This window comes from Roseburia hominis, from assembly GCA_040702975.1.
In the GTDB taxonomy this organism is placed as follows: domain Bacteria; phylum Bacillota; class Clostridia; order Lachnospirales; family Lachnospiraceae; genus Allocoprococcus; species Allocoprococcus hominis_A.
Window position 1 is genome coordinate 2,364,113 of the sequence record CP159990.1, and the last position, 230,686, is coordinate 2,594,798.

At 46.6% G+C, this 230,686-nt stretch carries 238 protein-coding genes, 1 tRNA gene, 3 pseudogenes and 1 riboswitch (2 of these 243 cut by a window edge); of the genes and pseudogenes, 190 read left to right on the forward strand and 52 right to left on the reverse strand.

Annotated features, from left to right (window positions below; translation table 11 throughout):
* The 9 genes from ABXS75_10870 to ABXS75_10910 form a co-directional block, all read left to right on the forward strand.
* Positions 1-718, forward strand: the 3' portion of a protein-coding gene (locus ABXS75_10870; GenBank protein ID XCP83585.1) for a glucosaminidase domain-containing protein. The gene continues 362 nt to the left of window position 1, outside the view; only the last 718 of its 1,080 coding nucleotides appear in the window; the start codon falls outside the window, past its left edge; its stop codon occupies positions 716-718.
* The gene (locus tag ABXS75_10875) at positions 718-1,449 is read left to right on the forward strand and encodes a hypothetical protein (GenBank protein XCP83586.1); all 732 of its coding nucleotides are present in this window, start codon (positions 718-720) and stop codon (positions 1,447-1,449) included. Before ABXS75_10870 ends, ABXS75_10875 begins: the two co-directional genes overlap by 1 nt.
* Complete coding sequence (locus ABXS75_10880; GenBank protein ID XCP83587.1) at positions 1,446-1,763, forward strand: hypothetical protein; 318 nt, start codon at positions 1,446-1,448, stop codon at positions 1,761-1,763. The genes ABXS75_10875 and ABXS75_10880 overlap by 4 nt, the downstream gene beginning before the upstream one ends.
* Positions 1,764-1,789: 26 nt before the next feature.
* Complete coding sequence (locus tag ABXS75_10885) at positions 1,790-2,557, forward strand: hypothetical protein (GenBank protein XCP83588.1); 768 nt, start codon at positions 1,790-1,792, stop codon at positions 2,555-2,557.
* A 32-nt stretch (positions 2,558-2,589) separates the two neighbouring features.
* Positions 2,590-3,417 carry a hypothetical protein gene (locus tag ABXS75_10890; GenBank protein ID XCP83589.1) on the forward strand — a complete coding sequence of 276 codons (828 nt, stop codon included), beginning with the start codon at positions 2,590-2,592 and terminating at the stop codon, positions 3,415-3,417.
* The gene (locus tag ABXS75_10895; GenBank protein ID XCP83590.1) at positions 3,410-4,609 is read left to right on the forward strand and encodes a DUF3991 and TOPRIM domain-containing protein; all 1,200 of its coding nucleotides are present in this window, start codon (positions 3,410-3,412) and stop codon (positions 4,607-4,609) included. The genes ABXS75_10890 and ABXS75_10895 overlap by 8 nt, the downstream gene beginning before the upstream one ends.
* A gap of 78 nt (positions 4,610-4,687) precedes the next feature.
* The gene (locus ABXS75_10900; protein XCP83591.1) at positions 4,688-5,797 is read left to right on the forward strand and encodes a hypothetical protein; all 1,110 of its coding nucleotides are present in this window, start codon (positions 4,688-4,690) and stop codon (positions 5,795-5,797) included.
* Positions 5,784-6,092 carry a hypothetical protein gene (locus tag ABXS75_10905; protein ID XCP83592.1) on the forward strand — a complete coding sequence of 103 codons (309 nt, stop codon included), beginning with the start codon at positions 5,784-5,786 and terminating at the stop codon, positions 6,090-6,092. The genes ABXS75_10900 and ABXS75_10905 overlap by 14 nt, the downstream gene beginning before the upstream one ends.
* Before the next feature lie 18 nt (positions 6,093-6,110).
* The gene (locus tag ABXS75_10910) at positions 6,111-6,380 is read left to right on the forward strand and encodes a helix-turn-helix transcriptional regulator (protein XCP83593.1); all 270 of its coding nucleotides are present in this window, start codon (positions 6,111-6,113) and stop codon (positions 6,378-6,380) included.
* Positions 6,381-6,487: 107 nt separating this feature from the next.
* On the opposite strand, the gene ABXS75_10915 is transcribed toward ABXS75_10910, so the two are convergent.
* Positions 6,488-6,766: a hypothetical protein gene (locus tag ABXS75_10915; protein ID XCP83594.1), complete on the reverse strand. Its 279-nt coding sequence runs from the start codon at positions 6,764-6,766 to the stop codon at positions 6,488-6,490.
* Positions 6,767-6,952: 186 nt separating this feature from the next.
* Between ABXS75_10915 and ABXS75_10920 the strand changes: the two genes are divergently transcribed.
* From ABXS75_10920 to ABXS75_10930, 3 genes are all read left to right on the forward strand, one after another.
* The gene (locus ABXS75_10920) at positions 6,953-7,273 is read left to right on the forward strand and encodes a hypothetical protein (GenBank protein XCP83595.1); all 321 of its coding nucleotides are present in this window, start codon (positions 6,953-6,955) and stop codon (positions 7,271-7,273) included.
* 53 nt (positions 7,274-7,326) lie between these two features.
* Entirely contained in the window at positions 7,327-7,530 is a 204-nt protein-coding gene (locus tag ABXS75_10925; protein ID XCP83596.1) for a hypothetical protein, read from the forward strand.
* A gap of 150 nt (positions 7,531-7,680) precedes the next feature.
* Positions 7,681-8,340, forward strand: a complete 660-nt coding sequence (locus ABXS75_10930; protein ID XCP83597.1) for a hypothetical protein — start codon at positions 7,681-7,683, stop codon at positions 8,338-8,340.
* Between the two features lie 319 nt (positions 8,341-8,659).
* Here the strand turns inward: ABXS75_10930 and ABXS75_10935 are convergent, their stop codons facing one another.
* Positions 8,660-8,866, reverse strand: coding sequence for a helix-turn-helix domain-containing protein (locus ABXS75_10935; protein XCP83598.1), 207 nt, complete (start codon positions 8,864-8,866; stop codon positions 8,660-8,662).
* A 162-nt stretch (positions 8,867-9,028) separates the two neighbouring features.
* Here ABXS75_10935 and ABXS75_10940 point away from each other — a divergent pair, with 162 nt between their 5' ends.
* The gene (locus ABXS75_10940) at positions 9,029-9,685 is read left to right on the forward strand and encodes a hypothetical protein (GenBank protein XCP83599.1); all 657 of its coding nucleotides are present in this window, start codon (positions 9,029-9,031) and stop codon (positions 9,683-9,685) included.
* 207 nt (positions 9,686-9,892) lie between these two features.
* Here the strand turns inward: ABXS75_10940 and ABXS75_10945 are convergent, their stop codons facing one another.
* The gene (locus tag ABXS75_10945; protein XCP83600.1) at positions 9,893-10,051 is read right to left on the reverse strand and encodes a hypothetical protein; all 159 of its coding nucleotides are present in this window, start codon (positions 10,049-10,051) and stop codon (positions 9,893-9,895) included.
* 104 nt (positions 10,052-10,155) lie between these two features.
* Positions 10,156-10,356, reverse strand: a complete 201-nt coding sequence (locus ABXS75_10950) for a helix-turn-helix domain-containing protein (protein XCP83601.1) — start codon at positions 10,354-10,356, stop codon at positions 10,156-10,158.
* Between the two features lie 286 nt (positions 10,357-10,642).
* On the opposite strand from ABXS75_10950, the gene ABXS75_10955 reads away from it, so the two are divergent.
* The 18 genes from ABXS75_10955 to ABXS75_11040 all read left to right on the forward strand — a co-directional run bounded on the left by ABXS75_10955 (position 10,643) and on the right by ABXS75_11040 (position 29,670).
* Positions 10,643-10,879: a hypothetical protein gene (locus tag ABXS75_10955; GenBank protein XCP83602.1), complete on the forward strand. Its 237-nt coding sequence runs from the start codon at positions 10,643-10,645 to the stop codon at positions 10,877-10,879.
* Positions 10,872-11,174 (forward strand): type II toxin-antitoxin system RelE/ParE family toxin, encoded by a 303-nt coding sequence (locus tag ABXS75_10960; GenBank protein XCP83603.1) that lies wholly within the window; start codon positions 10,872-10,874, stop codon positions 11,172-11,174. The genes ABXS75_10955 and ABXS75_10960 overlap by 8 nt, the downstream gene beginning before the upstream one ends.
* Positions 11,175-11,472: 298 nt before the next feature.
* A complete protein-coding gene (locus ABXS75_10965; GenBank protein ID XCP83604.1) occupies positions 11,473-12,303 on the forward strand; it encodes a DUF5688 family protein in 831 nt (276 codons plus the stop codon).
* A gap of 615 nt (positions 12,304-12,918) precedes the next feature.
* Positions 12,919-13,200 carry a hypothetical protein gene (locus tag ABXS75_10970; GenBank protein ID XCP83605.1) on the forward strand — a complete coding sequence of 94 codons (282 nt, stop codon included), beginning with the start codon at positions 12,919-12,921 and terminating at the stop codon, positions 13,198-13,200.
* Positions 13,184-13,591, forward strand: coding sequence for a hypothetical protein (locus tag ABXS75_10975; protein ID XCP83606.1), 408 nt, complete (start codon positions 13,184-13,186; stop codon positions 13,589-13,591). Before ABXS75_10970 ends, ABXS75_10975 begins: the two co-directional genes overlap by 17 nt.
* Positions 13,592-13,967: 376 nt before the next feature.
* Positions 13,968-16,676 carry a MobP2 family relaxase gene (gene mobP2 / locus ABXS75_10980; GenBank protein ID XCP83607.1) on the forward strand — a complete coding sequence of 903 codons (2,709 nt, stop codon included), beginning with the start codon at positions 13,968-13,970 and terminating at the stop codon, positions 16,674-16,676.
* Positions 16,677-16,878: 202 nt separating this feature from the next.
* Entirely contained in the window at positions 16,879-17,742 is an 864-nt protein-coding gene (locus ABXS75_10985) for an AAA family ATPase (protein XCP83608.1), read from the forward strand.
* The gene (locus ABXS75_10990) at positions 17,732-18,715 is read left to right on the forward strand and encodes a ParB N-terminal domain-containing protein (protein ID XCP83609.1); all 984 of its coding nucleotides are present in this window, start codon (positions 17,732-17,734) and stop codon (positions 18,713-18,715) included. Before ABXS75_10985 ends, ABXS75_10990 begins: the two co-directional genes overlap by 11 nt.
* A 19-nt stretch (positions 18,716-18,734) precedes the next feature.
* Positions 18,735-19,079 carry a hypothetical protein gene (locus ABXS75_10995; protein ID XCP83610.1) on the forward strand — a complete coding sequence of 115 codons (345 nt, stop codon included), beginning with the start codon at positions 18,735-18,737 and terminating at the stop codon, positions 19,077-19,079.
* A 12-nt stretch (positions 19,080-19,091) separates the two neighbouring features.
* A complete protein-coding gene (locus ABXS75_11000) occupies positions 19,092-19,901 on the forward strand; it encodes a hypothetical protein (protein ID XCP83611.1) in 810 nt (269 codons plus the stop codon).
* A 33-nt stretch (positions 19,902-19,934) separates the two neighbouring features.
* Positions 19,935-20,762 carry a hypothetical protein gene (locus ABXS75_11005; protein XCP83612.1) on the forward strand — a complete coding sequence of 276 codons (828 nt, stop codon included), beginning with the start codon at positions 19,935-19,937 and terminating at the stop codon, positions 20,760-20,762.
* A gap of 31 nt (positions 20,763-20,793) precedes the next feature.
* Positions 20,794-21,150 (forward strand): hypothetical protein, encoded by a 357-nt coding sequence (locus ABXS75_11010; GenBank protein XCP83613.1) that lies wholly within the window; start codon positions 20,794-20,796, stop codon positions 21,148-21,150.
* Positions 21,116-21,718, forward strand: a complete 603-nt coding sequence (locus tag ABXS75_11015) for a recombinase family protein (protein XCP83614.1) — start codon at positions 21,116-21,118, stop codon at positions 21,716-21,718. Before ABXS75_11010 ends, ABXS75_11015 begins: the two co-directional genes overlap by 35 nt.
* 114 nt (positions 21,719-21,832) lie before the next feature.
* Positions 21,833-23,296 (forward strand): ISLre2 family transposase, encoded by a 1,464-nt coding sequence (locus ABXS75_11020; GenBank protein ID XCP83615.1) that lies wholly within the window; start codon positions 21,833-21,835, stop codon positions 23,294-23,296.
* A 452-nt stretch (positions 23,297-23,748) separates the two neighbouring features.
* Positions 23,749-25,302 carry a ribonuclease Y gene (gene rny, locus ABXS75_11025; GenBank protein XCP83616.1) on the forward strand — a complete coding sequence of 518 codons (1,554 nt, stop codon included), beginning with the start codon at positions 23,749-23,751 and terminating at the stop codon, positions 25,300-25,302.
* Between the two features lie 76 nt (positions 25,303-25,378).
* A complete protein-coding gene (locus ABXS75_11030) occupies positions 25,379-25,924 on the forward strand; it encodes an NUDIX hydrolase (GenBank protein XCP87138.1) in 546 nt (181 codons plus the stop codon).
* A gap of 189 nt (positions 25,925-26,113) precedes the next feature.
* Complete coding sequence (locus ABXS75_11035; GenBank protein ID XCP83617.1) at positions 26,114-26,659, forward strand: stage II sporulation protein M; 546 nt, start codon at positions 26,114-26,116, stop codon at positions 26,657-26,659.
* A gap of 407 nt (positions 26,660-27,066) precedes the next feature.
* Complete coding sequence (locus ABXS75_11040) at positions 27,067-29,670, forward strand: cation-translocating P-type ATPase (protein XCP83618.1); 2,604 nt, start codon at positions 27,067-27,069, stop codon at positions 29,668-29,670.
* Here the strand turns inward: ABXS75_11040 and ABXS75_11045 are convergent.
* Complete coding sequence (locus ABXS75_11045) at positions 29,648-30,979, reverse strand: polysaccharide biosynthesis protein (GenBank protein ID XCP83619.1); 1,332 nt, start codon at positions 30,977-30,979, stop codon at positions 29,648-29,650. The two genes, ABXS75_11040 and ABXS75_11045, sit on opposite strands and share 23 nt — an antisense overlap.
* Before the next feature lie 160 nt (positions 30,980-31,139).
* On the opposite strand from ABXS75_11045, the gene ABXS75_11050 reads away from it, so the two are divergent.
* From ABXS75_11050 to tpiA, 8 genes are all read left to right on the forward strand, one after another.
* Entirely contained in the window at positions 31,140-31,583 is a 444-nt protein-coding gene (locus tag ABXS75_11050; protein ID XCP83620.1) for an Rrf2 family transcriptional regulator, read from the forward strand.
* Positions 31,576-32,769, forward strand: coding sequence for a cysteine desulfurase NifS (gene nifS / locus ABXS75_11055; GenBank protein XCP83621.1), 1,194 nt, complete (start codon positions 31,576-31,578; stop codon positions 32,767-32,769). Before ABXS75_11050 ends, nifS begins: the two co-directional genes overlap by 8 nt.
* 79 nt (positions 32,770-32,848) lie before the next feature.
* Positions 32,849-33,292: a Fe-S cluster assembly scaffold protein NifU gene (gene nifU, locus ABXS75_11060; GenBank protein ID XCP83622.1), complete on the forward strand. Its 444-nt coding sequence runs from the start codon at positions 32,849-32,851 to the stop codon at positions 33,290-33,292.
* Positions 33,293-33,337: 45 nt separating this feature from the next.
* Positions 33,338-34,420, forward strand: a complete 1,083-nt coding sequence (mnmA, locus tag ABXS75_11065) for a tRNA 2-thiouridine(34) synthase MnmA (GenBank protein ID XCP87139.1) — start codon at positions 33,338-33,340, stop codon at positions 34,418-34,420.
* Between the two features lie 64 nt (positions 34,421-34,484).
* Entirely contained in the window at positions 34,485-35,288 is an 804-nt protein-coding gene (locus tag ABXS75_11070) for a histidinol-phosphatase HisJ family protein (protein ID XCP83623.1), read from the forward strand.
* Between the two features lie 212 nt (positions 35,289-35,500).
* Positions 35,501-36,514, forward strand: a complete 1,014-nt coding sequence (gene gap / locus ABXS75_11075) for a type I glyceraldehyde-3-phosphate dehydrogenase (protein ID XCP83624.1) — start codon at positions 35,501-35,503, stop codon at positions 36,512-36,514.
* Between the two features lie 236 nt (positions 36,515-36,750).
* Positions 36,751-37,944, forward strand: coding sequence for a phosphoglycerate kinase (locus ABXS75_11080; protein XCP83625.1), 1,194 nt, complete (start codon positions 36,751-36,753; stop codon positions 37,942-37,944).
* 21 nt (positions 37,945-37,965) lie between these two features.
* The gene (gene tpiA / locus ABXS75_11085) at positions 37,966-38,715 is read left to right on the forward strand and encodes a triose-phosphate isomerase (GenBank protein ID XCP83626.1); all 750 of its coding nucleotides are present in this window, start codon (positions 37,966-37,968) and stop codon (positions 38,713-38,715) included.
* 92 nt (positions 38,716-38,807) lie between these two features.
* Here the strand turns inward: tpiA and ABXS75_11090 are convergent, their stop codons facing one another.
* Positions 38,808-39,455, reverse strand: coding sequence for a flavin reductase (locus tag ABXS75_11090; protein ID XCP83627.1), 648 nt, complete (start codon positions 39,453-39,455; stop codon positions 38,808-38,810).
* A 239-nt stretch (positions 39,456-39,694) separates the two neighbouring features.
* Between ABXS75_11090 and gpmI the strand changes: the two genes are divergently transcribed.
* The 4 genes from gpmI to upp all read left to right on the forward strand — a co-directional run bounded on the left by gpmI (position 39,695) and on the right by upp (position 44,055).
* Complete coding sequence (gene gpmI / locus ABXS75_11095; GenBank protein XCP83628.1) at positions 39,695-41,233, forward strand: 2,3-bisphosphoglycerate-independent phosphoglycerate mutase; 1,539 nt, start codon at positions 39,695-39,697, stop codon at positions 41,231-41,233.
* Between the two features lie 149 nt (positions 41,234-41,382).
* The gene (locus tag ABXS75_11100) at positions 41,383-42,672 is read left to right on the forward strand and encodes an aminotransferase (GenBank protein XCP87140.1); all 1,290 of its coding nucleotides are present in this window, start codon (positions 41,383-41,385) and stop codon (positions 42,670-42,672) included.
* 65 nt (positions 42,673-42,737) lie between these two features.
* Positions 42,738-43,127, forward strand: coding sequence for a tetratricopeptide repeat protein (locus ABXS75_11105; GenBank protein XCP83629.1), 390 nt, complete (start codon positions 42,738-42,740; stop codon positions 43,125-43,127).
* A gap of 298 nt (positions 43,128-43,425) precedes the next feature.
* Complete coding sequence (gene upp / locus ABXS75_11110) at positions 43,426-44,055, forward strand: uracil phosphoribosyltransferase (GenBank protein ID XCP83630.1); 630 nt, start codon at positions 43,426-43,428, stop codon at positions 44,053-44,055.
* A gap of 61 nt (positions 44,056-44,116) precedes the next feature.
* On the opposite strand, the gene ABXS75_11115 is transcribed toward upp, so the two are convergent.
* The gene (locus ABXS75_11115; GenBank protein ID XCP83631.1) at positions 44,117-48,358 is read right to left on the reverse strand and encodes an acyl-CoA dehydratase activase-related protein; all 4,242 of its coding nucleotides are present in this window, start codon (positions 48,356-48,358) and stop codon (positions 44,117-44,119) included.
* Between the two features lie 225 nt (positions 48,359-48,583).
* Between ABXS75_11115 and ABXS75_11120 the strand changes: the two genes are divergently transcribed.
* The 9 genes from ABXS75_11120 to ABXS75_11160 all read left to right on the forward strand — a co-directional run bounded on the left by ABXS75_11120 (position 48,584) and on the right by ABXS75_11160 (position 57,838).
* On the forward strand, positions 48,584-49,417 hold the full coding sequence (locus ABXS75_11120; GenBank protein ID XCP83632.1) for a hypothetical protein: 834 nt from the start codon (positions 48,584-48,586) through the stop codon (positions 49,415-49,417).
* A gap of 114 nt (positions 49,418-49,531) precedes the next feature.
* Complete coding sequence (locus ABXS75_11125; GenBank protein XCP83633.1) at positions 49,532-50,815, forward strand: diaminopimelate decarboxylase; 1,284 nt, start codon at positions 49,532-49,534, stop codon at positions 50,813-50,815.
* 111 nt (positions 50,816-50,926) lie between these two features.
* Positions 50,927-51,009: transfer RNA gene (locus tag ABXS75_11130), tRNA-Leu, on the forward strand.
* Between the two features lie 62 nt (positions 51,010-51,071).
* Positions 51,072-53,687 carry a DNA polymerase I gene (polA, locus tag ABXS75_11135; GenBank protein XCP83634.1) on the forward strand — a complete coding sequence of 872 codons (2,616 nt, stop codon included), beginning with the start codon at positions 51,072-51,074 and terminating at the stop codon, positions 53,685-53,687.
* 10 nt (positions 53,688-53,697) lie between these two features.
* A complete protein-coding gene (gene coaE / locus ABXS75_11140; GenBank protein XCP83635.1) occupies positions 53,698-54,318 on the forward strand; it encodes a dephospho-CoA kinase in 621 nt (206 codons plus the stop codon).
* Between the two features lie 136 nt (positions 54,319-54,454).
* A complete protein-coding gene (locus ABXS75_11145) occupies positions 54,455-55,252 on the forward strand; it encodes an MBL fold metallo-hydrolase (GenBank protein ID XCP83636.1) in 798 nt (265 codons plus the stop codon).
* 44 nt (positions 55,253-55,296) lie between these two features.
* Positions 55,297-55,569 carry an ACT domain-containing protein gene (locus ABXS75_11150; protein XCP83637.1) on the forward strand — a complete coding sequence of 91 codons (273 nt, stop codon included), beginning with the start codon at positions 55,297-55,299 and terminating at the stop codon, positions 55,567-55,569.
* Positions 55,570-55,589: 20 nt separating this feature from the next.
* Entirely contained in the window at positions 55,590-56,954 is a 1,365-nt protein-coding gene (locus ABXS75_11155; protein XCP87141.1) for a PFL family protein, read from the forward strand.
* Between the two features lie 14 nt (positions 56,955-56,968).
* On the forward strand, positions 56,969-57,838 hold the full coding sequence (locus ABXS75_11160; protein XCP83638.1) for a DegV family protein: 870 nt from the start codon (positions 56,969-56,971) through the stop codon (positions 57,836-57,838).
* Between the two features lie 77 nt (positions 57,839-57,915).
* Here the strand turns inward: ABXS75_11160 and ABXS75_11165 are convergent, their stop codons facing one another.
* Complete coding sequence (locus ABXS75_11165; GenBank protein ID XCP83639.1) at positions 57,916-59,154, reverse strand: nucleotidyltransferase; 1,239 nt, start codon at positions 59,152-59,154, stop codon at positions 57,916-57,918.
* A 118-nt stretch (positions 59,155-59,272) separates the two neighbouring features.
* Between ABXS75_11165 and mgtE the strand changes: the two genes are divergently transcribed.
* From mgtE to ABXS75_11235, 14 genes and pseudogenes are all read left to right on the forward strand, one after another.
* Entirely contained in the window at positions 59,273-60,634 is a 1,362-nt protein-coding gene (gene mgtE / locus ABXS75_11170) for a magnesium transporter (GenBank protein XCP83640.1), read from the forward strand.
* A gap of 122 nt (positions 60,635-60,756) precedes the next feature.
* Complete coding sequence (locus ABXS75_11175) at positions 60,757-61,944, forward strand: acetate kinase (protein ID XCP83641.1); 1,188 nt, start codon at positions 60,757-60,759, stop codon at positions 61,942-61,944.
* A gap of 138 nt (positions 61,945-62,082) precedes the next feature.
* Positions 62,083-62,610 carry a DUF177 domain-containing protein gene (locus ABXS75_11180; GenBank protein XCP83642.1) on the forward strand — a complete coding sequence of 176 codons (528 nt, stop codon included), beginning with the start codon at positions 62,083-62,085 and terminating at the stop codon, positions 62,608-62,610.
* A 3-nt stretch (positions 62,611-62,613) separates the two neighbouring features.
* The gene (gene rpmF, locus ABXS75_11185; protein ID XCP83643.1) at positions 62,614-62,793 is read left to right on the forward strand and encodes a 50S ribosomal protein L32; all 180 of its coding nucleotides are present in this window, start codon (positions 62,614-62,616) and stop codon (positions 62,791-62,793) included.
* A 148-nt stretch (positions 62,794-62,941) separates the two neighbouring features.
* Complete coding sequence (plsX, locus tag ABXS75_11190; GenBank protein ID XCP83644.1) at positions 62,942-63,967, forward strand: phosphate acyltransferase PlsX; 1,026 nt, start codon at positions 62,942-62,944, stop codon at positions 63,965-63,967.
* Positions 63,968-63,991: 24 nt separating this feature from the next.
* Positions 63,992-64,222: an acyl carrier protein gene (gene acpP, locus ABXS75_11195; GenBank protein XCP83645.1), complete on the forward strand. Its 231-nt coding sequence runs from the start codon at positions 63,992-63,994 to the stop codon at positions 64,220-64,222.
* Between the two features lie 56 nt (positions 64,223-64,278).
* A complete protein-coding gene (rnc, locus tag ABXS75_11200; GenBank protein XCP83646.1) occupies positions 64,279-65,007 on the forward strand; it encodes a ribonuclease III in 729 nt (242 codons plus the stop codon).
* Positions 64,998-68,559, forward strand: a pseudogene (gene smc, locus ABXS75_11205) (chromosome segregation protein SMC). Before rnc ends, smc begins: the two are co-directional and overlap by 10 nt.
* Before the next feature lie 13 nt (positions 68,560-68,572).
* Positions 68,573-69,523: a signal recognition particle-docking protein FtsY gene (gene ftsY, locus ABXS75_11210; protein XCP83647.1), complete on the forward strand. Its 951-nt coding sequence runs from the start codon at positions 68,573-68,575 to the stop codon at positions 69,521-69,523.
* The gene (ilvA, locus tag ABXS75_11215) at positions 69,517-70,731 is read left to right on the forward strand and encodes a threonine ammonia-lyase (GenBank protein ID XCP83648.1); all 1,215 of its coding nucleotides are present in this window, start codon (positions 69,517-69,519) and stop codon (positions 70,729-70,731) included. The genes ftsY and ilvA overlap by 7 nt, the downstream gene beginning before the upstream one ends.
* Positions 70,732-70,775: 44 nt before the next feature.
* Positions 70,776-71,246 carry a DUF1653 domain-containing protein gene (locus ABXS75_11220; protein ID XCP83649.1) on the forward strand — a complete coding sequence of 157 codons (471 nt, stop codon included), beginning with the start codon at positions 70,776-70,778 and terminating at the stop codon, positions 71,244-71,246.
* A 128-nt stretch (positions 71,247-71,374) separates the two neighbouring features.
* On the forward strand, positions 71,375-72,769 hold the full coding sequence (locus ABXS75_11225) for a 2-isopropylmalate synthase (protein ID XCP83650.1): 1,395 nt from the start codon (positions 71,375-71,377) through the stop codon (positions 72,767-72,769).
* A gap of 24 nt (positions 72,770-72,793) precedes the next feature.
* Positions 72,794-73,450 carry a GntR family transcriptional regulator gene (locus ABXS75_11230; protein ID XCP83651.1) on the forward strand — a complete coding sequence of 219 codons (657 nt, stop codon included), beginning with the start codon at positions 72,794-72,796 and terminating at the stop codon, positions 73,448-73,450.
* 28 nt (positions 73,451-73,478) lie between these two features.
* Complete coding sequence (locus ABXS75_11235; GenBank protein XCP83652.1) at positions 73,479-74,675, forward strand: NADP-dependent isocitrate dehydrogenase; 1,197 nt, start codon at positions 73,479-73,481, stop codon at positions 74,673-74,675.
* Positions 74,676-74,917: 242 nt separating this feature from the next.
* On the opposite strand, the gene abc-f is transcribed toward ABXS75_11235, so the two are convergent.
* On the reverse strand, positions 74,918-76,861 hold the full coding sequence (gene abc-f, locus ABXS75_11240; protein XCP83653.1) for a ribosomal protection-like ABC-F family protein: 1,944 nt from the start codon (positions 76,859-76,861) through the stop codon (positions 74,918-74,920).
* 144 nt (positions 76,862-77,005) lie between these two features.
* Here abc-f and ABXS75_11245 point away from each other — a divergent pair, with 144 nt between their 5' ends.
* The 33 genes from ABXS75_11245 to carB all read left to right on the forward strand — a co-directional run bounded on the left by ABXS75_11245 (position 77,006) and on the right by carB (position 113,963).
* The gene (locus ABXS75_11245; protein XCP83654.1) at positions 77,006-77,656 is read left to right on the forward strand and encodes a redox-sensing transcriptional repressor Rex; all 651 of its coding nucleotides are present in this window, start codon (positions 77,006-77,008) and stop codon (positions 77,654-77,656) included.
* A gap of 212 nt (positions 77,657-77,868) precedes the next feature.
* The gene (locus ABXS75_11250; protein ID XCP83655.1) at positions 77,869-78,753 is read left to right on the forward strand and encodes an NAD(P)H-hydrate epimerase; all 885 of its coding nucleotides are present in this window, start codon (positions 77,869-77,871) and stop codon (positions 78,751-78,753) included.
* Entirely contained in the window at positions 78,677-79,417 is a 741-nt protein-coding gene (locus tag ABXS75_11255; protein XCP83656.1) for an NAD(P)H-hydrate dehydratase, read from the forward strand. The genes ABXS75_11250 and ABXS75_11255 overlap by 77 nt, the downstream gene beginning before the upstream one ends.
* Positions 79,414-80,577, forward strand: a complete 1,164-nt coding sequence (gene alr, locus ABXS75_11260; protein ID XCP83657.1) for an alanine racemase — start codon at positions 79,414-79,416, stop codon at positions 80,575-80,577. Before ABXS75_11255 ends, alr begins: the two co-directional genes overlap by 4 nt.
* A gap of 299 nt (positions 80,578-80,876) precedes the next feature.
* Positions 80,877-81,224 carry a type II toxin-antitoxin system PemK/MazF family toxin gene (locus ABXS75_11265; protein XCP83658.1) on the forward strand — a complete coding sequence of 116 codons (348 nt, stop codon included), beginning with the start codon at positions 80,877-80,879 and terminating at the stop codon, positions 81,222-81,224.
* A 21-nt stretch (positions 81,225-81,245) separates the two neighbouring features.
* A complete protein-coding gene (locus ABXS75_11270) occupies positions 81,246-82,082 on the forward strand; it encodes a hemolysin family protein (GenBank protein ID XCP83659.1) in 837 nt (278 codons plus the stop codon).
* A 201-nt stretch (positions 82,083-82,283) separates the two neighbouring features.
* Entirely contained in the window at positions 82,284-83,015 is a 732-nt protein-coding gene (locus ABXS75_11275; GenBank protein XCP83660.1) for a YebC/PmpR family DNA-binding transcriptional regulator, read from the forward strand.
* A 26-nt stretch (positions 83,016-83,041) separates the two neighbouring features.
* Positions 83,042-83,809 (forward strand): CFI-box-CTERM domain-containing protein, encoded by a 768-nt coding sequence (locus tag ABXS75_11280; protein ID XCP83661.1) that lies wholly within the window; start codon positions 83,042-83,044, stop codon positions 83,807-83,809.
* 52 nt (positions 83,810-83,861) lie between these two features.
* Positions 83,862-85,142 (forward strand): O-acetylhomoserine aminocarboxypropyltransferase/cysteine synthase family protein, encoded by a 1,281-nt coding sequence (locus tag ABXS75_11285; GenBank protein ID XCP83662.1) that lies wholly within the window; start codon positions 83,862-83,864, stop codon positions 85,140-85,142.
* Between the two features lie 551 nt (positions 85,143-85,693).
* Complete coding sequence (locus ABXS75_11290; GenBank protein ID XCP87142.1) at positions 85,694-86,338, forward strand: ATP-dependent Clp protease proteolytic subunit; 645 nt, start codon at positions 85,694-85,696, stop codon at positions 86,336-86,338.
* 108 nt (positions 86,339-86,446) lie between these two features.
* Entirely contained in the window at positions 86,447-89,083 is a 2,637-nt protein-coding gene (locus tag ABXS75_11295; GenBank protein ID XCP83663.1) for a DNA translocase FtsK, read from the forward strand.
* Positions 89,084-89,292: 209 nt separating this feature from the next.
* Entirely contained in the window at positions 89,293-90,960 is a 1,668-nt protein-coding gene (locus ABXS75_11300; protein XCP87143.1) for a formate--tetrahydrofolate ligase, read from the forward strand.
* A gap of 38 nt (positions 90,961-90,998) precedes the next feature.
* Entirely contained in the window at positions 90,999-92,342 is a 1,344-nt protein-coding gene (locus ABXS75_11305) for a chitobiase/beta-hexosaminidase C-terminal domain-containing protein (GenBank protein XCP83664.1), read from the forward strand.
* Between the two features lie 239 nt (positions 92,343-92,581).
* Positions 92,582-93,469 carry a sulfide/dihydroorotate dehydrogenase-like FAD/NAD-binding protein gene (locus ABXS75_11310; GenBank protein ID XCP83665.1) on the forward strand — a complete coding sequence of 296 codons (888 nt, stop codon included), beginning with the start codon at positions 92,582-92,584 and terminating at the stop codon, positions 93,467-93,469.
* Positions 93,469-94,854 (forward strand): NADPH-dependent glutamate synthase, encoded by a 1,386-nt coding sequence (gene gltA / locus ABXS75_11315; protein ID XCP83666.1) that lies wholly within the window; start codon positions 93,469-93,471, stop codon positions 94,852-94,854. Before ABXS75_11310 ends, gltA begins: the two co-directional genes overlap by 1 nt.
* A gap of 295 nt (positions 94,855-95,149) precedes the next feature.
* A complete protein-coding gene (locus ABXS75_11320) occupies positions 95,150-95,659 on the forward strand; it encodes a helix-turn-helix domain-containing protein (GenBank protein ID XCP83667.1) in 510 nt (169 codons plus the stop codon).
* 385 nt (positions 95,660-96,044) lie between these two features.
* Positions 96,045-96,512, forward strand: coding sequence for a pyridoxamine 5'-phosphate oxidase family protein (locus tag ABXS75_11325; GenBank protein ID XCP83668.1), 468 nt, complete (start codon positions 96,045-96,047; stop codon positions 96,510-96,512).
* A 4-nt stretch (positions 96,513-96,516) separates the two neighbouring features.
* A complete protein-coding gene (locus ABXS75_11330; GenBank protein XCP83669.1) occupies positions 96,517-97,206 on the forward strand; it encodes a DNA alkylation repair protein in 690 nt (229 codons plus the stop codon).
* A complete protein-coding gene (gene yaaA / locus ABXS75_11335; protein XCP83670.1) occupies positions 97,203-97,997 on the forward strand; it encodes a peroxide stress protein YaaA in 795 nt (264 codons plus the stop codon). Before ABXS75_11330 ends, yaaA begins: the two co-directional genes overlap by 4 nt.
* A gap of 88 nt (positions 97,998-98,085) precedes the next feature.
* Positions 98,086-98,742 carry an HAD family hydrolase gene (locus ABXS75_11340; GenBank protein ID XCP83671.1) on the forward strand — a complete coding sequence of 219 codons (657 nt, stop codon included), beginning with the start codon at positions 98,086-98,088 and terminating at the stop codon, positions 98,740-98,742.
* Between the two features lie 39 nt (positions 98,743-98,781).
* Positions 98,782-100,806 (forward strand): UvrD-helicase domain-containing protein, encoded by a 2,025-nt coding sequence (locus ABXS75_11345; GenBank protein ID XCP83672.1) that lies wholly within the window; start codon positions 98,782-98,784, stop codon positions 100,804-100,806.
* Positions 100,807-100,972: 166 nt separating this feature from the next.
* Positions 100,973-101,452: a 23S rRNA (pseudouridine(1915)-N(3))-methyltransferase RlmH gene (gene rlmH / locus ABXS75_11350; protein ID XCP83673.1), complete on the forward strand. Its 480-nt coding sequence runs from the start codon at positions 100,973-100,975 to the stop codon at positions 101,450-101,452.
* Between the two features lie 80 nt (positions 101,453-101,532).
* The gene (locus ABXS75_11355; GenBank protein ID XCP83674.1) at positions 101,533-102,054 is read left to right on the forward strand and encodes a nitroreductase; all 522 of its coding nucleotides are present in this window, start codon (positions 101,533-101,535) and stop codon (positions 102,052-102,054) included.
* Between the two features lie 156 nt (positions 102,055-102,210).
* Positions 102,211-102,702, forward strand: coding sequence for a spore coat protein CotJB (locus ABXS75_11360; GenBank protein ID XCP83675.1), 492 nt, complete (start codon positions 102,211-102,213; stop codon positions 102,700-102,702).
* Complete coding sequence (locus ABXS75_11365) at positions 102,703-103,314, forward strand: manganese catalase family protein (GenBank protein ID XCP83676.1); 612 nt, start codon at positions 102,703-102,705, stop codon at positions 103,312-103,314.
* 222 nt (positions 103,315-103,536) lie between these two features.
* Positions 103,537-104,016 (forward strand): GNAT family N-acetyltransferase, encoded by a 480-nt coding sequence (locus ABXS75_11370; protein ID XCP83677.1) that lies wholly within the window; start codon positions 103,537-103,539, stop codon positions 104,014-104,016.
* Between the two features lie 23 nt (positions 104,017-104,039).
* Positions 104,040-104,690, forward strand: coding sequence for a pentapeptide repeat-containing protein (locus tag ABXS75_11375; protein ID XCP83678.1), 651 nt, complete (start codon positions 104,040-104,042; stop codon positions 104,688-104,690).
* A 535-nt stretch (positions 104,691-105,225) separates the two neighbouring features.
* Positions 105,226-106,470 (forward strand): saccharopine dehydrogenase C-terminal domain-containing protein, encoded by a 1,245-nt coding sequence (locus tag ABXS75_11380; protein ID XCP83679.1) that lies wholly within the window; start codon positions 105,226-105,228, stop codon positions 106,468-106,470.
* 149 nt (positions 106,471-106,619) lie between these two features.
* Positions 106,620-106,728, forward strand: a riboswitch (TPP riboswitch).
* A 195-nt stretch (positions 106,729-106,923) separates the two neighbouring features.
* The gene (thiC, locus tag ABXS75_11385; GenBank protein ID XCP83680.1) at positions 106,924-108,234 is read left to right on the forward strand and encodes a phosphomethylpyrimidine synthase ThiC; all 1,311 of its coding nucleotides are present in this window, start codon (positions 106,924-106,926) and stop codon (positions 108,232-108,234) included.
* Between the two features lie 36 nt (positions 108,235-108,270).
* Positions 108,271-108,912, forward strand: coding sequence for a thiamine phosphate synthase (gene thiE, locus ABXS75_11390; GenBank protein XCP83681.1), 642 nt, complete (start codon positions 108,271-108,273; stop codon positions 108,910-108,912).
* Positions 108,909-109,703: a bifunctional hydroxymethylpyrimidine kinase/phosphomethylpyrimidine kinase gene (gene thiD, locus ABXS75_11395; protein ID XCP83682.1), complete on the forward strand. Its 795-nt coding sequence runs from the start codon at positions 108,909-108,911 to the stop codon at positions 109,701-109,703. Before thiE ends, thiD begins: the two co-directional genes overlap by 4 nt.
* Positions 109,704-109,832: 129 nt before the next feature.
* Positions 109,833-110,597 (forward strand): DUF6198 family protein, encoded by a 765-nt coding sequence (locus ABXS75_11400; GenBank protein XCP83683.1) that lies wholly within the window; start codon positions 109,833-109,835, stop codon positions 110,595-110,597.
* Between the two features lie 138 nt (positions 110,598-110,735).
* A complete protein-coding gene (gene carB / locus ABXS75_11405) occupies positions 110,736-113,963 on the forward strand; it encodes a carbamoyl-phosphate synthase large subunit (GenBank protein ID XCP83684.1) in 3,228 nt (1,075 codons plus the stop codon).
* Between the two features lie 112 nt (positions 113,964-114,075).
* Here the strand turns inward: carB and ABXS75_11410 are convergent, their stop codons facing one another.
* Positions 114,076-115,011, reverse strand: a complete 936-nt coding sequence (locus tag ABXS75_11410; GenBank protein XCP83685.1) for a hypothetical protein — start codon at positions 115,009-115,011, stop codon at positions 114,076-114,078.
* Between the two features lie 164 nt (positions 115,012-115,175).
* On the opposite strand from ABXS75_11410, the gene ABXS75_11415 reads away from it, so the two are divergent.
* The 11 genes from ABXS75_11415 to ABXS75_11465 all read left to right on the forward strand — a co-directional run bounded on the left by ABXS75_11415 (position 115,176) and on the right by ABXS75_11465 (position 124,672).
* Entirely contained in the window at positions 115,176-115,901 is a 726-nt protein-coding gene (locus tag ABXS75_11415; protein ID XCP83686.1) for a hypothetical protein, read from the forward strand.
* Positions 115,902-115,923: 22 nt separating this feature from the next.
* Positions 115,924-116,478 (forward strand): LemA family protein, encoded by a 555-nt coding sequence (locus tag ABXS75_11420; protein ID XCP83687.1) that lies wholly within the window; start codon positions 115,924-115,926, stop codon positions 116,476-116,478.
* A gap of 12 nt (positions 116,479-116,490) precedes the next feature.
* Positions 116,491-118,464, forward strand: a complete 1,974-nt coding sequence (locus ABXS75_11425; protein XCP83688.1) for a DUF2207 domain-containing protein — start codon at positions 116,491-116,493, stop codon at positions 118,462-118,464.
* A 148-nt stretch (positions 118,465-118,612) separates the two neighbouring features.
* Positions 118,613-118,900, forward strand: coding sequence for a sporulation protein YqfC (yqfC, locus tag ABXS75_11430; GenBank protein ID XCP83689.1), 288 nt, complete (start codon positions 118,613-118,615; stop codon positions 118,898-118,900).
* A gap of 17 nt (positions 118,901-118,917) precedes the next feature.
* Positions 118,918-120,168, forward strand: coding sequence for a sporulation protein YqfD (locus tag ABXS75_11435; protein ID XCP83690.1), 1,251 nt, complete (start codon positions 118,918-118,920; stop codon positions 120,166-120,168).
* A gap of 3 nt (positions 120,169-120,171) precedes the next feature.
* Positions 120,172-121,179, forward strand: a complete 1,008-nt coding sequence (locus ABXS75_11440; GenBank protein XCP83691.1) for a PhoH family protein — start codon at positions 120,172-120,174, stop codon at positions 121,177-121,179.
* Positions 121,176-121,670: an rRNA maturation RNase YbeY gene (gene ybeY, locus ABXS75_11445; protein XCP83692.1), complete on the forward strand. Its 495-nt coding sequence runs from the start codon at positions 121,176-121,178 to the stop codon at positions 121,668-121,670. The genes ABXS75_11440 and ybeY overlap by 4 nt, the downstream gene beginning before the upstream one ends.
* A 21-nt stretch (positions 121,671-121,691) precedes the next feature.
* Positions 121,692-123,362, forward strand: a complete 1,671-nt coding sequence (locus tag ABXS75_11450; GenBank protein ID XCP83693.1) for a polysaccharide biosynthesis protein — start codon at positions 121,692-121,694, stop codon at positions 123,360-123,362.
* 61 nt (positions 123,363-123,423) lie between these two features.
* Positions 123,424-123,798, forward strand: coding sequence for a hypothetical protein (locus ABXS75_11455; protein ID XCP83694.1), 375 nt, complete (start codon positions 123,424-123,426; stop codon positions 123,796-123,798).
* Positions 123,799-123,825: 27 nt separating this feature from the next.
* Positions 123,826-124,047, forward strand: coding sequence for a DUF896 domain-containing protein (locus tag ABXS75_11460; protein ID XCP83695.1), 222 nt, complete (start codon positions 123,826-123,828; stop codon positions 124,045-124,047).
* A complete protein-coding gene (locus ABXS75_11465; GenBank protein XCP83696.1) occupies positions 124,025-124,672 on the forward strand; it encodes a 5-formyltetrahydrofolate cyclo-ligase in 648 nt (215 codons plus the stop codon). Before ABXS75_11460 ends, ABXS75_11465 begins: the two co-directional genes overlap by 23 nt.
* Here the strand turns inward: ABXS75_11465 and ABXS75_11470 are convergent.
* Positions 124,656-125,135, reverse strand: a complete 480-nt coding sequence (locus ABXS75_11470) for an S-ribosylhomocysteine lyase (protein XCP83697.1) — start codon at positions 125,133-125,135, stop codon at positions 124,656-124,658. The genes ABXS75_11465 and ABXS75_11470 overlap by 17 nt on opposite strands.
* A 273-nt stretch (positions 125,136-125,408) precedes the next feature.
* Here ABXS75_11470 and ABXS75_11475 point away from each other — a divergent pair, with 273 nt between their 5' ends.
* Positions 125,409-126,041: a histidine phosphatase family protein gene (locus tag ABXS75_11475; protein ID XCP83698.1), complete on the forward strand. Its 633-nt coding sequence runs from the start codon at positions 125,409-125,411 to the stop codon at positions 126,039-126,041.
* A 94-nt stretch (positions 126,042-126,135) separates the two neighbouring features.
* Positions 126,136-126,570, forward strand: coding sequence for a hypothetical protein (locus ABXS75_11480; GenBank protein ID XCP83699.1), 435 nt, complete (start codon positions 126,136-126,138; stop codon positions 126,568-126,570).
* A gap of 144 nt (positions 126,571-126,714) precedes the next feature.
* Here the strand turns inward: ABXS75_11480 and ABXS75_11485 are convergent, their stop codons facing one another.
* Positions 126,715-127,716 carry a LacI family DNA-binding transcriptional regulator gene (locus ABXS75_11485; GenBank protein ID XCP83700.1) on the reverse strand — a complete coding sequence of 334 codons (1,002 nt, stop codon included), beginning with the start codon at positions 127,714-127,716 and terminating at the stop codon, positions 126,715-126,717.
* Between the two features lie 271 nt (positions 127,717-127,987).
* Here ABXS75_11485 and ABXS75_11490 point away from each other — a divergent pair, with 271 nt between their 5' ends.
* The 6 genes from ABXS75_11490 (at position 127,988) to ABXS75_11515 (ending at position 135,968) form a co-directional block, all read left to right on the forward strand.
* Positions 127,988-129,268 (forward strand): galactokinase family protein, encoded by a 1,281-nt coding sequence (locus ABXS75_11490; GenBank protein ID XCP83701.1) that lies wholly within the window; start codon positions 127,988-127,990, stop codon positions 129,266-129,268.
* A gap of 50 nt (positions 129,269-129,318) precedes the next feature.
* Positions 129,319-130,809 carry a UDP-glucose--hexose-1-phosphate uridylyltransferase gene (galT, locus tag ABXS75_11495; protein XCP83702.1) on the forward strand — a complete coding sequence of 497 codons (1,491 nt, stop codon included), beginning with the start codon at positions 129,319-129,321 and terminating at the stop codon, positions 130,807-130,809.
* 131 nt (positions 130,810-130,940) lie between these two features.
* Positions 130,941-131,654 carry a response regulator transcription factor gene (locus ABXS75_11500; GenBank protein XCP83703.1) on the forward strand — a complete coding sequence of 238 codons (714 nt, stop codon included), beginning with the start codon at positions 130,941-130,943 and terminating at the stop codon, positions 131,652-131,654.
* 142 nt (positions 131,655-131,796) lie between these two features.
* Positions 131,797-132,792, forward strand: coding sequence for a HAMP domain-containing sensor histidine kinase (locus ABXS75_11505; protein ID XCP83704.1), 996 nt, complete (start codon positions 131,797-131,799; stop codon positions 132,790-132,792).
* A gap of 111 nt (positions 132,793-132,903) precedes the next feature.
* Entirely contained in the window at positions 132,904-133,569 is a 666-nt protein-coding gene (locus ABXS75_11510) for an ABC transporter ATP-binding protein (protein ID XCP83705.1), read from the forward strand.
* The gene (locus tag ABXS75_11515; protein XCP83706.1) at positions 133,566-135,968 is read left to right on the forward strand and encodes an ABC transporter permease; all 2,403 of its coding nucleotides are present in this window, start codon (positions 133,566-133,568) and stop codon (positions 135,966-135,968) included. The genes ABXS75_11510 and ABXS75_11515 overlap by 4 nt, the downstream gene beginning before the upstream one ends.
* 496 nt (positions 135,969-136,464) lie before the next feature.
* On the opposite strand, the gene ABXS75_11520 is transcribed toward ABXS75_11515, so the two are convergent.
* Together ABXS75_11520 and ABXS75_11525 are read right to left on the reverse strand one after the other, a co-directional pair.
* Positions 136,465-137,835 (reverse strand): FAD-dependent protein, encoded by a 1,371-nt coding sequence (locus ABXS75_11520; GenBank protein XCP83707.1) that lies wholly within the window; start codon positions 137,833-137,835, stop codon positions 136,465-136,467.
* A gap of 19 nt (positions 137,836-137,854) precedes the next feature.
* Positions 137,855-139,486 (reverse strand): ATP-binding cassette domain-containing protein, encoded by a 1,632-nt coding sequence (locus ABXS75_11525; GenBank protein XCP83708.1) that lies wholly within the window; start codon positions 139,484-139,486, stop codon positions 137,855-137,857.
* 268 nt (positions 139,487-139,754) lie between these two features.
* On the opposite strand from ABXS75_11525, the gene ABXS75_11530 reads away from it, so the two are divergent.
* The 3 genes from ABXS75_11530 to ABXS75_11540 all read left to right on the forward strand — a co-directional run bounded on the left by ABXS75_11530 (position 139,755) and on the right by ABXS75_11540 (position 141,732).
* On the forward strand, positions 139,755-140,651 hold the full coding sequence (locus ABXS75_11530) for a patatin family protein (protein XCP83709.1): 897 nt from the start codon (positions 139,755-139,757) through the stop codon (positions 140,649-140,651).
* A 76-nt stretch (positions 140,652-140,727) separates the two neighbouring features.
* Complete coding sequence (locus ABXS75_11535; GenBank protein XCP83710.1) at positions 140,728-141,132, forward strand: secondary thiamine-phosphate synthase enzyme YjbQ; 405 nt, start codon at positions 140,728-140,730, stop codon at positions 141,130-141,132.
* Between the two features lie 3 nt (positions 141,133-141,135).
* Positions 141,136-141,732: an HD domain-containing protein gene (locus tag ABXS75_11540; GenBank protein ID XCP83711.1), complete on the forward strand. Its 597-nt coding sequence runs from the start codon at positions 141,136-141,138 to the stop codon at positions 141,730-141,732.
* Here ABXS75_11540 and ABXS75_11545 read toward each other — a convergent pair.
* A complete protein-coding gene (locus ABXS75_11545) occupies positions 141,729-141,950 on the reverse strand; it encodes a hypothetical protein (protein ID XCP87144.1) in 222 nt (73 codons plus the stop codon). The two genes, ABXS75_11540 and ABXS75_11545, sit on opposite strands and share 4 nt — an antisense overlap.
* The gene (locus tag ABXS75_11550; GenBank protein XCP87212.1) at positions 141,871-142,578 is read right to left on the reverse strand and encodes a hypothetical protein; all 708 of its coding nucleotides are present in this window, start codon (positions 142,576-142,578) and stop codon (positions 141,871-141,873) included. Before ABXS75_11550 ends, ABXS75_11545 begins: the two co-directional genes overlap by 80 nt.
* Positions 142,579-142,679: 101 nt before the next feature.
* Between ABXS75_11550 and ABXS75_11555 the strand changes: the two genes are divergently transcribed.
* Positions 142,680-142,829: a hypothetical protein gene (locus ABXS75_11555; GenBank protein ID XCP83712.1), complete on the forward strand. Its 150-nt coding sequence runs from the start codon at positions 142,680-142,682 to the stop codon at positions 142,827-142,829.
* 168 nt (positions 142,830-142,997) lie between these two features.
* Here the strand turns inward: ABXS75_11555 and ABXS75_11560 are convergent, their stop codons facing one another.
* A complete protein-coding gene (locus ABXS75_11560) occupies positions 142,998-143,276 on the reverse strand; it encodes a chorion class high-cysteine HCB protein 13 (protein ID XCP83713.1) in 279 nt (92 codons plus the stop codon).
* 211 nt (positions 143,277-143,487) lie between these two features.
* Here ABXS75_11560 and ABXS75_11565 point away from each other — a divergent pair, with 211 nt between their 5' ends.
* The 21 genes from ABXS75_11565 to ABXS75_11665 all read left to right on the forward strand — a co-directional run bounded on the left by ABXS75_11565 (position 143,488) and on the right by ABXS75_11665 (position 158,942).
* A complete protein-coding gene (locus ABXS75_11565) occupies positions 143,488-144,393 on the forward strand; it encodes a S8 family peptidase (protein XCP83714.1) in 906 nt (301 codons plus the stop codon).
* 76 nt (positions 144,394-144,469) lie between these two features.
* Positions 144,470-144,814 (forward strand): YlxM family DNA-binding protein, encoded by a 345-nt coding sequence (ylxM, locus tag ABXS75_11570; protein ID XCP83715.1) that lies wholly within the window; start codon positions 144,470-144,472, stop codon positions 144,812-144,814.
* A gap of 1 nt (position 144,815) precedes the next feature.
* Complete coding sequence (gene ffh / locus ABXS75_11575) at positions 144,816-146,177, forward strand: signal recognition particle protein (GenBank protein XCP83716.1); 1,362 nt, start codon at positions 144,816-144,818, stop codon at positions 146,175-146,177.
* A 180-nt stretch (positions 146,178-146,357) separates the two neighbouring features.
* Complete coding sequence (gene rpsP / locus ABXS75_11580) at positions 146,358-146,603, forward strand: 30S ribosomal protein S16 (GenBank protein XCP83717.1); 246 nt, start codon at positions 146,358-146,360, stop codon at positions 146,601-146,603.
* A gap of 23 nt (positions 146,604-146,626) precedes the next feature.
* Entirely contained in the window at positions 146,627-146,857 is a 231-nt protein-coding gene (locus ABXS75_11585) for a KH domain-containing protein (GenBank protein XCP83718.1), read from the forward strand.
* A gap of 189 nt (positions 146,858-147,046) precedes the next feature.
* Positions 147,047-147,559, forward strand: a complete 513-nt coding sequence (gene rimM, locus ABXS75_11590; protein ID XCP83719.1) for a ribosome maturation factor RimM — start codon at positions 147,047-147,049, stop codon at positions 147,557-147,559.
* 13 nt (positions 147,560-147,572) lie between these two features.
* A complete protein-coding gene (gene trmD, locus ABXS75_11595) occupies positions 147,573-148,400 on the forward strand; it encodes a tRNA (guanosine(37)-N1)-methyltransferase TrmD (protein ID XCP83720.1) in 828 nt (275 codons plus the stop codon).
* A gap of 119 nt (positions 148,401-148,519) precedes the next feature.
* The gene (rplS, locus tag ABXS75_11600) at positions 148,520-148,867 is read left to right on the forward strand and encodes a 50S ribosomal protein L19 (protein ID XCP83721.1); all 348 of its coding nucleotides are present in this window, start codon (positions 148,520-148,522) and stop codon (positions 148,865-148,867) included.
* A gap of 96 nt (positions 148,868-148,963) precedes the next feature.
* The gene (gene lepB, locus ABXS75_11605) at positions 148,964-149,551 is read left to right on the forward strand and encodes a signal peptidase I (protein XCP83722.1); all 588 of its coding nucleotides are present in this window, start codon (positions 148,964-148,966) and stop codon (positions 149,549-149,551) included.
* 92 nt (positions 149,552-149,643) lie between these two features.
* Positions 149,644-150,489: a ribosome biogenesis GTPase YlqF gene (ylqF, locus tag ABXS75_11610; protein ID XCP83723.1), complete on the forward strand. Its 846-nt coding sequence runs from the start codon at positions 149,644-149,646 to the stop codon at positions 150,487-150,489.
* A gap of 6 nt (positions 150,490-150,495) precedes the next feature.
* Positions 150,496-151,092: a signal peptidase I gene (lepB, locus tag ABXS75_11615; GenBank protein XCP83724.1), complete on the forward strand. Its 597-nt coding sequence runs from the start codon at positions 150,496-150,498 to the stop codon at positions 151,090-151,092.
* A 40-nt stretch (positions 151,093-151,132) separates the two neighbouring features.
* Positions 151,133-151,894, forward strand: coding sequence for a ribonuclease HII (locus tag ABXS75_11620; GenBank protein ID XCP83725.1), 762 nt, complete (start codon positions 151,133-151,135; stop codon positions 151,892-151,894).
* 15 nt (positions 151,895-151,909) lie between these two features.
* Complete coding sequence (locus ABXS75_11625) at positions 151,910-152,272, forward strand: YraN family protein (GenBank protein XCP83726.1); 363 nt, start codon at positions 151,910-151,912, stop codon at positions 152,270-152,272.
* Positions 152,272-153,147, forward strand: a complete 876-nt coding sequence (pgeF, locus tag ABXS75_11630; GenBank protein ID XCP83727.1) for a peptidoglycan editing factor PgeF — start codon at positions 152,272-152,274, stop codon at positions 153,145-153,147. The genes ABXS75_11625 and pgeF overlap by 1 nt, the downstream gene beginning before the upstream one ends.
* On the forward strand, positions 153,144-154,079 hold the full coding sequence (locus tag ABXS75_11635) for a mechanosensitive ion channel domain-containing protein (protein XCP83728.1): 936 nt from the start codon (positions 153,144-153,146) through the stop codon (positions 154,077-154,079). Before pgeF ends, ABXS75_11635 begins: the two co-directional genes overlap by 4 nt.
* A 76-nt stretch (positions 154,080-154,155) precedes the next feature.
* A complete protein-coding gene (locus tag ABXS75_11640; GenBank protein XCP83729.1) occupies positions 154,156-154,596 on the forward strand; it encodes an ACT domain-containing protein in 441 nt (146 codons plus the stop codon).
* A gap of 241 nt (positions 154,597-154,837) precedes the next feature.
* Positions 154,838-155,890, forward strand: coding sequence for an L-threonine 3-dehydrogenase (gene tdh / locus ABXS75_11645; protein XCP83730.1), 1,053 nt, complete (start codon positions 154,838-154,840; stop codon positions 155,888-155,890).
* A gap of 16 nt (positions 155,891-155,906) precedes the next feature.
* The gene (locus ABXS75_11650; GenBank protein XCP83731.1) at positions 155,907-157,103 is read left to right on the forward strand and encodes a glycine C-acetyltransferase; all 1,197 of its coding nucleotides are present in this window, start codon (positions 155,907-155,909) and stop codon (positions 157,101-157,103) included.
* Positions 157,104-157,278: 175 nt separating this feature from the next.
* Positions 157,279-157,842, forward strand: a complete 564-nt coding sequence (rsmD, locus tag ABXS75_11655) for a 16S rRNA (guanine(966)-N(2))-methyltransferase RsmD (protein ID XCP83732.1) — start codon at positions 157,279-157,281, stop codon at positions 157,840-157,842.
* Positions 157,839-158,318 (forward strand): pantetheine-phosphate adenylyltransferase, encoded by a 480-nt coding sequence (gene coaD, locus ABXS75_11660; protein ID XCP83733.1) that lies wholly within the window; start codon positions 157,839-157,841, stop codon positions 158,316-158,318. The genes rsmD and coaD overlap by 4 nt, the downstream gene beginning before the upstream one ends.
* A gap of 27 nt (positions 158,319-158,345) precedes the next feature.
* Positions 158,346-158,942 (forward strand): ATPase, encoded by a 597-nt coding sequence (locus tag ABXS75_11665; GenBank protein XCP83734.1) that lies wholly within the window; start codon positions 158,346-158,348, stop codon positions 158,940-158,942.
* An 8-nt stretch (positions 158,943-158,950) separates the two neighbouring features.
* On the opposite strand, the gene ABXS75_11670 is transcribed toward ABXS75_11665, so the two are convergent.
* Positions 158,951-160,030: a nucleoside recognition domain-containing protein gene (locus ABXS75_11670; GenBank protein ID XCP83735.1), complete on the reverse strand. Its 1,080-nt coding sequence runs from the start codon at positions 160,028-160,030 to the stop codon at positions 158,951-158,953.
* Positions 160,031-160,481: 451 nt separating this feature from the next.
* Between ABXS75_11670 and ABXS75_11675 the strand changes: the two genes are divergently transcribed.
* From ABXS75_11675 to rsfS, 30 genes are all read left to right on the forward strand, one after another.
* The gene (locus ABXS75_11675) at positions 160,482-161,249 is read left to right on the forward strand and encodes a M23 family metallopeptidase (GenBank protein XCP83736.1); all 768 of its coding nucleotides are present in this window, start codon (positions 160,482-160,484) and stop codon (positions 161,247-161,249) included.
* 34 nt (positions 161,250-161,283) lie between these two features.
* The gene (locus tag ABXS75_11680) at positions 161,284-162,693 is read left to right on the forward strand and encodes an RsmF rRNA methyltransferase first C-terminal domain-containing protein (GenBank protein XCP83737.1); all 1,410 of its coding nucleotides are present in this window, start codon (positions 161,284-161,286) and stop codon (positions 162,691-162,693) included.
* Positions 162,690-163,505 carry a pseudouridine synthase gene (locus tag ABXS75_11685; protein XCP83738.1) on the forward strand — a complete coding sequence of 272 codons (816 nt, stop codon included), beginning with the start codon at positions 162,690-162,692 and terminating at the stop codon, positions 163,503-163,505. The genes ABXS75_11680 and ABXS75_11685 overlap by 4 nt, the downstream gene beginning before the upstream one ends.
* Positions 163,499-164,167: an HAD family phosphatase gene (locus ABXS75_11690; protein XCP83739.1), complete on the forward strand. Its 669-nt coding sequence runs from the start codon at positions 163,499-163,501 to the stop codon at positions 164,165-164,167. Before ABXS75_11685 ends, ABXS75_11690 begins: the two co-directional genes overlap by 7 nt.
* Positions 164,168-166,099, forward strand: coding sequence for a YgiQ family radical SAM protein (locus ABXS75_11695; protein XCP83740.1), 1,932 nt, complete (start codon positions 164,168-164,170; stop codon positions 166,097-166,099).
* Positions 166,100-166,117: 18 nt separating this feature from the next.
* Positions 166,118-166,903, forward strand: coding sequence for an SDR family NAD(P)-dependent oxidoreductase (locus tag ABXS75_11700; protein ID XCP83741.1), 786 nt, complete (start codon positions 166,118-166,120; stop codon positions 166,901-166,903).
* Entirely contained in the window at positions 166,900-167,475 is a 576-nt protein-coding gene (locus tag ABXS75_11705; GenBank protein ID XCP83742.1) for a hypothetical protein, read from the forward strand. Before ABXS75_11700 ends, ABXS75_11705 begins: the two co-directional genes overlap by 4 nt.
* A 44-nt stretch (positions 167,476-167,519) precedes the next feature.
* A complete protein-coding gene (locus tag ABXS75_11710; protein ID XCP83743.1) occupies positions 167,520-168,593 on the forward strand; it encodes an RluA family pseudouridine synthase in 1,074 nt (357 codons plus the stop codon).
* Positions 168,566-169,099, forward strand: a complete 534-nt coding sequence (locus ABXS75_11715; GenBank protein XCP83744.1) for a Holliday junction resolvase RecU — start codon at positions 168,566-168,568, stop codon at positions 169,097-169,099. The genes ABXS75_11710 and ABXS75_11715 overlap by 28 nt, the downstream gene beginning before the upstream one ends.
* Positions 169,100-169,205: 106 nt before the next feature.
* The gene (hisZ, locus tag ABXS75_11720) at positions 169,206-170,453 is read left to right on the forward strand and encodes an ATP phosphoribosyltransferase regulatory subunit (protein XCP83745.1); all 1,248 of its coding nucleotides are present in this window, start codon (positions 169,206-169,208) and stop codon (positions 170,451-170,453) included.
* A gap of 18 nt (positions 170,454-170,471) precedes the next feature.
* Positions 170,472-171,119, forward strand: a complete 648-nt coding sequence (gene hisG, locus ABXS75_11725) for an ATP phosphoribosyltransferase (GenBank protein XCP87145.1) — start codon at positions 170,472-170,474, stop codon at positions 171,117-171,119.
* Between the two features lie 3 nt (positions 171,120-171,122).
* Positions 171,123-172,421: a histidinol dehydrogenase gene (gene hisD, locus ABXS75_11730; GenBank protein ID XCP83746.1), complete on the forward strand. Its 1,299-nt coding sequence runs from the start codon at positions 171,123-171,125 to the stop codon at positions 172,419-172,421.
* A gap of 2 nt (positions 172,422-172,423) precedes the next feature.
* Entirely contained in the window at positions 172,424-173,014 is a 591-nt protein-coding gene (hisB, locus tag ABXS75_11735) for an imidazoleglycerol-phosphate dehydratase HisB (protein ID XCP83747.1), read from the forward strand.
* Positions 173,015-173,030: 16 nt separating this feature from the next.
* Positions 173,031-174,314, forward strand: coding sequence for a bifunctional phosphoribosyl-AMP cyclohydrolase/phosphoribosyl-ATP diphosphatase HisIE (hisIE, locus tag ABXS75_11740; GenBank protein ID XCP83748.1), 1,284 nt, complete (start codon positions 173,031-173,033; stop codon positions 174,312-174,314).
* Between the two features lie 301 nt (positions 174,315-174,615).
* Positions 174,616-174,918, forward strand: a complete 303-nt coding sequence (locus tag ABXS75_11745) for a hypothetical protein (protein ID XCP83749.1) — start codon at positions 174,616-174,618, stop codon at positions 174,916-174,918.
* A 167-nt stretch (positions 174,919-175,085) separates the two neighbouring features.
* Positions 175,086-176,198 (forward strand): hypothetical protein, encoded by a 1,113-nt coding sequence (locus ABXS75_11750; protein ID XCP83750.1) that lies wholly within the window; start codon positions 175,086-175,088, stop codon positions 176,196-176,198.
* Between the two features lie 66 nt (positions 176,199-176,264).
* On the forward strand, positions 176,265-178,130 hold the full coding sequence (locus tag ABXS75_11755) for a TIGR03960 family B12-binding radical SAM protein (GenBank protein XCP83751.1): 1,866 nt from the start codon (positions 176,265-176,267) through the stop codon (positions 178,128-178,130).
* Positions 178,114-178,815, forward strand: a complete 702-nt coding sequence (locus ABXS75_11760) for a TIGR03936 family radical SAM-associated protein (protein ID XCP83752.1) — start codon at positions 178,114-178,116, stop codon at positions 178,813-178,815. Before ABXS75_11755 ends, ABXS75_11760 begins: the two co-directional genes overlap by 17 nt.
* Positions 178,815-180,002, forward strand: a complete 1,188-nt coding sequence (locus ABXS75_11765; GenBank protein ID XCP83753.1) for a ribonuclease E/G — start codon at positions 178,815-178,817, stop codon at positions 180,000-180,002. The genes ABXS75_11760 and ABXS75_11765 overlap by 1 nt, the downstream gene beginning before the upstream one ends.
* Entirely contained in the window at positions 179,995-180,483 is a 489-nt protein-coding gene (gene ybaK / locus ABXS75_11770; GenBank protein ID XCP83754.1) for a Cys-tRNA(Pro) deacylase, read from the forward strand. Before ABXS75_11765 ends, ybaK begins: the two co-directional genes overlap by 8 nt.
* Positions 180,484-180,679: 196 nt before the next feature.
* Complete coding sequence (locus ABXS75_11775; protein ID XCP83755.1) at positions 180,680-181,999, forward strand: aspartate kinase; 1,320 nt, start codon at positions 180,680-180,682, stop codon at positions 181,997-181,999.
* Between the two features lie 68 nt (positions 182,000-182,067).
* The gene (locus ABXS75_11780) at positions 182,068-182,490 is read left to right on the forward strand and encodes a CBS domain-containing protein (protein ID XCP83756.1); all 423 of its coding nucleotides are present in this window, start codon (positions 182,068-182,070) and stop codon (positions 182,488-182,490) included.
* A 129-nt stretch (positions 182,491-182,619) separates the two neighbouring features.
* Positions 182,620-182,928: a 50S ribosomal protein L21 gene (gene rplU / locus ABXS75_11785; GenBank protein ID XCP83757.1), complete on the forward strand. Its 309-nt coding sequence runs from the start codon at positions 182,620-182,622 to the stop codon at positions 182,926-182,928.
* 12 nt (positions 182,929-182,940) lie between these two features.
* Entirely contained in the window at positions 182,941-183,273 is a 333-nt protein-coding gene (locus ABXS75_11790) for a ribosomal-processing cysteine protease Prp (GenBank protein ID XCP83758.1), read from the forward strand.
* Between the two features lie 4 nt (positions 183,274-183,277).
* A complete protein-coding gene (rpmA, locus tag ABXS75_11795) occupies positions 183,278-183,562 on the forward strand; it encodes a 50S ribosomal protein L27 (GenBank protein ID XCP83759.1) in 285 nt (94 codons plus the stop codon).
* Between the two features lie 74 nt (positions 183,563-183,636).
* The gene (gene obgE / locus ABXS75_11800) at positions 183,637-184,923 is read left to right on the forward strand and encodes a GTPase ObgE (GenBank protein ID XCP83760.1); all 1,287 of its coding nucleotides are present in this window, start codon (positions 183,637-183,639) and stop codon (positions 184,921-184,923) included.
* 98 nt (positions 184,924-185,021) lie between these two features.
* Positions 185,022-185,312: a ribosome assembly RNA-binding protein YhbY gene (gene yhbY / locus ABXS75_11805; protein ID XCP83761.1), complete on the forward strand. Its 291-nt coding sequence runs from the start codon at positions 185,022-185,024 to the stop codon at positions 185,310-185,312.
* A 10-nt stretch (positions 185,313-185,322) separates the two neighbouring features.
* A complete protein-coding gene (gene nadD / locus ABXS75_11810; protein ID XCP83762.1) occupies positions 185,323-185,955 on the forward strand; it encodes a nicotinate-nucleotide adenylyltransferase in 633 nt (210 codons plus the stop codon).
* Positions 185,936-186,526, forward strand: coding sequence for a bis(5'-nucleosyl)-tetraphosphatase (symmetrical) YqeK (yqeK, locus tag ABXS75_11815; protein ID XCP83763.1), 591 nt, complete (start codon positions 185,936-185,938; stop codon positions 186,524-186,526). The genes nadD and yqeK overlap by 20 nt, the downstream gene beginning before the upstream one ends.
* Before the next feature lie 18 nt (positions 186,527-186,544).
* Positions 186,545-186,904 (forward strand): ribosome silencing factor, encoded by a 360-nt coding sequence (gene rsfS, locus ABXS75_11820; protein ID XCP83764.1) that lies wholly within the window; start codon positions 186,545-186,547, stop codon positions 186,902-186,904.
* Positions 186,905-187,114: 210 nt separating this feature from the next.
* Here the strand turns inward: rsfS and lexA are convergent, their stop codons facing one another.
* Entirely contained in the window at positions 187,115-187,732 is a 618-nt protein-coding gene (lexA, locus tag ABXS75_11825) for a transcriptional repressor LexA (GenBank protein ID XCP83765.1), read from the reverse strand.
* A 269-nt stretch (positions 187,733-188,001) separates the two neighbouring features.
* Here lexA and ABXS75_11830 point away from each other — a divergent pair, with 269 nt between their 5' ends.
* The 3 genes from ABXS75_11830 to ABXS75_11840 all read left to right on the forward strand — a co-directional run bounded on the left by ABXS75_11830 (position 188,002) and on the right by ABXS75_11840 (position 190,274).
* Complete coding sequence (locus ABXS75_11830; GenBank protein ID XCP83766.1) at positions 188,002-188,415, forward strand: hypothetical protein; 414 nt, start codon at positions 188,002-188,004, stop codon at positions 188,413-188,415.
* A 73-nt stretch (positions 188,416-188,488) separates the two neighbouring features.
* Positions 188,489-189,472: a signal peptide peptidase SppA gene (sppA, locus tag ABXS75_11835; GenBank protein XCP83767.1), complete on the forward strand. Its 984-nt coding sequence runs from the start codon at positions 188,489-188,491 to the stop codon at positions 189,470-189,472.
* Positions 189,453-190,274, forward strand: a complete 822-nt coding sequence (locus tag ABXS75_11840) for an RDD family protein (protein XCP83768.1) — start codon at positions 189,453-189,455, stop codon at positions 190,272-190,274. Before sppA ends, ABXS75_11840 begins: the two co-directional genes overlap by 20 nt.
* A gap of 474 nt (positions 190,275-190,748) precedes the next feature.
* Here the strand turns inward: ABXS75_11840 and ABXS75_11845 are convergent, their stop codons facing one another.
* The 3 genes from ABXS75_11845 to ABXS75_11855 all read right to left on the reverse strand — a co-directional run bounded on the left by ABXS75_11845 (position 190,749) and on the right by ABXS75_11855 (position 193,137).
* On the reverse strand, positions 190,749-190,925 hold the full coding sequence (locus ABXS75_11845) for a TraY domain-containing protein (protein ID XCP83769.1): 177 nt from the start codon (positions 190,923-190,925) through the stop codon (positions 190,749-190,751).
* A 345-nt stretch (positions 190,926-191,270) separates the two neighbouring features.
* Positions 191,271-192,515, reverse strand: coding sequence for an ISAs1 family transposase (locus ABXS75_11850; GenBank protein ID XCP83770.1), 1,245 nt, complete (start codon positions 192,513-192,515; stop codon positions 191,271-191,273).
* Between the two features lie 40 nt (positions 192,516-192,555).
* On the reverse strand, positions 192,556-193,137 hold the full coding sequence (locus ABXS75_11855; GenBank protein ID XCP83771.1) for a hypothetical protein: 582 nt from the start codon (positions 193,135-193,137) through the stop codon (positions 192,556-192,558).
* A gap of 220 nt (positions 193,138-193,357) precedes the next feature.
* On the opposite strand from ABXS75_11855, the gene ABXS75_11860 reads away from it, so the two are divergent.
* The 11 genes from ABXS75_11860 to ABXS75_11910 all read left to right on the forward strand — a co-directional run bounded on the left by ABXS75_11860 (position 193,358) and on the right by ABXS75_11910 (position 199,881).
* A complete protein-coding gene (locus ABXS75_11860; GenBank protein XCP83772.1) occupies positions 193,358-193,525 on the forward strand; it encodes a hypothetical protein in 168 nt (55 codons plus the stop codon).
* 21 nt (positions 193,526-193,546) lie between these two features.
* The gene (locus ABXS75_11865) at positions 193,547-193,735 is read left to right on the forward strand and encodes a hypothetical protein (GenBank protein ID XCP83773.1); all 189 of its coding nucleotides are present in this window, start codon (positions 193,547-193,549) and stop codon (positions 193,733-193,735) included.
* A 10-nt stretch (positions 193,736-193,745) separates the two neighbouring features.
* The gene (locus tag ABXS75_11870) at positions 193,746-193,943 is read left to right on the forward strand and encodes a hypothetical protein (protein ID XCP83774.1); all 198 of its coding nucleotides are present in this window, start codon (positions 193,746-193,748) and stop codon (positions 193,941-193,943) included.
* Between the two features lie 83 nt (positions 193,944-194,026).
* Entirely contained in the window at positions 194,027-194,287 is a 261-nt protein-coding gene (locus ABXS75_11875; protein ID XCP83775.1) for a hypothetical protein, read from the forward strand.
* A gap of 119 nt (positions 194,288-194,406) precedes the next feature.
* Positions 194,407-194,715, forward strand: a complete 309-nt coding sequence (locus tag ABXS75_11880) for a hypothetical protein (GenBank protein XCP83776.1) — start codon at positions 194,407-194,409, stop codon at positions 194,713-194,715.
* A gap of 179 nt (positions 194,716-194,894) precedes the next feature.
* On the forward strand, positions 194,895-195,056 hold the full coding sequence (locus ABXS75_11885) for a hypothetical protein (protein XCP83777.1): 162 nt from the start codon (positions 194,895-194,897) through the stop codon (positions 195,054-195,056).
* Between the two features lie 80 nt (positions 195,057-195,136).
* Complete coding sequence (locus ABXS75_11890; protein ID XCP83778.1) at positions 195,137-196,621, forward strand: hypothetical protein; 1,485 nt, start codon at positions 195,137-195,139, stop codon at positions 196,619-196,621.
* 8 nt (positions 196,622-196,629) lie between these two features.
* Positions 196,630-196,866, forward strand: coding sequence for a hypothetical protein (locus ABXS75_11895; protein ID XCP83779.1), 237 nt, complete (start codon positions 196,630-196,632; stop codon positions 196,864-196,866).
* Positions 196,867-197,141: 275 nt separating this feature from the next.
* Complete coding sequence (locus ABXS75_11900) at positions 197,142-197,816, forward strand: zonular occludens toxin domain-containing protein (protein XCP83780.1); 675 nt, start codon at positions 197,142-197,144, stop codon at positions 197,814-197,816.
* A gap of 317 nt (positions 197,817-198,133) precedes the next feature.
* Positions 198,134-198,742 carry a hypothetical protein gene (locus ABXS75_11905; GenBank protein ID XCP83781.1) on the forward strand — a complete coding sequence of 203 codons (609 nt, stop codon included), beginning with the start codon at positions 198,134-198,136 and terminating at the stop codon, positions 198,740-198,742.
* Between the two features lie 74 nt (positions 198,743-198,816).
* Positions 198,817-199,881 (forward strand): tyrosine-type recombinase/integrase, encoded by a 1,065-nt coding sequence (locus tag ABXS75_11910; protein ID XCP83782.1) that lies wholly within the window; start codon positions 198,817-198,819, stop codon positions 199,879-199,881.
* Positions 199,882-199,920: 39 nt separating this feature from the next.
* On the opposite strand, the gene pepV is transcribed toward ABXS75_11910, so the two are convergent.
* Complete coding sequence (gene pepV / locus ABXS75_11915; protein XCP83783.1) at positions 199,921-201,291, reverse strand: dipeptidase PepV; 1,371 nt, start codon at positions 201,289-201,291, stop codon at positions 199,921-199,923.
* A gap of 151 nt (positions 201,292-201,442) precedes the next feature.
* Complete coding sequence (dtd, locus tag ABXS75_11920; protein XCP83784.1) at positions 201,443-201,889, reverse strand: D-aminoacyl-tRNA deacylase; 447 nt, start codon at positions 201,887-201,889, stop codon at positions 201,443-201,445.
* 328 nt (positions 201,890-202,217) lie between these two features.
* Here dtd and ABXS75_11925 point away from each other — a divergent pair, with 328 nt between their 5' ends.
* A complete protein-coding gene (locus tag ABXS75_11925; protein ID XCP83785.1) occupies positions 202,218-202,952 on the forward strand; it encodes an ATP-binding protein in 735 nt (244 codons plus the stop codon).
* 16 nt (positions 202,953-202,968) lie between these two features.
* Here the strand turns inward: ABXS75_11925 and ABXS75_11930 are convergent, their stop codons facing one another.
* From ABXS75_11930 to ABXS75_11950, 5 genes are all read right to left on the reverse strand, one after another.
* On the reverse strand, positions 202,969-203,181 hold the full coding sequence (locus ABXS75_11930) for a hypothetical protein (protein ID XCP83786.1): 213 nt from the start codon (positions 203,179-203,181) through the stop codon (positions 202,969-202,971).
* A gap of 25 nt (positions 203,182-203,206) precedes the next feature.
* Positions 203,207-203,716, reverse strand: coding sequence for a hypothetical protein (locus ABXS75_11935; protein ID XCP83787.1), 510 nt, complete (start codon positions 203,714-203,716; stop codon positions 203,207-203,209).
* Positions 203,713-204,588: an amidohydrolase gene (locus ABXS75_11940; protein ID XCP83788.1), complete on the reverse strand. Its 876-nt coding sequence runs from the start codon at positions 204,586-204,588 to the stop codon at positions 203,713-203,715. Before ABXS75_11940 ends, ABXS75_11935 begins: the two co-directional genes overlap by 4 nt.
* A gap of 109 nt (positions 204,589-204,697) precedes the next feature.
* The gene (locus tag ABXS75_11945) at positions 204,698-205,993 is read right to left on the reverse strand and encodes an MFS transporter (GenBank protein ID XCP83789.1); all 1,296 of its coding nucleotides are present in this window, start codon (positions 205,991-205,993) and stop codon (positions 204,698-204,700) included.
* 116 nt (positions 205,994-206,109) lie between these two features.
* The gene (locus ABXS75_11950) at positions 206,110-207,519 is read right to left on the reverse strand and encodes a sodium:solute symporter family protein (protein XCP83790.1); all 1,410 of its coding nucleotides are present in this window, start codon (positions 207,517-207,519) and stop codon (positions 206,110-206,112) included.
* 240 nt (positions 207,520-207,759) lie between these two features.
* On the opposite strand from ABXS75_11950, the gene ABXS75_11955 reads away from it, so the two are divergent.
* A complete protein-coding gene (locus ABXS75_11955; protein XCP83791.1) occupies positions 207,760-209,226 on the forward strand; it encodes a helix-turn-helix domain-containing protein in 1,467 nt (488 codons plus the stop codon).
* A 71-nt stretch (positions 209,227-209,297) separates the two neighbouring features.
* Here the strand turns inward: ABXS75_11955 and ABXS75_11960 are convergent, their stop codons facing one another.
* The 10 genes and pseudogenes from ABXS75_11960 to ABXS75_12005 all read right to left on the reverse strand — a co-directional run bounded on the left by ABXS75_11960 (position 209,298) and on the right by ABXS75_12005 (position 219,115).
* Positions 209,298-210,629 (reverse strand): glycine/betaine/sarcosine/D-proline family reductase selenoprotein B, encoded by a 1,332-nt coding sequence (locus ABXS75_11960; protein ID XCP83792.1) that lies wholly within the window; start codon positions 210,627-210,629, stop codon positions 209,298-209,300.
* Positions 210,630-210,653: 24 nt separating this feature from the next.
* Positions 210,654-211,966: pseudogene (locus tag ABXS75_11965) on the reverse strand (glycine/sarcosine/betaine reductase component B subunit).
* Positions 211,967-212,304: 338 nt separating this feature from the next.
* Positions 212,305-212,949, reverse strand: a complete 645-nt coding sequence (locus tag ABXS75_11970; GenBank protein XCP83793.1) for a cytidylate kinase-like family protein — start codon at positions 212,947-212,949, stop codon at positions 212,305-212,307.
* A 127-nt stretch (positions 212,950-213,076) separates the two neighbouring features.
* Positions 213,077-214,003 (reverse strand): RluA family pseudouridine synthase, encoded by a 927-nt coding sequence (locus tag ABXS75_11975; protein ID XCP83794.1) that lies wholly within the window; start codon positions 214,001-214,003, stop codon positions 213,077-213,079.
* Positions 214,003-214,527, reverse strand: coding sequence for a signal peptidase II (lspA, locus tag ABXS75_11980; GenBank protein ID XCP83795.1), 525 nt, complete (start codon positions 214,525-214,527; stop codon positions 214,003-214,005). The genes ABXS75_11975 and lspA overlap by 1 nt, the downstream gene beginning before the upstream one ends.
* A gap of 12 nt (positions 214,528-214,539) precedes the next feature.
* Positions 214,540-215,316 carry a YlmH/Sll1252 family protein gene (locus tag ABXS75_11985; GenBank protein ID XCP87146.1) on the reverse strand — a complete coding sequence of 259 codons (777 nt, stop codon included), beginning with the start codon at positions 215,314-215,316 and terminating at the stop codon, positions 214,540-214,542.
* Between the two features lie 70 nt (positions 215,317-215,386).
* Positions 215,387-215,935: a cell division protein SepF gene (locus ABXS75_11990; protein XCP83796.1), complete on the reverse strand. Its 549-nt coding sequence runs from the start codon at positions 215,933-215,935 to the stop codon at positions 215,387-215,389.
* A gap of 103 nt (positions 215,936-216,038) precedes the next feature.
* Positions 216,039-216,743: a YggS family pyridoxal phosphate-dependent enzyme gene (locus ABXS75_11995; GenBank protein ID XCP83797.1), complete on the reverse strand. Its 705-nt coding sequence runs from the start codon at positions 216,741-216,743 to the stop codon at positions 216,039-216,041.
* Positions 216,744-216,756: 13 nt separating this feature from the next.
* Complete coding sequence (locus ABXS75_12000) at positions 216,757-218,172, reverse strand: HlyD family efflux transporter periplasmic adaptor subunit (protein ID XCP83798.1); 1,416 nt, start codon at positions 218,170-218,172, stop codon at positions 216,757-216,759.
* Complete coding sequence (locus ABXS75_12005; GenBank protein XCP83799.1) at positions 218,138-219,115, reverse strand: TIGR01212 family radical SAM protein; 978 nt, start codon at positions 219,113-219,115, stop codon at positions 218,138-218,140. The genes ABXS75_12000 and ABXS75_12005 overlap by 35 nt, the downstream gene beginning before the upstream one ends.
* A 75-nt stretch (positions 219,116-219,190) precedes the next feature.
* Between ABXS75_12005 and ABXS75_12010 the strand changes: the two genes are divergently transcribed.
* The gene (locus ABXS75_12010; GenBank protein XCP83800.1) at positions 219,191-219,397 is read left to right on the forward strand and encodes a DUF378 domain-containing protein; all 207 of its coding nucleotides are present in this window, start codon (positions 219,191-219,193) and stop codon (positions 219,395-219,397) included.
* A 145-nt stretch (positions 219,398-219,542) separates the two neighbouring features.
* On the opposite strand, the gene ABXS75_12015 is transcribed toward ABXS75_12010, so the two are convergent.
* The 13 genes and pseudogenes from ABXS75_12015 to ABXS75_12075 form a co-directional block, all read right to left on the reverse strand.
* Positions 219,543-220,523: a serine hydrolase gene (locus tag ABXS75_12015; protein ID XCP83801.1), complete on the reverse strand. Its 981-nt coding sequence runs from the start codon at positions 220,521-220,523 to the stop codon at positions 219,543-219,545.
* Positions 220,507-220,902, reverse strand: coding sequence for a methylglyoxal synthase (locus tag ABXS75_12020; GenBank protein ID XCP83802.1), 396 nt, complete (start codon positions 220,900-220,902; stop codon positions 220,507-220,509). Before ABXS75_12020 ends, ABXS75_12015 begins: the two co-directional genes overlap by 17 nt.
* A gap of 12 nt (positions 220,903-220,914) precedes the next feature.
* Complete coding sequence (locus ABXS75_12025; GenBank protein XCP83803.1) at positions 220,915-222,042, reverse strand: FtsW/RodA/SpoVE family cell cycle protein; 1,128 nt, start codon at positions 222,040-222,042, stop codon at positions 220,915-220,917.
* Entirely contained in the window at positions 222,039-222,269 is a 231-nt protein-coding gene (locus ABXS75_12030; GenBank protein XCP83804.1) for a cell division topological specificity factor MinE, read from the reverse strand. The genes ABXS75_12025 and ABXS75_12030 overlap by 4 nt, the downstream gene beginning before the upstream one ends.
* 8 nt (positions 222,270-222,277) lie before the next feature.
* A complete protein-coding gene (gene minD, locus ABXS75_12035) occupies positions 222,278-223,069 on the reverse strand; it encodes a septum site-determining protein MinD (protein XCP83805.1) in 792 nt (263 codons plus the stop codon).
* An 11-nt stretch (positions 223,070-223,080) separates the two neighbouring features.
* Positions 223,081-223,737 carry a septum site-determining protein MinC gene (locus ABXS75_12040; protein ID XCP83806.1) on the reverse strand — a complete coding sequence of 219 codons (657 nt, stop codon included), beginning with the start codon at positions 223,735-223,737 and terminating at the stop codon, positions 223,081-223,083.
* Between the two features lie 6 nt (positions 223,738-223,743).
* Entirely contained in the window at positions 223,744-226,644 is a 2,901-nt protein-coding gene (locus tag ABXS75_12045) for a penicillin-binding transpeptidase domain-containing protein (GenBank protein XCP87147.1), read from the reverse strand.
* Position 226,645: 1 nt separating this feature from the next.
* Entirely contained in the window at positions 226,646-227,173 is a 528-nt protein-coding gene (gene mreD / locus ABXS75_12050) for a rod shape-determining protein MreD (GenBank protein XCP83807.1), read from the reverse strand.
* 3 nt (positions 227,174-227,176) lie between these two features.
* The gene (mreC, locus tag ABXS75_12055; protein XCP83808.1) at positions 227,177-228,037 is read right to left on the reverse strand and encodes a rod shape-determining protein MreC; all 861 of its coding nucleotides are present in this window, start codon (positions 228,035-228,037) and stop codon (positions 227,177-227,179) included.
* A complete protein-coding gene (locus ABXS75_12060) occupies positions 228,038-229,060 on the reverse strand; it encodes a rod shape-determining protein (protein XCP83809.1) in 1,023 nt (340 codons plus the stop codon).
* 3 nt (positions 229,061-229,063) lie between these two features.
* Positions 229,064-229,795 (reverse strand): DNA repair protein RadC, encoded by a 732-nt coding sequence (gene radC, locus ABXS75_12065; GenBank protein XCP87148.1) that lies wholly within the window; start codon positions 229,793-229,795, stop codon positions 229,064-229,066.
* A 49-nt stretch (positions 229,796-229,844) separates the two neighbouring features.
* A pseudogene (locus ABXS75_12070) lies at positions 229,845-230,106 on the reverse strand (DUF4321 domain-containing protein).
* A gap of 81 nt (positions 230,107-230,187) precedes the next feature.
* Positions 230,188-230,686 carry the 3' portion of an FAD-dependent protein gene (locus ABXS75_12075; GenBank protein XCP83810.1) on the reverse strand. 1,133 nt of this gene lie beyond the right edge of the window, so 499 of the gene's 1,632 nt are visible here — the last part of the coding sequence; its start codon lies off the right edge, out of view — the gene reads right to left on this strand; it ends in the stop codon at positions 230,188-230,190.

Below are 230,686 nucleotides of genomic sequence, written 5' to 3' on the forward strand. Positions count from 1 at the left end.
GTCAACATGGGGAACTGAAGTGACCTGGGATGGATCCCGCGGAGCGACCGGAACTTACCGTAAATATGAATCATACCGACAGGGACTGAGGGATCGGGCGCGCCTGCTCCTTACAAGCCCGACTTACGCAAATGTCGCGGCAACGGCATTTCACTCGTCGCGTAGACAATTGGAAGCATTATCCCGGAGTCCATGGTGCGAGAACCAATATTCTACATTGGAACGGTATATGGACATTTATAATTTATGGAGACTGGATGCTATGACACTGGAACAACTGCAGCGAGGTGATGGGGGAAACGATGAAGAGTCCTCAAGCGAGCTGCAAAGACGTATTGCGGAGATCGCGAGAACAGGGCAGGGGACAAGGCCATGCCGGTCAGGTTACTGCGCAGCATGGGTAAGCGGCGTCTATGAGGCGGCAGGTCTGGGATATCCGGGAGGCAATGCGATCGATTATTGGAACCGGTGGAAAGCTTCTGGTTCAACCAGCATGAGGAATATCCCGGTCGGAGCGGCGGTGCTCTCAAGTGGTTCAGGAAGAGATGGGGCCGTATATGGGCATATTGGAATCTATATAGGGGATGGGAAGGTGGCGAATAATATTGGATACCTGAGCATCGTTACAGTGGAAGAATTTGCGAACGCCGGGACGGCGACTTGCCAGGGACATCGAGGCTGGATTGGCTGGGTCTATCCTTATGGAAGGGCATTTTAATGTTTGGACTGTTTTGTAAGACAGATATCATCCTGGAGAAATCGATCAGGAAGCGAAAAGGGAATAAATTGTCTTACATATGTGGGAAAGAAATGGAAGGGAGTGGATTAGGAGAAATGGAAAAGAATATGCCGGAAAAAGAAACTAAGAAGAAGGAAATAAAACATAAGCTGTCCCCCAAAAGTATGCTTCAGATGTTACTCCTGATATCCTTTTTAGTTTTTTTGGCCTATATAGGATATCGAACTATTGCAGAACCTTCAGCTCAGGATCAGATGGACTATCATGCCGATGGAGAGAATAGCGGGGAGAACGAGGCAGAAAAGGGGAGCCAAACAAAAAATCAGGAAACGTCTGGCAAAAAGAATACCTTTACCGAGGAGGGGCTGGATTATTCTTTTCAGATCATCAATATGCGTCAAGAAGCAATGGACTTGATGGGATTAGAGATAGAAGAGTTGGCGGATGCACTGCATGAATGGACCTACTATAACGGGTATTCTATGGCGACGACAGCGACCTTCTATCCTTATCTGGAAATTGATTTCAGAAGACAGATCTATAAGATGACGATGCGTCTTGATGATGATGTAAGAACCATTGTGAATTTGCAGTATTACAGGGATAAGAAAAGTTTGGTTCTGAATGCAGCGGGAGCTGGCGGCGATGCAGCTTTAGAAAGCGACCTGGGAACAGAACAGAAAAATACGGATGGAGGGGAAACAGAATGATTTATGTGTGTTGTAAAGAGGGGCAACGGATACAGGAGGAGGAACGTGTGGCGGCCAGGTTTCAACTTAAGGAAATCGTGGATCATTTGGAAGATGCAAATGAAGTGATCGTAATCGGCGTTCCGGACGTCCGGATGCAGGATGAAATCAATCGTGCTAAAAGGTATGGTTGCCGGGTGCGTTATGAGGATCAGAAGTACCTTCAGGAAATGATTATGTATCATCTATTGGCGTCAAAAGCAGAACTGGAGGAGCTGGAACCGGAAAATGATATGGATCTGGACCGTTATCTTGGAATCATGGAATTAGAGTAGAGAAAATACAGATGGAGGTGACGCAGATGAATGAGTTATTAAAAAAGATTGTAAGCAGTTTTGTAATGGCGACAGCTGTAATGAATTTGGCTGCTTGCGCGCTGGGCGGAGGAAAGAATGAGGAGAATGTCTTAAGGATGCTGGAAGAAAAATATAACCAGAAATTTGGTATTGCCGAATATTACGGATATGACAGATCAGCAGGTTCGGTCGGCGTCCTGGCATATTCCAGGGAGCAGCCGGATATCCTGTTTGAGGCCGAAGCGGCCAGAGACGGATCTTACCTGAACGATGAGTATGTGGCGGCATGTGTATTTCGGAAGATTGAAAGGAAGATGGAGGAGAATATTAAGAATATGCCGGGAGATTTTGTCCTTAAAGCAAGGACAGGGAGTAAAGCTATGGATTCGGCAGATTTCAATATGAGTATTGAGGCTTTCCAGGAACTAAAAGAGGGAAGCAGATACGCAGTTTATTTGTTTTATGCGCCGAAAGAGCAAGAGAGCGCAGAAACATATGAAGCCCTGAAGGATATAGCAAGAGGATTGCCGGAGCTTAGCGGAAATGTGCAGCTATACATCGTAGAGGAAAAACTCCTTAAGAAGGTGCAAGGCTACTGGAAAGAACATACGAATTTCGATTATGAACTGGAGGAACTTCTCGGGGATGTGGAAAATGTGGAAATTCCATTTGAAAAAGAACATCTTAGTGTGACGAGAGAGAAATTTGAATATAAGGCATACGAAAACTCTGAGCTATACCGACATACAGATAGAGATTCAGAAAATAAGTAGAGAAAGATGGAATCAGAACAGGAGGGATTTGGATGGAGAAGAATTCTGGGGGATTATGGCAAAAAATAAGGCGGGATGACACATGGTATTTGAAAGTTTTTTTGATTTTTTTTGTTATCGGGAACGTTTTTTTTCTGACTTCCAACCAGGTATTCAGAGGGACGCCGTCTATGATTGAAATCACGGAATTTAATTCTGACTTATCCTGGAATGATCGGACCATACAGATGAAACGCTGGGACTATGACCCGGAGAATTCCCTCATGGAGGTGGAACTCAGCATAGATAAAAATGAGTCCCTTGATGGTATCCGGAATTATTCTTATGCAGCAAGCGAATATAATGAAGGAGCCATGAAGGTGGAGGCGGTTGCGGAAACAGAGGATATGCTTGTTATCCAGATTAAAGAAATTCCCAAAAGATATACAGTCGTAGCACTTCATGTGTCTGTTCCCGGGGAAGGAGAGGGGACAGATCTGGCTGTGTATGGGGACAGAAATTCAATTACCCAAAAAAGTATTCATACAAAAACAACAGATGAATACGAAGCGGAGAAAATAGAAAGGGAGATTGGGGAGTTGGAAAAACTGATCCGGCTGGAGGAGGACAAGATTGAACAGGAAGAGAAGACGGTTGAGAATGGGATAGCAAGGGTTCGGGAACTGCGTGCTAAAAAGGATTACCAGACAGAGGAAGAGCAGAGTAAAACACAAAGCCAGATATCTGAAATAGAATCGCGCATTGAGGCAAGCAGAAGCGAGGTCAGAAAAGGTGAAGAGAATGTTCGGGAATATCAGGCGAGAATAGAAAAGGAAACAGAGTTATTGAGCAAGTATGAAGGGGGCATAGGGCATGAATAAAAAGTGGAAGACACCGGAAGAAAAGCAGGAGTTGTACCGTAGGATCAAAGAGGAAATTAGAATTGAAGACTATGCAAGGGAAATCGGATTGTCGCCCTATCAGTCCGCAGGTTCCCGACATATTAAACTACGGGAACATGATTCAGTCAGGATTGATGCAGATAAGAATTGTTTCTGGAGGAATTCGGTGCCAGGTATGGGAAAGAGTGTTGGAAAAGGCGGGTCAGTGATTGATTTTGCATTGGAATTCACTTCAAAGAGCCTTGCGGAGGTACTTTCTGAATTTGAGCAGAAGCTGGAAGAACGTGGATATAGTCTGGAACAAAAACCAATGTATGGATATGCCAAAAAGCGTAAGGAAGCACCGGCAACTAAAGAAAGACTGGAGGGGCTGCGGCTTCCGGAAGCGGCTGGACATATGCGTAATGTTTTTGCTTATCTGACAAGGAGCCGTTTCATAAGTAAGGATGTAGTACAGGAATTCGTTGATAAGAAGATGCTGTATCAGGATGTGAGAAACAACTGCGTTTTTGTGGCTTATGACTATACGAAGGAAGGGCAGGAAAGAGAGCCGGTATTTGGCTGCATAAGAGGTACGAATACAGAAAGAAAATTTGTGAGGGATGTGGATGGCAGCGATTATGAAAAAGGATTTTTCATAGATAACCAGTCTGATTCGGTCGTGATTACGGAGAGCGTGATCGAAGCGATGAGCATTATGTCGGTGATGGCAGACCAGGGATTGGACTACCATACATACAGCTATCTTGCCCTATCCGGTACAGGAAAGGGAATGCCCATTAAAACAATCACAGAAAACTGTCCGGAATTTTCCCGTTATATTTTCGCCCTGAATCATGATGAGCCGGGGCTAAATGCTATGAAAGTGTATGCAAAGTATCTGCGGGAAGAACTTAAAGTGGCGGGAGAACTAAAGCAATGGATACCGAATACACCGGGATTCGACTGGAATGATGAATTAAAACAGCGCTTCTTTCAAAAGTTCGCACCAAGAACAACCGCAGACATAGCAGCAAAAACAGCGTCAAAAGCGCCTCGCCGGATAACAACAGCGCCAACCGGCGCGGCGAAACAGAAAATCATTGAAAAGCAGACAAGAATGCAGAAAGATGAGCTTGAACGTGAAAATGGCGTACAGTACGGCCGAGAAGCCCTGGAATTAGAAATGTAAGACAAGACGAGACGCCGGTACGTCCGGGAAATGGTCTGGTTGTCTTACATAGAATTTTTATCTTAAGGAGAAAGAGACATGATAACATTTATTGGATCCCCCGAAAAATCCTATTTTGCAGAGAGTGTGGCCCAACAATACAAAGAAGAATTGAATCTGATCCCTGCAAGCAGCGACATCATGAATCAGGAAAGGAGAATCCTGGCTGTCCCGTGCAGTTATATGATTTTTGATCTGGATCAGTATACGAATCCACCGTATGTTCTTGCAACAGAAATATTAAAGCTGAAGAATTCCAATAATGCGAAAGTGATCATTTTTGCACCGGGGATGTCGGAAGAGAGCACCGTGATACGGGAATTCAAAAGATATGGGATAAACCTGTATATTTTCACATTGACATTGGGCGAGCGAAAGGAAGAACTGCGGGCGATATTGGCAGGAGAAAAATATCAAAAGGACGATTCGGCCATAGAGAGTGGGGATACACAAAAGCAGGTGATCATTAAGACAAATTTGAAATCTATTGCAGTGGCAGGCGTTATGACCAGAACAGGCACAACGACACAGGCTGTCCAGATCGTGAAATATCTGCTTGCCAAAGGCTATCACGCCTGTTACATCGAGGCAAACCAGTCTGATTTCGTAAAGCGGATCGCGGAATGGTATTCGGATGAAGACTGCCAGATTGAAGAGCGGCTGGACGCAAGAGGAATGAAGCAAATCTTCAAAATCAGGGTAAACGGACTTGACATGTTCTGTAACATGGATTTTCTTTCGGAGATACTGACTTTGAATTATGACTATTTTGTATATGATTATGGCGTGTATACTTCGCGTGACTTTAATAAGATCTCTTATTCTGAAAAGAATATCAAGATTATGACCTGTGGGGCGGAGCCGGATGAGCTTGACCAGACTAAGAATATCATGGGAAATGTGTTCTATGACAATATCCATTATATTTTTACGTTTGTTCCAGAGCAGGATCAGGAAGAGGTACGGCTCCTGATGGAGGAGAAAGCAGACCATACATTTTTTGCTCCGTATGTTCCGGACAGATTTCTATATTCGGGGGATGAGATGTATGAAAAGTTATTTCCTTTGGAACAGAAGCAGGAAGAGGAGCCAAATGCTAAAAAAAGAGGCTGGTTCCTGACAAGAAGGAGGAAACATGGCAAAGTATAAAAAAGGCCTGGTAGATGACATAAAGAAAGAACAGCGTAAAGCGGCCTTACAGGCAGAATTAAGAGAAAAATATCATGCAGAGGAGAACGTCATTATCAAAGAGAAAAAAAGCGCCTTAAAATTTATTTTACGGCTTTGTATCAGTGGCATTAAGCTGCTAATACAAATAGTTCTGATACTGATGGCTGCTATCGGCTGCCTGTCGCTTCTTTATCCGGACGTAAGGCGGGAACTCCTGCAGGTGCTAATGCAGATTATTTTTGAGGTACAGACATTGGTACCTATAAAAATTTAGAGAGCGGAGAAACGAAAGATGAATAAAAATGAAGCGGTGAAAAAGTGTGTTGCATCGAATTTAAAAAAGTGCAGAAAAAAATGTGGAATGACTATGGAAGAGGTGGCGAAGGAGATAGGCGTCACTCGTCAGTGTATCGGAATGTATGAAAACAGCGCGAGAATACCGCGAATGGATCGATTATTGAGAATCCTGAATCTGTATGGTACGACGCTGGAAGAATTGGTGGACGACGGGAAAAAAGAGGAGGAGCCGCCCGCGGAAATCGAAGAAGATGAAAATGAATAAGAACTGGAAGCCGGGGAGTGATTTTAGAAAAAACACTGCAGAGAATATATCTCTGCAGTAAAAAGAAAGGAGTGTCGTCAGTTTCATACTGTCGACATCTATTAAAATTATTTTAATAGATCACATGCAGCATCCAGATGATATTGAATACTCTGGATTTTTGAGTTCAGAGCTTCAATGCGCGAGGCCTCTTTCTTCAGTCTTGCCAGCTCTTTCTTCCGAAAAGCGATTTCTTTATCAAGCCGAGGTTTCTCAAGAATGCAGTGTTGTATCATGGCCTCCAGCTTCTCGGTCAGATTTTTTCCGTCGTAGGTATCTTCCAGATATTGTACTAAGTCCTCGCTTAGGCGGAAAGATTTTTGAATCTTTTTGTACTTCAAGTCCATAATAGATCACCTCGCTTCTTTACATTTATAATAACATAATTATAGTATATATGCAATATAAAATAATTTCCAGATGCAGAAAATCATCTTATGTTTATGGAATGCCCAATAACAAAAAAACCGGATTGTATGCAGTGTCTCGATATTATAGTATAATTATACTATAATAAAAAGGAGGACAAAAAGATGTTACAAATAGCAGAAACGAAAATGACCATATGGAAACCGGAAGTATCCAGGAGTCAAAAAAATACGATAGCGGCAATAGGCTCCACCTGTAAATCAGTCCACAGCGCCGAGGGAGAACCGCAGTTTATATACCAAAACTGGACTGTATACTTTAAGGGCGCGGCATATGAACCGGCACAGCAGTTAAGAAACCAGGAGCGGATCAGAGTGATCCGGGGGATTGTAGAAAACAAATTTGATAAGAAAAGCAATCGGCAGTATGTCTGGTGTACGGTTTTTGAATTTGAAGTGCTTAAAAAAGGAACTGGAGATTTATAGGATCTGGCGTAAAGTAAAGAATTTTTCTGAAAGTTCGAATGGAGGCGGGAGAGATGAAGAAAGCGACAGAATATCAAGAGGCATCACTTAAAATGAAACAGCTTGCTGCACGTGCGCATGCAGTACATCAAAAGGCAGTTGAAAAGTGGCAGCATGGAGAGATACAGGATGTTTGGTTCGATCAGGAGGGCCATTTGTGTATCAGGTATCAGGATGGCATGTACTGGCACTATAATGAGAGGGGGGAGTGGTGGTGATGTGTTGGCTGATGTAATGGCCATTGCTATTTGTTTAGTTTTGGCAATGGCCATATCAGTCTTACGTGAAAAAATTGTCACACATATATTTTAGCTGGTTAAATGAGCGATGGTTGAAAAAAGCAGAGGATTATAGGAGGAACTTAAAAAATGGGTGGAGCAAACGAAAAAAATAATTTGAAAGCTATAACAGAAAAGGAAAGGACATTAAAAATCCATTTATCAGATAAGGATGCTGATGATATCATACGGTTGACGGGCGCACATGATATAACGGTGGAATACCTTGTTGAAAGCATTATTGCAGACCTTATTCACGGAGCACATACAAATGGATCTGATGAGCGGATGTATGCAGAACAGTGGTTCAATAGGTGCTGGTTCGGTATGTTCCCGGAGGAGACATTTTTAAAACATCTTATTGAGTGGGACTATATTGATGAATTTGGAAAAATCTGGAAGGAGATAAAAGAAAGCGAGGCATCAATAAAAAGGCAGGAAACCGAACTCGCAACGGGAGTAATGGAGGATTGGAAGGGGAAATCCTATACATGGAAAGACATTTTTGACAGTGATGGTGTGCAGGCATATGCAAGTAGGGAAGAGTGGGAATCGTATCAACATCTGACCATTGAGGAAGAAAAGCAATTTATTGCAGACAGGCAAGAAATGATAAAGGAAGTTTGGGAGGACTACAAAGAGTCAAGATCTGACTGGGACGGATCCAAGCCGGGGACCTTTGAGGAGGAAATGGAAAAAGTATTAAAATGGCTTCAGGAATATGAACGGTTTATGGGTGAAGAAATATAGTTAATTAATCAACGAATCTGAGGTGACATTTGAAGAATATGGAGCGTATGTTATCTTGAAAAATCAGGCCGCGAATGCCAAAGAAGGTAATTGGTTTGATGAACGTAAAGAAAAAGAAGAGAGTGCATGCCGATTGCCTGAAATTTTGTGATTTTTGTATGATTATAGAAACATCGGGGGAATGCATAAAATAACGGCTGTATGACAGATTTTCCGGAAAAGCCTGGCACCGGTGTCGAAACTGTCATACAGTATTTTTATGCTGCAGTGGAATAAGGTGTTCTTGAAAGTAAGTGTAAAATCTGAGGATATCTGTAGGTCATTCTGATTCATCATCAATGAATTCTATGATGTCGGAAACTGTGCAGTTCAGCAATTTGCATAGCTGGTTGATTGTATTTGTACTAATACTGTTTCCCTGCTTGATGGAATAAAAAGTGGCTTTCGAGAATCCCTTTTTGAATAAATAATAGGACGAGATTCCTTTCTCCTCCATGGTCTTGAATAATGGCTTATAACTGATCATTTTTAAATTCTCCTGCTGTCTTTATGAATATTTTAAAGAGATATTTTGGCATTGAATATGTACGAATATCCGAGTATAATGGATAATCATCGAGTCATGTAAGGATGCCTATCAAAGCGACTGCCGATCAGAAAGCATCCAGTGAGATAAGGAGAAAATAAAATGGATTTCACTAAATCTATCTATGAGAAGGCGACAATGCAGGGGATTGTGAAATATCTGCTGTATGGTTTTGAACCTTGCGCCGACCAAGGGGATTTGGAAATGCGTCTGGAGAAAGCGCATCAAAAATTTGACAGAACTGCAGGGAAGTATGGCAAAGCGAGTGCGGAAGAGTTGATAAATGCTGCAAATGAGCTTGAATATGAGATATCGCTTATTTATACGGAAATAGGAATGAAGCTGGGGAGGTTGTTGCAAAATGATATGACGGGCGGGGAGCTTGTCGCTAAACCGAAAGAAAAGGCGGGGATCGCTCATAAGAACATAAGTTATTGGCTCTCCGATCGGATTGCGCGGTCACAAGAGGAGGCGGAAAAACAGGAATCTGTTATAGACTGCCTTATGCGGATAAGAGTTAATGAAACATTAGAAAAGATGCTGGAAAAAGATGCAAAATATTCAGAGGTTCGCGAAAAGGTAGTAAAAGCTACGAAAAAAATGAATCATTTAGGCCTTACAAGAGAGCAATGGAATCAGATCGACGAGGTATTAAGTGCAGACAATGAAAGAGCAAATGAATATGGCCGGGTAGCTTATCGGCAAGGAATAGCAGACGGCGTTGCATTACTGGTTGAGTTAATAAAGGGAGTTTCATGATTGCATAAAAGCTATGATAGCAAAATGAATTTGCGGATCTGCATTTCACAGAGATAGGTAATCTTGAAATTCCAGTAACGAAAAACAAAAGGTTTTGTTGCGATTTTGCTCTTGTGTAGAATTGTAAAATAACGTTTACTTTAGTTCGGATTTCTGTTACTATATCTTAGACGGGGAGCGGTGGCAAGCCCGCCCTCCTCGTTGCCTCTAACCTTGCAGGTCCTCTTTTAAATCTTTCAGCAGTTCATCAAGTTTCTTGTCGGTGTCTTCCTTGGTGCTTTCCTCTTTAGCTCCTTCGAGTCCTCTGATGATTTGTTTTAGCCAGCTTTTAAACTGTAAATCTGTCATCCCCATTTCTTGTACCATATCCTTTCCTCCAATCTTTTCGTTAAAGCCTTGCCGCTCTTAACTTAATATCATTATAAACCAAATATGGTTTAAAGTCAATACACATTTAAACTATATTTGGTTTATTTTGCGTGCATAATGATCTCGCCTGGCTGCATATTCAGCAATTCGCAAAGCTGTTCCAATGTCTTTATTCCTATCATATCCCCTTTTCTAAGTTTTTGCATTGCAGACTGGCTAAGTATATTCTCTTTTAATATTTTTGTACTACTGTATCCGGCTTCTTTTAGCGCGGCTATTACATTGATTTTGTATACTAACATCTGAACACCTCCCTTTTTATTTTAATTCTTCCAATTAAGAAAGTCAATGAAATAATCCAAATATAGTTTATAGTTTATTTCGGCTTTTTAATAGATTTTGAATGACGCGAAAAGGTACGGTCATTGGGAAGGTATTTAAAGTTAATTCTGTTTCTAAAGAGTTAACAAATGAATGTAGGTGTAAGAATGTAATAATGAAAAGGAAAGAGGATATTGAAAAAGAGGGAAAAGAGTGTGTATAATATAATTAAAAATATAGAGATTCAACATAGAGAGGAGTACTGACATGAGTGAAAGAGAAAGGGCCATGATGCTGTTAGAGCAGATCGATGATAAAAAAATGATTTTTGTTGTTAATATATTAGAAAACATTGCAGAGCTTGCGGAAGAGGACGATGGCCAGATGCAGCGGGAGATCGACGAGGCGATTACTAGATTTGAGAGAGAAAAAAATAATGATGAGTGTATTTTGCTGGAAGCAAGGACAGTGTTAGCAGATTTGAGGAGGGAATACCTTGGATAAATATTGCGTTATGATTCCAACGGAAGTGAAGGGAATGATAAGGGGTATATATGCTGATATCTGCGATAGGTCTCTTGATAATACGGTTGCAGAGAAGGTGATCGGCGCTATAGAAAAGGCAATACTGTCATTGGAGTATATGCCGTATCGTGGGACAGAATTAAATAAAGGTGAGCATAAAGGGAAAAAGTACCGGAGATTAGTGGTTAAGAAGCATATCATAGTATATAGAGTCTTCGAGGAAACAAAACAAGTGATAATCGTGTTCGTTAAGAGCGAGAAGATGAATATATAAACAGGAAAGGGGACTGCGTAAGTCCCTTTTCCTGTGACAGAAATGTCACGCGCAATGGAAGACTATAGAAACTGCTCAACTTCGCTCCCTGCATTTTCCTGAAAGCCGGTGCTTTCTCCACTCTCTGCGCGGTGGATCCGCCTGAAAAAAAATTTCTTTGTCTCATTTTGAAGGACTCAACAGAAAATGAGAAAAATTGCAGTATATTATTGAGCCCCAATAACAAAAAAACCGAGATGTGTACATACCCGCTATTTTATAGTATAATTACACTATAAAAAGAAAGGAGTACAAAGATATGAAGTACGAAGATTTTATTGAAAGAATGTTGCAGGAAGTTAAAAAAAGAGTAGAAAGTGATGTGAGCATTACCTTGCACACAGCTACAAAAAACAACGGCGCGATTAGAAAGGGATTTGTTTTTGAAAAACACAAGAATCATACAGCGCCTATTATTTATCTCGATGAGTTTTATGAATCTTATCAGCATGGAAGGGAGGTTGAAGAACTTGCCGGAATAATGTGTATGCTTTATAAGAAAGCAATTTATGAAATAAAACCGGATTTTGAACGAGTCATAGATTACGAAGAGATGAAAGATAGAATTGTATATCAGCTTATTAATGCTGAAAAGAACAAAGACTTATTAGCAGAAATTCCCTACAAAAAATTTCATGACTTAGCGATTGTATTCTATCTTTTGCTTGAAAAGTCTGGTGATGAGACCGCGACGATGTTGATTAAAGATGAACTCCTACAGCGTTGGGGAGTGTCGGAACAGGAAGTGTATGAGAATGCGGTTCACAATACTCCGGTGCTCTTCCCGATGGAGATAAATCCGCTGACTGATTCTATGTATGTTTTAACAAATGATATCATTCATACAGGCGCTTCAGTCATATTGTATGATGATACACTCAAGAGGGCGGCGGATGTCATCAAAACGAATTTCTATCTTATTCCAAGTAGTATTCATGAATGGATATTGGTTCCAGATGACGGAGTGATGACCCGATCTCATTTGGAGGGTATGGTAGATGAGGTTAATGCAGACATGATTCCGGACACAGAAATATTAGGTGATTGCGTTTACTACTATTCTATCAAAGAGGGAAGGTTGATTGTATAGGACAGGATGGAAGAGGGTATATCCCCTCTTCCATGATAGGGGGATATATGAAGAAAGGAATTATTGAATTTATAATTATGTTGCTTATACTTATTATCTTGGTATTCATTTTTAGACCAATGATTACTAACTGGGTAACTCGTATTTTGAGTAAAATAATATAAACCAGTTTCTGATTTGAAATTAACCCATAAAATATATGTTAGCAAATTTGCAAAGGAGAGGAGACTTTAAAAAGGTCTCCTCTCTTTTACGAATATATTTAAGAGAAAATGGAGTATCAGATAGGTATCTGATGTTTCCCAATCAAAGAGAAAATAAAGATAGAATTACATAAGAGTAGAAGAGCACAAGCGAAATCTGTCCACCGCAAGCGGTGGGGTTGGCAGTGCCAACCGATTTCCTGCGGATTGGCAGGTGTTTCCTAAACTTTTGATTTGTCCCTTTTTTTAGGACCTAATATATCGAATATATATCTAAATATGTCAAATTTATAGTATATATTGCATTGGAAAATGTGCTGGTTTATAATGACTATGGGGAAGGGAAGTATACAATTCTGGCGTGACAGAAATGTCACGCGAGGAAAACAGGTGTTGGGAAAGGACTGAACAGGTGGAAATAAGAGTAAGAAATGTAGAACCAGTAGTTATCAGAACATTAGATGAGATGGCAAGGGAAAATGGGTTCGTAAGCGGTACGGGAAAACCAAAAAGAGAAGAGTTCCTGCGATGGCATTTCAGGCAGATGACGTTGATGTCAGAGGCAGATGAGATTGAGAACAAATATTACAGCTTGTTCCGGCTGATGGACCGGAACCAGGAGGAGCGGCATAAGCAGATTCTGTATATGCTTCAGGAGCTGGAGAGGAGGCTGGAAAGTGAAAAAGATATTTAACCTTCCTGAGCATGATATCGCAATCATACAGAGGGTAAAGCAGGAGAAAGGTTATCATTCGGAAGTACAGGCATTGGTGCATATACTGGAAACCTATCAGGATGACCGGGAAAAAGAAAAGTTAGAGAGGGATATATATGCACAAGTAAATAAGGAGCTAAGAGAAGTATTTTCTTCGCTTGTTATAGGGAATAGGCAGATTGAGAAAAATACAAATGCGTTAGTCGATTATATTAATTCATATATGATTTTAAAACCAGAAAAAAGTTTGAAGTGTATTCCGGCTTCGCTTACCAAATCTGAGTTCATAAAAAAGTCGGAAGAAGTACATAGAAGCAGGATTGCAGAACGCAGCAGAAAGAGAAAATATCTTGCTTCTAAGAGACGTTAATCCAGATTATGGGAAAGGCGTGACAGAAATGTCACGTGGTGTGGTTGGAAAAGACGTGACAGAAATGTCACGTGGTGGGGCGGAAAAGACGTGACAGAAATGTCACGTGGTGCGGGCGGAAAAGGCGTGACAGAAATGTCACGTGGTGTGGTTGGAAAAGACGTGACAGAAATGTCACGTGATGTAAGGCGGAAAAGGCCGTGACAGAAATGTCACGTGATGCAGGGCGGAAAAGGCGTGACAGAAATGTCACGTGGTGCGGGCGGAAAAGGCGTGACAGAAATGTCACGTGATGCGAGTCGGAAGAGGTGTGACAGAAATGTCACGCGATGCGAGTTGGGAAAGACGTGACAAAATTTTACGTGATGGAGGATATATGGGAAACACACCGGGAGTTGTTGTGAGAAATAAATTTGTCGCTCCTACGGGAACGAAAGGATTTGGTAATTATCTGTGGTATAAAGACCGTGCAGAAGCTAAAAGAGAAAGCGTATTAAAAAAGCAGGAACAATTTGAAGAGTATATGGAGTCCTATATGGGAAATCCTGAAAAATCGACGGGGTTATTTACGGCAAAGCGGGACAGCCTGTCAAAAGCAGAAATGAAAAAATGGCAGGGGATATTTGAAAAAGCGCAGGCGAATGGCTCTTTGTTATGGCAGCCGATTATCAGTTTTGATAATTCTTTTTTGGAAGAGAATGGCATGTACCGTTCCTCAGACCACTGGCTGGATGAGATACATATGCGTGAATATGTCCGCAATGGAGTGAAACGGATGCTGCATAATGAGAATTTAGATCATGCAGTGTGGGTCGGCTCATTTCATTATAATACAGATAATATTCATGTACATTTGGCTATAGTAGAGCCGATGCCTACCCGAAGGAAAAAACTGTATGAACGTGATGGGAAAATGCAGGAAGAAATCGTTGGAAAGTTTAAACCATCATCGATTAAGAAATGCCGGAGTTATATCACAAATTCCATACTTGGGGAAAAGAAGATGAATATTCAGATTAACGACTTGATTCGAAAATCCATCGTGGCAAAGAAAAAGGAGACGATTCTTCATACAGATGTAATGTTTCAGCATGAGTTTCTGACTATTTATGACCAGCTGCCGAAGAACAAGAGCTACTGGAATTATAATAATTCGCATATGCGCGCGTTAAAGCCGTTAATTGATGACCTGAGCCTGCGGTTTATCCAGAAGTACCAATTAAAAGAATTTTTGGAACTTAAAGAACTTATACGGGAACAGAATGACGTTTACCATAAGCTGTATGGGAAAAGTAATAGTAATGCAGATTATTTGTTTCATAAGACGGAAGATTTATATGCCCGGCTTGGAAATGCTATTTTGAAAGAGATGAAGGCATATGATAAGGAATTACAAGAGGAGAGTTTACTAAAAAAGATACCGGAAGAAATTCAGTATGGTGATATGCCGGAAATACAGACTATATCTGATGATGTATTGGAAGAGTATGGAAGCAGCATTGAAGATATCATAGATTACCCGGATGAAGATACATATTTGGAATGGACGAAAGAATATAAAGCGGCTAGAAAATTTTTGTATGGGACGAAAGAAGAAGCGCCTCAGCTGGATCGGGCTTTTGTAGAAATGTCTTTAGAGGCAGAACGCGGGAATGTGCTGGCGATGTATGATTTGGGTGATATGTTTTATCATGGACGCTGGACAGAGATGAATGAGGAAAAGGCGTCTCTTTATTATGAACAATCCTTTCGTGGTTTAATGGAATTGGATAAGAACGGTGTAAAGAGTGAGAAGAAAGAATTACTTGAAAATTATGTCTCCTATCGGATTGGCAGAATGTATCAGAGCGGAAAAGGAGTGAAACAGGATTACGGGCAGGCATTTTCTTATTATGAAAAAAGCAATTCAAAATATGCGAGGTATTCACAGGGACTTTTGTGGCGTGATGGCTGTGGTGTGGAAAAGAACCTACATGCAGCATTTGAAATGTTTGGACAAGCAGCTAAAGATTCTATGCCGTATGCGGATTATGAACTTGGAAAGATGTATGAGAAGGGAGTAGGAACAGGGAAGGATATTGAGAAGGCCGGAGAACATTACAAAAAGGCACTTTCAGGATTTGTGAAAATATTGGAAGAACGGCCGGACGATAAACTCTATTATAGGGTTGGGGCTATGTATGAAAAAGGGCAGGGGAGTGAGCGGAATTTGCCGGAAGCGGTCCGTTGCTATGAAAAGGCGGCTTACTTTGGAAATGTTTATGCAAATGTGGCATTAGGAAGAATCTATGCAGAAAGCGGTGAAATTGATAAAGTGAAATTGGCGGTCCGGTATCTTGAAAGCGCAAGTGAACACAACCAAGTGGAGGCACAATATGCATTAGGGAAGTTGTACTTAAGAGAACTCCCGGGAATACAAGATTATGAAAAGGCAGAACATTATCTGTCTCTTTCTGCAAAGCAGGGAAATCCGTATGCACAGTACATGTTGGGAAAAATGTATTTGAAAGTACCGGAAATGCTAGACTACAGGAAAGCCGAACAATACTTGAAACAGTCGGCGGCGAAAGGGTTTGAATATGCAGACTACCAACTTGGCAGGCTGTACTCCTATAAGCAGTCTGATTTATATAATCCGGAGAAAGCGGAAAGTTATTTGAGAAGATTAGCTGAAAATGGAAATGATATGAGCCGCTTTGCATTAGGACAGTTATATCGTGATAAAGACAGTCCGTTATATAATCGCAGCAAAGCGATGGAATGTTTTAGGCCGCTTGCAGAGAGCGGTAACGAATATGCACAGCTACAACTGGGAAGTTTGTATCTCCAGGGCGGCCAGTCAAGAAAAGAGCTTCGGATGGCCGAATATTGGTTCAAACAGGCAAAGAGCCTGGGAAATGAATATGCAGATAATTTTTTGAAAAGTTTAAAACAGAAAAGCAATATGCAGTTAAAAGGACATGAAGGTGTAAAGCTGTCAAGAGCAATTTCCCGGCTACAGGGAGAGGTAAGAAGAGAGAGCAGGCGTGCGCTCCAGGAATACGAATTTGAACAATCTATGGAACAGGAGATTCGAGTCCGTTGATTTTGCGGACCATTGAGGCGAGAAAGGTGATCGCGTGACAGAAATGTCACGCAAAGAGGCTGTAAAGGACGTGACATTTCTGTCACGGGGCAAAGCCAAGATGTGCTGCAAAATTTTACTTCAAAACTATTGACATCATAATTGTATAACACTATAATATAAACACAATTTAAAAATGAAGAAGGGGATATAAATGAGGAGAATGAAAACAATAGCAATTCTCAATAACAAAGGAGGAGTCGGAAAATCAGTGACTGCCACAACTCTTTCGGCGATTATGGGAGTTGAGTTTGATAAGAAGGTTCTGCTTGTAGATGATGATCCACAGGCAAATTCAAGTAAGATTATGGGGTTTACGGGGAGAAGAGCAAAAAACTATTCTTTGCGCGAAAAGATAGAGCAAAAGGTGGCTCTCTGTGAAAATACATTGGAGGACGTCCTGCTTGACCCGGAAAAAGATATCCACGATTGTATTGTACATACACGGTTTGAACAGGTAGATTTGCTGCCCGCTTACCTTACGCTCTCAGAGGCGGAAAACAAGCTGCTTAGTGACGTTAGCCTTCCGCAACAGTTCAGACTGAAAATGCAGTTGGAGAAAGTAAAAGGTGAATACGATTATTGTATTATAGACTGTGGGCCGGGCGTCTCTTTGCTGAATATAAATGCCCTGGTTGCTGCAGATGGCGTCCTGATTCCCAGTAAGAGTGATGAGAGTTCCAGGGACGGGATAGCAAATATCATGCACCTTATTAAGACTGTACAGAGTTATAATCTTAATTTGAAACTCTCCGGATGCTTTTTAGTGCAATATGATAAAAGGAAGCGTATCTGTCAGGAAGCGTGGGCAGACTGTCAGGAAGCATTGGGAGATAAATTCCTTCCCTGGACAATACGGCAGAATACTTGTGCAGAGCAGGCACCGGGAAAAGTCAAAACTTTATATGAACTTGATAAGAAGAGTGATTCAGTTTATAATTATATTTGGATTGCGCGATATTTAATGGAACGTAATGGTAAAAAAGTGCTGAAAGAATACATGGAGGAAATGCAGCATGAAATTTAAACAGGGCATGATGAGAAAAACAGAGACCCCGGAAGTAGAGATCGGAAACGGACTGCTCAGTGGGATATCCCAGAAATATAAAAATGTTGATAATCTGACTATGGATATCGTATATGTAACAGAAGAAAAAATCGCATATAATCCGCTGAACCGTGATGTCAGTAAAAATGATATTGAAGAGATGGCGCAGTTGATCGCTATGAATCATGGATTAGAACAACCGTTGGTATTAAGAGATTATACAGAAAAGGATGGTGAGGAAGATTTCGAATATATACTTTTGACAGGCGAGAGACGGCTGCGTGCGATTCGCCTCAATAAAGAGAGAGGAATCATGACAGATTATCAGATTCCCTGCTATATCAAAGAACTTGATGATATACCACTTCCGCTGGATGATGACCTAAAGGAAGAGTTTGCTATTGCAGTATCGAATAAGTATCGGGAGAAGACAGATGGCGATTTATATTTGGAGTCTCAGCGCTGGCGTAAAATATACAAGGCATTAAAGGCTGCTGGAGAGAGTTATATTGATTACACTGATCAGGAAGGGAATGTGATAGAACAGAAAAATATTTCCGGGAAAAGAGTGCGGGAATTGGTCGCAGCAGAAATGGGAATCAGTGTTGGGACAGAGCAGAAATTGGAGGAGGTAGAACGGAAGGGAGCGGAGGAAGTAAAGGCCGCTCTTCTGGCTGGGAAAGCCACTTTGGAAACGGCACATGCTCTATCCAAACTGGAGCCGGAAGAACAGAGGAAGATTGTAGAACAGGCGGAAGATGTCATTGAAAAAAAAGATGTCCAGAAGCATGTTGAGAGGAAGGAAAAAGAAATTGCGCTAACGCGCGAAGCCTGGAATGAGGATATTCGGCCGATTGAGGAAGCCTTGGATTGTGGAAAGGTCATGTTAAAAGAAAGTAAGATGAAGCAATATGAAAAAGCGATACAAACATTAAAAAAATTGATTCAATAGATCGGAAAGGGGCGGATAGATGAAGAATAAAATTTGTTATTATACAACTTATGGATTAAAAATAGCAGCTCTCAAACATGCGGGTGAAATGGGGATTGAGAATTCGGCATTTGCGAATCTGGCAATCAATAAATTCCTTAAAGGCGATCAGGAAATCAATCCGGAATTTTTGATTAAAAAAAGGACAGATCCGGATTATGTGGCCAGAGACCAAATGGATCAGATTATTATCCCGGAGGAAACGAAAGCAAAGCTGCAGGAAGTCGCTAAAAGGTATAAATGTTCTATGGCGATCATCGTTTTCCAGGCCATGTATGATATGTGTTTTGAGATTGAGATCAATTCAGGAAGGGTTCAGTTATAGGGAGGTGTGACTATGAAATGGAGAGCAAGATTTTTGAGATGCACGATGGTAGTTCTGTTAATGATGGCGCTTATGTTAGGGTGTGGTGCACCTGGAGCAGAAGAAAACTCGGTTGCAGCGTCAAACAAAGTCGAAGATGAAAAAGATGTGGTCAGTGTGAAGCCACAGAAACAGATAAGCAAATCGGACAACGGTGAAAACATGGGAGCAGAAGAACCAGAGGGCGAAAAGCCGACAGGCGAGAAAGATAAAACAGTATCAACAACAAAATCAGATAAGGCGGATAAAGCGCAGACAGCAAGTGTGGATAAGCCGGAGCCGGGTAGTAAAAAGACCGTTACCAAGGATACGGATAACAGCGAAACGAAGAAACCTGATAAGAGTAGCAGTAATAATAACACTGGGACAAATAATAAACCTTCCTCTAAGCCATCTCAACCATCCAAGCCTTCTAAACCGGAGCATCAGCATAGCTGGGAGGTAAATTATAAGACCGTCCATCATGATGCACAGTATGAAGAACGATGGGTACAGGATTCAGCAGCATGGGATGAGTATGTGCCGATTTACGAATATGTTGAAAAAAATGTATGCAATGTATGTGGTCAATATATCGAAGGAAGTCCGGCAGATCATGCAAAGAAACATGCCCTTGCGGGCGAAGGTGGGGGACATCATTCTGAATGGATTCAAGTACAGAAAGGGACCGAAAAGATTCATCATGAAGCTACAGGGCATTACGAGAAAATACAAACACAAAAAGCATATGATGAAAAAGTGCAGGACGGCTATGTGTGTCCTGGATGTGGAGCCAGGAAATAGGTTGTCAGTGTGGGAATAATGGGATGTGTAACTATGAAATGGAGAACAAGGTTTTTGAGATGCGCGATGGCCGTTCTATTAACGGTAGCGCTTGTGTTAGGGTGTGGTGCACCTGGAGCAGAAGAAAACTCGGTTGCAGCGTCAAACAAAGTCGAAGATGAAAAAGATGTGGTTGGTGTGATGCCACAGAAGCAGATAAGCAAATCGGACAGTGGTGAAAACATGGGAGTAGAAACTGTGGAGGAAGCAGAAGAACCAGAGGGAGAAAAGTCGACAGGCGAGAAAGATAAAACAGTATCAACGACCAAGTCAGATATGGCGGATAAAGCGCAGACAGTAAGTGTGGATAAGCCGGAGTCCGGTAATAAAAAAACCGTTACCAAGGATACGGATAACAGCAAAACGAAGAAACCTGATAAGAGTAGCAGTAATAATAACACTGGGACAAATAATAAACCTTCCTCTAAGCCATCTCAACCATCCAAGCCTTCTAAACCGGAGCATCAGCATAGCTGGGAGGTAAATTATAAGACCGTCCATCATGATGCACAGTATGAAGAACGATGGGTACAGGATTCGGTAGCATGGGATGAGTATGTGCCGATTTATGAAACGGTTTATAAGAATGTTTGTAATCAGTGCGGGGAAGATATAACAGGCTGCGAATCCGCGCATAATAAAGCGCATGCATTAGAAGGTGGAAATGGTGGATGGCATTCTGAATGGGTTCAAGTGCAGACGGGAACAGAAAAGATTCATCATGAAGCTACTGGACATTACGAGAAAATACAAACACAAAAAGCATATGATGAGAAAGAGCAGGATGGTTATGTGTGCTCTGGCTGTGGAGCCAAGAAATAGACCGTTAGTGCGGGGATAAGGAGATGTGGAAATGAAGCCGCAGCTAAAAAACTTTGTAAGCTCTGACGATGCTGTAAAATACTTGACAAGTATTATAGTTTGTCTAATTTGCTATCATATGCTTTATGTGATTTATTGTTCTGATTCGGGGATAGGCTTTTTGATTATGATTTTTTGTAGCTGCTATGCTGGGAAGAAGTTGTCTTTTTCGAAAGACAAATCAGACCCGATTTTCGTAATGATGTGTCCCAAGGGAGGGCTTTTTGGAGTTTTTGTCAGAATTATAATGTCAATAATCATGGGATTTTTGATTACTCCAATATTCTTGGGAAGAGATGCGGGAGAAAAGATGTATGGAATATGGATACGTGAGAGTGTCAACGGATAAACAGAATGTAGAGCGCCAGATAGCCAGTATGGAACAGGCAGGTGTAAAACCAGAGAATATCTATATTGATCGTTATACAGGTGCAAGTTTTGATAGACCTGAGTATAGAAAGATTCTGAATAAACTGAAAAAAGATGATGTAATGTTTGTCGACGATCTGTTTCGGTTCGGCCGGGATTACGAAGAGATTAAGAAAAACTGGGAGTATATAAATAAAGAGTTAAAGGTGGATATTGTCGTGATTGACATGCCGATACTGGATACCAGGCAGTATAAAGACCTGGTAGGAACTTTAATTAGCGACATTGTGTTGAGTTTATTAAGCTATTGCGCGCAGCACTCGCGAGAAAATATGCTGCGGGAACAGGCGAATGGAATAAAGAAAGCAAAGGAGAGAGGCGTAGTGTTTGGAAGACCAAGAAAAATAACGATGGAAGAATTTGGAATTGAATACCAGAGAGTATTAACAGGAACTGCAACTGTGCAGGAATTATCAGATGAAATGGATATCAGTAAAACGACATATTACAGATATCTTAAGAAACTACAAGAACTTAAAAATAGTTAGTGATATAGTGAAGCCAAGGCATATCAGGATTCAAAAACTGGTATGCTTTTTCTGTTTTTGACAGAGTAAGCAACATTTTATACAATAGACTAAAAGAGAATTGGAGGTCGTTGTATGAATAAGAGTATAGAACGGTTCCTGGAAAAGGGAGTACGGGAGTTAGAAAGTAGTATAAGCCGCTTTTTTGAGCATCCAGAGGAACATGGGAAATTTGTGCAGGAAGTAAGAGATATCGTGCTTCGCCTTGGAATAGATATTGTGAAAGAAGCATTTGAAGATATGGATATGATTCTTCGGGAGAGTGCGAAAAGAAGGCTCCGCTGGGAGATAGTCAAAAAGGATTCTACAGCATTGCTTACTACTTTAGGAAATGTACGTTATTCTAAAACGTTGTATAGAAATAAAGAGACAGAAGAGAGCTGCTACCTGCTCGATCGGTTGATGGGAATGGAGCCTTATGCAAGAATGACGGATGATGCAGAGGCGGCGATTTTGGAAGAAGCAGTAGAAACGACTTATCAGAAGGCTGGACATAATGCCTGCATATCAGAAGAATTTGTGTCCAAAAAAACGTCGATGAATAAGGTGCATGAATTGGAATTTCCCGAGTTTAATCCGGCATTGGTACAAGAGAAAAGGGTGCTGCGTTACTTGTACATCGATGCCGATGAGGGGCATATACCGCTTCAATATATCAATAAAAAAGGTGACATAGTTGAAGACAGCAGGAATTATGTGGAACCCCGTCTTGTTTATGTTTATGAGGGTGTCGACCCAGACAGCAAAGGAAGCAGTATTTTGATCAATCCGAGATATTTTGGCGGGATTTATGAGGGAACACAGGATATAGAGTGCTTATGGAATGAGATATATACATATATAGATGCGGTATATGATATTGAGCAAATAGAAAAAATTTATGTAAATTCGGATGCGGCACAGTGGATAAAAAATGGAATAGATTATTTGCCGAAGGCAGAACATGTTCTAGATGAATATCACTTGAAACAGTATTTGAAGCAGGCGGTCTACTGCGTAGAAGATGCCGATGATTATTATACGAATTTGTATTTGGCCATTAAAGATGGAGATAAAAGAGAATTACGGACTCTGTTAAAAGAGATAAATAAAAGTGTATATGGGGCATCGGAGGTATTTGACGATAAGAAAGAACTGATGGAAAGGAGCCATGCTTTCCTGATCAATAATTTTGAAGCTGCACACAGGAGATTGGACGGGGGCGGTGGGATTGTCGGTTCATCAACAGAACCGCATGTTAGCCATGTGTTTGCATACCGTATGTCCATGAAGCCGATGGCTTGGTCCAAAAAAGGTGTGGATAAAATGAGCAGGTTATTGATATATAATTACAACCAGGGAGACATGTTAAGCCTGGTAAGGTATCAAAAACAAAAACCGAATAAAATGATAGTGATGCAGGAGGCTCTCTCGAGGTATGATATACAGCTTATGGAAAAGGAAATCCGTAATAAAAACAGACATGCGGGTTATCTGGAAAAGTTTATGAAAGTTGAAGTGCCAAAATCGATTATGAAAGGAATTATATGGAACTTCTAATGAACAGAAAAGCAGAGCAGGAAACCTGCTCTGCGGATTTTAAAGATAACCTTGAAAAAATTATTTGACAAGTTTTTAGATTCATCATATAATTTAGTCAAGGTGTTGGAAATAGTTTTGCAGAACTAATTTCCAGCAATGACATTTACTCTGACCAGTAAATATCCTATTTGTAGTATAGAGTGAATTCGGGAAAAAGTCAATTCCTAAATTTATAAAATATGAAAGATGATTGGTTGGGAGTAGATGTAGAAAACATTTACTTCTTTTTTATTATGGTCTACTATTGAAATTTAATATCATATCCGGGAAAAGTCAATTTTTTTTCTTCTATTTCCCTACAAACAATTTACCCCGTCCATTTTGTTTGACAGGGTTGACAGATTTGTGAAAACAGTATAAAATTGAAGTGTTGTAATTGTACAATGAAAATTTAATAAGGAGGTGCTCCTGTGCCGATAAGTATAACGATTGCTGCGGTTGTCATTACGCTGATTGTAGCAGTGCTGGTTACTTATAACGCAACGGTGTCCAAGCTGACGAATGATGCGAATTCGAAGATTGGGAATGCGGATGCAAAAGCCCGTGAGATTATTGATGATGCATTAAAGACAGCGGAAACGAAGAAAAAGGAAGCTCTCTTGGAAGTAAAGGAAGAGTCGATCAAAACGAAGAACGAGCTTGAAAAAGAAACAAAAGAGAGAAGAGCAGAGTTACAGCGTTATGAGAAGCGAGTCCTTTCCAAGGAAGAGGCCGTTGATAAGCGTTCGGACGCGTTGGGTCAGAGGGAATCTGCCATTGTTGCCAAGGAAGATGCAATCAAGCAGCGCGAAGCAAAAGTCGAAGAACTTAGTAAACAAAGAGTACAGGAACTAGAGAGAATCTCAGGATTGACCTCCGAACAAGCAAAGGATTATCTGTTAAAAACTGTTGAAGAAGATGTGAAGCATGACACGGCAAGACTGGTCAAAGAACTTGAGAACCAGGCAAAGGAAGAGGCTGACAAGAAAGCAAAGGAATATGTTGTAACAGCGATTCAGAGATGTGCTGCTGATCATGTGGCTGAGACTACGATTTCCGTAGTACAGCTTCCCAGCGATGAGATGAAGGGAAGAATTATCGGACGTGAAGGTCGGAATATCCGGACATTGGAGACTTTGACCGGAGTGGAACTGATCATTGATGATACGCCGGAGGCGGTCGTATTATCCGGATTTGATCCGATTCGCAGGGAAGTGGCGAGAATTGCGCTGGAGCGTTTGATCATTGACGGAAGAATTCATCCGGCAAGGATTGAAGAGATGGTAGAGAAAGCGCAGAAAGAAGTAGATACAATGATTCGTGAAGAGGGTGAAGCTGCCGCATTGGAAGTAGGTGTGCACGGTATTCATCCGGAACTGATCCGTCTCCTTGGACGGATGAAGTTCAGAACCAGTTATGGTCAGAACGCACTGAAGCATTCCATAGAGGTGGCTCAGCTTTCAGGACTTTTGGCCGGAGAGATTGGACTGGATGTCCGCATTGCAAAACGTGCCGGACTTTTACATGACATTGGTAAATCTATTGATCACGATGTAGAAGGTTCCCATATCCAGATAGGAGTGGATTTATGTAGAAAATACAAAGAATCCCCGACCGTCATTAATGCGGTGGAATCCCATCATGGTGATGTAGAACCGGAGACCCTGATTGCATGTGTGGTACAGGCTGCCGATACGATTTCTGCAGCAAGACCGGGTGCGAGAAGAGAGACTTTGGAGACATATACAAACAGATTAAAACAGTTAGAAGAGATTACAAACCAGTTCAAGGGTGTAGATAAATCTTTTGCTATTCAGGCAGGTAGAGAGATTCGCGTAATGGTAGTTCCAGAACAGGTATCTGATGACGATATGGTATTACTGGCGAGAGATATTTCAAAACAGATCGAATACGAATTGGAATATCCAGGTCAGATTAAAGTCAATGTAATTCGGGAATCCAGAGTTACAGATTACGCAAAATAAGAATGAGGAGTGCTGCAAGTTGATGAGAATCATTTGCAGCGCTCTTTTTTGATAAAAGAGAAAGGAAATGAGTGCGATGGAAAAAGAGATGAAGAGAGTGAAGCGAGTCCGTATGTATCAGGGGGCTATTGTAGACGTTTATCGGGATTATATGGAATTTTCCAACGGTAACACGGAAGAATGGGATTACATCCATCATAAAGGGGCGGCTGCAGTAGTTCCGGTGATGGATGACGGGAGAATCCTGATGGTGCGCCAGTATCGGAACGCGCTTGAACGGTTCACACTGGAACTTCCGGCAGGAGCACTGGATGCGGCGGGAGAGCCTGGAATAGAGTGTGCATCCAGGGAACTGGAAGAAGAGACCGGGTACCGGTCGGAGAATTTGGAATGGCTCATTACCTTGAGAACCACGGTGGCGTTCTGCAATGAGCGGATCGAGATATATACAGCGAAGAACCTGATTCCCTCCAAGCAGCATCTGGACCCCAATGAATTTGTAAATATCGAGGCGTATACCGTTGAGGAACTAAAAGAGATGATCTTCACAGGCAAGATTGAGGATTCCAAGACAGTGGCCTCCATCATGGCTTACGACGCCAGATATAATCGAAATGAATAGAATCCTGCTAAGCAGCATTTTCGCCTGTGGCGGAGTGTTTTCTATTTCGTAGTCTGGTGCTTTCATATCAAATAAAAAATGCTTTTGCATTTATCGCATAACAGAAAATCCCCGGCATATAATGAAGTATCCGGGCTTGCTGACCATAGAAATAAAAGAGCAGCACTGCCAGAAGAAGGGGGATCGGTTGTGACGATACATCAGAGCAGGCATCATTTTGCAGGATTCTTTATGCTGGGATTTTTATGCGGTATTTTTTACACCAATTTTGTCGCTAAAAATTATGTTACAGTAACAGGAATTTTTCATGAGTATTTCCTGAGTCAATATACCCAGACGAAGATGGTATCCGAGGACTATTTATGGTATCTCCTGAAATGCAGGCTCGTCCCATTTGCGGTGGTGGCGCTTTCTGCGCGGACCCGGCTGAAAAAACCGGTAGTCGTGTTATGCTTGCTCTGGACAGGCTTTTCCTGCGGCATTTTGGCTGTGGGAGGGGTGCTGCGCATGGGAATTGCCGGTATTCTTCTGTGTGTGGCAGGAATGCTGCCGCAGTTCTTATTCTATATTCCGGGATATCTGATCATATTATGGTATCTTTACCAGTATCCGGATTCACATTGGAATGGAGAGAAGACGGTGTTTACCGCGGTGATGATGATGGCAGGGATCTTTACAGAGGCCTATATAAATCCGGCCGTGGTCCGGTTTTTTCTCGGATTTACCGGAAAATGATTGACAGGTCGGGGACAGATGGAATATATTAGACAAAAGGGAGTAGCTGGCGCCTTCGGGCGTTTGCGATGTCGTCAATACGATGGAGGAATCCATCCGTGTCGTGATGAAACAGCGAGACTTTTATTGTGTGCATGTCTGTACGTACACAGTAAGGGTCTCTTTTTTATTTCATAAAAGTCGTTCTGTTTTGTGGTTGATACAAAGAAGTTGCAGGAGATTTTTCTCTCTTCTTTTTAGAAATGTGAAAGGAACGAAAAAACAGGGAATAAGAAAGAGATTCCTGTCGTATAACAAGAGATAAGATGTAAGGTTATGCATCGCGCTCTTTAAAGATTCAGGTACGAGGGTACGGCCATATCATGTGCGCGGATACAGGATATTATGCATAGTGGAAGGAGACAGGTATGAAAGAATTCTATCAAATGACGGCATCGGAGGCCATGCAGAAGGTAAATGGGGGAGTGGATCCCTTAAGCGAGCAGCAGATCCGGGAAAATCAGAAGCGCTATGGGGAGAATCGGCTGACAGAGGAGGGGAAGAAGCCTGTTTGGCGGATTTTCCTGGAGCAGTATCAGGATTTTCTGGTGTTGATTCTGATTGCGGCGGCAGTGGTATCAGGCTTATTGGGGGAAATGGAGAGTGCAGTCGTGATTTTTGTCGTGATTACGGTAAATGCGATCCTGGGAACGGTACAGACGATAAAAGCAGAGCAGTCGCTTGACAGCCTGAAGGAGATGTCAGCGCCCCGCGCGAAGGTCTTTAGGGGTAAAGAAGTGGTCAAGATCCCGGCCCATCAGGTCACGGTGGGAGATGTGGTCATGCTGGAGGCCGGTGATCTTGTCCCGGCAGACGGAAGAATCCTAGAGTGCGCAAGTCTGAAAGCAGAGGAAAGCGCGCTTACGGGGGAAAGCCTTGGGGTGGAGAAAACAGAAGAGAAGATTGAAACGGAAGTGCCACTGGCGGACCGGAGGAATATGGTATTTTCGGGCAGCTTCATTTCATACGGACGCGGTTCCTTTTTGGTCACTGCGATCGGAATGGATACGGAAATTGGGAAAATCGCATCGATGCTCGCGCATACAGCAGAGAAAAAGACGCCGCTTCAGATCAGCCTGGATCGATTCGGGCGTATGTTATCGGTGTTGATCCTGCTCTTCTGTGCAGTCCTTTTTGGCATCAGCCTGGTAAGAGGAGAGTCCTGGGGCGAGGCGTTTCTGTTTGCGACAGCACTTGCCGTTGCGGCGATACCGGAGGCATTAAGCTCCATTGTGACCATCGTGCTTGCCTTCGGAACGCGGAAAATGGCAAAAGAACACGCGATCATACGCAAATTGCAGGCAGTAGAAGGGCTGGGAAGTGTTTCGGTGATCTGTTCCGATAAGACCGGTACGCTGACCCAGAACAAAATGACGGTAGTAAGTTACTATTTAGAAGGCCGGCAGGTTCCGGCAGATGAGATCACGATGGAGAATGCGGCGGAGAAGCAATTGTTTGTCCACAGTGTTCTGTGCAATGATGCAACCCATGAAAACGGGCAGGAGATCGGAGATCCCACAGAAATCGCACTGCTTAACCTGGGAGAGCAAAAAGGGGAGAAAGTAAGAAATCTCCGCGACAGTTATCCGAGGCTTGCGGAGCTGCCCTTTGACAGCGAAAGAAAAATGATGTCCACGCTTCACGCTATAAAGGGGAAAACTGTGCTGCTCACCAAAGGCGCGGTAGACGTACTCCTTGAGCGGACCACTTTTGTGCAGAAGGAAGGAGGAAGCTTTCCGGTCACAGAAGAGGACAGGGAGGAGATAAAGCGCCAGAATCAGCAGTATTCGCAGCAGGGACTGAGAGTCCTGGCTTTTGCTTATAAATGGAAGGACGACAAAGAACAGGGCGCTATTACGGCTGATGAGGAGCACTCGTTCGTGTTCCTCGGAATGATCGCGATGATGGACCCGCCGCGGAAAGAGTCCAGGCAGGCGGTGGAGGCGTGTATCCGCGCGGGAATGAAGCCGGTCATGATCACCGGAGATCATAAAATAACGGCTGCCGCCATCGCGAAGCAGATCGGAATCCTGAAGGAGGAAACAGAAGTCTGTGAAGGCGCCGCGATAGAAAATATGAGTGAGGAAGAATTGCAGGAATTTGTGGAGCATATTTCCGTGTACGCCAGGGTATCGCCGGAACATAAGATCCGTATTGTCCGCGCCTGGCAGCAAAAAGGGCATATCGTTGCCATGACAGGGGACGGCGTCAACGACGCCCCGGCGCTTAAGCAGGCCGATATTGGGATCGCTATGGGAATCACCGGAACGGAAACGGCGAAGCATGCGGCGTCGATGGTTCTGTCGGACGATAATTTTGCTACGATCATCAAAGCGGTGGAGCACGGGAGAAATGTGTATCAGAACATCAAACATGCGATCCGGTTCTTGCTTTCCGGGAATTTTGCCGGAATCCTTACTGTTCTGTATGCGTCCGTGGCCGGACTTTCGGTTCCATTTGCACCGGTCCACCTTTTGTTCATTAATCTTCTGACGGACAGTCTCCCGGCTATTGCACTGGGACTGGAACCACATGAGAACAGCGTGATGCAAAAGCCGCCCCGCCCGGCAGGCGAGGACATTTTGACCAGAAAAATGCTCCTCGGGATTGGCTTAGATGGACTTTGCATCGGCATTACGACCATAGCGTCATACTATATAGGACTTGGCAAGGGTCCGGCCGCCGCCAGCACGATGGCCTTCGGAACGCTCTGCATTTCCCGGCTGCTGTATGGATTTCACTGCAAGTCGGAGCAGGCGGTCCTTTTTACAAAAAAGTTCTTAAATAACAAATATCTGAACGGAGCTTTTCTGATCGGGCTGGGGCTGATCACGACCGTGCTCACGCACCCGGCGTTTCGGAATGTACTGCAGGTGACGCCTCTCGGAAGTTTTGAACTGGCTATGGTGTACATTCTGCCTGCCTGCAATTTATTGTTCCTTGAGTTGGTCATGAAATGGATTCGCCGGTAAACAGGGCAGTATCATGCCTCATGACCAGTACAGCCAAAAGCGCGACGATACCCTGGCTTCCCAAAAGCCCCCAGAGGTAGCCAAGGATTCCGGCCCTGGGAATCAGAAGATAAATGCTTCCGATCCGCACGCCCAGCCCGATCATATTTATAAAAAAGGTGGTCGTTGTTTTCCCTAGCCCGTTCAGAATGCTGATAAGCGCTGTATTCGTATAGAGGAAGGGGCACATAAAGGCAAGGGTCATGATGAATTTTCCGGCATCGGCATTGTGAAAGATCACATTTCCAATAAAATTTCCTGTGAAAAAGAAGCAGGCCATGCAGAAGGCCCCGAGCATCAGACAGGCAAAAGACACCCGCAGGGTCAGGCGTCTTAGCTCCTCTGTTTTTTTCCTGGTCTGAATCTCGGCCACTGCCGGAAGGAGCATGGTGGAAATCGAGTTAGTCAGCGCCGACGGAAACAGAATGCAGGGCAGGGCCATTCCGGTCAGGATACCGTAAATACTGAGTGCCTGAGACATAGGCATTCCATATACTGTAAGGCACAGCGGGATAGAGACGGCTTCCACGCTCTGCAGCAGATTTAAAAATACCCGGTTGGCGGTAAGAGGGGCAGACAGGCGCAAAAGCTCTGCGGCAGGCGCCAGATACTCTTTTGGGCGACACTTATGCATAAGAAGTGCCCGCCGCAGGGTGAAGGCAGAATAAAGGGAAGCAATCATTTCCCCGCACACCAGTCCGAGAACGGCGATCGTGATATGCTGTTCCATCGAAGTATGTAATCCGATCCGGTAAAAAAACCACACGGAGAGGACCCGTGCGGCCTGCTCCAGAAGCTGGGAGAGGGCCGGAACCTTCGTCTGTTTGCGCCCAAGATAGTAGCCGCAGATCCCGCTGTGTATGGCGGCAAAGGGAAAGGACCAGGACATGGCAATGAGAAGCACCTCGCATCTGGGCTCATTTAAAAAGCGCAAGGCGATGTCCTTTGCAAAATGCTGAATGAGAAGCGCCACGAAAAAGGAAAGCGTTGTAGTGAAAAGAAGGGCTGCTTTCAGGGAGCAGAGCGCCTCCTTTTCCCGTTTAAGCGCCGTGTTTTTTGCGACGATCCGGGAGAGAGCGACCTGAATTCCGGCCGACGTTGCAGAAAAGCAGAGGGCATAGACCGGAAAAATAAGCTGGTACAGCCCCACCCCTTCCGCATGAAATATCCGGCTTAGGAAAATCCGGTAGAAAAATCCGATGAGGCGGGTGGCGATTCCGGCGGCGGTCAGAATGAAAGTTCCTTTGATCAGAGTTTGTTTTTGTGACATAAGCCTCCTTTGGCGTGTCCTATGGCACTTTGTGATAGGTTTGCTATAACATATTCAAAAAAGGCACTTGACAGAACTATATGCAAGTGATATTCTCATATTGATAAAATTCCTAGTTGATTACTAGGAATAAGACAGAGGAAACACCGGAGGTGAGGGCTTGAAGATTTCTACGAAGGGCAGATATGGTCTGCGGGCTTTCATAGATTTGGCAGAGAATGCAGAAAAAGAGCCTGTTTCCATCAACAGTATCGCCGTGCGGCAGGATATTTCCGAACGGTATCTTGAACAGCTTATGGCACTGCTTAAAAAAGCAGGTCTGGTGAAAAGTATCCGTGGCGCTACCGGGGGCTACGTTCTGGCGAGGGACGCTTCTGAGATTTCAGTGGGCGACGTGTTAAGAGCGCTGGAAGGGTGTTTGGAACCGGCAGCCTGTGCGGCATTTCAGCCGGAGGGCGAATGTGGGATTCAGGATAGCTGCGTGACCAAATATGTATGGAAACGAATTAATGAAAGTATAACCAATACGGTTGACAGTATTATGATAGACACATTGGTAAAAGAAAGCCGCTGTGCCGGAAAGAGAGGAGAAACAAATGAGTAAGCTGATTTATTTGGATAATGCGGCCACTACGAAAACCGCACCGGAAGTTGTGGAGGCGATGCTTCCGTATTTTACGGAGCTTTATGGCAATCCTTCCAGCGTATACAGCTTTGCGTCTCAGAATAAAGATGCGGTAACAAAACAAAGGGAGATCATCGCAGAGGTACTGGGAGCAAAGAGCAACGAGATCTATTTTACCGCAGGCGGTTCAGAATCTGACAACTGGGCGCTTAAGGCGACCTGGGAGGCATATAAGAATAAAGGTAATCACATCATCACAACGAAGATCGAGCACCATGCGATCCTGCACACAGCCCAGTATCTGGAGCAGCAGGGCTGCGAGGTGACCTATCTGGACGTAGATGCAAAGGGCGTGGTAGATCTGGAGCAGTTAAAGGCAGCCATTCGTCCCGAGACGATCCTGATTTCCGTCATGTTTGCAAATAATGAGATCGGAACCATTCAGCCGATCAAAGAGATCGGAGCCATTGCAAAGGAGCACGGAATCCTTTTCCACACGGACGCGGTTCAGGCGTTCGGACAGGTCCCGATTTCCGTAGATGAGTGCAACATTGACATGCTCAGCGCCAGCGGCCACAAATTAAACGGTCCGAAAGGCATCGGTTTCCTCTATATCCGTAAAGGTGTAAAGATCCGCTCCTTCGTTCACGGCGGAGCGCAGGAGAGAAAACGCCGCGCCGGCACGGAAAATGTTCCGGGCATTATCGGACTTGGAGCGGCAGTGAAGCGTGCGGCGGCGACGATGAAAGAGCGCACGGAAAAAGAAACCCGGACCAGGGACTATCTGATCAGCAGGGTCATGGAAGAGATTCCTTATACGAAGCTGAACGGGCACCATGCGGATCGTCTTCCGAACAATGCCAACTTTAGTTTCCGGTTCATTGAGGGCGAGTCATTATTGATCCGCCTTGATATGGCAGGGATCTGCGGTTCCAGCGGTTCCGCCTGCACGTCCGGCTCTCTGGACCCGTCTCATGTACTTCTGGCAATCGGCCTGCCCCATGAGATCGCGCATGGTTCCCTGCGCCTGACTCTGAATGAAGAAATCTCAAAAGAGGACATTGATTATGTGGTAGAGCAGCTGAAGGTCATCGTAAATGACCTGCGCGGCATGTCTCCGCTTTATGAAGATTTCATCAGGAAACAGAAAGCATCTGAAGCATAGAACGGGCGGACAGTAACGCAAAAGCCCGATATGATAAAGTAATTAGGAATAGCAAAGAAGATCAGGAGGATAAGGAACAATGTATACAGAAAAAGTAATGGATCATTTCCAGCACCCGCGTAATATGGGAGAGATAGAAAATGCCAGCGGGGTAGGAACCGTCGGCAATGCAAAATGTGGCGATATCATGAGGATTTATCTGGATATTGACGACAACGGCATCATCAATGATGTAAAATTCAAGACATTCGGCTGCGGGGCGGCCGTTGCGACCAGCAGCATGGCAACAGAGCTTGTAAAGGGAAAACATATTCAGGAAGCGATGAAGGTGACCAATAAAGCGGTCATGGAGGCCCTTGACGGACTTCCGCCGGTGAAGGTGCACTGTTCTCTTCTCGCAGAGGAAGCAATCCATGCAGCTCTTTGGGATTATGCCAAGAAGCATGACATCAAGATCGAAGGACTGGAAAAACCCAAATCTGACATTCACGAGGGTGAGGAAGAAGAGGAAGAAGAATATTAGAATCGCCGCATAGGGGCGTTTGCCCCGGTATATGAGGAAAAGATGATGGAAAACAAAAAAGTAGTAGTAGGAATGTCAGGCGGAGTGGATTCATCGGTTGCGGCCTATCTGCTGAAAAAGCAGGGATATGATGTGGTCGGTGTGACCATGCAGATCTGGCAGGACGAAGCCCGTGAGGTCCAGGAGGAAAACGGTGGCTGCTGCGGACTTTCGGCAGTGGAGGACGCCAGAAGAGTTGCGTCTAAGCTTCAGATTCCCTATTATGTGATGAATTTCAAACAGGAATTCCAAAAATATGTCATTGACTATTTTGTGGGGGAGTACCTGCATGGCAGAACACCGAACCCGTGTATTGCCTGTAATCGTTATGTAAAATGGGAAGCACTCCTGTCCCGCAGCCTGGCGATCGGAGCGGATTATATCGCCACAGGGCATTACGCGCAGATCGAGAAGCTGGCAAATGGGCGGTTCGCCATCAAGAATTCAGCGACGAAACAAAAGGATCAGACCTATGCTCTTTACAATCTGACACAGGAACAGCTTTCCCGGACTTTGATGCCGGTGGGAGCCTACTCGAAGGAAGAGATTCGCCGGATTGCAGAGGAAATATCTCTTCCGGTGGCAGCAAAGCCGGACAGCCAGGATATCTGCTTCGTGCCGGACGGCGACTATGCGTCGTTCATTCAGAGGGAACATGGCGGCAAGATTCCTACGGGAAATTTCGTCACCTCCGACGGAAGGATATTGGGGCGGCATAAGGGAATCACGCATTATACCGTAGGACAGAGAAAAGGACTGGGACTGGCCCTTGGCTACCCGGCCTTCGTTCTGGAAATCCGGCCTGATACAAACGAGGTGGTGGTCGGGACCGGCGAGGAATCCATGACGAATCAGGTGCGCGCAGACCGGCTGAATTTCATGTCGGTGGAAAGTATTGAAGATGAGATGCGGGTATTTGCCAAAATACGGTATAATCACAAGGGCGCATGGTGTACGGTCCAAAGAACCGGTGAGGACGAGATCCTCTGTACGTTCGACGAGGCGCAAAGAGCCGTCACGCCCGGACAGGCACTGGTGCTGTATGATGGCGATTATGTCCTCGGCGGAGGAACAATTCTATACCCATAGGGCACCCCGCATGGCCATTCGGCCGTTTCACAAGGTATAGAGCCTGAAGCAAAAGGAGAAAGCGATGATTTTAGCAGATTGTCATATGCATACCGGTTTTTCGACGGATTCCGAGGCGGCGCCGGAGGAAATGATAAAAGCGGCGATCGGGAAGGGCCTTAAGGCCGTCTGTATCACCGATCACGAGGATAAGGATTATCCGAACCCGGAAGAATTCTATATCGATTTTCCGCGTTATGTGCAGACGATTGATAAGTTGAAAGAAGCATACCGCGGCCAGATCGATGTTCGTATGGGAGTGGAGATAGGGTTGCAGCCGCATTTGGGCGATTACTACCGGCAGCTTACCGAGAGCTATTCCTTTGACTTCGTGATAGGTTCCGTACATGTGGTAAGAGGCATGGATCCCTATTATCCGGAGTTTTATGAGGGCAGGAGCGATGCCGACGCTTATAGGGAGACACTGGAGGAGACAATCCGGGATATCAGGAATGTCCCGGACTTTGATACCCTGGGACATTTGGATTATGTAGTGCGTTACGGAAGAAAGAAGGCCGAAGAATATTCCTACCAGAAATTTTCGGATCAGATTGACGAGATCCTGCGGCTTTTGATCTGGCATGGAAAGGGACTGGAGTTAAATACGGCGGGGCTGAAATACGGACTTCCCTTTGCGCACCCGCACCCGGACGTCCTTCGCAGATACCGGGAATTAGGAGGCGAGATCATTACCGTCGGGTCGGACGCTCACAGGCCCGAACATGTGGCCTACGATTTTGACAAGGCCGCCGGGATCCTGACACAGTGCGGATTCCGGTATTACGCCGAATTTATCGGGAGGAAGCCCATTTTCCAAAAGATATTGTAAATATAGGAAAAAAGCCCTGTGAGAGGAGACTTTTGGGCTTTTATCTGTGAAAAAGAGAAAACATAGGACAAAAATACAAAAGATACTTGAATTTTTGTTTTGAATTTAGTACAATAAAATATGGTTGATGAATCTTTAACAATGTTATAGATTATCAATGATAGTTCACTGTAAACACAGTAGTACAATTAAAACTTTAGGAGGACTAAATCATGGCAGTAAAAGTAGCAATCAATGGATTTGGACGTATTGGACGTCTTGCATTCAGACAGATGTTCGGAGCAGAGGGATATGAGATCGTAGCAATCAACGACCTGACTTCCCCGAAGATGCTTGCTCACTTATTAAAATATGATTCTACACAGGGCACATACGCTCTTGCAAGCACCGTAACAGCTGGCGAAGATTCCATCACTGTTGACGGAAAAGAAATCAAGATTTACGCAATGGCTAACGCTGAGGAGCTTCCGTGGGGAGAGATCGGCGTTGACGTAGTTCTGGAGTGTACAGGATTCTATACCTCCAAGGCAAAAGCAGAAGCACACATCAAAGCAGGTGCTAAGAAAGTTGTTATTTCCGCTCCGGCTGGAAAAGACCTTCCGACTATCGTTTACAATGTAAACCATGAACTGTTGACAAAAGAAGACAATATCATTTCTGCAGCTTCATGTACAACAAACTGCTTGGCTCCGATGGCGAAAGCGCTTAACGACCTTGCACCGATCAAATCTGGTATCATGTGTACAATTCACGCTTACACAGGCGATCAGATGACTCTTGACGGACCGCAGAGAAAAGGCGATCTGAGAAGATCTCGTGCAGCAGCAGTTAATATTGTACCGAACAGCACAGGCGCAGCAAAAGCTATCGGTTTAGTTATCCCTGAATTAGATGGTAAATTGATCGGTTCCGCTCAGCGTGTACCGACCCCGACAGGATCTACCACTATCCTGACAGCAGTAGTAGAAGGCGAAGTTACCGTTGATCAGATCAACGCAGCTATGAAGGCAGCTTCCAACGAATCCTTCGGCTACAACACAGACGAGATCGTATCCAGCGATATCGTTGGTATGAAGTATGGTTCTCTGTTCGACGCTACCCAGACAATGGCTCTGCCGATCGGCAACGGAACAACAGAGGTTCAGGTTGTTTCCTGGTACGACAATGAGAACTCTTACACAAGCCAGATGGTAAGAACAATCAAACATTTCGGAACACTTCTGTAAGCCGTTTGATTGGACAAGTAAGAATTGAATTCTATGGATCTTGATCCAAATTAGACCAGGTTGAACGTTCATCAGGCGTTCATCTAGGTATGCTTGGCGATTCACAAAGGGTCCGGTCTTTTTGGACCGGACCCTTTATTACATAGCAGATGCGGATTCTGCTGTGTGGATACCCCCAAAAGGGAGCGCGTGACGCGCGCAAGAAGGCTATTAAATATAGTTAGGAGGAAACAAACATGCTTAACAAAAAATCTGTTGATGACATTAATGTAAAAGGCCAGAAAGTCCTTGTAAGATGTGATTTCAATGTACCGCTGATTGACGGAAAGATCACAGACGAGAACCGTCTTGTTGCAGCTCTTCCGACCATCAAGAAACTGATCGCTGACGGCGGAAAGATCATTCTTTGCTCACACCTTGGCAAACCGAAGGGAGAGCCGAAACCGGAGATGTCTCTGGCACCGGTAGCTGCACGTCTTACCGAGCTTCTCGGACAGGAAGTAAAATTTGCTGCTGATCCGGAAGTAGTCGGACCGAATGCAAAAGCTGTAGTGGAAGCTATGCAGGACGGAGACGTGATCCTTCTTGAGAATACCCGCTACAGAATCGAAGAGACCAAGAACGGAGAGGCATTCTCCAAAGAACTTGCATCTCTTTGTGATGTATTTGTAAATGACGCATTTGGTACCGCACATCGTGCACACTGCTCTAACGTAGGCGTTACCCAGTTCGTTGACACCGCAGTTGTCGGATACTTAATGCAGAAAGAGATCGATTTCCTCGGAAATGCAGTGAATAATCCGGAGAGACCGTTCGTAGCGATCCTTGGCGGAGCGAAAGTTTCCAGCAAGATTTCTGTTATTGAGAACCTGCTTGAGAAGGTTGACACTCTGATCATCGGTGGCGGTATGTCCTATACGTTCAGCAAGGCACAGGGCGGCTTTGTAGGTAAATCTCTTCTCGAAGCAGATTACTGCGACTATGCTCTTAACATGCTGAAAAAAGCAGAAGAAAAAGGCGTGAAATTATTACTTCCGGTCGACAACGTGATCGCTGATGATTTCTCCAACGATGCAAACACCAAGGTCGTTGCAAATGGCGAGATTCCGGAAGACTGGCAGGGACTGGACATTGGACCAAAGACCGCTGAATTATATGCAGACGCTGTAAAAGAAGCTAAGACAGTTGTTTGGAATGGACCGATGGGCGCATTTGAGATGCCGAAATTCGCAGCAGGTACAGAGGCAGTTGCCAAAGCGCTTGCAGAGACTGACGCAGTTACCATCATCGGCGGCGGCGACAGTGCTGCTGCAGTAAATCAGCTGGGATATGGCGACAAGATGACCCACATCTCCACTGGCGGCGGAGCATCTCTTGAATTCCTGGAAGGCAAAGAACTCCCGGGCGTAGCAGCAGCTAACGATAAATAAAGAACAGGGAGGAATATAAAAATGGCAAGAAGAAAGATTATTGCAGGAAACTGGAAGATGAACATGACTCCATCTGAGGCAGTTGAACTTGTTAATACATTAAAACCGCTGGTAGCTACTGAGGAAGCGGATGTTGTATTCTGTGTACCGGCTATCGATATTATTCCGGTCATGGAAGCTGCAAAAGGCAGCAATATCCAGGTTGGCGCTGAGAACATGTACTACGAGGAGAAAGGTGCATATACAGGAGAGATTTCTCCGGCTATGCTCACAGACGTAGGAGTAAAATACGTGGTTCTCGGACATTCTGAGAGAAGGGAGTACTTCGCAGAGACCAATGAGACCGTAAATAAAAAGATGCTCAAGGCTTTCGAGCACGGCATCACTCCGATCATGTGCTGTGGTGAATCTCTGGAGCAGAGAGAGCAGGGCGTAACGATGGACTTTATCCGTCAGCAGGTTAAGGTTGGATTCCTGAACGTAACAGCAGAGCAGGCTAAGACAGCAGTGATTGCTTACGAGCCGATCTGGGCAATCGGAACAGGAAAGACAGCTACCACTGAGCAGGCTCAGGAGGTTTGCAAAGCGATTCGTGAGTGCATCGCTGAGATCTATGATGAAGCGACTGCTGAAGCAATCCGTATTCAGTACGGCGGATCTGTAAACGCAGCTACCGCACCGGAATTGTTCGCACAGCCAGATATCGATGGCGGATTGGTAGGCGGTGCAGCCCTGAAACCGGATTTCGGAAAGATCGTAAACTACAAATAATCGAATATCGATAGAATATTGTGAGAAATAGAAAACCTCACTTCAAGTTATGATCAATTCATAATTGAAGTGGGGTTTCTTATTTCATGCGATTAACCTTCCACTCTCTTAAATTTGTCCGCTCCCTGTTTGCAGATCGGGCATATATAGTTTTCCGGTAACGGGTCCCCCTCGTATACGTAGCCGCAGATCTGGCAAACATATTTTACAGAAGGTTTGCTTTCTTCGACCGTCTCCTCATCGGGAAGATAGGTGGGAGCGTTTTTCGGGCTCTTTCCTTTTACGACCTTGTGGTAGTAGGAGTAAGTCATCTCCGGAGCGGCACCTTCATAGACTTCAGCAGCGATCACTTCTCCAAGAAATACGGTATGGGTCGCAGTTTCCATTTTATCAATGACCCTGCAAACGACATAGCCACAGGTCTTCTTAAGTACGGGAGCGCCCTCAGCCATTTCATAATCTACACCGGCAAATTTGTCGATATCTTTTCCTGACTGAAAACCGAATGTGCCGATCAGGTCTGCCGGAGAATCCTCTGCAAGGATGGAGAACGAGAAAATGCCTGATTTTTCGATACACGCATTTGTGTAGTTGTCATGGTTGATGCTGGCAGCGATTGTGGCAGGAGAGGAAGTAATCTGCATAATGCTGTTTGCTACACAACCAGTAGGACGATCGCCGTCCATGGTCCCTACTATATATACGCCGTAAGACATATTCCTGAAAATTTTTGTGTTCATGTTATACCTCCTTTAAATTAAAATAATAACTATTCCTAGTATATAGCATATAAAATCTACAAGTCAACCGTTTTTGCGTGTCAAAAATAATTCGTTGAGGGAATGGGGGAGTTGGGGAATTTGTCAAATATTCTACAATCTATTGCAAGTACAAATAAAATCATGTAAAATAGGAAAGCAGAGCAGTAAAAAGTTAGTATATTAGCCCTGATTATAAAATAAAAAGGAGTGTAGGACAGATGAGCAAAAAACCAACGGTTTTAATGATTTTGGATGGATACGGATTGAATGACAAGACAGCCGGGAATGCGGTTGCAGAAGGTAAGACCCCGGTTATGGATAAATTGATGCAAGAGTGTCCCTTTGTAAAAGGAAACGCCAGCGGACTTTTCGTGGGACTTCCGGATGGACAGATGGGAAACTCTGAGGTAGGACATCTGAACATGGGTGCCGGCCGCATTGTGTATCAGGATCTTACCAAGATTACCAAAGCAATCGAGGACGGAGATTTCTTCGAGAATCCGGAGCTTTTGAAGGCTTGTAGGAATGCAAAGGAAAACGGCGGCGCACTCCACATGTATGGATTGGTTTCCGACGGCGGCGTGCATAGTCACAATACGCATATTTACGGACTTCTTGAACTGGCAAAAAGAGAAGGCTTATCCAAGGTATATGTTCATTGCTTCCTGGACGGACGTGATACTCCGCCGGCATCCGGTAAGGATTATGTGCAGGAGCTGGTGGACAAGATGGCCGAGATCGGCGTCGGTGAAGTTGCGAGTGTGATGGGACGGTACTATGCGATGGACCGTGATAATAGATGGGATCGTGTGGAGAAGGCATATCGCGCATTGGTAGACGGCGAAGGCGTGACGGCAGAAAGTGCAGTACAGGCTGTTCAGCAGTCCTATGATAAGGGAGAGACAGATGAGTTCGTTCTTCCGACAGTTGTGTTAAAAGACGGCGCTCCGACAGCGATGATCAAAGATGGCGATTCCATTATCTTCTTCAATTTCCGCCCGGACCGTGCAAGAGAGATCACCAGAACATTCTGCGATGACGAGTTCACTGGATTTGAAAGAGGTCAGAGGGTAAAGACCACTTATGTATGCTTTACCGAGTACGACGTTACGATTCCGAACAAATCCGTTGCATTTGTGAAGACAGAGATCACCAATACATTTGGCGAGTTTCTGGCAAGTCACAATATGACACAGGCAAGGATCGCTGAGACGGAGAAATATGCGCATGTTACGTTCTTCTTCAACGGTGGCGTGGAAGAACCGAATAAGGGCGAGGATCGTATCCTCGTAAAATCTCCGAAGGTCGCAACCTACGATCTGAAGCCGGAGATGAGCGCATACGAGGTGTGTGACAAACTGGTCGAGGCAATCAAATCTGACAAGTATGACGTAATCATCATCAACTTTGCGAACCCGGATATGGTAGGGCATACCGGCGTTGAGGCGGCTGCGATCAAGGCTGTCGAAGCAGTTGACGAGTGCGTGGGAAAAGCGGTAGAGGCGATCAAAGAGGTGAACGGCCAGATGTTCATTTGTGCGGATCACGGAAATGCAGAGCAGCTGATCGACGAGGAGACCGGCGCTCCGTTTACAGCGCATACGACCAACCCGGTACCGTTTATTCTGATAAATGCAGAGGGATATGGATTGAGAGAAGGCGGCTGCCTTGCAGATATCGCTCCGACCCTGATCGAACTGATGGGTATGGAAAAACCTGCTGAGATGACAGGAGAATCCCTGCTTATCAAGAGATAAAATGAATAAAAAAGATTTATGAGATTCAAATTTATACCATATAACGCCAAAAATTCTATAATATAACAAGAAAAATGCAGGAATCTGTTGACGGAATGTCATTTGTCGGATATACTATCATACAGTGAGTAAAAATGGGAGGTCTGATGATGACGGCGTATAAGGATTTGAGCAGAGAAGAGCTGCTGGAGCTGAAAGCAGAATTAGAAAAAGAGTTTGAGGATGTGAAAGGTAAAGGTCTGAAACTGGATATGTCCAGAGGAAAACCCTCCAAGGCGCAGCTTGACATTTCTATGGGAATGATGGATGTTCTGGGAAGTGATACGAACCTGGTCTGTGAGGAAGGCGTTGACTGCCGGAACTATGGTGTAATAGATGGAATTAAAGAGGCAAAACAGCTTTTTGCTGATATGATGGAAGTACCGAAGGACAATATTATCATCTTTGGAAATTCCAGCCTGAATGTGATGTACGATACTGTGGCACGTGCCATGACACACGGAATTATGGGCAGCACGCCCTGGGCGAAGCTCGACAAAGTCAAATTCCTGTGTCCGGTACCGGGCTATGATCGGCATTTTGCGATCACAGAGCATTTTGGCATTGAGATGATCAATGTTCCGATGACGGAAAATGGACCGGATATGGATATCGTGGAGAAACTGGTGGAGAGCGACCCGGCGATCAAGGGAATCTGGTGTGTACCGAAATACTCCAATCCGCAGGGAATCACTTACTCAGATGAGACGGTGCACCGTTTTGCCAAGCTGAATCCGGCGGCAGAGGATTTCCGTATTTTCTGGGATAATGCCTACGGAATTCATCATTTATATGAGGATAAGCAGGATTATCTGATCGAGATTTTGATGGAGTGTAAGAAAGAGGGACATCAGGACATGGTATATAAGTTCGGTTCCACCTCCAAGATTAGTTTTCCGGGATCCGGTATTGCAGCGATTGCGGCGTCAGATAATAACTTAAAAGAGATTCGTAAGATGATGTCAATCCAGACTATTGGACATGATAAACTCAACCAGCTTCGTCATGTGCGTTTTTTCGGAGATATTCACGGAATGGTACAGCATATGAAGAAACATGCCGACATTCTTCGCCCGAAGTTTGAGACGGTCCTGACCGTGCTTGAGGAAGAACTTGGGGGACTGGAAATCGGTTCCTGGCTGGCACCGAGAGGAGGATATTTCATTTCGTTTGATGCGATGGAAGGCTGTGCGAAAGCAATCGTGGCAAAGGCAAAAGAGGCAGGGCTTGTTATGACCGGCGCAGGCGCAACGTTCCCGTATGGAAAGGACCCGAAAGATAGTAATATTCGAATCGCACCGTCCTTCCCGACGCCGGAAGAACTGGCAGTTGCGGCAAGGGTGTTCGTGCTCAGCGTGAAGCTGGTAAGTATCGATAAGTTGCTTGGCGAGATGGCGTAGTACGGTGAGGAGAAATCATGCCGCGTGCTGGCAGCTGATGGAATAACAAGAAAGGGCAATTCCTTATGACAAAGAATTATTATGAACCATGTGAGGAACTAAAGCAGTGCAATGAGTTCATTGAAAAATACTATAAAACGGGCGATTATGTGACTTGCTTTCAGGAGCATATGAAACTTGCCAAGAAAGGGTATCCGCTGGCTGAATGTCAGATAGGCTGGTTCTATTATAGCGGCCTGGGCGTCGAGAGGAATGAGAATGAGGCATTTCTGTGGACGAAGCGGGCGGCGGAGCATGGCGACAGAGATGCGCAAAATAATCTGGGCGAGTTTTATGAAGAGGGAATCGGAACAGAAAAAGACTTGGAACAGGCAAAAGCCTGGTATGTGAAGGCAGCTCAAAATGACAGCCCTGAAGGAATTGAGAAATGTCTTGCATTAGGGATTGAATATTGATAATTATTTTGTAAAAAAGCAATTGCAAACTGTATCAGAAAAGGGATGGAAGATGCCTGGTCTGATACAGTTTGTTTTTTTCATAAGTAAATGCGCCCTATGAAAGAAAAAACGCTCCGCGAGGATATTTGGATGGACATAGCACGCTGGAGTTCTGATGACAATGAGCGAAAATGCCTAAAATAGAAAAATCAAGAGTTATATTTTGTGTAGCAATTGCGTGGAAAGACGGATTGTGCTAAAATAAAAAAAGAGTGGCGAGAGAGAACGCTGCTCTATGACAGAGGAGGACTTACTTATGGATAATGTAATGGTATCAGAACACCCTTTGATTCAGCATAAAATATCAATTCTAAGAAATAAAAACACCGGTACGAATGAATTCCGTAAATTGGTGGAAGAGATTGCCATGCTGATGGGATATGAGGCACTGCGCGACCTGCCGACGCAGGATGTGGAGATTGAGACTCCTATTGAAACCTGCATGTCGCCGATGATTTCCGGGCGAAAACTCGCAATCGTTCCGATCCTCAGAGCAGGACTTGGCATGGTGAATGGAATTCTGACGCTGGTTCCGTCTGCAAAAGTAGGACATATCGGTATGTATCGGGATGAGGAGACACATGAACCGCATGAGTATTTTTGCAAATTGCCGGCTGCGATTTCCGAGAGACTGATCATCGTACCGGACCCGATGCTTGCGACGGGAGGCTCAGCTGTTGCAGCGGTTGATTTCATTAAGCAGCATGGAGGAAAAAATATCAAATTTATGGCGATCATCGGTGCGCCGGAAGGTATTAAAAGGCTGCATGAAGCACATCCGGATGTGCAGATTTATGTGGGACATGTGGATCGGGAATTGAATGAGAACGCATATATCTGTCCGGGACTCGGAGATGCCGGAGACCGTATTTTTGGAACGAAATAATTGTAAAAGTTTTTTATTGCCAAGTATATCTAAGTGAAGGGCCAGTGGACGTTCATCTCGGTTACATCTTCTTATAAGCCGTAGAAAGCATCAGTTTAATACGATTGAGCTGATTTACCTCGCTGGCACCCGGATCGTAGTCGATGGCGACGATGTTGGATTCGGGGTGACGCCGACGAAGCTCCTTGATAACCCCTTTCCCTACCACATGGTTCGGCAGGCAGGCAAATGGCTGCGTGCACACGATGTTCGGGGCACCATCTTGAATTAATTCCAGCATCTCGCCGGTAAGGAACCAGCCTTCTCCGGTCTGGTTTCCGAGAGAGACGATCTCTTTTGCCATGGAAGCCAGATGATCGATGTGTGACGGCGGATCGAACCGTTTGCTGGCCTTTAGTGCGTCTACAGCAGGCTTTCGGAACCATTCCAGTGCGGCGATTCCGAGGTTTGCCTTGCGGGCTGAGGATTTCTTCATACCGAGATGCTCCGCTTTAAAGTTCGTATTGTAGAAGCAGTACAGGAAGAAGTCCAGAAGATCCGGTACCACCGCCTCGGCGCCCTCCTGCTCCAAAAGCTCAACCAGATAGTTGTTGGCTGCCGGAAGGAATTTTACAAGGATCTCTCCGACGATACCGACTCTCGGTTTCTTCACATCGCGAAGGGGAAGAGAGTCAAAATCAGCAACAATGTCGCGGCAGAGTTTTTTAAATTCGCTTCGGCTTTGGCGCTTCTTTGTAATAAATTCTATAGCCTTCTGTTCCCATTTTTTGTGCATCGCATTCGCGGAGCCCAAAGCTTCCTCGTAAGGACGGACACGGTACAGGCACCGCATGAACAAGTCACCAAGAACCAGTCCGTATATACCCTTGAAGATCAGATTCGGAGTAATCTTGAATCCCGGATTGCTCTCCAGTCCGCTTAAGTTGATGGAGATGACCGGAATATGGCCATATCCGGCTCTTTTAAGCGCCCGTCGGATAAAGCCTATGTAGTTGGAAGCACGGCAGCCGCCTCCGGTCTGGCTTATGATCACGGCGAGATGGTCGGTATCATATTTGCCGGAAAGAATGGCTTCCATGATCTGTCCCACCACGATAAGAGAGGGATAGCAGGCGTCATTATTCACATATTTCAGACCAACATTTACCGCATTTTTGTTGTCGTTTTTCAGAACCTCGATCTTGTATCCGGCCTGCCTGAATGCCGGCTCGATGAGGCTGAAATGAATCGGCGACATCTGCGGGCAAAGGATGGTGTATGTATCACGCATTTCTTTTGTAAATGCTATTTTTTCAATGGACGCGGGGTGAATCTCGCGTTTTATATTTCTCTGTTCACGCACTCTGATGGCGGCGATGAGAGAGCGGATACGGATACGCGCCGCACCTAAGTTATTTACCTCGTCTATTTTGAGAGAGGTGTAAATCTTATCGGAACCAGTCAAAATGTCGGAGACTGCATCGGTGGTCACCGCATCGAGGCCGCATCCAAAGGAGTTGAGCTGGATCAGATCCAGGTCGTCGCGCGTCTTGACATAGTTGGCTGCCGCATACAGTCGGGAATGATACATCCACTGGTCCATAACGATCAACGGCCGCTCCACCGGATTCAGGTGAGAAATAGAATCCTCGGTCAGAACTGCAATTCCATAGGCGGTGATCAGTTCCGGAATGCCGTGGTTTACCTCAGGATCATAGTGGTATGGACGCCCGGCCAGAACGATGCCGCGGGTTCCCGTCTTTTCCATATAGGCAAGGGTCTCCTCGCCTTTTTCGCGGATATCCTGGCGGCAGGCGCTAAGCTCCTCCCAGGCCGCGTGGGCAGCGGCTTTGACCTCAGAAGCGGGTATGTTTCGCCCGGTAGTAAATTCCCGTACCAGACCCTCAGAGGCAACCTCTTCATTGGTCAGTGCCAAAAATGGATTCATGAAATCCACTTCACCATGGACGATTGGGTCCATATTATTCTTGATATTTTCCGCATAGGACGTTACGATAGGGCAGTTGTAATGGTTATCCGCATCGGCAAATTCCGTCCGCTCATACGGGATACAGGGATAGAAGATAAAGTCCACGCCCTGATTAATCAGCCACTGCACATGCCCGTGTGCGAGCTTGGCAGGATAGCATTCAGACTCGCTGGGTATGGATTCGATACCCAGTTCATAAATCTTGTGGGTGGAAGCCGGAGAGAGTACCACCCGGTATCCCAGTTTGGTAAAGAAGGTAAACCAGAACGGGTAGTTCTCATACATGTTTAAAACTCGCGGGATTCCCACCGTGCCGCGGGCAGCTTTTTCAGCAGAAAGCGGCTCATATCCAAAATACCGCTCGTTCTTCCATGCAAACAGGTTGGGAATGTTACTGTTTGTCTTTTCCTTGCCCAGACCACGCTCACAGCGGTTTCCTGAGATGAAACGGCGTCCACCGCTGAATTTGTTGATCGTCAGACGGCAGTTGTTGGTACAGCCTTTACATTTGGACATGGTCGTCGTATATTCCAGCGCATTGATCTCATCGATGGAAAGCATGGTAGTATTCTTACATTCTTTAAAGCCATAGCGCTCCCGCGCAATCAGGGCCGCACCGAAGGCGCCCATGATTCCGGCAATGTCGGGACGGATTGCTTTGCAGTTTGCTATTTTTTCAAAACTCCGCAGAACGGCGTCGTTATAGAAGGTTCCGCCTTGCACGACGATCCGTGAGCCCAGCTCAGAGGCATCGGAAACCTTGATTACTTTGAACAGCGCATTCTTGATGACAGAATAGGCAAGGCCTGCGGAAATGTCTGCGACTTCCGCGCCTTCTTTTTGCGCCTGTTTTACCTTGGAGTTCATAAATACGGTACAACGGGTTCCCAGGTCGATGGGGTGCTTTGCAAATAAGGCCTCGTGAGCGAAATCCTGTACACTGTAATTCAGGGATTTGGCAAAGGTCTCGATGAAAGAACCGCAGCCGGAAGAGCAGGCCTCGTTGAGCTGCACACTGTCTACCGTCTGATTCTTGATCTTGATACATTTCATATCCTGTCCGCCGATATCCAGGATGCAGTCCACCTCCGGTTCAAAATAGGCGGCGGCATAGTAGTGCGCCACGGTCTCCACCTCGCCCTCGTCGAGAAGAAGTGCGGCCTTGATAAGCGCTTCCCCGTATCCGGTGGAGCAGGAGTGTACGATATTGACGCCTTCCGGCAGTTTGCTGTAAATATCCTTAATGGCAGAAAGTGTCGTGCCGAGCGGATCTCCGTCATTTCCATGATAGAAGGAGTAGAGGAGCGTTCCGTCCTCGCCGACCAGAGCGGCCTTGGTCGTCGTGCTTCCTGCATCGATTCCCAGATAAGCGTTGCCGCGGTAGGAGGCCAGGTCATTTACCGGGACCTGGTGTTTGGCGTGACGATTCTTGAATTCCTGATAATCCGCTTCGCTGGAAAAAAGAGGCTCCATGCGTTCCACTTCAAAATCCATCTGGATATGAGCGGCAAGCTGGTTCTGCATATCGCGTAGTGTAGTGATCACTTCCCGGGGGGAGTTGAGCGCAGAGCCGACTGCCGCGAACAGGTGGGAATATTTGGGCGCAATAATATGTTCATCATCCAGCTTTAAGGTGCGAATGAACGCTTCCCGAAGTTCAGGAAGAAAATGTAAGGGTCCTCCAAGAAAGGCCACATGTCCGCGAATCGGTTTTCCACAGGCCAATCCGCTGATTGTCTGATTGACGACCGCCTGGAAAATAGAAGCAGCCAGATCTTCCTTCGTAGCCCCGTCATTGATCAGAGGCTGGATATCAGATTTGGCAAATACTCCGCAACGGGCCGCAATGGTATAAAGCGCCTTGTAATTCTTGGCATAGGCGTTGAGCCCCGTGGCGTCCGTCTGTAAAAGGGATGCCATCTGGTCGATAAATGATCCGGTGCCGCCGGCACAGATGCCGTTCATGCGCTGTTCAATATTTCCGTTCTCAAAATAGATGATCTTGGCGTCTTCTCCGCCAAGCTCAATGGCAACATCCGTCTGCGGAGCATAGTCCTGCAGCGCGGTGGAAACGGCCACCACTTCCTGAACGAAGGGAACTCCCAGATGCTTTGCCAGGGTGAGTCCGCCTGAACCGGTGATCATGGGGGATACCCGAACAGGGCCGAGCTTATAGATGGCGCGGCCTAACAGATCGGATAAGGTCTCCTGAATATTGGCAAAATGCCGTTCGTAGTCGGAAAAAAGGACATCATTCTCGCTGTCAAGAACAGCAATCTTTACGGTAGTCGATCCGATATCGATTCCCAGAGTATATAGTTCTGTTTTACTCATACATTAATCTCCTTGTCAAACTATTACTAAACAAATGTATCTTTTCAGTATTGTTTCTACCTATTAAATGTGGATTTAGCTATTCCACAATCGCATTCATTATACGACAGAATGTGATAAAATACAAATGGAACTTCAAGGTATTTTAACTTTTTCTTCTGGTTGACAAATATGGCGTGCAAGGCTTACAATATCAGCATAAAATGAAGGAGAAAGTATTATTGTATGAAAAAATGGTTGGATAAGATGGAAAGAAAGTTCGGACGGTATGCGGTCAGGAATCTGACACTGTATCTGATTGTCTGCTATATAGTAGGATTTGTGCTGAGCCAGACGATGCCGGCGCTTTTAAGCTATTTTACACTGGAGATCGGACTGGTTCTGAAAGGACAGGTCTGGAGGCTGATCAGCTGGGTGATCATACCGCCTCAGACGAATATCATATTCGTCATATTTATGCTGCTTCTTTACTATTCTCTGGGTACGACGCTGGAGAGGACCTGGGGGGCGTTCCGCTATAATGTATATATTTTCTCGGGAATGATTTTTACCATCATCGGTGCGGTGCTTGTGTATCTGCTGACCGGCGGGGTGATCGGACTGGGTGGACTGTTCAGTACTTATTACATCAACCTTTCCATTTTCCTTGCATGTGCGGCTTTGATGCCGGATCTGCAGCTTTATTTTTGGGGATTTATTCCGATTAAGATGAAGTGGCTGGCGTATCTGGACGTAGCCCTTTTGCTGATTGATATGGTGAATGGTAATCTGATTATCCGCATCATCATCATCGCTTCCCTTTTGAATTTTATTATATTCTTTTTGTTTAATCGCAATATGCAGCCGTATCGTCCGAAGGAGATCGCACGCAAGAAGCAGTTTCACAGGGAGATCCAAAGACCGGTAAACCGGTACGAGGGCGGCGCGAGGCATAAATGTGCAGTGTGCGGAAGAACAGAGCTGGACGATCCGAATCTGGAATTCCGTTATTGTTCAAAATGTAATGGGAATTATGAATATTGTCAGGATCATTTGTTCACGCATACGCATGTAAAATAAAAGAGGATCCTGCTTTGAAGGTGCATGAATATTCGTGTAAAATCCGTTACCTATGCGGACGGGAGTGAAAAATAAATGAAGGCTGCAAATGAGAATGAGAGGAGAAAGACAGACATGAAGAAGACACCATTTGTAACAAAAGAACAGTTGGAGGAGATCGTAAGTAAGTTCCCCACGCCGTTCCACCTCTATGATGAGAAAGGAATCCGTGAAAATGCAAAGGCTTTACAGGAGGCATTTTCCTGGAACAAGGGCTATAAAGAATACTTTGCAGTAAAGGCAACTCCGAATCCATACATTCTACAGCTTTTGCATGAGCTGGGCTGTGGATGTGATTGTTCTTCCTATACAGAACTGATGCTTTCCGATGCGGTCGGTGTAAACGGTCATGAGATCATGTTTTCATCGAATGATACGCCGAAGGAAGAATATCAGCTTGCGGATCAGTTAGGCGCAATCATCAATCTCGATGATATCACACATATTGATTTTTTAGAGGAGGCGATCGGGAAGATTCCGGAGACGATCAGCTGCCGGTACAATCCGGGAGGACTTTTTAAGATTTCCAACAGTATCATGGACAATCCGGGCGATGCCAAGTATGGTATGACCACGGAGCAGATCATTGAAGCCTTCAAGATCCTGAAAGCGAAGGGGGCGAAGGAGTTTGGCATTCATGCCTTCCTTGCCAGTAATACCGTGACGAATGAATATTATCCGACGCTTGCGAAGGTCCTGTTCGAGGTCGCAGTGAAGCTCCAGAAGGAGACGGGAGCACATATTAAGTTCATTAACCTGTCGGGTGGAATCGGAATTCCTTACAGACCGGACCAGGAGCCGAACGACATCAAAGTGATCGGTGAGGGCGTGCGCAAGGTATACGAGGAAGTATTGATACCTGCGGGAATGGGCGACGTGGCGATCTACACGGAGCTGGGACGTTTTATGCTGGGACCATATGGCTGCCTGGTAACCAAGGCAATCCATGAAAAACACACGCATAAGGAGTATATCGGCGTAGACGCCTGTGCGGCGAATCTGATGCGTCCTGCGATGTACGGCGCCTACCATCACATCACGGTGATGGGAAAGGAAGACGCGCCGCTGGATCATGTTTATGACGTTACGGGGTCTCTATGTGAGAATAATGACAAGTTCGCCATTGACAGAGAACTTCCGAAAATCGATATGGGCGATCTTCTTGTAATTCATGATGCAGGAGCCCACGGATTCTCCATGGGATATAACTATAACGGAAGGCTGCGCTCCGCGGAGGTTCTTCTCCAGGAAGACGGGACTGCGAAGCTGATCCGAAGAGCGGAAACACCGATGGATTATTTTGCGACATTTGACCAGTTCCCGGTCTATGAAGAATTGAAGAAATATATGCCGGAATAGGGAAAACGTACCCGTGAGATAAAAAAGAAATAATAAAAAAATCAGGAGAAACGTAAAAAAGACTTGCGAACCGGGGAAAGATATGGTATAATTATTTTCGGTTCGTGATAAGCCGGCGTGTCGGAATGGCAGACGAGGCAGACTCAAAATCTGTTGTGGGCAACCACGTGCGGGTTCAAGTCCCGCCGCCGGCAGTAATAAGACCTTGTAGACATGGTGTTTACAAGGTCTTTTGTATAGGGAAAGGAATAACAGCATGAGTAAAATTGTATTGATTGATGGTCACAGTATATTGAATCGGGCCTTTTATGGCCTGCCGGATCTTACAAATGCGGAAGGACTCCATACCAATGCGGTATATGGATTTCTGAATATCATGTTCAAGATTTTAGAGGAGGAGAAACCGGAATATCTGACGGTGGCGTTCGACGTCCATGCGCCCACCTTCAGGCATGAGATGTACGCGGAATATAAGGGCACAAGAAAGCCGATGGCGGAAGAACTTCGGGAACAGGTTCCCATTATGAAAGAAGTGCTCCATGCCATGGGAATCGTGACCATTGAGCAGGCAGGACTGGAGGCGGACGATATTCTGGGGACGCTTTCAAGGAGATGTGAACAGGCCGGTATGGATGTGGTGATTATTTCCGGCGACCGGGATCTATTGCAGCTTGCGACGAGCCGTGTCGAGATACGGATACCGAAGACGAAGCGGACAGGTACGGAGATCGAGAATTACTATGCAGAAGATGTGAAGGAAAAATATCAGGTCACGCCAAAAGAATTTATCGACGTAAAGGCCCTTATGGGTGACACCTCCGACAATATTCCGGGTGTGCCGAATATCGGAGAGAAGACAGCCACGAAGATCATCGCGGAGTATGGCTCCATTGAGAATGCCTATGAGCACGCCGCAGAGCTTAAGCCGCCGCGCGCATCTAAGAATCTGGTGGAATTCTGGGAACAGGCGAAGATGAGCAAGGTCCTGGCCACGATCAATGTGGAGGCAGACGTAGCGCATGATCTTGCCAGTGCGAAGTTAGGGAATCTATATACGGAAGAGGCATACGCCTTTTTCCAGAGACTGCAGTTCAAGAATCTTCTGGGCCGGTTCGATGTCAAGACGGAGAACGCCCTGGAGGATTGTTTCGTCATCGTGAAAAAGAAAAAACAGGCCGAAGAAATTTTTGCAAAGGCAGCGGGTGCCAAACGTATCGGTGCAGCTATCTATAAGGATACCCGGAATGTTCTGCCGCTTTTTGCAAACAGTGCCGGACTTGGAGGCATTGCGGTTGCATTTGACAAAGAAGAGGTCTATTGCTTTTCTGAGGGCGGAGATCTTACCATCGAATATTTGCTTGCAGAGCTAGAAAAACTGGCGGCGCGGGTGGCATGTTTTGTCATGTTCGATCTGAAACAGGCGCTTTCCTGCCTGACCATTTCCGAAGAGCGGGAAGGGAACTGTTTCGATGCGACAGTGGCCGCCTATCTTCTGAATCCGTTAAAAAATGATTACACATATGACGATGTGGCGCAGGAGCATTTGGGATTTGTCATTGACGCAAAGGCAGATCAGGAAGTGAGGGCGTGTTATGAGGCCTACACGGCATTTGCTGTGGTCCCTGTACTGGAGGAGAAGCTGCGTACACAGGAAATGTGGACACTTTTTGCCAAAATAGAGATGCCGTTGGTATTTACCCTGTATCACATGGAGAGAAGCGGAGTGAGGGTCGAAGCGGAGGCATTGAAAATCTACGGCGAACAGCTTGGCGGCCGGATTGCATTGTTGGAACAGGAGATCTATGAGCTGGCCGGGGAGACCTTTAATATTAATTCGCCCAAGCAGCTTGGCGTCATCTTATTTGAAAAGATGGGCTTAAAGGGCGGAAAGAAAACGAAGACTGGGTACTCGACTGCGGCGGACGTGCTGGAAAAACTGGCACCGGATTATCCCGTAGTGTCCAAGATCCTGGAATACCGGCAGCTTACCAAATTAAAATCGACCTATGCGGACGGACTGGCCGTATTTATCGGAGAAGATGGCCGGATTCACGGGAAATTCAACCAGACGATCACGGCTACCGGGCGGATCAGCAGTACAGAACCGAACCTGCAGAATATCCCGGTGCGTATGGAGCTCGGCCGGCTTATCCGGAAGGTCTTTATCCCGGAGGAGGGATATGTCTTTTTGGACGCCGACTATTCGCAGATCGAGCTTCGCGTGCTGGCGCATTGTTCCGGCGATAAGGAACTGATCCAGGCATACAGGGAGGCGAAGGATATCCACCGGATCACGGCGTCTCAGGTATTTCACACGCCATTTGAGGAGGTGACTCCGCTTCAGAGAAGAAATGCGAAGGCTGTGAATTTTGGAATCGTCTATGGTATCAGTTCGTTCGGACTGAGCCAGGATCTTAGTATTACCCGGAAGGAAGCGGCGGAATATATAGAGCGGTATTTTGAGACGTATCCGGGAATAAAGCGTTTCCTTGACGATACGGTCGCGCATGCGAAAGAAATGGGCTATGTGGTGACCTTGTTCGGCAGACGGCGCCCGGTGCCGGAGCTTGCTTCCAGCAATTTCATGCAGAGGCAGTTCGGGGAACGGGTGGCGATGAATGCACCGATCCAAGGGACGGCGGCAGATATCATGAAGATTGCCATGATCCGTGTAGACAAGGAGCTTAGAGAGCGGCAGATGAGATCCAGACTGGTACTTCAGGTTCATGATGAGCTTTTGATCGAGACCTGGAAAGAGGAAGCAGAAGAGGTGAAGACGATCCTGAAGAACTGTATGGAACAGGCGGCAAGCCTTGACGTTCCGCTGGAAATCGATATGCATACCGGTGAAAACTGGTACGAGGCAAAATAGGGTAAGAACGATGATTAAAATAGGAATTACAGGCGGTGTAGGGTCAGGTAAGAGCCGGATTCTGGATGAGCTTAAGGGAAAGTACGGCGCAGCTGTCTATCAGGCGGATTTGATCGCGCATGAGGTGCAAAGGCCCGGGGAAGCCTGTTATCGGGAAGTCATAGAAAGGTTCGGGGAGGAAATTTTAAATACGGACGGAACGATCGACAGGTCCCGACTGGGGGCAATTGTTTTCAATGATTCGGGAGAACTGGAGGCGTTGAATGCAATCGTACACCCTGCGGTAAATGCGCGGATTCTGGAAGATATAGAAAAAGAAGAGAAAAATGGGTGCCGCCTTTTTGTGCTGGAGGCGGCGCTCCTTACTGATAAAATTTATCATGAAATGCTGGATGAAATCTGGTATATTCATGTAGAAGAGGAAGTGCGAAAAGACAGATTGTCCGCCACCCGTGGATACAGCAGGGAAAGGACGGAGGCCATGATGGCCTCGCAGCCGAAGGAAGCGGTATTTAGGAAAAGCTGTGATCGTGTGATCGAAAACAGCGGGGATTATGAGCAGACCTCCCGGCAGATAGAGGCGGCGGTTCGCGCAGTCCTTGGCACTTTGGAATTATGCCGCAGGTGGTGAATCCTGCAGAGCAGGATTCCTTTTATGGGAAATTTGTGTGGATTCACCTGCCAGGCGAATCCGAAAATGTTTAAAATTATGGGATTAGAAGCAATTTATGTGGATAATCCCGAGACTGACAAGGAGAGACATACATATGAGATTATGCAGCATAGCCAGTGGAAGCAGTGGAAACTGCATTTATGTGGGAACGGACCACACACATCTGCTGGTGGATACGGGAATCAGCAGGAGGCGGGTGGAGGAAGGACTTGCCGCGCTGGACGTAAAAGGGGAGGAATTAAGCGGAATCCTGGTCACACACGAACACGCGGACCACATTCAGGGACTGGGAGTATTCAGCAGAAAATATGGAATTCCGATTTATGCGACCCCGGGGACTCTGCGGGGAATCCGGGAGTACCGGGCACTGGGGAAGATGCCGGAAGGGCTTTACCGTGAGGTGACGCTTGATGAGGATTTTGTACTTGGCGATATCAGGGTTCACCCGTTCTACATTTCTCATGATGCCAACGAGCCAAGTGGGTTCAGGCTGAGCCAGGGAGAAAAATGTGTGGCGGTCGCAACGGATCTGGGAAAATACGACGAGTATACGGTCAGGAACCTGCAAAATGTAAATGCGCTTCTTCTGGAGGCGAATCATGACCTGCATATGCTGGAGGTCGGACCCTATCCCTATCCGCTGAAGCGGCGTGTAATGGGGGACAGAGGACATTTATCAAATGAATTGTCAGGCAGGCTGCTTTGTGATATACTACATGAGAACCTCAGTCATGTGGTTCTGGGACACTTAAGTAAGGAGAATAATTATCCGGAGCTGGCCTATGAGACGGTCAAGCTGGAGGTGACACTTGGGGACAATCCTTACAAGGGAGACGAGATCCCGATTTCTGTGGCAAAACGCGACAGTATTTCAGAAGTGATCTCATTGTAGTAATTGGAACTTTAATGTAGAAAACAGCAGAGCAGGAGGGCATCATGAAAAAGTGTATTATCACAGTAGTAGGCAAAGACTCAGTAGGAATTATCGCAAAGGTATGTACCTATCTGTCAGAGACGAACATTAATATTCTGGATATTTCCCAGACGATCGTTGACGGGTATTTTAATATGATGGCAGTGGTGGATGCGGAAAAGTCAACGAAAGAGCTGGATATTGTTTCGGTCGAGCTTCAGGATCTTGGACTTACGATCGGTGTAGATATTCATTGCCAGAGAGAAGAGATCTTTCTCAGAATGCACAGATTATAAGAAAAGAGGGCGGGACTATGATCATTAATTTTAACGAAGTAGCAGAGACGCACCAGATGATCAGCGAAGAGAAGCTGGACGTGCGTACAATAACGCTGGGGATCAGCCTGCTGGATTGTGTGGATTCCAATCTGGAGAAGCTGAATGAGAAGATATATCATAAAATCACGACCGTCGCAAAGGATTTGGTGGAGACGGGACGAAAGATAGAGAGAGAATTCGGGATTCCGATCGTAAATAAACGAATCTCCATTACCCCGATTTCCCTGGTCGCAGGGTCAGCATGCAAGTGTCCGGAAGACTATGTGTCAATCGCCGAGACTTTGGACAGGGCGGCAAATGCCGTCGGTGTGAATTTTATCGGCGGTTATTCCGCACTGGTATCCAAGCAGATGACAAAAAGTGAGGAAGAGCTGATCCGCTCGATTCCGATGGCACTGGCAAAGACCGAACGCGTATGTAGTTCGATCAATGTGGGCTCTACCAGAACCGGCATCAATATGGATGCAGTCCGCCTTTGCGGTGAGATCGTAAAGCTGACGGCGGAGGCTACCGCCGAGAGGGATTCTCTTGGCTGCGCCAAATTGGTGGTATTCTGTAACGCACCGGATGACAATCCGTTCATGGCGGGTGCATTTCTCGGCGTGACGGAGGGCGACGCGGTCATCAATGTGGGAGTCAGCGGTCCGGGAGTAGTGAAAAAAGCGATTGAATCCTGCAGAGGGAAAGGGTTCGAGGAATTATGTGAGACGATCAAGAAGACGGCGTTTAAGGTGACGCGTGTCGGGCAGCTTGTGGCGGGAGAGGCGTCTAAGCGGCTGGGAATTCCTTTTGGAATTGTGGATCTGTCCTTGGCACCCACTCCTGATGTGGGAGATTCCGTGGCGGAGATTCTGGAAGAGATCGGACTTGAGCGTGTTGGCGCACCGGGAACGACAGCGGCGCTTGCCATGCTTAATGACCAGGTGAAAAAGGGAGGCGTCATGGCTTCTTCCTATGTGGGAGGCTTAAGCGGAGCATTTATTCCGGTCAGTGAGGATCAGGGAATGATCGACGCGGTGAACGCCGGTGCGCTGACCATGGAGAAGTTGGAAGCGATGACTTGTGTCTGCTCGGTAGGTCTTGATATGATTGCGATTCCGGGTAAGACGTCTCCGGCTACCATTTCCGGTATCATTGCGGACGAGATGGCAATCGGTATGGTGAATCAGAAGACAACAGCAGTGCGTTTGATTCCGGTCATTGGAAAGGATGTCGGAGAGGTGGCAGAGTTTGGCGGTCTGCTGGGATATGCGCCGATCATGCCGGTGAACGAATTTGATTGCAGTACATTTATCAGCCGGAAGGGAAGGATTCCGGCACCAATACACAGTTTTAAGAATTAGGAGGCAGCGTAGCTATGGGGAAAGTAGCGATTGTAACAGACAGTAACAGTGGGATTACACAGGCAGAAGGCAAAAGACTTGGAATTTCCGTGATTCCGATGCCGTTTTATATCAACGAAGAATTGTTCCTGGAGGATATTACGCTTACGCAGGAAGAGTTCTATCAGCGTCTGGAAGGGAATGCGGATATTAAGACTTCCCAGCCCTCTCCGGCAGATGTGACAGCGCTTTGGGACGAGCTTTTGAAGGAATACGATGAGATCGTTCATATTCCGATGTCCAGCGGGCTTTCCAGTTCCTGTGAGACGGCCATGATGCTGGCAGAAGATTATGATGGAAAGGTGCAGGTGGTAAATAACCAGCGCATCTCCATTACCCAGCGGCGCTCTGTATTGGAAACCATAGAACTTGTGAAGAACGGAAAAACTGCGGCCGAGATCAAAAAAATACTGGAAGACACCAAGTTTGACAGCGATATCTATATCACGCTGGATACGCTTAAATATTTGAAAAAGGGTGGACGTCTGACTCCGGCAGCGGCTGCGATCGGAACGGTGCTTAATCTGAAGCCGGTCCTTCGGATTAAGGGCGAGAAGTTAGATGCATTTTCCAAGACACGTGGCTGGAAAGCTGCGAAAAAGACGATGATTCAGACAATCAAAGATGTGATTGCAAGGGATTTCGCAGATTGTGACGGACCAAAAGATCTGTATCTTGACGCGGCTCATACATGCAAGGCAGAGGAAGCGGCTGAGTGGAAGAAGGAGTTGGAAGCGGAATTTCCAGGTTATGATATTCATATGGACCCGTTGTCTCTCAGTGTTTCCTGCCATATCGGACCGGGAGCAAAGGCAGTCGCCGTTACGAAGATTCTGCATGTTTAGAGATATGTATGTTTAGGAAAAAATGATTGATTTATTTCACCGCGTGTTTTCACGCGGTGAATTTTTCTTTATTTGGATTACAGTATACAAATCTGCTGTACGCATTCGTGGATAAAAGGCCGGTGGTATTTTGCAGTTACCACAGATTCATACAAATTGGCAGCAAGCAGATCCAGGTTCAGCATGCGATTGCCCCGCTCATTTAGGAGGGGCCGGTCGGAAGGCCTGGTGATCAGAGGTATCTGTGCGTGCGTTTTGATCTCGCTTAGGATGGCAGCGTCCGCCCTGGCAAATCCAAGGACTCTTGCATAGTGGGCGTAGCCATTTTCATGGTAGTAGGCTGCCTCCTCCTTTGTGATCCCAAGCAGTACATGAAGCAGGATTCGGCTGATGCGGGCAAACGTCACTTCCCGGGTCTTTAACAAATCACAGAATTGATTCCAGGTGATCAACGCATTTTGATTTCGCATGATCCGGTTGGCTAATTCCGGCGTCATATCGGCATAGAGATTCAGACTTTCGGCAGTTTCCGTAAGCAGCCGGTATTTCAGCAGGAGCGAAAAATCGTCGGCGCCGATGGGATACCTGCATTTGTAGTTCTCGCGAAGCAGCAAATGACAGGAGGACGGAACCTGGCCGATCAGCGAATCCCATTCGGGAGCATAGTCCGGGCAGGCCAAAACCTGGCGGATTGCTGACGCCGAACTGTAAGTGTCGGAAAGGTCAGTATCGTGGTAAGCGGACGTGTGTCTTTGTATTGTCAGGGCTTCAAGGGGACTGTGAAGCTGCTCGATGGCCTTTAGATATTCGATTCCGAGAATATTGTTCGGTTCTTTTAAAATGTCGGAAAGCGCCGGATCTTTGGTATATTGAAGAAGGGCCTTCTGCCGTGCCAGGGGATAGGAAACGCCTTGTTTGAGCAGTTCCTGCAATAGAAGGCGGAATTCTTCCGGCTCATCTGCCAGTATATGGGCCGCCTTTTTCAGCAGCCTGATATCCCCGCATTCACTCCCGAAACAGATGCTGCTAACGCACCTAAGACTGGTGAAAATGGAAATGGCGCCGCGGGCAAAATACTCAGCGCTTCCACAGGCACTAAGGACGGGAAGCTCCAGGACCACACCGGCCCCACCGCGTAATGCCATCATAGCGCGGAGATGCTTCGGGAGGAGAGCAGGCACTCCCCTTTGCACGAAATCTCCGCTCATCAGAACGATGGCAGCATCGGAATTCGTCAGTCTTAGTGCTTTTTCGATATGATACTGGTGCCCATTGTGAAAAGGGTTATATTCTGCAATTAATCCGACAATTTTCATTTTCTTTCTCAGAATCTCCTTGTAACTTGCTTTTGAAATGATTATACTATATATAGAGATTTTATGCAAAAGAATCTCTTATGCTTACTATATCCGACAGAAAAGGGGGAAATGTGCCATGGATCAGGAAAAGATACTTTCGCTTCTGGAAGAACGGCGCTATAAAGAACTGAAAGAGGAACTTGAGAATTATTACCCCGTGGATATCGCCATGTTTCTGGAGGAAGTGGAAGAAAAACAGATTATCATCTTGTTCCGGCTTCTTGCCAAGGAGGAAGCGGCCGAGACATTTACTTATATGAACAGCGATATGCGTGAGACGCTGATCAATGCACTGACGGATTCCGAGCTGGAAGAGGTCATGGACGAGATGTACCTCGATGATACGGTCGACGTACTGGAGGAGATGCCGGCCAATGTGGTAGACCGTCTTCTTCTGGCGACCGACGAGGATACCAGAGCGCAGATCAACCTCCTTTTGCAGTACCCGGAGGACAGCGCCGGAAGCGTCATGAATGTGGATTACATCGGTCTGCGCCCGGATATGACAGTGGCAGATGCGATCCTGAAGATACGCCAGGTAGGCCTCAACCGGGAGACGATCTATACCCTGTATATTACGGAGAAGCGGAAGCTGATCGGCGTTGTAGATATCAAAGATCTTCTCACCAGCAGTGAGAACCGTACCATGGAAGAGATCATGGATACGAATATTCTGTACGCACACACGACGGACGATCAGGAGGAGGTGGCAAGCACCATCAGGCGATACGGACTTGTGGCAATCCCGATCGTGGACCACGAGATGTGCATGGTGGGAATCGTAACGGTAGACGACGCTATGCTTGTCCTGCAGGACGAGGCCACCGAGGATATCAGTAAGATGGCCGGTGTGACGCCGAACGAAGAGACCTATTTTGGAACGACGGTATTTGAACACGCAAAGAACCGAAGTGTCTGGCTTTTGTTCCTGATGCTCTCGGCCACCTTCAGCGGTCTGGTGCTGGATCATTTTTCACCGGTGATTGTTGCCATGCCGGTCTTAAATGCGTTTGTCCCGATGCTGACCGGGACGGGCGGTAACTGTGGTTCGCAGAGCTCTACCTTAATTATCCGCGGTCTGACGGTAGGCGAGGTGCGGTTCAAGGACCTCTTTAAAGTCATATTTAAGGAGGTACGGGTGGCAGCGCTGGTAGGAGCTTTTCTGGCCGTTGTAAACGGGATCCGGGTGGTGATCATGTACCAGGACAAGGTGGAAAGTCCTGTCATGCTGGCGCTGGCTCTTGGGATCACTTTGATCTGTACGATCGTGATGGCAAAGACGATCGGCTGTACCCTTCCTCTGGCGGCAAAGAAGATCGGACTGGACCCCGCGATCATGGCGGCACCGCTCATTACAACCCTGGTGGATACGGGAACCACTCTCATTTATTTTACCGTTGTCATGCAGGTGTTCCCACAGCTTGGGGGACTAATTTGAGAAAAAACTGTCAAAAAAATAACATATCTTGTCCCCGATATTTTTATGCGTTATAATGGAAAAAGGAGTGCTGATTTTCAATCTATATTGAAAATTATGTGATATAAGAAGGGAGAAACACTATGAATGTATTAGTAATCAACTGCGGAAGTTCCTCTTTGAAATTCCAGCTCATCAATTCGGAATCAGAGGGCGTTCTGGCAAAGGGACTTTGCGAAAGAATTGGTATTGACGGAAGACTTACCTATCAGCCGGCCGGCGGGGAAAAGGCTGTAACGAATCTGGCTATGCCGACTCATACCGAGGCGATTCAGTTCGTGATCGATGCTCTGACGAACAGTGAGACAGGCGTAGTAAAGAGTCTTGATGAGATTGGAGCTGTCGGACACCGCGTTGTACATGGCGGAGAGAAGTTCTCCAAGTCTGTTGTTGTGACAGAGGAAGTAAAGAAAGCAATCGAAGAGTGTAATGATCTTGCACCGCTTCATAACCCGGCGAACCTGATCGGTATCGCGGCATGTGAATCCCTGATGCCGGGAACTCCGCAGGTAGCAGTATTCGACACCGCTTTCCATCAGACTATGCCGGAGAAGGCGTATATGTATGGACTGCCGTATGAGTATTATGAGAAATACAAAGTAAGACGTTACGGATTCCACGGAACAAGCCACAGCTTCGTATCCAAGAGAGTTGCTGAGTTCCTTGGCAAACCGTATGATGCGACCAAGACGATCGTGTGCCACCTTGGAAACGGTTCTTCCATTTCCGCTGTTATGAACGGCGAATCCGTAGATACTTCCATGGGACTTACTCCGCTGGAAGGTCTGGTAATGGGAACCCGTTCCGGTGATATGGATCCGGCCATCATGGAGTTCATCGCTAAGAAAGAAGACCTGGATATCGCAGGCATCATGAATGTCCTGAACAAGAAATCCGGCGTGGAAGGCATCTCAGGCGTATCCAGCGATTTCCGTGATCTTGCACAGGCTGCGGAGGAGGGCAACGCAAGAGCAGCGCTGGCTCTGGACGTATTCGCATACCGTGTAGCTAAGTATGTAGGAAGCTACGCTGCAGCTATGAACGGCGTTGACAATATCGTATTTACAGCCGGAATCGGTGAGAATGACGGAGGCACGAGAGCAAAGATCTGCAGCTATCTCGGATATCTGGGAATCACCATTGACGAGGAAGCAAACGGAAAACGCGGCGAAGAGATCGTGATCTCTACTCCGGATTCCAAAGTAACTGTACTCGTGATCCCGACCAACGAAGAGCTGGCAATCGCAAGAGAGACAGTAGCATTAGTATAGACCAGTGATACATTGCTTTGTGATTTTGTGGATTTGGAGCGAAAAAGGACATAAAAACCTTAAAATTCGCAAATAATCTGGTTGACAAAAAGATTTTACATGATATAATAATCTAGGTATGAACAGGAGTAATGTGTTATGATAATTAACCTGTCAGAAGTTTTAGCCGAACCGCATACTACCATTGAGGACGTGGTTATTTCTGATATGAAGGAAGTCTCGGTCGGCGGGAGGACATTCCCGATCACAGAGATGAGGCCGGTAGAGATTCGCATTGAATATGCCGGAGAGAAGAAACTTCATATCACAGGGAATGCCCGGCTGACGGTAGTGATTCCGTGTGACCGGTGTCTGACGGACGTGACCGAGACACTGGAGCTGTCTTTTGAGAAGAATGTGAATACGGATCCTGCATGCGAGACGGACTATGACGATTCCGATGAAGCGAATTATATTGACGGATATCATCTTGATGTGGAGCAACTGCTCTACAACGAGATTTTAGTAGGGTGGCCGACGAAAGTTCTATGCAGAGAAGACTGCAGGGGGATTTGCAGTGAGTGTGGACAGAACCTCAACGAGGGGACATGCAGCTGCGAAGACACGGGGCTGGACCCCAGAATGTCAGTTATCCGCGATGTCTTTAAGAATTTTAAGGAGGTGTAACCTATGTCAATTTGTCCAAAGAATAAATCTTCTAAAGCAAGAAGAGACAAAAGAAGAGCGAACTGGAAGATGAGCGCACCGAACCTGGTGAAATGCAGCAAATGTGGAGCTCTTATGATGCCGCACAGAGTTTGCAAGGCTTGCGGATCATACAATAAAAAAGAAATCATCACTGTTGAGTAATTGAGACAATGTGAGGAAGAGGAAGGATTTTCAGAGATATCTGGAGATCCTTCTTTTAGTTTCTGTTATAGAAAAAATAATCCGTCCTATTGATTTTTAGAATGATGTTTAGTAGAATAGGTTTTAGTAATGCTGGGAGGGAAACAGTATGAAGGAAATAACGAAGGTGGCGCTGGACGCTATGGGTGGCGACAACGCGCCGCAGGAGATTGTAAAAGGTGCCGTAGATGCGGTTCAGAAGAACAGTGACATTCAGGTGATCCTTGTTGGTAAGGAAGAGCTTATAGAAAGAGAGCTTGCAGCATATACCTACAATAAGGAACAGATCACCATCAGGAATGCCACTGAGGTGATCGAGACAGCCGAACCCCCGGTCATGGCAATCCGCAGAAAGAAGGATTCTTCCATCGTAGTCGGACTTAAGATGGTGAAGAACAACGAAGCGGACGCATTTGTTTCCGCGGGAAGCTCCGGAGCAGTGCTCGCAGGAGGCCAGCTTCTTGTGGGGCGCATCAAGGGTGTGGAGAGACCACCTTTGGCACCACTGATTCCTACAGAGAGGGGATTCTCACTGCTGATAGACTGCGGGGCGAACGTCGACGCCCGGCCTTCTCATCTGGTGCAGTTCGCCAAGATGGGGTCTATTTACATGGAGCATGTGATGGGAATTAAGAATCCCACTGTGGGTATCGTGAATATCGGTGCGGAGGAAGAAAAAGGGAATGCCCTGGTAAAAGAGACCTTTCCGCTTTTGAAAGAATGCAGGGACATTAACTTTACGGGAAGCATCGAGGCAAGAGAGATTCCTCACGGCCAGGCAGACGTGGTAGTCTGTGAGGCCTTTGTGGGAAATGTCATTTTGAAGATGTTTGAAGGCGTAGGAGCCGTTCTGGTGTCAAAGATCAAGGGCGGCATGATGCAAAGTCTTCGCGGCAAGATCGGTGGTCTGCTTGTGAAACCGGCTCTGAAAGAGACGATGAAATCCTTTGACGCAAGCGAATACGGCGGAGCACCGCTTTTGGGACTTAACGGCCTGGTGGTAAAGACGCACGGCAGTTCCAAAGCCAAAGAGGTATGCAACTCCATTTTGCAGTGTTTGACCTTTAAGGAGCAGCATATCAATGAAAAAATCAGAGAATGCATTCAGGCAGAAGAGACGGTGCCTGAAAAATAAGCAGAAAAAGAAAGGGTAACAGTTATGGAATTTGAAAAGTTAAAAGCGATTATTGCAGAAGTAATGACGATTGAACCAGATGAGATTACGATGGACTCAGCATTTGTTGATGACCTGGGAGCAGATTCGCTGGATATTTTCCAGATTATCATGGGAATCGAAGAGGCATTTGATATTGAGATCGATAACGAAGAGGCAGACAAGATTGCTACCGTAGGTGATGCTGTTGAGGCGATCAAGAACGCTGTGAACTAGGCAGAGGATAAGTGAAAAAGCCCGTGTAAGGGCTTTTTCCTTTGATAGGAGAAGAGATGAGCAAAGACATTAAAGAATTGCAAGAGAAGATTGGGTATCATTTTAAGAGCAGTGAACTTCTGAACCAGGCGCTTACGCATAGTTCCTATGTAAATGAGCACCATTTGAAAAGAAATGACTGTAATGAACGGCTGGAATTTCTGGGAGATGCGGTCCTGGAACTTATATCCAGCGAGATTCTGTTTTCGTCGACCCCGGAGATGCCGGAGGGCGATATGACCAAGCTGCGGGCCAGTATGGTATGTGAGAAATCGCTGGCGTACTGTGCAAGGGCGTTGGGGCTTGGAAAATATCTGTTCCTGGGACGAGGGGAAGATACCATGGGCGGAAGAAGGAGAGCTTCCGTTATTTCAGATGCTTTGGAGGCGCTCATAGGGGCGATTTATCTTGATGGTGGTTTTGCTAATGCAAAAGAGTTTATCAGCAGGTTCGTGATGAACGATCTGGAAGGGAAACGGCTCTTTTTTGATAGCAAGACTATCTTGCAGGAGATGGTTCAGGGAAGTCACGATAACAAGCTCAATTATCAGCTTGTCAAGGAGGAAGGCCCCGACCACAATAAGGTATTCCAGGTACAGGTACTGTTGGGAGACGTATGTTACGGCGAGGGCTGCGGCCGCACGAAGAAATCCGCAGAGCAGGCGGCTGCGTTTCATGCGATCCTGAAACTAAGAGAAGGGAAGGCTGCAGAAGAAAAGGCTGATCAGGTGGATGTATGTATCTGAAAAACATAGAAGTTCAGGGCTTTAAGTCCTTTGCCAATAAGATCGTCTTCGAGTTCCACAATGGTATCACCGGGATTGTGGGACCGAACGGCAGTGGGAAAAGTAACGTGGCAGACGCCGTGCGCTGGGTTTTGGGAGAACAGCGGGTCAAACAGCTCCGTGGCGGCAGTATGCAGGACGTCATTTTTTCCGGGACAGAGAACCGCAAACCCTTAAGCTATGCCTCGGTCGCGATCACGCTTGACAATTCGGACCATCAGCTTCCGGTCGAATTCGAGGAAGTGAAGGTGACAAGGAAGCTCTACCGTTCGGGAGAAAGTGAATACCTGATCAACGGCAGCACCTGCCGTCTGAAGGATATCAATGAGATGTTCTACGACACCGGTATCGGAAAAGAGGGGTACTCTATTATCGGCCAGGGACAGATCGATAAGATCCTGAGTGGAAAACCGGAGGAGAGAAGGGAGCTGTTCGATGAGGCGGCAGGAATCGTAAAGTTCAAACGCCGCAAGAATATGTCTCTTAAGAAGCTGGAGGAAGAACAGCAGAATCTTGTCCGTGTGAACGACATTTTGGGCGAGCTGGAGAAGCAGTTCGGTCCGCTTAAAAGGCAGGCGGAGACGGCACGGGAATACTTAAAGAAGAGAGAAGAGTTAAAACGGTACGATATCAATATGTTCCTGCTTGAGACGACAAGATTAAAGGAACAGATGAAAGAGCTGGACAAGAACCTTGCGATCTCTCAGAATGAACTTGATGAGGCGACGCAGAAATATGCGGACATGAAGGCGGAGTATGAAGCCATCGAGGAGAAGGTGGATATGATCGACGCGGAGATTGAGCGTGCAAGAGGCCAGCTGAATGAGACGACGCTGTTAAAGCAGCAGTTGGAGAGCCAGATCGCTCTTTTGAAGGAGCAGATAAGGAGTGCCCGCACGAATGACGAACATTATGAACAGCGCGCGCGGGATATCTATGGGGAACTGGCGATCAGGGAACAGCAGATGGAATCCTTAAGCCGCGAGAGGGAAGTGGTCTCCGGAAAACTTTCTGATGAGAAAAAACGGCAGGAAAAGGCCAGGGAAGAACTGATAGAGGTACAGTCCCAGATCGCAGACATGACGGGGCAGATTGACCGGAATCAAAGTGAGATCCGTGAGATTTTGAATAGCAGGGCCTCTACCACGGCGAAGATTCAGCATTATGAGACGATGCTTGGCCAGATCCGTGTGCAGAGGGCGCAGTTTAACAAGCAGCTTCTGGAGGCGGACAGCGAGATGCGTAAGCAGAAGCAGCAGGAGTCCGTTTATGAGGAGGAACTGCGCGGCATTTCCGGCAAGATCGCGGATCAGGTGCAGGAGATCAAGCAGTATGAGGCGCAGATCGAGACCCTTCAAAAAGAGATCACCCAGAAGAGCCAGCAGCTCCAGATCGGGCAAAGTGCCTACCACAGAGAGGCTTCCCGTCTGGAATCCCTGAAAAATATTACGGAACGTTATGATGGGTATGGCGGCAGTATCCGCAAGGTAATGGAACAGAAAAAAGTGCAGCCGGGGATTCTCGGCGTCGTTGCAGATATCATCAAAGTAGAGAAGCGGTATGAGATCGCGATCGAGACGGCGCTGGGCGGCAGCATTCAGAATATCGTGACTTCCGATGAGGAGACGGCAAAACGCATGATTTCCTATCTGAAGCAGCATAAGTTTGGACGAGCGACCTTCCTTCCGCTTACGGCGATCCGCGGCGGACAGGGGATCGCAAGGCCGGAAGCTATGAAGGAGCCGGGGGTAATAGGAACCGCGGACCGTCTGGTGAGCGTGGAACAAAAATACGAGAAGCTGGCGGAGAATCTGCTGGGCAGGACCCTGGTCGTGGATCATATTGATACCGGTATCACGCTAGCGAGAAAATACAGGCAGTCTTTGCGGATCGTCACCCTGGAAGGGGAACTGATCAGCCCGGGTGGTTCTATGAGCGGCGGCGCCTTTAAGAATTCCAGCAATCTGCTCAGCAGACGCAGAGAAATCGAAGAATTTGAAAAGACGGTGCTTCTTCTGAAAAAGGAAATGCAGGAGGCGCAGAGCGCGCTGGAGGAGATCCGCCAAAGGCGGGCAGGATTTTATAATAAAGTCGAGGAGATCCAGCAGCAGCTTCCAAAAGGATTACGTCACACAGAATACGGCCAAGATGCATCTGGATCAGGTCAGATCGCGTCAGAGGTATACCGCCGAGACGGTGCAGACGATTCAAAAAGAAAGAGAGCGGCTTATCGCACAGATCGAAGAAATCGGAGAGAACCAGGATTCGATTCAGGTCGAGCTTGAGACCAGTGAGCAGTTAGAAAAAGAGGCCGCCTCTACCGTAAATGATCTGCAGGCAAAGCTGGAGCTTTTAAGAGAGACGGAGAGCATCAAGGTCAAAGAGAATGAGGACGTGCACCTGTCACTGGCAGCTCTGGAGCAGAAGAATGCATTTATTACCGAGAATCACGAACGTATTCGGGAAGAGATAGAGCGGTTCAACCAGGAGCTGCGTCAGATTGACGCCAATAAAGGCGAGACCAGCGGGGAGATCCGGCAAAAAGAGGAGGAGATCGAAAGCATTCGACAGACGATCGAGGATTCCAAGGAACTTTTTGCAGAGATTAATGAAAAGATTGCCACTTCCCAGAAAGAGCGGGAAGAGCTGAATAACCGCAATAAAGCCTTTCTCGGAAAGAGGGAGGAGCTGTCCCGGCATATGGCAGACCTGGATAAGGAAGTGTTTCGTCTTACCAGCCGCAGGGAGGCTCTGGAGGAGGCTTCAGAGAAACAGACGAATTATATGTGGGAGGAGTATGAACTGACCTATAATCGTGCTCTGGAGCTTCGTGATGAGAATCTGACCGATCTTTCGCTCATGAAGAAACGGATTCAGGCGATTAAGGCAGAGATCAAATCCCTTGGCTCCGTCAACGTCAATGCCATTGAGGATTTCAAAAATCTTTCCGAGCGGTATGAGTTCCTGAAAGGGCAGCATGATGATCTGGTCGAGGCGGAGGCGACGCTGAAAAAGATCATTGAGGAATTAGATGAAGCGATGCGCAGACAGTTCACAGAGCAGTTTGCGCGGATCGCCGAAGAATTCAATCATGTATTTAAGGAATTATTCGGCGGAGGCAAGGGTACACTGGAATTATTGGACGATGAAGATGTGCTGGAGGCGGGAATCCGTATCATCGCACAGCCGCCTGGGAAGAAATTGCAGAATATGATGCAGCTTTCCGGTGGCGAGAAGGCGCTGACGGCGATTTCGCTGCTGTTTGCGATTCAGAATCTGAAGCCGTCCCCCTTCTGTCTTCTTGATGAGATCGAGGCGGCGTTAGATGATTCCAATGTGACCAGATTTGCCGGATATTTACATAAGCTGACGAAGAATACGCAGTTCATCGTGATCACTCATCGAAGAGGAACCATGACGGCTGCGGACCGTCTTTACGGAATCACCATGCAGGAGAAGGGAGTCTCCACCCTGGTATCCGTAGATTTATTGGAAGAACAGTTGGATAAGTAAGAAGGAGGGTATTATGGCAGAGGAAAAAATGGGTTTTTTTAAACGGCTCGTCTCCGGGCTTACCAAGACAAGAGAGAATATCGTATCGGGGATTGACAGTATTTTCCATGGCTTTTCGAAAATTGACGAGGACTTTTATGAGGAACTGGAAGAGCTTCTTATCATGGGCGATCTGGGCGTCAAGGCGACCTACGGGATTCTGGAGGATCTAAGGCGCAAGGTGAAGGAGCAGCATATCAAAGAGCCGATGGAGTGCAAGCAGCTTTTGATCGACAGTATCAAGGAACAGATGGACGTGGGCGAGACGGCCTATGCGTTCGAGGAGCAGACTTCCGCAGTTCTGGTCATCGGGGTAAACGGAGTGGGCAAGACGACCACCATCGGCAAGCTGGCAGGGAAACTTCGCTCCCAGGGAAAGAAGGTCGTTCTCGCGGCGGCGGATACCTTCCGTGCAGCGGCAGGAGAACAACTGAAAGAGTGGGCAAAACGGGCGGAGGCAGACCTGATCGGCGGCCAGGAGGGCGCAGATCCGGCAGCCATTGTCTACGATGCCGTGGCGGCAGCAAAGGCCAGGAGGGCCGATGTACTGCTCTGCGATACTGCGGGACGGCTGCATAATAAGAAGAACCTGATGGAAGAGCTCCGGAAGATCGGAAAGGTACTGGACCGGGAATTTCCGGAAGCACACAGGGAGACGCTGGTGGTCCTTGATGCGACTACCGGACAGAACGCGCTGGCGCAGGCGAAGGAGTTCAGCGAGGTGGCGGATATTACGGGAATTATCCTGACGAAGATGGACGGAACGGCAAAAGGCGGTATCGCCGTAGCGATTCAGGCAGAGCTGGGCATTCCCGTGAAATATATCGGCGTCGGTGAGACCATCGACGATTTACAGAAATTTGATTCAGATGAGTTTGTCAATGCATTATTTACAACAGGAGAAGGAGCGGAAGAAGAATGTTAACGTTGGAGAAATTTGAAGAGGCCAGTGAGATTGTCAAGCGTGTCACCAGGCCGACGAAACTGGTATTCAGTGAATATCTGAGCGCACAGACCGGTGGTAAGGTCTATTTGAAACCGGAAAATATGCAGTATACGGGCGCTTACAAATTGAGAGGCGCATACTATAAGATCAGTACCCTTTCCGAGGAGGAGAGGGCAAAAGGGCTGATCACCGCGTCTGCCGGCAACCACGCTCAGGGCGTGGCTTATGCGGCAAAAGCATTTGGCTGCAAGGCAACGATCGTGATGCCGACGGTCACCCCGCTGATCAAGGTGAACCGGACCAAGAGCTATGGCGCGGAGGTCATTCTTCATGGCGATGTATATGATGATGCCTGCGCCAAGGCTCTGGAGCTTGCCGAAGAGCATGGATATACCTTCGTACACCCCTTTGACGACCTGGACGTGGCGACCGGGCAGGGAACCATTGCGATGGAGATCGTGCAGGAGCTTCCGACGGTGGATTACATTCTGGTCCCGATTGGAGGAGGCGGGCTGATCACCGGCGTTTCCGTACTTGCCAAGATGCTGAATCCGAAGATTAAGGTCATCGGAGTGGAGCCTGCGGAGGCGGCAAGTATGACTGCTGCGGTGGCAGCCGGACATACAGTGACACTTCCAAGTGCCAATACGATTGCAGACGGAACGGCGGTCAAGACCGTAGGTGAGAACAACCTGCCTTATGTGATGGAGAATGTGGATCAGATCGTTACCGTGGAGGACGATGAGCTGGTCGGCGCATTTCTGGACCTGGTGGAGAATCACAAGATGATCGTGGAGAATTCGGGGCTTTTGTCTGTCGCTGCACTTAAGCAGCTAGATTTCAAAGGCAAGAAAGTGGTCTGCATCTTAAGCGGTGGAAATATGGACGTTATTACTATGTCCTCCGTCGTGCAGCACGGTCTGATTCAGAGAGACAGGATTTTCTCTGTTTCCGTACTTTTACCGGATAAACCGGGTGAACTGGTGCGGGTGGCAAAAACGATCGCAGACCAACAGGGCAATGTGATCAAGCTGGAGCACAACCAGTTCGTCAGCATCAACCGGAATGCGGCGGTGGAACTTCGTGTCACGTTGGAGGCATTTGGTACCGAGCATAAACAGCGGATCATAAAGGCGCTGGAAGATGAGGGCTTTAAGCCAAAGACTATCGGGGCAAAATTGTATTAGAAGTTTTTGTTGACCCGATAAGGGGAAGAAGGGAAGAATAAATAATGAATAAAAGACGACCCAGGCCGGGAGAATGCTACCGGCATTTTAAAGGAAATCGCTATCGCATCATCACAATCGCAAAGCACACAGAGACAGGGGAGGAACTGGTGATTTACCAAAGTGATGAGGGTGACGGGGATTGTCCTGTCTATGCGAGGGAGCTTACCATGTTCCTCAGTAAGACGGACAAAGAGAAATATCCTGATGCACAGCAGGAATACAGGTTCGAATTGGAAGAGGGAGAGAAGATCTGCGGGGAAGAGGAGCAGAGGCTGATCCTGGAATTCCTGGATTTGAGAAGCAGCAGAGAAAAGGCCGCATTTTTGCAGGCCCATAAGCAGGAAATGACGGATCGTTTTCTTGCGATCGCGGCGCAGAGCCTCGACGTGACAGAGTGCCAGGAGACCCTGGAAATGCGGTATCAGGATATCCTGCATGTGCTGCGTGCGCGCATGAAATACGAAAAACGCTAGTATAAAATAGAATAAAAAATGGTCCTCAAATGGACAGGACTCAGTCACAATGCCGAAATGAAGAAACACTCTTGACAATGATTGTATGGTTGTATACAATTATACAAAACATATGAGGAGTGGTTTTCATGGAAAACAGAAAAGTATATTTAAATAATCATACGAATTTATTGCAGCTCGAAGAGTATATGTATCCACTGGTTGATGTTAAGACTCCGAATGTCTTCCGCAACCTGTTCCATTATGATGAGATTCCGAAGATCGCCTTCAATGACAGGATCGTTCCGCATGACATGCCGGACGAGATCTGGATCACGGATACGACCTTCCGCGACGGACAGCAGTCCAGGGCGCCGTATTCTACGGAGCAGATCGTAACGATTTATGATTATTTCCACAGACTGGGCGGCCCAAAAGGGAAGATACGTCAGTGTGAATTTTTCTTATACAGCAAAAAAGACCGCGATGCCGTGTATAAGTGTATGGAGCGGGGGTATGAATTCCCGGAGGTCACCAGTTGGATTCGTGCAAGTAAGAAGGATTTCGAACTGGTAAAAGAAATCGGCCTTAAAGAGACGGGAATTCTGGTCAGCTGCTCGGACTACCATATCTTCTATAAGCTAAAGATGACCAGAAGAGAGGCCCTGGAGCATTATCTGGCAGTAGTCAGGGAATGTCTGGAGACCGGAGTTGCCCCCAGATGCCATCTGGAGGATATCACAAGGTCCGATATTTATGGTTTTGTGATCCCGTTCTGTCTGGAACTGATGAAGCTCAGTGAGGAGTATCAGATTCCGGTCAAGATCCGTGTCTGCGATACCATGGGATACGGAGTGAACTATCCGGGTGCAGTGATTCCAAGATCCATTCCGGGCATCATCTATGGAATCAAGAATCACGCCGGCGTGCCCAGTGAACTGATCGAATTTCACGGACACAACGATTTTTATAAGGCAGTCAATAACTCTACGACCGCATGGCTTTATGGAGCCTGTGGCGTGAACTGTTCCTTGTTTGGAATCGGGGAGCGGACCGGCAACACGCCGCTTGAGGCCATGATATTTGAATATGCGCAGTTAAGGGGAACTCTTGACGGCATGGATACGACCGTGATCACGGAGCTCGCAGAATATTACGAGAAAGAGATCGGTTATCATATTCCGGGAAGGACTCCTTTTGTGGGACGTAATTTTAATGTGACAAGAGCCGGAATTCATGCAGATGGACTCTTGAAAAATGAAGAGATTTATAATATCTTTGATACAGGGAAATTCCTTAACAGACCACCGCTGGTGGCAGTATCCAAGACCTCGGGCCTTGCGGGAATTGCCCACTGGATTAATACATATTATCACCTGGAGGGAGAGAATCAGGTGGATAAGAACTCACTTTTAGTACAAGAAGTGAAGAAATGGGTAGATGAAGAATATGAGTCAGGCCGTGTAACGGTGCTGACCGATGGTGAACTGCTTGCAGTGATTCAGGAAGTCTGCCAGAAGCAGGGGATTGCTCTGCAAATATAAAGCCAGCTCACCAGGAGGAGGGTAATGGAAGATTATTCATTGAGAAGTCAGGTATTTCAAACAATCAGAGAGAATATCCTGAAAGGAAAGTACAAGCAGCACGACGAGCTTAGAGAAGCGACGCTGGGGAAGGAGCTGGGCGTCAGCCGTACTCCGGTGCGCGAGGCGCTTCGTCAGCTCGAACTCGAAGGACTGGTCGAGATCATTCCCAACAAGGGCGCCTATGTGAATGGGATCTCGAAGGAGGACGTAAGAGATATCTATGTGATCCGTTCGATGCTGGAGGGTTTATGTGTCCGCTGGGCCGCGGAACATATCACCGAAGAGCAGCTTGAAGAATTAGATGAGATCATTTTGCTGTCACAGTATCATCTGGATAAGGGAAATGCAGAGCAGCTCACGGAGCTGGACGGAAAGTTTCACCAGATTTTATACGAGGCCTCTAAGAGCCGGATCCTAAAACATGTACTTTCTGATTTTCATAAATATGTACAGTTGGCAAGAAATAATTCTGTGAAAACAGAGGAGCGGGCCAGAAAATCCATCGAGGAGCACAGAGAGATTCTTGATGCGATCCGTGCAAATAAGCTGGAGGAAGCCGAAAAACTGGCGAATTCGCATATTATGCATGTGATGGTGAACCTGCATATGGAAAAGGAGCCCGAACTGGAAAACAAATAACCATTGTAAAGAAAGGGGCACACACAACATGAGTAAAATTCAGATGACTACACCAATCGTTGAGATGGACGGAGATGAGATGACCAGGATTCTCTGGAAGATGATCAAAGACAATCTCTTGCTGCCATATATTGACTTAAAGACCGAGTATTATGATCTTGGGCTGGAGCACCGCAACGAGACGGACGATCAGGTGACCGCCTGCAGCGCAAATGCCACGAAAAAATATAAGGTAGCGGTAAAATGTGCGACGATCACGCCAAATGCCGCCCGCATGAAAGAGTATGACTTAAAAGAAATGTGGAAGAGCCCCAATGGAACGATCCGTGCGATTCTTGACGGAACCGTATTTCGTACACCGATCGTGGTAAAGGGAATTGAGCCCTGCGTGAAGAACTGGAAGAAACCGATCACCATCGCAAGACATGCCTACGGTGACGTCTATAAAGGAACGGAGATGAAGATCCCGGGACCTGGAAAGGTGGAGCTTGTCTATACTGCCGCGGACGGAACCACGAAAAAAGAGCTGGTACATGAATTTGCCGGAGCCGGAATCGTACAGGGCATGCACAATATCAGTGATTCGATCGCGAGCTTTGCAAGGAGCTGTTTTGCTTATGCACTGGATACGAAGCAGGACCTGTGGTTCGCGACGAAGGATACCATTTCCAAACAGTATGACCATACCTTCAAGGACATTTTCCAAGAGATCTTCGATGCAGAGTACAAAGAGAAGTTTGAGGCAGCCGGAATCGAGTATTTCTATACGCTGATCGACGATGCCGTGGCACGGGTCATGAAATCAGAGGGTGGCTATATCTGGGCTTGTAAGAACTATGACGGAGATGTCATGAGCGACATGGTCTCCTCTGCGTTTGGCTCCCTTGCCATGATGACCTCGGTGCTGGTATCCCCGGAAGGCTACTATGAATATGAGGCGGCGCACGGAACCGTACAGCGCCACTATTACAAGCATTTGAAAGGGGAGGAGACCTCCACGAACTCCGTTGCGACTATATTTGCGTGGACAGGAGCCCTCAGAAAGCGCGGGGAGTTAGATGGCAATCAGGAATTGATGGAATTTGCCGACAGATTGGAGAAGGCGACCATCGATACCATCGAATCCGGCAATATGACAAAGGATCTGGCACTCATCACAACGATGGAGAACCCGAATGTCCTGAACAGTGAGGAATTTATCAAAGCGATTGCTGAAAGATTATAGTATAAGATAGAAAATGTGGTTGGTTAGTGTTTGGGCTGACCCTTCGGTGGAAGTTAAGTATGCTTAGCAAATGAGCCCCCGTCCAAGGTGAATATGGTTCACCGGACGAAGGGCTCTGTTTTTGTCGCCAAGCGTGCCTGAAACGAGGTCCAGTGGACCTTGTTTCGGCTGCCAAGCATACCTAAGTGAAGGTCCAGTGGACCTTCATCTCGGTTGTTTGCCTGTGTTCTCAAGAAATCATTTTACTCAGCCAGCTCTTCCCACTTCTCATAAAGTCCTGCCAGTTCTTCCTCATTGGCTTCTTTTTCGTGGGCCAGCTCCTGGCATCTGACGGAGTTGGTATAGACTTCCTCCTGCGTCATCAGCTCATCAATTTCCACATTGCGCTCTTCCAGGACAGTGATCCGCTCCTCGGTGCGTTTCAGCTCATTCTGCCGTTTGCGAAGGCGGGCCTGTTCCTCCTTTTGTTCCTGCCAGCTTAATTTGGACTGGGTGGGAGCAGGAGCACTTCCGGCGGGAACGCTTGCGTCCCCAAAGCGCGCATTACCATCGGAAGGAGCAGAGCTGTAAATGGCGGTAAGCGCCTCTTTTTTCTCCAGATAATAATCATAATTGCCAATATAATTGATAAAGGTATGGTTTACCAGATCCAGGATCCGGGTAGCGGTCTGATTGATGAAGTAACGGTCATGAGAGACATAAAGGACCGTTCCCGTATAATCATTGAGCGCCTTTTCCAGAATCTCTTTGGAGGTGATATCCAGGTGGTTGGTCGGCTCGTCCAGAATCAGGAAATTCGCCTCGGACAGCATCAGCTTGGCGAGGGATACGCGTCCCCTTTCGCCTCCGCTTAGGTCGCCGATCCGTTTAAAGACATCGTCTCCGGTAAAGAGAAAAGCCGCCAGCATATTGCGGATCTGGGTTCCGGTGAGCTTCGGATAATCGTCGGAAATTTCTTCAAAAATCGTCTTGTCCATGTGAAGAACATGATGCTCCTGGTCGTAGTAACCGATCTCCACATTTGTTCCCAGGGTAAAAGAGCCTTTATCCGCAGAGATCACACGATTCAGGATCTTAAGCAGCGTGGTCTTCCCGGTTCCGTTATCCCCGATGACTGCCACATGTTCTCCGCGCTTGATCTCAAAATTCACGTCCTGAAACAGAGTTTGCGGCGGGAACGCCTTGCCAAGGCCTTCGACCTTAAGAACATCATTGCCGCTGATGCGGGAAGGCTCCAGCGTCAGATGGATCTCCGTGTTCATCTCCACCGGCTTCTCGATCCGGGTCATTTTGTTCAGCATTTTCTCACGGCTCTCGGCGCGGCGGATCGATTTCTCCCGGTTGAAGGAGCGCAGTTTTTCGATCACGGCCTCCTGGTGCCTGATTTCGCGCTGCTGGTTTAAGTATTCTTTTAAGCGGGCATCGCGAAGCTGCCTTTTCTGTTCGGCAAAAACAGAGTAGTTCCCCAGGTAGGTATGAAGGTCGCCATTTTCCACCTCGATCACTTTGGTGACAACGCGGTTCAGGAAATAGCGGTCGTGGGAGACGATGAGAACAGCTCCCGGATAGTTCATCAGATACGTCTCCAGCCAGGCGATGGAGTTTAAATCCAGATGGTTGGTCGGCTCGTCAAGGAGCAGGATGTCCGGGCGCACAAGAAGGAGCTTTCCCAAAGAGACCCGGGTCTTCTGACCACCCGACAGGGCATCTACCTGTTTGGTGAATTCCTCCTCCGCAAAACCAAGTCCTTTTAACACGCCGGTAATCTCGCTTTTGTAAGCATATCCGTCGGCATGTTCAAAGGCGGAGGTGAGCCGCTGGTAGACTAAAAGACGGTTTTCCAACTCCTCGCCGGTCAAATGAGGCAGTTCCAGTTCGATTTGGCGGATCTGACGCTCCATCTCGATAATATCCGCCTTCGCCGTCTTTACCTCCTCGTAAATGCTGCGGCCGCTCATCAGGTCCTGATGCTGCGCGAGATATCCAAGGGTCTTGCCTTTTGTGAGGATCACATTCCCGTCGTCCGCGGGAAGCTCCCCTACGATCATTTTTAGGATCGTGGATTTGCCGGCGCCATTTAGTCCTACCAGCGCCGCTTTTTCACGATCTTCTATATGGAAGGAGCCACCGGATACGATGATCTGGTCCCCGAATGCTTTTGTCAGATTATGACATGCCAGTATCATTTGTTTACCCTCCTTATTCTATGTAAAATGGTACCGTCTAAACCATTATATCGAAAATAGAATAAAAAACAACCACTATTGTTTGACATTTTTAAGTCGATTTACTATAATGGATAAAGAAAGCAAAAGGAAGGTGGAAACTAGGTGGAAGGTAGAGAGATTTCTCAGGCAGTAATTCGCAGACTTCCTAGATACTATCGTTACCTTGGTGAGCTGTTGGAACATGGAGTTGAGAGGATTTCCTCTAACGATTTAAGTAAAAGAATGAAGGTGACAGCGTCCCAGATCCGCCAGGATCTGAACAATTTCGGTGGATTCGGACAACAGGGATACGGCTATAATGTGAAATATCTTTATACAGAGATAGGTAAGATTCTCGGACTTGATGAGACACACAATATGATCATTATCGGTGCAGGTAATCTGGGCCAGGCACTTGCGAATTACACGGCGTTTGAAAAGCGAGGATTTATTTTAAAAGGCCTTTTTGATGTGAATCCAAGACTGGCCGGCGTGACGATTCGGGGTATTGAGATTCGTATGATGGACGAGCTGCAGGAGTTCCTGCAAAAGACAGATATAGAAATTGGGGTTCTGTCGATTCCGAAGGCGAAGGCAGTGGAGGTCGCGAATTTGTTAGTTGCAGGAGGGGTGAAGGCAATCTGGAATTTCGCACATACAGACCTGAACTTGCCGGATAATATTATTGTGGAGAATGTTCATTTGTCAGAAAGTTTGATGAGACTGTCCTATAACATTACCCGTTACAATGACGAACATAAAACTGAGAAATAGTTGAGAGGCTGACGTGTAGGAATGAGAAGATTTCCTGCACGTTATTGCGTTGCTGAGCATACCTAAGTGAGCGCCCGATGGACGTTCATCTCGGTTGCCAAGCATGCCTAAGTGAACGTCCGGTGGACGTTCATCTCGGTTGCCAAGCATGCCTAAGTGAACGTCCGGTGGACGTTCATCTCGGTAACTCGAAAGTGGAGAGGAAAAAGAAGATGAGATATATTTTAACGGCCGAACAGATGAAAGCGTCGGATATGGCTACGATATGCGAGATCGGGATTCCCTCGCTGGTGCTTATGGAGAGGGCGGCTCTTCGGTGCGTAGAAGTCATGAAAGAGGAACAAATTGACCTGACAAAGCCGCTGATCGTGTGTGGATCAGGCAATAATGGCGGAGACGGAGTCGCGGTGGCAAGGCTTCTTTTTGAGGAAGGATATACACCGGAGGTCGTCTTTGTGGGAAATATGTCGTCTCGCAGCCAGGAGATGAGGGCCCAGATGGAGATCCTTGAAAAACTGGGCGTGTCTTTTGGCAACAGTTTGCCGGATCGGGAATATAGTGTAATTATAGACGCCGTTTTTGGAATCGGGCTTTCCAGGATCATAGAAGGAAGATACCGGGAAATCATCGAACAGATGAACCGCTATAAGGGAGCGAAAGTCGCGATCGACATTGCTTCCGGAATTTCGGCGGATACGGGGCAGATACTTGGCTGTGCTTTTCGGGCGGATCTGACGGTAACGTTTGCTTACGGCAAGGCAGGACAGTATTTTTATCCGGGCTGCGATTATTCGGGAAGAACTGTCGTGCGCCCAATTGGAATTCGTAATCAGGCGCTGGAGCTTAGCGATGAGGTCTACTGTTCACTGGAAAGAGCGGACCTAAGGCGGCAGATGCCTGTTCGTCCGGCAGATTCTCATAAAGGCACCTTTGGAAGGGTTCTGATGATCACCGGAAGCAAGGGAATGTCCGGCGCAGCCTATTTGGCGGCAAAGGCGGCCTATCTGACGGGGGCAGGGCTTGTGCAGATCTATACCGAGGAATCGAATCGGCAGATTCTGCAGGCTTTTGCCGGAAGCGGTGCTCACCACATATGAGGCGCCAGCCGGTGAGCAGCGTGCAGATTTCCCCAAGAGCAGTCAAAAAGAAACACTCCTGGAGCTGCTTGACTGGGCAGATGTGATCTGTATGGGCTGTGGTCTGGGGCAAAGCGATGTGTCCAAAGAACTGGTAAGAACGGTCCTTACGTACAACACGAAGCCCTGTGTGATCGATGCGGACGGACTGAACATACTTGCCGGACTTGGTGAGGAAGAAAGAGCGGGCTATTCCTTTATGGCGGACCGCTATGTGCTGACTCCGCACATGAAAGAAATGTCCCGGCTGTCCGCATGTCCGGTGGAGGAGATCCGGGCCTGCCGGGCTAAAATGCTTAGAGAGTTCGTACAGAAAGAACAGGTGGTCTGTGCGCTGAAAGACAGCCGGACGCTGACAGCAGCTCCCGGGCGGGCACTTTGTCTGAATCTGACCGGGAATGCGGCTATGGCAAAAGGCGGAGCCGGGGATGTGCTATCCGGCGTGATCACCGGACTTCTGGCGCAAAAGCTCCCGACTTACGAAGCCGCAGCGCTGGGCGTGTATCTGCACGGTCTGGCAGGAGATGCGGTGCGGAAGGAAAAAGGAGCGTACAGCGTACTTGCAGGAGATATTGCCGAGGCGTTATCTGAGATATTACGGACATTGGAGGAAGAAAAAAGATGAAGAAATACAGCAGGCTTCGTGCAGTCGTGGATCTGGACGCCGTGATGTATAACATGGAAATGATGCGTGCCAATTTGGATAAAGATATGAAAATGATCGCAGTGATCAAGACCGATGGGTATGGACACGGCGCGGTCCCCATCGCACTTATGCTGGAACCAGAAGAGTACATCTGGGGATACGCAGTCGCTCTTCTGGAGGAAGGACTTCTGCTCCGCAAAGCAGGGATTAAAAAGCCGATTCTCTGTCTGGGCTGCATTTTCCCGGACCAGTTCGAGGAGATGATCGAAGGGGAGATCCGCATGACCTGCTACTCGGAAGAGATAGCAAAGCTCGTATCTGAGACTGCGGTCCGCATGGGAAAGACGGCGTATCTGCACATTAAGGTGGATACGGGAATGTCAAGGCTCGGATTTGCGGTGAATCAGGAAAGCGTGGAGGAAATCCTGCGCATTCAGAAACTTGCAGGTCTCACGCTGGAGGGTATGTTCACGCATTTTGCAAGGGCAGATGAAAGGGATAAGACCTCCATGCATCAGGCGTTTGAAAAATATCAGTGGCTTCGTAACGAACTGGAGGGAAAGGGACTTAACTTTGCCTATTACCATGTTTCCAACAGCGCGGGAATCATCGACAGCCCGCATCTGCATTCCAATCTGGTGCGGGCGGGAATCTCGATCTACGGGCTTTATCCGTCGGAGGAAGTGGAAAAAACGGCAGTCCCGCTGAAACCGGCCCTGTCCCTTCTCGCGCATGTGACCCATGTGAAATGGATCGAAAAGGGAACCGAGATCAGCTACGGCGGAACCTTTACGGCGCCGGAGAGAATGCGTATTGCGACGATACCGGCCGGTTACGGGGACGGGTATCCGCGGAGTCTGTCCGGAAAGGGGTATGTACTGATCCGGGGGCAAAAGGCGCCGATCCTCGGCCGGGTGTGCATGGATCAGTTCATGGTAGATGTCACGCATATCCCTGAGGTACAGTTTGGAGACCAGGTTACACTGGTCGGAACAGATGGCGAGGAAAATCTTCCTGTTGAGGTGCTCAGTGAGCTGTCGGGGAGGTTCAATTATGAATTCGTATGCGATATCAATAAACGGGTACCGCGGGAATATATAAAAGGCGGCAAAGTGGTGGATCAGAGAGATTATTTTTAGGATACTATTGCGCTTACGGCGGGTTAATTGTATACTTAAAAGGATTGGGACACCATTTGACGGGAAAATGGCTGCTCAAAATAGAGAGACGATGAGGACTGCGTCCCCTGCGAAAGATTTCGTTTCAGGTGAACTGACGGAGATGCACGGTATACCTTATGAAACGGCCGAATGGCCATACGGGATGCCATTGGGTATACCTTATGAAACGGCCGAATGGCCATATGGGATGCCATTTGGTATACTTCCGGGAAAAACTGGCAATACTTCTGTTATCTTGAAAGCGGAGAGTGAAGAAAGTGCAGGTAAGACGTGGAGATATATTTTATGCAGACTTAAGCCCGGTGGTGGGCTCGGAACAGGGCGGGATCCGTCCGGTCCTGATCATACAGAATGATGTGGGAAACAGGCATAGTCCGACCGTGATCTGTGCGGCAGTGACTTCCAGAATGAACAAGGCAAAGCTGCCTACGCATGTGGAGGTCTCCGCAGGCAGGTACCACATTGTGAAGGATTCGGTGGTCCTCCTGGAGCAGATCCGGACCGTTGACAAACAGCGGCTGAAGGATTTTGTGTGTCATGTGGACCGGGAACTGATGAGAAAGGTTGATGAGGCATTATGTGTAAGCCTGATGCTTCATACATAGTAAGGAGATTTATTACGAGTTATGGACGAGGGTAGCAGTTTACTGCAAAAAATGCGAAGAGTATTTTCGGATAATGAAGATAAGGAGCGTATAGCGGAAGAGATTATCGACAAGGTGGAGGAAGGATATCAAAAGGGAGTTCTGGCAAAGCGGGAGATGAAGATGATCTGCAACATTTTCGGCTATATGGACGAAGATGCCAAGGATATTATGACTCACCGCAAGAACGTGGTGGCGCTGGACGGCACCTCCACACTTTCAGAGGCGCTGAATTTTATTCTGGAGGAGAATCATTCCAGACTTCCGGTCTATGAGGGTGACATCGATAATATTATCGGACGGATTCATCTGCGTGACGCGATGAAATGTTATTTTAACGAGTCGCTCAGGAATGTACCGATCAAAGAATTGAAAGAATTTCTGCGTCCGGTCAGTTTTGTGCCGGAGACCAGAAGCATCGATAAATTGTTCCAGCAGATGCAGCACAACCGTTCGCATATGGCGGTGGTGATCGATGAGTACGGGCAGACGGCCGGAATCGTTACCATGGAAGATATCATTGAAGAGATCGTTGGAAATATTCAGGATGAGTACGATGAGGAGGAAGAGCTGATCGTGCGTCAGAGCGACGGGACCTACCTGGTGGACGGTATGACGCAGCTTGAAGATCTGGAGGAGCTTCTCGATGTGAATTTTGAGGAGGAAGATTATGATACCTTGAATGGGTATCTGGTTGACCGTCTGGATCGGATTCCATCGGAAGATGAAAAATGTACGGTGCAGTTCGAGGACTATGTATTCCAGGTGCTTTCCGTGGACAATAATACCATACGCAAGGTGCGGATCATAAGGAATTAGCACGTGATTTGACTCTTGTCAGGGAGAAAAAAGAGTGTTAGAATAAAGCAAGTAAACGATAGAAAAGAAAGAGATACAGGCGGGGGATTCTAAAGGGGAATTCTGCGTCTGTATTGTCAGGCGTATAAGGATGTCTTCCCGGAGAGGGGATTTCGTATGCCGGGCAGTGAAAAATAATCATACATAGGAGAGGTAGAGACAATGTCAGGACATTCAAAATTTGCAAACATCAAGCATAAAAAGGAAAAAAATGACGCAGCAAAAGGAAAGATCTTTACAAAGCTGGGCCGTGAGATCGCAGTGGCCGTTAAAGAAGGCGGCAGCGCTGATCCGGCGAGCAACAGTCGTCTGCGTGACGCGATCGCGAAGGCAAAGGCCAACAATATGCCGAATGATAACATTGACAGAAGCATCAAGAAAGCAGCCGGTGACGGAGATGCCAACAATTACGAGCGTATCGTATACGAGGGCTATGGACCAAACGGAACGGCTATCATCGTGGAAGCGCTGACCGATAACCGCAACCGTACAGCCTCTAATGTAAGAAGTGCATTTACCAAAGGAAAGGGAAATGTCGGAACCAGCGGCTGCGTTTCTTTCATGTTCGACAAGAAGGGACAGATTATCATCGATAAAGAAGAGTGTGAGATGGATGCCGACGATCTGATGATGCAGGCGCTGGATGCGGGAGCAGAAGATTTCAGCGAGGAGGAGGACAGCTTTGAGGTCCTCACGGATCCGGATGATTTCAGCGAGGTGCGTCTTGCGCTTGAGGAAGCGGGAATTCCTATGGCAAGCGCAGAGGTGACCATGATTCCGCAGACCTGGGTCAAGCTGGAGAATGAAGAGGATATCAAGAACATTCAGAAGACACTTGACCTTCTGGAGGATGACGATGACGTCCAGGAGGTTTATCACAACTGGGAGGAATAATTTTCCCAGGACCGGGAGGAAGAGCGATGACTCATGAGATACAGGAGGGACTGAATCAGTTGTTTGATATGATTCTTCCCTTGTCAGGAGAATTTAAAAAGAAGACCTATGAGCAGATATTCCGGGACCAGTATGAGAAATACCGTCCACTTATGGAGAAGATTGCCAGGATGTGTGAGGAAGCCGAGGATCAGAAGCAGTCCGTGGAGGAAGTAGCTTTCGTGATTCCGGGGCGTATGCGGGAGATTCTTGAAAAAGAGCGGACAAAGCGCAGGAGAGATACGGTACTTATGAAGTATAACCTGGGAATGGTGACGTTTGTGATCCCAATTTTCCGTTATGGAAGAGTTCCTGTGATGGAGCTGGTTGTGGACCGCATGATCGAGCTTTGGAATGACAATGACAGTGATATGGATATCGGGAAATCGACTTTCGAGGAGATTCAGGGTGGTTTCAAATCACATCCCTGCTATATCACCACCGCCGTCTGTGAGAGTCTGGGGAAACCGGATGACTGTTATGAGCTGAATCTGCTCAGGGAGTACCGTGACGGATATCTGGCCGGCAGCAAGGACGGTTACAGGGTGATCCATGAGTATTATAACGTGGCGCCGACCATCGTAAAGAGAATCAGCCGTATGGAGCACGCCGATGAGATTTACCGCAAGATCTGGGAAGAATATCTGAGCAGGTGCGTGGAACTGATCGAAGAGGGCAGGAAGATGGAATGCCAGAAGGTCTATACGGATATGGTATATGAACTGGAAGAGAAATATCTGTATCCGGTTCAGTAATAGAATATGTTTGAAAAAAGCAAACGAATGAGTATGCGAAGGAGGAGCAAGTATGAGCGATTACAGGATTGAGACAAAGTGTATCCAGTCGGGTTACACACCGAAGAATGGGGAGGCAAGGGTTCTGCCGATCTATCAGAGTACGACCTTTAAATATGACGACAGCGATGAGATGGGCAAGCTGTTCGATCTGGAGAAGTCCGGCTATTTTTATACCAGACTTCAGAATCCGACCAACGACGCAGTGGCAGCAAAAATCTGCGATCTGGAAGGCGGTGTGGCTGCGATGCTTACTTCCTCCGGACAGGCGGCAAACTTTTATGCAGTCATGAATATTGCAGAGGCGGGGGATCACATCATCTGTTCTTCGGCGGTATATGGCGGTACCTATAACCTGTATGCGCATACGATCCGCAAGATGGGAATTGCAGCGACTTTCGTAGATCCGGATTGCACAGAGGAAGAACTGAACGCGGCATTTCAGGAGAATACGAAGGCGGTCGTAGGTGAGACGATCGCCAATCCGGCTCTGAATGTGCTGGATATCGAGAAATTTGGCAAAGCAGCACATGCGCACGGCGTTCCGCTTATCGTGGACAATACCTTTGCAACGCCGATTAACTGCCGTCCGTTCGAGTGGGGAGCCGATATCGTGACCCATTCTACAACCAAGTACATGGACGGACATGCTTCCTGTGTGGGCGGCGTGATCGTGGACAGTGGCAATTTTGACTGGGAAGCTCACGCAGAAAAATTCCCGGGACTTACGACGCCGGACGAGACCTACCACGGGCTGGTCTATACGGAGCGTTTCGGAAAAGGCGCTTACATCACAAAAGCGACCTCACAGATGATGCGTGACCTGGGTTCCATTCAGGCACCGCAGAATGCATTCCTCCTGAATATCGGACTGGAGACGCTGCACCTTAGAATGCCGCGCCACTGCGAGAACGCCATTGCGGCAGCAAAGTACCTGAAAGGGCATGAGAAGGTGGCGTGGGTGAACTGCCCTTCCCTGGAAGGAGACAAATATTATGATCTGGCACAGAAATATATGCCGAACGGAACCTGCGGCGTGATTACCTTCGGCCTCAAGGGTGGAAGAGACGCAGCAGTCAAGATGATGGACAGCCTTAAGATGATCGCAATCGTGACGCATGTCGCGGATGCGAGAAGCTGCGTACTGCATCCGGCAAGTCATACGCATCGTCAGATGAATGATAAGGAATTGCTGGAGGCAGGCGTACAGCCGGATCTGATTCGTTTCAGCGTGGGAATTGAGAATATTGACGACATCATTGCTGACCTGAAACAGGCATTGGAAGCGGTTTAGAATGCCCTTGGGGTATACCTTGTGAAACGGCCGAATGGCCATGCGGGATGCCCTTGGGTATACCTTGTGAAACGGCCGAATGGCCATACGGGATGCCCTTGGGGTATACTTTATTGAATTTTGAGTAAAGTCTTAAATAGTAAAACAGTAAGAGTTTCGTAGAAAGGTAAGAGTGAAATTAAAAAAACCTGGTATGGATTACAAAACTGTGTGAAAAGTGCAGAGATCCATATCAGGTTTTTTGTTGCAAATAAGGTCCCCAAATAGCATCTTCATACATAGTTCTGCCGAAGCTGGGAAAAATAGTAATAGCAAATATGGTGTGCAGGAGGACGATAATGTTTGATGATAGTGATGTGAAAGAATATAAGATTCGAAAAAAGAGTGGATTTGTTGAATCAGACTGTAGCAGCGAAGGCCATGGACAGGCGAATACTGAGGCGGCCTGGGAGTCGGGGAATGCGAAGGCTATCCGGGAAGAGGAAAACGGAAACAGCGCAGATGCGGACAATGCTCAAAAGCAGAACGCAGAAGACGAGCATCTTCGGGAAATGGGAACGCTGCCTTTAAGCGAGAGCAGAAAAGGGCGAATCGAGCTTTTGACGATAATCGGGGAAGTGGAAGGCCATGAAGCGGTGGCCGGAAATACGAAAGCCACCAAATATGAACATTTACTTCCAAAACTTGCTCAGATTGAAAACAGTGAAGAGGTGGATGGGGTGCTGATTCTTTTGAATACGCTGGGTGGCGATGTGGAAGCGGGGCTGGCCATCGCAGAGATGATCGCATCTCTCAGCAAGCCTACGGTATCGCTTGTCCTGGGAGGGTGCCATTCTATCGGCGGTCCTCTGGCAGTGTCAGCCGATTATTCCTTTATCGTTCCGAGCGGGACGATGATCATTCATCCGGTGCGCTCCAGCGGGATGTTCATCGGAGTGGCGCAGAGCCTGAGAAACATGGAAAAGACCCAGGATCGGATCACCGGGTTCCTTGCGGAACATTCCAAAATGACACAGGAGCGAATCGAGGAGTTGATGCTGGACTCTACGCAGCTCGTCAAAGATGTGGGAACGATGCTGGAAGGAAATGAGGCGGTGAACGAAGGACTGATCGATGAAGTAGGTGGAATCAGTGACGCTTTGAAAAAGTTGCATGAAATGATAGCTGAAAATCGACAAAATTCTGATAAAAATTAAGTAATGACAGAGACTTCCCCAAATGATATAATAAAATATGTATGTTCTGAATGCCAGAGTATTTGGCTTCGGAAATATAAGGGGTTTATTATTCAAGGGGGAAGTTGAATGGCTTCAAAGACAAGTAACAAGAAAACAACCAATCGCAAGACCCAGTCGAAAAAGACCGGGAACACGCGCCAAAAAACGACGGCTGCCAGGAGTAAGGCGGCAGTAAAGAGCGGAACCGATTCATTTCTTGCCACTGAGATTGTAATTTGGACCACATTGGCGGTCAGTATTCTTCTGATCATCAGTAATTTTGGCGTTGCAGGTTTTATCGGAGATAAGATTGCCGACGTGATGCAGGGATTATTTGGCTGGATCGCTTACGTATTTCCAATCCTGCTGTTTTGCGGAGTTTCTTTCCTGATCTCGAACAGGGGAAATTCCGTAGCTTACATAAAAATGATTGCCGGGGTGGTGCTTACTGTTCTGCTCTGTGTTACGTTCCAGCTTTTGGACGATAAGGGCGGAAAGATCGGAGATGCGGTCACGAACCTTATGATTCCGGCAATCGGCACGGCAGGGACCTGGGTTGTGACAATCATTTTGATGGTGATCTGTATCGTTTTGATCACAGAAAAATCTATCCTGGGCGGAGTCAAAAGAAGCAGTGTGAAAGCATATGGAAAAGCACGAGAGGATCTGCAGCGCCATCAGGAAGAGGCGAGGGAGAAGAAAGAGAAGCGTCTTCAGATGGAGGAAGAGAGACGGGAACAAAGACGTGCAGACCATCAGGTATCCGGAGTTTCTTTTAATACGACCTTAGAGAAGAAGGAAGAAGACGTACCGCCGAAGGAGGAGCCGGTTAAAAAAGAGGCAAAGCCTGCTGCAAAGAAGGCGACCAAGAGAACGAAAAAGAACGTGGAGAGCGTACTGGCAGGCGCGGATGAAGCGGCGGCCAAGCATATTCTTGAGCAGACTGGTCAGATTTCCTTAGATGATGTGGTCATCAACCGGACGATGCCGCTTTCTGCAAGAGAACTTATTCCGGAGCCGGAACCGAAGGAAGAGAAAGGATCGGAGCATGCGGCAGACCCTCGCGACGAGGTGCCGGGTTTCTTGAAAGACGCGATGGAAGAAGCAAAAGGAGCTTCCGTAGTCGTGCCTGCCGAAGCGGTGAGAAATGCAGAGGGGGCCGCTTCAAAAAGCAAAGGCGGTAAAAAAGAAAAAGTAGACGTAAATCAGGCAGTGGCTGATGTGGAGCAGACGATCGCGCAGGCAGCACCGAAACAAAAAGAATATCATTTTCCACCTATTAATCTGTTAAAGCGTGGGGACAAGAACGGCGGGGATTCTGACGCGCATCTCAGAGAGACCGCTATGAAATTGCAGAAGACGCTGCAGACCTTCGGGGTCAATGTGACGATCACGAATATCAGCTGCGGTCCATCCGTCACCCGCTACGAGCTTCAGCCGGAGATGGGCGTAAAGGTCAGCAAGATCGTGGGACTTGCCGACGATATTAAGCTGAACCTTGCAGCGGCGGACATCCGTATTGAGGCTCCCATTCCGGGAAAAGCGGCGGTGGGAATCGAAGTTCCGAATAAAGAAAATACACCGGTCATGCTCCGGGATCTGCTGGAATCGGAAGAGTTCAAGAAGAGCAAATCCAAGATTTCCTTTGCCACCGGACGGGATATTGCCGGTAAAGTCGTGGTCTCAGACATAGGAAAAATGCCGCATCTTCTCGTGGCAGGCGCTACCGGTTCGGGGAAATCCGTCTGCATCAACACACTGATCATGAGTATTTTGTACAAGGCAAGACCCGATGAGGTGAAGCTGATCATGGTCGACCCGAAGGTGGTGGAATTAAGCGTATATAACGGAATTCCCCATCTGATGATACCGGTCGTGACGGATCCGAAGAAAGCGGCGGGAGCGCTGAACTGGGCCGTGGCCGAGATGACCAAGAGATATCAGTTTTTCGCGGAATACAATGTCCGTGATCTGAAAGGCTTTAACGAGAAGGTAGAGGCGATCAAGGACATTGACGATCCGGAAAAACTGAAGAAGATGCCGCAGATCATCATTATCGTAGATGAGCTGGCGGACCTGATGATGGTGGCGCCCGGAGAGGTGGAAGAGGCCATCTGCCGCCTGGCACAGCTTGCCAGGGCTGCCGGTATCCATCTGGTGCTGGCGACACAGAGACCTTCCGTCAATGTCATTACGGGACTTATCAAAGCAAATATGCCGTCCAGAATCGCATTTTCTGTTTCGTCGGGAGTGGATTCCCGAACGATCATCGACATGAACGGAGCGGAGAAGCTTTTGGGCAAAGGCGATATGCTGTTCTACCCGGCGGGCTACCAGAAGCCTGCGCGTGTGCAGGGGGCGTTCGTTTCCGATAAAGAGGTACAGGCGGTAGTCGAGTATCTGAAGGAGAACGGAGAGACGGCGGAGTACAACGAAGAGATTCAGAATCATGTGAACAGTAATCTGGGAGCTGTGCCAGGTTCTGCAGGAGGCGCTTCGGAGCGGGATGCCTATTTCGCAGAGGCAGGAAAGTTCATTATCGAGAAGGACAAAGCCTCGATCGGCATGCTCCAGAGGGTGTTCAAGATTGGCTTTAACCGGGCGGCAAGAATCATGGATCAGCTCGCGGACGCCGGCGTTGTAGGCGAGGAAGAGGGCACAAAGCCAAGAAAGGTTTTGATGTCCATGGAAGAATTTGAACAATATATTGATGAATATGTATAATATACGGAAAAACGGTCATATATGATATGTTTATAACAATACATGATCTTAGAATCTGTATATCATGTAAAAAGTCATTTGCTGCCACCTGGTAGAGGAGCCGGTGGCAGTGTAATACAAGTTTTGCAGGATATTTTTCGGCGGAATCTGCCGGGGAATGATTTTGCAGGAAATGATATTTTTAAAGAGCAGAGAGGAGAACGCAAATGATGAAAACAGACATTCAGATCGCGCAGGAGGCACAGATGGCGCATATCCGCGATGTTGCGGCAAGCATCGGAATTGGGGAAGATGATCTTGAGTTTTACGGCAAATACAAGGCAAAACTTTCCGATGAATTATGGGATCAGATTAAGGATCGTCCGGACGGAAAGCTTGTACTTGTAACGGCTATCAATCCGACGCCGGCAGGAGAAGGTAAGACAACGACGACAGTAGGTCTTGGACAGGCTATGGCAAAATTGAACAAAAAAGCAATCATCGCCCTTCGTGAGCCGTCTTTAGGACCGTGCTTTGGTATCAAAGGCGGGGCTGCAGGCGGTGGATATGCCCAGGTCGTTCCGATGGAAGATCTGAATCTGCATTTTACGGGAGATTTCCACGCCATCACATCAGCGAATAACCTTCTGGCAGCAATGCTTGACAACCACATTCAGCAGGGAAACGCCCTTCAGATCGACCCGCGCCAGGTCGTGTGGAAACGTTGTCTTGATATGAATGACCGTGTCATGCGCAATATTGTGGTCGGTCTTGGAAACAAGATGGACGGAATGGTGCGTGAGGATCATTTTGTTATTACTGTTGCTTCTGAAATCATGGCGATCCTCTGTCTGGCAGATGATCTTGACGATTTGAAACGCCGCTTAGGCGAGATCATTGTTGCCTATACATTTGCCGGGGAACCGGTAACGGCAGAACAGCTTCATGCGACCGGAGCGATGACTGCTCTTTTGAAAGATGCCATTAAACCGAACCTGATCCAGACGCTTGAACATACGCCGGCCCTGGTTCACGGTGGTCCTTTCGCAAATATTGCACACGGCTGCAACAGTGTTCGTGCTACCAAGATGGCACTTAAGCTGGCAGATATCACCATCACGGAAGCCGGATTTGGCGCTGACCTTGGCGCAGAAAAATTCCTGGACATCAAATGCCGCAAAGCAGGACTTAAGCCGGATGCAATAGTTTTAGTTGCAACTGTTCGTGCTTTGAAGTATAATGGTGGAGTTGCAAAAAATAATCTGAATGAAGAGAACCTGGAAGCACTGGCAAAAGGCATCGTGAATCTGGAGAAACATATTGAGAACCTTCAGAAATACGATGTGCCGGTGGTAGTTACCTTGAATTCATTCATTACCGATACAGAAGCAGAGTATGAATATATCCGTAAGTTCTGCGAAGACAGAGGCTGCGAGTTCGCACTTTCCAAAGTATGGGAAAAGGGCGGAGAAGGCGGAATCGAACTTGCCAATAAAGTGATTGAGACCCTGGAGAATAAAGAGAGCCATTATCACCCGCTTTATGCAGATGATTTATCATTGAAAGAGAAGATCGAGACGATCAGTAAAGAAATTTATGGGGCTCGCGGCGTGATTTATGAGCCGGCGGCGGAAAAACAGCTTGCCAAGATCGAGAGTATGGGATTTGGAAATCTTCCAATCTGTATGGCAAAGAATCAGTACTCTCTGTCTGACGACGCAAAACTGCTGGGACGTCCTGAGAATTTTGATATCCATATCCGTGAGGTCTATGTCAGCGCCGGAGCAGGCTTTGTGGTCGCGCTTACCGGAGCGATCATGACCATGCCTGGTCTTCCGAAGGTACCGGCGGCTGATGGAATTGATGTGGTAGAGGGAAAGATTACCGGATTATTCTAATACGAAGCTGATTAGGAACCAGAAGGAGACGAAAGACAATGAAATGTATGAATTGCGGAGCAGAAATACCGGAGGGCAGACTTATTTGCCCCGGATGTGGCAGGGAAGTACAAATCGTGCCTGATTACAATCCATTAGATGATGTTCTGACTGCGCAGGTAAAGGGTGCAATCAGCAAGACCATGTCCCTCTATCAGGACGGGCAGCCCGAAGTGCGCCGAAGCACTGACCGCATGCCATCACCAAGAGGTGCAAATGAAAGAGGACGCACCGGATATGTGACTGGAAATCAGCGGACAGGCAAAAGAGCGCCACAGGGAAGCACCGGCAGAGGACGCACGGGCAGAGTAGCGCAGGGGAATACCGGCAGAGGACGCACCGGCAGAGTATCACAGGGAACCGGAAAGTCTGCGAAAATATCGCGGGAAGAGCAGGAACTGCGTCGGCGTCAGGCGGAGAAAAGGCGCATGATGGCCAAAAAGAAACGTATGCGGACCATCCTCATTCTTGCAGTGATTCTGGCCGCCTGTGTGGGAATTGTTTTTTTCCTGTACCAGAATTCCTACAGCGGTCTGATCGGACGTGGAAATAAGGATCTGGACGCGAAAGAGTATGCTGCTGCAACGGAAAAATTTGAGAAAGCTATGAAGAAAGATAAAAAGCGGGGCGAAGCATATTCTGGTCTGGCGGCAGTCTATATTGAACAGGATGATTTGGAAAAAGCGGAGCAGATGTTTTTAGAGGCGCTCAAAGATTATCCTTCTAATGTAGAGATTTACCGTGCTGCAATTCAGTTTTATTGTGATACAAAACAGGAGAACAAGGTTTCTGATCTGCTTGATGCATGTTCCAGTGATGCAGTATTATCGGAGTTGAGTGAATTTGTTTCAGATACGCCTCAGTTCAGCCTTGATGCGACGAAAGAGTATGATGATATTCAGGCGCTGGAGCTTACCGGCGATGGGAAAGCGATTTACTATACTACAGATAGTACAGACCCGACTACTTCCAGCACAAAATATACGGAACCGATCAAGTTAGATGAAGGAGAAACGGAAGTGCGGGCAATTTCTGTCAATGAAAAGGGGATTCCGAGCCTTGTCGCCTCCAGAACCTATATTATAAGGTTTCCCGTTGCGGATGCACCGGCAGTAACGCCGTCCACGGGGCAGTATGAAGGCAGTCAGAAGATTGAAGTGGTAGTGCCGGCCGGCTATGAAGCGCATTATACTATGGATGCGACAACACCGACGGAGAACTCTGACCTCTATGAGGGGCCGATCGATATGCCGAAAGGAAAGACCATATTCAGTGTGGTGCTGGTGGATAAAAAGGGCCGCTTAAGCGATGTTACGATACGGAATTACGAGCGCACAGAATAGGCGACACAGAGAGGAAGGTCCACTGGACTTTATTTCAGGTATGCCTGGCACCAAGACGAACGTCCACCGGACGTTCGCTTAGGTATGCTTGGCAACTAAAAGATAGTAAATGAGAGAGAAGAGATGACAGTTTTTGCCGCTTTTCTCTCTTTTTTCCTGCCAGAAAAGCAAGAAATACTTGATATTTAATCGTTTATAATTTATCATAGAATAAGTAAAACTTTTAGGAGGCATATACAATGTACAAAATAAGAAAAGCTGAAAAATTAGCTGACAAGATTTTTCTTATGGATGTAGAAGCACCCCGTGTTGCAAAGCACTGTGAACCGGGACAGTTTGTAATCGTCAAGATGGATGACAAGGGGGAAAGAATTCCGCTGACAATCTGTGACTATGACAGAGAAGAGGGAACGATCACCATCGTATTCCAGGCTGTCGGAGCATCTACAGAGAAGATGACCGCGCTTAAAGCCGGGGACAGCTTCCGGGATTTCACAGGACCGCTGGGATGTCCTTCCGAGCTTGTCTCTGAGGACATGGAAAGCCTGAAGAACAAGAAGATCCTGTTTGTAGCCGGCGGTGTTGGCGCAGCACCTGTATATCCGCAGGTTAAATGGATGAAAGCACACGGCATTGATGTTGATGTCATTGTTGGTGCTAAGACCAAGGACATGCTGATCCTTGAAAAGGAGATGGAAGCTGTTGCAGGTACCTATTATCCCTGTACAGATGACGGTACATACGGACATGCAGGAATGGTAACCACCAAGATTGAGAAGCTGGTTGAAGAAGGCAAGAAATACGATGTATGTGTTGCAATCGGACCGATGATCATGATGAAGTTTGTCTGCCTGCTTACAAAGAAACTGGAGATCCCGACGATCGTCAGCATGAACCCGATCATGGTAGACGGAACCGGTATGTGTGGCGCATGCCGTCTGCGTGTAGGTGATGAGGTTAAATTTGCATGTGTTGACGGACCGGAGTTCGACGGACACCTTGTGAACTTTGACGAAGCTATGAAGAGACAGCAGATGTACAAGACTGAAGAAGGCAGAGCATTGTTAAAATTACAGGAAGGTGACACACATCACGGTGGATGTGGTCATTGCGGAGGTGAAGAGTAATGGCAGACGTATTAAAGAAAGTGCCTGTAAGAGAACAGGATCCGAAGGTTCGTGCAACCAACTTTGAAGAAGTATGTTATGGATACAATCAGGAAGAGGCTATGGATGAAGCTACCAGATGTATCAACTGTAAGAACGCGCAGTGTGTAAAAGGATGCCCGGTAGGAATCAATATTCCGGGATTTATCCAGCAGGTAAAAGCAGGAAACATCGAGGAGGCGTACAAGATTATTGGACAGTCCTCAGCGCTTCCGGCAGTCTGTGGACGTGTTTGTCCTCAGGAGTCTCAGTGTGAAGGAAAATGTATCCGTGGTATCAAGGGCGAGCCTGTTTCCATCGGTAAGCTGGAGCGTTTCGTAGCAGACTATGCTCTGGAGCATGATATCAAACCGGTTGGCGCTGAAAAGAAGAACGGACACAAAGTTGCAGTAATCGGTTCCGGCCCGTCAGGTCTTACCTGTGCAGGCGACCTTGCAAAGCTTGGTTATGATGTAACGGTATTTGAAGCTCTTCATGAGCTGGGCGGCGTACTTGTTTACGGTATTCCGGAGTTCCGTCTTCCGAAGCAGAAAGTCGTTGCAAAAGAGATTGATAAAGTAAAAGAACTTGGCGTTAAATTCGAGTCCAACGTGGTAATTGGTAAAGCTACTACCATTGACCAGTTAATCGAAGATGAGGGATTTGAGGCTGTATTCATCGGTTCCGGTGCAGGTCTTCCGAAGTTCATGGGAATTCCTGGCGAAAATGCGAACGGCGTATTCTCTGCAAATGAGTACCTGACCCGAAGCAACCTGATGAAAGCTTTTGATGATACTTATGATACTCCGATCGTAGCAGGCAAGAAGGTTGCTGTTGTCGGCGGTGGTAACGTGGCTATGGACGCTGCAAGAACGGCACTCCGTCTTGGCGCAGAGGTTCATATCGTTTACCGTCGTAGTGAAGAAGAGCTTCCGGCCAGAGTGGAAGAAGTACATCACGCAAAAGAAGAGGGTGTACAGTTCGATCTTCTGACCAATCCGGTTGAGATTCTGGAAGAAGATGGATGGGTAAAAGGTATCAAGTGTGTTCGCATGGAACTTGGCGAGCCAGATGCTTCCGGAAGAAGACGTCCGGTTGCAATCGAAGGTTCTGAGTTCGTAATCGACGTTGATACAGTTATCATGTCACTTGGAACTTCCCCGAACCCGCTGATTTCTTCTACTACCGAAGGTCTTGAGGTCAACAAATGGAAATGTATCGTAGCGGATGAAGAATTCGGTAAGACATCCAAAGAGGGTGTATACGCCGGAGGAGATGCTGTTACAGGTGCAGCTACCGTTATCCTCGCTATGGGCGCTGGTAAGGCTGGAGCAAAAGGTATTCATGAATATCTGTCAAACAAATAAATGACCGGTTTTAAACTCTATGCGGTGGCGAGAGCTGCTGCATAGAGTTTTTTGCTGCCAGGCATGTCTAAGTGAAGATACGGTGGATCTTCATCTCGTTTGCCAGGCATGCCTAAGTGAAGATCCAGTGGAGTTTTATTTCGGTTGCCATGCATGGCACCAAATAGGCGTTTGACGAACGTTTATCCGGCAATTACCGGTCATATACTGTCAAAATGCGAAATTCTCGTTTCATGTCGTGGTATTTTTAAGTCTCAGAAGGTAATATGAGTGCGAAAGGAGAGGAAAGGAACCAATGAATCAGGAAAAAATAGGAGCATTCTTGAAAAAACTGCGTAAAGAAAAGAATGTTACACAGGAACAACTGGCAGAGGTATTTGGCGTTTCCAATCGCACGATCAGCAGGTGGGAGAATGGAATTAATATGCCGGACCTCGGTCTTTTACTTGATATTGCCAGGTATTATCAGGTGGGAATCGAAGAAATCCTAAACGGAGAAAGGACAGTAGAAATGAGAGATGAAAAAACTGAGGAGACCATGTATAAGATTGCAGAATATACGAATGAGGAGAAGGCAAGATTTACAAAAAGACTGCATTATTTGTTCATCGTCGGAGTAGCCGGAATCATTCTCTTCCTGGTGCTCGACGAGGTCGGACTAGCGAATACCGCACCTTATGAAATGATTGCAAGCTTTGGACTTGGCATAGCCTTGGGTATGCTGCTGTGCGGCGTGATTTTCACGAGCAGATATGGAGCCAGGATTCGCGAGGCAAAGATGAGACTTTTACACAGGAGACGGTAATACGAACATTTGAAATAAAGAAAAAGTCAATGATTCCATGAGATAAACAGCAGGCAACTTCATATCATAGGAGTCAAAATGCCTTTTGTCTCTATATCAATAGCTTAATAAAAAAATGACACAGCACACTTGGGGTACTTTCCTTTGCAGGAGGTGCCCCAAGTGTGTTGTATCATGTTTTTATTTCATAGGAAAGTGCGTTCTTTGAAACAAAAAACGCTTCGCCGGAATCGAACTGCGGCGGAGAAGAAGTGTGTCGCGAAAGTGGCCCGCCGCGGGTGGAGAATTTTATATATTTGTATTTGAAAAGATTTTGCGCAGGCAAGTGGACAATCAGAAAAGAGAATGATATAATCGAATGATACATGAAAAGGAGAAGAGGATCATGCGAAGAAAAGACAGGGAAATCTGTGATATACAGGAAATTTTGAAAATTGTTGATCATTGTAAGGTATGTCGGATTGGATTATGCGACGAGGGAAAGGTTTATATCGTTCCGGTAAATTTTGGATATCAGTTCCGGAACGAAAAACTGGTGCTGTATATGCATGGTGCAAAAGCAGGATATAAGTACGAGGTCATGGAGAAAAATCCACAGGTGGGTTTTGAGATGGATTGCGAGCATGAACTGCTGGAAGCAGAGGCTGCCTGCGGGTATGGGTATTGCTTCGCAAGCATAATTGGGAACGGCGTGGCAGAGCTCGTGACGGATATGGAAGAGAAGAAAGAGGCACTTGCGTTATTGATGAGACAGCAGACAGGAAAGGATTTCTCTTTTGGCGAGAAAGAAGCAGATTCTGTAACTGTGTGGAAAGTGACCTCCGAAACATTTACCGCAAAGCAGAGGAAATAAAAGTATGAATCAACTAGTAGAAGAGATTAAAAAGGAACTTATCGGGCTTGTTGACACCAAATATCGGGATTTCCACTCGGGATTGCTGCCGGGAGTGGAGAACATTATGGGCGTTCGGATACCTGAGCTTCGGAAACTGGCAAGAAAGATTGCCAGGCAGGACTGGCGCGCCTATCTCGCGGAAGCTGCCTGCGATACCTATGAGGAAATTATGATTCAGGGTATGGTGATCGGATATGCGAAGATGGAGATGGAAGAGCGGATTCGCTACCTGGATGCCTTCGCGCCCAAAATCGATAACTGGGCGGTCTGCGATTGCTGCACCAGTACCTACAAATTTATGGGGCAGAATCAGGAGGAATGGTTTTCTTATTGTATGAAGCAGATTGCCATAGGAACCGAATTCAGCGTCCGCTTCGGTGCCGTCTCACTCATGGACTATTTTATTAATGAAAAGTGGATTGATCAGGTATTGTCCGTGTATGACGAGATCCACCATGAAGGATACTATGTAAAGATGGCTGTCGCATGGGGAATTTCCATGTGCTATGTAAAATTCCCAGAAAAGACCTGGAAATTTTTAGAAGGAAACCATCTGGATACATTTACACAAAATAAGGCCATTCAGAAGATACGGGAATCCTACCGGGTACCAAAAGAAGAGAAGGAAGAGCTGAAGAGGTTGCGGAGATGAAAATCATTATTTCACCGGCGAAGAAAATGAAGGTAGAGTCAGATTTTCTGGGAAGCGCAGGAATACCTTGCATGATGAACGACACTAGGCAGATTTGTGAGGTAATGAAATCCTTTTCTCCCGGGGAGCTTCAGAAGATTTTCAAAGCCAATGATAAGATCACGGAAGAAAATTATCGCAGATATCAGGAGATGGATCTGGACAAGGCGATCACCCCGGCAGTTCTGGCCTATTCGGGACTGGCGTTTAACAATATGGCCCCGCAGGTATTTACGGACGGGCAGTGGGAATATGTTAAGAAGAATTTGAAAATCCTGAGCGGATTTTATGGGATTTTGGGCGCATTGGACGGCGTGGTGCCTTATCGCCTGGAAATGCAGGCTAAGGTCAAGGTGGCAGGAAAGAAAGATCTGTATACGTTTTGGCAGAATCGGATCTACCAGGTGCTTGCGAAAGAACTTCGGGAAGAGGAGGAGGGTCCGCTGATCCTGAATCTCGCTTCTAAGGAATACAGCCAGGTGATCGAGCCTTTTGTGGAGGAGGATATCCGGTTCGTCACCTGCGTGTTCGCGGAATATGTAGATGGAAAGCTGATTACCAAAGGAACGAAAGCGAAGATGGCCAGAGGGCAGATGGTCGCGTTTTTGGCAAAGGAAAATGCTGAAACTTTGGAAAAAGTGAAAGAATTCAGGGAGCTTGGATTCGTCTGGCATGAGGAGTTATCCAGTGAAAAAGAACTGGTATTTATAGAGCAAAAGTCAAATACCCCGCAGCAAGCTACGGAGCATTGACCCTCGCGGCAGTCGCCAAATGACTGCAAGCAGTCGCTTGGCTCGTTGCCCGCGGGAATAGAAGAATTTGTAAAATCGGGAGGAGAACATGAGGTACCAATATATTTTATTTGATTTGGACGGAACCATCACGGAGTCAGAACCTGGAATCGTGAATTCCGTCTGCTATGCCCTGGAGAAGATGGGGATTACCGTGGAGGACGGAGCAGACCTGAAGAAATTTATCGGTCCGCCGCTTGTGGATTCGATGAAACAGTTTTACGGAATGAGTCAGGAAGACGCACAAAAGGCGGTTGTCTATTACCGCGAATATTATGCCGAGAAGGGGATTTTTGAGAATTCCGTGTATGTCGGCTTCGTGGAAGCGGCCCAAAGACTTAAGGCTGCCGGCAAGGTACTGGCGGTGGCGACCTCAAAACCGGAGGCTTATGCAAAACGGATCGCAGAGCATTTTGGTTTTACGAACTTATTTGTGGAGATTTACGGGGCTTCTATGGACGGCACCCGTCTCAATAAATCCGACGTGATCCATTACGCCCTCGATGCACTGGGAGTAGAAGAGGCCGGGAAAGAAGAGGTGCTGATGATCGGAGACAGAAGTCATGACGTGCTCGGAGCAAAGAAGAACGGGATCGACTGTATGGGCGTACTCTACGGCTACGGAAGCCGGGAGGAACTTAAGCAGGCCGGGGCGAAATATATTGCTGAAACTACGACGGCAATCGCTGATTTGATTTTGGCATAGCGCATTTTCGCGAATCAGTAGTTTGAAGGAAAAGGATTAATGGAATCTATGGATTTTTTGGAATATGTGACAGGAAAACTGAGAGAAAAAATATCCGAGATCGATCAGACTCTTTCGGAAGGGCAAAAAGAGATCGAAGATATGCATGAGTATTACTGGGAAAACTATGCGGAAATGGACGAGTATGGATATGAGGAGTATGATAACCAGCAGGCCCTTTTCCAGCAGGTGAATGCGAATCAGGAGCAGCTAAAGCTAAAGCACCGGTATGAGAAAATGCTGGATTCTCCGTATTTCGGAAGGGTCGATTTTGTGTTCGACGGGGAAGATACGGCCGAGAGTTTTTATATAGGAATCGCAAATTTTGCCCCTAAAACCGGGATGACACCTCTGATCTATGACTGGCGGGCGCCAGTTTCCAGCCTCTTCTACGATTACGACCGCGGGATGGCAAGCTACGTGGCGCCGGGCGGCATAATGGAAGGGGAGATCACATCCAAATGGCAGTATAAGATTAAGAACGGAAACCTGATTTATTGTTTTGAGAGCGATACGAAGATCGATGATGAGATATTAAAGCAGGAGCTGGGAAATAGCGGAGATGTACAGCTTAAAAATATTGTCCGCACGATCCAGAGGGAGCAGAATGCCATTATCCGCAATACAAAGGACCGCATTCTTGTGATCCAGGGAGCTGCCGGAAGCGGAAAAACGTCGGTTGCCCTGCATCGGATCGCCTATCTGCTGTACCATGACAGAGATTCTCTTCGGGCGTCAGATATTCTGATCCTGTCACCGAACAGCGTATTTTCTGATTATATTTCCCATATTCTTCCTGAACTTGGGGAGGAAAATATTCAGGAAATGAGTATTGATCTTTTTGCATACCGGGAACTTAACGATACGGCAGATGACTGTGAGGACAAATATGATTATCTGGAAAAACTTATGAAATTTCCGGATTTGGGATTTTCGGAGCGCGTTCATGAAAAACAGTCGGCAGCATTTGTGGGGCAGATTGAGGGCTTTCTGGCTCTGCTGGAGGATCGTTTGATGGATTTCGCCGGTGTGACATTCCGTAAGGAAGAAATGCCGGAGGATCGGATCATTTATCTGTTCTATTTTAAATTTCAGGACATTCCGCTGTTAGCCAGAATGGACGCTGTAAGAGAATATTTTGTGGATGAGTATGAGACCCTGCATGGCAGGCAGATCAGCGAAGAGGATGCCGAATACTTAAAGGAACAGTTCGACCGCATGTATGTGACCCGGGATATTTATGTTATATATAACTGGCTTTTGGAAGATCTGGGCTATCCTCAGCTTCCGCATCTTCCAAGGGAAAAACGTCTCATCGAATATGAAGATGTGTATCCTATGCTGTATTTAAAGTATCGACTGAAAGGCGGGCGAAAACACAAACATATCAAGCATCTGATCATTGATGAGATGCAGGATTACTCCTATATGCAGTACGTGATCCTGGAATATCTCTTTGACTGCCGTATGACGATTCTGGGAGATTATGCCCAGACTCTGGATACCAGGATGCAGGATGTACTTACGTTTCTGCCGCAGATTTATAAGAAAAAACTGCGAAAAATCGTGATGAATAAGAGTTATCGAAACACCGTCGAAATCGTCAGGTATGCAGAGCAAATTGCAGGCGCCGGAGGACTTAAATTCCTTAAGCGCCATGGAAAAGAAGTGGTCGAAGAATCATTTCATTCAGACGAGGATATGATTCTGGAACTGAAAAAGAATATAAGGCTTGATTCGAAGGAATTTGAGACGGCAGCAATCATAACCATGACGCAGGAGGAGGCGAAGGATCTTGTCAGACTTTTGCCAAACAGGGGAATGGATGTGAATTATATTGACCGGGACAGTACGGCCTTCAAAAAAGGGGTGACGGTCACAACATTCTATATGGCAAAAGGACTGGAATTTGACCAGGTCTTTGCCGTGACAAGGGACGACGGCAATCCGCTTTTACGGCAGGCGAAATATATCTGCGCGACAAGGGCGCTGCATGAGCTTTATATGTATACGATTCGTTCATAGCGGTGCAGAGGCCCTGAGCAGGTAATCTGCCAGAAAGGATTCTCGAAGGATTACAGCACATTAGTAGTTATGCCACAAGAAGCGCTTCACGATGGAGGTGATAATATTTTTGGCGGTATACAGCATATTAGCAACGGGGAAAAGGGACAGGTATGGTGAAAATGCAATGAAAATTACAGTAGTTACGGTCGGAAAAATTAAAGAAAAATATTTAAGGGACGCGATTAGTGAATACAGTAAAAGACTCAGCAAATATTGCAAATTAGAAATGATAGAGGTATCTGATGAAAAAACGCCGGAAGGAGCAAGCGAGACGGTGGAGGATTCGATCCGCGATAAAGAAGCCGGAAGAATCCTGAAATACTTGAAGGATGATGCGTATATTATCACACTGGAAATCGGTGGGAAAATGCTGTCGTCGGAAGGATTTGCCGATAAGATCGATAAACTGGGCGTGCAGGGTGTAAGTCATATCATGTTTGTAATCGGCGGTTCGATTGGGCTTGGACGGGCGGTCCTTGCGAAATCGGATTATGCGCTGAGTTTTTCAAAGATGACATTTCCGCATCAGCTCATGAGAGTGATTCTGCTGGAACAGATTTACAGGGGATATCGGATCATGACAGGGGCGCCGTATCATAAGTAATAGAATTGCTTCTGATAACAATATAGGATATAATGATGGGGGTTTTTAATATTGTATAAAATGAATGGAGGTATATGAAAATGAAAGAAACGTTATTGGATCTGAAAAGCAGGAGAAGTTGCCGGAAGTATAAACCGGAGCAGATTAAGAGCGAGGAGTTAGAGGCTATTTTGGAGGCCGGAATCTACGCTCCGACCGGAATGGGTGCACAGAGTCCGATCATTATTGCCGTGCAGGACAAGGAAGTACGCGACCAGTTGTCAAAGATGAATGCGGAAGTTCTCGGCAGCAATACAGACCCATTTTATGGCGCGCCGACCGTGCTTGTGGTATTGGCGGATCGCTCACGTGGGACACATGTAGACGACGGGAACATGGTCATTGGTAATTTGTTGAATGCAGCTCATGCGGTTGGGGTTAGTTCCTGCTACATTTACCGTGCAAGAGAGGTGTTTGACTCGGAAGAAGGAAAACAGCTTTTGAAAAAATGGGGCGTAGATGGCGACTATGAAGGAATTGGAAATGTGATCCTGGGTTATGGTCTGCCGGAAGGAATCAAAGAAGCGGCTCCGCGAAAAGAGGGGTATATTATTCGGGTTTAGAGAAAAGTTAGATATTTACCATAGTGGAGGATTTTAAAATTACATATTTTTCCTGCAGTTTGGTTTTCAAAAGGGTTCTAGAAATTCCCTTCGTAAAAATAGTTGTTCATACAAACACTAAGTAGGGCAACAAATTTTTACGAAGGGAGTTTTTTTATGAATCAGGAACATTTAGCCATTGCCTCTGTACCAATTCAGAGATGGAGTTCTGTTTTGACGGCGGAAGAGGCGCTTAAGACAGGTACAATTTTTCAGGAACTCAATAAACCGTTCTTTGTCACCGAAGAATCCTCCAAGCAGAAAATCGGAGCTGACATATCTGCGCATGAAACGCAGAGCTCCGTTTTGGCGAAGGTAAGCCATTCCGAAACATTGAATGAAAGAGAACAGTTAATGATGCAAATACAGGAAGTCAGTTTTGTATTGGATGATATCCGGCTGTATATGGACACGCACCCAAGCGATAAGGAAGGACTTGACCTACTAAAAAAGACGGTTAAGAGAAGAAAAGAACTGTTGATGGAATTTGCACACAAGTTCTATCCTTTGACAGTAGACTGTATGGCAGATATTTACGAAGCATCGCCGGATTCTCTTTGCTACTCTTGGCAGGAGGGACCGATGCCGTGGGAAGGAGCGTGTGTATAAATGTGGGTATATGAGAAAAGATTACAGTTTCCGGTAAAAATCACCAAGACCTGCCCAAAAACGGCACAGCTTATTATCAGCCAGTATGGCGGCCCGGACGGCGAACTTTCAGCATCCATGCGGTATCTCTCGCAAAGGTATACCATGCCGGTAAAGGAAGTGGGCGGCCTTCTGACAGATATCGGTACAGAGGAATTGGCACATCTTGAAATCATTTGCGCCATGGTCTATCAGTTGACAAAGAATCTGACCACTGAAGAGGCGAAAACGGCTGGCTTTGATGCCTACTATATTGACCATACTAAAGCACTCTGGCCTCAGGCGGCGGCAGGTGTGCCATTTACTGCGCTGGAGTTTCAGTCAAAGGGCGATGCCATCACGGATCTGACGGAGAACCTTGCTGCGGAACAGAAAGCCAGAACGGTGTATGACAACCTGCTGCGCATGATCCCCGATCCGGAGGTGCGGGAGCCGCTGAAATTCCTACGCGCGAGGGAAATCGTGCATTTCCAAAGATTTGGAGAAGCTTTGGAGAGAACGAAGGACAAACTGGATTTCAAAAATTTCTATTATATGAATCCGGAATTTGACACGCAGGGGAAATTATTGTAAAGAGATGTAATGATAAAGCGGAATGCCGGCAACCGGTGTTCCGCTTTAAATGTGAATAGTCGCTTGTGGTACAATTGCATTTTTGATACAATACTGTTATGGAAAGTAACCTCCATTTGAGTAGGTGTTTTTTAGTTGACATGCATACCTGAGTGAACGTCTGGGGGAGGTTCAGCTCGGTTATGCAAATATATATAGTTTTTATGTAGTATTAGAGGTAAAATGATGATTCAATTAGTAAGACCTACATATCAGCAGCTTTCGTTTCGTAAGCAATTATTGTCCGATAAACCAACGATGGCTTTTAATCAAAATTGGGGTGGCGTAATTGAGTTCCCCGAATCACGTTGGAAGAGTTGGTATGAGAAATGGTTATGCAGCACAGATGATAATTATTTTTATCGTTACATCTATTCAGAAGAAGAGCAGGCGTTTATCGGGGAAACTTCATATCACCGTGATGCTGAAACATTTATTTATCTATGTGATATTATTATAGAAGCCCAGTTCCGGGGCAAAGGCTATGGAAAAGAGACGCTGAAAATGTTGTGTGAAAATGCTGCTAAAAATGGAATTTATGAACTTTATGACAATATCTCTCTTGATAATCCTTCAGTGAAGTTATTTTTGAAAACTGGTTTTACCGAAGAGTACAAAACAGATGAATATGTTATGCTAAAGAAACATTTAGATTATGAATGAGATTTATGTGAAAGGATACCCATATGAAACTATTACTACCGATACTACCCACAGAAGAATTGCGGGAGGCAGATTTAACATTAATGCGTAAATATTGTTCAGAGGAAGTGCGTATGCAGGGCTTTCATCTCAAAAATGTAGTGTGTGAGGAGGAAGAATTTTCGCACATGATTTTCTCCGGAGTAAGGTTCGAGAACTGCCGTTTCTGGAAGTGTTCCTTTCATGCTGCTGAGTTTTCCAATGTGGAATTTGTAAATTGCGATATATCCGGCTGTGATTTTAGCAATTGCTATATCAATCGGTTTGCCTTTTTGTCAGGGAAAGGAGCAGGCGTCAAGTTTTGCAGCAGTGTGATGAAGAATCTGCTGATCAAAGAAAGCACTATGAATTATTCCAATTTTGACAGTGCACGCCTGGAAAATGTGCAGTTTTTGCAGACTTCGTTTGACAGCGGCAACATGACGCAGTGTCAGTGTAAACATGTATCCTGGAAAGAGGACAGTTTAGTGAATGTCAGCTTTTTTAAGACTTCTCTGAGAGGGATGGATTTCTCGGATAGCATATTGCGGGAACTGGTTCTCTCGGATGACCATCACGAACTGCAGGGGGCGATTGTCGATCTGTATCAGGCGGCAGATCTTGCCCGGCGGTTGGGGCTTCTTATCAAAGATTAAACTTACGCGGAAATATTATCGCATTGACGAAATTACGTAGGAAAGGAATTTAATTATCAAAATATAGTTAGATAAGTTTGTATGTAATCAGTTACTTAACAGAAAATTTTATAGAAAAATGAAGGTTTTATTTGACAAAATAAAGCTCTTCTGCTAATCTGAGAAAAAGAATCAAATATCCCGTAGTAAGCTACGGAGTATTTGATTTTCGGGGTGGTTGTCAAATAGCCATACAAGCATGGCTGCTTGGTTCGCCGCTTGCGAAAATAAATGGATGAGGTCGACTCAAGACGCCGGCATAGCCCGGGACCGAAGCAGCAAAAACGACATAACGTCAGATGGCGTTTGGAAACTAGCAGGTAAAAGGAAGGTTGACTGACAGCTCTTTGGAGAGAATGTAAGAAATTACATCACCTACGTGGATATAACCAACTGGTAAAAGGACAGAGAAGATGTGACACTGGAAGTAGTGTTATGTCTTCTTTTTTATTACAATACAACTTTATACAATCTAACAAACAGGAGGGAATGAAAGATGAGAATGATGCTGGTGGGAAGCGGAGCAGTGGGAGAGTGCATTGTGAAGATGTTGAAAGACCGAGACAAGGCTTGCAAGTGGTTCTCCTTCTGCCTGCTTTGTGATCTGGATCTGGAGAGGGCAAAAGAGGTGGCGGAGCATATGAACGATTCCCGTTTTGCGGCTGCATATGTAAACGCCACAGATAAGGCGGGCATGGAGGCTCTGATCCAAAAGTATAACATTGATTTTGTCATGGACGCTGCAAGCCCATTCTGCGCGAATTACATCTTCGATGCGGCCTTTGCGTGTGGCGTAGATTATGGTAATATGGGAACCTGGTCCGTACCGAAAAAAAATCCGGCCTATGGCCTCGGAATCGAGAACAGCTATGACGAGATCATGACGGCATATAACTTTGACCGTGACGAAGCGTGGCGCAGGCAGGGGAATACCGCACTAATTTGTCTTGGCATTGACCCCGGCGTGGTAAATGTATTTGCCAGGTATCTCTGTGAATATGAGTTCGATGAAGTTACTGAGCTCCATGTCCGGGACGGCGGCAACCTGGAGGTCGACGGGGACGAAGAGGATATCGTGTTCGGATTCAATGTATGGACGGTTCTGGACGAAGTAATGAACCCGAACGTGGAGTATGACGCTGGGCGGGGCGGATTTCTGGTGGAGAAACCATTTGCCGGACAGGAAACCTTCTGTATGCCGGAGGTGGGAGATAATACCTTTGTTAAGGTAGAACATGAAGAAACGGTGACGATGCCGCGCTATTTGTCAAAATACGGGCTGAAAAAATGTACCTTCAAAATTTCTCTGGATGAAAAACTGATTCAGGCCCTCAAGGTATTGGATCATTTGCATCTCAACAGCCTGGAAAAAGTAAAAGTGGGAAATGTAGAGGTCGTTCCAAGAGATGTGGTGGCCGCCTGCGCCCCGGCACCCCAAAATATCAAGGAAGAGATGCATGGAAAGATGGTAGTAGGTGTCTACGCCGTCGGGAAAAAGGATGGAAAAGAGAAAAAGGTCATGATGTACCAGAGCTATTCGAACGAAGAGGCGCTGAACCGTTTCTCCATGCAGGCAGTAGTCGCACAGACCGGATTTGGTGCGGCGCTGGCACTGGAGCTTTATGCCAGAGGAATTTATCATATACCAGGCGTGCACTCACTGGAGGCATTTGATCCACGGCCATATTTAGAGTTAATGGAGGAGACCGGATTTTTCTGGCATATCAAGGAATACGATTAATATGATCACAATTATATGGAAAATATGCGTGAATTCTCTGACAACGAATAAAATAATCGATTCTTCGTTTAGAGATTGACGATTTTTATGTCACATGCTATAATTTGTTTTGTCAAAAGAAGGTTTATCATACCTTTTTTCGGAAGTATCAACTTAAAACGGGGTGCTTGCAGTAAGCAGGCTGAGAGTAAGCTGTATCGCTTTAACCCATAACCTGATTTGGATAATGCCAACGTAGGGAACACATTGTTTGTATCTAACTGCAATATACCGTTGGTGTATTGCAGTTTTTTCTTCATTATCGAGATGTCTGAACTATCAGTGATTCTACAAGTTCTATTTTCGTATCCGACAATGGCATCGTAGGCCCATATCAGATTTTACCCCATAGGGCGGAAGATGAAGTCTTTCTGCCGGAAATTCTATTACCCAGGCAGGCACAAGGAGGAAAATATGGCTGATTACACAACACAAATGAACGCGGCACGAAAGGGAATTACCACCCCGCAAATGAAAATTGTCGCAGAAAAAGAACATATGGATGTAGAAACACTTAGAGCGCTGATTGCAAAAGGGGAAGTGATCATTCCCTGCAATAAAAAGCATACCAGTCTCAGACCCAGCGGAGTGGGCGCGAAGTTGACGACGAAGATTAACGTCAATCTGGGCGTTTCCAGGGACTGGAAAGATGTGGATATGGAATATGAAAAGGTTCGTTCTGCAGTGGATATGGGAGCGGAAGCCATCATGGACCTGAGTTCCTACGGCGATACCCGGAGCTTTAGGAAGAAACTCACAGCTACGTGTCCTGCCATGATCGGCACCGTTCCGATCTATGATGCTGTAGTATATTATCACAAGCCACTGGGGAAGATTACCGCTAAGGAATGGCTTGACATCGTGAGAATGCACGCCGAGGACGGTGTTGATTTCATGACGATCCACTGTGGAATGAACCGGGCAACCGCAAACAGGTTCAAACAGAATAAACGCCTTATGAATATTGTATCCCGCGGCGGTTCCATCATGTTTGCGTGGATGGAGATGACGGGAGAAGAAAACCCCTTCTATGAGCATTATGACGAGATCCTGGATATCTGCCAGGAATATGATATTACGATGAGTCTGGGGGATGCCTGCCGCCCGGGCTGCATCGCGGATGCAACGGACACGGCGCAGATCGAAGAACTGATCACATTAGGAGAACTGACAAAACGGGCATGGGAAAAGGACGTGCAGGTAATGATCGAAGGCCCCGGCCATATGCCGATGAATCAGATAGCGGCAAACATGGAGATTCAGAAAACACTCTGCCACGGGGCGCCATTTTACGTGTTAGGACCACTGGTGACGGACGTCTCTCCCGGTTATGATCATATTACTTCGGCGATCGGAGGCGCCATCGCAGCATCAGCAGGAGCGGCATTTTTGTGCTATGTGACACCGGCGGAGCATCTGCGCCTTCCCAATGCATCAGATGTGAAGGAAGGGATCATTGCGGCTAAAATCGCCGCACACGCCGCCGATATTGCAAAAGGTGTTCCAGGTGCAGCCGACTGGGATTATCGGATGAGCGAGGCAAGGAAACGTCTGGATTGGGATACGATGTTCGATTTAAGTATGGACCCGGAAAAGGCCCGCCGTTACCGTGCAGAGGCAAAACCGGAGAAAGAGGATACCTGCAGCATGTGCGGAAATTTCTGTGCTGTTAAGAATACAAATCGAATCCTCGACGGTGAAATCGTAAGCATTTTTGATGAATAAAAAAACAGGAGACTACACTAAACGGAGGGGCAAACTATGAAGTGCGATAAAGAGAATCTGCTGCTCTATGCAGTGACGGACCGAAGCTGGCTAAAAGGAGAAACGCTTTTGGAGCAGATTGAGAAAGCGCTGAAGGGCGGGGCGACCTTGGTACAGCTCAGGGAAAAGAAACTTAATGAGGCAGAATTTCTTGCCGAAGCGAGGCAGGTGAAGGAATTATGCCGGAAGTATCAGGTGCCCTTTTTGATCAACGATAATGTGGATATCGCTCTTGCAGCTGATGCCGACGGGGTTCATGTCGGACAGAGCGATATGAAGGTGTCTGACGTGCGCGCCAAACTTGGGCCGGATAAAATCATCGGGGTGTCAGCCCGGACCGTTAAGCAGGCGCGCCTTGCCGAGAAAATGGGCGCTGATTATCTGGGAGTAGGCGCCGTATTTTCCACCGGCTCCAAGGCAGATGCAGTAGAAGTATCCCATGAGACATTAAAAGCCATCTGTAAGGCTGTCTCTATTCCAGTGATTGCGATCGGCGGAATCGGAAAACAGAACGTGATGCAGCTTGCGGGGAATGGAATCTGTGGAATTGCGGTGATCAGCGCACTGTTCGCACAGCCGGATATCGAAACAGCGGCAAGAGAGCTCAAGGAACTTGCCACAGAAATGGTGGGACTATGAGAACGGCGTTAACAATCGCCGGAAGTGACTGCAGCGGTGGCGCCGGAATCCAGGCGGATCTTAAAACGATGCTTGCAAACGGGGTTTACGGTATGAGCGCTATTACCGCACTGACGGCACAAAATACCATGGGCGTGACCGGAATCATGGAGGTTACGCCAGAGTTTTTGAAGGAACAGCTCGATAACATTTTTACGGATATTTACCCGGATGCCGTCAAGATTGGCATGGTACCCTCCGCGGAGCTGATTCGAGCTATTTCTGAAAAATTGAGAGAATATGGAGCAAAAAATATCGTAGTCGACCCGGTCATGGCAGCGACCAGCGGTTCCCGCCTGATCAGTGATGATGCGGTGGAGACCTTGAAACAGGAACTGTTGCCGCTTGCAACGGTTCTGACTCCCAATATCCCGGAGGCAGAAGTATTATCTGGTCTTCCGGTCCGCTCTGCAGAGGATATGATCGCCGCGGCGGGAAAAATCAGTACCACTTACCACTGTGCGGTCCTTTGTAAGGGTGGGCATCAGTTAAGTACTGCAAATGACCTCTTGTATATACAGGGGTCGTACAAATGGTTTTACGGAAAACGTATTGAGAACCCGAATACTCATGGGACCGGATGCACATTGTCCAGTGCGATTGCTTCTGACCTTGCCAAAGGAATGGAGCTTGAGAGAGCAGTTGAGAAGGCGAAAGATTATATCTCCGGGGCTCTGGGTGCTATGCTTGATTTGGGAAAAGGGAGCGGGCCGATGGATCACGGCTTTGGGCTTATGGGAGAATTTGTATGATTCTGATGAGATGCGCCGAAGACTGATTATTGAAATTAGGGGTAACCTAGTTGGTGAAATGTGCTATACTAATATATGAAAAGATTTTGTAAATTTTATACAATAAGAGAGGCAAGAAGGCACATCACCATGAAGCGGACAACACTTTATAGATTTACATTTTACCTTATGGGCCTAATCATACTGGCTCTGGGAATTACATTGAATACAAAGGTAGGACTAGGCGTTTCTGCGATTATTTCCGTTTCCTATAGCATTTCCACAATTACACACGGGAATTTCGGAAACATCACATTGATTCTATATAGTATCTTTGTAGTGATTGAAATGGTGTTACATACGGTTCAGTTTCTGAAAACACGGAACTCGCGAACAAAAATGAAGAGAATGGAAGCTACGGAACATGGAAACGGGAAGAGGGAAAAATTGTCCCTGATTTTGGTGAAAGATGCGCTGCAATTTCCACTGAGCCTGCTATTTACACGCTTCCTGAACCTTTTTGCAGCGGCGATTCCCGCTTATGATTCTCCGGGCGCCGACGCCTTCTATTCCGGTTTTACGGGAAGAATTCTGGTTTTGATTCTCGCCATCATATTCAACGGTATGGGTACAGCGATGTCTCTTAATATGCGTCTGATTCCGGATCCCGCTGACGGAATCGTGCAGGCGATTGCGGACTGTACAGGAAAAGGTGTTGGATTTACCAAGAATTGTTTTGATCTGTTTAACATCAGCATTACGATAATCGTCGGACTTTTCTTTGCAGGCAAGCTGATTGGAATCGGAATCGGAACAGTGCTGGCTGTTATTGGTGTGGGGCGCGTGATCGCGGTATTTAATCACTTCTTCATGAAGAAAATGGGAATTCTTGCCGGTATGGAGGAAACAAAGTAAAAATCAGCTTGCAGAGGGTTCTTTTTATGATTTTGGAAGAGAAAATCATAGATATCGTATAAAAATATTGCGGCGCAGATTATTTTCGTGTATAATGTTTGAGATGATTAGCTAAACTACGAATGAGGAGGAATCAAGATGTCCCAGAGAACAGATATCCATAAAGTGCTCATTATCGGTTCGGGTCCTATTATTATCGGACAGGCATGTGAATTCGATTATTCAGGTACACAGGCCTGCAAAGCCCTCAAAAAACTTGGGTATGAAATTGTATTGGTAAACTCGAACCCGGCAACAATCATGACAGATCCTGAGATTGCCGATGTGACTTATATTGAACCACTTAACGTGGAGCGGTTAGAGATGATAATCGCAAAGGAAAGACCAGATGCACTATTACCAAATCTTGGAGGTCAATCGGGTCTTAATTTATGTTCAGAGCTCTCTGAAAAAGGAATTCTTGACAAATATAATGTACAAGTAATCGGTGTTCAGGTAGACGCCATTGAGCGGGGCGAGGACCGGATCGAATTCAAGCATACGATGGAAAGTCTTGGAATCGAGATGGCAAGAAGTGAAGTTGCCTATTCCGTTGACGAGGCCCTTGCCATCGCAGATGAGCTGGGATATCCGGTCGTACTGCGTCCGGCTTACACCATGGGCGGCTCCGGCGGCGGATTAGTATATAATGTAGATGAATTGAAGACGGTATGTGCCCGTGGACTTCAGGCAAGCCTTGTAGGACAGGTACTGGTGGAGGAATCTATTCTCGGCTGGGAAGAACTGGAACTGGAAGTCGTGCGTGATGCAGACAACAATATGATCACCGTATGTTTCATCGAGAATATCGATCCGCTTGGCGTTCATACCGGAGATTCTTTCTGCTCCGCACCGATGCTGACTATTTCAGAAGAAGTACAGAAACGTCTTCAGGAAAAGTCCTACAAGATCGTGGAGTCCATTCAGGTGATCGGTGGAACCAACGTACAGTGGGCACATGATCCGAAGACAGACCGTGATATTATTATTGAGATCAACCCGAGAACTTCCCGTTCTTCCGCACTTGCTTCCAAAGCGACCGGATTCCCGATCGCGCTGGTATCCGCTATGCTCGCAACGGGTCTTACCCTGGCGGACATTCCCTGCGGCAAATACGGGACCCTGGATAAATATGTACCCGATGGAGATTACGTTGTGATCAAATTCGCGCGCTGGGCATTTGAAAAGTTCAAAGGCGTAGAAGATAAGCTGGGAACACAGATGCGCGCGGTCGGCGAAGTCATGAGCATCGGCAAAACTTATAAGGAGGCGTTCCAGAAAGCGATTCGTTCTCTGGAGACAGGACGTTATGGTCTGGGCCACGCCAAAGATTTTGATCAGAAGTCAAAAGAAGAATTGTTAAAGCTCCTGATCACTCCGTCCAGCGAGCGGCATTTCGTGATGTATGAGGCGCTTCGCAAGGGTGCGACGGTAGAAGAGATTCATGAAATTACCAAAGTAAAACACTATTTCATCGAGCAGATGAAGGAACTGGTAGAAGAGGAGGAGGCATTGATTGCCGGAAAAGGTCAGCTTCCTTCAGACGAGGCACTGATTTTGGCAAAGAAAAACGGCTTCTCCGATAAGTATTTGAGTCAGATCCTTGAGATCAGTGAAGATGATGTGCGAAATAGACGAATCGCCCTTGGCGTGGAAGAAGCCTGGGAAGGCGTTCACGTAAGCGGCACCGAGGACAGCGCTTACTATTATTCTACTTATAATGCACCAGATAAGAATCCGGTAAATTCAGATAAGCCGAAGATCATGATCCTGGGCGGCGGACCGAACCGAATCGGCCAGGGTATCGAATTTGACTATTGCTGTGTACATGCGTCACTGGCACTTAAGAAGCTGGGATTTGAGACGATCATCGTAAACTGTAACCCGGAGACAGTGTCCACGGATTACGACACATCTGACAAACTGTATTTTGAACCACTTACGCTGGAAGATGTTCTCAGCATCTATAAGAAGGAAAAACCGGTCGGCGTGATTGCACAGTTCGGCGGTCAGACTCCGCTCAACCTGGCGTCAGCTCTGGAGAAGAACGGGGTGAAGATTCTGGGAACTTCTCCGTCTGTCATTGACCTGGCAGAAGACCGCGACCAGTTCCGGGCTATGATGGATAAGCTCGGTATTCCGATGCCGGAGTCAGGAATGGCGGTCAATGTAGAAGAAGCGCTTCAAATTGCAGAGGAAATTGGATATCCGGTCATGGTGCGTCCTTCCTATGTTCTTGGTGGACGTGGAATGGAAGTCGTTTATGATGCAAAAAGCATGGTAGGATATATGAATGCGGCTGTTGGAGTCACTCCGGACAGACCGATCCTGATCGACCGTTTCCTTGGACATGCAACGGAGTGTGAGGCGGATGCCATCAGTGACGGAACCCATGCATTTGTTCCGGCTGTGATGGAGCATATCGAGCTGGCCGGCGTACATTCGGGAGATTCCGCATGTATTATTCCGTCCAAGTATATTTCCGAGGAAAATGTTGCGACGATCAAGGAATACACCAGAAAAATCGCAGAAGAGATGCATGTACAGGGTCTGATGAATATGCAGTATGCCATCGAAAACGGCAAGGTCTATGTACTGGAGGCAAATCCAAGAGCATCCCGTACAGTGCCGTTGGTTTCCAAGGTATGTAATATCCGCATGGTACCGCTTGCCATTGAGATTGTCACCTCCGAGCTGACCGGAAGGCCGTCTCCCGTACCGGCTCTTAAGGAACAGAATATCCCGTACTATGGGGTAAAAGAAGCGGTATTCCCGTTCAATATGTTCCAGGAAGTAGACCCGGTATTGGGACCAGAGATGCGCTCCACCGGAGAGGTTCTGGGGCTTTCCAGATTCTATGGAGAAGCGTTCTACAAAGCGCAGGAGGCGACCCAGAAGAGGATTCCTATGAGCGGAACGGTACTGTTCTCCGTGAATGATAAAGATAAACCGGAAGTGGCAGAGGTTGCAAAGGATTTCGCGGAAAACGGCTTCAAGATCCTTGCATCAAAACACACCTGCAGGTTGATACGTGAAGCTGGCATAGAGGCGGATATGGTCAATAAACTCCAGGAAGGAAGACCCAATATTCTGGATCTGATCACAAACGGCAAGATCGATCTGATCATCAATACACCGATTGGACAGGAAAGAGCGGTGGATGACAGCTATCTGCGAAAGGCGGCGATCAAGAAGAGAATTCCGTATATGACCACGATTGCGGCGGCAAAGGCTACGATCAGCGGTATCAAGTCCATGAAGAAACAGGGCTGCGGCGAAGTGAGATCTCTTCAGGAATTACACGCTGAGATTAAAGATAAAGAATAAAATAAGAAAGCTCCATTCAGAAATTAAAGCCTGAATGGAGCTTTTTCTAATGCTTTTTATGTTACCATGCATACCTAAAATAAGGTCCAGTGGATCTTATTTTGGCTATCCGTTAGTTCATCTTACTTATTTTATAGCTGCCCTTGCTTGCTCGAAATGCATTGATAATATTCTTATAGCTGCAGACAAGTGTCAAACCGTATCCGATTACCAGGTCTGTGCAATAGCCCCCGACCAGATCTGATGCCTTAAGGATCTCGCCAAGTCCTCTGAAACAGTCGGAGAAGGTATATCCATACTCTTTTAGTGCATCATAGGCTTCCCACGACCAGGCAACCTTGTTTCCAATATAAATTATCACGAGCATAATGATCACGGAGCCGATCACGCCTTTGCGGTCCAGACAGCCACCCAACAGTTCGTACCCTTTCATGGCACAGATCGCCGTCACTGCCCCGGCGATTCCCGCGATGTACCCTAATTTATAAATTACAATCCACAAAGCACAGCCAATCAGGGAACCAAGAAGGGCACCGACAAGTCCGGGAACCAAATTGCTCTTAGCGGAAAGTACGTCCTGCTGATGTGCCTGAAGGGAGTTCTCGATGCTGGCAGAGCAGTTGCTGCACAGATAATGATGTCCGCTGTTAATCTCATAGCAATAAAGCTCTTCGGAAGTATTACCGCACTGTTCACAACCCACGCCATAGCCGTAATTGATCATGTAACCGATTACCGGATCAATGATGGCATTTACCGTATTCGGAATATTCTTGGCAAGTCCCGGCACCTGAATGGTAAGCACTGCACAATGGTCATAGGTATTCACCTGAGCAATCTGTTTGATGTTTTCCTTTTGCTGCCTTAAAAATGCATTCAGCCCAGCGTTTCCGGGATCATTCACAGATTGTGCATTGATCTTTACCGCATACTGTCCGTTCACCAGATCAATCACGATCGGGTATCCCCGATAAATGCCGGACATATGCTGTTTATAGTCCTGAAGACTGCCGCACAGAAGCTGAGTCCGATAGGATTCTTTTAACATAAGTATCTCTCCATTCCTTTGTATATTCTTGCATTCTCTAGACATTATAACACAAATTGTTAAAAAACAATGACTTTTTTTAAAAGGAAATGACTTTATGAATCAAAGATGGTAAAATGTATAATTATATGTTGGTCTACGCAAATTTGAAAGGAAGAATTGATATGATTTTTGATGTATTCATGGTGATATGGCTTTGGAGACTGAATGGGCGCAATGCGATTGCGAACGGGCAAAAGCCAGGAAAATATCAGGCACTCACCTTGCTCTTATGGTATGGGTTGGAGATTCTGGGCAGCCTTTTGGGAGCGACCTTAGTCGTGATGATCGATGCAAATGCAAACCCTATGGTCGGAGCTTACATGGTAGGACTTCCCGGTGCAATTCTTGGCGGATATATTTCCTACAGACTCGCCCGGTACGCGCCGAAGGGGGATTATCACCCGGATTACAGTGACCAGCCCTGGAATCCGCAGAATCCATTGAATCCCTGGAATCGGGAACTGCCGGGACAAAGTAATGATGTGGCAGAAAGGCAGGCATCAGGCGGGATGATTCCGGTACAAAATATGTCGGGCGAATTGCAGCGTGCGGAGATGCTGAGCCATTCGGCTACCGTGAGGATTATCGAGGATAACAGAGGTTACAGCGGTGGAAAAGACGCATTTTTCCTGAACGGTACGCCGGTGTGTATGTTAGGCCCCGGGGAAGAATATACGTTTTCCACACGGTATCTGCATAATATGATCACTATAGGAAGACCGGGGCGGACACCGTCGGAGAAGGAATACGCCGTTCGGTTCATTGCAGAGGCCGGCGGTTATATAGAGGTCCATGCATCGACCGGCAAGCTGCTTCCGGAGCTGTTCAAGAATTTTAAGTCCGTATAACGGACAGGAAAGGAGATATACCATGGTAGTATTTGTAGTTGTTTTGTTGATTGTTCTTTTGGTGGTGGGCTGGCTTATCGGTTCGTACAACGGATTTGTCCGTCTGCGCAACAAGATGGAGGAGGCGTTTTCCGCAATGGACGTTTCGCTGAAAAAGCGGTATGATCTGATTCCGAATTACGTGGAGACGGTCAAAGGATATGCCAGACACGAGATGGAGACGCTAAACAGAGTCATAGAGGCACGAAATCGGGCGCTTGGAGCCTCCTCTCTGGAGGATCGGATTGATAAGGACAGGGAGCTTACCGGAACCATGCGTTCTATGTTTGCCTTATCCGAGAGCTATCCGGAACTTAAATCCAATGCGAATTTTATCGATCTTCAGAATCAGCTCGCGCGGATCGAGGAGGAGATTGCTGGCTCCAGGCGATATTATAACGCTGTGGTGAATCAGTTCAACACGAAGACAGAGACATTTCCGGGCAATGTACTTGCGGGAATTTTCGGATTTCAGAGGAAGCCGCTGTACGAAGTGCGCGATGAAGGGGAAAGAGAGAATATCAGGATTTCATTTTAGTGAGGACGGGATATGAGAATAAGAGCAAAAGGTTCAGGGAATATCCTTCTCTGGATCATCATCTTTGTAATGATCAGTAATATGGGAATCTTTAGCAGTCTTTTTGGTACATCTGACTACAGTACGCAGATCACAGAAGACTGGTATATGACGACCGACAACTATGCGACCCGTATCGAGGTGCAGGAGGATAACAGTTACCAGGTGACAGAGACGATCGACGTCGATTTTCAGAATTATCGGCATGGAATCTACCGGTACATTCCGATTAAGGGCGTGATCAGTGAGGTCAAAGAAGATGGGAAGGCTGTGGATATCCCGTACTATGCTTCGATTGACCAGGTGGGATCCTCTGATCCGCTGGATCTTAGCACGGATAACGGGAATCGGGTGCTTCGGTTCGGGGAAGAAGAGCGGGAGCTGGTAGGAAAGAAGCAGTACCAATTTGAGTATCATGTCACGCCGATGACGAGCACAGGATATGAAAAGGCGTATTATAATGTGTTCCCGACAGGCTGGAGAAATGAGATCCCGGCGGGGAGCAGTTTTACGATCCAGTTTCCCAAAGAAATAGCAGAAGAACAGCTTCGTCTGTATTACGGCGCATACGGGGAACAGTTCGCCGCTTCCGACATTGTAGATCTCAGTTGGGACGGTACGAAGGTGACCGGAATTCTTAATAAAGGACTTCCGGTTGGCTGCGGGCTTACCTTTTATGCCGACGTGCCGAAAGGATATTTTCAGGATGTCCACACGGCAGGAGGCATCAACCTGACATTGATCCTTCTTTGCGTGGTTATTGCCGTGATCCTTCTTGTCATGTTCTTTTTGTTCGGGCGGGATCAGCAGATCATACCCTCCATTCAGTTTACCGCGCCGGAGGGGCTGGACAGCGCGGCCGTCGGCTACATCATTGACGGAAGTGTATCGGATAAAGATGTGATGTCGCTTCTGATTTATTGGGCGGACAGAGGATATATAAAGATCAGAGAGACCAGGAAGAACACGCTGGCCTTCACCAAACTCCGGGAATTGCCACCGGATACTCCGAAATATGCCCGCACGTTTTTTGAAGGAATTTTCGGCCGGGGCGAGGGGCATATCGGAACAGAAGTGAAAACTTCCGACCTCAGATACCGTATGGTAACGACACTGGAAAAGACAAAACAGGGTCTGCACAAGAAATATTCGGGTCTGGTATATACACAGAGTTCAAAAGTGGCACGGGGTATCGCATTTGTGCTTACTATGATTCCCATTTTTGTGATGGTTGTTTCGCTGAATCGCTTTACATTTGCAAATGGGCTTGTTTATCTGCTGGCAATTCTGTATCTGGCAGGCGTGCTTTTGTTTATGTATGTGGTGGACTTCTGGTACTCCAAAGCGCCTTCTGCCAGAAAGCTGTTCGGAAGCGCTTCTGTGGCTCTGTATCTTGCGCCGCTTGTCGTACTTTTGGCCGTTTACGGTGTCCAGATGTTTTCTGGTAAGATGCTTAATCTGCTTCCGGCGCTTGTCGGCGTGGCAGTGGTCTCTGCGTTGGGAGCCGTACTGACCGGATTCATGAAGAAACGTACCGGGCAGTGTGTGAAATGGCTGGGGTATCTAGCAGGACTTCGGGATTTTATTGTGACGGCAGAGCTTGACCGTATGAAGGTGATCGCAAAAGATACTCCGGAATTGTTCTACCATATCCTTCCCTTTGCCTATGTGTTCGGCCTTTCGGACATTCTTCTGGATAAGATGAAGGAACTGACGATTCCGGCTCCGATCTGGTACGAGACCAGAAACGGGAATCCGTATTTTGACTACTATCTGATGCACCGCATGTTCCACACCCATATGGCTCATGTGGCCACAACGATCGCGACGCCTAAGCCATCCACTTCCTCTGGCGGAAAATCTTCCGGAGGTCTGGGAGGCGGAGGCTTCTCAGGCGGCGGATTTTCCGGCGGCGGTTTCGGCGGCGGTGGCGGCGGAAGCTGGTAAAACTTAGGCACGCCAAACGGTCGAATGGCCATACGGGGTGCCCTTGGGTATACCTTGTGAAGCGGCCGAATGGCCATACGGGGTGCCCTTGGGTATAATCTCTGCCTGCCGCACATATATTAAGAACAAAACGATATGTGGCAGGCAGATGAAACGAGAAGCAGGCAAAGAGCAAAAAGTGCTGGGAAACCGCATGGCTGATGCGGCAAATATGCCGAAAGATGTTGTCCTTGGCGTCCCTATCGTGACGATTACAGGTCAGATTGAGGCGAATGTTGAAAATTATCGTGGAATTATCGAATATACCGATGTACTGGTGCGGATTCAAAGCAAGAGCGGACAGATAAAGATCAGTGGCAGGAACCTTAAGATTTCCTACTATACGAATGATGAGATGAAGATTACCGGGCGTATTGAGCGGGTAGATTACATCTAAGGAAAGGACAGGAGAATATGCTGATTGCACTTTTAAGATATTTGACCGGGTATCTTCGGATACAGATCAGGGGCTATTCACCGGAACGTTTTCTGAATCTATGCAGTCATCATGGAATCTATCTATGGGATCTGATGCCCGCAGACGGGGCATATGAGATGAATATCAGCGTCAAAGGCTTCCGGCGCCTGCGGCCGATCGTCCGCAAGACTCAGATACGGGTTGCGATCAAAGAGCGCCGCGGCCTGCCTTTTTTTTTACACAAATATCGAAAGCGGAAACTATTTTTTGCAGGAGGCGTCCTGTGTCTTGGCGTGATCTATTTTCTCTCCTTTTTTATCTGGAATATTCATATTGAGGGAAATCAGGCACGCACTGACGAGACGATCCTGGAATTTCTGGAAGAGCAGGGAATCACTCACGGCATGCCAAAATCCGGCGTTGACTGTCAGCAGATCGTAAAAGATATCCGAAAAGAATACGACGACATTATCTGGGTCTCCGCGCACATCAAAGGGACGCGGCTTCTGATACAGGTAAAGGAAAACAGCGATACCATTACAGAGCCCGGAGAGGAGGTAAGGGAGGTACAGCCAGTCGATCTGGTCGCCTCGGAAGATGGAGTGATCCTCGAACTGATTACCCGAAAAGGGGTTCCTCAGGTCCATGAAGGTGATGAGGTAAAAAAAGGTGATCTGCTGGTCGCGGGAAATGTTCCCGTCTTAAACGATGCCGGGGAAATCATCGATTATCAATATCATGAGGCAGATGCCAGAATCGTGGCAAAGACGCAGATGACATATCAGGACCTTGTTCCGCTCACCTATGAGAAGAAGAACTGGACCGGGAAGAAGCGCTATCGCTTTTTTCTTTCCACTCCCAAAAAACTGTATAAAATAATCGTGCCTGGGACCTCTTTTCCACATTCCGTGCGGGAGGTACGGCAATTTACGCCCCGAATCGGGGAACATTTCTATCTTCCTTTTACTTTGGGGTGGGAAGTAGTGCGGGAATACAGGCCGGAAGAGAAAAAATACACAGACGACCGTATTCAGGAGCAATTAACCCTGAGATTTCAGAAATTTTGCCAGAATTTAGAGAAAAAAGGGGTTCAAATTTTGCAGAATGATGTTAAAATATACAAGGAGAGCAAGCAGGCATCTGCGAAGGGCATTTTGATTCTTTCACAGGAGATCGGTAAGGCAAGTGCCGCCAACAAGAAGACAGCAGATGTCACAGATGCTAAGGAAGAGCAGGAAGGAAATTAATATATGGGAATTCTGGAAACAGTGATCGAGATACCGGCAGAGCATGAAGGTAATGTATTCGGTCAGTTTGATATGTTCGCGAAGAAGATCGAACGCACCCTCCATGTCACCTTGATCGCCCGCGACGGGCAGGTTAAGATTCTGGGAGATTCGAGGAATGTAGAGCGGGCAAAACGTTCGCTTGAAGCGCTTACAGAGCTTTCAAAAAGAGGAAATGAGATTCAGGAACAGAATGTGGATTATATCCTTTCCCTGAACATGGAAGACAGTACGGAAGATGTGCTGGAGATGGATAAGGATCTCATTTGTCACACCTTGCAGGGGAAACCGATCAAGCCCAAGACGCTGGGGCAGAAAAAATATGTGGATGCGATCCGGGAAGGAATGATCACCTTCGGGCTGGGTCCTGCAGGTACCGGCAAGACTTATCTGGCGATGGCCATGGCGATCACCGCATTTAAGAGAAATGAAGTCGGGCGGATCATTTTGACGCGGCCCGCGATCGAGGCAGGGGAAAAGCTGGGATTCCTCCCCGGCGATCTGCAGAGCAAGATCGATCCTTATCTGCGGCCGCTGTATGATGCACTCTATCAGATCATGGGAGCGGAGAGCTTTATCAAAAATTCAGAAAAAGGACTTATAGAGGTAGCGCCTCTGGCTTATATGAGAGGACGTACACTGGATAACGCCTTCATTATTCTTGATGAGGCACAGAATACGACGCCGGCGCAGATGAAGATGTTCCTGACCCGAATCGGGTTTGGATCCAAGGTCGTCATCACCGGAGACTCCACACAGAAGGACCTCCCGTCCGGGCAGGTATCCGGTTTGGACGTGGCGGTGAATGTAGTGAAGAATATTGAGGGAATTACGATCTGTCGTCTGACCAGCCGCGATGTGGTGCGGCACCCTCTGGTACAGCGGATCGTGAAAGCCTATGAAGAATATGAGCAAAAGAATGAGCAGAAAAAATCCCGGCCAAGGGATAGAAGGAAACGAAACGAACGATGAGACTATTTTTAGAAGAAGAAGGAGAGGTACGGCTTCCTCTCGATACGTTTGAGACAGCGGTGCAGGTGGCGGAGGCGGTACTGGATTATGAAAACTGCCCCTATGAGGCGCAGGTAGAGCTTCTGCTCACTGAAAATGAGGAGATTCGCGAGATGAACCGCGAGTTCCGCCAGATCGATCGGGCGACTGATGTACTGTCATTCCCCATGATCGAGTATGAAAAAGCCGGAGAATTTGCATTTCTGGAGGAAGCGCCGGAATGCTTCGATCCCGACAGCGGCGAACTGATGCTTGGGAATATCGTGATCTCTAAAGAAAAGGTCATCTCCCAGGCTGAGGAATATGGGCACAGCCTGAAACGGGAATATGCATTTTTGATCGCGCACAGTATGCTGCATTTATTAGGGTACGATCATATGGAAGAAGAGGAGCGTGCCGTTATGGAGAAAAAACAGCGGGAGATCTTAGATCGGATCGGGATCACCCGATAAGCGATAGGAGCGAGGTGTTTTATGGCGAAGGAGAAGAAATCGTCCGGCAACAGTTTCCTCATACAGGGAGTCATACTTGCCGCGGCGGGGATTATTACAAAAATCATAGGATTTATTTATCGAATCCCCATGCTCAACTATATGGGGCTGGAGGGACAAGGATATTATGATATTGCCTTCCAGGTCTATACGATCGCACTTACCATTTCCTCTTACAGCCTGCCGCTTGCAGTATCGAAGCTGGTTTCGGCGAGAGTGGCAAAGGGCCAGAGGAAGAATGCTTTTCGTGTATTCAAGGCCGCGATGGTCTTTGCCCTGCTATCGGGTTCTTTCATCGCACTTATTATTTTCTTTGGGGCAGATACCATAGCGACCTATGTGATGGGAGCGAAGCTGAGTTCTTATGCCCTTACGGTACTGGCTCCGGGTCTTCTGATCGTAGCAGTTATGGGCGTTCTCAGAGGTTATTTCCAGGGACAGGGAAGTATGATCCCGACAGCGGTATCCCAGATTCTGGAGCAGATCGTGAATGCGGTAGTCAGCGTGGTGGGAGCTGCCATGCTGATGGAATATGGTAAAAAAATAGCAGAAACGAAGGGCAATGAGCTTCTTGGCTCGGCCTACTCGGCGGCAGGCGGTACCTTAGGCACAGTTGCCGGCGCCCTGATTGGGCTGATCTTTCTGATCGTGACGTACTTATCTTACCAGAAAATACAGAAACGCAGGCTACGCGCAGACAGGTCGCGCAAACGGGAAGAGTACCAGACCATTTTCAAACTTTTGATCATAACGATCATTCCGGTCGTTCTAAGTACAACGGTATATAACATCAGCAATGTAGTGGACAGTGCCATGTTCAATAAGATCATGATCGCCCAGGGTAATACGGAGAAGATGTGCGTCAAATACCTGGGGCAACTGGGACAGTATTACACCTTATTTAATGTGCCGCTTGCCGTGGCAAATGCGCTGGGTTCCTCCATGCTGCCGGGGCTTGTCGGAGCTTACGCGAAGCACGACAGAAAACTGGTACACAACCGCATCTATATGGCCGTGCGTTACACCATGCTGATCGCCATTCCTAGTGCGGTGGGATTCTTTGTACTGGGCAAGCCGATCATGGATTTCATCTGGCCCAATGTGGATAATAGCATGCAGAATATGATCTGGAAGATTGGCGCGATCTCCCTGGTATTCTACTCCTTGTCTACGATTACCAATGCGGTACTGCAGGGACTGAACCGCATGATGAAGCCGGTGAAGAATGCGACTATTTCGCTTGTTCTGCATCTGGTTTCCCTGTTTATCATGCTGGTGGTATTTAAGTGGGGACTGTACGCGATCATTGCCAGCAAGATTGTATTCTCGCTTTGCATGTGCATCATGAATGCGCACGATATCCAGGAAGCCATCGGTTATATACAGGAGAGACAGCGCACCTATGTGATTCCGGGTATCGCGTCGGTGATCATGGGAATTGCCGCTTTTCTGGTACATTTTGTGCTTGACATTTTTATCGGTGGAAGAATTGCAACTCTTGCCGCGCTCATTGTGGCGGTTCTGGTGTTTGCGGTCAGCCTGTTGAAATTAGGCGGGTTATCGGAAGATGAGATTTTGTCTCTGCCAAAGGGCGCCACGCTCGTCGGCATCTGCCGGAAATTCCACCTGATAGATGAAAAAGGATATTATTAGAGGGTTCTATGTATAAACACGCAAAAATCGTCGATACTGTATACAAAAAGGAGTTGTCCTTATGGAGAGAAAATACAGTATCGGTATTTTTGCCGCAGCAATCGTGATCGTGGCTCTGCTGAGCTTCGCATATCAGGCAGAGTACCATTATGATCAGGAACAAATGCAAAAAGAGAGCGAATTAAAGGCTGTGAAAAAAGAAGAAGAGGAAGGATTCGTCACCACGCAGGGAGACGCCATAAAGAAAGAAATTTATTTTCTGAAAGAGCTAAATGGCTATGTTGTCGTATATCTGAGTGATCAAAAGACCGTATTCGAATATACCAACATACCGATATCTGAACTGCCGAACGAATTGGCAGAGGAGATTCATAATGGAAAAGTGATAGACGGGACCGAAAAGTTATATGGTTTTCTGGAAAATTACTCCAGTTGACAGAAGAAGTAGGAAAGGGAACAGAAGATGGACAACAAGACGATTGATCGAATTAACGAATTGTACCGCAAATCCAAAGCGGAAGGATTGACAGAAAAAGAGAAGAAAGAACAGCAGATTCTAAGACGGGAATATGTGGAGGCGTTCAAAGCAAATCTAAGAGGCCAGCTTAACAATATTTCCATTAAGGAAAAGGACGGAAGCATTACGAATCTGGGAGAAAAGTATGGAAACAAAAAAACAAATTAGGGCGGCGGTTCTGCAAAGACGGACGGAGCTGCCCGTTTTTGATGTGGAGGAAAAAAGCCGAAAAATCATCTGCATGATCAAGGAACATTCCTGGTTCCGGGAAGCAGAGCAGGTATTGGTGTATATTGATTTTCGAAAAGAGGTCGTAACCAGGGAACTGATCGAAAGCTGCTGGAGGCAAAAAAAATCGGTCTATGTTCCCAAAGTGAAGGTTCACTTAGGCATGCATGGCAACCGAGATGAACGTCCACTGGACGTTCACTTAAGCATGCATGGCAACAAAAAAGCGATGCAGTTTTATCGGATCATGAGTTGGGAGGACGTCAGGCCGGGCGCGTGGGGAATCCTGGAACCGATCGAAGGACTTGCGGCGTTTTCGGGGCCGCAGGGGGCATCGTGCAGCGATACGCTGATGATTATGCCGGGAGTGGCATTTGATGAAAACCGGAACCGGATCGGTTACGGCGGCGGTTACTATGACCGGTATCTGGAGCAGTATCCATCTATCCACAAAATAGCCGCCGCATTCGAATGTCAGATTGTGAAGAAAGTGCCCGCCGAAGAGACGGATCTGAGGCCGGATTACATTATAACGGAGGAGCGTGTGATTACTCCGGATAAATAAGCTGTTTTTCCGTAATATGCTCCAGTACATTTTTCAGATAGCGTTTGGCCAGGTAGTTTGCCATGGGGAGATTCATATCAAGGTAATTTCCGCAGTCTTTTGCACAGGCACCGGGAACATCTCCCCGGTATTCGGCGATAAAGCGGAACATCTCGGTCATGAGCGGCACGATATCGCGGGATTCGTAGTCACCGGTCAGAAGCAGATAAAAGCCGGTGCGGCATCCCATCGGTCCAAAATACAGAGTTTTGGAGTCATATTCCGGGTGATTCCGAAGGAAGGTGGCTCCCAGATGCTCAATGGTATGAACTTCTGCTGTATTCATGACTGGTTCTTCATTCGGGTTGGTCATGCGAATGTCAAATGTTGTAACAGGAGTCTCGCCCGCGAAATCCTTCCGCGATACATAGAGTCCCGGGATTAATTTGTTGTGGTCAATCGTAAAACTGGTGATTTTCTTCATATTCATTTTCCTTTCTTGTATAACTGATTACGCATCATACGTATGCTTCTTCTTTTTCTGAGATTTATTATATCCGATATCTTTTTTTAGGGCAAGAAGTATGGTATACTTTCTGAGGTTAAAGGGAGAAGCATTTCTGGTTTTATCAGGAAAGCGCTCTGCATTTTGTTGCCATGCATACCTGAAATAAGGTCCAGTGGACCTTATTTTGGTATGAGGTGTCATTTACGGAAAAGAATATTATGAAATACATAGATCAGGAGGAAGAGAAAGATGAGACTATATATCATTCGCCATGGCGAGACCGATTGGAATAAGCTCAGGAGACTGCAGGGACAGGTCGACATTCCGCTCAATGAATTTGGACGGCATCTGGCTAAGGAGACGGCTCTGGCCCTTAGGGACATTCCATTTGATTTTGCCGTTACCAGTCCGCTTAGCCGGGCGAAAGAAACGGCATATCTTGTTCTGGGAGAACGGGACATTCCGGTGCTGGAAGATGCGCGTTTAAAAGAAATGGGATTTGGAGAATATGAGGGCTTGTGCTGCCGCGAGGAAGGCTGGAATATTCCGGATCCGGATTTTCGGAATTTCTTCGATGCCCCGGAGAACTATCAGCCGCCAAAGAACGGGGAATCTTTCATGCAGTTATCTAAGCGGTTGGATTCATTTCTTACTGAGCTTTATCAGAACCCGGATTGCCAGAATAAGACGATTCTGCTTTCCACACATGGAGCCGCACTTTGCGGGATACTCCGGCTCATCAAAGGGAATCCCATCTCGCGTTTCTGGGACGGAGGTGTTCACAGGAACTGCGCGGTCACGATCGTGGACGTAGAAAGAGGAAAACCGCGTATCGTAAAGGAAGCGGTCACTTTCTATCAGGATACGGTAGAAAACTGGTAAACTCGGTAGCAGCTTTATGTAAACGCCTGAATAATGCCGGCAGAAGAGGGAATACTTATTTTATGTCATAAAATAAAGGAGTGGAAAACGATCAATGATTGAATCAGATACAATAAAGCTGCTGCGGGAATGTGACGCCGGTATCAAAATGGGCGTTGCGTCTATCGATGAAGTTTTAGACTATGTACACGACAGCGCGCTTCGGAAGTGCCTTGTAGACTGTAAGAGCAAACACGATAAATTGAAAGAAGAAATTCAAATTCTTTTGGATCAATGCCATGACGATGGCAAAGAGCCAAATCCTATGGCAAAAAGCATGTCATGGCTGAAAACAAATGTGAAGCTGGTCATGAACGAATCAGATGAAACCATTGCTGATTTAATGACAGACGGCTGCAATATGGGAGTCAAATCTCTTCACAAATATTTGAACCAATATAAGGCTGCCGACGAGAAAGCGAAGGATCTTACGAAACGGCTGATTAATCTTGAAGAAAAACTTGCCGTCGATATCCGTCAATTTTTGTAATTGTAAAAAACAACCATTGAACTCCGGATTTTCCTGCGGAAACGGACGTCGATGGTTGTTTTTGCTCTCAAATATATAAGTGAAGGTCTGCCGGAGCCTCCACCGGTCAGTTATTAAATATGTAAAGCTGAGCCTGGTTCGAAGTTATCCTTGCTTACATGACCCACGCCGCACTAATTCGCAGGGAAGCTGAATCTTCAGAGCAGTTCCCAGCTGTTCTTTAATGATGCGGTGCAGGATCGTCGCACCGTAACGTCCCATGTTGTACGCCGGAGCATGGACCGTAGTGAGCGGCGGGGTCGTGAACTGGGCCATGCTGATGTCATCAAATCCAACCACCGACACATCGTCCGGAACAGAATAACCGTTTTCATTCAACGCCTTGAGCGCACCCATGGCAATCGGGTCACTGGCAGCAAAAATGGCCGTGGGAAGCTGACCGCTGTCAATCAGTTCACACATCATCTCATAACCGGAATCAATCCGGAAGCTACCTTCCTTAAGATAAGGTTTGTAACGGACCCCATGTTCCTCGCAGTACTGAATAAACAAGGCTTTCCGATCATCGGAATAAAGCTCTGTCTGTTCCGTATCCAGGTATTCACGGCCGGCGAGGAAGCCGATCTCCTGGTGCCCAAGTCCGGTAAGATACTCCATCACCTGTCTTACAGCACCTTCAAAATCGAGAGTCACGGTTGATACCTGCGGGTGTTCTACCGACATATCAAGAAACAGGGTATTCGCATTCTGTTTTTGGAAGGTCTCCACCTCACTGTGACTGAATTTCCCGATGCAGATGATGCAGTCCGCGTCCTTCAGGGCATCGGCATAGTTGACATCACTTTTGTAAGTACGGATAATCTGGATCTGATTGGCAAGACAGTAGTCCTCGATCCCCTGACGGATCAGAAGATAGTAGCTGTCCTCCAGTTCCTGCTGCGAAGAGAACCACTGAACAATCCCCAGGGTAAATGCAGATTTTACCACTGGCCGCCCCTTTTTCACATAATGAAGTTCCTTTGCCGTATCCAGTACCTTCTGACGCGTCTCCGGTGAAACATTCAAAGTCTCGTCCTGATTTAAAATTCTGGAAACGGCCGCAGCCGATACATTTGCCGCTTTTGCGATATCTTTAATGGTAGCCATCTTACGTCCCCCTTGACTTCTCCATTTATTTACTAATCTTTCGTAATTATAACAGATTCCGACGAAAATGAAAAGTAAATCTGTTTCTCTGTTTTTCACAAAACCCAAATAGTAAATTTGTGCAAAAATTTAGTAAATTGGTGTTGATAATTTACTAAAATTATTGTATGATTAATTTAGCTAAAAAGTCAGGGAAAAAGAGCATAACGAGAGAAATCACTTTTCTTTTTCCAAGCATCGTTGATACCATATATAAACGGAGGTCATAACCATGAGACAGATCACAGAGATTATGAAAGAAATGAAGGCTGGAAGCTTCAGAGATTTACTAAAAGATATTTATGTAGATGAGAGCCGTCTGGATTATCAGGAAGCACGTTATATAAAAGCAATGGAAGAGTACGTAAAGCTTTACGGTGAGCGTGAAGTGGAAATATACAGTGCGCCCGGAAGAAGCGAAGTGGGCGGAAATCACACCGATCATCAGCATGGTATGGTACTTGCCACCTCCATCAATCTGGACGCGATTGCAATCGTGAATAAAAATGAGGACAGCCGTGTGCGGGTCGTATCCCAGGGATACCGCATGATCGAGCTCTCGGCAGACGACCTTCGGCAGAAACCCGAGGATGACGGAACCTCACTTGGGCTGATCCGCGGCGTACTTTCCGGACTTAAGAGTCGCGGATACCAGGTAGGCGGATTTAACGCTTACATCACAAGCGATGTATTAAACGGCGCGGGACTTTCTTCTTCTGCAGCATTTGAGACAATCATCGGAACCATCATTTCCGGACTTTACAACGAGATGAAGATCAGCATGGTAGAGATTGCTCAGGTGGGACAGTACGCAGAGAACGTATTTTTCGGAAAACCCTGTGGACTGATGGACCAGACCGCATGTGCTGTGGGCGGACTGATTCATATTGACTTTGCAGATCCGTCAAAACCGATTGTGGAGAAAGTGGACGTTGATTTTGAGACATACAAATACAGCCTCTGCATCGTAGACACGAAGGGATCCCATAACGATCTGACAGATGATTACGCACAGATTCCTGTTGAGATGAAGCAGGTAGCAGCATTCTTCGGAAAAGAATTCCTGCGCGAGGTAGATGAGAAGGATTTCTTTGCAAGTATTGCGGCTCTGCGCGAAAAGATGGGTGACCGCTGCGTACTGCGTGCCTTACATTTCTTCGGGGACAATGACCGGGTGGCAGCACAGGTAAAGGCTTTAAATGAAGGAAGGTTCCAGGATTTCCTCGGCATGATCCGCGCGTCCGGCGATTCTTCTTACAAATATTTGCAGAATATCTATACCAATAAGGATGAGCGGAACCAGAGCATGTCCATCGCGCTTGCCGTGAGCGAGAGCGTTCTGGCAGATCATGGTGTCTGCCGGGTACACGGAGGCGGATTTGCCGGAACCATCCAGGCATTCGTAGAAAACGATTATGTAGAAATCTACCGTAAGGCCCTGGACGCAGTATTCGGCGCTGGCTCCTGCCACGTGTTGAAGGTTCGGAAATACGGCGGAATGAAGGTAATGTAAGAAAGAGAATAATGTAATCAAGAAAGCGTTCAGATGTGGAGGAGAAGAACATGATAAATGAAGCAATCGCAAAACTGATGCAGTATGGAGTTTCTACCGGACTTGTTGAACCCGAGGACAAGATTTACGTGACCAATCAGGTGCTGGAGATGCTAAAGCTGGAAGAGTACGAAGAACCTGCTAAGTGCCCGGAGTCGGTAGATTTGGAGGAAGTATTAAAAGAAATTACGGATTATGCGGTAGAACAGGGACTCATCGAGGACTCCATCGTTTACCGGGATCTGTTCGACACAAAAATCATGGGAAAACTGGTACCTCTGCCAAGCACAGTCATCTCCACCTTCAATGATTATTACGCAGAAAGTCCGCGCAAGGCGACAGATTATTTTTACAAATTAAGCCAGGACAGCGATTATATCCGCAGATACCGCATCAAACGAGACTTGAAATGGGAAGCGGAAACAGAGTACGGCAATATGGAGATCACGATCAATTTGTCCAAGCCGGAGAAAGATCCCAAAGCGATCGCGGCGGCAAAGAATGCAAAGCAGAGCGGTTATCCCAAATGTCTTCTGTGCAAGGAGAATGAAGGCTATGCCGGAAGAGTCAACCATCCGGCACGCCAGAACCATAGGATCATCCCGGTCGTGATCGCTGAGAAGAACTGGGGATTCCAGTATTCTCCCTATGTATACTACAATGAGCATTGTATCGTATTCAACGGAGAGCATGTACCGATGAAGATCGAGGAGGCAACATTTGCCAAGCTGCTCAATTTCGTGGAGCAGTTCCCGCACTATTTTGTTGGTTCCAATGCAGATCTTCCAATCGTGGGCGGTTCTATTTTGAGCCATGATCATTTCCAGGGGGGACATCATGAATTTGCGATGGCAAAGGCTCCTGTTGCAAGAGAATGTACGATTAATGGATTTAAGGATGTGAAAGCCGGAATCGTGAAATGGCCGATGTCCGTCATTCGTCTTCAAAGCAAGGATACCCAGCGTCTTGTGAAGGCTGCAGCGCACATTCTGGAAGTATGGAGAGGATATACGGATGAAGATGCCTTCATTTTTGCAGAGACTGACGGAGAACCGCACAATACGATCACCCCGATCGCAAGAATGAAAGACGGTATGTTCGAGCTGGATCTGGTGCTTCGGAACAACATTACCACCGAGGAGCATCCGCTTGGCGTTTACCATCCGCATGCACATCTGCATCATATTAAGAAAGAGAATATCGGTCTGATTGAGGTCATGGGTCTTGCCGTACTCCCGGCCCGACTGAAACAGGAGATGGAAGAGCTGGCACAGGCGATCCTTTCCGGTGCAGACATTCGTGCAAATGAGATGCTGGAAAAGCATGCAGACTGGGTGGACGAGTTCCTGCCGAAGTATGAGGGCATTACAGAAGAAAATATAATGGATATCCTCCATAAAGAAATTGGGCTGGTATTCAGCCAGGTTCTGGAAGATGCAGGTGTATATAAGCAGACCGAGGAAGGACAGAAAGCCTTTGACCGGTTCGTGGCAAGTCTGTAATATAGATGTGTGGCAAATGACCAAAAGCCGATTTGATAGCTTTTGGTCATTTTTATATGATTAGACTCTTTTTTCGCTAATAAAAATGTGTTAGAATTTGAACAACACGAATAACAGAGGCGGAGTACAAAATGGAGAAAATATTCATTGTAGAAGATGATGAAATGGTTCGTGACGGAATTGTAGATGCGCTGGGGTTAAGAAACTGGGAAACGGAAACGGCGTCTTCATTCCAGGAAGCCGTCGAGAAAATCAAAGAGAATACTTATATGCTTTACATATTGGATATGAAGCTGCCGGATGGGAACGGGATGACACTTTGCAGGCAGATCAGACGGCTCACGGAAGCGCCGATCCTGTTTTTATCCGCTTATGACAGCGAAGGATATATTGTGGAAGGGTTCGAGGCAGGCGGAGATGATTATGTCATCAAACCTTTTCGCACCTTTGAGCTTCTTGCAAGAATTCAGGCACTTCTGAAACGCGCGAAGAGCCTTGGAGAAAAGAAGGTAAAGATGGGGGTCCGAAGTGGAGATTTCTTTTTGGATCTAAGTAGACAGTGTCTATACAAAAAGGGCATACCGGTGGAACTTACGCTTACGGAATATCGGATTTTGCGTGTTCTTATCACAAAAGCTCCTCAGTTGCTTGAGCGAGCTGCACTGCTTGATATCATCTGGGATTCAAATGAGAACTATGTGGAAGATAATGCGCTATCAGTCTATATCAATAGAATCAGAGGAAAACTCACAGATCACTCAAACGAAGCGCCAATCGAGACCAAACGAGGAGTAGGATACCGCTGGACGTTAGGAACGGAGGACATTTATGAGACCATTTCATAAAAATCGACAATTCAAAATATACGGAAAATGGCTGGCAGTCTTTGCATTTATGTTGACTGCCTTTTTTATATATCAGAACTTCCTGCAAAAAGCATATGCAAGACAGGTCGTTTCATGGATTGGATATTTACAGGAGACAGATATGGAACATGTAGTTTTCTTTACGCCGGACGAAAAGGCTTATGAAGAGGGAAGCCGTCTCATGAGGGAGGCAGGATACGAGGAGACCGGAAAAGCGTATCTTCGCAGCAGCATTGTCAGACATGGACGTACCTTTTTCTGTATAGCTGTTCTCTTCGTGTGTCTTGCAGGTGCCGGAGTGGAACTCTATCTGACCAAAAGAAAAGAGAACGAACTTCTTTTGTATGTGGAACAGGAAAAAGCAGCGGTTTATCAGAAGATGCAGGGACAAAAAGAATATATCCAAAAAGAAAAGGAGAAGATGGGAGTATATATGGAAAATATTTCGCATCAGCTAAAGACACCGCTGACGGGAAGCCTGCTGTGCCTGGAGAATTTGCTCGCGGTGGAGGAGAACGAGAGAAAAAGGGACAAATTGGAGAAATGTATCAGACAATTAAGCTGGATGAAAGAGATGACCATCGTACTATTGCGTCTCGCACAGCTGGACGCCGGAAAAATATGGTTGAAGAGAAAGCGGGAAAATCTTACCTTCCTTCTTAAGGACTGTATTGAAAGAATCCGAATACTGGCAGAGGAAAAGGAGATCACTCTGACTGCCAGATTCGGGCAGGAATATATCCTGTCATGTGATGCGTTCTGGATCAAAGAAGCAGTGGAAAACGTTTTAAAAAATGCGATTACCTTCACCCCGCAAAATGGTGTGATCCGTGTGACTTTAGAGCAGGATGGGAGATACTATGAGATCCGCATCTTTAATAGCGGCAAAAAATTAGATGAGAACGACCGTGAAAGCATCTTTGAACGTTTTTATCAGCGGACTGACAAAAAAGAGAATGGGTTTGGAATCGGACTTCATCTTGCAAGAGAAATCATAAGGCTGCATCAGGGAACCTTGAAAGTCATCGACACTGCGGAAGAGGGAACGACATTTCAGTTCCGAATACCCCAGTTAATCGCAAAAGAGCAATCTTACGAAATCGTAAGCCAGGATTAAGAGAATAGAAAGATACGTTTGGTATAATAGTGCAAACATCTATCATAGAACAAATTCCAATCATAGAATCAGCGTCAATAACAGATGAAACATCCATAAGAAAGGGAAGTCATGGGAACAATCATTCAAATGCAAGATGTGAATAAAAGCTACTCTCTTGGTCAAAAAAGTATACCTGCGTTAAAGCATTTTTTCATAGAAGTAGAAGCCGGGGAATTTGTGGCAGTCATGGGAAGAAGCGGCTCCGGGAAATCTACATTCCTTAGAATTGCGGGGACGCTGGAAAAACCGGATTCAGGAAGCGTGTTCTTAAATGGTAGGGAGATAAGCCATCTTTCGGAACATAAAATCTGCAAGATCCGGCAAAAACAAATCGGGTTCGTGTTTCAGCAATATCAACTGCTCCCGGAATATACGATATGGGATAACATATGTATGCCACTTTACATTTCGCATGAAATACCGGACAAACCGTATTTGCAACAACTGCTTAAAAGAGTACAGCTACTGGACCGGAGACTGGACTATCCGGAGCAGCTTTCAGGCGGAGAGCAGCAACGTGTCGCTATTGCCCGCGCCATGGCGGCAAAGCCTGCAATCCTTCTGGCAGATGAGCCTACCGGGAATCTGGATTATCATACCGGCAAGGAGGTCATGCAGATGCTCTGTGCCTCCAGAGAGATTTACCGGCAGACGATCGTAATGGTAACTCATGACATGGAAAGCGCTAATTATGCGGACCGTATTGTCGTCATAGAAGATGGAAGATTGCAATGAGAAAAGAGAAAAAGATTCATAATATCGAGAGAAATCTTAGCTTCAAGAGACTGAAAAATCAGAAGAAATACAGTATCCAGATTCTCGGAATCGCGATTCTGGCATGTCTCCTTATGCAAATGGGCTTTCAGATGACGACAGGAATTCAGGAGACTTTCCGGGAAAATCGAAAGGAGATTTATGGAGAATGGGAGCGTATTCTTCTTGAGGCAGATTCCAGGGCGGAAACGTCCGTAAAGGAGAATCCTTTTATTGAAAAGCATGGCAGTATGCAGATTTACGGGGTGCTTGCAGGAGATTATTTCGAAAACGAGCAGTCAAATATCGGTACAATCGATGAAGACGCATGGAAGCTTGGAAGGCTGAAGCTGAAAGAGGGAAGTCTACCGAAAAACGAGAATGAGATTGCCATGGAATATAGTATGCTGGCGTCGCTGGGCTATGCGGACAGGCTGGGGGAAGAAATCAGACTCGAAATCATTCCTTCGGTAGAATTCAGCTACAAAGAAGAGCCGGTAGAGCTTACCTATATATTGTGCGGCATCATCAGGGACTATCAGGTCAACTGGGATATCAGTAGCCGGCATCGCCTTCCGGCAGGAGTAGTCACAGCAGAGGGTGGCGAGAGAATCGGGAACGTGCTCGAAAAGCATATGCTGATCAAGGCGAGGGAAGGCAGCGAATCTGTCTACGAAGATCTGGAAAACAGTGAGGAGATTCTTTGCCAAATAGAAGAAAACTTCAGTGATGGAAGTCTGGTGACGGACAATATACCGTTTGAAAAGTTCTTTGACAGTATCCGTCTGTTTATTGCCGGAGCGGCCATCTGTATTTTGGTCATTACAATCTCTCACTCTATCGACGCCAGGGAGAGCTTTTGGAAATTTCTGCATGCGCTTGGGATGGAGAAGAAGCAGATGTACTGCATGATCGCCTGGGAAGCTGGAATCTATTGCGTGGTTTCCATCATGCTTGGCAGCGTAGGGGGAGTTCTCTGCTATAAAGGAGTTTTGCCGGCTTTTGAAAAGATGATAGGAAAGCTGGTGGTAAAACAGATTTCGTATGAGGCAGTTTATTCCGGCATTTTATATAGTGCCCTTGTTATCTGTATCAGCTATTTTTTATCATGCATGAGATTAAATAGAATTTTAAAGGAAGGGGGAGCAAAGAAACCGAAGAAAAGTAACTCCAAAAGGGGAGCACAAATTACAAAATTCACTCCCATTTCCGTAGTACTACATAGATGGAGATATGCAGGCGTTCGGAAAGCATTCCAAATTCTTTTGCTTGCAAGTGTTTTCGTGTTGGCAGGCTACGGATTAATGGAGGCGAAGAAAAAAGAAGATGACCTTAAAATGTTTAAAAAGATGACAGGAAACGGGTATTTTCTTGATACGGAGACGATTGCAAATTCGCCCGGAGTCCGCAAAAAATCGGTGGAGCTGCTTTCGCAGATTGCGGGCGTGGAATCTGTAGAGACCTACAAGACCAACGCTTTTCATTCGTTTACGGTAGACTTGTCAGCATATTCCGGAAATAAATACTTTGAGGAAGTCGTAAATACGGAAAAAATTTACCGGGAAGAAGCGGCAATTGATCATGTGACGTTAACCGTTTTGGGCGTGGATCAGTGGGAAAACCTGGAAAGATTTACGAGAAACTTAGCGGAAGGAAATGTAAGCGAGGAGGATTGTGCAAACGGTGAGTTCTGCATTTTGTCCCTCCCACCGCTTACCAAAACTGAGCAGGGATATTTAGGAAATCCCACAGAAGAGGAATTTCAGGAGTCCTTTCTTATGGAGACAGAAGTAAAAGCCGGCGATATGCTTCGAATTTCTTTCCAAAAATCAGCTCAGACGAAGGAAGAAAAAGAAATCAGGATTGATGGAATATTGCGGACTTCAAAGCTCAGCGATATACGTTCTCCTTATCCCGGTGGTTCCGGAATCCAAGTGATCGTGGGAGATAGATTCTGGGAGAACTATCAGATTTATGATATAAATGAGTATTATCAGGAAGTCAAAATCAATGTTTCAGAGGAAGCCGATGTTTTGGATACAGAAGAACATATTTTGAGGAACCTGAAAAGAATAGGTACCGTTAATCTTAAAAATTACCATCAGGAATATGTGCAAAGGCAAAGGGAACTATATTCGTTTGTAGGAATGTATGGTATTGTTGCATTATTCTATTCGATTATGGTATTTATTGTTCTGTATCAAATGCTGGAAGCAGAAGCATATGAGAGAAGGAAAAGCATGGAAATTTTTAGGGCTCTTGGGATGGAAGAGAGGTTCCTTGTGAAGATGAGAAGAGTAGAGGTCATACTTATGAGTAGTCTTTCCATAATAGGAGGAACTGTTATATTGTGTGGCTGCTATCTGATGAAAATGAGATAATAAAGGAGAGTAATACGTTATGAAGAAAAGAATAAGTGCATTGGTAATGGTTATATTATTAAGCTTATGTTTAGGAACAATGTTTGTGTCAGCGGCAGAAGTTACTCCTCGTGGGAGAACCTGTACGTGTGGTGGTGGTCTCTATCCTAAGAGCACCTCTTATAGTGCATGGGCAACGTATGGCTCAGTAAAGTGTGAAAAGAACAATAATTACTATGATTCGAAGCAGAAGCGTTCTGTTTACACAACATACCGGTGCAACCGTTGCGGATATGAAGTAACTTTAACTACAACGCAATACAGAACATTATGTACACATTAATATTTTAAAATAACTGTTTTAATTATTTCCGAGAAACGGGCAGCATAAGGCTTGAATGTGAGATTTTAAGTAGTTACAAAATCAAACTCCGGCTTTAGTTGACAAAAAAAGACCGAACAATATCTTATTCCGGTATTGTTCGGTCTTTCATAATGTTTTATGCAAGAAGTAATATTAAAGGGTCTCACTGATCCGACGTGCCACATGAATCCCGCTTGCGGAGGCGTGGGAGAGGGAGTGGGTGACTCCGCTGCCATCGCCGATCACATACAGCCCTTTATGCTTCGTCTCCAGATTCTGATCGAGTTCGACCTCCATATTGTAGAATTTGACCTCCATGCCATAAAGAAGCGTGTCGTCATTGGCTGTGCCCGGTGCGATCTTATCAAGGGCGTGGATCATCTCCACGATTCCGTCCAGGATCCGTTTGGGAAGTACCAGACTTAAATCTCCGGGAGTTGCGGCCAGGGTAGGACGGACCGTGCCTTCCTCGATTCGTTTCTGGTTGCTTCTTCGGCCTCTCTCCAGATCACCGAACCGCTGAACGATGACGCCGCCGCCAAGCATATTGGAGAGGCGGGCAATGCTCTCACCATATTCGTTACTGTCCTTAAACGGCTCCGAGAAATGTTTGGCTACCAGAAGGGCAAAGTTGGTGTTTTCCGTTTTCTTCGAAGCGTCCTCGAAGCTGTGGCCGTTCACGGTAATGATGCCGTTAGTGTTCTCATTTACCACGATGCCGTTCGGGTTCATACAGAAGGTGCGGACGTTGTCCTCGAATTTCTCCGTCCGGTAAACGATCTTGCTCTCGTAAAGCTCGTCGGTCAGGTGAGCGAAAATAACAGCCGGGAGCTCCACACGGACCCCGATATCCACACGGTTGGATTTGGTGGGAATGGAAAGCTCCTGACAGACCTTCTCCATCCATTTGCTTCCGCTTCGCCCCACGGATATGACACAGTTTGTGCAATCCGCAGATTCGTTCTTGTAGTGGATACGGTAGCCGTCATCCAAGATTTCTACCTTATCGATCGGTGTGTTAAAATAAAAATCTACCTTATCCTTCAGCTCTGCATAGAGATTTTCCAGCACAACATAGTTGATATCTGTACCAAGATGACGGACAGACGCATCCAAAAGTTTCAATTTGTTCTGAATGCACAGCTTTTTGAACTCTGACCCCGCCGTGGAATACATTTTTGTCTGCGCACCGCCGTGTGAAACGTTAATCTCATCTACATATTCCATGAGACGGGTCGCTTTTTCCTTCCCAATGTATTCGTACAGAGTTCCTCCAAAATCATTGGTAATGTTGTATTTCCCGTCGGAAAATGCGCCGGCACCGCCGAAGCCGCTCATGATCGCGCAGGTCTTACACTTGATACAGGATTTTACCTTGTCGCCGTCGATAGGGCAGCGGCGCTTTTCCAAAGGATATCCGGCCTCATAGACTGCGATTTTCAGTTCCGGTCTTGTCTTTGCTAGCTCGTAAGCAGAAAAGATTCCTCCGGGGCCGGCTCCAATAATGATTACATCATACTTCATCTTCATTTCCTCCAAAATTCTAATTATCTTCACCCTGCATAGTGTAGGTCTGTCGTTTTCTTGCCATCTCGTCGCTTGCCAGATATTCATCATACGTAGTGATCTTGTCGATCATCTTGCCGCCCGGCATGATCTCCATGATTCGATTTGCCGTCGTCTCCACAATCTGATGGTCGCGGGAAGCGAAAAGGAGCACGCCCGGGAATTTCTTCATACCGTTATTGAGGGCGGTGATGGCTTCCATGTCCAGGTGGTCCGTAGGCTCGTCGAGAATCAGCACATTGGCTCCGGAGATCATCATCTTGGACAGAAGACAGCGCACCTTCTCACCACCGGAGAGAACCTTCACCTTCTTGACGCCGTCCTCGCCGCCAAAGAGCATACGTCCTAAAAATCCCCGCACATAGGTCACGTCTTTTTCTTCGGAATACTGGGTCAGCCATTCCACGATCGTATCTTCGTTGTCAAATTCCCTGCCGCTGTCTTTCGGGAAATACGCCTGGGTCGTAGTGACGCCCCATTTATACGTTCCGGCATCCGGCTCCATCTCTCCGGACAGAATCTGGAAGAGGGTGGTCTTGGCAAATTCATTTCCGCCTACGAAGGCTACTTTATCATCCCGGTTCAGGGTAAAGGAGATATCATCTAAAACCTTGACTCCGTCGATGGTCTTGGTGATTCCCTCCACCGTCAGAACTTCGTTGCCGATCTCACGGTTCGGTTTGAAGTCGATATAGGGGTATTTCCGGCTGGACGGACGAATCTCTTCGAGCTGAATCTTCTCCAGTGCACGCTTCCTTGAGGTCGCCTGACGGGATTTGGACGCGTTGGCGCTGAATCGTGAAATAAACTCCTGCAGCTCCTTGATCTTTTCTTCTTTTTTCTTGTTCGCTTCCTTCATCTGGCGAATCAGAAGCTGACTGGACTCATACCAGAAATCATAGTTTCCGGCGTAGAGCTGGATTTTGCCATAGTCGATATCTGCGATCTGGGTGCAGACCTTATTTAGGAAATAACGGTCATGGGAGACCACGATCACGGTGTTGTTGAAGCCGATCAGGAATTCTTCCAGCCAGGCGATGGCGTCCATATCCAAATGGTTGGTCGGCTCGTCAAGAAGCAGGATATCCGGGTTGCCGAAAAGCGCCTGTGCGAGCAGGACCTTGACCTTCTGCGCACCGCTTAAGTCCTTCATCAGTGCATAGTGAAGCTCCGTCTCAATTCCCAGACCGTTTAAGAGGGAAGCGGCGTCAGACTCTGCCTCCCAGCCGTCCATCGTGGCGAATTCAGCCTCCAGCTCACTGGCGCGGATTCCGTCCTCATCGGTAAAATCCTCTTTGGCGTAAATTGCTTCTTTCTCCTTCATAATCTCATAAAGGCGGGCATTTCCCATAATAACGGTGTCCAGTACCGGGAACTGGTCATATTTGAAATGATCCTGCTGAAGGAAAGACAGACGCTCTCCCGGAGTGATGATGACCTCGCCGGAGGTCGGCTCAAGCTGTCCGGACAGGATCTTCAAAAAGGTAGACTTGCCGGCACCGTTGGCGCCGATCATGCCGTAACAGTTTCCTTCTGTAAATTTAATGTTTACATCTTCAAATAATGCCTTTTTTCCTACGCGGAGGGTAACGTTACTTGTACTGATCATACAGATTTCTCTCCTTTTTATAAATGATTCTTATTCGTTGCCAAGTATACCTGAGTGAACGTCCGGTGGACGTTCATCTCAGTTTTCTGTTTCCATATACTTTGTAGTCAGCTACAAACCCTATCTATGGTAACATGGCTTTCCAAATTACGCAAGACAAGGAACGTATTTTGTGCTATACTAAATCTGCCAGGGGGGAAATTTACCGGACAAGGCACTTATGAGACGCTTTGCCGGGATATGGAAGGATTCAGAAAGGAGCGATTTTTTGATTACAGCAGGCTTAATACTTGAAGGAGGAGCGACCAGGGGTGTGTTCACCTCCGGTGTTCTGGATTACCTTATGGAAAAAGATATTTATCTCTCCCACGTGATCGGCGTATCGGCCGGTTCCTGCAACGCCGTGGACTATGTGTCAAAGCAGATCGGGCGTACCCGCGACTGCATGATTACTCAGGGAGAAGAATATAACTATTACTATGGATTAAAGGATTTTGTGCGGAACAGAAGTGTCCTGGATATGGACACGATCTTTGATAAATTTCCGAATGAATTGATTCCCTTCGATTACGACACCTATTTTGCGTCGGAAATCACCTGTGAGATTGTTGCGACGAACTGCCTCACAGGAAAAGCGGAATATTTGACGGAGAATCATGACAGGGAGAGGCTGATGCGGATCTGCCGGGCAAGCAGCAGTATGCCGCTGGTGTGTCCCATCGTGAATCTGGATAAGACACCTTATCTGGACGGCGGACTGGCGGATTCCATACCGGTGAGAAGGGCATTGAAGCTGGGACTTGAAAAGAACGTGGTCGTTCTCACAAGGCCCCGCGGTTACCGGAAAAAGCCGGTCTCGAAACCGCTGGCGAGAATGTACAGGAGACTGTATGGCAAATATCCGGAGCTGGTACGGATCTGTATTCAGAGGAACCGCATTTACAACCGGACAATGGAATTGATCGAGAAGCTGGAAGCACAGGGGAAGATTTATGTGATCCGCCCCGAAGTAAAGCCGGTCTCAAGGCTGGAAAAAGACCAGCACAAGCTGATGGCCTTTTATCACCATGGCTATGAGCTGATGGAAAAACAGCTTCCGGATATGATGAAATACCTGGGTGTTGAAGAAGAAAATAAGACAGCCAATGAAGTTCGAAATGCGTAAGAACCCACAGATAGCATGGGGCAAAGGCATTTTGACTTAGATAGCAGAAATACAATAGAGTAAAGGAGGAGGAATCATGTATCTGTATGAACACACTATCACGACCAAATCTGCCCAGCAGATGTCAAAGGTGACCAATATGATCCGGGAGGACATCGCCAGGAGCGGAGTAAAGGACGGTATCGTTGTTGTGTTCTCACCGCATACGACGGCAGGATTTACGATCAATGAGAATGCTGATCCTGATGTGGTGCACGACATGCTTTTAGGCTTTGAGGAGGTATTTCCGACAAGACAGCCATTTTATCAGCATATGGAAGGCAATTCCCATGCGCATATGAAGACGACTATGGTGGGACCGTCTCAGACTTTGATCTTAAAAGACGGGCAGATTTTATTTGGAATCTGGCAGGATCTGTATTTCTGCGAGTTTGACGGACCGCGGAACCGCCACTTCTATGTGAAGATTCTGGAGGGATAGCGGATGATGGATTATGATTCCCTGATGGAATTCATGAAACTGGCTGAACAGTTAAAATGCAATACGCGGCATTCTTTTACTTCGAGCGGGCGTCCTGAGAGTGTGGCAGAGCATTGCTGGCGGCTGATGTTGTTTGCCTGGCTGATGAAAGAAGAATTTCCTCAACTTCATATGAAGCGGGTCCTGGAATTGTGCCTGTTTCATGATATGGGCGAAGCGATCACAGGGGATGTCCCCTGTTTTGAAAAGGGTGAGAAGGAACAGAACATCGAACAGATGGCGATAAGCAGACTTCCCGAAAAAGTACCGGAGCCTTACCGAAGTCAGATGGCAGACATTTTCCGTGAGATTGAGGAAAACCGCACGCCGGAAGCACAGCTTTTGCAGGCCCTTGACAAAATGGAAGCGGTAATCCAGCACAATGAGGCGGATATTTCCACATGGCTTCCACTGGAATATGATCTGCAGCTTCAGTATGGTCAGAAACAGGCGGACGCATTTGCCTATACCAGAGGCCTGCGTGACCGCATTTACGCAGATTCCGTCGAAAAAATAGAAAAAGAAAGTGGAAGGAAACTTGAAAAAGAGGAAGGCTTTTAGTCCCTTCCTCCTTTTTTCTGCATCAACTGCACCATCTGGACCATACGGTCAATCTGGTCTTTCTCTTCTTTCGATTTTCCTTCTTTTAAAATGTCGAGTATCAACGTTATTTCCTCCGATGTAAAACGAATTCCTTTTTTATTGGCTCCCGTGATCAGGGACATCATGACCGGTGCCAGGCTCTTGCCGCTTTTCCCTCGGGTCTGACTGGCCGCCATCCGGATCAGTTCCAGCTTCACCGGATCCAGATCCGCCAGGTGCGGGTTGTTCATCCATTCGTTCATATTCGGTTCTCCCTTCTGAATTTCTATTCGAATTCTTATCATTTGGCATTTTTTTCGGGATATTCGGCGTCATTTGATTTACATTTTCCCCGAATCGTGTGGCGTCGCTCGTATTTGCCAAATCTTGCATAGTATCGGTTATATTTCCCATGCTCTGCATCATATCGCCCATACTTCCCATACCCTGCATCATATCGCCCATATTTCCCATGCCTTGCATCATATCGTCCATATTTCCCATACTTTGCATCATCTCCATCATACTCATGGCCTGACGGACATTTTCGACCGAGGATGCGACGTCCGGAGAAAGATAGGGCGCAAGGTCTTCGGTGAAGGAATCCATATCAAGCTTTTTTTGCCGCAGCCGCCTTCTGCGGCTATCATGATAAGGAGGTCGGAAACAGGCTATGGCATTCTGAAGTTCCGTAAATTTGGCGTAAATGCCCGCCATACGCTGTAGATGGGGTGGCAGATAGGGAATCATGAGCTTCATTGTCTGAAGCATTTCATTGGTCACCATTTGATCAAATGGTGTCATTACAGGCGGTTTTTTCTCCATATATGCTCCCATCATACAGCGTTATAAATATATATGAAGCCGGGCGCTGATTTATGAAAACCGCATATGATAAAAAAAGATGAAAAATGGAGACGTTAGTTATGGATGGAAGAATCGTCATAGACGGAAATTCGGTATATGAGATCGACGAGGCATGTTTGATTAAAAAGAAGAAAGAACAGAAGACTGTTTCCCAGAAACCTATTGAAAAAGGCGAGAACGAGGCGCCGAAAAAGAGTGAGAGCCTTTAAAGCCCTCACTCTTTTGGATTGCCAAGCATACCTGAGTGAAGGTCCAGTGGACCTTCATCTCGGTTGCCTAGCATGCCTAAGTGAACGTCCAGTGGACGTTCATCTCGGTTGCCAAGCATACCTGAAATAAGGTCCAGTGGACCTTATTTTGGTTAAGATTTTTTTATCCTAGCATCCGCAACCGCAGCCGTCGCCGCGTCCACCGAAGCCTCCGCCACAACCATTTCCGCAGCCACCACAGAAGATGAGGAGAAGGATAATCCACAGACAACTGTCGTTTCCGCAGCCACATCCGTCACCACGTCCGCCGAAACCGCCGCCGCAGCCGCCACAGCAAACAAGAAGAATGATGATCCACAGGCAGGAAGACATTCCACCGCCGCATCCATAGTTATTTGCTACGTTTTCGCATCCGCATCCACAGTTTGTTGCACTTAAATCACTCATGTTAAATTGCCTCCAATTAGGTTTCTTTACACTTCATCATATGTGGCAGGGCTTGACAGTGTTTCTACATTTTTACAAAAAAATGTGAAAATGTAGAAACACTTTTTTATGCCGATAGGTTCTCTGAACTACAGGTTTGTTCCCTACATATAATAATGCAAGGGATACCAGTAATTATTTTTTGATTCGAATGGAATTTTCAGGAGGTATTATGGATAGAGTAAGAAAGTTAATCGGCATGGAGGAAGCTAAGCGCTATCATTTGACCGGGCAGGGCATCACGGCCGCCGTCCTTGATACCGGAATCAGCCCGCACCCGGATCTTGTACCGCGCATCATAGGCTGGAAGGACTGCGTAAATGGGAAGGAATTCATTTATGACGACTGCGGGCATGGGACCCATGTCACGGGAATCCTCGCCGGCGACGGACGATGCCGCCAGGGCCTCTATGCGGGGATAGCACCCAGGGCCATGCTGGTATGTGTCAAGGTGTTGAACCAAAGGGGTGGGGGCAGGATCGATGATGTCATAAGAGGAATCCGCTATGTATTGAGTCAAAAGGACCGAATGCATATCCGAATCGTCAATATTTCCATCGGTACTCTGCCGCATCCGGAAAATGAAAAAGAGCAGCAGCTTCTCGTCTGGGTCGAGCGTTTATGGGACGCGGGAATCGTGGTCGTGACAGCAGCGGGAAATCTGGGGCCAAACAGTGGCAGCGTGACTTTGCCGGGAATCAGCAAAAAGGTGATCACCGTCGGGTCCTGCGACCTGCCGCTGAACACGAAAAATCAAAAACGGCCATTACTTTATTCCGGCTGCGGCCCCACAGCCGACTGCGTGAAGAAACCGGATATCTCCGCGCCGGGAAATGCGGTATCCTCCTGCAATTTCCGCTATCCCAGGCGCTCCGTCCAGCCATATATACGAAAAAACGGCACTTCTATGTCCACCCCGATGGCAGCCGGGGCGGTGGCACTTCTGTTAGAAAAATATCCCGACATGAGTAATGTGGAGGTAAAGCTCAGACTGTGGGATTGCTGCACGGATGTGGGCGCGCCGGAAAATCTCCAGGGGCACGGCCGGATTCATGTCGGGAGGCTTTTAAAAGATTAACGATAATTTTGAACTTGTAAAGAAAAAATACTTGACACCCACCCGGGAATGTTATATGATAACTCAGGTGAGAAAAATGGATGAGATATTAAAACAGACACTTTTATATGATTTCTACGGCGAGCTTTTGACGGAACACCAAAAAGCAGTTTACGAGCAGGCTGTTCTGGAAGACTTCTCTTTAAGCGAAGTGGCTGCCCAGGAGGGAATCAGCCGTCAGGGCGTACATGACCTGATTAAGCGTTGCAACAGATCGCTGGAGAGTTATGAAGAGAAGCTTCACCTGGTGGAACGTTTTATGTCTGTAAAGCAGAAAGTTCATGAGATGGATGAACTGCTCACCCACTATGAGGAGCATGACAGTAAGGAACTTGTCGCAAGACTTAAGACGATTTCCGGTGAGATAATAGAGGAGTTATAATATGGCATTTGACAGCTTGACCGAGAAACTTCAGAACGTATTTAAGAACCTGCGCAGTAAAGGGCGCCTTACGGAAGAGGATGTAAAAACCGCTCTTCGCGAAGTCAAGATGGCTCTTCTGGAGGCAGATGTTAACTTTAAGGTCGTCAAAAAATTCATCAAAGACGTGCAGGAGCGCGCGGTCGGCCAGGACGTTATGAACGGACTGAATCCCGGCCAGATGGTCATTAAGATTGTGAATGAAGAGATGGTAAGCCTGATGGGAAGCGAGACTACAGAGATAAAGCTCCAGCCGGGCAGTGCCAAGACGGTAATCCTGATGGCCGGTCTGCAGGGTGCCGGTAAAACGACCAGCACAGCAAAACTGGCAGGCAAGTACAAATTAAAAGGCAAAAAACCTCTTCTGGTCGCCTGTGACGTCTATCGTCCTGCAGCAATCAAGCAGTTACAAATCAACGGTGAGAAACAGGGCGTGGAGGTATTCTCCATGGGCGAGAACCAAAGGCCCGCCAACATAGCAAAAGCAGCCCTGGAACATGCCGCGAAGAATGGCAACAACATTATTATTCTGGATACGGCAGGCCGTCTGCATGTAGATGAAGAGATGATGGCAGAGCTTCAGGAGATCAAAGAGGCCGTGGAAGTTCACCAGAGCATTCTGGTCGTAGATGCTATGACCGGACAGGATGCCGTAAATGTAGCAGATAGTTTTAATCAGAAGATAGGAATAGACGGAGTGATCCTTACCAAGCTGGACGGTGATACCAGAGGCGGTGCGGCGCTTTCCATCAAAGCAGTCACCGGCTGCCCGATCCTCTATGTCGGTATGGGAGAGAAGCTCTCAGATCTGGAGCAGTTCTATCCGGATCGTATGGCTTCCCGTATCCTGGGAATGGGCGATGTCCTCAGCCTGATCGAGAAGGCAGGCGCCGAGATTGATGAGGATCAGGCCAAAAAGATGACGGAAAAGCTCAAGAAGGCACAGTTCGACTTTGACGATTATCTGGAAAGTATGAAGCAGATGCGTAAGATGGGCGGTTTCGGAAGTATCATGAGTATGCTTCCCAGCCTTGGCGGTATGGGAGGACGCGGCAAGATGCCGGAGATCGATTCCGATGAAGCTGAGAAGAAGATGGCACGCGTGGAGGCGATTATTTATTCCATGACTCCCGCAGAACGAAGGAATCCGGATCTTTTGAACCCGTCCCGCAAGCACAGAATCGCGAAGGGGGCAGGAGTCGATATCGCAGAAGTGAACCGGACCGTCAAGCAGTTCGACCAGATGCGCAAGATGATGAAACAGTTCCCCGGCATGATGGGAGGACGCGGCGGCAAAAAGGGACGTATGAAGCTCCCGTTCTAACTTCCGGGCATGCCTAATGGACAGTTCATGCGGACACATTTGGCATACAGTTAATACGGAGGCAAGGGGAATACGATGTGGCATTGCCCTGATTTTTAAATAAGATATATACGCATAACATGCGATATATAAATAAATTAAGTATATAGAATAAATGAATGATTCAGGAGGTACACTAAAATGGCAGTTAAAATCAGATTAAAAAGAATGGGACAGAAGAAGGCTCCTTTCTATCGTATCGTTGTAGCAGACGGACGCGCTCCGAGAGATGGAAAATTCATCGAAGAGATCGGTACTTATGATCCGACCCGTGATCCGAGCGTATTCAAGGTAGACGAAGAAGCAGCAAAGAGATGGTTACAGAATGGTGCACAGCCGACAGAAACAGTTGGAAAGATCTTTAAGGCAGCTGGCATTGAAAAATAATATTCATTGCGGAGGTGCAGGTGATGAAAAATTTAGTTGAAGTTATCACAAAAGCACTGGTTGACAATCCAGAGGGTGTTGTGGTTACAGAAAAACAGGAAGGTAAGACCACTGTAATCGAAGTACATGTGTCGGATAATGACATGGGAAAGGTAATCGGCAAACAGGGTCGTATTGCAAAAGCAATCCGTTCTGTTGTAAAGGCTGCGGCAGCAAAAGAGGACAAGAAGGTCGTAGTTGAGATTATGCAATAGCAGAGAGAAAAGGCGCAGGTAATTTTGTTTATCTGCGTTTTCTTTTACCGCAGTTGCCAGGCATGCTTGAAATAAGGTTCAGTGGACCTTATGTTGGTTGCCATGCATATTTGAGTGAAGGTCCGATAGCCCTTCATCTCAAAGGCAAAAACAAGGTTAATTGATTACAGCAAAATATGGGAGAATAAGATGATAAATAGCGAGTATTTACAGGTGGGAGTCATCACCTCCACACATGGAATCAAAGGGGAAGTAAAGGTGTTTCCGACCACCGACGATCCGACACGGTTTGATGATTTAAAGCAGGTGATCCTGGATACCGGACGGGCACAGCTTCCACTTGAAATCGAACATGTGAAGTATTTCAAACAATATGTGATCCTGAAATTCAAAGGGATCAATGACATTAATGATATTGAAAAATACCGTAAGATGCCTCTTTTCGTTTCACGCGAGGATGCGGTTGAACTGGAAGAGGATGAATATTTCGTGGCGGACATGCTGGGACTAACCGTCTATACGGAGGACGGCAAAGAGTTTGGCGTCTTAAAGGATATTATGGAGACCGGGGCAAATGATGTCTATGTGGTAGACAGCAAGGAACACGGCGAAGTGCTTCTTCCGGCAATCCACGAGTGTATTCTGGACGTGGATCTTGAGAAACGCAGGATGACTGTCCACATCATGAACGGTCTTATATAGAGAGGTTGGAAGAATGAAATTTCATATTATGACATTATTTCCGGATATGATCATGAATGGACTGGGTACCAGTATCATCGGGCGTGCGGTGGAAAAAGGTATATTGGAGATCAAAGCATGGAATATCCGGGACTATGCGTTCAACAAGCATCAGAGCGTAGATGATTATCCGTATGGGGGCGGCGCCGGTATGCTGATGCAGGCAGAGCCGGTCTATCAGACCTGGAAGGCGATTTGCGAGGATTCCGGTATATTAGAACCCCCGGGCGGTGCAGCGCCGGAGGAAAATGAGGTAACCCTGGCAGGTAGAAAAACTCCACGGGTCGTATATCTGTCCCCGCAGGGCAGACCATTTAGTCAGGCCATGGCAGAAGAATTCGCAAAAGAAGAGGAGCTTATCTTGCTCTGCGGCCATTATGAGGGGATTGATGAGCGTGTTTTGGAAGAGATCGTGACCGATTACGTCTCAGCCGGAGACTATGTGCTTACCGGAGGCGAGCTCCCCGCTATGATGATAGTAGACGCGATCAGCCGTCTGATTCCGGGAGTCCTGCACAACGATGTGTCCGCAGAGTTTGAAAGTTTTCAGGATCATCTACTGGAATATCCACAGTATTCCAGACCAGAGATCTGGCACGACAGGCAGGTACCGCCAATCCTTCTTTCCGGCCATCACGCTAACGTGGAAAAATGGAGAAGAGAGCAATCCGTGATCCGTACAGCCAAATGGCGGCCGGACCTTCTTGAACATGCCGAACTTACAAAAAAAGAGCAGGAACTGGTCAGGCAGACGATTGAGGAGCAGGAAGAAGCCAGTGGTGAAAAACTGCAAAAATCCTAAGAAATCGCTTGCAAAAAAGATAAGTATGTGCTAAAATATCTCATGTTGTGAGAAAAAAAGAGATGGTCCTCTGGTACAGAAGGTATTAAGAACGTCAAAATATGAAGGAGGTCACACACATGAACGATATCATCAAAAATATCGAAGCAGCACAGTTAAAAGAGAATGCTCCCCAGTTTAACGTTGGTGACACCGTAAAGGTTTACGGAAAGATCAAAGAGGGTAACCGCGAGAGAATTCAGGTGTTCGAAGGAACAGTTTTGAAGAAACAGGGCGGTGGAGCAAGAGAAACATTTACAGTAAGAAAGAATTCTAACGGTATCGGTGTTGAGAAGACATGGCCGCTGCACTCTCCGAACGTAGAGAAAGTAGAAGTTGTCCGCAGAGGTAAAGTAAGACGTGCGAAACTGAACTACTTAAGAGAACGCGTAGGCAAGAGAGCAAAAGTAAAAGAATTAGTAAAATAGTAAATGCTTATGAGGGACAAATACGAAAAGGTACTTGTCCCTTTCTTAATTATACGATATGATGATACCAGAGTTTGTGAAAAACAGAGGTGGAGTATGCACAGAGATTTAAAATTCGGCAAAGAGACGAAGAGGAGGATGGACCTGGAGTGGGTGCCCAAAGCCCTCCTTTGGATACTTCAGATTGCAATCGTCTGTCTGTTTGCTTTTGTGTTTGTATGGTATTTCGGCCAGAGGGTAAGTAATATCGGCGATTCCATGAGTCCGGTGCTGAAAAATGGTGACGTGGTACTGGTCAACCGTATCATTTACGACGCCAGTATGCCTAAAAGAGGAGATATCATCGTTTTCAAACCTAATGGAAATGAGAATCTTCATTCCTATGTCAAGCGTATCATCGGTCTTCCCGGCGAAACGGTGCAGATCAGGGAAGGCGAGATTTACATAAATGGTAAGAAATTAAAGGAAGACTACAAGACTTCCGAAATCACAGATCCTGGACTTGCCGTGGAGGAGATTACACTGGAGGGAGATGAATTCTTCGTGCTGGGAGACAATCGGGAAAGCAGCGGCGACAGCCGGATCGCGGATATCGGCAATGTAAAACGCTCTGAGATTGAGGGAAAGGCATGGTTCATCATTGCCCCCGGCAAACATTTTGGATTCATTTCCATGAAAGAGTAGTTATTTATTTCACAGGAAAATGTGTCCTGCGAAACGAACATCGCCCGACGCAGGAGTCTTTAAAAAATGATAAGCAGAGGAGCAACCATATTATGAATTTTCAATGGTATCCTGGTCATATGACGAAAGCACGCCGCATGATGCAGGAGAATATAAAATTAATCGATCTAATGATCGAACTGGTAGATGCCAGGATTCCGCAAAGCAGCCGGAACCCCGACATCGATGAGTTGGGGAAGAACAAAGCACGACTGATCCTCCTGAACAAGTCAGACCTGGCCGACGACAGATGTACTGAGGAATGGATGCAGTATTTTAAAGGAAAGAATTATCACGTTGTAAAGGTGAACTCCCGCAGCGGTGCGGGAATCAAATCAATCCAGGGCGTGATTCAGGAGGCTTGTAAGGAAAAGCTAGAGCGCGACCGGAAACGGGGAATCCTAAACCGCCCGGTACGTGCCATGGTGGTGGGAATCCCCAATGTAGGGAAGTCCACCTTTATCAATTCACTTGCCGGAAAAGCGTGTGCCAAGACAGGTAACAAACCGGGCGTCACCAAAGGAAAACAATGGATACGGCTCAATAAGAATGTGGAGCTTCTTGATACCCCCGGGATTCTCTGGCCCAAGTTCGAAGACCAGGAGGTGGGACTTCGTCTGGCTCTGATTGGCGCCATTAAAGATGATATCATGAACCTGGAAGAATTAGCTTTAGAACTTATTACATTTTTAAAAGCTGCGTATCCGGGAGTTCTTGCCTCCAAATATAACATCCAGGAAGCAGAAGATCCCTACGCCTGTCTCCTGGCTATTACTGAAAGCCGTAAATGCCTTGGAAGCGGCGGCGTACCGGATACCGGAAAGGCGGCGTCCCTTCTCATGGACGATTTCCGCGGCGGGAAAATAGGCAGGATCACACTGGAATTTGTAAAGGAGTAGAAAGTGATGGCAACAAAGGCAGCAAAACAGGAACAGACAGAAGAGAAACGAGAGCCGAAAAAGGAGCAGAATGTGTTGGTAGAACTTGGCGGGTGGGCCATTTATTTCCTGATCGTCATTGGCATGACCTGGCTGATCATCACTTTTGTAGGGCAGCGAACGAAGGTGGACGGTCATTCGATGGAGCCTACCCTTCAGGACGGCGACAACCTGATCGTGGACAAGATTTCCTATCGTCTGCGCGCCCCGCGGCGGTACGAGATCATTGTTTTCCCCTATCAGCATGCGGAAAATGTATACTATATCAAACGAATCATCGGAATGCCCGGCGAGACGATTCAGATTATCGACGGAAGCGTCTACATAGACGGTGAACTTCTGGCCGATGAAATCTATGGGGCGGAACCGATTAAAAATGCCATGACAGCGGCTGAGCCTATTACTCTGGGAGAAGATGAATATTTTGTTATGGGTGATAACCGAAATCACAGTTCGGACAGCCGGGATCCCAGCGTCGGGGTGCTGCATCGGGACCAGCTGATCGGAAGAGCATGGGTCAGGATTTATCCATTTAACAAAATCGGAATGATCCAGCATAAGTAAACGTAGAATTTGTAAGGATAGGATAAGAAGGATAAGACACATGACAGCAAAAAAAAATATCCGCCAGATAGAGGAGGAACTGAAAAACGCCGGTTCCAAACAGGCAGAGCTTCTTGCTCTTTATGAGACAGATGAGCGAAGCGGCGTACAGAAACTGATTGCAAAATATCGCCGCGCGGAAGAAAAATTACAGGCAGAACTGACGCGGCTTAAGCAAATGTGGAACTATGAGCACAAATATCCCGACGCCGCCTATATCTGCGGGATTGACGAGGCCGGAAGAGGCCCTCTGGCCGGACCGGTTGTGGCAGGCGCAGTGATTCTTCCCAGAGACTGCGAGATTCTCTATTTGAATGATTCAAAACAGCTTTCGGCAAAGCAGCGGGATGCCCTCTACGATGAGATCATGGAGAAGGCGCTCTACGTAGGCGTCGGCATGGCAGGGCCTGGCCGGATTGATGAGATCAACATCCTGCAGGCTACCTACGAGGCTATGAGGGCAGCGATCCAGAACCTGGGCGTGCGCCCGGATATCTTACTCAATGACGCTGTGACCATACCGGGAGTCGATATCCCCCAGGAGGCCATCATCAAAGGCGACGCTAAAAGCGTCTCCATTGCGGCGGCAAGCATCATTGCCAAGGTGACCAGGGACCGCCTTATGATCGAATACGACAAGGTTCTTCCACAGTACGGTTTTGCCGGTCATAAGGGCTATGGCTCAGCAAAACACATTGAAGCGATCCGTGAATTTGGACCCACGCCGATTCACCGGAAAACATTTATCACTCACTTTATCTAAAGAAAGGACGATTCTATGGCAGGAAACCGCAGGGCAGCCGGGACACACTACGAACAGCTTGCCGGAGAATTTTTGGAAAAACAGGGCTATCGGATTCTTGCATATAACTATCGATGCCGCTACGCTGAGATTGATATTGTGGCCATGGAAGGGGAAACTCTGGTCTTCTGCGAGGTCAAATATCGCAAAGGCGATGAGAGCGGACATGCGCTGGAGGCTGTTGACTCAAAAAAGCAGCGTAGATTATGGTACGCAGCGCTAAACTATCTGTCCGCAAAACAGCTCACCGACATTCCCTGCCGTTTTGACGTACTTGGCATTACAGGAACAACATTTACCCTTGTAAAAGATGCATTTCAATACACAGGAGGTTCATAATGAATCATAGATTACAATATAAGGGGGAGACAAAGGTCTATCAGGAAGTAGGTTTTGACTCTGCAAATGACCCCGTCCCCTTTTTGAAATTTCCACTTTTGGAGAAAACAGGCGTTGTAAATCACGGGATTTCCACACGTCTGGGAGGAGTCAGCACGGGATATCTATCCTCCATGAACCTAAGCTACACACGGGGCGACGATCCTGAAAACGTTCTGGAGAATTATAGGCGTATGGCGGATGCTATTGGCGTTAAGGTGGAGCAGATGGTCGCCACGCACCAGACCCACACCACGAATGTACGGCTCGTTACGCGCGAGGATGCCGGCAAAGGCGTCATACGCGAAAAAGATTATACGGATGTGGACGGACTTATGACCAACGTGCCAGGGATCTGTCTGGTAACCTTCTACGCAGACTGCGTTCCTTTGTTCTTTGTGGACCCCGTCCGGCGTGTGATCGCTTCCAGCCACTCCGGCTGGCGGGGAACTGTAGGGAAAATGGGGCGTGTCACCATCGAGAAGATGAGGGAGACATACGGTTGTTGCCCTGAAGATATCTATGCTGCGATCGGACCATCAATCTGTCAGGACTGTTATGAGGTCAGTGAGGATGTGATCGATCAGTTCAAACAAGCATTTCCAAAGGAAGTGTGGTCGCGCCTGTTTTATTCCAAGGAGAACGGAAAGTATCAGCTAGACCTCTGGAAGGCAAACGAACAGGTTCTTCTGGACGCCGGAATCCTCCCCACACATCTGACCGTAAATAATGTATGCACCTGCTGTAATCCTGATCTCTTGTTCTCCCACAGAGCTTCTCAGGGAAAACGAGGAAATCTGGCGGCCTTTCTGGCACTAAAGGAGGAGAACGAATGATCTTAGAAAATTTACATTGCGCCATCGGCATAGCTGCGGCAGATCTCGTGGAGGAGACACTGCAGGAAAGTGTGCAGGAGACGGTCTCTACGGTAGATGAATTGAGTAAATATTTCCGCGAAAAACTTCCCGGCATCCTGAATTTCAGCATCAAAGTGCTATTGGCCCTTTTCCTTTTCTGGCTGGGACATAAACTGATCAACTGGATTCGCAAATTAATCCGAGCTTCAATGGAAAGGGCCGGATCGGACACCGGTGTCAGACAGTTTGTAGATTCCTTTGCAAAGTTCGGACTTCATATCATCCTGCTCCTGATCATCGGGAACTGGGTGGGAGTAGAATCCACCTCCGTGGCCGCCCTTGTAGCCTCAGCCGGCGTTGGCGTCAGTCTTGCCCTGCAGGGAAGCTTGTCGAACCTGGCAGGCGGAATGTTGATCCTGACCCTGAAGCCCTTTGTCGTGGGAGACTACATTATTGAAGATACGCATAAAAACGAAGGCACCGTAAAAGAGATTCAGATTTTCTACACAAAACTTGCCACCGTGGATAACCGTACCATCGTGATTCCCAACGGAATACTGGCAAACAGCAGCCTCACCAATGTGACGGATAAAGATTTCCGCCAGTTGGATTTGCGGGTAGGCATTTCCTACGAATCGGATCTCAGACTTGCCAAGGATATCCTGCGCGATATTCTGAAAAACGATCCCTGCGTTGAAAAGGAAATGGATCATAACGTTTTCGTAGACAGCCTGGCAGAAAGCTGCGTAAGCCTCGGAGTGAGGGCATGGGTAAAGACGGGAGACTACTGGCCGACACGCTGGCGCATGCTGGAAGAGATCAAACTGATCTTTGACGAGAAAGGTATCGTAATCCCGTATAACCAAATGACCGTCCACGTAAAACAGGAGGCTTTGAGCGAAATGCAGTAGCTTCACTAAAGAGACAAGTCTCAGACATACACTGCAGTTATATTTTGGCGCCCTGCACACAGAAAAAGGAGCACAAATGGAACACACGAAGTATTATGTTGTAAAAAAGAAAGCCCTTCCGGAGGTACTTCTCAAGGTGGTGGAGACGAAACGCCTGCTCGCCTCCAACCGGGGCATGAGTATCCAGGAGGCAACAGAGCTCACCGGGATCAGCCGAAGCTCCTTCTATAAATACAAAGAAGATATTTTTCCCTTCCACGAGAACGAAAAGGGTCAGACAGTGACCATGGTGATCCTGCTGGATGATACCCCGGGAGTCATGGCAGAGCTTTTGAAGAAAATCTCAGAATATAAGGCGAATATCCTGACGATCCACCAGAGTATCCCACTAAATGGAGTGGCCACCCTGACCATCAGTGTGGAGGTCTTAGCGGCAACGGGGAACATGTCCCAACTGGTGGAGGATCTGGAAAAAAACCTGGGTGTCCATACACTTGAAATCGTCGGAAGAGAATAAATTTGTTAAAATTGCACATAGGCATTTGTTAAAAACAGACAGAAATCCCTGTCTGTTTTTATACGTTTTGCTTAAAAATGCTTTTTACAGAAAGACATTTGTATGTGTGCGTAGTACAAAAACATTTGCATGTAGAATGTTCGTCTATCACGGAAAAAGGATTGAAAAAATCCCCTCCTGTTCGTATAATAAAGATAAGAAAAGCAGTGTAACACTGGCGGAAAGTGGGAGGTAAAATAAGATGAACGACAATATGATGTGGGCGCTTGTCAAGGAAAAAGCAGCGCCCGGACTCTGGATGAAGCGTGTACCGATTCCGGAAGTCGGACCGAATGATGTCAAAATCAAAATTCACAAAAATGCAATCTGCGGAACAGACGTGCATATTTACCAGTGGAATGATTGGGCACAGCACACCATTCCGATCGGTCTGACTGCCGGCCACGAATACGTGGGAGAAGTCGTAGAAGTCGGCACGGGCGTACAGGGATTCAAACCTGGTGATCTGGTATCCGGCGAAGGACATATCACCTGCGGGAAATGCCGAAACTGTCTGGAAGGACACAAAGAGAACTGTAAAGACGCCAAGGGCGTCGGCGTGAACCGAAACGGTGCATTTGCCGAATATCTGGTGATTCCGTCCTCCAACGTATGGCCCTGTAATCCGTCCATTCCGGAAGAACTCTATGCGATTTTTGATCCATTTGGAAACGCGACACATACCGCGCTTTCCTATGATATGCTGGGAGAAGACGTGCTGATCACCGGCGCCGGCCCGATTGGGATCATGGCGGCGGCTATCGCAAAATTCTCCGGTGCGAGACATGTGGTCATTACCGATATGAACACCTATCGTCTGGATTTGGCAAAGAAGTTGGGAGCGACCAGAACCGTAGATTTAAGAGAAGAGAAGCTGGAAGATGTCATGAAGGACATCGGAATGACGGAAGGCTTCGATATCGGGCTTGAGATGTCAGGCAGCCAGCCGGGTCTCTCCGATATGATACACAACATGAAACATGGCGGCAAGATCGCGCTTCTCGGTCTGCAGAGACGCGACGCGCAGGTCGATCTTGAGACGGTGATCTTCAACGGATTGAATATCCGGGGCATTTACGGCAGAAAGGTATGGGATACCTGGTATAAGATGTCTACCATGATACAGGCAGGACTTGATATTTCCCCGATCATCACACATCATTTTGATATCCGGGACTACGAAAAAGGGTTCGAGGCAATGATTTCCGGACAATCCGGAAAAGTTATTCTGGACTGGGCGCATATCAACGATTAAGAAGGAGTGAAAGAACATGGCACGTAAAGACGATATTTTAAGCATTTATACAAAAGAAGTAGAAGATATTAAACAGGCAGGACTGTTCAAGGGAGAAGCGCCTTTTGTCTCTCCGCAGGGAGCAAAGGTGATCATGGAAGACGGCAGAGAATTGCTCTGTATGTGCGCGAACAACTACCTGGGACTTGGCGATAATCCGAGACTGATCGAGGCAGCAAAAAAGACCTATGATGAGAAAGGCTATGGCGTTGCATCTGTACGTTTCATCTGCGGAACACAGGATATTCATAAGCAGCTGGAGCAGAAGATCTCCAGCTTTCTCGGAACTGATGACACGATCCTGTATTCCTCATGCTTCGATGCAAACGGCGGTCTGTTCGAGACCATTTTGACCGATCAGGATGCGGTAATCAGTGACGAACTGAATCACGCCTCCATCATCGATGGCGTCCGCCTCTGCAAAGCAAAACGATATCGCTATAAGAATAATAACATGGAAGATCTGGAAGCACAGTTAAAAGCTGCCGATGAGGCCGGAGCAAGAATCAAGCTGATTGCAACAGACGGCGTTTTCTCCATGGATGGGATTATCTGCAACCTAAAAGGAGTCTGCGACCTTGCAGACCAGTATCACGCACTCGTTATGGTAGATGACAGCCATGCGGTCGGCTTTGTAGGAGCGCATGGACGTGGAACTGCAGAGTACTGCGGCGTGGAAGGACGTGTCGATATCATCACGGGAACTCTCGGCAAAGCCCTGGGCGGAGCTTCCGGCGGATATACTTCCGGAAGAAAAGAGATCATCGATCTGCTCCGTCAGAGAAGCCGTCCGTACCTGTTCTCCAACTCCCTGGCCCCGGCTATCGCAGGTGCCAGCATCGAGATGTTCAATATGCTCGAAGAGAGCACCGCGCTTCGCGACCATCTGGAGGAAGTGACCGCATATTATCGTCAGAAGCTGGTGGAGAATGGTTTTGATATCATTCCGGGAACCCACCCCTGCGTACCGGTGATGCTTTACGATGAGCGTCTTGCTGGAGAGTACGCGAAGAAAATGATGGAAAAAGGTGTTTATGTCGTTGCCTTTTCTTATCCGGTCGTTCCGAAGGGAAAAGCAAGAATCCGTACACAGGTATGTGCAAGCCACACCAAGGAAGATATCGATTTCATCGTAAAATGCTTTATTGAGACACGGGAAGAGATTGGACGTTAGTCCTCGTCAAAGATAAGCCCTCCGGAAAGGTCCGGTGCATATCTGTTTTGGGTATGTACCGGGCCTTCCATTTTTATTTATGTATTTCAAAAGAAACACGAACCTGGGTAAAGCGGGATTGACAAATATATCACAAAAAAGTATAATCAAACAAAAGTCAGGGGGGAAAAACCAGATGAGAGTAATTGCAGGAAAAGCCAGGAGACTTCAGCTTAAGACCATAGAAGGGATGGATACCCGTCCCACCACAGACCGCATAAAAGAGACACTGTTCAACATGATCGCGCATGGACTTGCAGATGCCTCATTTCTGGATCTGTTTGCCGGAAGCGGCGCCATCGGAATTGAGGCGCTCAGCCGGGGAGCCGGGAGCGCTGTCTTTGTGGAGAAGAATCCCCGCGCGGCAAACTGCATACGCGAGAACCTGAAATTTACCCGACTGGAGGAGAATGCCGAGGTCCTGGTGACGGACGTTCTGACCGCCATCGCCTCCCTGGAGGGACGGCGAACGTTCGACTATATTTTTATGGACCCTCCGTATGACCACCTTCTGGAAAAGCAGGTACTTGCGGCTCTTGCATCTTCCTCTCTGTTAGCCAAAGACGCCCTGATCATCGTGGAAGCCTCTCTTGAGACGGATTTTTCCTATCTGGAAGAGATGGGCTACTCCCTGATCAAATGCAAAGAATACAAAACAAATGCTCATATATTTGCAGAACGAAAGGAACAAGAATCATGATAAAAGCAATTTACCCCGGAAGTTTTGACCCGGTTACATACGGTCATCTGGATATCATCACCAGATCCAGTAAGATCGTCGACGAACTTGTCATCGGTGTATTGCGCAATAATGCAAAAATGCCGTTGTTTTCTGTTGAAGAACGTGTTAAAATGTTAGAGGAAGTGACGAAAGAACTACCCAACGTGAAAATCGTGCCGTTTGACGGACTGCTGGTCCAGTTTGCGAGGGAGATAGACGCGAGACTGGTGATCCGCGGGCTGCGTGCAATTACCGACTTTGAATATGAACTACAGATGGCGCAGACCAACCACAAACTAGAGGCAGGCGTTGAGACTATGTTTTTGACCACCAATCTAAAATATTCTTACCTGAGTTCTACTATTGTCAAAGAAGTCGCGGCTTTTGGCGGAGACATTTCTCAATTTGTTCCCGAGGCTGTGGCATGTAGAGTCAAAGAAAAAATGTCACGTTAAGATGTGGCAAGAAGGAGAGTGTAAATTATGAGCAGCCGTATTGAGCAAATTATTGAAGAAATTGAAGAGTACATCGACAGTTGTAAATTCCAGCCTCTGTCCACGACTAAGATCATCGTGAACAAGGACCAGATGGACGAACTGTTAAGAGAACTCCGCATGAAGACACCTGACGAGATCAAACGTTACCAGAAGATCATCGCGAACAAGGACGCCATTCTTGCCGACGCACAGGCAAAGGCAGAGAGTATGATTGCAGAAGCACAGGTTCACACCAACGAGCTTGTAAGCGAGCATGAGATCATGCAGCAGGCATATTCCCAGGCGAATGAGATCGTGATGGCTGCCACTGAGCAGGCACAGCAGATTCTGGATAACGCGACCAATGACGCCAACGATATCCGCATCGGCGCTATGCAGTATACGGATGATCTTATGGCGAATGCGGAGAACATCATCGGCCATACGCTGGATATGTACACGACCAAATACGACGGACTTTTGAATTCCCTTCAGGAATGCTATGATATGGTCCGCAATAACCGGGCAGAGCTGGAGATTCCGGATAAATCTTCCCGTGGATTGGAAGCAGAATTCGGCGGGGATGCTTCCGAAATGGAATAAGTACGATTTCAGGAAAGATATATATAAATAAGTGCAAGCAGGCTGGACACCATCGCGGTGCCCAGCTTTTCTAATGTATAGGCAGCAAGGCTGAGCTTATGCCGCTGTACCATGCATTGCGTCTGAAACACGGCGCAGAACCCTCCAAAGGAAACAAGCGCCAGGGTCAGGCTGTACCGCATTGGAAAAGAAAGGGAGGCCCCGCAAAGCGTCTGAATCCCACTTGTGATTTCCAGGGAGGGAAGGCAAAGCATTTCCCAGAAAAAACCGCTAAGCGGCAAAAGGCGGCAAAGCTCAAGGACGATGGAAAATACGATGATATAACCGCCGACCTTCATGATACTCTCACAGGCGCTCATGATGCTGTAGTCCAGGGCAGAAGCGAAAGTACGTGGCTGCTGGGAATGCTCAGAGGCCTCCTGCCCGGAGATCTGAGATCTGTCGAAACGCTCCTCTCGCCGGTTTTTCTCCTGTTTGCAAAGCGTTTGTTCTCGCCGGCTTTCCTTATGTTTGCAAAGCATTTGCTCCCGTCGGCTGCAACCTTTCTGGCGAAAAACCGTCAAATGATTTGCCCGCCGGGATCCTCGCACAGACCAGATTCTCCGAAACAAAAAACTAAGGAGAACAGGAGAGAACCAGACGATGATAAGCGAAGGAATCCCAAGCCGTGGTTCATGAAGATTCTGGCAGGCCAGATAACTGATCACGAACATAGGGCTTGTGTTGTTGCAAAAGGACAGGAGATAATTTCCCTCTCTCTTACTGATGTAGCCGTTGTCCAGCAAATCGGAGATCAGTTTGGCCCCGACGGGATATCCGCAGAGAAAGCCTCCTAATATTGCAAAGGAAGAGACCCTGGATACCCTAAAAATGGGGCACAGTACCGGAGCTATAATGCGGGAAATCCCTTCCATGGCACGCGTCTGTACCAAAAGGGACGTAATCACAAGAAAAGGGAACAGAGTAGGGAGGACCGTCTGGAACCAGAGCAGCAGCCCGCTTGCGGCCCCCGCAAAGCAGGCATTCGGGAAACGCAGCATCAACAGAAAAAAAGTACAAAGTCCTCCGATCAGAGCAAATCGTTTCATAATCTCTCCTAAAAATAAGTCTCTAGAAAAATGTATGGGATAAGCCGCTGAAATATGTTTTCTATTTCTGTTTTTGAATATTCTGGCTGCCGCCGGAATAAATTGAAAGAAATAAACGGTTAACAAAAAAGGAGAGTCTTTCGTGGCTGAAGTATTTTATGAACGAGATGAACGTCCACTGGACGATCACTTAGGTATACTTGGCAATAAAAACAGGCAAAAATCCTCTTCGTACCGCTATCGTTTTAGATATCATTTTAGACACCGTTCTCATGTTCCATTTCACTTTCCTGGTATTCCAAAGATTTTAAAGTTTCCTAAGCCCCCAAAATTTTCAAAGCCTCCTGGTCCCCAAAAACTTCCCAAGCTCTCAAAGCCTCCTTATTTTCTCCTCCTGTCCCTGTTTACGGCTGCCTTCTTTATTGTAGTCGGGGCGGATTATGCGTCTTCTTTGGGAAGGAAGAATCTCCTGAATGACCAGACGCTTTTTTCTAATGAATTCCGCCGTCATCGTTTGTCGGAAAAGGAGATTACGGAGCTGAGAGAGTTTCCCACGGAAAAGCGAGGCGAAGCGGCCGGCCTTTATATTCTGGATCACTGGAATGGCCGCAAGGTCAAAAGAAATGCGGTTCCTTTTTCTTCATCATCTCTGTTTGCCGGAAATACCAAACAAATGTGGAAGGATCGTCCTGCCTGGGAGAGCTTCCAGAAGGCGTGTGAGGCCATCTGGAATGATGTCGTCTATTTCCCGGTGCCGGTCTCAGACACCCATAAAGACTATACCGTAAGCTACGTGGATTCCTGGCTGTCCCAGCGCACCTTCGGCGGTAAACGGGGGCATGAGGGGACGGATCTGATGGCTTCCGAGGATCGCCCCGGCCTTTATCCGGTCGTGAGCATGACAGACGGGACCGTCGCCTCCAAGGGCTGGCTTCCGAAGGGAGGATACCGTCTTGGGATTCTGTCTCCCTCTGGCGGATATTTTTACTATGCACACCTGGATTCCTATGCTGCGCTTGAGGAGGGCGATACCGTTTCCGCCGGTGATATTCTGGGATTTATGGGGGACAGCGGCTACGGACCGGAAGGGACGACGGGAATGTTCGCCACACATTTACATGTAGGAATTTATATCTATCCAGAGGAGAAAGAGACGAGCGTCAATCCCTATTGGATTTTGCGGATGATCGAAGAGAAAAAACTTTCCTGTTCCTTCTAACTATGGTATACTTTAAAGATATGGAGGAAAGATTATGAATTTACCGCTTGCTTTTGAAGAAAAGATGTCGCGTCTTTTAGGCGATGAATTTGAAGAGTATATCCGCTGCTATGAAGAGCCGCGTTATTATGGGCTTCGCGTGAACACGGCGAAGATCTCACCGGAAGAGTTCCTTGTGATAAGCCCCTTTAAGCTGACCCCGATCCCGTGGATTAAAAATGGATTCTATTACGACGGGGAGCAGGTTTCTCCTGCAAAGCACCCCTATTATTTTGCAGGACTTTACTATCTCCAGGAGCCGAGCGCCATGACGCCGGCAAGCCGTCTTCCTATATCGGAAAATGACCGGGTACTCGATGTATGTGCAGCTCCCGGCGGGAAGGCGACCGAATTAGGGGCACGCCTCAAAGGCACGGGGCTACTTGCCGCCAACGATATCAGCAGCTCCCGGGCGAAGGGACTTCTGAAGAACCTGGAAGTCTTCGGGATTTCCAATATGCTGGTGCTAAGCGAGGAGCCGGGCGACCTGATTCCTTATTTTCGGGAATATTTTGACAAGATCCTGATTGATGCACCGTGCTCCGGTGAGGGCATGTTCCGAAAGGATAAGAAGATGATAAAAGCATGGGAGGAGCATGGTCCGTCCTTCTTTGCAAAATTGCAGAGAAGCATCATCACGCAGGCAGCACAGATGCTGCGGCCGGGTGGAATGATCCTTTACTCCACCTGTACCTTTGACCCTGAGGAGAATGAAGGCACGATTCAGTACCTTCTTGATGAATATCCGGAATTTGAAGTGCTTCCGATAGAAGGCTATGAGGGATTTGCTCCCGGCATTCCGGAGAGTATCCCTGGCGGGTCGAAGGAACTTTGCCATACCGTAAGAATCTTCCCGCACCGCATGAAAGGGGAGGGACATTTCCTGGCGCTTCTAAAAAAGAAGGACGAAGGAACCCATTTTTCGCCGGAAAATCCCACCCAAATTTCCCGCAAAGGCGTAGGTCCAAAACCCAAAAAGGTTCCCGACGAGTTGGCGGAATTTTGGAAGAACGTATCCTGGGAACTTAACGCTTCCCGCCTGGATATCCACGGAGAGCGTGTCTATTATATGCCGGAAGGACTGCCGGAGCTGAAGGGAATCCGTTTTTTGCGTACCGGACTTTTGCTCGGTGAATTAAAGAAAAAACGGTTTGAACCAAGCCAGGCATTTGCCATGGCGCTTAAGAAAGAAGAGTACGCGTGCACATTGGACCTTCGCGCTGACGATGAGAGGCTTGCGCGTTATCTGAAGGGCGAGACCATCGAGGTATCTGATCTGGCGGGCGATATAGCTGCCGGATGGCATCTGGTCTGTGTGGACGGATATCCTCTGGGCTGGGGCAAGCTCTCCGGCGGCACTCTTAAGAACAAATATCTTCCGGGCTGGAGGAATCAATCGGCATGATGCGTTTAGATAAATACCTGGCCGATATGGGGCTGGGAACAAGAAGCGAACTGAAAAAAGCGATTCGGGGCGGCCGCGTTATCGTAGGTGAGACTCCGGCTGTAAGACCGGAGATGAAGATTGACGAGACACATGACACGGTCCGGTTCGACGGAAAAGAGATCACATACCGGAGATTGGAATATTGGATGTTGCACAAGCCTGCCGGCGTCCTGTCCGCCACGAAAGACCCGAAGCAGCCCACCGTTCTGGACCTGTTAGGTCCGAACAGACGGAAGGATCTCTTCCCCGTCGGGCGGCTGGACAAGGATACGGAGGGGCTGCTCCTCATCACCAATGACGGGGAAATGGCCCACCGCCTGCTCTCCCCGGCAAAGCACGTTAATAAGACTTATTACGCCAGAATCGATCAGGAAGTGGGCGAGGCGGCGATTGAGGCATTTCGGGCCGGAATCGATATCGGTGACGACACTTTGACCATGCCTGCAGAATTGATGGTCCTGGATAGACAGGCCCTAAGTGAAAGCCCATTTAACCTTCCTCTCGGCAGTGTAAAGGGAAATACATTCTGTGACCCTTTGCTTATTGCCAGGGAAAATACCAGGAACAATCCCCAGGCCGCTTCGTGCAGGGAGGTTTTAGTCACAATCCAGGAGGGCCGTTATCACCAGATTAAACGGATGTTTGAGGCCCTGGGAATGCAGGTGCTGTATTTAAAACGCCTGTCCATGGGCAACCTGGTATTGGATGCGCACCTGGAAAAAGGCCAGGCCCGTCTATTGACTGAAGAGGAGTTAGACAGATTATGCTAGATCAGATTGATGCGGTTCTGTTCGATCTGGACGGAACCATGGTGGACTCAATGGGAGTCTGGGTAGAGATAGATGAGGAATATGTACGGAACTACCACCTCACAGTACCGGAAAATTTCCATGAGAACATGGAAGGAAAAAGCTATACCGAGACCGCAGAATATTTTCTCGAAGTGTTTCCGGAACTTCCTAAGACGGTCGAGGATCTAAAGAGAGAATGGTATGAGATGTCATTCTACAAATATACACATGAAATCCCGCTCAAAGAGGGACTCCGTGAATTCTTAATTGAACTGAAAAAACGGGATATCCATACAGGAATCGCTACCAGCAACGACAGAAAGCTGGTGGAGGCGGCGCTTGAGGCGCTGGAAATCGACAACTATATCGACATCATTTGCACGGGCTGCGAAGTCAAAAAAGGAAAACCTGCGCCGGACGTTTATCTGAATGCCGCCGCCAAATTAAAGGCGGATCCGTCCCGATGTCTGGTATTTGAAGATGTCCCTATGGGAATCCTTGCAGGAAAGAATGCCGGAATGAAGGTTTGTGCAGTGGACGATTGGTTTTCCCGTCCGCAGGATACGAAGAAACGAAATCTGGCAGATTACTATATCCGGGATTATTTTGAAATATTAAATCATACATTTGAGGTATTATAGATGAGTCAGGAATTTTTACCGATCACCAGAGAAGAGATGCTCTCGCGGGGCTGGGAGCAGGTGGATTTTGTCTATGTCTGCGGGGACGCCTATGTGGATCACCCGTCATTTGGACATGCCATCATCACCCGCCTTTTGGAAGCGCACGGCTTTAGGGTAGGCATGATCAGCCAGCCCGACTGGAAGAAAAAAGAGAGTGTCTGCGTATTCGGCGAGCCTCGTCTGGGATTTTTGGTATCCTCCGGCAATATGGACTCCATGGTCAACCATTACACGGTCTCCAAGAAGAGGAGACACCAGGATTCCTACACTCCCGGCGGAGTCATGGGAAAACGCCCGGACTACGCAGCAGTGGTCTATGGGAATCTGATCCGGCAGACCTACAAAAAGACGCCGATCATCCTGGGCGGAATCGAGGCAAGCCTTCGGAGACTGGCCCATTATGATTACTGGTCGGATTCTCTGAAACGTTCGATCCTTCTGGATTCCGGTGCAGATCTGATCTCCTACGGTATGGGCGAGCGTTCCATTATTGAGATCGCGGAAGCGCTTGACGCGGGGATCGAGGTCCAGGATCTGACCTATATTGACGGGACCGTCTGTAAAGTGAAGAATCTGGACAGCGTATATGACGCCGTGATGCTGGAATCCTATGAGGAACTGAAACGTGATAAGCTCTGCTATGCACGAAGCTTTTATAAACAATATCAAAATACAGACCCATTTTCCGGGAAGCGGCTGGTGGAGCCCTACTCAGAGCATCTGTATGTCGTACAGAATCCTCCCGCAAAGCCTTTAAGCCAGCAGGAGATGGACGATGTCTATGCACTTCCTTATCAGAGAACGTATCACCCTTCCTACCGGGCACTTGGCGGAATTCCTGCCATCGAGGAGGTACGGTTCAGCCTGATCAGCAACCGGGGCTGTTTTGGAGGATGCAGTTTCTGTGCCCTGACCTTCCACCAGGGAAGGATTATTCAGACCAGAAGCCACGAATCTCTGCTAGAAGAAGCCAGGGGCTTTCTGACGGAACCGGATTTTAAAGGCTATATCCATGATGTAGGCGGTCCCACGGCCAATTTCCGTGCACCGGCCTGCAAAAAACAGTTGACGCATGGGGCCTGCCCCGGCAAGCAGTGCCTGTTCCCCGAACCCTGCCGGAACCTGGAGGCAAATCACAAAGACTATCTGTCCCTCCTTCAAAAGCTCAGAAAGCTTCCCGGTGTCAAAAAGGTGTTTATCCGCTCGGGAATCCGCTTCGACTATCTGCTGGCGGATCAGGACGACACTTTTTTCAGAGAGCTCTGCAAATATCATGTCAGCGGCCAGCTTAAAGTGGCACCGGAGCATGTGGCGGACCCGGTCCTTCAGATGATGGGGAAGCCAAAACACGCTATATATCAGAAATTTGCACAGAAATATAAACGGATCAATGAATCCCTGAACCTGAAACAATATCTGGTGCCGTACCTGATGTCTTCCCACCCGGGAAGCACCATGAAGGAGGCAGTAAAGCTGGCGGAGTACCTGCGGGATCTGGGATACATGCCGGAGCAGGTACAGGATTTTTATCCGACGCCGTCCACGATCTCGACCTGCATGTACTATACCGGGGTGGACCCGCGGACCATGAAACCGGTATATGTTCCGAAGAATCCGCATGAGAAGGCCATGCAGAGGGCGCTGATCCAGTACCGGAACCCGCAGAACTATGACCTGGTCATGGAAGCCCTTAAAATAGCAGGAAGAATGGATCTGGTCGGATTTGGCGAGAAATGCCTGATCCGCCCGCGAAAACTCTCCAGGGAGAAAGCGGTGCAGGAAAAGCGGGAGACCTCAGGCCATACCAAAAAGAAATCGATTCGTAATGTGCATCAGGCAAAACGGCCCGGGGACGGCCGCCCCGGTGCCCATAACAATAAAAAGAAATAAAAGAAATGAGGTGGCAGTATGAAAATTGCGATTGTTACAGGCGCCTCTTCCGGCATGGGAAGAGAATTCGTAAGACAGATTGAACGGTTTTATAAGAACCTGGACGAGATCTGGGTCGTTGCCCGAAGAGAAGAGCGGCTCCTGGAACTGAAAAAGGAACTGTCCTGCTATGTCCGCGTATTTGCCGGAGACATGCAGGAAGGTCTGGTCTACAAGCAGGTTCTGAATCGTCTGGAAAATCAGTCTCCTGATGTAAGAATGCTGGTGAATGCCGCAGGCTTTGGAAAGACCGGAACGGTGGAAGAGATTGCGGCAAAGGATAAGAAGGTGCAGCTTGATATGATCGACCTGAACTGTCGGGGCCTCACCCAGATGACCTGTACCTGCCTTCCCTGGATGCATAAGGGAAGCCGGATCATCAATCTGGCAAGCGCGGCTGCCTTCTGTCCCCAGAGCGGATTTGGCGTCTACGCGGCGACCAAATCCTATGTCTTAAGCTTCTCCCGCTCCTTAGGTGCGGAGCTTTCAGACAGGGGCATCATTGTGACGGCAGTGTGCCCGGGTCCTGTGGACACTGAGTTCTTCCAGATCTCAGGCCCTATGACAAACAGTATGAAAGCGGCCGTGATGGCAAAGCCCCAGGATGTGGTCCGTCAGGCGCTTTTAGATACAAAAGAGAAAAAGGCAATATCCGTCTATGGTGCGGTCATGAAGGGGGCAAATGTAGCAGCAAGACTCATTCCCCACAGTGTGATTTTAAAGGCCATGGATATTTGCAGAAAACGAGAGGATGAGGTGGAATGAGAACGAAAAAAGGGGAGGCTGGGTATATCCGCTCCCGCAAGACGCTATTGATGATCGTAGTTTTATTGGAATTCGCGCTGGTGGGTGGCTTGGTATTTGTGGGCTATAAAACCACCGGAACGCGGCGGAATCTCCTTACTCTTGTGGCGATCTTAGGCTGTCTTCCGGCATGCCGTACCCTGGTAAATCTGATCGTGATGGCACCATATCATTCCATCAACGAAGCGCGGGAACTGGAAATCGCTGGCGTTACCGGGAACCTGACCGTTCTTTATGACCTGATTCTTACCAGCGAACGGAAATCTATGCCGATCCAGTCCATTGCCATTTATAACCGGACTGTCTGTGGCTATGTCAGCGATAAGCGAATTGATACCCACTATGCAGCAAGGCATATCAAATCAATGCTGGCACAGGAGAAACTGGATAAAGTCACAGTAAAACTATTTACAGATTATACCGCATTTCTTGCACGGGCGGAAGGAATGGACAATATTGCTTCCGTTGAACAGGAAGACAACAGCCGGATTGAAAGGAAGATCAGCAGACTGCTCCTTGACATCTCCTTATAGACCCGTCCAAAGAAATCGCTGAAAAAGAAGGAGCGTTGACATGCATGCAGAAGATAACCGTATCTTCTAATGAAGCGGGACAGCGAATGGATAAACTGCTGTCCAAATACTTAAAAGCTGCCCCAAAAGGATTTGTATATAAGATGCTGCGCAAAAAGAATATTACCCTGAACGGCGCGAAGGCAAAAGGAAACGAGAAGCTCTCCCTTGGAGATGAGATCTGTTTTTACTTATCCGATGAGACCTTCACGAAATTTTCCGGAATGCAGACAGCAAAGGCTGCCCCGGCAGGCGGAAAAGAAAGCAGCAGGAATGCCGCCGAAGAATCCCCTCTTCCGGCTGATCTGCAAAAAGCGATGAGACACCTGCCAAAGCTGCAGGTAATATACGAGGACGACCAGGTACTGATCTTAAATAAACCGGCCGGAATGCTGTCGCAAAAAGCATTGCCGTCTGATCTCTCCCTGAATGAATATGTGATCGCCTATCTGCTTCAAAAACACGCCTTATCCGCCGCAGAGCTTATAAGCTTCCGACCGGGGATCTGCAACCGTCTGGACCGGAATACCAGCGGACTTGTCACCGCCGGAAAAACACTGGCGGCCCTGCAGCAGCTTGGTGAGATGTTCCGGCTTCGCAGCATGGAAAAATACTACCTGACCGTGGTGAATCAGATCCTTCCCCGGCCCGCCAGAATCAGCGGGTATCTGCTGAAGGATCCGCATACGAACCGTGTGCACATTTCGCCTACTTTTCAGGAGGGCGCACAGAAAATCGAGACCTCCTATACGCCTCTGGCTTTTGGAAAAAGGGCCACCCTCCTTAAGGTGCACCTGATCACCGGGCGGACCCATCAGATTCGTGCGCACCTTGCCTCCATCGGCCACCCGGTCATCGGGGACGCCAAGTACGGGAACGCTTCCGTCAACGCATATTTTAAGAAAAAATATCATCTGGAGCACCAGCTCCTGCACGCCTGGAAGCTGCGTTTTGGTCCGCTTGGCGGCGCGCTTTCGGGTCTGTCAGAAAAGGAAGTCTGTGCGGATCTTCCTGCGCTTTTGCTCCGGATTCTGGAAGGAGAGAAACTACTGTGGGAACCTGGAGTTCAAGAGGACTAAGGGGCTCGACCTTAGAGGATTTTATCAACCGCACGAATGAACGCTATTTAAATCAGGGGCTGGCCCTGATCCAGAAGATACCGACGCCGATCACCCCGGTCAGAATGGATAAGGAACACCGTCACATTACGCTGGCCTATTTTGATCAGAGAAGTACCGTAGATTATATCGGCGCCGTGCAGGGAATCCCGGTCTGTTTCGACGCAAAAGAATGTAATGTGGATACCTTTCCGCTTCACAACATTCATGCGCACCAGGTGCAGTTCATGAAAGACTTTGAGAAACAGGACGGCGTCGCATTTATTATTATATATTTTAGCGCCAGAAATGAACTTTATTATATGCGTCTTACTGAAATCCTTCGTTTTTGGGAACGCAGTCAAAACGGAGGGCGAAAGAGCATACGCTATGAAGAGCTTGATCCGGCCTTTTTTATGGAGCTGAAGGGAGGCGCATTTGTCCCCTATCTTGAGATGCTTCAGAAGGATCTTGACCTTCGCGCTTGACTTTTCGAGAGAAACTTCGTATAATGTACGGGATTGGTTTAATGAATTAGCAGAGTAAAGCGTACCAAAGAGAGCAATCTAGACCAGAACGAGGAGTATTATAGTTATGAAGCAATTATTACATACGCCGGAAGGGGTTCGTGACATCTACCAGGAAGAGTGCGCCAGGAAGCACGCGCTTACTGACCGGCTCCGCAAGGTGCTGCATTTATACGGATACCACGATATTCAACCTCCTATGTTTGAATATTTTGACGTATTCCGAAAAGAGATTGGAACCATTCCTTCCAAGGAATTATATAAATTTTTTGACAGGGAGGGGAATACACTGGTACTCAGACCGGATATTACCCCGCAGATCGCGCGAGTTGCCGCGACCCTTCTTGCCAGGGAGGATTTTCCCGCACGGCTGTGTTACATGGGAAATACCTTCATCAACCATTCCATCTATCAGGGACGCCTGCGCGAGACGACCCAGATGGGCGCAGAGCTTTTAGGTCTTGACAGCGCGGCGGCAGACGCAGAGATGCTGGCCATGGTCATCGACTGTATGAAAAAGGCCGGACTGGAAGAATTTCAGATCAATGTGGGAAACGCCGAATTTTTCCGGAGCATGATCGAGGACACCGAGGTAGATGAGGAGACGGAAATGCGGCTCCGCGAGCTGGTGTCGAACCGTAATTATTTCGGCGTCGACGAGCTGCTTGCCGGGGAGAATGTAAAGGCAAGCACCCGGGAAGCCTTTGATACCCTCCCGGATCTGGTGGGCGGAGCAGAGGTCCTGGACGCAGCTAAGAAGATCGCCCCGAACGGAAGCGCACTCAAAGCCATCAAGCGTCTGGAACAGACCTACGCCCTTTTAAAGGATTACCGCATGGAAGATTACATCACCTTTGACCTCAGCATGAGCGGGACCTACGGCTACTATACCGGCATTATTTTCCGCGCCTATACCTATGGCACCGGAGACGCCGTGGTAAAAGGCGGGCGTTATGACCACCTCATCGAAAAATTCGGCCAGGAGACGGCGTCCATCGGATTTGCCATCGTGATCGACGAACTGATGAGCGCCCTGACGCGCCAGAAGGTAAAGGTTGACCTTCCGCGTAATAATACACTGGTGCTCTACGATGAGACGAGACAGCAGGAGGCGGTTCTCCTCGCCCGTGAATTTCGGAGCAAGGGAAAGAACACGGAGCTTTTGATGCGCGATCCGGAAAAATCTGTGGATTTCTATCTGGAGCACGACAGGAAGAATCTGGGCGGCAGCATGGTATATCTTCTGGGAACCGGTCAGATACGAATGTACAACTTAAGCACCGGAGAACAGAAAGTAGTAAAAAGCGAAAAGTAGGTAAGACCAATGAGTGATATGCGATATTTGACGTTCGCCCTCTGCAAAGGGAGGCTGGCGAACCAGACTCTGGAACTTTTGGAAGCCCTCGGCATCACCTGTGAAGAGATGAAGGACAAAAATTCCAGAAAACTGATTTTTGTAAATGAAGAATTAAAACTGCGGTTTTTCCTGTCCAAAGGTCCGGACGTTCCGACCTATGTGGAGTATGGTGCGGCGGACATAGGAGTAGTGGGAAAGGATACGATCCTGGAAGCCGGAAGAAAAGTGCATGAGGTACTGGACTTAGGGTTTGGCAAATGCAGAATGTGTGTCTGTGGTCCCGAGGAGGCCGGCATTTACCTGAAGAACCACGAGAGGATCCGGGTGGCGACCAAATATCCCGGAATCGCCAAGGATTATTTTTATAACACCAAGCATCAAACCGTGGAGATCATTAAGCTGAACGGCTCCATTGAGCTGGCTCCCATCGTAGGACTTTCCGAAGTCATTGTGGATATCGTGGAGACCGGTTCTACCTTGAAGGAGAATGGACTGAAGGTACTGGAAGAGGTGTGTCCGTTATCTGCGCGAATGATCGTGAATCCGGTCAGTATGCGTCTGGAGAATGAGCGCATTCGAAGGCTGCTCACCGATCTTCGGACACTTTTGAAAGGAGAGGCATAGACGATGAGAATACGAAAGCTGAATAAAGAGACCAAAGAAAATCTTCTGGAGGATCTTCTGAAAAGAAGCCCGTCAAGCTACGTGGAATACGAAGCCGGCGTGCAGGAGATTCTTAAGGACGTCAGGGAGAGGCGGGATACAGCAGTATTTGACTATACCCGCAAGTTTGACCACGCTGACATAAATGCTGAGACAATCCTAGTGACCGCAGATGAGATTGCGGCAGCTTATGACGAAGTAGATGAGGCGCTTCTTGCGGTGATCCGCAAGGCCCTTCACAATATCGAGAGTTTCCATGCCAAGCAGAAGCAGAACAGTTGGTTCGACAGCCAGAGAAACGGTACGATTCTCGGTCAGAAGGTGACGCCCCTTGCGCGGGTAGGCGTCTACGTACCCGGCGGAAAGGCGGTTTATCCCTCCTCCGTACTCATGAACGTCATGCCGGCCAAGGTCGCAGGCGTAGAGGAGATTATCATGGTCACACCGCCCGGAAAAGACGGCCGCGTAAGCGCCAACACACTGGTCGCTGCGAAAGAGGCAGGCGTGGACCGCATCTATAAAGTGGGCGGTGCGCAGGCAATCGGCGCACTTGCTTACGGAACCGAGAGTATTCCAAAGGTAGATAAGATCGTAGGCCCCGGCAACATCTATGTGGCCCTTGCCAAAAAGGCGGTCTATGGACACGTCAGCATTGACTCCATTGCAGGACCGAGCGAGATTCTGGTCATTGCAGACGAGAGCGCGAATCCGCGCTACGTAGCGGCGGACCTTTTATCCCAGGCGGAGCATGACGAACTGGCTTCCGCGATTCTTGTCACCACGAGCCAGAGCCTTGCGGAGGCGGTTTCCAGGGAAGTGGACGGCTTTCTTAAGGTATTATCCCGCTCTGAGATCATCGCAAAGTCCCTGGATAATTACGGCTATATCCTGGTCGCGGACTCCATGGACGAGGCTATTGACGCGGCAAATGAGATCGCTTCCGAGCATTTGGAAATCCAGACAAAGGAGCCCTTCGAAGTGATGACCAAGATTCGGAACGCCGGAGCTATTTTCATCGGAGAATATGCAAGCGAGCCGCTGGGTGATTATTTTGCCGGCCCGAATCACATTCTTCCCACGAATGGTACCGCAAAGTTCTTCTCCCCGCTTTCCGTAGACGATTTTGTGAAAAAATCCAGTATTATTTCCTATTCGCGGGAAGCGCTTCGGGAAGTGCATAAGGATATCGAGACCTTTGCAAACGCAGAACAACTCACCGCTCATGCCAACTCCGTGCATGTGCGCTTTGAAGAGGAGGAATAGAAGTGAATGCAAGAACTGCCGTGTGCACGCGAAGCACAAAAGAGACGAAGATCACGGTGCATCTTAATCTGGACGGCACCGGGAAGACCGATATTTCAACCGGAATCGGTTTCTTTGACCATATGTTATCCGGTTTTGCCAGACACGGATTATTTGACCTTGCCATACAGGCAGAGGGCGATCTTAATGTCGACTGCCATCATACGGTGGAAGATACCGGCATTGTTCTGGGGCGCGCAATAAGCGAGGCTCTTGGGGATAAGAAGGGCATCAGGCGCTATGGATATTTTCTGCTTCCGATGGACGAAGTTCTGGCTCTTTCCGCCATCGACCTGTCCGGACGCCCGTATCTGAACTATCAGGCCGCATTTACCGTGCCGAAGATCGGGGAGATGGACACGGAGATGTTCCGGGAATTTTTCTACGCCGTCTCGTACAGCACAGCTATGAACCTGCACCTTAAGATCGTGGATCCGGGAAACAATCACCACATGGCGGAAGCGCTGTTCAAAGCCTTTGGAAAAGCGCTCGATATGGCAACCATGGCAGAGCCGCGTATGCAGGATATCTGGTCTACAAAGGGAAGTTTGTAAAAGGAGTTTAGATGAAATGAGTTATAAAAGATTAATCCCCTGTATTTTTATCTACAAGGGCAAAGCAGTGACCTGGTTCGATAACATGGAGGTCGTATCCGACGATGTAGTGGGCCTGGCAAAACAGTATAGTGACAGAGGGGCCGACGAGCTGCTGGTATTTGATTTGTCCCAGTCTGACCAGGAGCACGACGAGTCCATTGATCTGATGAAGAAAATAAACCGGGTAATCCGCATTCCCATGGTCGCAGGAGGAAATATAAGGCGCCAGGAAGATGTGAAGAAAATTCTCTATGCAGGTGCCAAACGCGCCATGCTGAATTTCTCCAAACCGGATTCCCTGGCTCTGATAGAAGATACCGCAAAACGGTTCGGCAAAGAAAAAATCGCTGTTTCTCTGAACGATTTTGACACATTGTTCAAACAGCAGCATCTCATACAAAATTACAGCTCCGAGATCGTGTTCATGCACCGGCTGGACTTAAATTCGGTGATGAATATCACGGATATCCCCTGTGTGGTGGTGACGGATACGCTGGAAAAGCATGAACTGTTCAAGATTTTAAAATGTCCCGGAGTAAAAGGTCTTTCCGGACGCTTTGTCAGCCAGAAGGGAATGGATTATAACGCCTATAAAGCGGAATGCACTGAGGAAGGCATACGCATGACTTCCTTCGAGAGTATGATGGAATTTTCCGAATTTAAACTGAATTCCGACGGGCTTCTTCCGGTCGTCGTACAGCACTACAAGACCTCGGAAGTCCTGATGGTGGCTTACATGAACAAGGAAGCCTTCGACAAGACCGTAAAAAGCGGCAAGATGACTTACTACAGCCGGAGCCGCCAGTGTCTCTGGATCAAGGGTGAGACCAGCGGACATTATCAGTATGTCAAATCCATGACCATCGACTGCGATAAGGATACCCTTCTTGCCAAGGTAGACCAGGTCGGCGCCGCCTGTCATACCGGCAACCCTACCTGTTTCTTCCAGCCTGTCGTCGGAAACGACTATGACGAGACGAACCCGCTCCAGGTGTTCGAGAGTGTCTACCAGACGATTCAGGACAGAAAGTCAAACCCAAAGGAAGGTTCTTATACCAATTACCTGTTCGAGAAGGGAATTGATAAGATCCTGAAAAAGGTGGGAGAGGAGGCTACGGAGATCGTGATCGCGGCCAAGAACCCCAATCCGGAGGAAGTCAAGTACGAGGTCTCTGATTTCCTGTATCATGTGATGGTACTCATGGTGGAAAAAGGAATCACCTGGGAAGATATTATTAAGGAATTGGCTGACAGATAGGGTGAAGAATTATTTTTTGAAAATGCGGTGAATGGAAACCCAATGGCTGGAGCGGTGACCTAAAAATCGGTCTACTGTTTTATTGGGAAAACATATTTAAGAATAGGCAGGGCATATACTTAAGAAGGCGTAAATGTCCTGCTTTTTTAATTGCCAAGCACACCTGAAATAATGTCCACCGTGCTTTATTTACATGGAGAAATGGCGCACAAACATTTTCAACATACTGTTAGGATAATCCAATAAATATGTTTTAATCCTTCAAAAAATCAACTTATATTCAGGAAAGGAGTACCTCCATATGAATGATTCCCAGAAAAGAAGAGAGCAGCTTTTAAGAGAAACCCGAAACCTCTACCGGACCTCCCAGATTCCGGCCGTTCACCCGCGTTACAGCGCGGCAAATCATTTTCTCTATGGGGAAGATGCGAAGACGGAAGGCAGCTCCAGCCTAGGGGCCCGCATTTTCATCAGCCTTCTTCTGTTTGTCATCTTTGCCTCGGCCGATTACCAGGGAGAGAAAATCTGGAAGCTAAAACCGTCTCAGATTGTGTCCCAGATCCAAAACCAGCCGGATTTCTCCTTAAATAAGATTTTTAAATAGAGAATCGAAGAACTTACTGACTTAATATTACAACCTAATGGTATTCATATCGTTTTTAAAATAAGTGCGGAAATAAATTTGTTGTGAGTGTGCATTTTCAAAAGAATTGAGTTTTAAATAACGTTAGAGTATAATGAAAGAAGAATCATTACGAGGAGGAACCACACATGAAAAGATTTAAGAATGTTTTTGTACTTCTTATTCTTGGCGCCATAGCAGCCATGACGCTCGCGGGCTGCAAGAAACGCGAACCGGCGGACGCCTACATCAAAGCTGAACTGGAGAAAGTGCAAAAAGGGGAATACGAGAAACTGGATGAGATGTTAAACGAGGTATTGGAGGAAGATTTGGATACCAACGGCGTAGAAGACTTCCCGGAGGAGTTAAAAGAAGAGTATCTCACTTTTCTGAAGGAAGCATGCGGACATATCAAATATTCCGTCAATGAGGAGAAAAAACAGCAAAATGAATACAAAGTGACCGTAGAAATCGAGCCACTTGATATCCGGCTTACTACCACGGACCCGGTAAACGAATATATGAATACCGCCAAGGCTGAGAATCTCACGGAGGAGATGCACGAGATCCTGAAGCTATCCACTGAAGCACTCGCATCGCCCGTTTATTCGGACAAACTGACCGCTTCCTTCCGGCTTTCCTACAAAGACGGCACCTACACGCAAAAGGAGGACGAGCTCCTTACCGCAGTGAAGGTCATGCTGGTCAATGCTTCTGCACCCTATGTACAGGCCGACGGAAGCGTGAACATGAAAGCCTATGTCAAATCCTGTCAGGACGCCATGTTCAAGGGAGATTATACCGAATATGCCAGACAGACCGGGATGACAGATGAGGAGGCACAAAAGGAGATTGATGAAATGTACGAGCAGGCTCTGCCAAACGATGTGGACTTGACAGACGAACAAGAGACTCGTTATCTTACTGCTCTTAAGAAAATTATGGCAAACACAATCTATGAGGTAGGAAATATTCAGCAGGTAGACTCTTCCAGTTATACCGCCGTCATCAACTACACGCCAAATCTGGCCCTTCAAAAATGCTTCGAGGATCTGCTTTCCAATGCAGAGAGCGGGAAATACAGTAGTGAAGCGCAGCTCATTGAAGGACTTCTTACTTTGATGGAGCAGCACGCGGAAACGCCGGTAAACGGGGAACCATCCCAAATGACGGTAAACATTATTCGGAACTCTTCCTGGGAGATGCAGATTGATGACAGTGATTCGGAGGAGCTGTTCATGGCAATGCTGCCGACACAATAAGCAGTTTACTGCAGTAAATCAAACATATGACAGCAGACAATTATACAGAATGGAATTTAGTAAACAATGAGAAAATTAGCACTTGATGAAGATTTATTATTACAGATTGAAAAACCGGCCCGCTATATCGGGGGCGAGGTGAATTCCGTCATAAAGGACAAGAATGCGATAGAAATCCGCTTTGCCTTCTGTTTCCCGGAGGTATATGAGATCGGAATGTCCCATCTGGGAATGCAGATTCTCTATGACATGTTCAACCGCAGGGATGATGTCTGGTGTGAGAGAGTATTTTCACCCTGGGTAGACCTGGACAAAGAGATGCGAAAAACAGGGATTCCCCTGTTTGCACTGGAATCGCAGGACCCCGTGAAGGAATTTGATTTTCTGGGCGTCACCCTGCAGTTCGAGATGTGCTACACCAATATTTTACAGGTGCTGGAGCTCTCCCAAATCCCCCTCCACGCCAAAGACCGCACGATGGGGCAGCCGTTCGTGATCGGCGGTGGACCCTGTGCCTACAACCCGGAGCCGCTGGCGGATTTCTTTGACCTTTTTTATATCGGAGATGGCGAGACAGTCTACGATGAACTCTTTGATGTCTACAAAGAGTGGAAGGGTTCCGGGAAAGACCGAAGGAGCTTTCTGGAGATAGCGGCGGAAATAGAGGGAATCTATGTCCCTTCCTTTTATGATGTCACGTATAAGGAAGACGGTACCATCGCCTCTTTTATTCCCAACAATCCACACGCACCGAATAAGGTACGCAGACAGGTAGCTTCTGACATGTCCAAAACGACCTATCCGCTAAAGCCCGTCGTACCTTTTATTAAGATCACACAGGACAGAGCGGTTCTGGAGATTCAGCGGGGCTGTATCCGAGGCTGCCGGTTCTGTCAGGCCGGTATGGTGTACCGTCCTGCCCGTCCGCGGGATATCAATATGCTGAAGGAAACGGCACGCGCCATGCTTAGGAACACAGGACACGAAGAGATCACACTCAGTTCCTTAAGCTCCAGCGATTATAACGAGCTGAATGAGATCGTCACCTTCCTGATCGAGGAATTCCAGGATCAGGCCGTAAATATTTCCCTTCCGTCTCTGCGGATCGACGCCTTTTCCCTGGATGTCATGAGCAAGGTACAGGATATCCGCAAAAGCAGTCTGACCTTCGCGCCGGAGGCGGGAACCCAGAGAATGCGTAACGTGATAAATAAAGGCCTTACAGAGGAAGAGATTCTGGAGGGCGCAGGGCAGGCTTTCGAGGGCGGCTGGACTAAGGTCAAGCTGTATTTCATGTTGGGTCTTCCCACCGAGACGGAAGAAGATATGAGGGGAATCGCAGTTCTTGCAGATAAAGTGGCGCGGAGATATTATGAGATTCCCAAAGAACAGCGCCATGGAAAATGTCAGATCACCGCCAGCAGTTCCTTCTTCGTCCCCAAACCGTTTACGCCCCTGCAGTGGGCCGTGATGTGCCCCTTTGAGGAATATATCCACCGGGCACAGGTCGTGCAGGAAGCCATGCGTGATCAGTTAAACCGAAAAAGCCTGAAATACAACTGGCATACGGCGGAACTGACCGTTTTGGAGGGCGTTTTTGCCAGAGGCGACCGTAATATGGGCAAGGTCCTGGAAGAAGCCTACCGGCTCGGGTGCCTCTATGACTCCTGGGACGAGTATTTCCGCTATGATTTGTGGATACAGGCTTTTGAAAATATGAAGATGACTACCGATTTTTATAACCTAAGAGTACGGGAAGCAGATGAAATCTTCCCCTGGGATTTTATTGACTGTGGCGTGACAAAGAAATTTTTGAGAAAAGAATGGGAGAAGGCCATGGCCGCAGAGGTCACTCCTAATTGCCGGGAACAGTGTTCCGGCTGCGGCGCGGCAAGCTACAAGGGAGGTGTCTGCTTTGAAGGTACGCATTAAATTTCGCAAATATGGAATCATGAAATTCATCGGTCATCTGGACGTGATGCGCTATTTTCAAAAAGCGATCCGGCGCGCCCGGATTCCCATCGCATTTTCGGGAGGATACAGCCCCCATATGATCATGTCCTTTGCCAACCCGCTGGGCGTGGGACTTACAAGCGACGGGGAATACTTCGATATCGAACTGAAAGAGCCGATCTCAAGCAGCGAGGCGGTAGGGCGTCTGAACGCCCAGATGGTGGAGGGCATGGAAGTCCTAAGCTTTGTGGAGATTCCCGATGACAAGAAAAATAAAGGAATGTCCATCGTTGCAGGCGCTTCCTACCTGTCCACCCCGCGAAAAGGCGCCTTGCCCGACGGCTGGGAGAAAAAACTGGAAGAATTCTACCATCAGGAAACGATTACGGTTCTGAAAGCGACAAAAAAGAGCGAAAAAGAGGTCAACATCCGTCCCCTGATCTACGAACTGAAAGCGCAGGGACCGTCTATTTATATGAAGGTCGCTGCAGGCAGTGCGCAGAATCTGAAACCGGAGCTGGTGACCGAGGCGTTCCTTTTGTTCCTTGGCTTACAGGAGGATATCGTATTTGCCCAGCACCGAATCGAGAATTATGCGGATATCGGTGAGGAAGGCAGCCCTCATTTTGTGCCGCTTGACGCCCTGGGATGGGAGATTGTCTAATGGAGACCGGACGGAAACTTGTAATTTGTGAATGTAAGGACCGGCAGCTGGCTGCTCTTTTTGAGGATGGTAAGGCGGTGGAACTGCATTACGCCAGCCAGAGTGCCTGCCGCGTGGGCGAGATCTATGTGGGAAAGATTCAGAAAATCTTACCCAATATTTCTGCGGCCTTTGTGGAAATTGGAAAGGGCGTTCTCTGCTATTATTCCCTGTCCGAAAAATACGAACCTGTTTTCACCTCCAAGGCCGGAAAGAAGCCTTTTTGTGTCGGTGATGAGCTTCTGGTGCAGGTGCAGAAGGAAGCGGTAAAGACCAAACAGCCGGTCGTGACCGGGAATCTGAATTTTACAGGGAAATACGTGGTTCTGACTTCCGGTAACCGCACCATCGGCGTGTCGGCCAAATTATCTCCCGCGCGTAGAGCCGAGCTGGAGAAACTTGGCATAGAATATGCCGACGAAGCATTTGGCATCATTTTTCGGACCAACGCCAAAGCTGCTTCCGATGAACTGATTCGATCGGAGATCCGAAAACTATCCCAAAGCATGCAAAACGTACTGACCTACGGACGAATGCGGACCTGCTTTAGCCTGGTGCGCGGCGCGGCGTCTCCGTGCATCGCAGTCTTAAGAGATATCTATCAGGAGGGTCTTTCCGAAATCGTCGTAGAAAAACAGGAAGGCTCCGATCAATTATATCAGGAGGTACAGACCTACCTTCAGGAGGAGCAGCCGGAGGACCTTGGAAAACTTAGGGCCTACACGGACGCCTCTTATCCGCTGGCAAAATGTTATAATCTGGAACGCATCACCGACGAGGCGTTAAAGGAACGAGTCTGGTTAAATTCCGGCGCCTATCTGGTGATCGAGCCGACGGAGGCACTCACCGTAATCGATGTCAATTCCGGCAAATGCCAGAAGAAGAAAGCCTATTTTCCCCAGATTAACCAGGAGGCTGCCAGGGAATGTGCCAGACAGATCCGTCTTCGGAATCTTAGCGGGATTATTCTGATTGATTTCATTAACCTGAATTCCGAAGAAGAACAAAAGGAGCTGCTTCACTACTTAAGGCAGGAGCTGTCCCGGGACCCCAATCCGGGAAACGTGGTGGATATGACGGCTCTGCAGCTTGTAGAGATTACCCGAAAGAAGGTATATAAAACACTGAAGGAGAGTTTATATGGGTAAAAAAGAAGTAAAGACAAATGCCATGCGTATCTTAGATAAGAAGAAAATTGCTTATGACTTCCGTTCCTATGAATGCGAGGAATTTACGGACGGAATCGAGACAGCCGATAAGCTGGGACTTCCCCACAAGGAGGTCTATAAGACCATTGTGACCACGGGAAAAAGCGGGGAACACTATGTGTTCGTTCTTCCGATCGAAGCCGAAATCGATTTTAAAAAGGCGGCAAAAGCGGTAGGGGAGAAGTCCCTGGAGATGCTACATTTAAAAGAACTGACGCCGCTTACGGGCTATGTACGGGGCGGCTGTACGGCTATCGGCATGAAAAAGAATTTTCCGGTGGTGATCGACGAAAGTGCCCACTCATTTGCCAGAATCCACGTAAGCGCCGGTAAAATCGGGGCGCAGCTTACTTTGTCGCCGGACGATCTGGCCGCGGTAAGCCAGGCCAAATTCGCAGATGTGATCTACAAGGTATTATGATGAATCTCAATCATACACTAAAGCCCCGTTTAGTTGCTATGCAGAAATGTAAAAGGAAACAGGAAAAATATTTCATCTATTATGCAGAATAGATGAAATTGTCTGTTTATAGCAAAAAATAGTTGCATTTTCCGTTTTAGCGTAATAAAGTATAAAAAGAAATTGAGAATGAGTTGAGACGGAGGATACAAAGACGATGAAGAAGGTAGTAAAGTTTGGCGGCAGTTCTCTTGCCGATGCGGCGCAGTTTAAAAAAGTAGGAAAAATCATTCGTGATGACAAATCCAGAAGATATGTGATTCCGTCTGCTCCCGGCAAACGTTATCCGGAGGACGTCAAGGTGACGGACATGCTCTACAAATGCTACGGAGCGGCATTGCGGGAAAAGAAATTTACAGACCTTTTAGCGGACATTCAGGCGAGATATCAGGAGATTATCGATGAACTGGGTATTGACCTGAGCCTTGATAAAGAATTCGAGACCATACGGCAGGATTTTGGCAGAAAGATCGGCAGAGAGTACGCAGCTTCCCGTGGAGAATTCTTAAACGGAAAGATTATGGCGGCTTATCTGGGATTTGAGTTCATCGATGCGGCAGATGTGATCGCCTTTGATGAGAATGGAGATTTCCTTGCGGATAAGACCAATGAGCTGCTGACTGCAAGACTGGACGGCATCGATGGCGTCGTGATTCCCGGTTTTTATGGTGCGAAGCCGGACGGCAGTATTCAGACCTTCTCAAGAGGCGGTTCTGATGTGACCGGCTCTCTTGTGGCAAAGGCGATCCACGCCGATATGTACGAAAACTGGACCGATGTTTCCGGTTTCCTGATCGCAGATCCGCACATTATCAATAATCCGAAGGGAATTGAAGCGATTACTTACAAAGAACTGCGCGAGCTGGCCTATATGGGAGCCAGCGTTCTCCACGAGGACGCCATTTTCCCGGTAAGAAAAGAAGGAATTCCGATCAATATCCGCAACACCAACCGGCCGGAGGATAAGGGAACCCTGATCGTGGAAGGTACCTGCCGCAAACCGAAATACACCATCACCGGAATCGCCGGCAAACAGGGCTTTGCCTCCATCACGATCGAGAAGGCCATGATGAACTCGGAAGTCGGGTTTGGAAGAAAGGTGCTGGGCGTCTTTGAGGACCAGGGCATTTCTTTTGAACATATGCCTTCCGGAATCGATACGATGACCATTTTTGTCCATCAGGAGGAATTCGAGGAGCATGAGCAGCAGGTTATTTCCGGAATCCACCGTGCGGTACAGCCGGACGACATTGAGCTGGAATCCGACCTGGCGCTGATCGCCGTAGTGGGACGCGGAATGAGACAGACGCGCGGTACAGCCGGACGTATTTTCTCGGCGCTGGCCCACGCCCATGTGAACGTGAAGATGATCGACCAGGGCTCCAGTGAGCTGAACATCATCATCGGCGTGCGCAATCATGATTTTGAGGCGGCGATCCAGGCAATTTATGATATTTTTGTAAACACGCAGATATAGGCTACTTTTCTCCGGCGAAATATGGTAAAATAATAGATGTACAAAATGATAAAACAGGAGGCTGTACCATGAACGTTTTATTCTTTTTGAAGCCAAAGGCAGAGCTGGCTTACATCTATGATTACCATACCTTAAGACAGGCGATGGAGATTATGGAGTACCATAAATATTCCTCGGTACCAATCATTAACCGTGACGGCAAATACATAGGAAGTATCACAGAAGGAGATCTTCTCTGGGGGATTAAAGATCTGAACATTCTGAATATCAAAAACGCGGAGAACATTGCTGTCACGAAGATTCCGCGAAGAATGGACTATAAAGCCGTCCGCGTCGATTCCAAGATCGAAGATCTGATCATGCGGTCCATGGAACAGAATTTCGTACCGGTCGTCGATGACCAGGAGAACTTTATCGGCATCGTGACCCGGAAGGATATCATCGGTTTCTGTTACGACAGGTTAAAAAGTTGTGCCGAAAAATCTGCATAAAATCTAATAAAATGGGTTGACTTTGTGCGGCGTACTGATGTATAATATACCAGTATGCCGCACAACGAGGTTTTAAGCCCTGCCATGCAGGCACCGTAGTTGGCGAGTAATGATAATAGGAGGTGCCATATGTACGCAATTATAGCAACAGGTGGTAAACAGTACAAAGTAGCCGAAGGCGATATCATTAGAGTAGAGAAGCTTGGTGTCGAGGCTGGACAGTCTTATACGTTTGACCAGGTACTTGCAGTAAGCGCTGACGAGCTGAAAGTCGGAACCCCGACCGTTGAGGGTGCAACCGTTGAAGCATCTGTGATCGGTGATGGTAAGGCTAAGAAAGTTATCGTTTACAAGTATAAGAGAAAAACCGGATACCACAAGAAGAATGGTCACAGACAGCAGTACACCGAAGTTAAGATCGACAAGATCAATGCATAATCGGTAATTGATATGATTCAGGTATCTATTTTTAAAAACAGGAACAATGAATGCGTTGGATTTCGGACGAGCGGTCACGCAGGAGCTGAGGAGCCGGGACACGATATTGTATGTGCCGCAGTTTCCATGCTCGTTATGAATACCATGAATTCGATCGAACAGTTCACAGACGCCAATACCTCTCAGGTATCGGACGATACGGACGGCGTGATCGAATATCAGATTTTAAGCAATCCCACGGAGCGGACAGAACTGCTCATGGATTCCATGATTCTCGGTCTTCAGAGCCTGGAAGATGATCCGGACTATACAGCGTATATTGACTTAATATTCGAGGAGGTGTAACACCATGATGAAATTAAACCTTCAGTTTTTTGCTCATAAAAAGGGAGTTGGTTCTACAAAGAACGGACGTGACTCTGAGTCTAAAAGACTTGGTGCCAAAAGAGCAGACGGACAGTTTGTAAAGGCTGGAAACATCCTGTACAGACAGCGCGGAACCAAGATTCACCCAGGCGTGAATGTAGGACGCGGAGGAGACGACACCCTGTTCGCACTGGTTGACGGTGTTGTTCGTTTCGAAAGAAAAGGTAGAGATAAGAAACAGGTTTCTATCTATCCGGCAGCTGAATAAGCATGATTTCCATGAGGCTTCAAACTTTTAGTTTGGGGCCTTGTTTTGAATTGTGAGACGAAAGGAGAAGCCATATGTTTGCAGACAGAGCAAAAATCTATATCCGCTCCGGGAAGGGCGGCGATGGACACGCCAGCTTCCGGAGAGAACTTTACGTTCCCAACGGCGGCCCTGACGGCGGCGATGGCGGACGCGGCGGAGACGTGATCTTCGAGGTAGATAAGGGGCTTAATACCCTTTATGACTACCGGCATAAGACCAAATATAAAGCGCCTGACGGAGAGCAGGGCGGCAAGAGAAGATGTCACGGAAAAGACGCAAAAGATATCGTCCTTAAGGTCCCGGAAGGCACGATTATCCGGGAAGCCGAATCTAATAAAATTATCGCCGATATGTCTGGTGGGAACACCAGACAGGTGATCTTAAAAGGCGGCAAGGGCGGGCTTGGCAATATGCATTTTGCGACAGCAACGATGCAGGTGCCCAAATATGCACAGCCCGGCAAGCCAGCACAGGAGCTCTGGGTGAACCTGGAATTAAAAGTTATCGCCGATGTAGGACTGATTGGATTTCCGAACGTGGGAAAATCCACCTTTCTTTCCAGAGTGACCAACGCGCAGCCTAAGATTGCCAACTATCATTTTACCACACTGACGCCGAACTTAGGTGTCGTTGACCTGGAAAATGGCAAAGGATTCGTGCTTGCCGATATACCGGGGCTGATTGAAGGCGCATCAGAAGGCGTGGGGCTGGGACATGAGTTCCTGCGGCACGTAGAGCGTACCCGAATGATGATCCATGTGGTCGACGCTGCCGGAACAGAGGGCCGTGACCCGGTAGACGATGTCTACAAGATCAACGCAGAGCTTAGCGCATACAACGAATCCATTGCCGCTCGCCCGCAGGTGATCGCGGCCAATAAAGTAGATCTGATCTACGAGGGGGACGAGGATCCTGTCGACCGGCTTCGGAAGGAATTTGAGCCGAAGGGAATCAAAGTATTCCCGATTTCCGGCGTCTCCGGCGAGGGAATCCAGGAACTTCTCTATTATGTAAGTGAGGAGCTTTCCAAAATGGATTCTTCCCCTGTGGTCTTCGAGCAGGAGTATTTTCCGGAAGAGGAGATTATTCATATTGATCTTCCGTTTACTGTGGAACACGTCGATGATATGTATGTTGTCGAAGGACCCAAGATTGAGAAGATGCTGGGATATACCAATCTGGATTCTGAAAAGGGATTTGCTTTCTTCCAGCGATTCCTGAAGGAAAGCGGGATTCTGGATCAGCTGGAAGCAGTCGGAATCCAGGAGGGCGATACAGTAAAGATGTACGGATTACAGTTTGACTATTATCCGGAATAATTTGGGGTGCCAGATTATTATCTGAAATAACACAAAATATTCGGCTATCATCCGGAATAGTTCAGAATAGAAGTAAGAGAAAGGAATCAAAATAAATTATGACTTCAAAGCAGAGAGCTTATCTAAAAAGCCTTGCCATGACCATGGACCCTATTTTGCAGATCGGTAAATCCGGCGTTACCCCGGAAGTCACCGCTTCCGTAGATGAGGCACTTACTGCAAGAGAGCTGATCAAGATTCATGTGCTTCAAAACTGCCTGGAAGACCCGAAAGAGCTGGGACAACTCCTGGGCGAGAGAACACGTTCTCAGGTAGTTCAGGTCATTGGAAGAAAGATCGTATTATATAAAGAGGGAAAGGACGACAAGAAGAAGATCGTCCTTCCTTAGGAGGTTCACCATGAAGATCGGAATTATGGGTGGTACGTTCGATCCCATCCATAACGGACATCTGATGCTGGCCGAATATGCCTATCGTAACTATGGGCTGGATGAGGTATGGTTTCTCCCCAACGGCAATCCTCCCCACAAGCAGAACCCTGCTATCCAGAAGGATACGTTTGAGCGGGTGGAGATGACACGTCTTGCCATATCAGATGTCCCTTATTTCAAGCTATGCACATACGAAGCGGAAAATCAGAATAAATCCTACACGTACCGGACGCTTATACATTTTCGTGAAAAATATCCGCAGCATGCCTTTTATTATATCATCGGGGCGGACTCCCTGTGCGATATCGAGACCTGGGCGCACCCGGAGATACTTTTAGGACTTGCAGTCATTCTTGCCGCTTACCGTGACGACCTGGATACGCCTGATGAGATGAATACGCGGATTCAGTTCTTAAATGAGAAATATCAGGCAGATATCCGTCTTTTGCGCACCCCGCTCATGGACATTTCTTCCCATGAGATCCGGGAGCAAATCGCTAAAGATGAGAACTGGCAGTCGCAGGTTCCGCTTAAAGTAGCTTCGTATATTAAGACACAAGGATTATACCAGGGTGATGACAATGGAAGAAGAACTGAATAAGATAAAAAGAAGAGTGAAACGATATCTGGACAAGGACCGCTATGATCATACGATTGGCGTGATGCATACGGCAGGCTGTCTGGCTATGCGTTACGGCGCCGATCTGGATGGCGCCCTGACCGCCGGACTTCTGCATGACTGCGCTAAATGCCTTTCCAGCGACGAAAAAATCCGTCTTTGTAAGAAGTACCATCTGGATATCAACGAGGCTGAGATGAAGAATCCGGGGCTTCTGCACGCGAAACTGGGAGCTTTTCTGGCATGGAAGAAATATAATATCGAAGATAAAAAGATTCTCCGCGCCATTGCTGCCCACACGACGGGAAGGCCTGCCATGTCTCTTTTGGATAAAATCATCTATATTGCAGATTTTATAGAGCCCGGCCGGTGCGAGGCTCCGAATCTCACTGATGTACGTGCGCTGGCCTTTGTGGATCTTGACGCCTGCCTCTTTAAAATACTGGAGGACACGCTCACCTATCTGAATACCAAAGGCGTGACAGTGGACCCCATGACAGAAAAAACATATCTGTTTTATAAGCAGCTTCATGACGTAAAAGTGAACAGTTAATGAAAGGGTGGTGTAAGAATGGATCAAAAAGAACTATCAAAAAAGATGGCGAGAATCGCCTGTCAGGCACTTTCCGATAAAAAAGGGGAGGACGTTCGTGTCATAGACATCTCAGGCGTTTCCGTCCTTGCGGACTATTTTATCATTGCAAATGGAACTAACGAAAGCCAGGTTCGCGCACTGGTGGATCACACGGAAGAGGAGCTTGCCAAAGCCGGATTTGAGGCAAAACAGCGGGAAGGCTACGGCTTGGGAAGTTGGGTGCTCCTGGATTTCGGCGACATTATCGTACATGTTTTTGACAAGGAAAACCGGCTATTCTATGATTTAGAGCGAATCTGGTGTGACGGAAAGGCCATTGATGTGGATTCTTTATAGCACGGCCCTGGAAGACCACACAGTCTGACAGATATTGGTACACGGGAAATTTATTTAGATATCCTGACAGCGATAAAAAATCACCTCTCCAATTATAAGCAATAAAGTTGTTCAAGCACTATTGCAAAATCGGAAAAGGTGATTTTTTGCATTGGAATGAAACCCAACCGAAGCTTTCTTAAGTCAAGTAAGAGTTCAACTATCAGTCCATTAACGGAAAAAACGCATTACTGCAATTACTTTTCCGAGAATCTCCACGTCAGTCAGGATAAACGGTTCCATGTGATCATTCTCCGGCTGAAGACGAATATAACCTTCTTCTTTATAGAATGTCTTTACCGTTGCGCCATCCTCGATCAATGCGACCACCATCTCACCGTTGGAAGCTACACTTCTCTTTTCTACGACAACATAATCGCCGTCAAGGATTCCCGCGTTGATCATGCTCTCTCCGTGAACCTCGAGCATGAATACATCGCTATTCGGCATAAATTCTACCGGAATAGGAAAATAATCTTCAATATTCTCCTGAGCCAGAATCGGTTCCCCCGCAGCTACACGACCCAGAATCGGCACCTGGACCATCTCACGGCGCGTCAGATTGAAGGTGTCATCTAAAATCTCGATTGCACGCGGTTTGGTAGGATCGCGGCGAATATAGCCGTTCTTCTCCAGTGTCTCAAGATGGGAGTGGACAGAAGAAGTAGACTTTAAATTCACTGCATCGCAGATCTCCCGAACAGCCGGCGGAAATCCCCGCTCCAGAATCTGAGACTTGATATATTCTAAAATTTCTTCCTGTTTCTTGCTTATCTTTCCTTTACTCATTCTTTGACCTCCTAAGTCAATAACTTTATTACTCACCAGACCTATTATATAGAGCCATGTATTGACATACAAGCATATCATCCATAAACTTTGACCCTGATATCATCATATCATAAACCTTCGGAAAAAGCAAACAAATGTTTAGAAAATATGTTCGATTTTTTCTTGTAAATGATTGACAAACATTTGTTCCTGTTATATAGTATAGAAGAACAGTTGTTCGGAACGGATTTTCGAGTGGGAGACTCTATTTTAAGGGGGACAAAGATATGGATAAAAGAAGAAATGAAAAGAGAACAGTAAAAACTCATATGTCATGCAAATCATCTGCACATCGCAAAAAATATATTCGTCCATTCAGGCGTTTTTTGACGGGTGTTGCCGCAGTCCTCTTGATCATGATATGCAGTTTTGGGTTCGGCAGCTTTTTCTCCGGCGCACATGTGAATGCGCAGGAGGAGCCCGCAGAATACAAGTATTATAAAAGTGTTCGGATCGAAGAGGGAGACACCTTCTGGAGCCTCGCAGAAGAGTATATGAATTCATCTTGTGACTCTATTTATGATTATATGGATGAATTGGCAGAGATCAATAATCTCAGTATATCGGAAGCAGAACACTTAACTCCGGGAGACTATATGCTGGTCGCCTGCCTTGACACACAGCTGTCTGAATGCGAATAATCATTGACAATCCGACATCATTACTCGTATACTTGTAGTAGTATGAAAGTACAAACGAAAAGGGGCGCATATTATGAAAAATAAGCAGATTATCGGACTTGTCGTGGCTGCCGTTCTTTTTGTGGTGGTAGGTTTCAGCAGTGTTCTTTCTCATGCACTGTCTGAACGGATCTTCTCTAAAAATACCGCCTTACTGGAAGAACTGGCAGATGAGACCTCATTTACACCGCCAGATGGAAAGTATATCGGCATTGTACAGGTAACAGGAACCATTCAGGAACAGACACAGGAATCTCTATTTGAAGCTCCTGCAGGTTATCAGCATCTTTCCACTATGGAATATATTGACAATCTTGCCTGGGACGACAACAATACCGGGATTCTTCTTTACATTGATTCTCCGGGCGGAACCGTATATGAATCAGAAGAGCTGTACGACAAATTAAAAGAATACTCCGAATCCACCGGACGACCGATCTGGGCTTATATGGCACACTACGCAGCATCCGGCGGGTATATGGCCTCCGTTGCTGCCGACAAAATTTATGCAAACAAGAACACCGTTACCGGCTCCATTGGCGTAATTATGTCCGGATATGATCTGTCCGGATTATATGAGAAACTGGGAATACGCTATATCAGCATTACGAGCGGTGCCAACAAAGACAGCAGCAAGATGACAGAAGAGCAGATTGCCATCTACCAATCTCAGGTAGACGAATGTTACGACGCTTTTGTGACAAAGGTCGCAGAAGGGCGCAATATGAGTACAGACGCTGTGCGGACTCTTGCTGATGGGCGTACCTATACCGCTTTGCAGGCCGTGAATAACGGACTGGTAGATGAAATCAGTTCCTACGAGGAGATGAGAGCCGCGTTCGAAGAAGAATTAGACACATACATGTATTATGATATGCCGGCCAAGACGAATTTCTTTTCCTCCCTGTTCTCTGAACTCAAAGAAATCGTACCAAAGTCAGAAGCACAGATCCTTACTGAAACTGCTGATAAGATGGAAAGTGGGGTGCTGATGTACTATGCAGAACAATTACGCTAATCGGGCAGAAGAGTACACTTATGCCGGATTCTGGGCACGGCTCGCTGCTTTTCTCATCGACAATATCATTGTCTTTTTCATGCTGCTGATCGTTCGCATGTTTTTAGGACTGGGAGCTTTGCTCTTTTCAGAATTTGCCGGTGCCGGAAGCACTTTTTTTAATAAGGGTTTATTATTTCAGTTTTCATTGAAAGACATATTGCTATATCTCGTGAAAGTAGCTTACTTTATTATCTTAACTTATTATACCGGGTGTACCTTTGGCAAACGTGCCATGAATCTTGTCGTGATCAGCCGGAAGACATCCGATGGAAGAGTAAGCCTGTTTGATATTATTTACCGGGAAACAATCGGGAGATATTTAAGCAGTTTCCTGCTCTGCATCGGTTATTTTATGATAGGTATTGGAAAAGAGAAATGTGGAATACACGATATTCTATGTGATACCAGAGTCGTATATGGCAAAAAACTGAAATTGTTTGAAACCAATACGGCACATCGCCAGACCGGGACTTTCTCGAATACAGGGAACATGAATCCCCCTGTGATGCCGGCTGGACCGTATTCCTATACCGGTCCTTCTACTAAAGATAATCAAAGTAGCGATAAGCCACATTTCAATAATACAGCCCCTAATCGGCCGAATCAGCCATTTTATGGCGCTGGTCCATATCAATATGGTGTCCCAATGCAAAACGCGCCATATGAGCCAAATACAAGCAATACACAAAATTCGGAAGCATTCAATGAAGAAGAATGTGTATCAGAACCAGAATGTCCGGAAAATAAAATACAGGATTAACTATTAAAAATTATTTAAAATAACTGAAAATCTAAAGGGATTGATGAATTTGCAAATGCAGATACCCAGCATTTTTCTTGCTTTTCTCGTCAATCCCTTTTTGATAGCAGTGGTTTGTTGACATCAATCTATACGACAAATCCATCACGGTTTGTCACAAACGAAGCTGACGATATCTTCCCCTCCTGGAATAGTGATATCGTCAGCGCAGTGTCAGATTATGAGACAGAGCGGTAAACCGCTCTGTTCCTCTTTACTCAATCTGTGCGACTAACCGGGATTTGTCGTAAGTGAAACTCTGATCGGGGAGCTCCTCTCAGAGCTACCCGGTCAGAGATTGAACGTTAGATGTCCGGGGTCGAACGTCCAGAAGTTCAGCTTTTTATCTTTTATTGTTAATATGCACAAACGAAATCGATTTATTCCGCCCGATCGGGCTTTACTGAAGCAATAGCATTTGTGCAATATATACAATTATTCTTTGTCTAATTTGATTTCTCCGTTATAAGTTTCATATTGTTCAATGTGCTTTTTTATTAAATATTCCGCTTCTTTACTGGCGCTTCTATTATTTCTTTCTGCTATAATTTCGAATTTTGTTTTTATCTCTCCATCTGTTCTTACAACTATTTTAGGTTTTTGACTTGGCATAACGTATACTCCTTTATTCATAAAAAAGTGTTGACAAAGTGTATGCACCTATTGTATATTAATGGTGTATATAAGGTGTATACACTTTTTGGCGATTGTGTTTCACATTATAACATATTTTCTCTTGTTTATCAATGCTGGGGCTTTGGCCTCCCAGGGTTGTTTCATGAATCTTCCCAAACAGCTTCATTTGTTATAACCCCTCTATTATTCAGATCAGAATCTTTCTAAACGCATCCTTTGCAATTCCTTACCCGCATCCAAGATGTTTGCCCTCTAAAAAGGCGCAAAATATCCCTATATCTTATTTACACTTTTTTCAAAATAACTTATACTTATTTTATATCAATAGAAACTGGCTATCCCGTTGAAGACATATTTCTTTCTTAAGAATGGATCATCACTGAACTCGTCCATAGCTTCTGTCATGATCTCCGAACAGTCCCCGGCCAGCATAGCTATCCGCAGGATGTTATAGGCAAACTTCCTGATCAGGGCCAGATTGATCTTTGATTTTTTCGCCGGGGACCTGTCTTCACGGAACGTATCGTCTAACACATGGTGAAGTCGGTTTTCGACCGACCAGTGCTCCCTTTTTATACGTCCCATTTCTTCCGCTGTCAGTTCCATATCCGAGATCATTCCTGTTTTCTGTATATCCTTTGGCCTTTCCTCATCCTGGACTGGTCTGGGCCTTCTTCTTGAACCCTTTTCCAGAAATGTCCTCACATCTGGTGTGATATCATTTCCCTTAGGATCCCGTTCAACCGGTATCCGTATCTGACGGGCTAATCCCACTGTTTTTACAAAAGGCCATTCTTTCTGTGTCTTTGTCAGGAGGCTGCATTCCCCACAAACGCTGTACCATCGGTATTCCTGCCTGTCACGGTTCCTTTCCTGCTGGCACACTTCCTCATATTTTTCCTGCATTTCCGGATACCTTGCCCTGTAGTTACTGTCTTTTTTCATCTTTTTGTGGTCTTCTGCCATCTCTCCGAAATATTTCACGATCTCATCATAGGACTGTGGCTGGTTCTTTTTTACCATCAGCACAAAATGTCCCCCCTGGGAAAGGATCTGCTCCATGATCTGCGTCTGTGTCCCAATTGCATCTGTTGTGACTGTACTTCCCTGGATATCAAGCAGTTTCAACAGCTCCGGTATCGCCTTAATCTCACAGTCTTTATTCTGAATGGGCATCTGCGCGATCACCAGTCCCGTTACCGCATCTATCGCATTCAGGATCATCGGGGCCCTGAAATCCTTCACTTTCTCCATTGCTGCCCGCAGTGCCTTTCCGTCAATTGATATATGGATTCCTTTCGTGCTTACAATCTCCCCGATCCATTCCATGAATGCCAGCGCAAACAGTTCCACGTCAATCCCCCATAGGATCCGGCATGCTGTTGCCGGGGATGCGATACCCTTCTTTAATAGAAGATATTCCCGCAGCTCTTCCAGATGTTTGTTACACCATCTAAGGCTCCTGCGTATAGTTGTCTTTCCTGCCAGAAAACCGGTCACCAGACATACCAGCACTTCCGCAGAGTCATGCTTTGTCTCCCGGCCGCATCGTGGATCCGGCACCATCCTCATATATTCCAGAAGCATTTTTGTCCGAAAGCCATTCTCAGCACACGGAAAGTTCCACCCCTGTTTTTTCTAACAGTTCCTCCTGTTCTGTACTAATCTTTGATATCACCCTTTCTTTTTCAAAATACAGCAGATAAATACTTTTCAATATCTGCAGTTTTTGAAGTTCTACTCCGTGCTCTTTATAAATCCGTCTGCTCAGGGATGCTGCCTGGGCATTAAACTGATAGTGAAATTCCTGCTCCGTTTTTATCTCTCTTTCTTTCGCAAGGTAGGTCTCTGGTGACCATTTTTTCAGAATAACCGAAAGGACATCCTCCCAGTCATTCCCCAGAGGTTTCTTCCATCCCTCCGGGCACAGCTGCCATACTGCCCTGGAGAATCCATACTCCCTCACTTCTATCCCTCCCAGGGATATTTTTTTCTTTTCACTTTTTATGACTCCTTCCGGAGTTATGATGCCGATATAAGTATCTACCGGCTGTGGGTATTTTTTCCCGGGAACACGCCTGGAAGTGCGTTTATAGAGATAATAAGTATCACCTTTCTTTTTGACGGTGGTTCCCCTGGTCCGTTTCTCCTGCACCCAGTCAGGATATTTTTTCTCTGTTACTGGCATAATATCCTCCTTTCTGTATAGGTAGAGCATACCTATACTATATAGACATTATACCTCTACAAGAGAAAAAAGTCGAGGGTTATGAAAAAAATGTATAATTTCCATAACCCCCGTAAAAACAGTATGCTTAATCATTTGAATTATTCTTCATGAAACAACCCTGTTTGGCCTCCATTGGTAAACATGGCATAGGGTAGGGTAGGAGAAAGGAGAGCGCAAAATGAAGGTAAAAGATATTAGTTATGGTATAGGGATTCCTGTTGACATTATCGTTAACAGGCTGAGAACGCATTACGATTCTTTTTCTCAGATTCCTGAGGAGCTTCTTGACCATGAGGTTGACCGTATGGGGATTTTTAAAGAAGAACTCTACATATATGTCATTTGATTTGGAAGGGGTGGTTGAGAAATGAAGATTCAGGAACTTGTTGATGTTCTTTCTTGTGAATCCAGAGTCTCGATTGAGGAAGCTGATTCTAAGCCTTTTGAGCATCTTTATATTGGTTTTGGTTTCGATATTCCATCAGATCTCTGTGATGAAGATGTTTTGATGATTGTCCCATCTGATGCTTGCTTGACGATATTGGTAGAAAGGTAAAGGTGGTTAAGTGACTGTTGATAGACTGCTCCGTTATCTGCATGGTGAACTGTTGATAAGAGAAAGGCTGGAAGAACCCTACCAGTATCGTACTTTGTATCGAGGTGATGATGTGATTATTCCGTATGAAGTCCGTTCAAGGTCAGTCTCTTATATTACTGCCGTTGATAACTGCATCATGGTGACTGTCAGGGAAAATAGATATTAAGAGGTGGGCGCTCCGGCGCCTACCCTAACTTAGGTAACTGCCACTGAGAGTGGTTGGAATATAAAAGAATAGGAGATAAGCGTATGAAGATTTATGGAACTTTTCAGGGTGAATTTCGAAGCATCAGCTTCACGGAGTATAAGGATAATGCCGGGAAGATGGCTAAGAGCTTCAAGATAGGAGTGGAGTTGTCTGATGCAGACATGGGAATGCTCCCGTGTGTCGATCTCGAAGAGCATATCATGAAATCGGGAATCAAGAAGGGCGATATCTGTTCCTTCGATTTTGAATTCAATACCGATTATAATCGGCTCCGTGTCATGACGATGAACAAACTAAAGTAATTATCACGGGGTCAAGGCCTTGAGCTTGCGTGCCTTGACGCTGGGAGAATTACGGTTACAATGGCGGTTGCCCGGTAGGATAGTCCATCATACCGGGCTTGGGTGTAGGAGAACGTGGAATGAATGAGGATTTGTTTGTTGAACCGGATTCTGTTGCTGGGGATGCTCATGATGAAGCATCACCTGGTCTTGAGGGAACACCTTCGGAGAGCGAAGCTCCTGTGGAGGAAGCTCTGATGCCTGACAGTTCGAACGAGGAATATCTTGCGCAGTATTCGGAGACTCTCGAGGCGATTTCGGTTTCTGTGGAAGGAATAGGGCAGAGACTGGATACTATAACAAATTGCCTGATTGTTACTATGGTTGGCATAGCCTTATTGGTAGGTGTATTTGCCAGCAACATACTGGCTAAATATTTCAGAGCGTGAGGTGTCAGGTCATGAATGGGGAATTTTTAGTTATCTCGCTGGAGGAATGCGGTTCACTTTTTGTATCCGCCATTCCGGCGGGTTTTGTGATAGGGTGCATCCCTATGATGATTGGTTTTGCTGTGCATGCATTAGTTAAAATATTCAAAACGGTGTAAACCGGGAAAGGAGAGGAGTTTATGGAAGCTGTAACGACTGCATTAACAACTAGCTTTACGACCGTTGGTACTTCAATCACTGGTATCATCGCGGACGTTCTGCCGATCGCGCTCCCTGTTGTGGGCGCTATGATCGTGGTCACTACTGGTATTAAAATCTTTAAAAGAGTTGTGTCTAAGTAGGACGGAAGAACTTGCTAAGTGGAAAGGGTCGGAGAAATCCGGCTCTTTTCTTTTATCGGAAAGGAGGAAAAGAGAAAGAGATGAAGAAAAGATGTTTTAAAAAGATGGTCGTTTATGTGCTGGTAGGAGTGCTGGCTAGTGGGTCTGTTATGATGTCTTATGATAAAGCCAGGAGTGTAAAGGCAGTTGCTGGGGTAGATGATGTTGCTATAGTAACATTCCTTCTTTTGATGTACGGTTGCGTTACTTTGGCTTATTACGGCAATACGGACGGTTCTAGCGCTCTTGCTGATGATATTGAAGAGGCTTATGAAACTGCGCGTTTTACAATACTGAATGGTGGTGCTGGTGATCCTGATGACCCGGATAACGATGATGACAAATACGACGGTGACGGAGACGGGGAAGTCACGGAAAAGGATTTGCCTCCGTTCAGTTCGTTCTTTAGTTCGCCGGAAGGAATCGCCCTGACTGCCGGAGCGGTTCCGCTTTTGGGCGCGATCGTGGGGGATATTGTGAAGGAAAAGTATGGAGCTTTGAAGACGGCAACTTCAAAAGAAAAATTTGATAAAGCAATGAATTCTGTGAATTCACTTTGTTTAAAAAAGGGGTTTGATCCTTCTTCTTTTAATTCTCATTTTTATACTGTCTATCCGTATAAAGATGGTACTTTTGTATTGTCATATTATTTTGGTACTGATATGGTTGTTTATTTAAAATCTGGTACTCTTCATATTGAACGCAATGGTTCTAATCCGTTATATGGCTGTTCTCGTTCTACTAGTACCAATTCAACGACTTTTCTTGGGGAACTTTCTAACTCATCTTCTAGTATAGATTCTCTTGCATCTTATGGAGGTGATGTTCCTATTTTCTCTTCTGAACGAGAAGGTGTTGATTATTACGAAAATGGCCGTTCAGACTGGGTTACTCCAGATTTATCGAATGCGCTTGCCAGTAATACTGATCTGCCTGTCCTTCCGTCATTTGACCCGACTAAGCTCTATAGTATACCGGAGCTTCAGGCGCTCCAGAATCTGTTACAGAGTATAGGCACTGCCATTAATCCGGCTGCGCAGTTGGAACTTGTTAACCAGTACCTTGCAAGCCTTCAAACTGACCCAGCGCCAGCTCCGGACCCTAATCCAGATCCAGACCCTAACCCCGATCCAGACCCTAACCCTGATCCAGACCCTAACCCTGATCCAGACCCTAACCCTGATCCAGATCCAGATCCTAACCCTGACCCAGACCCTAACCCTGATCCAGACCCTAACCCTGATCCGGACAATCCTACGAACAATAAGGATTTTCTCCGTGATCTAAAGCATATATTCCCGTTCTGCATTCCGTTTGATCTGGTCGATTGTTTCCGTCTGTTTAACGCGGAGCCCGTGACACCACGAATCGAAGTTCCGGTTCATTTTGGTGTGATTAACTATGACCATACCTTCGTCATTGATTTGAAGGATTTCAATGGAGTAGCAGCGGTCTGCCGGGCGATGTTTTTGGTATTGTATATTGTTGGCCTTGTGCTTTCCACAAGAGCGTTGATTAAAGGGTAGGTGATCTTATGCTGAGTTTTATGAAAGAGATTTTAGGACAGTTCCTTGACTGGGTGCTGGCGCTCCTTCCGACGTCGCCATTCACCCAGTTCATAGAGGCTTGTAGTGATATTCCATATCTCGGATGGCTTAACTGGTTCATCCCTGTGGGACAGATGATCGCGATAGGGGAAGCGTGGCTCGTGGCGATCGGACTGTTCTATATGTATTCCATCATTCTTCGCTGGATCAAGGCGATTGAATAAGTTGTATATATTGCACAAATATTGAGTCTTCAGCTGACGTCAGCTGATGCTGATCCAGACCGAAAAGTTATTTTTGTTTGTGCATAGTGACTATAACGGGTAGGAAAGGAGTGTTTTTATGTGGTTCGATGAAGAGACCGAAGGCACATGCATCACCTGTCAGTATGGCGATAAGGATTACAGTTGTGGCATCTGCCAGAACTGTCTCGACACCTATGTCTTTTGCGGTGTCAAATATAACTGCTATAAAGAGCGGGAGAGGAGGGGACTGCGTTATGATCTATCTGTATTCTGGCACACCTGGCTCTGGAAAGTCCTTACATACTGCAAGGGTCATATATTATACCTTGAAGAGAAATATGCCTGTAATCGCCAATTTCGCGATAAATTTGACCAAAATACCGAGATGTAGGGGAGAGTTCGTTGAGAAGGATAATGAGTCTCTGACGCCGGAATTCCTCATCCAGTATTCCGCTGACTATTTCTCCGGTCAGAGGGCGAGGGAGGGCGCTCTGCTTCTTGTCATCGACGAATGCCAGCTGATGTTCAATGCCAGGGAATGGAATACGAAAGGACGCAACAAATGGCTGTCCTTCTTTACCCAGCACCGGAAATATGGTTATGACGTCATTTTGGTCGCGCAGTTCGACCGCATGATTGACCGCCAGATACGTTCCCTGATCGAATACGAACAGGTTCACCGGAAGGTCAGCAACTTCGGCTGGAAGGGAAAAATCCTGAGCTCGTTCTGTCTTGGCAAGCTGTTCGTAGCTGTGAAAGTGTGGTACCCGATGAAAGAGAAAGTCGGTTCTGAATTCTTTATCGCAGAAAAGAAGTTCTATAGCTTGTATGACACATTCGGAATGTTCGGCTCGGTGCAGGACGGGGAGTCAGGGGCCCCGCCCGGAGCCGAGGCGGACAGCCCGGAAGGGGCGGAAAAAGTGTCGTGAAGGACGTGTCCCTATATACTTGACAATAGGGACACTTGAGTGTCATTTAACAAATTTAAAGAAAAGTTAGGGTATGAGTTATGTTTAATGTTAGGGTTAAAAAATACCTTGACACTGAGCAATTACAGATATTTTCTTTGCCTCTTTGTTCTAAGGGAGATAGGATTATAAATAAGCCTTTCAGCTTGGAATCAGGGGAAATATTCCCTTGTAATTCTCATAAATTTATCAATCCCTTTACTGAGGAAGTGGAATGGTATCGTAACATGGGTGACCCTGAAGAAAATCTAAAACGTTCAGTGAGGAGGTCTAAAAATATGATCTATGATATCGCTAAAAGTAACCGCTGGGAATGGTTCTTTACGTTGACATTTGACCCAGAAAAGGTTAATTCATTTGATTATTCGGAGTGCAGTAAAAAATTGTCGCAATGGCTTAAGAACATAAAGAATCGTGGTAATTCCGAACTAAAGTATCTGATTGTTCCAGAACTGCATAAATCCGGACGCTGGCATTTTCATGGTCTGTTCGCTGGCTGTGATAACATGGAATTCACTGACAGTGGCCATCGTGACAAGAAAGGCCGTGTGATCTATAACATTGGCCGGTATAAGCTGGGCTTTTCTACGGTGACTAAAATTGACGATATGCAGAAAGCCTGTTCATACATAGTCAAATATGTGTCTAAAGAATTGTGTTCAGTAACTAAGGGAAAGAAACGCTATTGGGCTTCAAATAACTGCGATAAACCTGTTATTGATGAATATTGTGTGTTAATGCCAGTGGAGGAGATTCTAGCGTGTTCTGATGAGAGTAAGGGGCATTTAAAGAAGGTACGCACTGATTATGTTGATGTGATATACCTGGAGGTGCCAATCTATACGACAAATCCTGATTTTTCCAAAAGATGTGGACGTTTTTTATAATATATGGTATGATTTATTTGGATTTTCTTATTTTCAGCAATTTTACTTTATTTTAAAGGAGGTTTTCATTAATCATGGCACAGCCAAAAACATATCAGGAACAAACATATATTGATAATACCTTGCGGTTACGTGATGTATTAAAGACAATGCCGGAATTTGCCAAAGATTATTTTCGCGCAATTGAACCGACGACCTCACCCAGAACCAGGATTTCTTACGCATATGATATCCGGACATTCTTCCAATTCTTATTACAGGAGAACCCCGTCTTCAAGAATTATACGATGAATGACTTTAAGCCATCGGATCTGGAGATGCTTTCCCCGGTCGATATCGAAGAATACCAGGAATATCTGAAGGTCTACAAAAGTAAAGAAAGCAATCGGGTCACAACAAATACGGAAAAAGGTCTTTCACGAAAGATGTCAGCTCTCAGGAGCTTCTATGCATATTACTATAAACACGAGATAATTGAAAAGAACCCTACTTTACTTGTAGATATGCCGAAGTTACACGATAAGGCGATCATACGTTTGGAATCGGACGAGGTGGCAAGCTTGCTGGATCATGTGGAAAAATGCGGCGCCAAACTGACCGGACAGGCACGGGTATATTATGAAAAGACCAGAGAACGTGATCTTGCAATCCTGACTTTATTATTGGGAACAGGCATTCGTGTATCGGAATGCGTGGGCCTGGATATCGGCGATATCGATTTTAAAAACAACGGAATCACCGTGACCAGGAAAGGTGGAAATCAGATGGTTGTATATTTTGGCGATGAAGTGGAAAAAGCGCTCCGCACCTATCTGGAGACCACTCGCAAGGCTGCCTCTCCTCTCCCGGGTGAAGAAAATGCACTCTTTTTATCCACCCAGAAAAAACGTATGGGAGTTCAGGCGGTAGAAAATATGGTCAAAAAATATGCCCGCCGGGTAACCCCAAACAAAAAGATCACGCCGCACAAACTGCGGAGTACTTACGGAACCTCGCTTTATAAGGAAACCGGAGATATTTATCTGGTGGCAGATGTACTTGGTCATAAGGATGTAAATACCACCAAAAAGCACTACGCGGCCATCGATGAAGACCGCAGGCGCAGCGCCGCCAATATCGTAAAGCTCAGAGAACCCTAGCAAGGGACCCTGAGCTTTACTCTCTTTCTTTATAATACCTTATCCGTTCTTCTGCGCCAGCTCATACATAGCCGCTGCAATAATCTGATAGGATTTCATCATTTTATCAAGCTGAACACGTTCATTCGGCTGATGAATAACATCTTCCTCTCCCGGGAACGCCGGTCCAAAGGCAACCATATTCGGAAATTCTTTTGCGTAGGTTCCGCCACCGATTGCGATTGGTTCCCTGCAATCCTGTGTTTCCGCCTCATACACCTTCACCAGCTTGGAAACCAGTTCAGAATCCTTTGGAACATACAGAAGTTTTGCATTGGTCTTTTTCAGAACATCCAGCCCATAGCTGTTGATTTCATTGATTACACGATCGTCAACAACCTCTGGGTCAGCATTCTTCGGATAACGGATATCCAAAGTAAATGAACACTCTTTCTCATTAAATTCTACGACACCCAGATTTACAGTCGTCTCTCCCGTTTCCTCATCTACAAAATGGATTCCCAAGGACTCGCCGTTTGTCTCGGTTCCAATCTTTTCCAATAAGAAATCCGCATACTGCTGGAAAGTTCCGCCAAATTCATTTTCTTTTACAGCATTTAATAGTCTGATTGCTGCATTGACGCCTAATTGCGGTGTGCTTCCATGTGCGGAAACGCCGACAGCCTCTACGATCGTCTTTCCCTCTTCCTCTCGAACAGTGACTCCCTCTGCCGGTGTCACTTTCAGAGGTCCGCACACGACTAATTTACAGAACGGAGTCACCACGTTTGCAGCCATACCTCCGCTAAAGGATTCTACTTTAATTTTACCTTCATTAATCATCTTCTCACCAGCGATAAATCCACTGGTCCCCTTCTCACAGAAAATAGCCGGGAACTCTGCATCAGGAGTAAAACCAATCGTTGGCAACTCATATCCATTTTCCACATAATGCTTCACACAGGAAGAGCCACACTCTTCATCTGTGCCAAACAGGACACGAATCCTTCTGTCAATCGGAAGATTCAGATCACGAATGGCTTTCAGGGCATATACGGCAGCGATGACCGGACCCTTATCGTCCAGAATTCCCCGCCCCCAGAGTTCTCCATCATGAATCTCTGCACCAAACGGTGGATATTTCCAGCCTTCTCCTGCCGGGACAACATCCAGATGTCCGAGAATTCCAACCATCTCTTCTCCTTCACCGTACTCAATCCAGCCCACACGGTTGTCGGCATTGCCGGTCTGAAATCCCAGCTTTTCTCCCAGCGCCAACAGATCATCCAATGCCGCTTTAGGCCCCTCCCCGTAGGGTGCTCCCGGTTTCGCCTCGCCACGCACACTCTCGATTCTCATATTCTGCTGAATCGAAGCGATAATCTCCTCCTGCATCTCCATCATTTTCTTGTTCAATGCTTCATAACTCATAGGATCATATCCTCTCTTTCCTGATTAATTTATGTTCAACGCATCGCTGCGCGATTTCCTGATATATGAAATTGCTCCTTTGGTATCTGGTATCCTTCCTGCAATTTATGCAATTACTCTCTGATGTTCCATCTTGCACTCCATTAAGCATTTATAGCCTGTCGGAGTCAAGCACGATCGTGAACGGTCCGTCATTTAACAGACTCACCTTCATATCCGCGCCAAAGCTCCCCCGCTCCACCACCGGAACACTTTTCTTACATTCCGAAATGATGTATTCGTACATCTCATTTGCCATATCCGGTGCGCCCGCTTCCGTAAAACTCGGCCTGTTCCCTTTTTTACAGTTTGCATATAAGGTAAACTGCGATATCAGAAGAAGTTCTCCGCTTACATCTGCAAGCGACAGGTTCGTCTTACCGTTCTCATCTTCAAATATACGCATTCCCACTAATTTCTTGATCATCTTGTCTGCAATTTCCCGGGTGTCCTCCTGCCCGACGCCAATAAGCACGAGAAAGCCTTTCCCAATCTTCCCGATGACTTCCTCTTCCACAGTGACATCGGCATGTGTCACGCGCTGTATCACAAATCTCATCCTGCCAAATCCTTTCTGTTTTCTCCTCAATACATACGCAATGCATATGCAGATCCGCCCTTATCCTGATACTTATTCATGCACTAATATTCACAGCAAATTATGTATCATTTCCGAGCCAATTCTATCTTACCATTTAATGTCTCTCGTGGCAAATAGTTTATACATAGATTTTTACGTATTTTGAGAAACAAAAGCGAAAAAAATATACAGGATTTCAGTGACTTTACAGGCCGAATATGATAAAATATGAATCGCGAAAATACATGGAAAATTATGTGCCGACAGGGAGCCTATTTCCCTTTTCAGGCCGGAAGGAATCGATTTTATGAAATTACAGCAATTACTGAGTTTTACGAGAAAAGCCATGGATGAATATGCCATGATACAGGAAGGTGATCACATTGCAGTCGGGATCTCCGGCGGAAAGGACAGTTTGACACTTCTATATGCGCTTCACGGGCTGCGCCGGTTCTATCCGGAAAGATTTGACCTTACCGCCGTGACCGTAGATCTGGGCTACGAGAAATGTGATTTTTCACCGGTAGCCGAGCTTTGCCGCACGCTGCAGGTTCCATATGAGATTGTAAAGACAGATATCGCACATATCCTGTTCGAGGAACGAAAGGAACCGAACCCCTGCTCCTTATGCGCCAAAATGCGAAAGGGTGCACTGAATGAGGCTGTAAAGCGGATCGGCTGCAACAAGGTGGCATACGCTCACCACAAGGATGATATCATCGAGACCATGCTGCTCTCCCTGATCTTTGAAGGGCGCTTTCACTCCTTTTCGCCGAAGACCTATCTGGATCGAATGGATCTGACTGTGATCCGGCCGATCATGTTCGTGGAGGAAGCAGATGTCATTGGATTTCAGCACAAATACAATCTCCCGGTCGTCAAAAGCCGCTGTCCGGTAGACGGCCTGACCAAACGGCAGTATGCAAAGGACCTGATCAGACAGATCAATCTGGAGAACCCGGGCGTCAAGAACCGCATGTTCACTGCGATACTGAACGGAAATATTGCAGGCTGGCCTGAACGCATCATTCGCCAGCGTTAAATATTAGTAAAATCTATTATTTGACTGCGTTACCTCTCAAAATATAGATTTTATCCATATTCTTTTGAATTTCCTGTTGAATAGTTGCTGAACTACACTCTTCAATCGAAATACTAACATGTTCAGCATTACATCCATACGTTTCTTCAAAAACTTTCACAATTTTGGTTACTATGGATTTTTTGACATTTTCATCTTTAGGTATGGATTTTATTGTAATAAATGGCATAAAATAATCTCCTCTCTCTGATACATTATATCCATTCTTTATAACGTGGTATATTCATGGTACGATGAGCTTCCCAACACTTTTCTACAATCTCCGGATTAGTAAGCGCATCGTACCCTAACTGAGCAAGTGTTTTATATGCATAAATTCCTGCGGTTTCCCCCAAACTGGATCCCGACACTGCCGTGACATTCCAATGATGTCCAGGACTTTTTGTAACACGTCCCAGCCCCTGACAATGAATAGTTGGGCAAAAATATGTCATATTAGCTGCATCCGTACAATTTTGCCATCCTTTTTTTTCTAAGTTAAAAGGAATAAATCCAGTTGGTAAAAGTTCAGAATCTTCAGGGATCATTAAGTCATTTTTATTAATGTTTTTATATAGCTCACGAGCAAAATCATACTCCTCTTCTGTATACCTTAATTCCGGGACTTTAGAAACTGCCATTTCATGATATTGACAAAGTGGATAATTATAATAAAATTGAGGAACTACAGAATCCACTTTATACTCCATTTCTGTTTCAGTCATAAGAGCTGCCCCTCTGCGCATTTTACAGCACGCTCCATTACATTTTCTGCAGCACCATAATCATCTAATGCTCTAAACATATAAACAACGGACGCATAGTCAGGCACAATATTAGGGGCACTTCCACCATTCGGAATGTAATAATGAACTCTGACATGTGGTTTAATATGCTCGCGCATGAATTCACATCCCAAATTCATCAACTGCACTGCATCAAGAGCACTTCGTCCCTCCCATGGCATACCAGACGCATGTGCACTTTTTCCATAAAAGGAAAACTCTACACGAAACGCAACTGTTTGATTGACTGGTGATATATCTAATTTCCCCTGCGCAGGATGCCACATTAGCGCCATATCCAAATCTGAAAAAACGCCGTTTTTAGCCAGATATGCTTTCCCAACACCAATTTCTTCTGCTGGCGCTTCGATTAAACGTATAGTACCATGTAATTCTTCTTTTTCCATCGCATACCTTAGCGCAGAAGCAGCTGCAGCAGCACCGCCTCCCATAAGATTGTGTCCGCACGCATGACCTGGCCCCTCCAACGCCTGCCTCCTGGGGACATTTTCATTTCCTAAATTTGGAAGAGCATCCAATTCTCCAACAATACCAATAACCGGTTTCCCATGTCCCCAGGAGGCAATCACTGTATTTGGCCTTTCCTCAGAACTTTTCCAATTCTCAGCAGCATGAGTTTCGATTGTAACAAATCCCTGTTGTTGCAAAAATTTGACAATAGTATCACAGGCATAATACTCTTTCAATGCCACTTCCGGATGCGCCCATAATGTATGCATAAGAACACGCACTTTTTTTTCATTTCTTTCATACCATTCCGCTAAATATTTATTTATTTTGTCTGTATTCATTATCCTTTCACCTTTGCCCTAAATCAATGAGGGTATCCCCAAACTATATGTTTTATCTCTTTCAAATACGAGGATACCCTCCAAATTATGTCACACACTTCTTCCCATTTTAAACCATAATACCTGCTGGTGTCCCTTCGACAGCATCGCGCTCTTTCGCTCTTTTTAAGCGTTTAGAGAAATATAATGCCAAAATAAAGCAAATTATCATAATAACAAAGGATATACCATACAGCATACGGTAACCTGTTGCCCCTTCATAACTCGTTAATGCATATGCTGCAAATGCAGAAACTCCCGTTTTCTGTACACCGGTCAGGGCAAACATCAATCCATTAATAGTACCTCGTGAAGCCGACGGAAGCCGAGATTCACCAACCATGGATGGTCGTGCCGGTTTACCAATATTAAAGACTCCTCGCAAACAAAATACTAATACAACCAATAAAATCATATAAGCAGGATCAAAAGGAAGAATCAGCATTGCTCCGGAAGCAACAACTCCCAGCAAAATACTAAAGGATATCACACGCATGGTAGATCCCAGTTTTGCTGCGACAATACCTGCCAGCGGTGTCAGAATTATAGCTGAACCATTATTTGCCCACTGAGACACAAATTGTGTAACCGCCGATGAAGCACCAAATTCACTCTGCAGCAAAGGTTGAACATAAGTATTCAAGTGGTTCGGCAAAGTAGTTGCACATGCCATCAGCATAACCAAATAGAAATTGGGATTCTTAAGCAGATCACCCACAATTTTAAAACTGAATTTTTCGGCCTCTGCCTTTTTGCTCTTTTCTGCCAGAATAACGGCACGTTCTACCCACAGATAATGAATCAATAAAGAAATTATCATCATTCCACAAAAGAAGAACAGCATTGCTTTCATACCATCATAATCACCGGATTTGGAAATAATAGCAGATATGAACGGCGTGGTCAGCATTGATTCAATCGCTGCAAACATGTAAAAATAGCCATAAAGTTTAGATTGCTGATTACGGTTACCCATCGCAGCTATGTACTTCAAAGCACAAGGAATGTAGAATCCCAATCCGAAAAACGAAACTAAAACAGCAACCAACTTCATAATATTATAACCGGGAAGTGCCAACATTGTCGCACCACAGGCAGTCAGACCTAAGTATCCGATCGTCATATTGATCTTCGGTTTGAAAATGTCTGCAAAAAAGCCACCAAAGAAATAACAAATTGCACTGGCTCCGGCCATAATCGTATTCAAGTTTGCAATTTGAATAGTTTCATACCCAAATGCTCCCTGAATCAGCGAGTAATAATTGGAGAAAACGTAACCCATGACATTGACCCCAGCCCACCCTAAAGACTCGCAAAAGACCATCAAAATTTGTTTGTAAGTAATTTTGTTTTCCAATGTTTCCATAATTTACCCTCTCTTTATCTTTTATTTTTATTCAAGCCTGAAATTTCAGGCAAAGAATACATTTATCAAAACTGATACAACATAATTTAAACTTTCCATAAATTCCGAGCTATAATTTACTCTTCCGATTTTCTTATTTCTTTCTTAGATAAATAGCCACTCAAAATAATTATCAGGCAAAGCGCTGCCCCAATAGGGCCGCCATCCATATCCAATCCTAATGGTATTTTCAGGAACATGTCAAAGCAGAATGATGTAAGTGTGCCTGCAACCATAGAAGCACAAACGGCTCTGGCATTTACTTTTTTTGCAAAACACCCTATCACTAACGGAAAAAATATCCCGGCTCCATAAGCGCTGCCTCCAGTTTTGGTTAATTGATACAGTTTATCTACATACAATGCCATGATACAAATAATCCCCGCTGACAATACACATATTGTGCGTGTGACAAAAATAACTTTTTTATCTGATAAATCTTTCTTTATTGGGCGAATTATATCATCCACAACAGTGGAACTTAATAACATCAAATAGCTATTTCCGGACGTTAATATCAATGCGAGAAGAATAGACAACATCAATCCCCGAACGATAACCGGAAAATATGTGACAATAAATAAAGGAGTAAACTGACTTCCCTTAACTTCCGGAAAAATCATATTGGAAGCCAATCCTGGCAATGCCGAAAATACCCCACATACAGCCAATGTAAATACCCACGCTACCAGATGGCCACGCACCGCATCCCGTGTGCTTTTCGCCAGAAAAATACGTTGTGCATATGTAGCATTGGCACCTACTGACAAGATATTGTATACGACCCAGCCCAGCATTGTCACCGGAGCAATTCCACCCCAAATTTGCATTCTTTCCGGTCCATTATAAGCCACTATAGTTTCCCAGCCTCCAGCAGTTTTTATAACAATAATCGGAAATAAAATTCCAAAACCAATCAGTAATAACACGGATTGAATCGTATCTGTCAATACAACACCCCATAATCCACTGAAAATGGTGAAAGAAATGACCACAATTGCACCAATCCATGTCCCTACTTCATGATTGCAAATGCCAAGTGCTTCCAGAATATTTCCAATTGCAAGAAAACTACTGGCACAAAACGAAACCATGGATAGCAGTACACAATAGGAAGCAATTTTCCTGGCTGTAGATCCATACTTTTTTTCGATGAACTGTGGAATCGATATTGCCCCGGATTCACGTAGAGGTTTCGCCAGCAGCAAAAGGAACCCCCAGCCTACCCACCAAAACAGATAAGAAACGATACCAGAAAGCCCAGACTCAACAATCAAATCATATTTTCCAAGAACCATATTGGCTCCCATTGTAGTAGCTATGCAAGTCCCTGCAATCATAATCCATGACATATTCTGACCAGCATGATTATAATCATGAGCATTCTTTATTTTTTTTGAAGCTCGTACGCTAATTATTATCATTAAAATAATATAAAGTATGATAACCAATATGTCCCCCAATGAAAGCTTGTCCAAAATACTCATGTAAATCACCTCTTTATAACCTTATTAAGAATTTCTATATTAATTATATCAAAATACATTATGCCTATCACTGTGCGGAAAGCCTATTTATTAATCAGGTAACTGTGACTTGATTAACAATCCTGTTTGTTTTGTTTTTAAAAAAATATCAAAAGAAAATCGAATCTTGACTTTATATGTCGATTTATTATAGTATTACATTCAGAGTAATAAATAATTACAATCAAAATGAGGTGCCCTATGAGTGTAAAATTTAAAATGTTATTGAAAGAATTGGATAGTATTTGTCCCTTTCAATATGTCGGTAACGGAGAGATCGAACTTTACGCAATACAGATTTTTCAATTTGAAGTACAGACACAGAAAAATGTCTTATATATTGCAGATACAGCAGAAGTCCTGCCCACTAAAATTCCAACCAACATACCCGCTGTATTTGTAGAAAAGAATCAAGTATACAAGGTATTCCATACTCTTCAAAATACTCTCATCCGTGCTTTAAAGCAGGAATTATTATTGGAAAAGATACGCACTGCTCAATTTTCTGATGAAAATATCGAAAAAATTGCAGAACTCTTTACAGCGCTTATCGGAAATCCTGTCGTATTTTATGACCAGGATTTAAAAGTATTAACATATTCGGGAACCTTTGATAATTTCAAAGATGACTACTATTCTTTACCGCATTCTGTGAATCCCTATATTTCAAACGGTGAAATGAACCCATTTATTCTACCCGCTGATAAGGAACATAAAAACCGTTCTATGATATGTTTTCTAAGAAAAAACAATACTATTGCCGGTGGGTTTCTGGTGGAAGAAAAAGCACGCATTTTTTCTCCCACGGATATATATTATGCTCAAAAATTCAGTGAAATTTTCTCATCTATTTCTCAAAGCAAATTATCAAGTTCTAAAAATAATGCACAAGAACTTCTTTTCACTGATTTATTAAAAGGAGAGTTTTTATCACCATTCGCTCTGGATAAATTGAAAAAACTTTTCCGTATTTCCAAAGACACAACACTATATCTTCTTCTAATCGATACTGCATTTCAGACAGATACTATAATGCTCCAGGAATCTCTGGCGCACATCTTGAGGAACAAAGTATTTCGATACCAACATTACTATGTGACGTTACTCCCTATACCCTTAAAGGGGTGTATTCTTTATAATCCTCCTTCTGGATTTGTTGACTTCATAACAAAGCATAGATTATTTGCCTCTCTTAGTAATGGTTACACAGATTTAAATAAAACGAGCATCGCACTTAATCAATGTCTGCGTACTTTAAAAATAGGATACAATATTCGAAAATCTCAACATTTTTACAGATTTGAGGATCAAATGATATATTATATGTTCAGTTTAATCGGTGATGAAAATGCATTAATGGATTTGTGCCATCCAATCATTCAACAAATATATGAATACGATCAACAGCATCAGACAGAATATATTCGAACACTAGGAGCGTATATTTTGTTAGAAAAGAGTATTAAACGATGTGCAGATGCATTATATATCCACCGTAATACCATGATTAATCGAATTGATAAAATAAAATCTTTGTTTAAAATAGATTTTTCAGATAGCCGTATGAAGACGAAACTTCATATGTCCGTTCTGATACTAGGCTATTTGGGAAAAGTTGATTTATTTGTCCAACCATTACTTATAGAAATGGATAGTTCCATTCTTTAAAATCCGTTTAAGTGACCAAAGGCATCTGGTACACACTCGATGCCCTGGTCACTTATTACTGCAAATAGTTATTAAAATATTGTTTGTTCCGAGATGTCCGTCTCTAAAGCAACCAGGCACTTTTCAATTAGTGCAGCTCTTTGTTGATACTGAACTATTTCAGGCTGCTTTGGATCACTGAAGGGATAAGGGACCGAAATGCACTGAACAATTCTGTTCGCTCCTAAACTCTGGGAAATAGGCGTCATGCTGGCAGCATGTACTACTGTAATGCCAGCTTTTTCAATTTCATTAACCATCATTGCACCGCAACGAGTACACGTCCCTCAGTAAGAGGCCAAGATAACGGCCTGTACTTCATCTTGCTTCAAATATTCAATAATTTCTTTTGCAAGTCTTACAGATTCATTTTTATTTGTATGATTTCCGGTTAAACTGTACATATAAGGATGCAATCGCCCAATTCTTCCAGAACGCTCGATTTCATGTAAAACGTCCAGGGGAACGGCAAGCTGTGGATCATTATTAACATACTGTGGATCATAACCTCCATGAACTGTACGCCACTGCCCCGGCTTGGGATTATTCAAATCACCACCCTCTAATCTTTCCAACTTGGAAATATCATAACGTCCAAATTTGGTAGATGACGCAGAAGGAATATTATCCGGATTATCTATCGGAACTATTCCACCTGTTGTAATAAAAGCAAGAGTTGTATGTGCCATATCAGTAATAGGCCTGGCTACAGGAGGATGTTCTGCCAAAACAATAGGATATTCTGTCTCAAAAGGCTCTTCTTTAATTTTCTTTAAAAGCATGGTAAAAGCGCGTTCTGCTGCAGTATTTTCCAGTTTATCCTCTAACAGTACTGCACGCCGCATTCCACGCGGAAAATACCCTTCTTTCTCTGCCCAAAGGATAGCTTCATTTCCTAAAATTTTGTTTGCAAACGTTGCCATTTTGGCGATGTCTTTTCTCATTCTACCGGCATTATCACAACCAGAAAGAACGTACAATTCCTTCAGGTATACATTTTTACCTGGATTTTCTTCATGCATAGAAGTAAAAACAGGAATATGAAATCGCTGTTTTACATAATTACAGACTTCACTGCAAGCCATTCCATATCGCCCGGCCATAAAAGCCGGTCCTGCAACAAATAAATCCATTTCTATTTTTTCCAACATATCCCCTATCTCAGAAAGTGCAGCCTCTGTATAATCTGCCATATAATTATCGCCACATATCACAGTATGTGTAACCTCTCCACCTTTAAGATTCACATTTAACGAAATAGCAGGACCAACGGGCCCTTCCTTCATTGTCGGCGCATAATCTGCAACATTTTCCCCACCAATACCACCAAAAAACTGATTTAAATAAACAACGACCTTTTTCAAAACTAATCCCTCTCCTTCCTTTACCTAATAATTCTTTCCCATTTTAATGGAAGAGCCTAAAGTTCCATCATATCCTAATATGCTATGTGTATCCCCAATAATACTTCCATCTGACCGGAGCGAAGGTCCATATAACGCGTCATCTTTCCAAAAACCCGTAAACATATCACGGACAACCGACTGAATATCACCAACCACTGTTTCCATAGCAGGGAATTCCGTAATTTGCTGATTATTGCCAGTAGTTACAAACGCATTTCCTCGCCCATCCAGCATGCCCTTGCTCTGGGTATAACCATCACGTCCTGGGCTTTCAATAGCCATTGCAACCGTTTTAATTCCAACTTTTTCTAAGCTAACCAGTGTTGTAAAAAAATCAATATCTCCATTACCACTGCCTTGCTCACATAAAATGGCGGCATCCACTTTTAACATTCTGGCCATGGTAGCAATTCGAATGGCATAATCATTTTTTCGGTCCAAATTATCACCAATCAACATATTCGTAACACCAACAAAATTTATAGTTTTTCCATGTTCGGCATAAAGTTTTCTCAAAATGGGAAAACTTTGATATTCATAGGTATGAATATGGGAGCTTCCGGGAACCAGACTGCTACTGGTTACCGCACCATCCAGGAACTCATTCGGGTGTAACAATGTAGGAATGTTATATATGACATCCTGTCCGTACAACACCTCATTGTAACCAGGGCATTTATTATAAAAAGAGGACATCATAACAGAAAGCATTACCCGTGGCAATTCTTTATCAGCACATTCTGTAAGCTGAAATGTTTCTTTGCTTTCCGGAATTTGCTGCAAAACTGTTCTACCTAAATATTCAGCCAATAAATGTGCCCCCAGTCGATAATGATGATTTGTTTTTTGTGTATCACCGCAATCATCGCCTGGATCCGTCGTTTCAGCAGAAAAGGCAAGTATTGTAAGTTTAGAATATGGCGTCAATTCCGCCATAGGGCCCGACATATCGAGAATTGCCTCCATCCAGCCCCCATATTTTCCAACGGCCAGCACACACATATCCAGCAAATCATACATTGTCCCCTCTCCAGCTTGTGCAATTTTACCAGTATATCCTGGAAAACAACTCGCCCATCCGGACGTGCACAAGGTTTAACAGCCGCTTTAATAGGGACAAAACGTACACTTTCGCCTGGATGAGCAATATGTAATTTTACATTTTTCAATTTTCCTTCGGGATTTAAAACAGCTATTGCTTCCTTTTCATCAACTGTGAGGATTCCATTTTCAAATGTGGTTTTTTTACCAAAAACAATATCTTTCACATGAAAACTTCCTATCTCTAACTTCATAATTGCATCTCCTTCCTAATTCATCTAATGTTAGATCTTTTTATCAAACTGTTTTAATCATTATAATAATTTGTAGATAGGAAATCATCGTGCTAAAAAACTGTTTTATTGTACCACGGTTGTGCATTGTAACCTAAATCTCTTAAATTATGTATCTATATTCATCACTCACTCCAAATGTTAATATATTAAATTCACGATTATCATTAACTTCTATTCTGTTGTTTAGCCTACTCTGTAATATAAAAATGAGCTGCACATTATCTAGTGTCAGCTCATTTAACATTAATATCCATTTACTTGATTAAATTATTGTCATTTATATCAATTATTCAAAACTATAGCTTTCGATCCATACCGCTCTCCCGAATCTCGATCAATGTTCTAAGTGCTTTCACACAGCCTTCGATCCCGAGTTTGGAGCTACAGAGACTGATATCATAGCTTTCCACATCTCCCCAGCGTTTATTCGTATAGTAGTTATAATAACTTCCCCGGCGCTTATCCGTCTTGAGGATCATCTCTCTTGCCTTAGAATCAGTCAGATCATAGATCCTTGCAATACGGCGGATCCTTGCCTCTAAATCCGCATGAATAAAGACGCTCATTACATTGTCATAGGATTCCAGCGCGTAGTCCGCACACCGCCCTACCAAAACACAAGGCCCTTCATCTGCGATCTTCTTGATCGCATCAAACTGAGCCAGAAATACTTTATGGTTCAGCGGCATATCGTTCAGCATTCCGGAAGAGTATCCCAAATTATACGTATCCATCACCAGAGAATACAAAAAGCTGTTTGTCGGCTTCTCATCATGGCTCTCAAACAACTGCTGGCAGATACCGCTCTCCTGTGCCGCTCTGTCAAGCATCTCTTTATCATAGAGCTTAATTCCCAACTCCTCGGCAAGGGTCCTTCCGATCTCACGTCCCGCACTGCCGAACTGCCTTCCGATTGTTACGATTGTATTTGTCTTACTCATATCAGTCACTCTCCTTTTGCTGCATATCCATGTTGTCCTGCTATCTGATTTGAAAATGGCTTTCCTTTCAAGAGCAGAAATTCCTTATGCATATTATACAACTTTACCAAGCAAAAGTACAGAGTTTTTATTTATTTTGTCTCGAATGTCCAAGCTGTTCCAGAAGTTTTTGAAAATACTCCGGAAGCGGTGCATCGAATTCCATATATTCCCGGGTCGTCGGGTGAACAATCCCTAAAATTTTCGCGTGGAGCGTCTGTCCCTGCAGCTTCCACGGACATTTCTGAGAGCCATATACCGTATCTCCAAGGAGCGGATGACGGATACTTGACATGTGTACGCGAATCTGATGTGTACGACCTGTCTCTAGCTTGCAGGCAACATAAGTATAATCCCCAAAACGCTCCAATACCCGATAATGAGTCACAGCCTCTTTTCCATTTGGCGCATGGATACTCATCTTTTTCCGGTCTGTCGGATGCCTTCCAATTGGGGCTGCGATCGTGCCGGTCTCCTCCCTCAGATTGCCGCACACGATGGCATGATAAATCCGGTTAATCGAATGTTCTTTCAACTGTTCGGCAAGAAATTGATGAGCATGGTCATTTTTACACACCAAAAGAGAACCCGTGGTATCCATATCGATTCGGTGAACGATTCCGGGGCGCATCACGCCATTGATCCCTGACAGACTATCTCCGCAATGATAGAGCAGTGCATTTACCAGGGTCCCGCTGTAATGCCCTGCCGCCGGGTGTACCACCATCCCCTTCGGCTTATTTACCACCAGAATATCTGCATCCTCATAGAGAATATCAAGCGGGATATTTTCCGGCCTGATATCCAGCTCCACCGCATCCGGAATGGTAACGGACAAGATCTCATCTGCCCTCGGCTTATAATTGGCTTTCACGGGCTTACCGTCCAACGTGACACAGCCTTCTTTGATCAGTTTTTGAATATAAGAACGGGAAAGCTCCGGCATCTTCTCTGAAAGAAATTTGTCGGTTCTTTCCCCTTCCTTAGTCTCCATCTGAAATTCCAATTTCTCCATTATTTCTTTGCCCCCTTCCGGTAAGCTCTGGAATAGACAATAAAATCTTCTTCTTTATAATAAAAAAGCACAAGTAAAAGCAAAATCCCAAAAGTGACCGTCACGTAAATGTCCGCCACATTAAAAATCGGGAAGTCGATCAGAGAGAAATAGAAGAAATCCACCACATATCCATGCAGCGTGCGGTCAATCAGGTTGCCCACTGCGCCGGCCCCTAAAAATACCATACAGATCCTAAGCGGTAGGTAACGTCTTTCTCCGGGCGTGATCGCATAAAAATAGATCAGCGCCGCCATCACGACCGTAGTCATCACCACAAAAAATATCCTCTGGTTCTGCATCATGCCAAACGCCATCCCTCTGTTTTCCAGGTAATTCAGTTCAAATACTCCCTTCCATATGACAAACGGAGCAGAGTCCTTCAGATGTGCCACCGCAAGATATTTGGTAAACTGATCGAGCAGGATCAATACCCCCGCACCCACAAGGGCATATAAATAATCTGAGATTCGCAATTTTTTCATAAAATACTCCTTCTACACGTATTTATGTACCGTCACATAATACCGGCCTTTTTTGGTCTCTGACTGCACGCCGATATAGCGGAAACGCCCTATTCCACGGACAGAAATAATATCCTGCTCCTTCACATGATATCCGTTGCTTGTGACAAGCTTCCCGTTCACATACACCCGCCCGGCCTCAATAAGCGCCGTTAATTTACTCCGTGAAGAGGAAAATGTGAGGGAAAGCAGCGCGTCAAGCCGCACTGAAGCCACGGTCCCTTTGATTTCTTCGTACCGGATATCCGCCTGAAAATCCCCCAGAGATGCCGCCACTGCCATCACGGAGGTGTGCCGCACTCTGGTAAGCTCCGAAGTAATGTAATCCGCAAGGGTATCCGATGCAAAGACATACGCACTCGTCCCCTGTATCAGAATATCTCCCAGCTTCGAACGCTCAATTCCCAGATTTAAAAGCGCTCCCAGATAATCCCTATGGCTCAGTTCCTCGGCAAATTTGTCGTGCAGGGCGGAAATCTGAATCACCTGAATCGGGTAGCCCGCCCATATATCCGCTTCTTCAAGGTACAAACAAAAAGCATCAGGTAGAAAGGCTGCCATCTGACGCTCGGAAGTTGCATACCCGCCAAAGGTCCGGTACACGACCGGAAACAACTCCTTTGGCGTGGTGTGCAGAATATTCAGTTCATTCAAATTCAGGAAATCCGTATACATCGGAATCCCTCTCTGATATGCCAGATTCGAAAGCTCTATCAATCGCTTTCTAAGTAAAACTTCTTCTTTCTCCATCATACATTTCCGCAGGCTATACCCAAAGGGCATCCCGTATGGCCATTCGGCCGTTTCACAAGGTATGTAATTAGTAACGGTTCTGAATAGAAGGTGAATCAAGAGAATTTCCCAGCAAATCCTGGAGGTCTCCGGAAATATCCACATTCGCCGGGGTCACCAGGAAAATAAAACTGGAAATCTTCTGAAGGCTTCCATCAATAGCAAATGCTGCACCGGATGTGAAATCAATGATTCTCTGCGCGATTTCCAAATCCAGTCCTTCCAGATTCAGGATGACTGTACGTCCGGTAAGCAATGTCTCTGTAATCTCTCTTGCATCCTCCATGTTGTTCGGCTTGATCACACAAACCTCCATAGCCGGAGTACTTCTTCTCGCCGGCTGGCGCATCGGAGTTACTTTGCTGCTGGAAGACCGGGAAGGCTTTCTGGATTCAAATTCCTCTTCCTCCTCCTCATAAACCGGCTGCTTCTCCTTCTTACCGCCAAACAGACTTCTCTTGGAAGTTCTCTCCTCTTCATAGTCATCATCATAATCATCATCGAAGAAATCATCATCTTCGTAATCGTCATCATCACTTAATTTCATTACGTCCAAAAACTTATCCAAAACTCCCATGTTTTTCTTTACACTCCTATCTTGTAGTATCTGTATCATTCCGGTGACAGCCCATATGCTCCAACCCCAGGAACAACTTACCGTCTCCTAAATACCTGCCTTCTTACAGGGCATTTGACTGAGTATAATCTCTCTCGCCAAAAATCGCCGTTCCCACACGGACCATGGTAGCGCCTTCTTCCACTGCCACCTCAAAATCATTGGTCATCCCCATCGAGAGAATACTCATATTAACATTATTAACTTTTTCCTTTCTAATGTCAACAGATAATTTTCGTAAGTTTGCAAAATGTTTGCGATTTTCCTCGGGATCAGCCACAAAAGGTGCAATTGTCATCAGCCCCTGTACTCTTATGTGCTGAAATCTGACAATTTCCTTCACAAAGTTCATTACCTCATCAGGCATCAGACCGAACTTACTCTCCTCCCGCGCCATATTCACTTCCAACAGGACATTCGCGATGATCCCTTTCTTGGCTGCTTCCTTCTCAATCGTCTCTGCCAGACGGATTGAATCGACGGAATGTATCAGTTCCGCCTTATCAATGATATATTTTACCTTATTTCTCTGTAAATGTCCAATCATTTGCCAATGAATATCTTTTGGCATCTCTTCATACTTATCGGCAAGCTCCTGCACTTTATTCTCTCCAAAATACCTCTCGCCTGCCTCATAGGCTTCCTCAAGCATCTCAAGAGGTTTGGTCTTGCTTACTGCAATCAGGGTCACATCTTCTCTGTTTCGCCCTGCCCGTCTGCAGGCCTCATCAATTCGCCTCTCGACCTCACGCAAATTTTCTGTAATCATCTTTGTTCACTCCTTATTGGGTCACCAGCGCATTCTCCTGCACGGATGAACCGTCCAGGGCAATATGGTCATAATTAGACAGACCATAGCGGTTTCCTTCTTCTACTATATAATACTCTTCACTCTCGCAAAGAATATGTACCTGTTTAAATACGGCATAGCCTTTATTCACGTTATAAACGCCCTTCAACGAGTCAGTCTGACCGATTTTCGTGGTCTCAGTCGATTCCTCGCGGAGCAGCACGTCTCCCTCATTAAACAAAGATTTGTCCAGATAGACCATACCACTTTCCGTATCCCGGTAAAATACCGTAACCGGAACAAACTCTGTCAGCAATGTACCTTTCTTATCCTTCGTCTGCCGCAGGACCCCGGTCTCCTTGGAGGCGCCGCCGGTCGTAAGATAATCCTCCGGTACAATGAAGAAATCTTTTGTGGTCAGAGCCGATTTGGGAATCTTAAGCCCGGATTCGTCTTCCAGAATCAGTTCAATATCCAGATAACGCTCCGAAGCATAACGGATCATGGAGTTATAAAATGTAAAATATCCGTACGCATCGTCTTTTCCCCGGTTATAAATCCTAAGTGTGGCCCACATTGTCTCATTGTCTTTAGTAAAACGCACCTTAACGGAAGTATAATCCTTATCGCCCATTTTTTCAAGAAGAGTTTCTTCCATTTCCTTAGTAAGTTTGATGACCAGCGTCCACTCTTCCCCCGTAATCAGCTTGTAGACTGGATCACCGGCCTTTACTTCCATGTTGTTGGAAAAATTGTTCTGCATATATCCGGCTTTTGCCAGATGCTCCTCCGTCACATCCCCCAGGGACAGTTCTTCAAAGCCGTCAGTAGAATATACCAGTACTCCATCGTCCTGAGCCGTGTAAACAAAAATATCCTCAGCATTTTCGCCGGAAAGAAGCGAGTTGAGCTGCGTAATCCTGTTCTGTGCCGATTTGCTGGTAAGGACCGCGTTCGTCTCATTCTTCAATGTAGCAACGGCTGAAAATGCGACAGGCCGATAACTTTCATTAAATGCCTGGGCCTTCATCAGAATGCTGTTCCAGTCCTCAGAAGTTAGTGTCACACTTTCATCTTCCTTTTTTTCGCCTGCATCCTCCAGCTTCTTTTTTGAAATCGTATAAATATTCGCTCCGACTGCAGTCTTCTGTCCTTCCTCCAGAAAATAGTTCACATAGCCTCCCTGATCTGCAGTGACCACCTGCTCTGTCCGCAGTACGATTCCGGTATATGCGGTATCCTTCAGAATACTGCCTTCCCGCACCTCGTAAACGGCAATCCTGTCCTTTGTAAGATAAATCAAAACAGAAACGGCCAGGTAAATGAACACGACCCCGAACAGGATCACTCCGATATTCCACGTTCCTTTTCTCTTATAGGTTTTTAGGTTCGTTACTTCTCTCTGCATGAATGAAATCAGCCTCCCTGAGCGCCGCGCCAGCCAAATCGTGGTACTTTCCTCCCTGACGGCGGTTCTCATACTCCATTTTCTTCAATAATTCATCTTTCAGCTTCCACCAACTTGTCCCCCAGTTGCAAAATACAGCGTCCTCCTCCGGAATTCTTGAAAAGAGACGTTCCACTGCAATGGTATCCGGTATCTCCTCAAGGAAGGAGATAGCACGTTCGATGTATTCTTCCTTTGAGCATATGCTTATTTTACCATTCTCGTACCAATCACACAACCTTGTGTTTTTCGCAATATAGAGGGAATGCAGCTTGACCATATCAACCTGCAGTGCGGACAAGACCCTCGCCGTCTCCACCACATCCCGCATAGTATCTCCCGGCAGATTCAGAATCACATGCGCGCAAATACTAAATCCGACGCAACACCTGATTTTCAGCACTGCATCGATAAATTCGGCAATCCCGTGTCCTCTCTGAATCTGGTCCAGCGTGTGGTAGTTCGCAGTCTGAAGTCCCAGCTCCACATTCATCTGTACCGCAGTCTGTGCCCTGACTTCCTGCATCACGTCCAGATACTCCCGGCTAATGCAGTCCGGTCTGGTCGAGACCGAAATCTCCACTACCTGAGGCGTAGTTGCTGCTTCCATAAGCACTCTGCTAAATTCCTCCAGCGGCAGATACGTATTCGTATAATTCTGAAAATACGCGATAAATTTTTTCGCCTTATATTTTCCTGCGATTCTCTCCCTGGTACAGGTAAGCTGTTCTTTGACCGGAACAGAGGCTTCCATCGCCTCAAAACCGGCTCCCGCACCTGCGCAGAATGCACACCCATCACCATTTACCCGGTTCGGGCAGGTGACCGGAAGATTCACCGGAAGCTTATAGACCTTCTCCCCATATTTATTTTTCAAATACTCCGAATAAGGATAATATAACATTTTTTTACCAATCCTGTATAAAATTACTGTAAGCGAGCATACTACCTTTAGAAATCAGATAAGGAGGAACCTTACATGAAATGGTTTGATAACACGGCTCTTACGATCGTGATCATTGGCGCAGTCAACTGGCTGTTAGTAGGCATTTTTCGATTTGACCTGGTTGCCTATATCTTCGGCAACTTGTCCTGGCTCTCACGTATCATATACGCGGTAGTCGGACTTTCCGGCCTGTATCTTATCAGCTTATTCGGCCGCATTGGAAGTATGTCCGAGTCATAAATAATCTTCGAATAGGAAACATGATTTTCTATGTAAAGAGGGGTATCCCACCAAGAGATGCCCCTCTTTTATTTTTCTTAAATGCGTCGCATTCTATTCGTATTAAAAGATCCATACACAACCTGTATTTGGCGATCTCTTCCAACTATTCGGGAATCGCCTGGATCATAGATGTCATATCTTCATAGAGAACGGACTTCGCAGCCGCTCCCATCACGACCGAGATATATGGCCGCGTCTGAGCATCATATTCCAACAGAATCAAGCAATACCCAGCTTCCCCCGTTGTTCCTGTCTTACCTCCGGCTATGGTTACATTGGTCGGTTTTTCTGCAACTCCTCTTGCATACAAATTGGTCGGCTCAAAGGTCTCCGTAAGAGTTTCTCCGTCCGTCCCCGTATAGCTTGCAGTATACGATTCGCTTTGTATAATTTGCAGAAAACGTTCATCTTTTATACATTCCTGAAAAATCAGGTACAGATCATATGCCGTCGTATAATGCTCCTGATCATGAAGTCCGTGCGGATTCATGAAATGGGTATTATTTGCCATCAGTTCTTTGGCGCGCTCATTCATCAAAGCCACAAAAGTCTGCTCACTGCCTGCAATCTGTTCCGCTATGGCCGTGGCAGCATCATTTCCTGAATATAACAGCAAAGCGTTTAACAGTGCCTCCAGAGACCACTTCTCGCCCGCCCTAAGTCCACAGACCTGGGCATCTGAAGGAAAACTTGATGCGCTGGCCGTGTCGCTAATAGTAACAATGTCCGAGAGGTTCCCCCTCTCCAACGCCAGAAGTGCAGTCATAATCTTCGTCACACTTGCAGGATACAGCCGGTCATGCATCTGGTAAGAATACAAAACTTTTGAGTCCTCAAGGTCAAAAAGTGCCGCTGCGTGTACGTCGGTATCGCCCTCATACTCTACGAGGGACGCATCATCCTCCGCCACACAAAGGTCCGATGCCAAAAGGCTGCCCTCGTACAGGCTTTTATTATAATTCTGCTTCTCATACTCTGTCACATAGCTTACCTGCTGTTTCTTTTGGCAGCCCATCTGACTGCATGCAAGAACAGCTGCACAGCTGATCAGGAAAATCCTTTTGCTTTTACTTATACATCTCACGCCAGTCCAAGTCTCCTCTGTCAAGTGCCAAAATAATAATCTCCGCCGTCGCCAGGTTCGTTGCCATCGGAATATTGTGCGTATCGCACAGGCGTATTACATCATTCACATCCGGTTCGTGCGGTTTGGGGTTTGACGGATCCCGCAAAAAAATGAGTGCGTCAATCCCGTTCTGGGCGATCTGCGCCCCTAACTGCTGTTTCCCGCCAAGCGGTCCAGCTAAATATTTGTGGATAGAAAGGTTCGTCACCTCTTCTATCAGCCTTCCGGTTGTCCCGGTGGCATAAAGTTCGTGTTTGCTCAAAATCCCGCGGTATGCGATACAGAAATTCTGCATCAACGTCTTCTTGGAATCATGCGCAATAAGCCCGATATTCATTTTTCCACTCCTTTACTGATATTTTTTTGGCTGCAGTCCCACATTCAGCACAACACCGATTCCCATGAACATACTGACCAGAGAGGTCAGCCCGTAACTTACGAATGGGAGCGGGATTCCGGTGTTGGGAAAGATTCCTGTCGCCACGCTGATATTGATAAAAGACTGAAAGCCAATCTGTGCGGCAATTCCGCAGCAGATAATACGCCCCGCCGTATCCTGAGCTTTCATCCCTATCAAAATACACTGAACTACTATTAATAATAGCAGACCAATCACGATACAGCAACCCACAAAACCTAATTCTTCGCCAACAATTGCAAAAATAAAATCGGTCTGCGGTTCCAAAATAAAATTTCCGTTCTTTACGGAGGTAGTCGTATTGTTATTCAGCCCTTTTCCGGTAAGCTGTCCGCTTCCGATGGCCATAATCGAGTTATTCTGCTGATAGGCCTCATCACTCGCATACTTCTCCGGCTCCAGCCAGGCAAGGATCCTCGTCTGCTGATAGTCCTTAAGAAACGGCTGATTTGGCTGGATCACGATGCTGATAAATATCACGGCTGTCGGTATCAGGATGGCCAGCATCGTTCCGATAAATTTGTAACTAAGTCCTCCCAGATACATCATCACACAGAATACCAGCGCGATCGAGATCGTCGTAGAAAGGTCCGGTTCGACTACGACCAGAACAAGGATCGGCGCAAGAAGCACGACCGCGGTGATGATCGTCCGCGGTGTATTAAGGTCCTCCTCATGCGCCATCAAAAACCGTGCAAAGAAAAGGATCGTGACCAACTTCGCAATCTCGGAAGGCTGCAGATTCGTAAATCCCAGATTGATCCATCTCCTCGCATTATTTACCGTCTCACCCAGAGGCGTCAGAGGCAGAATCAAAAGAATCATATTCGCCGCATACATCAGCCAGTATAAATTCAGCATCCAAACATAATCAATAAGAGAAAGGATGACCATCACGATCACGCCCAGAACAAGCCCAACAATCTGCTTATTCTGCACGGATTTCTTGGCACTTCCCACCACCATGATTCCAAGGATCGATAGTGTCATGACCGTAATGACCAGCATAAACTTATAATCTTTTAAATGATACGGTTTCGATATTTTTGGTAGTCTCACGATTCTTCTCCTGTCAGTGTGATAAAAATGTGGGAACGTGTGATTTCCACATCAAACTGTTCTTCTTTTACCTTCATGTACTTTGCTATCGTGCGGTAGAGCTCCCTGCACAACATCTCATAAGTATCTGGTTTGCATTTGACCCGATCCGCTATCACCAGTGTCCTTATCCGCTCTTTTGCGATTGACACGGAAGGGGTTCGCCTAGCACTCTCAAATACTCCCATATGTTCACCTAATTCTTTCCAAACAGATGGCTGAGTTTATAGAAAAATCCATTCTGTTTATCCAGTTTCAGAAACGGGACCTCTTCACCACAAATTCTCCGACAGATATTGCGGTAAGCCTCCCCTGCCAGGGACTCCATATCCACCACCGGTTCTCCCTGATTGGTTGCGACCACTACCTGCTCGTCGTCTGGGATCGCGCCAATCAGATTGATGGAAAGAATCTCCGTCACATCCTCAATCGACATCATATCCCCACGCCTTACCATATCCTCCCGAATCCGGTTGACGACAAGATCCATGCGTCCGATATGGTCAGCCTCCAAAAGCCCGATGATCCGGTCCGCGTCGCGAATCGCAGATACTTCCGGCGTCGTGATCACAAGCGCCCGGTCCGCTCCGGCCACCGCATTCTTAAATCCCTGCTCAATTCCGGCAGGACAATCCAGAAATACGTAGTCATACTCGCTGCGCAGCTCCGAAGTCAGCTTGATCATCTGTTCCGGAGAGATCGCGCTTTTGTCTCTGGTCTGAGCAGACGGAAGAAGATACAGGTTCTCATGCCGTTTGTCTTTAATAAGCGCCTGCTTCAGACGGCAATTCCCTTCAATCACATCTACCAAATTGTATACGATACGGTTTTCCATTCCCATCACAACGTCCAGATTCCGAAGCCCCAGGTCTGTATCAATGACCAGGACCTTCTTATCCATCTCTGATAATCCGGCACCGATATTTGCGGTCGTCGTGGTCTTTCCCACACCGCCTTTTCCGGACGTCACAACTATAATCTCACCCATTATATATCCTCCTACCATTCTTGATCCTTCAGCGGGTCGATATAAATGCGTTCGCCGTCAAGCCATGCTATCTTTGCCTCCGGTCTCTCCTCTTTGCGGAGGTAAACATGATCCGCCGGCGTATCCGCAATCCGCAGCATCTGCGGTTTCATGGAAAGTGCGACGATAAATGCATTACGATTTCCCGCTGCACCAGCATGTACGATGCCCCGGATAGTGCCCAGCACTACAATATTTCCTTTTGATACAACAGTAGCGCCGAACTCCACATCCCCGAGCACGATAATGCTCTTCTCAGATTCCAGTATCTGCCTTTTCTTCAGTGTTCCCCGGTAGAATTGCCCCTCCCGCTTCGGTAAGTCCTCTATACTTTGTTCTACCACGCTTTTGTATAGTCTCTCTGTGTTCTCATTTTTATCGAAGATGCATACAATATGAACATGAGCCGTCTCCGTAATGACCTCTATGATCTCCTCCTCCTGCGGTTTGGTGAGCACACGTCCTTCAAACGTAACAGCCATGTCGGCATCTTTGAAAAAGCGTGCGGACTTCGTGAATTTTTCCCGAAGCTCCTCAAGGATCTCACTATACGGAACTTCCGGATCCATATGGACAAGCAACCCATATTTATTACTTTTAATGATTACCTTCGGCTTCAAATCCCCCACTCCTTCTTAATCGCCGTGAACAGCCGAAACTACAACTTCAGCCGCATGACCGGTAATAATCTCCTCTCGCGAGGCAATACCGTAATAATAACGGATCAGATCCCTTCCGATCTCTGAGGCGTATAAGGATTCATATCCGTTCTTGATTCGAATTGCAAATGCAATCTCCGGTTCATCACTTGGTGCATATCCTACGAACAGGCCATGATCCGGATGTGTCTTGCTCTGCTGTGCGGTTCCCGTCTTCCCTGACATAGCGAATCCGTCCAGTGAATTGTAGGTGCTGCTTGCTGTAACAACCCGCCGCATTCCGGATTGAGCCGCATCCCAGGTGCCTGCAGACACATTTTCGATCACATTGCGGATACCTGACTGATAAGTCTCTACCTGCTTACCGTCTGCTGTAACAGATTCCTTCAACAGAGTCAGATTATATACGGTTCCCCTATTTGCAACTGCCGTGATATAGCGTGCAAGCTGGGTCGTAGTATAGTTGTTAGTGCCCTGTCCGATTGCAGAACGCACGGAATCCGTGTCGGAAATCTGTGGCTCGGACTCTGGGATTTCCACCCCCGTGGTCTCATTAAGTCCAAAAAATTCTGCGTATTTCTGCAGTTTTTTGAGGCCTGCATCACTGGAATACACCTGCTCCGTCTTGCCATCCACATCTTTTGTAATCTCGCCTAAACGATAGCCAACTTCAAAGAAGTAATTATTACAGGAGTGCTGAATCGCCCCTTCTACATTCAATCCGCCATGAGAATTCGGGTACACCCAGCACTTAGGGCTTGGGGTAATCTTCTCGTAGGGACCCACACAGGTTAGCACATCACCTGTCGTGATGACGCCTTCTGTCAGTCCGGCAATAGCCACCAGCGGCTTGTAAGTCGAACCGGGGGCCGTCTTCTCCTGCGTCGCATTGTTGAACAGAGGAGCCGCCTGATTGTGACGAAGCTTACTGTAATAAGAAGAATCCATGCTGTTCGCCAGACGGTTATTATCATACCCCGGGTAGGAAACACAGGCAAGAACCTCTCCCGTATTCGTATCCGTCACCACGACCGAACCGGTACACGGTTCCAGACCAAGCTGCCCGGGCGTAATCTCCAGATTCTGAATCTTGCTCCGTATAAAATCATAGGGACCGACAGCGCCACTTGCAAGGCTCTGATACTGCGTCTCATCGTATTTGAGGACCGCCTGCTCATAAAGCATCAGGCAGATCTGCGTTCCGGTAATCCTCTGGGTCTTAATCATGTATTTATAAATCAGTTTGTCGAATTCTGCATCCGTTGCTATCTCATCTTCTATAAATTTCACCATCGCCTGATAGACTTCATTTAAATCAGTATAATTACTGTTCTCCCCCATGTAATCGTTCAGCTTGGAGGTGTCCACCCAGTTCTGGGAAATGGCGTAATTCAGATAGGTATAAAGGCTGATCGTCTCCGTCTCCTCCCACGCCTTATACGTATCGTCCTCCCGGTCAATCCTACCGCTTACGATCACCTTCGCATTGGAGGTCAAAAGATCGCTGGCGATATAGCTTAGATAGGCCTGTACCTCTCGCTCGCAGTCTTTATATGCCGGAGCATTCACATCCTCAAGCTGCGACATGACAGTAGTAAGGACTTCCTCTTTTCGTGTTTGAAATGCTGCCAGTACCGTTTTTTCCGTATCACCAGCCTCGTCTTCTTCAAAATGTGAGGTATCCAGTATCTCATTTGCAAAGAATGCGTTATAAACGTCATCGATCGGAATGATCACATCACTTCCTTCGGCCACCTGGCTGCGGTCATAATTCATCACATTTGCCATCTTCGCCAACAGGATACCTGCCAGCTTCTCCTCGATTAGATCATATGCTGCCTTCTGAAGATCCGCGTCGATGGATAGAATCAGATCATTGCCGGCCTTTGCCTCTTTTCCTTTGGTAGTCTCAATTACCTTACCCACACTGTTCACATAGAGCTTAATCTCACCTTTCGTCCCCTGGAGTTTTTCGTCCATAGACTGTTCCAGCCCTGCTTTGCCCACAATATCCGTAAGGGAATAGTTCTTTTTCGTATCTTTATCCAGCGCATCGTACTCTTCCTGAGAAATCTGTCCGGTATAGCCAATAATCGACGCAAAATACTTGCTGTCCGGATAAACACGCAGAGAATCCTCCGCAATATTCACTCCCTGCAGCGTGTCCATATTCTCCATGATCGCAGCAGTAGTCTCCACACTGACATCACTTGCGACCACCGTAGCCACGTATTTCTGAAACCGATTCAGACTCATGGCATACCGAATATTCACCATCTTAAGAATCTCCTCCCGGGAGAGTTTCGTCTCATCAAGACCATATCCCTGGCTTTTCTCATCTCCCGCACACAGATAATGAATAATTTCCTCTGCTGTGGCTTCTTTTTGTTCTTCTTCTAACTTATCAATGGTAGCGTGCCCGAAGATATCCGCCAAAAACCGAAGTCGCTGTGTACCTTCCTCCATCGTGTACTCATATTCTCCATTTTCATCAAGAACAATCTTAAAATCATGTATGATCGAATCACCGTGGGATTCCACAATATCAATGACTCTCGTGATAGTCTCGTTGATAATCTGGTTCTTTTCTTTTACCGTATCATACTCTCCATTATCCTCGATCGTAACCGAGTAGGCGAGCTTATTGTCGGCAAGGACTACACCGTTGCGGTCCAGAATCCTTCCCCTGGTGCCTTGAACTTCCTTCGTCTTTTGTATCTGTAATTTATAGTTATCCAGATAGTCCTGACCTTTGACGATCTGCAGATAGAAGACCCGCTGAATCAAAACAGCAAACATCACACAGAATACGATCAGCTCAATGAACGCTCTGGATTTGACTATCTCAGCTACCCACGCCTTGAAACGCTCCCACAAATTATACAAATTTACTTGCACTCCTTTTTTCTTCTTCTTCCAGTCTGCGGTTCAAATGTAAAATAATCTGGTAAAGTACCAAAGTGAGCAAAATCGTGTAGAGCAGCTCCGGCATCATGATATGTCCGAAATAATATATGAATCGGAAATCACTTTTGAGCAGGAACAAAAACACATAGACACTCACACTATATAAAAGCTCGCTGGCAGAAATCAGTACCAGCGGCAGCTTAATATCCTCATCATAGAACATTCTGCGGAAAAATCCGTTCAAATAGCCGATCACCATGTAAATCATGGCATAAAATCCCAGCAGATTGCCGCCCAGAATATCCTTAAGAAAACCACAGGCAAATCCAATGAACAGCCCTTCCTTTTTCCCGCGCATAAATCCGTAAGCGGAAGTGACAACGATCAAAAGATTGGGCTTTACGGACGCCAGTACCAGATGACTGAATATGGTCGTTTCCAGCAGATAACACACCAGAATCACCGCTGCACATACAAGCAGTCTCTTCATCTTCTTCATATACTACTCCTTCCGATTCTTGAGTTCTTCCTTCGTCGTAGTAATGACTAATACCTCCTGAAGCTCATGGAAATTCGTTGCCGGGATCAAATGCCCTGACCGTGTCAGATTGTTGGAATCCACATTAATATCGGCAACGTAGCCGATCAAAAGTCCCTGGAGATACTTATCGCTGATATTGGAGGTCACCACCTGGTCGCCAATCTTGACCTCATTCTCATTGTTCGCAAGCTGTTCAAACTTAATGAGTCCTTCTCCGATCAGCTTTAAATCTCCACTCACAATACATTTATCAAAGGTCGTCAGCATCATAGAACTGACATTCTTATCATCGATGATTGAGCTGACATTTGCCCAGGTAGGTCCTACTTCTGTGACGATTCCCACAAGACCCGCGCCTGACAGAACATTCATATCCACTTTGATTCCGTCCTCGCTCCCCTTGTCAATGGTGAATCTCGTGAACCAGTTACTGTTCTCGCTGGCGATCACATTTGCCCCAATCTTAGGATAGTCCGCTGTGTTCTGATCCATCTTGTACAGATCCATCAGCCGCTGAAGCTGCGCGGAATTCTGCTGGAGGCGGTTGTTCTCCACGGTCATCTCCGCCACCTTCTCCTTCAATTCCTTGTTCTCTTTCTTCATATCCTCCATCGTGGCAAAATTATCGGACACATCGCTCATCCAGCGTCCGACATAATTGATTCCCTTCTGCATAGGAACCACGGTATAGCCCGCGATCCAGGACAATACGCCTCTGTTTTTCCCGGCAAAACCGGAAAGTCCCATTAAAAGAATGCAGACCAGGCTCAAAATCAAAAGCCAATATTTACTTGACAGGGAAAACTGGTTCTTTGCTTTCATCTATCTCATCCACCTATAATTCTCATCTAACATCGAATACGCCATTTTTTTCAGTTCTTTTGATTGAATAATCCGGCTAAGTCCCTCCACGGCACAAATATCTGGTCTCTTTGCGATCCGGACGCGATATCCGGTAATTCCTTCTATGTACTGTCCAAGTCCCGGCAGGTTCGCAAGTCCTCCGGTGAGGAAAATGCCGTTCTCCTGAATTGCCTTCACTACCTCTGGCGGAGTTCTCTCCATCATCGAATTGATCTGCTGAAGACATTCCTGAAGCGGTTCGCGAATCGCCGCTCTCACCAAACTGATCGATATCTCCTGCTGCTGGGGAACGCCTGTCACCAGATTCCGTCCCGCCACCACCATGGTCGCGCTGCTGTCTCCTCCGAAAATACCGAACCTCCTGCGAAGTGTCTCCGCAGTCAGCTTCCCGATCAGGAAATCATGATTGCGGCGGACCAGGTTCGACACCGCCGTATCAAAGGTATTCCCCCCGATCTTCACCATCTTATTGAGGACCATGCCTCCCGACGCCACAATGGAAAGCTCCGTCGTATCTCCGCCGAAATCCGCGATCATCACGCCTTTTGTGTTCTCCACATCAAGCCCCATCCCCACGCATTGTGCAATGGCGCGCTCCACAATATTGACTTCCTTAGCCTTCGCCGTGGAATGCACCACAAGGTCAAAGAAGGCCCTCTTTTCCACCTCCGTCACGTCGGTAGGGACCGCGATCAGATACTCGGACCCTCTGGCAAACTGCCGTCCCTTCTTGAGCAGATTCTGAAGAAGGTACTGCATATCATTGAACCGGCTGATCACGCCGTCCTTCATCGGAAAGACCACCTGAATATTCCCAGGCGCTTTCTCATACATCTCATACGCCTCGTCTCCCACCGCGAAGATCGTCTTCCCATTCGCGATAGCGATCACGTCTTTTTCCTTCCATATCGTATCCTGCTTTTTATCGTATACCTTGATCTCATATGTTCCGAGATCCAGGCCGTAAACATTTCTCGCCATTCCTTAAGATTCCTTTCGATCCGCCGCTTTTTCGTCCAGATATCCATCTTCCCTCAGACTTATATAGCGGTTATCTCCTATAATAATATGGTCCAGGAGCTCGATCCCGATCAGACGGCCTGCGTCCCGGATCCTCCTGGTCATCAGAATATCGTCTTTACTGGGAGTCGGATCTCCCCCTGGATGATTGTGTAACAGTATAATATATACCGCATTTTTTTGCAATGCCTCTACAAATAATTCTCGCGGCGTGATGACAGACATATTCACCGTTCCCTTGGAAATCTCACTGTCCCCCAGGAAACGTGAACGGGTGTTGAGCATCACCAGTTTCATATACTCCTGCCTGCGGTGCCGCATATCCTCCATATAGTACCTGGCCACTGCGGCCGGTTTTCCAAAATCCAGCCCGTTTACCGCGGCCATCTGGGACAAACGCTTCGACAGTTCACAAATACAGAGGATCTGAATCGCTTTCACCTTCCCGATACCGGGAATCCGAAGCAGTTCCTCCTTGGTCCAACTCTGCAGATGCACCATCCCGTCTTGCCCTCGTCCTTCCTCCGGGTACAATAGCTTTCTTGCAAGCTCCAGCGAGTTCATTCCCCGCGTGCCGCTACGCAGCAAAACGGCAAGCAATTCAATATTTGTTAAACTGCCCGCCCCAAAACGCTCACACTTCTCGTATGGACGTTCATCTGCCAACATCTCTTTCATGGTACTTTTTTGATTCATCTTCTTTTGCAGAATTTGCTGACCCATAAATAAAGAAAACTCTCATATCCTATAAGAAACGATAAATGATAATGGAAATTACCATTCCGACAATACTTGCGATGGTAATCTTAATATTCAGCCCGAAGGTAAGCACAAGCACTCCCAGATCCAGAACCAGGGGGCTGCTGAAGCCCGAAGCTCTGTCCATAGGATAGCCAGCTCAGTGCTGAGACACCTTCTGCAAGCATACCAATAAAACCTCCCAGAACGATTCCTGTTAAAATCATCAGGAACAACGCCCAGGAATTCTTACTGCCGGCTCCTCTCATTTGTACTCCTCCTCTTTTATAAATCCTAAAACTAGGTGTATTCTATCACATTTTAAAAAGAGTGTATAGACTTTTTCCTTATTAAATTTTTCTTAAAGTGCGCGTCATGTTGTCGAAAGGCGCATATTTTCTGCGTATCTTCTCGGCGATTTTCATGCCGTCCACCGCCGCGGAGGTGATTCCTCCGGCGTATCCCGCTCCCTCTCCGCAGGGATAAAGCCCGCAAACTGTGCTTTCCATCTCGTCCCCCCGCAAAATGCGGACCGGCGATGAGGTACGGCTCTCCACGCCCAACAGCAGCGTATCCGGATGCGAAAACCCACGGATTTTGTCATTAAATTTCTCCATCCCAGCTACGATCGAACCGGCAATTTCTTCCGGAAATATTTTCCGCACATCGGCAAAACAGTATGCCCCCTTAATATCCGGCGGGCAGGAAGCACCCTTTATCTCCTCGTCCTTCCCGGCAAAGTCCCCGTACCTCTGCACAGGAATCTTTCCATTTCCAGCCAGGTACGCGGCGCGTTCCAGTTCCCGCTGAAAGGCAATTCCGGCAAGCGGACCCTCGCCCTTATAATCC

What these genes read in the sequence shown, in the direction of transcription:
- ABXS75_10955 (XCP83602.1), top strand. Translation starts at nt 10,643, where the DNA reads ATGAGTGAAAGAGAAAGGGCCATGATGCTGTTAGAGCAGATCGATGAT.
- ABXS75_11775 (XCP83755.1), top strand. Translation starts at nt 180,680, where the DNA reads ATGAAGAAGGTAGTAAAGTTTGGCGGCAGTTCTCTTGCCGATGCGGCG.
- ABXS75_11005 (XCP83612.1), top strand. Translation starts at nt 19,935, where the DNA reads ATGAAATGGAGAACAAGGTTTTTGAGATGCGCGATGGCCGTTCTATTA.
- ABXS75_11030 (XCP87138.1), top strand. Translation starts at nt 25,379, where the DNA reads ATGGAAAAAGAGATGAAGAGAGTGAAGCGAGTCCGTATGTATCAGGGG.
- ABXS75_10950 (XCP83601.1), bottom strand. Translation starts at nt 10,356, where the DNA reads ATGTTAGTATACAAAATCAATGTAATAGCCGCGCTAAAAGAAGCCGGA.
- ABXS75_10890 (XCP83589.1), top strand. Translation starts at nt 2,590, where the DNA reads ATGGAGAAGAATTCTGGGGGATTATGGCAAAAAATAAGGCGGGATGAC.
- galT (XCP83702.1), top strand. Translation starts at nt 129,319, where the DNA reads ATGATAAATGAAGCAATCGCAAAACTGATGCAGTATGGAGTTTCTACC.
- ABXS75_11845 (XCP83769.1), bottom strand. Translation starts at nt 190,925, where the DNA reads ATGCCAAGTCAAAAACCTAAAATAGTTGTAAGAACAGATGGAGAGATA.
- ABXS75_11565 (XCP83714.1), top strand. Translation starts at nt 143,488, where the DNA reads ATGGATAGAGTAAGAAAGTTAATCGGCATGGAGGAAGCTAAGCGCTAT.
- ABXS75_11120 (XCP83632.1), top strand. Translation starts at nt 48,584, where the DNA reads ATGAAAAAATGGTTGGATAAGATGGAAAGAAAGTTCGGACGGTATGCG.
- ylqF (XCP83723.1), top strand. Translation starts at nt 149,644, where the DNA reads ATGAATTTTCAATGGTATCCTGGTCATATGACGAAAGCACGCCGCATG.
- rnc (XCP83646.1), top strand. Translation starts at nt 64,279, where the DNA reads ATGAGCAAAGACATTAAAGAATTGCAAGAGAAGATTGGGTATCATTTT.
- mreD (XCP83807.1), bottom strand. Translation starts at nt 227,173, where the DNA reads ATGAAGAAGATGAAGAGACTGCTTGTATGTGCAGCGGTGATTCTGGTG.
- coaE (XCP83635.1), top strand. Translation starts at nt 53,698, where the DNA reads ATGATTAAAATAGGAATTACAGGCGGTGTAGGGTCAGGTAAGAGCCGG.
- ybaK (XCP83754.1), top strand. Translation starts at nt 179,995, where the DNA reads ATGGGTAAAAAAGAAGTAAAGACAAATGCCATGCGTATCTTAGATAAG.
- nadD (XCP83762.1), top strand. Translation starts at nt 185,323, where the DNA reads ATGAAGATCGGAATTATGGGTGGTACGTTCGATCCCATCCATAACGGA.
- ABXS75_10995 (XCP83610.1), top strand. Translation starts at nt 18,735, where the DNA reads ATGAAGAATAAAATTTGTTATTATACAACTTATGGATTAAAAATAGCA.
- hisD (XCP83746.1), top strand. Translation starts at nt 171,123, where the DNA reads ATGAGAATACGAAAGCTGAATAAAGAGACCAAAGAAAATCTTCTGGAG.
- ybeY (XCP83692.1), top strand. Translation starts at nt 121,176, where the DNA reads ATGAGACTATTTTTAGAAGAAGAAGGAGAGGTACGGCTTCCTCTCGAT.
- ABXS75_11830 (XCP83766.1), top strand. Translation starts at nt 188,002, where the DNA reads ATGGATAAAAGAAGAAATGAAAAGAGAACAGTAAAAACTCATATGTCA.
- ABXS75_11710 (XCP83743.1), top strand. Translation starts at nt 167,520, where the DNA reads ATGCAGAAGATAACCGTATCTTCTAATGAAGCGGGACAGCGAATGGAT.
- ABXS75_11945 (XCP83789.1), bottom strand. Translation starts at nt 205,993, where the DNA reads ATGGAAACATTGGAAAACAAAATTACTTACAAACAAATTTTGATGGTC.
- ABXS75_11745 (XCP83749.1), top strand. Translation starts at nt 174,616, where the DNA reads ATGAATGATTCCCAGAAAAGAAGAGAGCAGCTTTTAAGAGAAACCCGA.
- ABXS75_11905 (XCP83781.1), top strand. Translation starts at nt 198,134, where the DNA reads ATGATCTATGATATCGCTAAAAGTAACCGCTGGGAATGGTTCTTTACG.
- ABXS75_11440 (XCP83691.1), top strand. Translation starts at nt 120,172, where the DNA reads ATGGGAATTCTGGAAACAGTGATCGAGATACCGGCAGAGCATGAAGGT.
- rimM (XCP83719.1), top strand. Translation starts at nt 147,047, where the DNA reads ATGATAAATAGCGAGTATTTACAGGTGGGAGTCATCACCTCCACACAT.
- ABXS75_11325 (XCP83668.1), top strand. Translation starts at nt 96,045, where the DNA reads ATGCGAAGAAAAGACAGGGAAATCTGTGATATACAGGAAATTTTGAAA.
- ABXS75_11555 (XCP83712.1), top strand. Translation starts at nt 142,680, where the DNA reads ATGGATGGAAGAATCGTCATAGACGGAAATTCGGTATATGAGATCGAC.
- gltA (XCP83666.1), top strand. Translation starts at nt 93,469, where the DNA reads ATGGCAGACGTATTAAAGAAAGTGCCTGTAAGAGAACAGGATCCGAAG.
- ABXS75_11310 (XCP83665.1), top strand. Translation starts at nt 92,582, where the DNA reads ATGTACAAAATAAGAAAAGCTGAAAAATTAGCTGACAAGATTTTTCTT.
- ABXS75_11900 (XCP83780.1), top strand. Translation starts at nt 197,142, where the DNA reads ATGATCTATCTGTATTCTGGCACACCTGGCTCTGGAAAGTCCTTACAT.
- ABXS75_11665 (XCP83734.1), top strand. Translation starts at nt 158,346, where the DNA reads ATGAGCAGCCGTATTGAGCAAATTATTGAAGAAATTGAAGAGTACATC.
- ABXS75_11425 (XCP83688.1), top strand. Translation starts at nt 116,491, where the DNA reads ATGAGAATAAGAGCAAAAGGTTCAGGGAATATCCTTCTCTGGATCATC.
- ABXS75_11115 (XCP83631.1), bottom strand. Translation starts at nt 48,358, where the DNA reads ATGAGTAAAACAGAACTATATACTCTGGGAATCGATATCGGATCGACT.
- ABXS75_11015 (XCP83614.1), top strand. Translation starts at nt 21,116, where the DNA reads ATGGAATATGGATACGTGAGAGTGTCAACGGATAAACAGAATGTAGAG.
- ABXS75_11765 (XCP83753.1), top strand. Translation starts at nt 178,815, where the DNA reads ATGGAGACCGGACGGAAACTTGTAATTTGTGAATGTAAGGACCGGCAG.
- ABXS75_11650 (XCP83731.1), top strand. Translation starts at nt 155,907, where the DNA reads ATGGCACGTAAAGACGATATTTTAAGCATTTATACAAAAGAAGTAGAA.
- ilvA (XCP83648.1), top strand. Translation starts at nt 69,517, where the DNA reads ATGTTAACGTTGGAGAAATTTGAAGAGGCCAGTGAGATTGTCAAGCGT.
- ABXS75_11465 (XCP83696.1), top strand. Translation starts at nt 124,025, where the DNA reads ATGGAAACAAAAAAACAAATTAGGGCGGCGGTTCTGCAAAGACGGACG.
- ABXS75_11635 (XCP83728.1), top strand. Translation starts at nt 153,144, where the DNA reads ATGATCTTAGAAAATTTACATTGCGCCATCGGCATAGCTGCGGCAGAT.
- ABXS75_11105 (XCP83629.1), top strand. Translation starts at nt 42,738, where the DNA reads ATGACAAAGAATTATTATGAACCATGTGAGGAACTAAAGCAGTGCAAT.
- thiE (XCP83681.1), top strand. Translation starts at nt 108,271, where the DNA reads ATGAAGTGCGATAAAGAGAATCTGCTGCTCTATGCAGTGACGGACCGA.
- ABXS75_10940 (XCP83599.1), top strand. Translation starts at nt 9,029, where the DNA reads ATGGATTTCACTAAATCTATCTATGAGAAGGCGACAATGCAGGGGATT.
- ABXS75_10905 (XCP83592.1), top strand. Translation starts at nt 5,784, where the DNA reads ATGGCAAAGTATAAAAAAGGCCTGGTAGATGACATAAAGAAAGAACAG.
- ffh (XCP83716.1), top strand. Translation starts at nt 144,816, where the DNA reads ATGGCATTTGACAGCTTGACCGAGAAACTTCAGAACGTATTTAAGAAC.
- ABXS75_11010 (XCP83613.1), top strand. Translation starts at nt 20,794, where the DNA reads ATGAAGCCGCAGCTAAAAAACTTTGTAAGCTCTGACGATGCTGTAAAA.
- ABXS75_11640 (XCP83729.1), top strand. Translation starts at nt 154,156, where the DNA reads ATGGAACACACGAAGTATTATGTTGTAAAAAAGAAAGCCCTTCCGGAG.
- upp (XCP83630.1), top strand. Translation starts at nt 43,426, where the DNA reads ATGGATAATGTAATGGTATCAGAACACCCTTTGATTCAGCATAAAATA.
- hisZ (XCP83745.1), top strand. Translation starts at nt 169,206, where the DNA reads ATGAAGCAATTATTACATACGCCGGAAGGGGTTCGTGACATCTACCAG.
- ABXS75_11380 (XCP83679.1), top strand. Translation starts at nt 105,226, where the DNA reads ATGAGAATGATGCTGGTGGGAAGCGGAGCAGTGGGAGAGTGCATTGTG.
- ABXS75_11750 (XCP83750.1), top strand. Translation starts at nt 175,086, where the DNA reads ATGAAAAGATTTAAGAATGTTTTTGTACTTCTTATTCTTGGCGCCATA.
- ABXS75_11895 (XCP83779.1), top strand. Translation starts at nt 196,630, where the DNA reads ATGCTGAGTTTTATGAAAGAGATTTTAGGACAGTTCCTTGACTGGGTG.
- ABXS75_11280 (XCP83661.1), top strand. Translation starts at nt 83,042, where the DNA reads ATGACTCATGAGATACAGGAGGGACTGAATCAGTTGTTTGATATGATT.
- ABXS75_11780 (XCP83756.1), top strand. Translation starts at nt 182,068, where the DNA reads ATGAACGTTTTATTCTTTTTGAAGCCAAAGGCAGAGCTGGCTTACATC.
- tpiA (XCP83626.1), top strand. Translation starts at nt 37,966, where the DNA reads ATGGCAAGAAGAAAGATTATTGCAGGAAACTGGAAGATGAACATGACT.
- rsmD (XCP83732.1), top strand. Translation starts at nt 157,279, where the DNA reads ATGAGAGTAATTGCAGGAAAAGCCAGGAGACTTCAGCTTAAGACCATA.
- ABXS75_11160 (XCP83638.1), top strand. Translation starts at nt 56,969, where the DNA reads ATGGGGAAAGTAGCGATTGTAACAGACAGTAACAGTGGGATTACACAG.
- ABXS75_11955 (XCP83791.1), top strand. Translation starts at nt 207,760, where the DNA reads ATGAGTGTAAAATTTAAAATGTTATTGAAAGAATTGGATAGTATTTGT.
- yqfC (XCP83689.1), top strand. Translation starts at nt 118,613, where the DNA reads ATGAAACGAGAAGCAGGCAAAGAGCAAAAAGTGCTGGGAAACCGCATG.
- yqeK (XCP83763.1), top strand. Translation starts at nt 185,936, where the DNA reads ATGGAAGAAGAACTGAATAAGATAAAAAGAAGAGTGAAACGATATCTG.
- ABXS75_11165 (XCP83639.1), bottom strand. Translation starts at nt 59,154, where the DNA reads ATGAAAATTGTCGGATTAATTGCAGAATATAACCCTTTTCACAATGGG.
- ABXS75_11475 (XCP83698.1), top strand. Translation starts at nt 125,409, where the DNA reads ATGAGACTATATATCATTCGCCATGGCGAGACCGATTGGAATAAGCTC.
- ABXS75_11560 (XCP83713.1), bottom strand. Translation starts at nt 143,276, where the DNA reads ATGAGTGATTTAAGTGCAACAAACTGTGGATGCGGATGCGAAAACGTA.
- ABXS75_11585 (XCP83718.1), top strand. Translation starts at nt 146,627, where the DNA reads ATGAAAAATTTAGTTGAAGTTATCACAAAAGCACTGGTTGACAATCCA.
- ABXS75_11670 (XCP83735.1), bottom strand. Translation starts at nt 160,030, where the DNA reads ATGAAACGATTTGCTCTGATCGGAGGACTTTGTACTTTTTTTCTGTTG.
- rplS (XCP83721.1), top strand. Translation starts at nt 148,520, where the DNA reads ATGAACGATATCATCAAAAATATCGAAGCAGCACAGTTAAAAGAGAAT.
- ABXS75_11540 (XCP83711.1), top strand. Translation starts at nt 141,136, where the DNA reads ATGATGGATTATGATTCCCTGATGGAATTCATGAAACTGGCTGAACAG.
- yhbY (XCP83761.1), top strand. Translation starts at nt 185,022, where the DNA reads ATGACTTCAAAGCAGAGAGCTTATCTAAAAAGCCTTGCCATGACCATG.
- ABXS75_10965 (XCP83604.1), top strand. Translation starts at nt 11,473, where the DNA reads ATGAAGTACGAAGATTTTATTGAAAGAATGTTGCAGGAAGTTAAAAAA.
- ABXS75_11930 (XCP83786.1), bottom strand. Translation starts at nt 203,181, where the DNA reads ATGCCATTTATTACAATAAAATCCATACCTAAAGATGAAAATGTCAAA.
- ABXS75_11180 (XCP83642.1), top strand. Translation starts at nt 62,083, where the DNA reads ATGATAATTAACCTGTCAGAAGTTTTAGCCGAACCGCATACTACCATT.
- rsfS (XCP83764.1), top strand. Translation starts at nt 186,545, where the DNA reads ATGGATCAAAAAGAACTATCAAAAAAGATGGCGAGAATCGCCTGTCAG.
- ABXS75_11320 (XCP83667.1), top strand. Translation starts at nt 95,150, where the DNA reads ATGAATCAGGAAAAAATAGGAGCATTCTTGAAAAAACTGCGTAAAGAA.
- nifU (XCP83622.1), top strand. Translation starts at nt 32,849, where the DNA reads ATGTATACAGAAAAAGTAATGGATCATTTCCAGCACCCGCGTAATATG.
- ABXS75_11225 (XCP83650.1), top strand. Translation starts at nt 71,375, where the DNA reads ATGGAAAACAGAAAAGTATATTTAAATAATCATACGAATTTATTGCAG.
- obgE (XCP83760.1), top strand. Translation starts at nt 183,637, where the DNA reads ATGTTTGCAGACAGAGCAAAAATCTATATCCGCTCCGGGAAGGGCGGC.
- ABXS75_11230 (XCP83651.1), top strand. Translation starts at nt 72,794, where the DNA reads ATGGAAGATTATTCATTGAGAAGTCAGGTATTTCAAACAATCAGAGAG.
- rplU (XCP83757.1), top strand. Translation starts at nt 182,620, where the DNA reads ATGTACGCAATTATAGCAACAGGTGGTAAACAGTACAAAGTAGCCGAA.
- ABXS75_11505 (XCP83704.1), top strand. Translation starts at nt 131,797, where the DNA reads ATGGAACATGTAGTTTTCTTTACGCCGGACGAAAAGGCTTATGAAGAG.
- ABXS75_11355 (XCP83674.1), top strand. Translation starts at nt 101,533, where the DNA reads ATGAAAGAAACGTTATTGGATCTGAAAAGCAGGAGAAGTTGCCGGAAG.
- dtd (XCP83784.1), bottom strand. Translation starts at nt 201,889, where the DNA reads ATGAGATTTGTGATACAGCGCGTGACACATGCCGATGTCACTGTGGAA.
- ABXS75_11305 (XCP83664.1), top strand. Translation starts at nt 90,999, where the DNA reads ATGAAATGTATGAATTGCGGAGCAGAAATACCGGAGGGCAGACTTATT.
- ABXS75_11220 (XCP83649.1), top strand. Translation starts at nt 70,776, where the DNA reads ATGAATAAAAGACGACCCAGGCCGGGAGAATGCTACCGGCATTTTAAA.
- ABXS75_11625 (XCP83726.1), top strand. Translation starts at nt 151,910, where the DNA reads ATGGCAGGAAACCGCAGGGCAGCCGGGACACACTACGAACAGCTTGCC.
- ABXS75_10945 (XCP83600.1), bottom strand. Translation starts at nt 10,051, where the DNA reads ATGGTACAAGAAATGGGGATGACAGATTTACAGTTTAAAAGCTGGCTA.
- ABXS75_11080 (XCP83625.1), top strand. Translation starts at nt 36,751, where the DNA reads ATGCTTAACAAAAAATCTGTTGATGACATTAATGTAAAAGGCCAGAAA.
- ABXS75_11950 (XCP83790.1), bottom strand. Translation starts at nt 207,519, where the DNA reads ATGAGTATTTTGGACAAGCTTTCATTGGGGGACATATTGGTTATCATA.
- ABXS75_10985 (XCP83608.1), top strand. Translation starts at nt 16,879, where the DNA reads ATGAAAACAATAGCAATTCTCAATAACAAAGGAGGAGTCGGAAAATCA.
- ABXS75_11855 (XCP83771.1), bottom strand. Translation starts at nt 193,137, where the DNA reads ATGCCAGTAACAGAGAAAAAATATCCTGACTGGGTGCAGGAGAAACGG.
- ABXS75_10900 (XCP83591.1), top strand. Translation starts at nt 4,688, where the DNA reads ATGATAACATTTATTGGATCCCCCGAAAAATCCTATTTTGCAGAGAGT.
- ABXS75_11145 (XCP83636.1), top strand. Translation starts at nt 54,455, where the DNA reads ATGAGATTATGCAGCATAGCCAGTGGAAGCAGTGGAAACTGCATTTAT.
- lspA (XCP83795.1), bottom strand. Translation starts at nt 214,527, where the DNA reads ATGAAAAAATTGCGAATCTCAGATTATTTATATGCCCTTGTGGGTGCG.
- lepB (XCP83724.1), top strand. Translation starts at nt 150,496, where the DNA reads ATGGCAACAAAGGCAGCAAAACAGGAACAGACAGAAGAGAAACGAGAG.
- ABXS75_11365 (XCP83676.1), top strand. Translation starts at nt 102,703, where the DNA reads ATGTGGGTATATGAGAAAAGATTACAGTTTCCGGTAAAAATCACCAAG.
- ABXS75_11125 (XCP83633.1), top strand. Translation starts at nt 49,532, where the DNA reads ATGAAGAAGACACCATTTGTAACAAAAGAACAGTTGGAGGAGATCGTA.
- ABXS75_11755 (XCP83751.1), top strand. Translation starts at nt 176,265, where the DNA reads ATGAGAAAATTAGCACTTGATGAAGATTTATTATTACAGATTGAAAAA.
- ABXS75_11460 (XCP83695.1), top strand. Translation starts at nt 123,826, where the DNA reads ATGGACAACAAGACGATTGATCGAATTAACGAATTGTACCGCAAATCC.
- ABXS75_11480 (XCP83699.1), top strand. Translation starts at nt 126,136, where the DNA reads ATGATTGAATCAGATACAATAAAGCTGCTGCGGGAATGTGACGCCGGT.
- ABXS75_11705 (XCP83742.1), top strand. Translation starts at nt 166,900, where the DNA reads ATGAGAACGAAAAAAGGGGAGGCTGGGTATATCCGCTCCCGCAAGACG.
- ABXS75_11345 (XCP83672.1), top strand. Translation starts at nt 98,782, where the DNA reads ATGGAATCTATGGATTTTTTGGAATATGTGACAGGAAAACTGAGAGAA.
- ABXS75_11020 (XCP83615.1), top strand. Translation starts at nt 21,833, where the DNA reads ATGAATAAGAGTATAGAACGGTTCCTGGAAAAGGGAGTACGGGAGTTA.
- ABXS75_12030 (XCP83804.1), bottom strand. Translation starts at nt 222,269, where the DNA reads ATGGGAGTATTTGAGAGTGCTAGGCGAACCCCTTCCGTGTCAATCGCA.
- pepV (XCP83783.1), bottom strand. Translation starts at nt 201,291, where the DNA reads ATGAGTTATGAAGCATTGAACAAGAAAATGATGGAGATGCAGGAGGAG.
- ABXS75_11510 (XCP83705.1), top strand. Translation starts at nt 132,904, where the DNA reads ATGGGAACAATCATTCAAATGCAAGATGTGAATAAAAGCTACTCTCTT.
- trmD (XCP83720.1), top strand. Translation starts at nt 147,573, where the DNA reads ATGAAATTTCATATTATGACATTATTTCCGGATATGATCATGAATGGA.
- ABXS75_11890 (XCP83778.1), top strand. Translation starts at nt 195,137, where the DNA reads ATGAAGAAAAGATGTTTTAAAAAGATGGTCGTTTATGTGCTGGTAGGA.
- thiC (XCP83680.1), top strand. Translation starts at nt 106,924, where the DNA reads ATGGCTGATTACACAACACAAATGAACGCGGCACGAAAGGGAATTACC.
- ABXS75_11300 (XCP87143.1), top strand. Translation starts at nt 89,293, where the DNA reads ATGAAAACAGACATTCAGATCGCGCAGGAGGCACAGATGGCGCATATC.
- ABXS75_11790 (XCP83758.1), top strand. Translation starts at nt 182,941, where the DNA reads ATGATTCAGGTATCTATTTTTAAAAACAGGAACAATGAATGCGTTGGA.
- ABXS75_11400 (XCP83683.1), top strand. Translation starts at nt 109,833, where the DNA reads ATGAAGCGGACAACACTTTATAGATTTACATTTTACCTTATGGGCCTA.
- lepB (XCP83722.1), top strand. Translation starts at nt 148,964, where the DNA reads ATGCACAGAGATTTAAAATTCGGCAAAGAGACGAAGAGGAGGATGGAC.
- ABXS75_11470 (XCP83697.1), bottom strand. Translation starts at nt 125,135, where the DNA reads ATGAAGAAAATCACCAGTTTTACGATTGACCACAACAAATTAATCCCG.
- ABXS75_11875 (XCP83775.1), top strand. Translation starts at nt 194,027, where the DNA reads ATGAAGATTTATGGAACTTTTCAGGGTGAATTTCGAAGCATCAGCTTC.
- mgtE (XCP83640.1), top strand. Translation starts at nt 59,273, where the DNA reads ATGGATCAGGAAAAGATACTTTCGCTTCTGGAAGAACGGCGCTATAAA.
- hisIE (XCP83748.1), top strand. Translation starts at nt 173,031, where the DNA reads ATGAGTTATAAAAGATTAATCCCCTGTATTTTTATCTACAAGGGCAAA.
- ABXS75_10895 (XCP83590.1), top strand. Translation starts at nt 3,410, where the DNA reads ATGAATAAAAAGTGGAAGACACCGGAAGAAAAGCAGGAGTTGTACCGT.
- mnmA (XCP87139.1), top strand. Translation starts at nt 33,338, where the DNA reads ATGGAAAACAAAAAAGTAGTAGTAGGAATGTCAGGCGGAGTGGATTCA.
- ABXS75_11975 (XCP83794.1), bottom strand. Translation starts at nt 214,003, where the DNA reads ATGGAGAAATTGGAATTTCAGATGGAGACTAAGGAAGGGGAAAGAACC.
- pgeF (XCP83727.1), top strand. Translation starts at nt 152,272, where the DNA reads ATGAATCATAGATTACAATATAAGGGGGAGACAAAGGTCTATCAGGAA.
- ABXS75_11485 (XCP83700.1), bottom strand. Translation starts at nt 127,716, where the DNA reads ATGGCTACCATTAAAGATATCGCAAAAGCGGCAAATGTATCGGCTGCG.
- carB (XCP83684.1), top strand. Translation starts at nt 110,736, where the DNA reads ATGTCCCAGAGAACAGATATCCATAAAGTGCTCATTATCGGTTCGGGT.
- ABXS75_11070 (XCP83623.1), top strand. Translation starts at nt 34,485, where the DNA reads ATGATTTTAGCAGATTGTCATATGCATACCGGTTTTTCGACGGATTCC.
- ABXS75_10930 (XCP83597.1), top strand. Translation starts at nt 7,681, where the DNA reads ATGGGTGGAGCAAACGAAAAAAATAATTTGAAAGCTATAACAGAAAAG.
- ABXS75_11500 (XCP83703.1), top strand. Translation starts at nt 130,941, where the DNA reads ATGGAGAAAATATTCATTGTAGAAGATGATGAAATGGTTCGTGACGGA.
- ABXS75_11515 (XCP83706.1), top strand. Translation starts at nt 133,566, where the DNA reads ATGAGAAAAGAGAAAAAGATTCATAATATCGAGAGAAATCTTAGCTTC.
- ABXS75_11520 (XCP83707.1), bottom strand. Translation starts at nt 137,835, where the DNA reads ATGAAGTATGATGTAATCATTATTGGAGCCGGCCCCGGAGGAATCTTT.
- lexA (XCP83765.1), bottom strand. Translation starts at nt 187,732, where the DNA reads ATGAGTAAAGGAAAGATAAGCAAGAAACAGGAAGAAATTTTAGAATAT.
- ABXS75_11275 (XCP83660.1), top strand. Translation starts at nt 82,284, where the DNA reads ATGTCAGGACATTCAAAATTTGCAAACATCAAGCATAAAAAGGAAAAA.
- sppA (XCP83767.1), top strand. Translation starts at nt 188,489, where the DNA reads ATGAAAAATAAGCAGATTATCGGACTTGTCGTGGCTGCCGTTCTTTTT.
- ABXS75_11360 (XCP83675.1), top strand. Translation starts at nt 102,211, where the DNA reads ATGAATCAGGAACATTTAGCCATTGCCTCTGTACCAATTCAGAGATGG.
- ABXS75_11150 (XCP83637.1), top strand. Translation starts at nt 55,297, where the DNA reads ATGAAAAAGTGTATTATCACAGTAGTAGGCAAAGACTCAGTAGGAATT.
- ABXS75_12000 (XCP83798.1), bottom strand. Translation starts at nt 218,172, where the DNA reads ATGCAGAGAGAAGTAACGAACCTAAAAACCTATAAGAGAAAAGGAACG.
- ABXS75_11330 (XCP83669.1), top strand. Translation starts at nt 96,517, where the DNA reads ATGAATCAACTAGTAGAAGAGATTAAAAAGGAACTTATCGGGCTTGTT.
- ABXS75_11970 (XCP83793.1), bottom strand. Translation starts at nt 212,949, where the DNA reads ATGAGTAAGACAAATACAATCGTAACAATCGGAAGGCAGTTCGGCAGT.
- ABXS75_11925 (XCP83785.1), top strand. Translation starts at nt 202,218, where the DNA reads ATGAAATTACAGCAATTACTGAGTTTTACGAGAAAAGCCATGGATGAA.
- ABXS75_12010 (XCP83800.1), top strand. Translation starts at nt 219,191, where the DNA reads ATGAAATGGTTTGATAACACGGCTCTTACGATCGTGATCATTGGCGCA.
- polA (XCP83634.1), top strand. Translation starts at nt 51,072, where the DNA reads ATGAGTAAAATTGTATTGATTGATGGTCACAGTATATTGAATCGGGCC.
- rlmH (XCP83673.1), top strand. Translation starts at nt 100,973, where the DNA reads ATGAAAATTACAGTAGTTACGGTCGGAAAAATTAAAGAAAAATATTTA.
- ABXS75_12020 (XCP83802.1), bottom strand. Translation starts at nt 220,902, where the DNA reads ATGAATATCGGGCTTATTGCGCATGATTCCAAGAAGACGTTGATGCAG.
- ABXS75_11290 (XCP87142.1), top strand. Translation starts at nt 85,694, where the DNA reads ATGGGAACGCTGCCTTTAAGCGAGAGCAGAAAAGGGCGAATCGAGCTT.
- ABXS75_11550 (XCP87212.1), bottom strand. Translation starts at nt 142,578, where the DNA reads ATGGAGAAAAAACCGCCTGTAATGACACCATTTGATCAAATGGTGACC.
- plsX (XCP83644.1), top strand. Translation starts at nt 62,942, where the DNA reads ATGAAGGAAATAACGAAGGTGGCGCTGGACGCTATGGGTGGCGACAAC.
- abc-f (XCP83653.1), bottom strand. Translation starts at nt 76,861, where the DNA reads ATGATACTGGCATGTCATAATCTGACAAAAGCATTCGGGGACCAGATC.
- ABXS75_10915 (XCP83594.1), bottom strand. Translation starts at nt 6,766, where the DNA reads ATGGACTTGAAGTACAAAAAGATTCAAAAATCTTTCCGCCTAAGCGAG.
- ABXS75_11840 (XCP83768.1), top strand. Translation starts at nt 189,453, where the DNA reads ATGCAGAACAATTACGCTAATCGGGCAGAAGAGTACACTTATGCCGGA.
- ABXS75_11525 (XCP83708.1), bottom strand. Translation starts at nt 139,486, where the DNA reads ATGATCAGTACAAGTAACGTTACCCTCCGCGTAGGAAAAAAGGCATTA.
- ABXS75_11340 (XCP83671.1), top strand. Translation starts at nt 98,086, where the DNA reads ATGAGGTACCAATATATTTTATTTGATTTGGACGGAACCATCACGGAG.
- ABXS75_11295 (XCP83663.1), top strand. Translation starts at nt 86,447, where the DNA reads ATGGCTTCAAAGACAAGTAACAAGAAAACAACCAATCGCAAGACCCAG.
- minD (XCP83805.1), bottom strand. Translation starts at nt 223,069, where the DNA reads ATGGGTGAGATTATAGTTGTGACGTCCGGAAAAGGCGGTGTGGGAAAG.
- tdh (XCP83730.1), top strand. Translation starts at nt 154,838, where the DNA reads ATGAACGACAATATGATGTGGGCGCTTGTCAAGGAAAAAGCAGCGCCC.
- ABXS75_11850 (XCP83770.1), bottom strand. Translation starts at nt 192,515, where the DNA reads ATGGTGCCGGATCCACGATGCGGCCGGGAGACAAAGCATGACTCTGCG.
- gpmI (XCP83628.1), top strand. Translation starts at nt 39,695, where the DNA reads ATGAGCAAAAAACCAACGGTTTTAATGATTTTGGATGGATACGGATTG.
- ftsY (XCP83647.1), top strand. Translation starts at nt 68,573, where the DNA reads ATGGCAGAGGAAAAAATGGGTTTTTTTAAACGGCTCGTCTCCGGGCTT.
- ABXS75_11865 (XCP83773.1), top strand. Translation starts at nt 193,547, where the DNA reads ATGAAGATTCAGGAACTTGTTGATGTTCTTTCTTGTGAATCCAGAGTC.
- ABXS75_10925 (XCP83596.1), top strand. Translation starts at nt 7,327, where the DNA reads ATGAAGAAAGCGACAGAATATCAAGAGGCATCACTTAAAATGAAACAG.
- ABXS75_11375 (XCP83678.1), top strand. Translation starts at nt 104,040, where the DNA reads ATGAAACTATTACTACCGATACTACCCACAGAAGAATTGCGGGAGGCA.
- ABXS75_11370 (XCP83677.1), top strand. Translation starts at nt 103,537, where the DNA reads ATGATGATTCAATTAGTAAGACCTACATATCAGCAGCTTTCGTTTCGT.
- ABXS75_12005 (XCP83799.1), bottom strand. Translation starts at nt 219,115, where the DNA reads ATGTTATATTATCCTTATTCGGAGTATTTGAAAAATAAATATGGGGAG.
- yaaA (XCP83670.1), top strand. Translation starts at nt 97,203, where the DNA reads ATGAAAATCATTATTTCACCGGCGAAGAAAATGAAGGTAGAGTCAGAT.
- ABXS75_11860 (XCP83772.1), top strand. Translation starts at nt 193,358, where the DNA reads ATGAAGGTAAAAGATATTAGTTATGGTATAGGGATTCCTGTTGACATT.
- ABXS75_11620 (XCP83725.1), top strand. Translation starts at nt 151,133, where the DNA reads ATGACAGCAAAAAAAAATATCCGCCAGATAGAGGAGGAACTGAAAAAC.
- ABXS75_10875 (XCP83586.1), top strand. Translation starts at nt 718, where the DNA reads ATGTTTGGACTGTTTTGTAAGACAGATATCATCCTGGAGAAATCGATC.
- mreC (XCP83808.1), bottom strand. Translation starts at nt 228,037, where the DNA reads ATGAAAGCAAAGAACCAGTTTTCCCTGTCAAGTAAATATTGGCTTTTG.
- ABXS75_11040 (XCP83618.1), top strand. Translation starts at nt 27,067, where the DNA reads ATGAAAGAATTCTATCAAATGACGGCATCGGAGGCCATGCAGAAGGTA.
- ABXS75_11450 (XCP83693.1), top strand. Translation starts at nt 121,692, where the DNA reads ATGGCGAAGGAGAAGAAATCGTCCGGCAACAGTTTCCTCATACAGGGA.
- acpP (XCP83645.1), top strand. Translation starts at nt 63,992, where the DNA reads ATGGAATTTGAAAAGTTAAAAGCGATTATTGCAGAAGTAATGACGATT.
- mobP2 (XCP83607.1), top strand. Translation starts at nt 13,968, where the DNA reads ATGGGAAACACACCGGGAGTTGTTGTGAGAAATAAATTTGTCGCTCCT.
- ABXS75_10935 (XCP83598.1), bottom strand. Translation starts at nt 8,866, where the DNA reads ATGATCAGTTATAAGCCATTATTCAAGACCATGGAGGAGAAAGGAATC.
- ABXS75_11100 (XCP87140.1), top strand. Translation starts at nt 41,383, where the DNA reads ATGACGGCGTATAAGGATTTGAGCAGAGAAGAGCTGCTGGAGCTGAAA.
- ABXS75_11935 (XCP83787.1), bottom strand. Translation starts at nt 203,716, where the DNA reads ATGACTGAAACAGAAATGGAGTATAAAGTGGATTCTGTAGTTCCTCAA.
- rpmF (XCP83643.1), top strand. Translation starts at nt 62,614, where the DNA reads ATGTCAATTTGTCCAAAGAATAAATCTTCTAAAGCAAGAAGAGACAAA.
- thiD (XCP83682.1), top strand. Translation starts at nt 108,909, where the DNA reads ATGAGAACGGCGTTAACAATCGCCGGAAGTGACTGCAGCGGTGGCGCC.
- rpmA (XCP83759.1), top strand. Translation starts at nt 183,278, where the DNA reads ATGATGAAATTAAACCTTCAGTTTTTTGCTCATAAAAAGGGAGTTGGT.
- ABXS75_11700 (XCP83741.1), top strand. Translation starts at nt 166,118, where the DNA reads ATGAAAATTGCGATTGTTACAGGCGCCTCTTCCGGCATGGGAAGAGAA.
- ABXS75_11990 (XCP83796.1), bottom strand. Translation starts at nt 215,935, where the DNA reads ATGGGAGTTTTGGATAAGTTTTTGGACGTAATGAAATTAAGTGATGAT.
- ABXS75_11880 (XCP83776.1), top strand. Translation starts at nt 194,407, where the DNA reads ATGAATGAGGATTTGTTTGTTGAACCGGATTCTGTTGCTGGGGATGCT.
- ABXS75_11455 (XCP83694.1), top strand. Translation starts at nt 123,424, where the DNA reads ATGGAGAGAAAATACAGTATCGGTATTTTTGCCGCAGCAATCGTGATC.
- ABXS75_11940 (XCP83788.1), bottom strand. Translation starts at nt 204,588, where the DNA reads ATGAATACAGACAAAATAAATAAATATTTAGCGGAATGGTATGAAAGA.
- rpsP (XCP83717.1), top strand. Translation starts at nt 146,358, where the DNA reads ATGGCAGTTAAAATCAGATTAAAAAGAATGGGACAGAAGAAGGCTCCT.
- ABXS75_10910 (XCP83593.1), top strand. Translation starts at nt 6,111, where the DNA reads ATGAATAAAAATGAAGCGGTGAAAAAGTGTGTTGCATCGAATTTAAAA.
- ABXS75_12060 (XCP83809.1), bottom strand. Translation starts at nt 229,060, where the DNA reads ATGGCGAGAAATGTTTACGGCCTGGATCTCGGAACATATGAGATCAAG.
- ABXS75_11885 (XCP83777.1), top strand. Translation starts at nt 194,895, where the DNA reads ATGGAAGCTGTAACGACTGCATTAACAACTAGCTTTACGACCGTTGGT.
- radC (XCP87148.1), bottom strand. Translation starts at nt 229,795, where the DNA reads ATGAATCAAAAAAGTACCATGAAAGAGATGTTGGCAGATGAACGTCCA.
- ABXS75_11420 (XCP83687.1), top strand. Translation starts at nt 115,924, where the DNA reads ATGGTAGTATTTGTAGTTGTTTTGTTGATTGTTCTTTTGGTGGTGGGC.
- ABXS75_11545 (XCP87144.1), bottom strand. Translation starts at nt 141,950, where the DNA reads ATGGCGGCCAGTCAGACCCGAGGGAAAAGCGGCAAGAGCCTGGCACCG.
- ABXS75_11910 (XCP83782.1), top strand. Translation starts at nt 198,817, where the DNA reads ATGGCACAGCCAAAAACATATCAGGAACAAACATATATTGATAATACC.
- coaD (XCP83733.1), top strand. Translation starts at nt 157,839, where the DNA reads ATGATAAAAGCAATTTACCCCGGAAGTTTTGACCCGGTTACATACGGT.
- hisG (XCP87145.1), top strand. Translation starts at nt 170,472, where the DNA reads ATGCGATATTTGACGTTCGCCCTCTGCAAAGGGAGGCTGGCGAACCAG.
- ABXS75_11250 (XCP83655.1), top strand. Translation starts at nt 77,869, where the DNA reads ATGAGATATATTTTAACGGCCGAACAGATGAAAGCGTCGGATATGGCT.
- ABXS75_11680 (XCP83737.1), top strand. Translation starts at nt 161,284, where the DNA reads ATGAATTTACCGCTTGCTTTTGAAGAAAAGATGTCGCGTCTTTTAGGC.
- ABXS75_11690 (XCP83739.1), top strand. Translation starts at nt 163,499, where the DNA reads ATGCTAGATCAGATTGATGCGGTTCTGTTCGATCTGGACGGAACCATG.
- ABXS75_10885 (XCP83588.1), top strand. Translation starts at nt 1,790, where the DNA reads ATGAATGAGTTATTAAAAAAGATTGTAAGCAGTTTTGTAATGGCGACA.
- nifS (XCP83621.1), top strand. Translation starts at nt 31,576, where the DNA reads ATGAGTAAGCTGATTTATTTGGATAATGCGGCCACTACGAAAACCGCA.
- ylxM (XCP83715.1), top strand. Translation starts at nt 144,470, where the DNA reads ATGGATGAGATATTAAAACAGACACTTTTATATGATTTCTACGGCGAG.
- ABXS75_10880 (XCP83587.1), top strand. Translation starts at nt 1,446, where the DNA reads ATGATTTATGTGTGTTGTAAAGAGGGGCAACGGATACAGGAGGAGGAA.
- ABXS75_11695 (XCP83740.1), top strand. Translation starts at nt 164,168, where the DNA reads ATGAGTCAGGAATTTTTACCGATCACCAGAGAAGAGATGCTCTCGCGG.
- ABXS75_11410 (XCP83685.1), bottom strand. Translation starts at nt 115,011, where the DNA reads ATGTTAAAAGAATCCTATCGGACTCAGCTTCTGTGCGGCAGTCTTCAG.
- ABXS75_11285 (XCP83662.1), top strand. Translation starts at nt 83,862, where the DNA reads ATGAGCGATTACAGGATTGAGACAAAGTGTATCCAGTCGGGTTACACA.
- gap (XCP83624.1), top strand. Translation starts at nt 35,501, where the DNA reads ATGGCAGTAAAAGTAGCAATCAATGGATTTGGACGTATTGGACGTCTT.
- ABXS75_11490 (XCP83701.1), top strand. Translation starts at nt 127,988, where the DNA reads ATGAGACAGATCACAGAGATTATGAAAGAAATGAAGGCTGGAAGCTTC.
- ABXS75_11985 (XCP87146.1), bottom strand. Translation starts at nt 215,316, where the DNA reads ATGGAGAAAGAAGAAGTTTTACTTAGAAAGCGATTGATAGAGCTTTCG.
- ABXS75_11415 (XCP83686.1), top strand. Translation starts at nt 115,176, where the DNA reads ATGATTTTTGATGTATTCATGGTGATATGGCTTTGGAGACTGAATGGG.
- alr (XCP83657.1), top strand. Translation starts at nt 79,414, where the DNA reads ATGAAGAAATACAGCAGGCTTCGTGCAGTCGTGGATCTGGACGCCGTG.
- ABXS75_11235 (XCP83652.1), top strand. Translation starts at nt 73,479, where the DNA reads ATGAGTAAAATTCAGATGACTACACCAATCGTTGAGATGGACGGAGAT.
- ABXS75_11270 (XCP83659.1), top strand. Translation starts at nt 81,246, where the DNA reads ATGGACGAGGGTAGCAGTTTACTGCAAAAAATGCGAAGAGTATTTTCG.
- ABXS75_11090 (XCP83627.1), bottom strand. Translation starts at nt 39,455, where the DNA reads ATGAACACAAAAATTTTCAGGAATATGTCTTACGGCGTATATATAGTA.
- ABXS75_11435 (XCP83690.1), top strand. Translation starts at nt 118,918, where the DNA reads ATGCTGATTGCACTTTTAAGATATTTGACCGGGTATCTTCGGATACAG.
- ABXS75_11535 (XCP83710.1), top strand. Translation starts at nt 140,728, where the DNA reads ATGTATCTGTATGAACACACTATCACGACCAAATCTGCCCAGCAGATG.
- ABXS75_10990 (XCP83609.1), top strand. Translation starts at nt 17,732, where the DNA reads ATGAAATTTAAACAGGGCATGATGAGAAAAACAGAGACCCCGGAAGTA.
- ABXS75_11685 (XCP83738.1), top strand. Translation starts at nt 162,690, where the DNA reads ATGATGCGTTTAGATAAATACCTGGCCGATATGGGGCTGGGAACAAGA.
- ABXS75_11045 (XCP83619.1), bottom strand. Translation starts at nt 30,979, where the DNA reads ATGTCACAAAAACAAACTCTGATCAAAGGAACTTTCATTCTGACCGCC.
- ABXS75_11000 (XCP83611.1), top strand. Translation starts at nt 19,092, where the DNA reads ATGAAATGGAGAGCAAGATTTTTGAGATGCACGATGGTAGTTCTGTTA.
- ABXS75_10920 (XCP83595.1), top strand. Translation starts at nt 6,953, where the DNA reads ATGTTACAAATAGCAGAAACGAAAATGACCATATGGAAACCGGAAGTA.
- ABXS75_11175 (XCP83641.1), top strand. Translation starts at nt 60,757, where the DNA reads ATGAATGTATTAGTAATCAACTGCGGAAGTTCCTCTTTGAAATTCCAG.
- ABXS75_11995 (XCP83797.1), bottom strand. Translation starts at nt 216,743, where the DNA reads ATGATTACAGAAAATTTGCGTGAGGTCGAGAGGCGAATTGATGAGGCC.